Below are 230,686 nucleotides of genomic sequence, written 5' to 3'. Positions count from 1 at the left end.
GCCGTGTTGGTCATACATGGATCGGTTACTGGAACTGCTCGTTACCGACCATGCCGATCTTGGTGACGCCGAGACGTTGTGCAGTTGCCATGACACCGGCCACTGCCTTGTACTCGACCAGCTTGTTCGGACGCAGGTGCACTTCCGGCTGGTCAGGCATTGCAGCGACACTGTTCATCTTGGCTTCCAGCGTTGCACGGTCCGGGACAACCTGGCCATCCCAGAGGATGGTGCCGTCGAAGTCCACGTCAATCGTCACTACCACCGGCTGGGTGGTCGACGGCGGCGGCGTGCCGACCGGCATGTTCAGATTGACCGAGTGGTTTTGCTTCGGAATCGTGATAATCATCATAATGATGAGAACGAGCAGGACGTCGATCAGCGGCGTCATGTTCATTTCCATCATCGGTTCCGGATCAGCTCCTTTAGCGGAGCCCGAACCTACGTTCATGCCCATGGTGTTTCCTTTTCAAATGTTGGGGTCGCGGACGCGATATCAAGACCTTCCGGAGAAAATCTCGATATCGCGGACGGGGATTTAGCCCCTGTCAGGCGGTTCGATGACGAAACCGACCTTCTGAATCCCAGCACGCTGAGCCGTGTAGATCACCCGGCCGACCGCTTCGTAGCGGCTTTCCTGGTCGCCGCGAACTTTCACTGCCGGTTGCGGCACCTTCACCGACTGCTCCGCGAGGAACTTGAACAGCTCGTCCGTATTCGCGATGCGCGTCTGGTTGTAGTACATCTCGCCATCTTTGTTGATGGTGATGTTGACGTCTTCCGGCTTGGTCTTGGTGACCTGGTTCGTCTCCGCAGGCAGGTTAACTTTCTGCAGGTTCAGAACAACCGGGCTGGTGATCAGGAAGATGATCAGGAGAACCAACATGATGTCCACGAGGGGCGTCGTGTTGATCTCCGACATCACGGTATCATCATCTCCGGAATCGGAGCCGACACTCATCGACATGATTAACCAGCCTTCTTGGCGCCAGCAGCTGCGTTCGAGGTCGACATGGCGCCCGAGATCAGGACCGAGTGCACGTCAGCCGAGAACGAACGGATGTCTTCCATCGCCGACTTGTTACGGCGAACCAGCCAGTTGTAACCCAGAACCGCCGGGACTGCAACGAACAGACCGAATGCGGTCATGATCAGTGCTTCACCCACCGGGCCTGCCACTTTGTCGATCGATGCGTTACCCGACATACCGATGGCGGTCAGCGCGTTGTAGATGCCCCAGACGGTACCGAACAGACCGATGAACGGCGAGGTCGAACCGACGGTTGCCAGGAACGACAGGCCGTCTTGCAGGCGCGACTGGACGCGGTCCACGGCGCGCTGGATCTGCATGGTCACCCAGGTCGACAGGTCGATCTGCTCGAGCAGGGCGCCGTCGTGGTGCTGGGTTGCCTTGGTGCCGGTTTCAGCGATGAAGCGGAACGGCGAGCCTTCTTTCAGCTGTGCCGAGCCAGCGGCGATCGACGGTGCTTTCCAGAACTTGGCCGAAGCTTCCTTCGACTGGCGCATGATCTTCTGCTGGTCGATCAGCTTGGTGATGATGATGTACCACGAACCCATCGACATCAGCGACAGGATGATGATGGTGCCCTTGTTGACGAAGTCGCCTTCTTCCCACATGGCCTGGAAGCCGTACGGGTTGTGGACTTCTTCTTCGGTAGCGCCTTCAGCGGCGGCCGGAGCGGCAGCGTCGCCAACCGGAGCGGCTGCGTCGGTCGCCGCAGCGTCGACTGGTGCAACTGCGTCGGCAGCCGGTGCAGCCGCGTCAGCCGCTGGAGCTTCAGCGCCTGCGGCAGGAGCGTCAGCGAAGGCCGGTGCGGAGACCAGTGCCGACGCTGCCGATACCGAGAACAGGACAGCCGCGAGCATAGCGGACAAACGGGTATTCTTAAACATGCTTCCTCCAAAAATATAAAATAGACAGTTCGCTGAACTTAGTAACAACGAAAATCATAGAGTTGAGACGATGCTCTGTCTCGGTTTTATTCCAGCGTCCAGACGTACTGCACCGCTGTCCACGCCTGTTGCGGCTGGCCATCGACCGTGGCCGGCTTGAATCGGCATTTGCTCAGGGCCGATTGTGCAGCCCTGTCCAGATCGCGGAAGCCACTCGACTTCTGCAGTTTGGATTCCATCACTCGACCATCGACACCAATCAGGAACTGCAGGGTCGTGGTACCCGTTTCTTCGTTACGCTGCGACGAACGCGGATATTCCGGACGCGCGCAAGTGTTGAAGTCTGCCACTGCCTCGGTACGGCTCGGACCACGCGGCGCTGCCGGTGGTGCCGGCGGGGCCGGAGGAGCCGGAGGCTGCAGGACGGTCGTCGGCGGCGGGGTGTTGGTGGCCGTGACGATCGCGTTCTGCGGCGGCGGAGGCTGCTGCACCTGCACTTCGACCGGTGGGATGAAAGGCGGTGGCGGAGCCTTCATTTCCGGCGGTGGTGGCGGTGGCGGCGTTTCCGGCGGTGGCGGCGGTTTCACCTCTTCAATCAGTTTCGTTTCCACAGCCTCGGTCACCTTGCTCACGATCCGGGTTCCCAAGCCATTGATGACGGCCCAAGCTACCAGTACGTGCAACAGGATGACAATGGCGAGACCTGTGAAATTCTTTCCCGGGTTCTTCTCATGCGAAAAATTCATGCCATCTTTCTCCAATACCAACTCTTTTTTGTTGCCACTAAACCCACTAAACACGACAAAAACCTAGGGCCGCATCCGGGACATCAAAGAATTATACCTACGAATTCTTTTTTGAGGAGACATTTTTAGCCCCCTGAAAGCATCCTATCTACCTGTAAAAACAGGCAAAGCAGCCCATCTATACAAGCCCGGCGGCGGGTCGTGCGTGGTCCAGAAAGCAGGGAAGATTTGTAAGTTTATGTAGCAGTTCTCCTCCATCTGTGGATCGTCTGGCATGGATGCCGGTTTTACCAAATTTTTCTTGCCAAAACAGCCTAGCAGCAAATTTCCTATGACGGAGCTGGGCGCTTTACACAAACTATAGCTAGTTCCACCGAAGCGGCGCGTACTGTTGAGCTCCTGGTCGCCCGGCCGTTTTTACGCCCCAGGACATAGCAAAAACTCATGGCAGAACCGCGTCTTGATATGCTTCAGTTGTGCTTCTGATAATGCTTTACCCGATATCTACTGCTCATGCATAGCAAAACTACATGGAAAACGCGGTTTTGAACAGTGTGTTGGCGCACCAATGCGCAAAAAAATTACGTCGAGGTGGTCGTTTGGGCTGGGGGAGGGTGGTAAAACGTGCGGTCAGGCATGGAAAGGATGCCTGGGCTGCATGGGTAGGCGATGTTGGGCGGGGTGGCGCGCGGCTGACCGGGGAAAGCCGTCGGCTTGCCCGGTCAGGCGATGGAGTAGCGCGCAAGGACGCGCAGCGCTACCGACAGCCGATCGGAAGCCGGCGGCTGCGATCGGCTGCGGTGATGCGGCTGGTTCAGCGTCCGCGCTTTTCGCGGCGGCACTCCAGGAAGCTGACCACATGGCCGCTCGGATCCACGGTCTCGAGCCTGACATCGAAGCCCCACAGGCGGGCAACGTGTTTCAGCACCTCTTGCGCCTGCTGGTTCAGCGGCCGGCGGTTGAACTGGGTGTGGCGCAGGGTCAGTGCGCGGTCATCCCGGGTATTGACCTGCCAGACCTGGATGTTCGGCTCGCGGCTGCCGATATTGTACTGCTCGGCCAGCTTGTGGCGCACGTAGCGGTAGCCCTGCTCGTCGTGGATCGCCGAGATGGTCAGTTTGTCGCTGCGGTCGTCGTCGAGCACGGCGAAGAAGTGGAATTCCCGGATCAGCTTGGGCGACAGGTACTGGGCGATGAAGCTCTCATCCTTGAAATTGCGCATCGCGAAGTCGAGGGTCTTGATCCAGTTGCTGCCCGCAATGTCCGGGAACCAGGCACGGTCTTCGTCGGTAGGGTCTTCGCAAATGCGGCGAATGTCGCTCATCATCGCAAAACCGAGGGCATACGGATTGATCCCGCTGTAATACGGGCTGGTGGCCGGCGGCTGGTACACGACGTTCGTATGGCTCTGCAAAAACTCGAGCATGAAGCCGTCACCGACGATGCCCTCTTTATAGAGGTCTTGCAGGATCGTGTAGTGCCAGAAGGTGGCCCAGCCCTCGTTCATGACCTGGGTCTGGCGCTGCGGATAGAAATATTGCGAGATCTTGCGCGTGATGCGCACCAGCTCGCGCTGCCAGGGTTCCAGCAGCGGCGCGTATTTCTCGATGAAGTAGAGCAGGTTCTCTTCCGGCTCGGGCGGGAAGCGCACCGGGGCCGTGGCGGCAACCTGTTCCTCGCGCAGCGGCAGCGTGCGCCAGATCTCGTTCACCTGCGACTGGGCATACTCTTCGCGCTCTTTCTGGCGCGCGGTCTCTTGCGCCACCGACAGCTTGGCCGGCCGCTTGTAGCGATCCACGCCATAGTTTTGCAGCGCATGGCAGGAGTCGAGCAATTCCTCGACCGCATCGATTCCGTAACGCTGTTCGCACTCGGCAATATAGTTCTTAGCGAAGACCATGTAATCGACGATGGCGTCGGCGTCGGTCCAGGTGCGGAACAGGTAGTTGCCTTTAAAGAAAGAATTGTGTCCGTAGGCAGCATGCGCGATGACCAGGGCTTGCATCGTCAGGCTGTTTTCCTCCATCAGGTAGGCGATGCAGGGATTCGAGTTGATCACGATCTCGTAGGCCAGCCCCATCTGGCCGCGCTTGTAGCTTTTTTCGGTTGTCAGGAAGTGTTTGCCGAACGACCAGTGGTTGTATGACACGGGCATGCCGACGGACGTATAGGCGTCCATCATCTGCTCGGCGGTGATGATTTCGAGCTGGTTGGGGTAGGTGTCCAGGCCGTAGCGCTTGGCCACCCGCTTGATTTCCTCGTGCGCTTGCTCGATCAGGTCGAAGGTCCATTCGGACTGGTCGGGCAGGGCGCGCGGATTGCTGGGATCTCTTGGCATGGCGGGCCTCTTACTTTGGCTGTTTCTTGAACAGCTCGCGGAAGACCGGGTAGATATCGGCCGGCGTGACGATCTTCTGCATCGCGAAATTCTTGTGGTGGTCGGCCACCTCGCAATACTGCTCCCACAGGTTCTGCGGCGGGCCGTCGGTGATCTCGACATAGGTGTAGTACTGCACCCGCGGCATGATGGCGTTGTTCAGTATCTGCTTGCACAGCACCGAATCGTTGTCCCAGTTGTCGCCGTCCGACGCCTGGGCCACGTAGGCGTTCCAGTCGGCGCTGCCGTAGCGCTCGGTGATGACCTTCTGCAGCAGGTGCAGGGCCGACGACACCACGGTGCCGCCCGACTCGCGCGAGTGGAAGAACTCGTTCTCGTCGACCTCGGCCGCGGCGGTATGGTGGCGGATGAAGACGACGTCGATCTTTTCGTAGACGCGCTTGAGGAACAGGTACAGCAGGATGAAGAAGCGCTTGGCGGTGTCCTTGCGGGTCTCGTCCATCGAGCCGGACACGTCCATGATGCAGAACATCACGGCCGAGGTGCTCGGCTTGGGCACCTTGATGCGGTTCGAATAGCGCAGGTCGAAGGGGTCGATGAAGGGAATCGCATTGAGGCGGATGTGCAGGTGATGGATCTTGTCCTTCAGCGCCAGCACCTCGTCGTCGTCGGCAGGGGCGCCCCGATCGAGCAGGGCCTGCAGCGCTTCCTCGGCTTCCTTCAATTGCCGCTTGGCGGGGCCGCCGACCGCGATGCGGCGCCCCAGTGCGCCGCGCAGCGAGCGCAGCACGTGGATATTGGAGGGCGTGCCGGACACGTTATAGCCGGCGCGCTGGGTCTTGAAATCGATGGTCTGGGTGAGCTGCGTCTTGATCATGTTCGGCAGCTCGAGGTCTTCGAAGAAGTAATTCATGAATTCTTCGCGCGACAGCTCGAAGATGAAATCGTCTTCGGTGGTCTGGTCGCTGTTGCCGGCGCGGCCGCGTCCGGCGCCGCCGCCGCCGCTGCGCGGGCGGTTGAACTGGTCGCCTTTCTGGTATTCGGTATTGCCCGGGTTAACGGTTTCCCAGACGCCCCCGTGGGCGTGGCCGAAATGGGGTTCGTTCACATCCTTGACGGGGATCGTGACCTTCTCGCCGTTCTCGATATCGGTAATGGAACGGCCCTTGATGGCGCGGCCGACCGCATCCTTGATTTGCGCCTTGTAGCGGCGCAGGAAGCGTTCGCGGTTGACCGCGGACTTGTTCTTGCCCTGCAAGCGACGGTCGATGAGATAAGTCAAACTAACCTCCTGTGGTGGCGGCTCGAAGAACCTGCTGCGCGTTGCATCTGTGGTCTGCGATGCTCACCGTACGTTTGTACGGTTGCGCTTCTCGACCACAGCTGCTGCCGCTCGCGACGGTTCTTCGAGCCGCCGATACGTTGCGGGGCGGCTCGAAGAACCTGCTGCGCGTTGCATCTGTGGTCTGCGATGCTCACCGTACGTTTGTACGGTTGCGCTTCTCGACCACAGCTGCTGCCGCTCGCGACGGTTCTTCGAGCCGCCGATACGTTGCGGGGCGGCGCGAAGAACCTGCTGCGCGTTGAGGTTGCGGATGGTTCTTCGAGCGGCCAATGCTATGCGGGCGGACTGGCGGTATCTCGGTACATCTATCTTAATACGCAGCGCAATCGCGTGTGCGGCGCACGCCATTTTTGCAGCGTGCGCCGGCGCCCCTGTCAGGAGGATTTCCTCACGCGCAGGTACCATTCGCACAGCAGGCGGACCTGCTTCGGCGTGTAGCCTTTCTCGACCATGCGGGCCACGAAATCGGCATGCTTGTTGGCATCCTCGGTATTCGCTTTCGCATTGAAGGAAATCACGGGCAGGAGTTCTTCGGTGTTCGAGAACATCTTCTTCTCGATCACGCTACGGAATTTCTCGTAGCTGGTCCAGGCCGGGTTCTTGCCGGCATTGGTGGCCCGCGCGCGCAGGCTGAAGTTGACGATTTCGTTTCTGAAATCCTTCGGATTCGAAATGCCGGCCGGTTTCTCGATCTTCTCGAGCTCGGCGTTGAGCGATTCGCGGTCGAAGCTTTCGCCGGTGTCCGGGTCGCGGAATTCCTGGTCCTGGATCCAGAAGTCGGCGAAGGTCACGTAACGGTCGAAGATGTTCTGGCCGTATTCCGAATAGCTTTCCAGGTAGGCGGTCTGGATTTCCTTGCCGATGAAATCGACGTAGCGCTGCGCCAGGTGTTCCTTGATATAGGACATGTAGCGCTGCTCGGTCTCCGGCGGGAACTGCTCGCGCTCGATCTGCTGTTCGAGCACGTAGAGCAGGTGCACCGGATTGGCCGCCACTTCGGTGTTGTCGAAGTTGAACACCTTGGACAGGATCTTGAAGGCGAAGCGGGTCGACAGGCCGTTCATGCCTTCGTCCACGCCGGCATAGTCCACATACTCGTGCATGGACTTCGCCTTCGGGTCGGTGTCCTTCAGGTTCTCGCCGTCGTACACCAGCATCTTGGAATAGATGCTCGAGTTCTCGGGGTCCTTCAGGCGCGACAGGATCGCGAACTGCGCCATCATGCGCAGGGTGCCGGGCGCGCAGGGCGCCTTGTCGAGCGAGGAGTTGTGCAGCAGCTTGTCGTAGATTTTGATCTCGTCGGACACGCGCAGGCAGTAAGGCACCTTGACGATGTAGATACGGTCGAGGAAGGCCTCGTTGTTGCGGTTGTTGCGGAAGGTCTTCCACTCGGACTCGTTGGAGTGGGCCAGCACGATGCCCTCGAAGGGAATCGCACCGAAGCCTTCGGTGCCCTTGTAGTTGCCTTCCTGGGTGGCCGTCAGCAGCGGGTGCAGCACCTTGATCGGCGCCTTGAACATCTCGACGAATTCCATCAGGCCCTGGTTGGCCAGGCACAGGCCGCCCGAATAGCTGTAGGCGTCCGGGTCGTCCTGGGAATAATCTTCGAGCTTGCGGATATCGACCTTGCCGACCAGCGAGGAGATGTCCTGGTTGTTCTCGTCGCCCGGTTCGGTCTTGGCGATCGCCACCTGCTTCAGGATCGAGGGGTAGCGCTTGACCACGCGGAACTTGTTGATGTCGCCGCCGAACTCGTGCAGGCGCTTGACGGCCCAGGGACTCGGGATGGTGCGCAGGTAGCGGCGCGGCACGCCGTAGTCTTCTTCCAGGATGGTGCCGTCTTCTTCTTCGTTGAACAGGCCGAGCGGCGATTCGTTTACCGGCGAACCCTTGATCGCATAGAAAGGCACCAGTTCCATCAGGTGCTTGAGCTTTTCGGCGATCGAGGACTTGCCGCCGCCGACCGGGCCCAGCAGGTAGAGGATCTGCTTGCGTTCTTCCAGGCCCTGGGCCGCGTGACGGAAATAGGAGACCACCTGTTCGATCACTTCTTCCATGCCGTAGAACTCGCGGAAGGCGGGATAGATCTTGATGACCTTGTTGGCGAAGATGCGCGACAGGCGTGGGTCGAGGCGGGTATCGACCAGGGTGGGTTCGCCGATGGCCGCCAGCATGCGTTCCGGAGCGCTGGCATAGGTCAGTGGATCTTTCTTGCACAGTTGAAGGAACTCCGTCATGGAATATTCCTCTTCCCGGGTACGCTCGTAGCGGGCCGTGTAGTTGTCAAAGATGCTCATTTCGTCTGTCCTTTAGTGTGCTAACAACGATCACTGTCACGGCAGCCCGACTGTGCGAGGGCTGCCTCAGGCCCCGGTATGTATCGGCGTACTCCTTATGGGTCACCCCGCACGCGGAACCGGGGTGGCCGGTGCCGTGGATGCTGGCGATTTTCTTGTTGTCGTCCCGGATGATCCTGGTCGGTTCGTCCGGTCTCCCTTGGATTGGAGAGCGTCTTTTTTTGCGTTTGTGAAATTTATTATGTGCCTATTAGTTCCCGAAGTCAAAGCAGTGTCGTGTGCGTGAATACGGCAGGTGCAAGTGCTTGAATCGAATGAGGAAAACCCGATTTTTGCGGTCTTCCGGCAGTGCCTGCGCGGCGCCCATGAGCTCGCTCCGGCATGGCTTTTGAGGCGAGGCTGAAGCGGTCGATTCGGGCCGGTTCAGGCTGCTTAAATACCAACAGTCGCGATCCGATATTGCACGATATGCTCAAGCTGTGGCGCACGCGTACCGGCGATACGGAGCGCGCCAGCCCACCCGTTTTCCGGGCGTTTTCACCTATGGCAGGAGAGGGCGCCGGCCATGCGTTACACTTGTCTGCCACGTCCCATCGAACCACCACCAGCGCCGGAGAACAACATGCTGAATGACCAGCTGCGCAGCATCCTGCAGAACATGCCCAAGGCAGAATTACATATCCATATCGAAGGTTCGCTGGAGCCTGAGCTGATTTTTGCGCTGGCGCAAAGAAATGGCGTATCGCTACCCTATCCCTCGGTGGAGGCGTTGCGTGAGGCCTACGCTTTCAGCGACCTGCAATCGTTCCTCGACATTTATTACGCCGGCGCCAGCGTGCTGCTGACCGAGCAGGACTTCTACGACATGACGGCCGCCTACCTGGCGCGCGCCCATGCCGACAATGTGCGCCATGCCGAGATCTTCTTCGACCCGCAGACCCACACCGCGCGCGGCGTGCCGTTCGAGACCGTCGTCAACGGCATCTGGCGCGCCTGCCAGGAAGGCCCGATCAGCGCCAGCCTGATCATGTGCTTCCTGCGCCACCTGTCCGAAGAAGACGCGCTGGCCACGCTCGACGAGTCGCTGCCTTACCGCGACAAGTTCATCGGGGTCGGCCTCGATTCGTCCGAAGTCGGCCATCCGCCCGAGAAATTCGCGCGCGTGTTCGAACGCGCGCGCCAGCTCGGCATGCGCCTGGTGGCGCACGCGGGCGAAGAGGGCCCCCCGGCCTACATCGAAAGCGCGCTCGACGTGCTCAAGGTCGAGCGCATCGACCACGGCGTACGCAGCCTGGAAAGCCCGGAACTGGTGCAACGCCTGGCGGCCGAGGGCATGGCGCTGACCGTGTGCCCGCTGTCGAACATCAAGCTGCGGGTGTTCGACGCGATGGGCCGGCACAACCTGCGCGAGCTGCTCGACAAGGGCCTGGCGGCCACCGTCAACTCGGACGACCCGGCCTATTTCGGCGGCTACATGAACGACAACTTCATCGCCGCGTTCGACGCGCTGCCGCTCGACGCCGGCCATGCGCGCCAGCTGGCGCGCAACAGCTTCGCCGCTTCCTTCCTCGACCCGGAGCGCAAGCGCGCATTTCTCGCCGAGGTGGACGACTTCTTCGCGAAGGCGAGTCTCGCCGACGCCGCGACCGTATAAGAGGCGCCCATGTTCATCCAGTCCCTCCGCATGACCGCGCGCGACTGGCGCGCGGGCGAACTGCGTTTCCTGCTGGTGGCGCTGATCGTGGCCGTCGCCGCGCTGTCCTCGGTCGGCTTCTTCATCGACCGTATGCGTGCGGGACTGAACCGCGACGCGCACCAACTGCTGGGCGCGGACCTGCTGCTGAGCGCCGACGACCCGATCCAGCAGCGCTGGCGCGACGAAGCGGCGCGGCGCGGCCTGCTGGTCGCCGACACCGTCGCCTTCCAGAGCATGGCGCAGGCGGGCGAGGGCGAGGCATCGAACGCCAAGCTGTCCGCGGTCAAGGCGGTCTCGCCCGGCTACCCCTTGCGCGGCCAGCTGACCGTCAGCGCGGAGCCCGGCCAGGCCAGCCGCGCGCTCGGCCGCAAGACACGCGACATTCCGGCGCCGGGCACGGTCTGGGTCGACGCCAACCTGCTGCCGGCACTGAAGGTCGGGGTGGGCGACACGATCCAGCTGGGCGACAAGCAGTTCCGCATCGCGCAGCTGATCGCCGCCGAACCGGACAAGGGCGCCGGCTTCGCGAACTTCGCGCCGCGGGTGATGCTGTCGCTGCAGGACCTGCCGGCCACGCGCCTGGTGGACGCCTTTTCGCGCGTGACCTACAAGCTGCAGGTCGCGGCGACTTCCAGAAACGACCTGGCCGGCGTGGCCGCCTACGAGAAATGGCTGCGCGCCGATATCGCGGCGCGCAATGTGCGCGGCGTGCGCATCGAGACGCTGGAGAGCGGCCGTCCCGAGATGCGCGCCACCCTGGACCGCGCCGACAGCTTCCTGTCGCTGGTCGGACTGCTGTCGGCGATGCTGGCCGCGGTGGCGGTCGCGATGGCGGCCCGGCGCTTCATGCAGCGCCACCTGGATGCCTGCGCGATGCTGCGCTGCCTTGGCATGACCCAGAACGGGGTCGGCGCGCTGTACCTGATCGAATTCGCCATCGTCGGCCTGGCGGGCAGCCTGCTGGGCGTGGCGGTCGGCTTCGGCGCCCACTTCGTCCTGGTCCAGATGATCGGCAACCTGCTGCCGGCAGACCTGCCGCCGGTGTCGCCGCTGCCGGCGCTGCAGGGCATCGCCACCGGCATGCTGCTGCTGGTCGGTTTCGCGTTGCCGCCGGTCTTGCAATTGCGTAACGTGCCGCACAACCGCGTGATCCGGCGCGAAGCGGCGAGCCCGCAGCCGCTGGCGCTGGCCACCTATGGCTTGGGCATCGGCGTGTTCCTGGCGCTCCTGCTGTGGCAAGCCGGCGACACCCGCCTGGCCCTGATGACGGCTGGCGGCTTCCTCGGCGGCCTGGCGCTGTTCGCCGTGGTGGCCTGGCTCGGCCTGCGCCTGCTGCGCCAACTGCGCGGCGCGTTCAGGCACCAGAGCTGGCGCTTCGCCATCACCTCGCTGCAGCGCCGCCCGGGCGCCACCGTGGTGCAGGTGGTGTCGCTGTCGCTCGGCCTGATGGCGCTGCTGCTGCTGACCGTCGTGCGCGGCGACCTGATGTCGGCCTGGCGCACGGCCACGCCGCCGGATGCGCCGAACCGCTTCATCATCAACATCCAGCCAGAGCAGGCCGAGGGCGTCGCGCAACTGCTGCGCGGGGGCGGGGTGCGGAACGTGTTCCTGTACCCGATGATCCGCGGCCGCCTGACCGCCGTCAACGGCGAGCAGATCACCCGCGACAGCTACCAGGACGACCGGGCGCGCCGGCTGGCCGAGCGCGAATTCAACCTGTCGACCGTGCCCGACCTGCCGGAAACCAACGAGGTCGTCGCCGGCAGCTGGTACCGGGACGGACCCGGCGTGGCCGAGGCCTCGGTGGAGCAGAGCCTGGCCAAGACCCTGGGCCTGAAACTGGGCGACGTCATGCGCTTCGACATGGCCGGCCTGCCGGTGGAGGCGAAGGTGACCAGCCTGCGCAAGCTCGAATGGGGCTCGATGCGCGCCAACTTCTTCGTCATCATCAACCCGCAAGCGATGGAGAATGCGCCGAAGACCTTCATGACCGCCTTCCATCTTCCCGAAACCGGGGCGCCTGCGGCCGGCGGGCTCACCAGCGCGTTGACGCGCGCCTATCCGAACCTGACCGTGATCGACGTTTCCGGCATCATCCGCCAGCTCCAGGAAGTGCTCGACCAGGTGGTGGTGGCGGTCGAGTTCCTGTTCATGTTCACGCTCGCCTCCGGGGTGCTGGTGCTGTATGCGGCCCTGATGGGATCGCAGTCGGAGCGCACCCGCGAAGCCGGCCTGTTGCGCGCGCTGGGGGCGACCCGCGGGCAGCTGGCAAGCGCCCAGCGGATCGAGTTCGTCCTGGTGGGCAGCCTGTCGGGCGTGCTGGCGGCGAGCGGCGCGGCGGCCATGGGCTGGGTGCTCGCCGAGTACGTGTTCAAGTTCCCCTGGAAGTTCGAGCCGCAGGTGTGGCTGGCGGGCGTGGCGGTGGGCGCCGCCTGCGCCCTGATCGGGGGCTGGCTGGGCCTGCGTGGCGTGCTGCGCCAGCCTCCGCTGCAGACGCTGCGCGAAGCGTAAAGCTTCTTTGCAACAGCGCAGCCGCAGCGGCCACAGGCTGCTGCGGCTGCGCTATGATGGCGGCATGCTTGATTCGAACACCCCTGAAGCACCAAGCCTGTATGAAGTGATGGGCGGCGCCGAGCGCCTGCGCGAACTGGTCGACCGTTTCTACGACCTGATGCAGCTGGAGCCCGACTTCGCCGGCATCCACGCGATGCACCCGGTTCCCAACGACAGCTCGCGCGAGAAGCTGTTCATGTTCCTGTCCGGCTGGACGGGCGGCCCCGACCTGTTCGTGCAGCAGTACGGCCATCCGCGCCTGCGCGCGCGCCACCTGGGCTTCGCCATCGGCACCAGGGAGCGCGACCAGTGGCTGCGCGCAATGGCCTGGGCCATGGAAGACCTGGGCTATCCCGACGCGCTGCGGGTGCGCCTGATGCAATCCTTCTACCATACCGCCGACTGGATGCGGAACAAGGCCGATTGACATATGGGCATGACCGCGATCCTCATTTTGGCGGCGCTGGCCGTCGTCATCGTCCTGCAACTGATGCTGCTGGTGCAGGCACGCAAGGGTAAGGCCGAGGCCGGCGACGGCCGCCACATCGAACGCCTGGAACGCGAGCTGCGGCTCGAGATGCAGTCCACCGCCCAGGCCACGCGCCAGGAAGTGGCGGGGCACATGGGCCAGTACCATGCGGCCACCGTGCAGCAGCTCGACGCCATGCGCCAGCAGATGCAGATGCATTCGGCCAGCGGCCGCGAAGAGCAGGCGCGCGCGCTCAAGCGCTTCGCCGACACGCTGCAGCTGACCCTGTCGAACCTCACCGAATCGAACGCCCAGCGCATGCTGGAAGTGCGCGGCACGCTCGAGACCAAGATCCGCGACCTGCAGAACGACAATGCCCGGCGCCTCGAAGAGATGCGCCAGACGGTCGACGAAAAGCTGCATGCGACGCTCGAGACGCGCCTGAGCGAGTCCTTCAAGCAGGTCAGCGAGCGCCTGGAAAAAGTGCACCAGGGCCTGGGCGAAATGCAGGCGCTGGCGATCGGCGTGGGCGACCTCAAGCGAGTGCTCACCAACGTCAAGACCCGCGGTACCTGGGGCGAGGTGCAGCTCGAGATGCTGCTCGAGCAGGTGCTCACCACTGACCAGTACGCCAAGAACGTCGAGACCATCGCCGGCACCGGCGCGCGGGTGGAATTCGCGATCAAGCTGCCGGGCATGGTCGATGGCGGCCCGCCCTTGTGGCTGCCGATCGACGCCAAGTTCCCGAAGGAGCAGTACGAGCGCCTGCTGGAAGCGGCCGAACTGGCCGACGCCGACGGCGTGGCGCGTGCCGGCGCCGAACTGGAACGCGCGGTGCGCGTCGAGGCCAAGACCATCTGCGAAAAATACGTGTCGCCGCCGCAGACCACCGATTTCGCGATCCTGTTCCTGCCGACCGAAGGCCTGTATGCGGAAGTGATGCGCCGCCCCGGCCTGGCCGACGACCTGCAGCGCGCGCTGCGCGTGACCATCGCCGGTCCCTCGACCCTGAGCGCGCTGCTCAACAGCCTGCAGATGGGCTTCCGCACGCTGGCGCTGGAGAAGCGTTCGTCCGAGGTATGGCAGGTGCTGGGTGCGGTGAAGACCGAGTTCACCAAGTTCGGCGACGTGCTGGCGACCACCAAGGCGACCCTGGAAAAGGCCGCCAAGAACATCGAAAGCGCCGAAGTGCGCAGCCGCCAGATGGCGCGCAAGCTGAAGTCGGTGGAAGCGCTGCCCAGCGAAGCGGCGCAGCTGATGCTGGGCGCGGACGGGCTGGATACCGAATCGTAGGGTGGACGGGTCCGCTACCTGAACGTGGCCAGATAGGCCGGCGGCAGCGCGATCGGATGGAAGGCGCCGCTGAACGCCGCCACGATCAGTGCCGCCAGCACGACGCCGCCCACGATGCCCGCGTAGCCGATACGCCTGCTCCAGGCGGGCCCAGCGCCGGCCGGCAGCAGGCGGCGCATGGCGCAGGCCAGGTGGAGCACGAACGCGGCGACCGCCAGACCGTAGTAGGGCACGAAGAACAGGTAGTAGGGCGCGACCAGCAGGCCCGCCGCCGCGAAGCAGAAGTTCGTATCCAGCCCGAGCACGCTACGCCCGACCATCACCGAGCCGACGTGCACCACCAAAAAGAACGCCAGGTAGAGCCCGGACATGGCCTGCAGCCTGGCCAGGAAGGGCCGCGGCGCTGCGCGCGGCGCTCTCGGCCGCCCCCTGGCCAGCAGCAACCCCGACACCACCTGCACGAGCACCGCGGCCAGCAGCAGGGCCTCGACCGCGCTCAGGCGCGTCACCTGGCGCAGCGCGCCCATGAAGGCAATGTGGTGCTCGACCCCTTGCAGGGCCACCAGGTGATTGGCCAGGTGGACCAGCGCATAGGCGCCGACCGCCAGGGCCGACAACCGGTGGATGCGGCGCAGCGCGTTCATCGGGGCGGACCGGGGCTCGCCCATCGGCCAGGTGCTCGAGCGGTACTTTCGGGAGAAACGGAGCGTTCATGAAGACCATTCCAGGTTTGCCATCTCGGCAATATAGAACAAATGCGGCCACAGGGGATGAGCATCTGGCGACCGGCGGCGCAGATACCCGGACAGCATGGCGTTTTCATTGTATTTGCCCTGGCCGGCATGATCGCGGGTGCAATGCAGAAGGAGGATCGGCGTGGCCGAAGCAGTCAGGCGCCTCGGCCAGCAATTCGGCGCCCGGGGCGCCCCGTGTCCGGCTCAGACCAGGCCGTCGAACGGCACGATGTCCACCATGTCGCCCGCCGCGACGTTGCCCTGCTCGTCGTGCAGCACCACCATGCAGTTCGCTTCCGACATCGAACGCAGGATGCCCGAGCCCTGCGAGCCGGTGATGCGCACTTCCGGCTCGCCGTCTTCGCCGCGCGCCAGGATGCCGCGCTGGTACTCGGTGCGGCCGGGCTTCTTGCGGATTGCGCCGCCGGAGCGGGCGCGCAGCAGCGGCAGCGGGGCCTCGGCGCCCATCATGCGCAGCAGCGCGTCGCGCGCGAAGAAGTAGAACGACACCATCACCGCCACCGGGTTGCCCGGCAGCCCGAACAGGAAGGCGCTGCGGCCGTTCGAGGCGATGCGGCCGAAGGCCAGCGGCCGCCCGGGGCGCATGCCGATCTTCCAGAAGGTGACGTCGCCGAGCTTCGCCATGATCTGTTTGGTGTAGTCGGCCGCGCCCACCGACACCCCGCCCGAGGTGATGATGGCGTCGGCGTTCTCGCAGGCGCTGCGCAGCGCGTCTTCCAGCGCTTGCGGGTCGTCGCGCACCACGCCCATGTCGATGATGTCGCAGCCCAGGCGTTGCAGCATGCCGTAGATGGTGTAGCGGTTGCTGTCGTAGACGCAGCCCTGGTCGAGCGCCTCGCCCACCGAGCGCAGTTCGTCGCCGGTCGAGAAGAAGGCCACCCGCAGGCGCCGCTGCACCGCGACTTCTGCGATGCCGAGCGAGGCGACCAGGCCCAGGTCGGCGGCACGCACCACGCGTCCGGCCTGCAATGCCGGGCTGCCGGCCTTCAGGTCTTCGCCGGCGAAGCGGCGGTTGTCGCCCGGGCGGATCACGCCCGGCGGCAGATGGATGCTGTCGCCGTCCTGGGTGACGAATTCCTGCGGCACCACGCTGTCGCAGCCTTCGGGCATCACGCCGCCGGTCATGATGCGCACGCATTCCCCGGCCGCCGGGACCAGTCCCGAGGCCTTGCCGGCGTAGGTGGTGCCGATCACGCGCAGGGCCAGCGAGCCCTCGCCGCGCAGGTCGTCGCCGCGCAGCGCAAAGCCGTCCATCGCCGAGTTGTCGTGCGCGGGCACGTCGATCGGCGAGATCACATCACGCGCCAGCACCCGCCCCAGCGCCGAGCGCAGCGCCACCTTTTCCACCGCGTCTACCTTCTGCACGAACTCACGGATGATGCGCTGGGCGTCGCGCACAGGAAGCGCGTCGGGATCGTAGCCGGACAGGCAGCCGGTTACCTGCGCGAGGCTGGGCGGCAGCGTGTCGTCGAGCCCCTGCAGTTCATCGAGGGTGTTGATGTTGCGGAAAGCGTCGGCGTCCTCGAACACGACCTCGACCGCCTTCAGCTCCTTGTACCAGCCGTCCATGCGGCGCCCGCCCTCCGCCAGGTACTGCGCCAGCAGCGGCAGGCGGCTGGCCTTCACCAGGCAGAACACCGGATGCGCTTGCGGACGCATGCCCGGTTCCTGGGTGACGGCAAAGGCGAGGTCGGCGTCCTGGTCTTCGACGGCGGCGGCCAGGCGCGCGGCCAGGTCGGCCGGCAGAAAGGGCGAATCGCAGGGCACCGCCAGCAGCCAGGGCGTGACGCAGTGGCGCAGGCCGGCTTCCAGGCCCGCCAGCGGCCCGGCGAAGCCGGGCGTGTCGTCCTGCCAGACGGGGGCGGCCAGTTCCAGCCAGCGCTCGATGTTGCGGTTGGCATTGACCATGACCGAGCCGACCTGCGGCAGCAGGCGCTCGATCGCGTGCTGCGCCATCGGCTTGCCGCGGAAGGGCTGCAGGCCCTTGTCGACGTTGCCCATGCGCGAGCCACGGCCGCCCGCCAGGATGAGTCCCGTGATGCGTTTCTTGTCCATGTGCCTTCCTAGCCGCCGATGTACGACATTTCGACTTTCTTGCCGCGCGCGAGCCCGGAGCTGTCCACGCTGCGCGTTTCCGAATAGCGATCAAGGCGTCCGCGCCACAGCTGGGCGACGGCGCCCGAGATCTCGGCGTCGCTGCGCCCGGCGCGCAGCAGGGCGCGCAGGTCGTGGCCCCGGGTGGCGAACAGGCACGTGTAGAGCTTGCCCTCGGTGGACAGGCGCAGGCGGCTGCAGTCGTGGCAGAAGGCTTGCGTGACGCTGGAGATGAAGCCGACCTCGCCGCCGCCCTCGTCGAGATAGCGCCAGCGGGCGGCGGTCTCGCCGCTGTAGTTGGCGGCCACCGGCGCGATGGGAAGTTCGGCGCCGATCCGGCGCGCGAGTTCGGCGGACGGAATCACATCAACCATGTTCCAGCCGTTCGAAGCGCCCACGTCCATGTACTCGATGAAGCGCAGGATGAACGGCGACCCCTTGAAGTGGCGCGCCATCGGCAGGACCTGGTCTTCGTTGGTGCCGCGCTTGACCACCATGTTGACCTTGATCGGCCCCAGCCCGGCGGCGTGGGCGGCGTCGAGGCCGTGCAGCACGTCGGCCACGGCGAAATCGACGTCGTTCATGCGGCGGAACACGCTGTCGTCGAGCGCGTCGAGCGAGACCGTGACCCGGTCCAGGCCCGCGTCCTTCAGGGTCTGGGCCTTGCGCGCCAGCAGCGAACCGTTGGTGGTAAGCGTGAGGTCGAGCGGGCGCCCGCTCGGGGTCGGCAGGGCGCGCAGCATGCCCACCAGGCGCTCGAGATGCTTGCGCAGCAGCGGCTCGCCGCCGGTCAGGCGGATCTTCTCGACGCCATGGGCGATGAACAGGCGCGCCACGCGGGTGATCTCTTCGAAGGACAGCAGCTCGCCGTGCGGCAGGTAGGCGTAATCCTTGTCGAACACTTCCTTCGGCATGCAGTAGACGCAGCGGAAATTGCAGCGGTCGGTCACCGAGATGCGCAGGTCGTGCAGGGGCCGGCCGAGCGCGTCGGTGAGCAGGCCGGTGGGCGCCTGCGGCACCGCCGGCACCGGCATCCCGGGCGAGCGCAGGTCGGTAATCGGAATGATTTTGTCAGGCATGCCAATACGATAGCACGAGCCCCACCAGCGCACAGGCGGCGATCAGCTTGATCGGCCCCAGCTTGAACCTGAGCAGGGCGATGCTGGCCAGCAGGCCGATGGCGATCGCCGCCGGTTGCGGCTGGCCGCCGGCAAAGAACACGTGCCGGCCGAAGAACACCGCCAGGCTGGCCACCACGCCGACCACCGCGGCCGAGATCGCGGTCAGCGGCGCAGTCAGGCGGATGTTGCCGCGCCCGGACTCGACCAGCGGCGCGCCGGCCAGGATGAACACGAACGAAGGCAGGAAGGTGAACAGGCTTGCCACCAGCGCGCCGGCGATGCCCGCCAGCGGCAGTGCGCTTGGCCCGAACAGCGCATGGGTCCAGCCGCCGACGAAGCCCACGAAGGCGACGATCATGATCAGGGGGCCGGGCGTGGTTTCGCCCAGCGCCAGGCCGTCGATCATCTGGGTGGCGCCGAGCCAGCCGTACTGCGCGACCGCGCCCTGCACCACGTAGGGCAGCACCGCGTAGGCGCCGCCGAAGCTCATCAGGGCAGCCTTGGTGAAGAACCAGCCCATCCGGCTCAGGGTCGCGTCCACGCCGACCACGGCGGCCAGCGCCAGCCAGGCCGCCAGCGCCAGGCCGATGCCGGCCAGGGCAACTGTCACGAGGCGGCGCAGCGAGAAGCGGGCATGCGCCGGCGTGGGGCTGTCGTCGTCGATCAGGGCCGGCCCGTCGTGCTTGCGCTCGGCCGGGTGGGCGCCGCCGGGCTGGAAGCGCTGCGGCCAGACGCGGCCGCCGATGAGGCCGGCCAGCGCCGCCGCCAGCACGATCAGCGGAAACGGAATGCCGAGCAGCGCGATGGCGACAAAGGCCAGCGCGGCGATGGCGGCAAGATGCCCGTTGCGCAGGGTGCGCGTGCCGATGCGCCAGGCGGCCCCGATCACGATCGCCACCACCGCCGGCTTGATGCCGGCCATGACGCCGGCGATGGCTGCCAGGTGCCCCCAGGCCAGGTAGACCCAGGACAGGCCGATCAGCAAGAGCAGCGAGGGCAGGATGAACAGCAGCCCGGCCATGATGCCGCCGCGGGTGCGGTGCAGGAGCCAGCCGATGTAGACCGCCAGCTGGGTCGCCTCCGGCCCGGGCAGCAGCATGCAGTAGTTCAGGGCGTGCAGGAAGCGCTGTTCGGAAATCCAGCGGCGGCGCTCGACCAGTTCGGCGTGCATCAGGGCGATCTGGCCGGCGGGGCCGCCGAAGCTGATGAAGCCGAGCTTGAGCCAGTAGAGCAGGGCTTCGCGGAAGGTGACGGGCGATGGCATCTTGTTATGGTAACTCCGGGGACGGCGACCAAAGAAAAAGGGAAGCCATCAGGCTTCCCTTTCGCTTTTCACCCGAACAGCGGCGAAACGCTTACTGACGCGTATCGACCTGGATCAGCGGCTCGTCCACCGGCGCCTGCACCGGCTTGCGGGCACGGCCGACGCGCTGCGGCGGGTTGGCTTGGGCGGCGGCTTCCTGGGCGGCGCGCAGCTTTTCCGGGTCGGTCGACGCGAGCTGCAGGCCGGCCTGGGACAGCAGATCGTTCATGTCGATCGGCGCAGAAGGCGTCGGGGCTGCGGCCACCGGCGCCGGGGCTGCCTGCACAGGCGCCGGCGCTGCCGGAGCCGGAGCCGGAGTTGGAGCCGGCGCAGCAGGAGCAGCGGCTGGAGCAGCGGCGGCAGGAGCAGCGGCAGGAGCGGCAGCAGGAGCGGCAGCAGGCGCTTCGGCCACCGGTGCCGGGGCGGATTCCGCCGGCGCAGCCGGCGCCTTCCGCGCAGCCATCGATGCCGCGGTCGGGAATGCCCACGGACCACGTTCCACTGCGGCGGCCTGGGCCGGAGCAGCCTCGGCAACCGGAGCAGGAGCAGGAGCAGGAGCAGGAGCAGGAGCAGGAGCAGGAGCAGCGGCCGGCGCCGGGGCAGCAGCGGCAGCCTCGGCTTGCGCCTTGGCAGCCACCGATGCGGCGGTCGGGAACGGCCACGGGCCTTGCTGCGCCGCAACGGCAGCCTTCTTCGGCGACTTGGCCGCGGCAGCGACCTTGGCCGCTTCCTCGTCGGCTACCGGCGTAAAGGCCGGTGCGCCATCGATGCCTTCGGCCGAGTCGATGCCCTCGACCTGGTCACGGTCGCGGCGATTGCGGTTGCGGCCACCGCGGCGGCGGCGGCGGCGCGGCTCGTCGCCGCCTTCTGCGTCCAGCTCTTCGCCGTTCGCGCCCAGCGCGGCCACTTTCACCGCGTGGTCCAGCACGTCGCCGTGCGGGGTGCTGGTCGACAGGTCGCTTTCCTCGGCCGGGGCCGGGGCGGCCTGCAGCTTCAGCTCCTCGACCTTGGCTTCGACCGGCTGCTGGGCGGCGCGTTCGGTGCGCTCGCCACGCTCGCGCGGCTGGCGCGGTGCGCGTTCCTTGCGCTCGCCCGGCTCGCGCTCGGTGCGCGGGGCAGCGCTTGCGCCCTCGGCCTGCTCGCGCGGGGCACGCGGCTCGCGCGGCTCGCGTGGCTCACGCTTCTCGCGCGGCGGACGCGCCGGTTTGCCTTCGGCTTCCACCGGCTTGGCGCCGTCTTCAGGCTTGGCGTTCAGGTCGCGCTCGTCGCGCTCGCGGCCGCCCTTGGCGTTGCGGCCGTTGCGGGTACGCTGGCCGTTGCGGCCATTGCGCTCGCCGCGTTCGGCACTGGCTGGCGCAGCCGGCTTCTCGGCCACGCTCGGCGCCGGGGCAGGCGCCGGCGCAACCGGGTCGCCCATGAAGAAGCGCTTGATGCGGGCGAAGAAGCCCAGTTCGCTCGGGGCGGGCGCGGGCGGCGCGCTCGGGGCCGGCGCGGCCGGGGCGGCTGCCCTGGCCGGCTTGGCCGCTTCGCTGCGGTCCACCACCGGGGCCGGCTGGGCCGGGGTGATGGTCTTGACCACGGCTTCCTGGCGCGGCTTGGCTTCTTCTTTCTGGCGCTTGGCGAAGCCCATGTCGGTCTCGGCCGATTCCGCCATGGTGTAGCTGGCGGCGGCGTCTTCCAGGCGCGGGTCGTCGCCCTTGATGCGCTCGAGCTTGTAGTGCGGGGTGTCCAGATGCTTGTTCGGGATCAGGATCACGGTGATGCGGTGGCGGTTCTCGATCTTGAGCACTTCGCCGCGCTTCTCGTTGAGCAGGAAAGCGGCGACGTCCACCGGCACCTGCACGTGGATCGCGGCCGAGTTCTCTTTCATGGCCTCTTCCTGGATGATGCGCAGGACTTGCAGGGCCGAGGATTCGGTATCGCGGATGTGGCCGGTGCCCGAGCAGCGCGGGCAGGTCACGTGCGAGCCTTCCGACAGCGACGGACGCAGGCGCTGGCGCGACAGTTCCATCAGGCCGAAGCGCGAGATCTTGCCCATCTGGACGCGGGCGCGGTCATGGTGCAGCGCTTCCTTCAGGCGGCTTTCCACCTCGCGCTGGTTCTTGGCCACTTCCATGTCGATGAAGTCGATCACGATCAGGCCGCCCAGGTCGCGCAGGCGCAGCTGGCGCGCCACTTCGTCGGCGGCTTCGCAGTTGGTGTTGAAGGCGGTGGTCTCGATATCGGAGCCGCGCGTGGCGCGGGCCGAGTTGACGTCGATGGACACCAGGGCTTCGGTGTGGTCGATGACGATCGCGCCGCCCGACGGCAGCGGCACGGTGCGCGCGTAGGCGGTCTCGATCTGGTGTTCGATCTGGAAACGCGAGAACAGCGGCACGTCGTCGCTGTAGCGCTTGACGCGGTGCGCCATGTCCGGCATCACGTGCGACATGAACTGCTGGGCCTGGTCGAAGATCTCGTCGGTGTCGATCAGGACTTCGCCGATGTCCGGCTGGAAATAATCGCGGATCGCGCGGATGACGAGCGAGCTTTCCTGGTAGATCAGGAACGGTCCGGAGGCCGACTTGCCGGCGCCTTCAATCGCGCGCCACAGCTGCATCAGGTAGTTCAGGTCCCATTGCAGCTCTTCGACGTTGCGACCGATGCCGGCGGTGCGGGCGATCACCGACATGCCTTGCGGCAGGTCGAGCTTGTCCATGGTTTCGCGCAGTTCCTGGCGCTCTTCGCCTTCGACACGGCGCGACACGCCGCCGCCGCGCGGGTTGTTCGGCATCAGGACCAGGTAGCGGCCCGCCAGCGAAATGAAGGAGGTCAGGGCCGCGCCCTTGTTGCCGCGCTCCTCTTTCTCGACCTGGACCATGATTTCCTGGCCTTCCTTGAGGGCTTCCTTGATCGTGCAGTTACGCACGTCGACGCCATCGCGGAAATAGGAACGGGCAACTTCTTTGAAGGGGAGGAAGCCGTGGCGGTCTTCGCCGTAGCTGACGAAGCAGGCTTCGAGGGAGGGTTCGATGCGGGTGATGACACCTTTGTAGATATTCGACTTGCGTTGCTCGCGACCGGCGGTCTCGATGTCGATGTCGATCAGCTTCTGGCCATCGACAATCGCTACGCGCAGCTCTTCTTGCTGCGTAGCATTAAACAACATGCGTTTCATTTTTATTAACTCCGCGACCCGAAGGCCGTGTCATGCCGCGTTGGTAAGACGCGGCGAAAGTACAGGGAATGTACGCGGAGAAGGATGTTGGAGGGGAGAATACCCGGGACGGGGCAGGGCGATGCAAAAGCATCGCTGCCGCACGGGGCGCAGTGGTGCCGAACGTCATTGTCTACGCACGCCGCAACCAGCAGCTGGCCCGCCTGCCACCACGTTGGGGTGGGCACGGCGGGATCAGCGGGGCGGTGTGCAACAACGTGCCAGACCGTAGCCAGCGAACAACCGGGACTTCGATACCGGGGCGATCAATCAGCGACGATCAGCCGATTGACCAGCTCTCCCTTCTGAAGCCTTCGGGTGTGGCTTACCTCGGGTCGGGCGAAAACGACAAGCGTTATCGACACCATCAACCGGCGAGCCGCGAATGGTGCGGCTTGCCGGTACTTATCCATACAAATCCAAACAGTCCATCCTGCACTCAGCCACGCAACCCGATTGCAACTGCAGGTGCAACCCTGATTCGCGCCTGATATGTGCGTACACGTTTTTTTCCACCGATTTTGCTCATGGCGGGGCCGGTGGAGCGTGCCCCTGTGTAAAATATCGTTTTAATTCTTACACCAGCAGAGGTTTGACCGCCGCCTGTCGATTATATATTCAAAATGAAGGACTTAGAGAGAATTTCTGGGAAGACAATGAGAACAGTGGACCAGAACAAGGTTGTTCCCCCTTCATCGCAGCCCACAATCCAGGCGCAGTTCGTGACAATCACCGAGGAAGAAGCCGGCCAGCGCATCGATAACTATCTGTTGCGCGTCTGTAAGGGCGTCCCGAAAAGCCACATCTACCGCATCCTCCGTTCGGGAGAGGTCCGGGTCAACAAGGGCCGTATCGACCAGTTGTACCGCCTTGTCGAAGGCGACCTGGTGCGCATCCCGCCGATCCGCATCGCCGAGAAGGCCAGCAGCCAGGCCGCGCCGGGCGCTGAATTCGCCATCGTGTTCGAGGATACGCACCTGCTCGTCATCGACAAGCCGGCCGGGGTGGCCGTGCATGGCGGCTCGGGCGTGTCGTATGGCGTCATCGAACAGCTGCGCGCGGCGCGGCCGCAGGCCAAGTTCCTGGAACTGGTGCACCGCCTCGACCGCGAGACCTCCGGCCTGCTGCTCATCGCCAAGAAGCGTTCGGCGCTGACCAACCTGCACGACCAGATGCGCGAGGGCGTGACCGACAAGCGCTACCTCACCGCGGTGGCCGGCGACTGGACCAACAAGCGCCAGCATGTAAAGCTCCCTTTACATAAGTTCACGACGCCGGACGGCGAGCGGCGCGTGGTGGTGCAGGCCGGCGGCCAGGAAGCGCACACCGTGTTCAACCTGAAGCGCAAGTGGCAAGACTTTGCCCTGCTGGAAGCCGAGCTCAAGACTGGCCGCACACACCAGATCCGCGTGCACCTGGCCTCGAGTGGCTTTCCGATCCTGGGCGACGAGAAATACGGCGATTTTGCCCTGAACAAGCAGCTCCAGAAGGCCAACGACCGGCGCGGGGCGCTCAAGCGCATGTTCCTGCACGCCTACCAGATCACGTTCACCCACCCCGATACCGGCCAGCCGATGACCCTGCGCGCGCCCCTGCCGGCGGAGTGCGACCGATTCTTGGTAAGCTTGGGGCAGCCGATAGCATAAATGTAGGGTGGGCGGGTCTCCCGCCCACGCGTTCACATGACCCTTGCACAGCGATATTGCTGCAGTTCACATGCAGCTTGAACGCGTGGGCGGAGAATCCGCCCACCCTGCAAAGAGCGACAAGTTAACAAATTAATCAGGAACCGGTGGCAAAGCCACCAATCACAATGCCAAGAACTCAATTTGACCTGATCGTCTTCGACTGGGACGGCACGCTGATGGACAGTACGGCGGCGATCGTCCGCTGCATCCAGTCGGCGGCGCGCGACCTCGGGCTGCCGGTGCCGAGCGATGCCTCGGCCTCGCACGTGATCGGTCTCGGCCTGTCCGAGGCCATGCAAGCCGTGCTGCCCGATATCGACCCGGTGCTGTACCCGCGCATGGTCGAGCGCTACCGTTACCACTTCCTCACGAAAGACCACGAGCTGGTGCTGTTCAAGGGCGTGCGCGAGATGTTGAACGATCTTTCCCAGCAGGGTTACTTCCTGGCCGTGGCTACCGGCAAAAGCCGCGTGGGCCTGAACCGCGCCATGAACGCGGCCGGGCTGCTGTCGATGTTCGACGCCACCCGCTGCGCCGACGAAACCTTCTCCAAGCCGCATCCGGCCATGCTGCAGGAACTGACGCGCGAACTGGGCCAGACCCTGCGCCGCACCGTCATGATCGGCGATACCACCCACGACCTGATGATGGCGAACAATGCCGGCGCGGCAGGCATCGCGGTCGAGTTCGGCGCCCATCCGGTGCACCAGCTGCAGGCCTGCCGGCCGATCTTCTCGGCCCGCTCGATTCCCGAACTGCACGCGTGGTTGCTGGAGAACGCCTGAGCATGGCTGAGATGCCCGCGATGGCTGAGGAGCGCGGCCTGTTCGTCTGCGAAGCGTCCGTCTTGCTCGACGCCGGCAAGGGCGTGCGCTTCCCCGTCATTGCTTTTGGGCACCCTGGGACCGGCTTTGTGGTACGGTATGACGGTAAACCATTTGCCTACCTGAACCGTTGTGCACATGTGCCGATCGAACTCGACTGGTCGCAGGGCGATTTTTTCGAGTCGAGCGGCCTGTACCTGATGTGCGCGACCCACGGCGCGGTGTACGAGCCGGATACCGGCAAGTGCGCCGGCGGCCCGTGCCGTGGCGGTCGGCTGCGGCCGATCGCCGTGGCCGAGCGGGATGGCGCCATCTGGTGGCAACCCGACGAGCTGGTGCGGGCGCCGCAGTCCGGGCATCCGGCGGCGCCGGCAAGCAACGGACAGGCATCTGAGTAACTGAGCAATCGAGCAATCGAGCAACCGAGCAAAGAGCGCAAGCAAGCGAATGAGCGACCACACGAGTCACGACCACGATCCGTCCAGCCAGGCCGACAAGCGGCTCGCCTCCGACCCGACGGTCGGCAACTGGGAACGCGCAACACTCGAAAAACTGGTGTTTGCCACCGTGCAGGAACGGCGCGCGGCGCGGCGCTGGGGCATCTTCTTCAAGCTGAGCTTCCTGCTGGTGGCGGTCCTGGCCCTGCTGACCTATTACGACTCCACCTTCGGCCTCGGCGGGGACGAAAACCTGGGCCGCCACACGGCGCTCATCGAAATCAATGGCGAGATCGACGCCGAAGGCAGCGGCGCGGCCGACACCGTGATCCCGTCGCTGAACAAGGCTTTCTCCGACGCCGGCTCGGCCGCGGTGGTGCTGCGCATCGACAGCCCCGGCGGCAGCCCGGTGCAGGCCGGCATCATCGTCGACGAGATCCGGCGCCTCAAGCGCGGCTATCCCGACAAGCCCCTGTATGTGGTGGTGGACGAGATCTGCGCCTCGGCCGGCTACTACGTCGCCTCGTCGGCCGATCGCATCTATGTCAACAAGGCCTCGATGGTCGGCTCGGTTGGCGTGCTGATGGACAGCTTCGGTTTCGTCGGCCTGATGGACAAGCTCGGCATCGAGCGCCGGCTCCTGACCGCCGGCCAGAACAAGGGCTTCCTCGACCCGTTCAGCCCGCAATCGGAGCGGCACCGGGAGCGCGCCCAGGCCATGCTCGACGAGATCCACCAGCAATTCATCGCCGTGGTGCGTGCCGGGCGCGGCAAGCGCCTGAAGGAAACGCCCGAGATCTTCTCCGGCCTGTACTGGACCGGCGCCAAGGCGGTGGAGATGGGCCTGGCCGATGGTTTCGGCACGGTGGACACGGTCGCGCGCGACATCGTCAAGGCCGAGGACATCGTCGACTACACCGCCCACGAAGGCCTGCCGGAACGCGTCCTGAAGAGATTCGGCGCCGCGGTCGGCAACGGCGCGGTCAGTGCCGCCTACAAGGGAGCTGTGCCGCAGCTTCGATGACATTTTGCTTGCATCTTGCGGAACATGTTCTATATTAAGGGTGTGCGGCTCGAGGGCAGGCCGGTCACGACACACACTCAGTCATGACCGACCCGGTCGAGAGGCGCTCCCCAACCGCACCGAGCGTGCGGCTTCGAGAGAATTCAATTCCTCACAGTGGTGTTCCTTCTCAGGAAGTGAAAGCGACGGCTCCGGCCGTCGTTTTCACTTCCCGGGCCGGTCAGATGCAGGTGCCGATGTGCTCCGCATCGCCATCGGCCGCCGGCCGGCAAGCGTCCATTGCCGCGGCCGGCGCCGTGTCTTCGTACTGGCAGAAACCGCCGCGGTCGAGCCAGGCCTGGAAATCGCGCCGGGCAGCGGCATACCAGGCGGCGCGCAGGGCCGGCGCACCGTGATGCAGGTGGGGAATGTGCCCACCGTATTGCCAGCGCGAGAGCGCGAGCCGGGTCGGGAAGCAGGCAGCCTGGGTTCTGGCGATCTGGCGTCGCTCGGCAGGGTCAACTGCGAGTTGAAGCGGGCCTGCGGTCGGTTGGGTGTCGATGTGCACAATCTTGTCCTATTGGTGTGGGCGAGGATGTTTTGCTTTAGATACTCCTCTAGGTGTTAGGCGGATTCCTAACGCGTTGAAGTCTATCAATAGGAAAGTTCCTAAGCTTGACGCGCGTCAAATGTGCAGATGCATCCGAGATTTGTCGGAAAGATTTACCCCGAGGCTGGGGTGTGACTGAAAGTTAGGGGGTAGGAATCCGCTGAAGGGATGCTTTGTCGGGTCTGCCCCTTCTGTTAAAGTGGCGCCCCATGAGCAAACTATCCCTGGACCGCATCCTGCAATCGCAGGGATTCGGCACCCGCAAATACTGCCGCGCGCTGATCGAGGACGGCGACGTGCTCGTCAACGGCGCGGTCGAAGATAACTACAAGGCCAGCTTCGATACCGACAATCTCGTGCTGACGGTGTTCGACGAGGAATGGCGCTACCGCGAGCGGGTCTATCTGGCGCTGTACAAGCCGGCCGACTACGAATGCTCGCGCAAGCCGAGCCATCACCCCGGCGTGCTGACCCTGCTGCCCGAGCAGTTCGGCTGGCGCGACGTGCAGCCGGTCGGCCGGCTCGACCACGACACCACCGGCTTGCTGCTGATGTCGGACGACGGTCCCTTCATCCACGCCCAGTCCTCGCCCAAGCGCCATGTGCCCAAGGTCTACCAGGCCACCACCGCCGAGGCGGTGACCGAAGCCCTGGTCGAGCAGATGCTGTCGGGCGTGCAGCTGCACGACGAACCGGCGCCCTTGAAAGCGGTGTCCTGCGTGCAGCGCGGCGAACACCTGCTCGAGATCGTACTGGAGCAGGGCAAATACCACCAGGTCAAGCGCATGCTGGCCGCTGCCGGCAACCATTGCAGCGCGCTGCACCGCTCCCAGATTGGCGGCCTGACGCTGGAATCGCTCGGCCTGAACGAGGGCGAGTGGTGCTTCCTGGAGCAGGAACAGCGCGATTTGCTGGTTCCCTGAGGGCGGTCGGCGCCACCGAGCGCCCGACGATATTGCGCCGCATCAAACGGTGCGACATCTTTCAGGTTTTTCCGCGACACTGCCGGTATTTACCCGCCGTGCCATGCGTCCTTGTGTCCATGGCACGGCGGCCGCATAGCCGTTTCCGAAAATTTCCCATGTACTTGAAGAAGATCCCCGCAGCACTCCTGCCTTTCCTGATTGCCGTCCCAGCCGTCGCCCAGCAACTCCCGCAGCAGCTTGCCGATTGCGCCCGAATCGCCGATACCAACGGACGTCTCGGCTGTTTCGACCGCCTCGCGGCCGCGTCCGCCCTGCCTGCGGCCACGAACGATGTGGCCGCCGCCGCCGCCGCCGACGCCACGATCGCCGAGCCACGCACCGCCTCGGTCGATCCGGTCGCCGAGGCCGACGAATACACCATGGACGCCCACTGGGAGCTGGACCAGAAGCACCGCCGCGGCGTCTTCCAGTTCCGTCCGCACCAGCCGAACTACCTGATCGCGGCCCGCAGCTACCGTCCCAACGAGGCGCCCTACGAGCCTTTCCGCGCCGCCGATTTCACGGGCAAGCTGTCGCACGCCGAGTTGCAATACCAGCTCGGCTTCAAGATGAAAATGGTCGAGACCGCCTTCGAGCTGCCGGTCGACCTGTGGTTCGGCTATACCCAGAACAGCTTCTGGCAAGCAGGTAACCGCGAAGCCTCCAGTCCTTTCCGCGAAACCAACTACCGGCCGGAGCTGATGCTGGTGACGCCGCTGAACTTCGATGTGCTGGGCACCAAACTGAAGTACCTGAACCTGGGCATGGCGCACCAGTCGAACGGCCAGGCCTCGACCCTGTCGCGCAGCTGGAACCGGGTGTACGCCCAGGTGGGCCTCGAACGCGGCCCCCTCTCGGTGACGGCGCGCGTGTGGAAGCGCCTCAATGAGCCGCTCGAGGACGACAACAATCCCGACATTGTCGATTTCATGGGACGCGGGGAACTGTCCGGCAGCTACCGGATGGACGGCCACGAGTTCTCGGCCGTGCTGCGCCATAACTTTTCCACCCACAAGGGCGCCACCCAGCTCGGCTGGGCCTTCCCGTTCGCCGGACCGCTCAAGGGCTACGTGCAGGTGTTCTCCGGCTATGGCCAGAGCCTGATCGACTACAACTACTTCCAGCGCAGCGTCGGCGCCGGCGTGGTGGTCCGGTACTGAGCGGCGCGGAGCAGGGCTACAATAGCGGGTTGACAACACGAACCCGCACCCGCACTCCATGAAACTCGCCACGCTCAACGACGGCACCCGCGACGGCCAGCTGCTGGTCGTGTCGCGCGACCTGAAGACCGCCCACGTCGCCGACGGTATCGCGCCCACGCTGCAGGCCGCGCTCGACGACTGGGCCTTCATTGCGCCCCAGCTGCTCGAGCTGTCCCGCTTGCTCAACGAAGGAAGGGCGGAGGGCCAGGCGCGCCGTCCCTTCGATTTCGACCCGGCCAGGTGCATGGCGCCGCTGCCGCGGGCCTACCAGTGGGCCGTCGGCTCGGCCTACCTCAATCACGTCGAACTGGCGCACAAGGCGCGCAAGGCCGGGATGCCGGCCTCGTTCCGCGAAGACCCGCTAATGCACCAGGGCGGCAGCGACGACCTGTCGGGGCCGATGGACGACATCGTGCTGGCGCACGAGGAGTGGGGCATCGATTTCGAGGCCGGGGTGGCGGTGCTGACCGGCGACGTGCCGATGGGCGCCACGCCAGATGCCGCCCACGGCCAGATTCGCCTCGTGATGCTGGCCAACGACGTTTCGCTGCGCAATCTGATCCCGGACGAGCTGGCCAAGGGCTTCGGCTTCCTGCAGTCGAAGCCGGCCACGGGTTTTTCGCCGGTGGCGGTGACGCCGGACGAACTGGGCGAGGCCTGGCGCGACGGCAAGCTGCACCATCCGCTGCGCTCGAGCTGGAACGGCCGCCTGGTGGGGCAGCCGGACGCCGGCGTGGACATGGCGTTCAACTTCCCGCAGCTGATCGCGCACCTGTGCAAGAGCCGCAGGGTGCGCGCCGGCAGCATCGTCGGCTCGGGCGCGGTGTCGAACAAGGCCGGCCGGGAAGGGCATGCCTCGCGCGGTTACTCGTGCATCGCCGAGCAGCGCTGCGGCGAGACCATCGAGTTCGGCGAGCCGGTCACCCCCTTCATGCGCTTCGGCGACAGCATCCGCATCGAGATGCTGGACGAGAAGGGCAAGTCGATCTTCGGGGCCATCGAGCAGACGGTGAAAAAGCTGGAGCGTGCGTAGGGTGGTCCGGGCCACGAAAGGCGGCTTCGCCGACCGCGCGTGCAGGTACGAAATGCATTGCCACAAGGCTTGCGTCAGTTGAACGCGCGGTCGGCAGAGCCGACCACCCTACGGTCCGGACCAGAACGCATCCGGCGCGCCGCTCCCACGCAAATCCACCTCGACCGGCCGGCTGATCCGCCGCAGCACATCGGCCGCCAGCAGGCGTCCGTCCGGCTCGTGCAGGCGGTACCACAGGAAGGCCACGCCCGACAGGCGCAGGTGCTGGCCGGTGAACAGGTTTTCCTTCACGATGCTCATGCCTTCCAGGCGCAGGTCGACGTCCAGCACCAGGCTGCCCGCGGTACGTTCGCTGTAGCCGAGGTAGCGCGCCGCATTGAACAGCGGACTCCGGTCGCTGGCCTCGCCGGCCTTGAGCGAATCGACGAAGGCATCGACCACCTTCAGTTGCGCCAGCGCCGCCTGGGCCACGGCCGCCATCTCCTTCTTCTGCTCGCCCTTGGCCGCGTCTTCCAGCACCTGCAGTTCGGCGATGCGCTGGGCGTAGTCGGCGCGGTGGGCGGCCAGGGCCTTGAGGCGCCCCAGCAGTTTCTCGTAGCGCGCCCAGTCGAGTTCGCCCAGGTAGCCGGCCCCCAGGCCGCTGATGCGCTCGGGGCAGGCCTGGGCCAGGGCGCTGGCGAACAGGCTGCGCGCACCCTCGCCGTAACCGACGCCCGTCACCGTGACATTGCTGCGCAGCAGGGCGGCGAGGTCGGCGCCGGCGCGCACCGTCGCCGGCACCACCGCCAGCACGGCCAGCGGCAGCGCGGCGGCGCCAGTGCCGGGCGGGCGCTGGGTGTCGAGGTAGCGCTGCAAGGCCTTGTTGCGGTCGGCCATGTCGCCGGAGAGGCGGGCGAGGGCGCTGTCTACCGTGCGCGCCGCCACCATGCCCTGGGCCGTGGCCGGATCGTAGAGGGCGGCGACGCGACCGTCCGGCAGGCGTGCGCAGAGCGTGGCGGCGAGCTCGCGCGCCAGGTCGAAGGCGCGCACCAGCCCGGCGGCGCCGAACTGGCGGCTATCGATGCTGCCGGATAAGGGCTTGGACTGCGCCGGCGGCAGCCGCGCCAGCAGTTCGGCGCGCTCGGCCTCGGCCACGGCCTGGCGCGCCTCGGCCTCGAGCTGGCGGGCGCGCAATTCGGCCAACTCGGTGGACTGGCCGTGCGCCGGCATGGCCGCCAGGGCAAGCAATGCAAGCAGGGACAAGTGGAAGACGACACATGCGGCGCGGTACCGGGTGAAAACCATCGGGGCTCCCGAACGGAAAAGTTATTCAGTGAGAATAATTGCCGCTAATAAAGGTGTAACGAATTGTCGGGAATAGTAGGAGAAGTTTCAAGGCGGTTGATTGTGAGATATCAAGATCCTTAGAATTGCGCGATTCTTCTCGAAGGATCAAGGGCTTGCGATGGCCGGTGGCGAAACACTCTGTAACATGATTGCCGGTTCGTTAAGAGGACATGCGCTAGAATTGCCGGGTTAACAAAGTGGTTCTATGAGTATTAATAATCTGCCATTCGCCGGCCTCGAGCTTGGTTTTGCCGTGTCGCTTGCCTGTTCGCTGCTGCTCGTCCTGACGACGCGCTGGCACGGGCGCTTTTCGCTCGACGCGACGCACGGCGTACAAAAATTCCATATCACCCCGACGCCTCGCATCGGCGGCGCCGCCATCATGCTCGGCCTCTGGCTGTCGCTCGGCGTGCTGTCCGAGAGCCAGCAGGAACTGCTGCTGCCGGTGCTGGTGTCCGCCATGCCGGCCTTCGTCTTCGGCCTGGCGGAAGACCTGACCCGCAACGTCTCGGTACGCGCGCGCCTGTTCGCCACCGTGGCCAGCGGCATCTGCTGCTGGGGCCTGACCGGCGTCACCCTGCTGCACATCGGTGTCCAGCCGCTCGACATGCTGCTGACCTGGCTGCCCGCGTCGGTCCTGTTCACCGCCTTCGCGGTGGGCGGGGTGGCCAATGCGGTGAATATCATCGACGGTTTCAACGGCCTCGCCAGCGGCACCGTGCTGATCGGCATGGCCGCGCTCGGCCTCATCGCCCAGGACGCCGGCGACCCCGCCCTGGCGCAGCTGTGCTTCCTGGTGTGCGCGGTCACCGCCGGTTTCTTCGTCGTCAATTTCCCGTTCGGCAAACTGTTCCTGGGCGACGGCGGCGCCTACCTGCTCGGCTTCCTGCTGGCCTGGATGTCGGTAATGCTGGTCTATCGCAATCCGCTGATCTCGCCCTGGGCGCCGCTGCTGGCCTGCGGCTACCCGGTCTTCGAGACCGTGTTCACCATCCTGCGCCGCCTGTGGTGCCGCCGCCATCCGGGCCACCCGGACAGCTGGCACCTGCACAGCCTGGTCAAGACCGCCATCGCGGCGCACTACTTCCGCGCCTTGCCGGCCGCGCTGCGCAATGCCTGCGTGTCGCCGTTCTCGTGGGCGGTGGCGCTGGTGCCGGCATTGACCGCGGTGCGCTTCGCCGCCGTGCCCGAGGCCCTGCTGCAGGGCGTGCTGGCGAGCTTCCTGCTGTACCTGTCGGTGTACGCGCTGGTGATGGCGGCGTGGTTTGCGCGGCGCCGCTCCGGGCGCCCCGCGTCGGTGCCCGACGTCGTCCTCGAGTAGGCGCCCGCGCCTGCACCAGCCTGGACCCCGCGCTTTCCCACGGCGGGGGCCAAACGCGCCATAATTCGGGTTGACGGGCGCATGCCTGCATTCAACTAACCGGATACTGTATGACCATCCTTGTGACCGGTGGCGCCGGCTTCATTGGTTCGAACTTCGTGCTCGACTGGCTGGCGCGGCACGACGAGCCGGTCGTCAACCTCGACAAGCTGACCTATGCGGGCAACCTGAACAACCTGGCTGCCGTCCGCAATGATCCGCGCCACCATTTCGTGCATGGCGACATCGGCGACAGCGCCCTGGTGGCGCGGCTGCTGCGCGATCACGGGGTGCGCGCCGTGCTGAACTTCGCGGCCGAGAGCCACGTGGACCGTTCGATCGCCGGCCCGGCAGCCTTCATCGACACCAACGTGGTGGGCAGCTTCCATCTGCTGGAAGCAGTGCGCGGCTACTGGAGCGAACTGGAAGGCGAGGCGCACGCGGGCTTTCGCTTCCTGCATGTGTCCACCGACGAAGTGTATGGCTCGCTCGCCCCCGATGCGGCAGCCTTCGACGAGCAGCACTGCTACGCACCGAACAGCCCGTATTCCGCCAGCAAGGCGGCCTCGGACCACCTGGTGCGCGCCTGGCACCATACGTATGGCCTGCCGGTGCTGACCACGAACTGCTCCAACAACTACGGCCCCTTCCACTTTCCGGAAAAGCTGATTCCGCTCGTGATCCACAACGCCCTCGCCGGCAAGCCCTTGCCGGTGTACGGCGACGGGCGCCAGGTGCGCGACTGGCTCTACGTGCTCGACCATTGCAGCGCCATCCGCCGGGTGCTCGAGGCGGGCAGGCCGGGCGAGACCTACAACGTGGGCGGCTGCAACGAGATGGCCAATATCGATGTCGTGCACATCGTATCCGCCATCCTCGACGAACTGCGCCCGCGGCCCGACGGCGCGTCGTATGCGGCGCAGATCAGTTTTGTGAAAGACCGCCCGGGCCACGATCGCCGCTATGCCATCGACGCCGGCAAGCTGGCGCGCGAACTCGGCTGGCGCCCGCGCGAAACCTTCCAGACCGGCATCCGCAAGACCGTCGCGTGGTACCTGGCGCACCAGGACTGGGTGCGGGATGTCACCAGCGGCGCCTACCGCGACTGGGTTGCGCGCCAGTATGCCGATGGGCAGCCCCGCCCATGAAGATCCTGTTGTTCGGCAAGAACGGGCAGGTCGGCTGGGAGCTGCAGCGCGCGCTTGCGGCGCTCGGCGACGTGCGCGCGCTCGACCGGAGCGATGCCGACCTCGGCCAGCCTGAACGCCTGCGCGCCTGCGTCGCTGCGCACCGTCCCGATGTCATTGTCAACGCGGCAGCCTATACGGCGGTCGACCGTGCCGAAGCCGACGCGGGCGTTGCGCATGCCATCAACGCGCTGGCGCCCGGCGTGCTGGCCGAGGCGGCAAGTGCATGTGGCGCCTGGCTGGTGCATTACTCGAGCGACTACGTGTTCGACGGCAGCCGGCAGACGGCCTACCGCGAGGACGACGCCCCCGGCCCGCTGTCGGCCTACGGCCGCAGCAAGCTCGCCGGAGAGGAAGGCATCCGCGCAAGCGGCGCGCGCCACCTGATCCTGCGCACCAGCTGGGTGTTCGGGCCGCGCGGCGCGAACTTCCCCAAGACGATCCTGCGGCTGGCCAGGGAGCGGTCACGGCTCGAGGTCGTTGCCGACCAGGTCGGTGCGCCCACCAGCGCCGAGTTGCTCGCCGACCTCACCGCGCTGGCCCTGCAGCGCATCGCGTTGGGCGGCGCCGCTGCCGCGGCGCTGTCGGGCACCTACCACGTGGCGGCTGCGGGCCAGACCAGCTGGCATGCCTACGCGCGCCATGTCGTCGGGCAGGCGCTGGAGCAGGGCGCCCGCCTGCGGGCATCGCCCGAGGACATCGTGCCGGTGGCCGCCGCCGCCTGGGGCGCCGCCGCGCCGCGCCCCGCCAATTCACTGCTGGACACCGGCAAATTCCGCGCCGCGTTCGGCCTGGCGCTGCCGGACTGGCGCCACCACGTCAACCGCCTGGTCGCCGAACTGGCGGACGCCGGCAACCTATGAGAAAACCATGACGGAAACCATCAAGCGCAAGGGCATCATCCTGGCAGGCGGCAGCGGCACGCGGCTGTATCCGGCCACGCTGGCATATGGGCTGCACGGATTGGATGAGCGCTACTGCCCGCAGAGCGGACGGACAATGCACAGCAATGATTACGACAGGTATCATCACAATCAGTATCCGGTGCAGGCTTTGACGGAACAGGTGCTCTGATGCAGTTCACACGCCTGTCGATTCCTGATGTCCTGCGAATTGAGCCGCGCGTATTTGCCGATGAGCGCGGCGTGGTGTACGAGAGCTTTCACCAGGCCCGTTTCGAGGAAGCCGTCGGTCGCAAGTTGGACTTCGTACAGGACAACCATTCAACGTCAAATCAGAACGTATTGCGTGGCCTGCATTACCAGGTACTTCAAACGCAAGGTAAGCTGGTGCGTGTGGTCACGGGCAGCGTGTTCGACGTGGCGGTGGATCTGCGCCGTTCATCGCCCACGTTCGGCCAATGGACCGGCGAGATTTTGAGCGCCGAAAACAAGGCCCAGCTGTGGGTACCTGAAGGTTTCGCCCACGGATTCCTCGTCCTGTCGGAATCGGCCGATGTGGTCTACAAGCTGACCGACTACTACGCGCCCGGGCAGGAGCGCTGCATCGTCTGGAACGATCCCGTCCTGGAAATCGCATGGCCCCTCACCAGTTCCCCGCTATTGTCCGCCAAGGACGCACATGGCCAGCGCTTCGATAACGCCGAGTACTTTCCTTAAATTCGAATTCCCCTTGCGTGGGGCTTCAATCATAGTAACCGAAGATATATAACTTTATGTTATGGATAAATCTCAACTTCTGAGATTTTCACGCAATGTAACAAAGACGTTAATTGTCTGGAATCATTCTTCGCGCCAGTCTTGTTTGATCAATATCGTGTAGCGTCGTGATGCTCTGCTATTGCTGAACAAGTGTTGTATGACTTGGAGTTTTAGCCTTCCGCAGTAGTTTCCTGATGTCACGAAAACCTTGGAAAGAGATATAATCCCAGGTTATCCGACTGTTACCATCTCTCTTTCCCGAGTATCACATGTCCAAGTTTTTGCTTCGCGCAGTCGCGCTAGCTATCGGCGCTGCGTCGACTATTGCTTCTGCTCAAGAATCGCCCTCCCGCCCAGATGAGATGTTCGGCCAGGAGTTGAACGAGGCAGCGGCACCCATGGCAACGCCGAGCGCGCCGCGCAGGCTGTCCATTACCAATACCACGCCTGCAACGGCTTCCGAAGCTCCAGGCGCACGTTCGCGCCCGGCGCTTGGCCTGGAGCGAGCTACGCGCGCGCCGGGCGCGCCAGACTTTGCCGGTGCGGAGCAGCCAAGGCTTCAAACGGAATTCCAGAAATTCATTCGCGATAGCGTAGGCGAAGAGCTGCCGGTGTTCGGCGCCAATTTCTTCGCCAATGCGCCCTCGACCTTTGCACCCATCCTCAACTCGCCGGTGCCGGCGGAGTACGTGCTGGGACCGGGCGACGAGCTGCTGATCCGCGGCTGGGGCACGATCGACATCGACTTCCGTGCCACCATCGACCGCAGCGGCACGATCACCATCCCGACGATCGGCTCGGTCGTGCTGGCCGGGGTAAAAGCCGGCGACGCGGACGACATCGTCCGCGGCGCGGTCGGCAAGCTCTACAAGGGCGTGACCGTCAACGTGAACTTCGGCCAGCTGCGCGCCATCACCATCTACGTCGTCGGCCAAGCGAAGCGCCCGGGCACCTACACTGTGTCGAGCCTGTCGACCCTGGTGACCGCCCTGTTCGCAAGCGGCGGTCCCAACGCCAACGGCAGCATGCGACGCGTGCAGGTCAAGCGTGCCGGCCGCGTCGTGGCCGAACTCGACCTCTATGCCTTTATTGCGAAAGGTGACAAGTCGGCAGACGTGAAGCTGCTGGACGGCGATTCGATCTACATTCCAGCGGCCACCGGCCACGTTGCGCTGGTCGGCAAGGTCAACAGCCCGGCGGTCTACGAACTCAAGACGGACAGCGACACCATCGAGTCGATGCTCGACTTCGCCGGCGGCATGCCGGTGGTGGCCGATCCGCGCCGCGCCTTCCTGGAGCGCATCGATCCGAGCAAGAATCGCCCGCGCAGCGTCGAGCAGTTCGCGCTCGACGGCGCCAGCCTGCAGCGTCCGTTGAAGGACGGCGACGTGCTCAACATTACCTCCATCACGCCGGAGTTTTCGAATGCCGTCATCCTGCGCGGCAATGTGGACCAGCCGGTCCGCGCGCCGTTCAAGCCGGGCATGCGTGTGCGCGACCTGATTCCGAGCCGTGATTATTTGATCACCCGTGCATCCGTGAAGCGGCAGAACAGGATCGTCGCCACCGGGCAGGACGAGCAGGTAACGAACGAACGCGCCGACACCATCGCGGCAAGCGTCGGCAACCTGATCGATGAAGTGAACTGGGATTACGCGGTCGTCGAACGCATCAACCGCAAGGATCTCTCGGTCACCCTGGTTCCATTCAACCTGGGCAATGTATTCACCAACCCCGCCGGCGCGGACAACATCGAGCTCCAACCGGGCGACACCGTGACCGTGTTCTCGCAGCAGGACGTCGCCGTGCCAATGGACAAGCGTCGCGTACTGGTGCGCATCGAAGGCGAGGTCAAGGTGCCGGGTGTGTACCAGATGAGCGCGGGTGACACGCTGCAGACCCTGCTGGCCAAGGCCGGTGGCCCGACTGGCAATGCCTACCTGTTCGGAACCGCGTTCCATCGCGAGACCGTGCGCAAGGAGCAAGAGATCAATCTTGAGAAAGCTGCGCACCGCCTGGAGGCACAGCTCACCAGGGAACAGAGCTTGGCCGTCGCAAATCAACAGGCACTTGCGTCGGTTAATCCGCAAGTGCTGGCGGCGCAGCAACAGGCCCAGGCCGAGCTGGCCCGGCAGAAGATCGCTGAGTTTCGCCAGTTGAAGCCAACCGGCCGGATCGCCTTCAACCTGGATCCGAAGGAACGGTCGTTCGCTCGCTTGCCGCAGGTGAAGCTGGAGAACGGCGACCGCCTGGTTGTACCGGCCACACCGAGCTTTGTCCACGTATTTGGTGCGGTCAACGTGGAGTCTTCCTCGCTGTGGAAGCCAAACGCACGCGTTAAGGATTATTTGAAAGTTGCAGGAGTGACTTCTGACGCAGACGTCGATGAAACATTTGTAATGCGCGCCGACGGCAGCGTGGTCTCTCGCGAGTCGGGCATGTGGATGTTTGGCGGCATTGGCGGTCTGGAAGTCATGCCGGGCGATAGTCTAGTCATTCCCGAGAAATTTGATCGAGAAACTAAATGGACGAAATTCGTGAAAGGAACGCGCGAGTGGGCGCAGATCTTTGCAAACTTTGGTCTTGGTGCAGCGGCGATCAAGACGCTGCGTGATTAACTGCACCTAATGCCAATTAGTATGAGCGAACCAATAGCATGAAACAGCAGACAACAGAGCTAGACGAAGCCCAGATCGCGCACGCCAATGAAATCAGTGTTATCGATATTCTGATCGTTCTCGCGAAGCGGAAAAAATCAATCTTTTGGGTGACATTTTGCGCGGCTGCGCTTGCAGTTGCAGTGAGCCTCATTTTGCCGAGTACCTATGAGGCAAGTACCAAAGTCATGCCGCCGCAGCAGAACCAGTCGAGCGCATCGATGTTGTTGTCGCAACTCGGCGGAATTGCGGGTGTGGCCGGAGGAATGGCTGGTTTGAAGAATCCGAACGACTTATATGTTGGTATGTTGCGCAGCCGCACTGTGGCCGACAAGCTTGTCGAGAGCTTTGACCTGAAGAAGGTCTATGACACTAAGTCGCAAGACGGCGCACGGATGCGACTAGCGGAGGCGACTATTATTGCTGCGGGAAAAGACGGGCTGATAACTATTAGCGTTGAGGGGCGTGATCAAAAGCTCGTTGCACCGATGGCAAACGCTTATGTCACTGAGTTGCTCAGCCTGACCAAAGTGCTTGCTGTGACCGAAGCCGCACAACGGCGCGTATTTTTTGAACGACAGCTCGAAGCGGCAAGAGATCAGTTGGTAAAAGCTGAGCGTGCTCTCAAAGGCGGTCTCGCTTCGCGCGGCGTTATTAGTGTCGACGCAGAGAGCCGCGCTATTGTCGAAACCATTGCACGGCTCAGGGCAGAGGCATCGGCCAAGGAAATCCAGCTGAGCTCCATGCGATCGTTCGTTACAACGAGTAATCCTGAATATCGCCGTGCCGAGCAAGAGTTGATTGGATTGCGTTCGGAGATTTCCAAGTTGGAAAATGGCAGGGCAAGCGCGGAGCCAGCACAATCCGCGGCTGGCCAAAGCGGACTCGAAAGCATCAAGATCTTGCGCGACCTCAAGTACCATCAAATGCTGTATGAATTGCTGGCGAAGCAATATGAAGTAGCGCGCTTGGACGAGGCCAAGGACCCGCCAATTATCCAAGTGCTGGATCCCGCCATTGAGCCAGAGCGCCGGTCAAAACCTCGCCGTGGCTTGATCGTGATACTGACGACATTTACAGCTTTTATGCTTGCGATTCTGTGGGCATTTTTTCGCGAGGCTAGTCAGCGTACTGCCGCTTCGCCGGATGGCCATGCCAAATTGACTGCGTTGAAGTCGTATCTGGCGATCAGATAAGACATTTGCCATTCCCGGGACGTGTCCGGTCTGCGCAGGCATCGCTGTCGAGCACGGTCTACAGTCGTAGAGCCGATACAGGCACGTATTTCAGGCGCTTTCTGGGCGCCACCTCTCTCATATAATTACAATGATTTTTGTTACTGGCGGAGCCGGATTCATCGGGTCAAACTTTGTACTGGACTGGTTGGCGCAAACTACCGAGCCGGTGCTGAACTTCGACAAACTTACCTACGCAGGTAATCTCAATAACCTGGTAGCGCTCGAAGGGAATACGGGGCATTTGTTCGTGCAGGGTGACATCTGCGACACTGACCATGTGGCGCGCGTGCTGGCAGAGCATCGGCCGCGAGCGATTATTCACTTTGCTGCCGAAAGTCATGTCGACCGCTCTATTCATGGACCGGCTGCATTTATCCAAACCAACGTCAACGGCACATTTAGTCTTTTAGAAGCGGCGCGTGCTTACTGGGCGGTGCTGGAGCCAGCCGACCGGGAGGCGTTCCGTTTCCTGCACGTTTCGACCGACGAGGTCTACGGCACACTCGGACCGGACGACGCACCGTTCACCGAAAGTACTTCGTATGCGCCGAATAGTCCTTATTCGGCCTCGAAGGCGGCGTCTGACCATTTGGTCCGAGCCTACCACCATACGTATGGCTTGCCGGTATTGACCACGAATTGCTCGAACAACTACGGTCCTTATCATTTTCCAGAAAAACTAATTCCGCTCATCATTGCTAACGCCCGCGCGGGAAAACCGTTGCCAATTTACGGTGACGGGCAGCAGGTGCGCGATTGGTTGTACGTCAGCGACCACTGTGCCGCCATCCGCCGTGTGCTGGCAGATGGTCGAGCTGGAGAGGTGTACAACGTCGGTGGCTGGAACGAGAAGACCAATCTTGAGGTTGTGAATACGCTCTGCGAAATCCTGGACGAGCTCGCTCCCAAAACCGCGAATGTGGACGGTACCACGACTAGCTATCGCAGCCAGATCACCTTCGTGCAGGACCGTCCCGGCCATGATCGCCGTTACGCGATCGATGCCCGCAAGCTCGAGCGTGAACTGGGCTGGAAGCCGTCCGAAACATTCGAGACTGGTATCCGCAAAACAGTGGAATGGTACTTGGCTAACGATGCTTGGGTGCGTAACGTGCAGTCTGGCGATTACCTGAAATGGGTGGAGAAAAACTATGCTGCTCGCCAAAACGGGGAAGTAGCATGAACGCCTCGTTAAAACGCAAAGGGATCATCTTGGCGGGTGGCTCGGGCACGCGTCTGTACCCCGTCACGATGTCGGTATCGAAGCAGTTGCTGCCGGTATACGACAAGCCGATGATTTACTATCCACTAACCACGCTGATGCTGGCTGGTATCGACGAGATCTTGATCATCTCGACGCCTCAGGACACGCCGCGTTTCCAGGAAATGCTGGGTGACGGCGGTCAGTGGGGTCTCAGCATCAGTTATGCAGTGCAGCCTAGCCCGGACGGGCTCGCACAAGCCTTCATCATTGGCCGCGAGTTCATTGGCAACCATCCGTCAGCGCTGATCCTGGGCGACAACATCTACTTCGGCCATGACTTTGAAATGCAGCTGCGCGTTGCCGCAGACCGTGCGCAAGGAGCAACTGTGTTCGCATACCACGTGCATGATCCTGAGCGATACGGCGTCGTAGAGTTCAACAAACAGGGTCAGGCCGTCAGCATCGAAGAAAAGCCGCAGCAGCCTAAGTCGAATTATGCGCTAACAGGGCTGTACTTCTATGACAACAAAGTGTGCGACATCGCGGCGCAAGTGCAGCCGTCCGCTCGCGGGGAACTTGAAATCACCGATGTCAACCGCGCGTACCTCGAACAGAGCCAGCTTAAGGTAGAACTCATGCGCCGCGGTATGGCGTGGCTCGACACCGGCACCCACGACTCTCTGCTGGAAGCAGGCCAGTTCATCGCGACGATCCAGCATCGCCAGGGCTTAAAAGTCGCGTGTCCCGAAGAAATTGCGTTTCGTAAGGGCTATATCGATGCCTGCCAGCTCGAGGCGCTCGCTCAGCCTTTGCGCAAGAACGAATATGGCCAGTATCTACTGCGCCTGCTGAATGAAAAACTGTTCTGAGTAAGAGCGGAATCACTACTTTATATAGAGTTTTTTTCATGAAATTATCCCTCGATACTCGCATCGCGGTCATTGGTCTTGGCTACGTCGGTCTTCCCTTGGCGGTCGAATTCGGCCGCAAATTCTCGACCGTTGGTTTTGATATCAACCAAGACCGTGTTGAGGAACTGAAGAGCGGCGTAGATCATACGCTTGAGACCGACTCGAATGAACTGCGCGAAGCGGTACACCTGCGTTACACGACAAATCCGGAAGACCTGCGCGACGCCAAGGTGTACATCGTGACGGTTCCGACCCCGATCGACGAGCACAAGCAACCAGACTTAACGCCATTGCAGAAAGCCTCGGAAACCTTGGGCAAGGTAGTCAAGAAAGGTGATGTTGTTATCTACGAATCGACTGTGTATCCCGGTGCAACCGAAGAGTACTGCGTACCGGTCATCGAGCGCGTTTCGGGACTGAAGTTCAACGAAGACTTCTTTGTCGGTTATAGCCCCGAGCGCATCAACCCGGGCGACAAGTTGCACCGCCTGACCACGATCACCAAGGTTACTTCCGGCTCTACCCCGGAAGTCGCCGATTTCGTCGACGCGCTATATGCAAGCATCATCACTGCGGGCACCCACAAGGCATCGTCGGTGCGCGTCGCCGAGGCAGCCAAGGTGATCGAAAACACTCAGCGTGACCTCAACATCGCACTGATGAACGAATTGGCCATCATCTTTGGCAAGATGGGTATCGATACCGAGGACGTTCTAAAGGCGGCGGGCACCAAGTGGAACTTCTTGCCCTTCCGACCAGGTCTGGTTGGCGGCCATTGCATCGGTGTCGATCCGTACTACCTGACCCACAAGGCCGAGTCGATCGGCTATCACCCGCAGGTCATCTTGGCAGGTCGTCGCATTAACGATAGCATGGGTGCGCATGTGGTTGGACGTCTGGTCAAGCAGATGTTGAAACGCCGCATCCAGGTCGATGGCGCTAACGTACTGGTCATGGGTCTCGCGTTCAAGGAGAACTGCCCGGACCTGCGCAACACCAAGGTCGTCGATATCATCAACGAGCTCAAGGACTATGACGTCAACGTTGATGTCTACGATCCGTGGGTCAGTGTTGCAGGTGCCCAGCACGAATACGGAATTACACCGATCGAGGTGCCGGAAGCCGGCAAGTACGACGCCATCATCCTGGCCGTCGCGCATCGCGAATTCGGCGAGATCGGTGCGGCGGGCTTGCGCGCTTTCGGCAAGGCCGACCACATCCTGTTCGACCTGAAGTATCTGCTGCCGAAGGGCGACGCAGACATCCGCCTGTAAGCCAGAAACTTAACGAACACATGAATCGCTATCAACGACTCCAACAGGAGCTGTCCGCGCGGCCGCGTACCTGGCTAGTCACAGGTTGCGCCGGCTTCATCGGCTCGAACCTGGTGGAAACCTTACTGATGCTGGACCAGAGCGTGGTTGGCCTGGATAATTTTGCCACGGGTCACCGTCGTAACCTCGATGAGGTTGCAGCAACAGTAGGGGCGCAGCGTTGGACTCGCTTCAAGCTGATTGAAGGGGATATCCGCGACCTGTCTACCTGCCGGGCCGCGGCCACCGGCATCGACTACGTGCTGCACCAGGCCGCGCTTGGCTCGGTTCCGCGTTCGCTGAAGGATCCGCTGACGACCAATGAGGTCAATATCACCGGTTTCTTGAACATGCTCAGCGCAGCACGTGAAGCCGGCACGAGCAGCTTCGTCTACGCCGCATCAAGCTCGACTTATGGCGACCACCCTGCGCTACCGAAAGTCGAGGAACACATCGGCAATCCCTTGTCGCCCTATGCCGTTACGAAATACGTCAATGAGCTTTATGCCGAAGTTTTTGCTCGCAACTACGGCTTCAAGAGCATTGGGCTGCGTTACTTCAACGTTTTCGGCAAACGACAGGATCCCGCCGGCGCTTATGCCGCCGTCATCCCGAAGTGGGTTGCGGCAATGCTGAGCAACGAAGACATCGTTATCAATGGAGACGGTGAAACCAGCCGGGACTTCTGCTTCATCGATAACGTGGTGCAGGCCAATCTATTGGCAGCCACCGCTGATGAAGCGGATAAGAATGAGGTTTACAACGTAGCTGTCGGCGGCATTACTACTCTCAACCACTTGGTCGAGAACCTGAAGGACATTCTTGGCGAACTCGGTGTCGATTATGCACGGGCGCCAGTCTATGGCGAGTTCCGTGCCGGTGACGTCCGCCATTCGCAGGCCGACGTTTCCAAGGCTGCGCACCGTCTCGGTTACCTTCCGAGTCACGATATCCGCACTGGGCTCGAAGTGGCCATGCCCTGGTATCTGGCAAACCGATAAGCACACAGGCAGCCCGCGGAACCGGGCTTCAACCAAGTATCAAGGTAACCATGAGCGATAACAAACCCATTTATGTAACCCAGCCGAGCTTACCGCCGCTGGAAGAGTTCTATCCATACTTGCAGAAGATCTGGGACAACAAAATTCTGACCAACGGTGGTCCATTCCACCAGCAATTGGAAAAAGCGCTATGCGAATACCTTGGTGTCGAACATCTCGCGTTGTTCAGCAATGCCACGATCGCGCTGGTGACTGCTTTACAAGCCCTGCGCGTAACCGGTGAAGTGATCACCACGCCTTACTCCTTCGTCGCCACGGCTCACTCCCTACTGTGGAACGGGATCAAGCCAGTGTTTGCTGATGTCCAGACAGACACGCTGAACCTCGATCCTGCGAAGATCGAAGCGGCGATTACGCCGCAAACGACAGCCATCATGCCGGTGCATTGCTACGGCCATCCCTGCGATGTCGAAGCAATCCAAAAAATTGCAGACAACTACAATTTAAAGGTCATCTACGATGCTGCGCATGCATTTGGCGTGCACAACGAGAAGGGCAGTATCCTTCGCTATGGTGACTTGTCAGTGCTGAGCTTCCATGCAACCAAGGTGTTCAACACCTTTGAAGGCGGCGCCATCATCTGCCCAGACGCGAAGACCAAGCTACGCATCGACCAGCTCAAGAACTTTGGCTTCGTGGACGAAACGACCGTCGTGGCACCTGGAATCAACGGTAAGATGAGTGAAATCAATGCCGCCTTCGGCATGTTGCAGCTGAAAGAAATCGACCGGGCCATTGCAAAGCGACGTGAGATCGACCAGTTGTACCGCGCTCAGCTCGCCGGCATCAAGGGCATCGAATGCCTGGGCGACTCGGGCGAAAAAGTGGCGAATTATTCTTACTTCCCGATTCTGGTCGGACCTGAGTTTCCGATCTCGCGCGACGCCCTGTATGAAAAACTGCGTGCCGCAAACATCTTCGCACGCCGATATTTTTATCCGTTGATCAGTGACTTTCCGATGTACCGGGGGCTGCCGTCCGCACGGCGGGAAAACCTACCAATCGCGTCCCAGGCAGCATCCCGGGTCATGTGTCTGCCTATTTATCCGACTCTGCCGTTTGCAGACGTCGAACGCGTCGTGTCCTTGATCAAGGAGGTATAACGATGGCCATGTTGAGTCGCGCCGCACTGGAGGCCATGGGGTTTGCCGCGCTTGGTCAGAACGTCATGATTTCTGACCGCGTTTCGATTTACAACGCTGGCAGGGTTTCAATAGGCAACAATGTCCGCATTGATGACTTTTGCGTTCTCTCGGCAGGTAAGGGCGGCATTAGCATTGGAGACTATGTTCACATTGCTGCCTTCTGCAGTCTGGTGGGCGCTGGCGCTATTCGTCTATCCAGTTTCTGCGGCTTGTCATCGCGAGTGTCCATTTATTCGAGTAGCGACGACTACTCAGGCGCAACACTTACGAACCCTACCGTACCGAGCCAGTACACAGGAGTACGAAGTGAGGATGTCACACTTGAAAAACATGTCATCGTCGGCTGCGGTAGCGTGATTCTCCCAGGCGTCACGATATCTGAGGGCGCCGCCATTGGCGCACTAAGTTTGGTTCAAAAGAATTGTGAACCATTCTCCATCTACTCGGGCGTACCGGCGAAACTGATGAAGGCTCGCAAGCAGGATTTGCTTGAGCTCGAGCACAAGCTTCTCGCCGTGAGCTGATCGCCCCAGTCAGAAAATCTATACGCCCCTCGCTGCTCGTCCACAGAGAAAAGTAACAATGTCATTGAAGCGTAATGTGCTTGCGAACTATGCGAGCCAAATCTACGTCACGCTGATTGGTATCGTCATGGTACCTCTTTATGTCACATACATGGGCGCCGAAGCCTACGGTTTGGTCGGCTTTTTCGCCATGCTGCAGGCGTGGTTCCAGCTGCTCGATATGGGATTGACACCCACCATGGCGCGCGAAACTGCTCGTTATAAAGGCGGTGCCGTGAGCGCTCTCGACTTGCGGCGCTTGCTACGAGCACTGGAAGTGATTTTCCTTGGAATTGCAGCCATCGGTAGCAGCGCCATGATCGCTGGCGCTGGACCCATCGCCAGCGACTGGCTCAAAGTGCAGCAACTCCCGCTGGATGAGGTGAAATATTCGATCATGCTTATGGCGTTGATCGTGGCACTCCGGTGGATGTGCGGTCTGTACCGCGGAGCGATCAATGGTTTCGAGAAGCTGGTCTGGCTGAGTACTTTCAATATTATCGTATCGACGGCGCGCTTCGTGCTTGTCCTCCCGTTTTTCATTTACGTTGGCACGAGACCGGTCGAGTTCTTCTCCTACCAGTTGATCATTGCTGTCGTAGAGCTGGCGGTACTTTTAATTCATACTTATAGCCTGCTTCCAAAAATCAGTTCCAAGCTTCGTGAAGAATGGAGCTGGGGGCCGTTGCGCGGTGTTCTTAAATTTTCATTAAGTATCGCTTTCACGGCGTCGGTTTGGGTCATGGTGACTCAGACCGATAAGTTGGTCCTGTCGAAACTGCTTCCGCTAGCAGATTACGCCTATTTCACGATGGCAGTATTGGTTGCGAGCGGCGTGATGATCATCAGTGGGCCCATAAGTGGCGCCTTGCTTCCACGCCTTACCCGATTGGCCGCGCAGGACGACAATAAAGGGCTGGTTGATCTGTATTGCCGTTCCAGCCAAATGATCACCGTTATTGCTATTCCGACATCACTGATGCTGAGTTTCTTTGCCGAGCACGTGCTATGGGCCTGGACGGGGAATATGGACATTGCCGTCGCTGCCTCTCCCGTGTTGCGGTTGTATGCACTTGGTAATGGAATTCTGGCCTTAGGGGCATTTCCATACTACCTTCAATACGCTAAAGGTGATTTGAAATTGCATATGATAGGCAATGTCCTGTTTCTAGTTATTTTGATTCCGTCGCTCGTGTGGGCCACGCTTAACCATGGCATGATCGGGGCGGGATACGCCTGGCTGGGCGCTAATGCAGTGTATTTTCTTCTCTGGGTGCCCAAAGTCCATGCTCGCTTCTTCAAGGGGCTTCATGCTCGCTGGATTGCGCGTGAAATCGCGCCTTCCGCGCTGTGCTCGATCATTGCCGCCTTTTCCCTACAGGCCCTTCTGAGTTGGCCGACCGGACGTATCGAAGCAGCAGTCCAACTTGCAGTAGTCAGCCTCGTTTGCATTGGCACGGGAATGCTCGGCACCACGCGTGTCAGAACTACGCTGATCCAACAGTGGAATGCGTCGCTAATAAAGTGAGGAAAACCGAATGATTTCGAACCGTCCAAAAGTTTCTATTTGCGTTGTAACTTATAACCAAGAACGGCTCATCACCCAATGTCTGCAAAGCCTGGTCGACCAAGAGGTCGACTTCGACATCGAAATTGTGGTTGCGGACGACTGCTCAACTGACGGCACTCGACTTATCGTGGAGCAGTTTAGCGCCCGCTATCCCGATTTAATACGTCCGTTTCTCCATGAGAAAAATATTGGCGCATACAAGAATTTTTTGTTTGTCCATGAGCAGGCGCGCGGGATGTACATTGCTCATATGGATGGGGACGACTACGCACTTCCAGGAAAACTCAAAGCGCAAGCCGATTTTCTAGACGCTAATCCTGAGTGCAACGTTGTGTTTCATCGTGTAAAAGTACTGTATGAAGGCTCTGATTGCCTAGTCGATGATTTAACGAACACTGCGCTGATTCCGAGCGGGGGTTATGATCGTTCATCTGTATTGCGACACATCAGCGTCGGCGCTAACAGTTCCAAAATGTATCGAGCCGCCATGCGAGTTCGGGAATACCCAAGTTTTAATATTGTGGATTACTTCGAGACTGTGGAGCAGGTCGGAGCAGGACGCGCCTGCTATGTTAATGATCAGGCATATGGCGTGTACAGGGCGAACGTTGGTATTGCATCGGCCGGGGGAGGTACGCGAAGGGCCTTGTGCAACTCATTCCTTTATTTTGCGCGAAAATACCCGACGGAGCGCAAGCATGTGAACGCAGCTGCACTATTATTATTAATTGCCGATTTCAAGAATCGTCGCCCTACCTGGCGCGAGTTCTTTGCGGTCTGGGTAAAAACCTTCCATCCAATGGCTGCCGTTGAACTAATTCGAAATTGGCCAATTACAAGGATGCTTCGGCTTCCGCCGCCAAAGGTCACCAAATGTTCGAACTGATACGACAGGACCTTGCGGCGCAAACCAACGGCGGGTCGATGACCAAAAGAGCAAAATTGTTTGTTACTAGCCATTCTTTCCATTTGTTGTTGCTAGTCCGGTTCGGGCATTGGATTGATACAACGGTCCCAATTGCCGGCGGTGCTCTACGTCTCGTCGTCGAGTATTTCATCCGTATCGTTTACGCGAGCGATATTTCGTGTCGGGCGGAAATTGGTGGCGGTTTCAATATCATGCACGGTCATGATATCGTGATCGGGAGTGCCGTGGTAATCGGGACTAACTGCAAGATATTTAACGGCGTGACATTGGGGAACAAGGACACTGAAAGCACAGAGGTGCGTCAGCCGATGTTGGCGAATGGCGTCGTGATCGGCACTGGCGCGAAAATCCTCGGACAAGTAATGATCGGCGAGAATGCGAAAGTCGGCGCGAACAGCGTAGTGACGAAAGATGTTCCTGCAAATAGTGTTTGGGCAGGAGTTCCTGCTAGAGAAATCAAGAAGAATTAATGATGAAGCGTCCTTTTTTTTCAATTGTCATTCCTTTTTATAATCGCGCGTGGTCGGTCGAGCGTGCAATTGCGTCGGCCGTGGCGTTCGGAACGCAAGGGGTCGACACCGAAATAATTTTGATTGATGATGGCTCCAAAGACGACTCGCGCAACGTCGTCAAGCGCGTTATCGATGGCTATGCCAGCAATGCTCAACCGATTATTCGTTTGGTGGTGCACGAGCGCAACCTCGGCGTTTGTGCAGCGAAAAATACCGGTGCTAAGTTGGCTACTGGCATGTGGGTAGTATTCCTCGACTCCGACGACGAACTCATTCAAAGCGCAGCAACGGAAGTGCATCGCTCACTTCAAACTTACCGCCGATATCCTTTGCATTTCTTCGCATGTGTAGAAGAGCAAGGTCTACTGTCGAGAGCTGCTGATCGCATTGAGCAGCGAGCATTTAATGATTTCTTGCTGAAAGGTACCGGCGGCGAAGCCTTGCCAGTCGTACTTAACGACGTGTTCCGAGAGTATCTGTATGACGAAGATATTCGCGGCTATGAAAGTCTTTGTTACCTACGAATGGTACGCGAGCATAACTATGCATTGCTTCACAGCCTTGTGGTGAGGAGGTATTATACCGAACATGAGGATCGATTATCATCGCGAGCAGGCATGAAACGGCGCTGGCACGACTTGGCTAAAGGACATTTGCGTGTAATATCACAGCATTGCAGTGTGATGACTCTACCGGTATTGCTCAAGCAATGTGGAAGATTTTTGAAAGCAAAGATGCTAGCGGTGGTGCCTTGAGCAAGAAAATACCGGGTTTCTTGTTTTGGGTTTTCTATAGAAAAACAATGCAACGCTTTAGCGTGTTTTTTCTTTCCGCAGGCCTTTTCGTCGGCCTCGCGCATCTGTATCCGGTAGTGAATATTGATCCGTTTTCAGATCTTGGTAACTATTATTACGACTTCTGGCGGGAACTTGCTACAGCTGAAATCAGTGACGTCATCCTCCGTTACGAGCCGGGATTTGTCCTGTTGGCTTGGGTAGCATCGAAATTTGTCTCCTTTTCGGGTTTTTTGTGGCTACTCAAGTTTGTACTTTTCTACGCGTTTTTTTTGTTGCTTTCGAGTGAGCGTCGGGGAGTTTATATGGCGACTCTTGTTGCCGTGCTTGGTATGTCGTATTACCTTCCTTTGAATGCACTTGCCAGTTTGGTGATCCGTCAAGGTGTCGCTACCGCAGTGTTTTTCTGTTTTCTTGCCGTGTGTGATCTTGATAAGGTGGCCCGTGTGAAGGCGCTGGGATGGGCGCTTGTGATGATAGCCTTTCATTATTCTTCGGTGTTCGTATTGTTTGCATTGCTGCTGTACTTTTATTTGCCAGCGGCGCGACCCTTTCAGTTATGGTTGGCGTTTCTTGCGCTTTATTGCACGAACATTTCGGGCAAGGTCGGCGAATTCATGTATTCCTTGCTTGGAATGAATATTAGCTCGCTTGAAGCTCTTAATGGTGATTTCGGTATTGAATATATGGTGGGATTTAAGTTAACGTTTCTGTTGCTCAGTATCATTTTCATTGTCGTTCCTCTTATGCTTTCCCGGCTGGGCTTGATTGTACTTCAGTCAGGAGAACTTGTAGAGCAGCCATGGTTTAGGTTGTATTTTCTGTTGAACTCACTCGCGACAATATTTTCTGCATTACCTTTTCATGATCGATTCTTTATGTGGTCTTGGGTGCTTGGTCCTGCGTTGGTAATTGCTTCGCTTAGGTTCCGAGTTCATCGAAACCGGAAAGTGACGGTATAAGATGACTAGCAGAGTCAGGCACGTGCGGATTATGCACTTGATTATTGGCCTTCAGATCGGCGGTGCTGAGCTAATGCTCCAGCGGCTTTTGCGGGCGCACGAAGGGAGCTTAAATTACCGTCACGTAGTGGTGTCGCTTACGAACTTGGGGCCAATTGGGGAACAATTGATAGCGCGCGGAATTGAAGTCCATACGCTAGGCTTGCGTTCCCCCCTAGGCCTGCCACGGGTTATGTGGAGTTTAGTCTTCCTGTTGCGTCGTTTGAAAGCCGATATCGTGCAGACCTGGATGTACCACGCAGATCTGCTGGGCGGACTGGCAGCCCGGCTTGCGGGGCAGCGCACTGTAATTTGGGGTATCCGTACGACGGATGTGGCCGCTGGCAACAACCGCAGTACGGTTGCCGTCATGCGTTTATGTGCGACGCTCTCACGGCATATTCCAAAAGCGATCGTGTGTGCAGCTGCCGCTTCGCGGGAGGTACATGCGGCAGCCGGTTACGACGCTACCAAGATGGTCGTGGTGCCGAACGGCTTTGACGTGGAGCGTCTACAGGGTGGCGCTTCATTCCGCTTGCAGCTTCGCGCGGAATGTGGATTCAACTGTGATGACACTGTCATCGGGACGGTGGGCCGCTTCAATGCTGCGAAGGATCAACAAAATTTTGTACGTGCAGCAGGCTTAATTGCGGAACGTCATCCGGCCGTCCGGTTCTTAATGGTTGGGCGTGGTCTCGACAGGGCAAACGCCGAATTAGAAGATTGGATCTCGCAGACTGGGTACGCCGATCGCTTTGTCTTGCTCGGTGAACGCAAGGACATCCCCTCCTGCCTCTCGGCGATGGATCTGTTTTGCCTTTCCTCGCGGACTGAAGGGTTTCCCAACGTGGTGGGTGAAGCGATGGCTGTCGGCTTGCCTTGCGTAGTTACGGATGTTGGCGATGCCGCGCTGTTGGTGGGGGCGGAAGGTGTTGTGGTTCCAAAAGAGAACGCAACGGCGCTGGCAGAAGGCTTAGGGCAGGTGTTGGCGCTCTCGCCGGTTGCCCGGACTGCGCTGGGGCAGCGCGCGAAGGACCGCGTCGAAGCGGAGTTCACGATCGACCGTACCCGGCAACGGTTTGAAGAAATTTATAAACGTGTCTTAAACATTCAATAGAGCGGACAGCGCATGTGTGGATTTGTAGGTTTTTTTGGCGGTAATGGCAATGGCGGGGCGGTAGGCGATCAAGTCATGCTCAAGCGCATGACGGACACGATCGTGACACGAGGGCCTGACGACGCCGGCTCCTGGAGCGACCCTGAACGGCAGATCGGCCTTGGCCACCGACGCCTGGCAATCGTCGACCTCTCTCCCGCCGGACACCAACCAATGCCGTCGGCATCGGGACGCTATGTAATGGCGTTTAATGGCGAGATCTATAACCACATGTTGCTTCGCGATGAACTGCAGCGCAGCGGCAAGGCTCCTGCATGGCGCGGCCACTCCGATACCGAAACCCTGCTGGCCGGATTCGATGCGTGGGGCGTCGAAGGGACAGCCAAGCGCGCTATCGGCATGTTCGCATTCGCCATATGGGATCGCGAGCAGAACGTTCTGGTCCTGGGCCGTGACCGCCTTGGCGAAAAACCTCTGTATTACGGTTGGCAAGGAAAGGGCGGGAATGCAACTTTCCTGTTCGGCTCCGAACTGAAGGCCTTACGCGCCCACCCTGCATTCGAGAACCGGATCGACCGTGGTGCGCTGGCGCTGCAGCTGCGGCACAACTATATTCCTGCTCCCTACTCGATTTATGAGGGTATCGCGAAACTTTCGCCAGGTAGCTTGCTGACGGTTTCGCTTTCCGAGCCTATCCCTAAGGTGTCGACCTACTGGTCGGCTGCAGCGGTAGCCGAGGCAGGCGTGCGTGAGCCATTTTCCGGGACTCCCGAACAGGCTGTCGACGCACTTGAAGCTTTGCTCAAGGACGCAATCGGGCAGCAAATGATGGCGGATGTGCCGCTCGGCGCCTTCCTGTCGGGCGGTGTCGATTCGTCGACTGTGGTCGCCTTGATGCAGGCCCAGTCCGAACGCCCGGTCAAGACGTTTTCCATCGGCTTCCATGAAGACGAGTTCAATGAAGCGGAGCATGCCAAGAGCGTGGCTGCTCATCTTGGCACCGATCACACTGAGCTGTATGTGACGGCCGAGCAGGCCATGGCGGTCATTCCACGCCTGCCGCAGCTGTACGACGAGCCGTTCGCCGACTCTTCGCAAATCCCTACTTTTCTGGTGTCCCAGCTGGCGCGGAAAAACGTGACTGTCTCGCTGTCCGGCGATGCAGGCGACGAGCTGTTCTGTGGTTATAACCGGTACCAGATGACTGCGAATATGTGGAGCAATATTGCTGCGGCACCGGTTCCTCTGCGTAGGGTAGCGGCGCGCTCACTCACGGCCCTGTCGCCCGCCACCTGGAACAAGCTTGCTGGCAGTGTTCGGCGCATCAGTGGCGGTGCGCCGCGCTATGCCAATCTCGGCGATAAAATCCACAAGGGGGCGGCCGTCCTCTCCAGCAAGACGATTGATGAGCTGTATTTGAACCTCGTGTCACACTGGCGCGACCCCGGCTCTGTGGTAGTCGGCGCGCAAGCGCTTCCGACGCTGTTGGATGGAAATCCGCCGTCCATGAAGACACTGTCGGGCGTGCCGCGCATGATGGCAATGGACATGCTCACATACCTTCCGGATGACATCCTGTGCAAGGTGGACCGTGCCGCGATGGGCGTGTCACTTGAAACCCGGGTGCCCTTCCTCGATCACCGCGTGGTGGAATTCGCTTGGCGCCTGCCACAAACGTTGAAGCTGCGTGACGGCAAGAGCAAATGGGTCTTGCGGGAAGTCTTGTATCGCCATGTTCCAAAGCACCTGATCGAGCGTCCAAAGATGGGCTTCGGCGTTCCGATCGGAGCGTGGTTGCGTGGTCCGCTTCGCGCTTGGGCTGAGGCTTTGCTCGACGAGACGCGTCTTCGCGAAGAGGGTTTCTTCCATCCAGCGCAGATTCGCCAGAAATGGACCGAGCACGTAAGTGGCCAGCGTAACTGGGAGCATCAGTTGTGGAACGTACTGATGTTCCAAATCTGGTACGAAGAGAACCGTTGATTTGCAACAGTCTGCCGACTAAGTATTAGCGTTGAAGTCGCTGTTGCGCTATCCTGTTGTCCGCAGGAAAAACGATCCGCGCCCATATGGCGCGGATTTTTATGTGTGTACCCATCAAGCAACCTCTGCTGTAACTCGTCTAGCGGTAAGAAAAATGAAGCGCAAGATTGTCATCTCGATCAACACTGCCTGGAATATCTACAATTTTCGTGCTGGCCTCATCCAGGCGCTGATTAGTGCGGGATATGAAGTCATTGCGCTTGCACCTCATGACCAGTACTCGCAGCGGCTTGAAGAGCTCGGTTGCACGGTAGTTGATCTTCCGATGGACAACAACGGTACCCATCCAGGGCGTGACCTGTTGCTACTCGCAAGGTACTACTCTGTGCTGCGCACGCTGCGTCCCCATGCCTTCCTTGGTTATACTGTCAAGCCGAACGTTTATGGATCGCTCGCTGCGCATGCCTTGGGCATCCCGGTCATCAACAATATTGCTGGACTTGGCGCGACTTTCATTCGTGACAGCATCGTCACCAAGATTGTGAGAACGTTGTATAAAACCGCTTTGAAGCGGTCGCACAAGGTATTCTTCCAGAACGCCGACGACCTGGCCTTATTTACCGAATCCGGTCTCGTGCAACAGGCTTCGACTGGGTTGTTGCCAGGTTCCGGACTGAACCTCGATCAGTACGTGCCAGAGCCGATCGACATATCGGCGCAACGTCCATTCAAGTTCCTTCTTGTGGCTCGGATGTTGAAGGACAAAGGTATCGAGGAGTTTGCCGAAGCCGCGCGTCTCGTTCGCCGGCAGAATCCCGCTGTTGAGTTCCACCTGCTAGGTGCGGATGGCAGGAACAATCCGAATGGTGTTCCCGCCGCCACGATGGCGGCATGGGAGGCCGAAGGCATTGTGATCTATCACGGTAAAACCGATGATGTCCGGCCTTACCTTTCGGCATCCGATTGTGTCGTGTTGCCATCGTATCGTGAAGGCGTTCCTCGCTCTCTGCTGGAGGCTGCAGCAATGGCCCGGCCGGTTATTGCGACCGATGTAGTAGGCTGCCGCGACGCTGTGGAAGACAAGCTGACAGGGATGCTGTGTGAGGTGAAGTCGCCAGCAGCGCTTGCAGAAAAGATGCTTGCAATGATTGCGTTGTCGCTAGAAGAAAGAGCGGCGATGGGTGCAGCTGGACGGTGCATGGTCGAAGAAAAATTCGATGAACAGATTGTCATTCAAAAGTATCTGAAGGCACTCAATGCTGTCGCTAGGCCGTTTCCGGTGCAGTCCGACCTGGCAGATTACGTGCCCGAACAGATGAACTCCTGAGCGTGTTCCTGCAACCGTTTTCAGAAGACGTCACACCACACCAGGCCGGTGGGCTCGCTCACCGGCTTTTGCTTTCGACTCACATTCCGGGCCGTTCTAATTGCTAGTTGAATTCCGCCACTCAATCAGGTTGTCCTTTTGCGGCATATTGGCGCTGACTGTCGCCAATGCTTCTGCTGCCACCCCAACTGTGCAAGGCCAGTCGGGGTATGTCAACATGCCCAGTGCTGTAGTCGAAGCTGACTCGACTTTTACATTCGGCTACGGTTACGATAGCCCTTACGGCAGTATGTGGGCAACGGTGACGCCCCTGCCGTTTCTGCAAGTCACCGGTCGATATGTTGCGATTTCGGGTATCCCTGGTTTTACCCGTAACGAAGGTGAATACGGCAGCGAGTACGGCCGCTACAAGGACAAGGTCGTCGATGCCAAGCTCCAGCTCGTCAAGGAGTCCACTTGGCTGCCTGCCGTTGCCGTCGGCGCGACCGACCTGCTTGGCACCGAGCTATTCCGCGGCCACTATGTGGTGGCATCGAAGACCTTTGGTGCCGCAAGAAACATCGAGGCCAGTTTGGGCTTCGGCCGAAAGCGGCCATCGGGCGCCTTCGCAGGTGTTCGCTGGGCGCCACTATCGGTACCTGGGCTGGCACTCGTTGCCGAATATGATGCCAACGACTATCGAAAGGATTTTCGTGCGGCAGACACCGACGCCGGGCAGCGGCAAAAAGGGCCTGTCGTTGCGGCAGAGTACCGTTGGGGCTGGCTCGGCGCGCAAATTGCCCGGCACCGTGATCATTTCAGTGCCAACGCCTACATCACGTTCCCGTTCTCGGAGCGCGAGTTCATCCCGAAGCTGTACGAGCCGGCCTACTTCCAGCCGAAGTCCGCGCCTGCCCGGGTGAGTATCGAAGAGTGGCAGCAGGACACCAGTCACGGTACCAAACTCGTGCAGGCGTTGGTCAAGCAGAATTTCCAGCATGTCCGTGTCGAGATGAACGGCACAACGCTGCGCCTGACACTCACCAATAATCGCATTTCCGAGCTCGGGCGTGCAATCGGGCGCGCGAGCCGCACGGCACTGGCGTTTGCGCCAACCGGCACCAAGTCGCTTCACATCACGTACACCAGGCTTGAACAACCGCTGGCGACTTACGAGTTTTTCGATCTGCAGCGCCTGACGGATTATCTGACCGGCTTGACCGATCGCGAGACCTTCCTGCAAACCGTGCTGGTTCGCTATTCCAACCCCAGCGACAAGCTTGGTGACGATCAGCGAGCGATGCTCACCGCGATGCGCGACGAGGGCGAGACGCTCGGTGTGCGCGTGGGACATGAAGGCAACATGGTTCAGGTCAGTTCCGAAGACCGGGAAGCCAACCGTTTCAAGCTCGTGCCGAAAGTGTCGTTCTTCTTCAACGACCCGAGCGGGGCGTTGCGCTACGAGACGTCGGTGGCGGCCAACTATGACAAGCGATTGGGGGACGGCCTGTATTTCAACAGTGCTTTCAAACTGAACTTGCTGGAGAACGTTTCAGGTGTGACGCAACCCTCCAATAGTGTTTTGCCGCACGTTCGCACCGACATCGCCGAGTACAAGCGTGGCAGCCGCTTCAAGCTGAACCGGGCACTGATCAACAAGTACATGACCCTGGACGAGCACTGGTACGCGCGCGCCTCGGCAGGGCTGTATGAAGAGATGTTCCGGGGCGCTGGCGGCCAGGTTTTGTACCTGCCCCGAGACAAACGCTGGGCCGCCGACTTGACCGTCGACGCGCTCCAGCAACGCGACTTCAAGGGATGGCTGGGGAAACGCGATTACAGCACGGTGACAGCCCTTGGTGCGCTGCATTACAAACTGCCTTACGACATTACGGTCACGGGCCGGGCAGGGCGCTTCCTTGCAAAGGACGAAGGCGTACGCCTGGAATTCAAGCGTCGCTTCCGCTCTGGCGTCGAAGTCGGCGCCTGGTACACCAAAACCAATGGCAAGGACATTACCAGTCCAGGTACACCGACTGACCCCTACAACGACAAAGGCATCTTCCTGTCCATTCCGTTGAATATCATGCTGCCGTCCGACAGCCAGGCGGTCGCTGGCTTCGCGCTGTCCCCATGGACCCGCGACGTCGGCCAGATGGTCGGCAGCCCGGGCGACCTGTACGACATCTTCGAGAATCCGCGCCGTGACCTGTCTGCCTATGACGGTCTCGGTAACTTTGCAGAGCGCAAGGACGAGCAGCATCTGGACGTCATCACCCGGCCAGTGCGTCCCTTGCCAAGTGCCTGGCCGGCCTTCCGCTGGCGCCTGGAGCAGGCCGTGTCGACCACGCCGACCCTGCCGCAGTGGGCGCAGGGTTCCTTGCTGGCCGGCGGCGCAATCCTGGCGGGTGCCGCGCTCGACAAGCCGGTCGACCGCTTGGTTCGCCCCCGTCAGGACAATCGTGTGATCGACGCCTGGGCCAAGCTTGGCAAGGCCACGCCGGTCGTGCTGGCTGGTGCGGCCGGCGCCGCTGTCGCCTTCGGTGACAATCGCATGCAGAACATGGGCATCATCTCGCTGCAGTCGATTGCCGGCGCCGCCGGCGTGTCGATGGTGAGCAAGCGGGTGATCGGCCGCGCGCGCCCGGAAGAAGAGCTCGGCGCAAGCAGCCGCAGCGCCAAGCGCTCAGATGCGTCGTTCCCGTCCAATCATGCAGCCGTCGCCTTTGCCGCGGTCACGCCGTTCGCGCAGGAATACGATGCACCGTGGCTGTACGGTGTGGCCGCGATCGGCTCCCTGGGCCGTGTGGCGGACCGGAAGCACTGGGTATCGGACGTGGTTGCCGGTGGGGTGGTGGGCTACGCGATCGGCAGCTGGCTGTGGCAGGCGCAACGGGACGATTCAAGGTCGAGCTTCGCCGTCGTACCAGGTTCGAAACAGCTCGCCGTCACCTGGAGCGGCACCTACTGATGGCAGTGGCGCCGTCCCGGCGTCACTGCTTCCTCGCCGATGGGGAGCAAAAAAATGGCCGCTGATGAAGCGGCCATTTTTTTTGCTACTGGACGACTGGCGTCCACCCGATTAGTGGTGGGTGGTTGCCGAGTGCGAGGTGCTCGAATCGTTGTTCGAAGCTGCGACGCCGGCTGCAGCGACGGCAGCGCCGATGGCGATCAGGGCCGAGGTCGACAGGCCGGCCACGGCGGAGCCAGCAGCAACACCGACACCAGCAGCAGCGGCAGCGCTAGCACCAGCAGCACCAACGCCAGCACCAGCAGCGCCAGCACCAGCACCAGCAGCACCAGCACCAGTGGCACCTGCGCTACCAGCAGTGCTGGTTGCGGCGGTGTTGGTTGCTGCGACAGGCGCGGTGGTCTGGGCCAGCACTTGGGTCGACAGCAGGCTCAGGATCGCGCCAGCGGCGATAAGCTTTTTCATAATGGGTCCTTGATTGTTCAAAATACAGAAGTGCACAGTGCAAGATTTGCAAGCACATTATATTACCAAAATATTTCCCTGTATCAAAAAAAGGAACTGATCGTTACATTCTGGCACAGCATTGCCACAGTCGACGGGGATGCCGCCCACAGTTCATGCGCAGCGCATGTCCTGCCAGGGTGCACCTTGGGTTCTTCCGGCAGTAGCCATGCCCGTGAATACAGGGTGCTTTACGCCCCTTATTCAAAGTATGGCCGTAGGGCAATATCGCCGATAATGCTGACTTGGACTAGTCAAGAACGACACGACAGGAAAGCAGATGGCGGACGACAGCGACGCAGAACGGACAGAACCAGCGTCACCCAGAAGGCTCGAGAAAGCCCGGGAGGACGGCGACGTTCCCCGTTCGCGCGAAATCGCCACCTTCACCGTCCTGATGACCGCCGGCGCCGGCTTGTGGATGACGGGCGGTTCGCTGGTCGGCAAGCTGGAGGGGGCGCTGCAGTCCGGCCTGTCGCTGAGCCGCGACCAGGTCTACAATCCCAACATCCTGATCGAACGCATCACCACCGACCTGGTGTCGGTCTTGCTCGCCTGCCTGCCGCTGGCGGGCCTGATCATGCTGGTCGCGCTGGCCTCGCCGCTCCTGATCGGCGGCTGGAACGTGTCTTCCAAGGCGTTCATGCCGAACTTCATGAAGCTGAACCCGATGAAAGGCATCGGCAACATGTTTTCCACCAATGCCCTGATCGAACTGCTGAAGGCCATCGCCAAGACCCTGGTGGTGGGCGCCGTGGCCTGGGTGGTCATCATGGGCCAGAAGGATGCGGTGCTGGGCCTGGCGGTCGAGCCGCTGAACGCGGGCAGCGCCCACGTCGGCGAGATGGTGGCCAAGGCCTTCCTGTTCATTACCGGCGCCCTGGGCGTGATCGCGGCCATCGACGGCCCCTGGCAGCTGTACCACTACCACGACAAGATGAAGATGACGCGCCAGGAAGTCATCCAGGAGTCGAAGGAGTCGGACGGCAATCCTCAGATTAAGGGCAAGATTCGCCAGATGCAGCGCGAAATGGCGCGCGGCCGGATGATGCAGAATGTGCCCACTGCCGATGTGATCGTGACCAACCCGACCCACTATGCGGTGGCGCTGAAATACACCGACGGCCAGAAGGGCGCGCCGCGGGTGGTGGCCAAGGGCGTGGACGAGGTCGCGGCCAAGATCCGCGAACTGGGCCTTGAACACAAGGTGACCCTGCTGGAAGCCCCGGCCCTGGCCCGTGCGCTCTACAAGCACACCGACATCGACGAAGAGATCCCGGAAAAGCTGTTCTCGGCCGTGGCGGAAGTGCTGGCCTACGTCTACCAGCTGCGTTCCTTCAAGAAGGGCGAGGGCCAGTACCCGGATCGCCCGACCAGGCTGGCGGTGCCGGCGGAGATGGACCCGAACGATCCGGCTTATAAAGGGCCGGGAGCAAGCAGCGCAAAGGCGCAAGAATGAAGAACCGTAGCGTGGGCAAGTTTCTTGCCCACGCGGTGATGGTGTCGATCTGAATAGCTGCGCGGGCTGCGGCACGGTGAGTTGACCGCGTGGGCGGGAGGACCCGCCCACCCTACGAGAATACGGCCATGAACCAGCACTACAGCACGCACCACAGCACTAATACGAATAACGGAGCACTGCACGCATGAACAGCATCAAACTGCCGGCCTGGATGAACGGCATCGGAGCGCGCGGCGCCAGCGCGCTGGCCGCACCGATCTTCATCATCGTCCTGCTGGCGATGATGATCCTGCCGCTACCGGCCTTCGTGCTGGACGTGTTCTTCAGCTTTAACATCGCGCTGTCGGTCATCGTGCTGCTGACCGCCCTGTACACGGTCAAGCCGCTCGACTTCATGGCCTTCCCGGCCATCCTGCTCATCTCGACCATGCTGCGCCTGGCGCTCAACGTCGCTTCCACCCGCATCGTGCTCACCGAAGGCCACACCGGCGGCGCGGCTGCCGGTAAAGTGGTCGAAGCCTTCGGCCACTTCCTCATCGGCGGCAATTACACGGTCGGTATCGTCGTGTTCATCATCCTTACCATCATCAACTTCTCGGTGGTGACCAAGGGCGCGGGCCGTATCGCCGAAGTCGGCGCTCGCTTCGCCCTGGACGCGATGCCGGGCAAGCAGATGGCGATCGACGCCGACCTGAACGCCGGCCTGATCGGCGAAGCCGACGCCCGCAAGCGCCGCAGCGAAGTGGCGCAGGAAGCCGAGTTCTACGGCGCCATGGACGGTGCGTCCAAGTATGTGAAGGGCGACGCGGTCGCCGGCATCATGATCACCCTGATCAATGTCATCGGCGGCCTCATCGTCGGCATGGTGCAGCACGACCTGGCCGCCGGCCAGGCCGCCGAAACCTACACCCTGCTGGCCATCGGTGACGGCCTGGTGGCGCAGATTCCTTCCTTGATCATCTCGATCGCGGCCGGTATGGTGGTCTCGCGCGTGGCCAACGAGGACGACATCAGCAGCCAGGTCACCAGCCAGCTGTTCGCCCGTCCGGAAGCCCTGTATATCACCGGCGGCATCATCTTCGCGCTGGGCCTGATCCCGGGCATGCCGAACCTGGTGTTCCTGCTGCTGGGCAGCGCCCTGTGCGGCGGCGGCTACCTGATTGCCAAGCGCAAGAAGGAGGGCCCGGCCAAGGAAGCGGCTGCGGCGGCGGAAGCCGCGGCGAGCGCCGCTGCCGCCGGCGCGACGACGCCAAGCGAATCGGAAGAGGCCACCTGGCAGGACGTGATGGCGGTCGACACCCTCGGCCTGGAAGTGGGCTACCGCCTGATTCCACTGGTGGACAAGACCCAGGGCGGCGAGCTGCTCAAGCGCATCAAGGGCATCCGCAAGAAGTTCGCCCAGGAAGTCGGTTTCCTGGCGCCGCCGGTCCACATCCGCGACAACCTGGAACTCAAACCCTCTGCCTATCGCATCACCTTGAAGGGCGTGGAGGTGGGCGCCGGCGAAGCGATCAACGGCCAGTTCCTGGCGATCAATCCGGGCATGGCCAGCGGCACGCTGCCGGGCCTGGTGACCACCGACCCGGCCTTCGGCCTGCCGGCCGTCTGGATCGACGCCAGCCTGCGCGACGAGGCGCAGAGCCTGGGCTACACCGTGGTCGACGCCGGCACCGTCGTCGCCACCCACCTGAACCACCTGATCACGACCCACGCGTCCGAACTGCTGGGCCGCATGGAAGTGCAGGACCTGCTCGATCACCTGGCCAAGGCGGCGCCGAAACTGGTCGAAGACCTGGTGCCGAAGGTGGTGTCGCTGTCGACCCTGCAGAAAGTGCTGCAGAACCTGTTGCAGGAAGGCGTGCACATCCGCGACATGCGCACCATCATCGAGTCGCTGTCCGAGCACGCCGGCCAGACCCAGGACCCGGGCGAGCTGACCGCCATGGTGCGGGTGGCGCTGGGCCGGGCAATCGTCCAGCAGCTGTTCCCGGGTACCAACGAGCTGTCGGTGATGACGCTCGACAATCGCCTCGAGCGCCTCCTGATGCAGGCGATGGGGGCGGGCGGCGACGGCACCGGCATCGAGCCGGGCCTGGCCGACACGATTGCCCAGCAGGCCGCCAACGCGGCCCAGCAGCAGGAGCAGATGGGCCTGAGCCCGGTGTTGCTGGTGCCGGCGCCGCTGCGCGTGCTGCTCGCGCGCTTCCTGCGCCGCGCGGTGCCACAATTGAAGGTGTTGTCGCACAACGAGATCCCGGAGACCAAGACGATACGGGTCACCAGTCTGGTGGGCGTGCCGATGTAAATACTGCCGCGCTGCCAGCCCAAGCCTGGCAGGCGCAGTCTGTCTCTTTTTGGACTCATTCCCCCCTGCATGGGGGCTGCAATTGGTGCCAATAGTCAACTTCAATAGTTGATCCGTGATAACATTGCATTGTTACAAAAGTAGTTGACGAAGTTTCCCAGGCGCTGACTTCATCTCAGCCTCTAACCACCTCCCGATCAGCCAACGATGTTCAGCTGGATCGAACGCGTTCGGTGTTTTTGCGATTAAATAATGTTGGAATATCATCAAGTTGGGCTCGGATTGACCGCCCTGGCGGTCAGTTTCACGATTTGTTTGTTGATCGTCCTCTCGCAGAAGTGGCACGGCAAGCTTTCGCACGACCACGACCTGAGCGGCGTGCAAAAAGTGCATACGACCGCTGTGCCGCGCATTGGCGGAATCGGCGTCATCGCAGGCGTGCTGCTCGGCCTGGCGCTGTTCCAGATGCTGGCGCCGGTCGGACTCGACCCCATGCATTCGGCCGATGTCCGCCTGTTGCTGGTTGCGAGCCTGCCGGCTTTCCTGGCAGGCCTGATCGAAGATTTCACCAAGCGCGTGTCGGTACGGGTGCGCCTGACCGCAACCGCCTTGAGTGCGGTGATTGCCAGCGCCGTGCTCGGCGCGACGGTGACCGAACTCGATCTCTGGGGTGTGGATACGCTGCTCGCGTTCGCCCCGTTTGCCATCGTCGTCACCGCCGTGGTCGTGTCGGGCGGTTCGAATGCCATCAATATCATCGATGGTTTCAATGGTTTGTCGGGCAGCACCATCGTCATCATGGCCAGCGGCCTGGCGGCAGTGGCAATGCAAAATGGCGACGGACTGGTCGTGGCGCTGGGCGCGCTGACCGTCGGCGCGGCCCTGGGCTTCCTGGCGTTTAACTACCCGTTCGGCAAGCTGTTCCTGGGCGACGGCGGCGCCTACTTCATGGGCTTCCTGGTATCGGAGATGGCGGTCCTGCTGCTGGTGCGCAATCCGGCCGTGAATGCGTGGCAGGTGCTGGCGATCTGCGGCTATCCGGTCATCGAAGTGCTGTTCAGTATTTATCGCCGCCGCGTCATCCAGAATGTGAGCCCGGGCCAACCGGATGCGCTGCACCTGCACACCCTGGTCTACCGCCGACTGGTGTTCAAGCATGTTCGCCGTGACCTCAATCGTCCGTGGAACCGTAATGCGGGTGTGGTGTGCTTTATTGCGCCGGCGGTGGCGCTGTGCGTGGCCGTCACCGTGCTGATCGGGGCATCGGCGCCGGTCAGCCTGGCAATCGTGTTGTCGCAGGTGGTGCTGTATGTCGTGGTGTATGGCCGCCTGGTAAGGGGACGCTGGATTGCCGCCCGCCGTGCCGACAATACCGAGGTCGTCTCGACCAACGCATAAGTTAACTGATCAGGAAAATGCGAAGCGCCGGTGTGCGCTACCTGCAAGAGGTAGCCGCCCGGCGCTTTTGTTTTGTCTCGGTCGCCTGCGTCCTGCCCGGCAGCTGTGCCTCAGTTGTGTCTCAATTGTGTCTCAGTTGTGCCGGCGCTTCAGCCACCAGCTTTCGAACCAGATCGACAACTGCAGCACCAGGCCGGTCACGAACAGGAAGTCCGCCGTACGGCCAAGTCGCAGGCCCGCAGCGAGCACGCCGGCGATGAGGAAAGCGGTTCTGAGAAACGGCATGCTGCCATCGAGTGCTTTGCAGCAGTGCACCAGCAACGCCTCTGCAGAAGTCCCAGCCTGACGTTTTGGTAGTCTTAGCTTCATGCGCGAGCCTCTGTTATTTGTCAGAAAGTCTTGTTCAATTTCAAAGTATGAACTAAAACTTGTTCCGTTACAATTAGAGAGATTTTGCGATGTTTATATACAACATCACGCCTCGTTATAATTGCAGTGTAGAAACAATCTACATTGATATTAATCAACTGTAAATGATTGTTGCATAAATCTCAGCAGTGCGTCGCGCGTCCCCGGCGCTCTGCTGCATCCCGCGCTCCGGCCCTGCCGCGGCCGAATTAGGCAGGTTTCCTCGCTCTGTTCTTCCAATCGTTTCCTGATGGCATCGCCAATAATGTTGGCTATGGACGGGCAATTGCGCCCGCAGCAGACAAAGAACAGCCTTTGAAGTGCGGAGAGAAACGATGAACGTCAAGAAATTTACAGCGGCTACTTCCCGTGACGCCTTGCGGAAGGTGCGCGAGGCGCTCGGCCCGGACGCGGTCATCCTTTCCAACCGCCCGGTCGACGGCGTGGTCGAGATCCTGGCGCTGGACAACGACGACGTCGCCGCGCTGGCCGCGCCCGGCATCGAAGAGCCGCAGGCGCCGGGCTTCCGGGCTTTCGACAACGATTTCGACCCGGAACCGGTCTTCGCCCGTGCCCCGGTCGCCGAGCGCGAAGCTGCGCCGCGTCAGCCGGCGCCACGCGCCGCCGCGCCGCAGCTCGACCCCTTCGCCGGCCAGGCCTATGTCGAGCGCCGCGCCGCGCCGGCCGTCGACGCCGACATCCCGCCGACCTACGTCAACCGCCGCGCCCCGGCGCAAGAACCGGCGATCGACATGGCCGCCATGACCCAGATGATGAGCGCCGCCATCGCCCAGGCCAAGGAATCGGCCGCGCACGAGATGAGCGGCATGATGAACGAGATCCGCGCCATGCGCGGCCTGATGGAAACCCAGCTGGCCGAACTGTCCTGGAACGCCACCGCCCAGCGCGAGCCGCAGAAGGCCGCCGTGCTGCGCGAGATGCTCGCTGCCGGCTTCTCGGCCACGCTGGCGCGCTACCTGATCGACAAGATGCCGGCAACCAAGGATGCCGGCGAAGCCCTGCGCTGGATCAAGACCGTGCTGGCCCGTAACCTCACCACCATCGCCAACGAAGACGATCTCTTGAACCGCGGCGGCGTGTTCGCCCTGGTCGGCCCGACCGGCGTCGGCAAGACCACCACCACCGCCAAGCTGGCCGCGCGCTGCGTGATGCGCCACGGCCCGGACAAGCTGGCCCTGATCACCACCGACGCCTATCGTATCGGCGGCCACGAGCAGCTGCGCATCTACGGCAAGATCCTGGGCGTGATGGTGCACTCGGTGAAGGACGAGGCCGACCTGCGCATCGCCCTGAAAGAGCTCAAGAACAAGCACACCGTGCTGATCGACACCATCGGCATGTCGCAGCGCGACCAGATGGTGACCGAGCAGGTGGCCATGCTGGCCGGCGCCGGCGCGGACGTGAAACGCCTGCTGTGCCTGAACGCGACCGCCACCAACGAGACCCTGAACGAAGTGGTGCGCGCCTACCAGGGCTCTGGCCTGGCCGGCTGCATCATGACCAAGCTCGACGAGGCCGCCTCGATCGGCAACGTGCTCGACGTCGTCATCCGCCAGAAGCTGAACCTGCACTACATCTCGAACGGCCAGCGCGTGCCGGAAGACCTGCACCTGGCCGACCGCGCCATGCTGGTGGACCGCGCCTTCCGCAACAACCGCAATGCCGGCGCCCAGTTCGGCGACGCCGACCTGCCGCTGATGATGGCAGCCGCCGCCAAGGGTTACGCAAACGAGCGCGGCCTGTGCGAGGTGCAGCTTGGCTAGTTTCGATTTCGACCAGGCCGAAGGCCTGCGCCGGATGCTGCAGGGCCCGCGCCCGCGCATCGTCACTTTTCTGTCCGCCACCCCTGAAGACGACAAGGGCGCCATGCTGGTCAACCTGGGCGCCTCGCTGGCCCAGCTGGGCAACGAGGTCCTGATCGTCGACGCCTGCCAGCGCGACTACGGCGTGGCGCGCCGCCTCGGCCTGAGCCGCGCCGCCGCGCTGACCAACGTGGCGCGCCAGGAGTGCGGCCTGAACCAGGTGCTGCACGGGGTGCCGCAGGGCTTCTCGGTGGCCAGCCTGGGCTGCCCGCACGACAGTACCGACGCGCGCCGCCTGGCCAAGACCTTCGACGTGCTGGTCAAGCAGGCCGGCATCGTGATGGTCGACGGCGAACTGGGCCCGGACGGCGAGTTTCCGCTTCCCTTGATGGCCAGTTCCGAGATCGTGGTGCAGGTGTCTACCTCCGCCGCCTCGATCACCAATGCCTATGCGCTGATCAAGCGCCTGGCCCAGCAGCTGGGCCGGCGTCCCTTCGGCATCCTGGTCACCGGCGCGACCGAGGCCGAGGCCCGGCTTGTATACGATAATATGTCTGCTGTGGCAACACGCTACCTGGCGGTCAGCCTCAGCTCGATGGGTTCGGTGCCGGCCGACGAATACCTGCACCGGGCCGCGCGCCTGGGCCGTGCGGTGGTCGATGCCTTCCCGCTGGCGGGCGCCTCGGTGGCCTTCCGCCGCCTGGCCGGCCAGTTCGCGCTGCACGCGATGTCGGGCCTGGGCAGGGGGTAATCGTAGGGTGGTCGGCTCTGCCGACCGCGCGTTCAACTGAAAGACGCGTTACCACATCGCTGACACTGGCTGGACGCGCGGCCGGCGAAGCCGGCCACCCTACCGGAAGTGCGGAATCTACAAAGAACAGAAATAGCGGAAGAGAAAAGCAAAACGCATGTACACGGTCAAAGGGAAAACGGACAAGAACCATTTGCTGACGGAGCACATGCCGTTGGTGAAGCGTCTTGCCCACCACATGAAGGCCAAGCTGCCGCCTTCGGTGGAAGTCGATGACCTGGTCCAGGCCGGCATGATCGGCCTGCTCGACGCGATCAACCGCTACGAGGACAACCACGGCGCGCAGTTCGAGACCTACGCGGTGCTGCGCATCCGCGGCGCCATGCTCGACGAGCTGCGCAACAGCGACTGGATGCCGCGCAGCACGCGCCAGAACATGCGCAAGGTCGAAGCCGCGATGGAGGCGCTGCAGCAGCGCCTGGGCCGTCCGGCCAGCGAGTCCGAAATCGCCAAGTCGCTCAAGATGTCGCTCGCCGACTACCAGGACATGCTGGGTGACGGCGGCGGCCACCAGCTGCTCTACTACGAGGATTTCCATGACGAGGAGGGCGGCAGCGACGGCTTCCTCGACCGCTATGCGGTGGACGACAGCGATCCGCTGCGCAGCCTGCTCGACACGGGCTTCCGCCAGGCCGTCATCGACGCCATCGACAATCTGCCGCCGCGCGAGAAGATGCTGATGGGCCTCTACTACGAAGAAGAACTCAATCTGAAGGAAATCGGCGCCGTCATGGGCGTGAGCGAATCGCGGGTGTCGCAACTGCACACCCAGGCGGTGTCGCGCCTGCGCGCCAGCCTCAAGGAGCAGCTGTGGACTGGGCAAGCGTAGCCGGCCTGGTGCTCGCGATCGCGGGCGTGCTGGTCGGCCATACCCTGGACGGCGGCAGGTTCGCCTCGCTGATCCAGCCGGCCGCCTTTGCCATCGTGGTGGTCGGCACCGCCGGCGCCACCCTGCTGCAGAGCGAACGGCGCAGCTTCATGCTGGGGCTGCGCATGTTGCGCTGGGTGTTCTTTCCGCCCAAGTCGGGCCGCGACAAGCTCTCGCGCGAGATCGCGCTGTGGAGCCTGTCGGCGCGGCGCGACGGCCTGCTCTCGCTCGAGCAGTACATGGGCACGAAAGACAAGTTCGTCCAGAAGGGCCTGCGCCTGGTGGTCGACGGCATTCCGCCCGAGAAGATCCGCAACCTGCTCGAAAGCGAGATCACGGCCTACGAATTCTCGCAGCGCCAGGCCGCGCGCATCTGGGAGTCGGCCGCCGGCTACGCGCCGACCATCGGCATCCTGGGCGCCGTGCTGGGCCTGATCCATGTGATGGAAAACCTGTCCGATCCGTCGCGCCTGGGTTCCGGCATCGCGGTGGCCTTCGTCTCCACCGTGTACGGCGTGGGACTGGCCAACCTGTTCTTCTATCCGGTCGGGATCAAGCTCAAGGCCATCGTCAGCGACAAGGTGACCCAGTACGAGATCCTCGCCGAAGTCTTCCACGACCTCGCCTCGGGCGACCACACCCGGGTGGTCGACGAACGGGTGGCGAGCCTGCTCGCGCGGCACTGAGGCGGCCCGGCCCATGGCGCGCAAACGCTACGACGAATCGCAGGAGCACCACGAGCGCTGGCTGATCTCCTACGCCGATTTCATCACGCTGCTGTTCGCCTTCTTCGTGGTGATGTACGCGATCTCGATCGTCAACGAAGGAAAATATGCGGTGCTGTCCGACGCGCTGGGCGACGCCTTCGGCGGACGCGGCGCGGCGCTGCAGGTCAACACCAACGTCGAACCGGTGCTGCCGCTGTCGCACATCGTCAACCGCAGGCGCCTGGAAGCGGTGCGGCGCGAACGCGAGCGCATGGAAGTGCTGGCCAGGGACCTGAGCGCCACCCTGATGCCGCTGGTGAAGTCGGGCCAGGTGCGGGTGACCCAGAACGCGCGCGGCATCGGCATCGAGCTCAATGCCAGCGTGCTGTTCGCGCAGGGCGAGGCGGTGCTGGAGCGCGAGGCGCGCGAGGTGCTGGGCGCGGTGGCCGGGCTGCTCAAGAGCGACGAGTACCGGATCGAGGTCGAAGGCCATACCGATACGCTGCCGATCACGAACGAGCGCTTCGCATCGAACTGGGAACTGTCGGCGGTGCGCGCGGCGAGCGTGGTGCGTTTGTTCATCGAGAACGGGGTGGCGGATGCGCGCCTGTCGGCCATCGGCCATGGCGCCACCCGCCCGGTGGCGCCGAACGACACGCCGGACGGCCAGGCCCGCAACCGGCGCGTCGCCGTCATGATCCTGGCCTCCACCCCCGAACCCTTGCCGCCCGGCTTGCAATAAAATGTCATTTTTGCGATCCTATTGAAATAATATTTCAGGAGCGTTCATGCATGTCCCACGCGTTTTGCCACGCGCTTTTCGGCGCGCCTTGCCGCTGCTCTTGCTTGCTCTCGGAGGCGTTGTGACCGCGGCCGGCGCCGTCGAGAAGGACGACGGGGTGCGCCACGAGCTGGAAGTCGAGACCACCAAAGGCAAGGTGAGGGTGCGCCTGATGGTCGAGAACCGTGGCGACACCACGATCTACGTGCCGCGCGAAGTCGCGGCGGGCAACGAGATCACCGGCAGGCGCTTCGACCTGCGCGGCGCCCGGGGCACGCCGATCGACTACACCGGCATGATGGTCAAGCGCGGCGCGCTCACGGCGAGCGACTACCAGGCGGTGGCGCCGCACACGGTGCACATGAACACCATCGACATCACCGCATCCTACGCGTTCAGGAAGGGCAGGCACGCCTACACGGTCGCCTACGACGGCCCGTGGCTGCCCGACGCCCGGCGGCTGGACGCGGTCCGCTACAGCCCGGCCGCACCGGTCGAGTTCAGCTTCACCAAATAAAAACGGGCCGGCAAATGCCGGCCCGTTCGCTGTTGCGGACGACTCAGTTCAGCGCCGGGGTGTTCTCGCCGAAGTATTCGTGCGAATCGGCGTTGTCGATGGCCTTGGCCGGATCGCTGATGGCCAGGCTGGCCGCGCCCGACTGGCCGTACACGTGGTCATCGGTACCGGCCACCACGTTGAAGTGGCTCATCTCGTGCACCAGGGTGCCGCCTTTCGAATCGGTGCCGGTCAGCGGCGCCGACCAGAAGGCCTTGCAGACATAGATCTTGTACGGCTGGGTCGGATACACGTATGCGTAGTAGGTCTTCTTGCAGCCGCAGTCCACCGTCACCGGCTTGTTCGCGAAGGCGTCCTTAATGGCGGCGAAGTGCGACTTGACGGTGGCCACGCGGCCGGCGTCGTTGGCGCCGAACCACTTGGTGTAGCGGCTGCCGATCGCGCCTTGCTGCATGTAGGCGTCGCTGTTGCTCGCCATGTTCGAGCCGGCCGACATGGCCTGCGTGATCGTGGTCTGCTGGGTGGTGGTGCATTTGCTGAAGCTCAGGCCACCGGCGGAAGGCTGGACCGCGGCCTGCTTCATCGCTTCGATGTCGAGCATCACCTGCGACTTCTGGCCGCGCGCCACGCGGCCGTCGATCCAGACGGAGGCCGGTGCGGACACCAGGGTGGCAAGGTCCTGGTCGGCATCGAAGGCGGCGGCGGCGCCGCTGCGGCCGTTCGCCGCCGGCGTGTTCAGGAATAGCTGCGGCGAGACCTGCCGGTAGCTGATCTGGTAATCGCCGCTCACGCTCATGTCGTACAGGGCCGAGAGCTCGACCTTGACGCTGTGCGAGGCGCCCGGCTTGAGCACGAAGTAGTCGTCCGCGGTCGGGGCGGCGCGCTTGATGTGGGCGCCGAGGTAGACCACCGGCTGGCCGTCGCGCCGGACGTCGAACAGCGCCTCCTCGATGCCCGCGAAGGGAGTGCGCGCCTTCAGGATGTACTGCGGCGCGCCCGAGTTGTTGGTGATGGTGACCCGCACCACCACGTCGTCGTTCTGCCCGAGCGTGGTTTTTTCCGGGATCACGCTCACCGCCACGCCCCTCGGCGCGGCGGCCGCGTTGCAGGCTGCCGCGAGCGCAGCCATGCCCAATGCCGACTTCCAGATGCCTTTCAAGCTCATATTCATTCTCCGTATGAAAAATTTTTATGCGGCTTTATCTCAGCCTTATTGAGTAACCCCGCAGACATTGGGATAGCTCAACTTCATATTTACGGAAACATGAACATGTGTAAAGTTGATTCAGCGAAAGCGTGACAATTTTTGTGAAGTGTCAATAAAACGCAAAAACGGGCAATCGTGCGCTGGCAATTTGTGTAGACAAGTGCTAGCGCATTTTTCCATCTATTGCTGCGGCGGCGAGTTCTCGCCGAAGTACTCATGCGAATCGGCGTTGCGCACCGCACGGGCGGGGTCGGTGCGCGCCAGCTCGGCCGCACCCTGCTGGCCATACACATGGTCGTCGGTGGCGGCCACCACGTCGAAGTGGCTCAGCTCATGCAGCAGGGTGCCGCCGCGCGAGTCGGTGCCGGTCAGCGGCGCGGTCCAGAAGGCCTTGCAGACATAGATCGTGTAGGGCTGGGCCGGGTAGACGTAGGCGAAGTAGTCGGCGTTGCAGCCGCAATCGATCTTCAGGGGCTTGGTCTCGAAGGCGTCGCGGATGGCGCTGAAATTGCTGTTGACGGTGGCGGAGCGCCCGGCATCCAGGGCGCCGAACCAGGTGCCGTAGCGTGCGCCGTACCGGGCGCCGCCGGCGCCGGCGGCCAGGTAGGCGTGGGCGTCGACCGTCATCGTCCGGCCCGCGTCCACCGCCGCTCCCAGCTGTTCCTGCTGCGCGTTGGAGCACTTGCTGAACTCGAGTCCGGCGCCGGTCGCGGCGGCCTGCCTGGCCGGGGGCTTGCTGCCGCGCGGCAGGCGGCCCTCGATCCAGATCCCGGCCTGGTTCGAGGCCAGCGCGCCGGGCACCGGGCGCATGCCGGCGCCGGCGAACAGACCGGGCGACGCGGTGCGGTAGCGCAGCTGGTAGGGGCCGGTCACGTTCATGTCGTACAGGGCCGACAGCTCGACCGTGCTGCTCACCGAGGCGCCCGGCTCCAGCCGCAGGTAGTCGTCCGGGCCGGGGGCGGGACGCTTCACCTTGATGCCGAGGTAGCGTACCGGCTGGCCGTCGCGCTGCACCTCGAACAGCGGCGCTTCGATACCTGCGACCGGGGTATGCCACTTGAGCAGGAACTGGGGCGTGCCGCTGTTGTTGAGCAGGGTGACGCGCACCAGCACGTCGTCGCTGCGTGCGAACCGGTCGCGCAGCGGCGCAATCGTCACGCTGACCTCCTGCGCCGGCGCGGGCAGGGCGGAGAAGGCCAACAGGGCGGGCAGGGCAAGACGAAGGGCGTGGCGGTGCATGGCAGGCTCCGGAAGATGGCGATCAGCCTACTGTGCGCCGCCCCCGTGCCCGTATCTTGAGCAATCCCAAGCGTCTATTTACAACGGGCAACAAAACCACACTGGCGCTATGGCTAATCCGCAACAGATGTGAGTATTGGTGAACATTTGCTCGATTCACGGAGGCCCGATTGCTATCATGCAATGACTTATTCCTCTCGTAAACATCCCATCATTCCGCAGGCCGCCCATGATCATCCAGCAACGATCCCGTCTCGCACGTGTGGGAGCCTCATCGTGAGCGGCCCGGCGGACTTCGTCGACGATCTCGCCCGCGAAATCGGACTCGACCATGATGAGGTGGCGGAGCGCAAGGCCTTCCTGGAGCTGACCGACGCCGACATCGACGCGCTGCGCGACGTGCACGCGCTGCTCGAATGCCACCGCGATGCGTTCTCGGACCGTTTCTATGCGCACCTGATGTCGTTTCCGAAGCTGCGCGCGATGCTGGGCGACGGCGCCGAGGCACGCCTGCGGCATGTGCAGGCGCTCTACTTCAGCAGCCTGACGGCCGGCCACTACGACGAGGATTACATCCGCGAGCGCCTGCGCGTGGGCGCCACCCACCAGCGCATCGGGCTCGATCAGAAGTGGTACATCGGGGCCTACCGCAAATACGTCTCGGAGCTGGCCGGCATGCTGCGCCGCCGCCTGCAGGGGCAGCCGGAACGCTACCACGCCGCCATGGACGCGGTGCAGAAGATCGTCGCCTTCGACATGGGCCTGGCGCTCGACACCTATTCCCATGCCAGCCAGCGCAGCAGCCTGCAGAACCAGAACTACCTGGAGCAGGTCATCGGCGCCATGCCGGCCGGCCTGGTGGTCGTGGACGCGGGGCTGCGCGCGCGCTCGATGAACCGCATGATGGCCAGCCTGCTGGAACTGCCCGACGACCTGCTGCTCGAGCAGGAACCGGCGCTGGCAGACCTGATCCCCAGCCCGGAGCTGGCGAATCGCGCGGCCGAGGCGCTGGCCTCGGGCGCGCCGCACGACAACGTGCTGGTCACGCTCGACGCCCGCGCCGACGGCGTGCGCTACGTCGACTTCAACATCCGCCGCACCCGCAAGGACGGCAGCTACATGCTGCTGCTGATCGGCCAGGACATCACCTTCCGCCGCAAGGCGCGCATGCGCCTGCAGGAAAGCGAGGAATTCTTCCGGCTCACCTTCAACCAGGCGGCAGTCGGCATTGCCCTGCTGGGCGGCGACGGCCGCGTGCTTCGCACCAACAGCAAGATGTCGCAGATCCTCGGCTATTCCGAGATCGAACTGCTGCAGCGTTTCTTCCAGCAGCTCACCTGTGCCGACGACCTGCCGGACGAACTGGCCCTGATCAAGCGCCTGAAGGCCGGCGAGATCAGCGACTACCAGCGCGAAAAGCGCCTGATCCGGCGTGACGGCGCCCGGGTCTGGGTCAGCGTCAACGTGTCGAGCATGCGCGACGTGAACGGCAACCAGCGCTTCATTTGCGTCATCAAGGATATCCAGCGCCAGAAGCAGGCCGAGGAAGCCCTGCTGCGCCTGGCCAACCACGACGCCCTGACCGGCCTGCCGAACCGGGTCCTGATGCAGGACCGCCTGGGCCAGGCCATCATGCATGCCCACCGCGCCGGGCGCCAGGTGGCGGTGATGTTCATCGACCTGGACCGCTTCAAGCACGTCAACGACAGCCTCGGACACGATGCCGGCGACGCCCTGATCGTCGAGATCGCGCGCCGCCTGTCCGGCAGCCTGCGCGAGAGCGACACCGTGGCGCGCCAGGGCGGCGACGAATTCGTGGTGGTGCTGCCCGACCTGGCGGGGCAGGAAGACGCGGCCAAGGTGGCGCGCAAGCTGCTCGACAACCTGTTCCAGCCGCTGGCCCTGTGCGGCCAGGAGGTGTTCCCGTCCGGGAGCATCGGCATCGCGATGTATCCGCGCGACGGCCTGGACGCCGCCACCCTGCTGAAGAACGCCGACAGCGCCATGTACGGCTCGAAGGGGCAGGGCGGCAACCATTATTCGTTCTACACCGCCGAGATGGGCGAGCAGGCATCGCTGCACCTGCGCATGGAAGGGGCGCTGCAGCGCGCCCTGCAGCGCGACGAGTTCCTGCTGCATTACCAGCCGGTGGTGGAGATCGGCAGCGGGCGGGTGACCGGGGTGGAAGCCCTGCTGCGCTGGCAGCCGCAAGACCGGCCGATGGTCTCGCCCGCGGAGTTCATTCCGCTGGCCGAGGAGACCGGCCTGATCGTGCCGATCGGCGACTGGGTGCTGGCCACCGCCATGCGCCAGCAGGTGGCCTGGCGCAGCGCCGGGCTGCCGCCCGTGCGCATCAGCGTGAACCTGTCGGCACGCCAGTTCCTGGGCCAGGACGTGGCCCAGCGCGTCGCCGCGCTGCTCGACGAAACCGGCTGCGATCCGGCCAGCCTGACGCTCGAGATCACCGAGAGCGTGCTGATGGAAAACCCGGCCGCGGCCACCGAGACCATGGGCCGGCTGGCCGCGATGGGCGTGCAGCTGGCGATCGACGACTTCGGCACCGGCTACTCGAGCCTGGCCAGCCTGAAGCGCTTCCCGATCCACAGCCTCAAGATCGACCGCTCCTTCGTGATGGACCTGACCCAGGACGCCGACGACGCCGCCATCGTCAACGCCGTGATCGCGCTGGCGCATTCGATGAAGCTGAACGTGATCGCGGAAGGCGTCGAGACCAGCGAGCAACTGGCCTTTCTGCAGCGGCACGGCTGCGACCAGATGCAGGGCTACTGCTTCAGCCGGCCGGTGGAAGCGCAGAAGATTGCGGCGATGCTGGCAGGGGCGGCGGCTTGAGGCAATTCGTCAGCTTGTCTCGCTCCTTCTTTGCTGGAGAAAAGAGACCGGCCTGGTCGTGCCGATCAGCACACTGCTCACTCGGCACCGGGCAAATCGGAACTCGGACAAGCAATGCGCACTAGACGATCGGCGCTTGCGCCTCGCGACGGGTTGGCAAGGACGCTCCAAACCGGCAGGGTGGTCACGCAATAGGCGCCAAGGGGACCTGCCAGGCGAGTCGCCCGCCTTCCGTCGTTCAACACATATTCCTGGGGTCTTACCGGGCCGCGCTGGCGGAAAGCTGCTGAAATGGCCGTTGCAAACCGATCGGAAAGTTGGAATGCCTTCGCATGGTCAGCGTCGATTCGATCGTCCAGGTCGGACGACAATCTGGCCGCATCTCGTCTGGCACGCTCGCTGAGCGTTGATGCGGAGTGATCATCGGTTCCCATGCAGTGGCCTTCAGCGACTGCAAAGGAAAACATACTAGCTATCAAGCAACTTTTGAGCATCAGCGTGCGCATTCAGGAGATGGTCGCGCCAATTTACTGTCAGGTTTTTGTATTTGCAATAAGTTCTGCAAAGACAGGTGGAGCTTCAAAGGTAAATATGCCGTGTTCCGGCCCGGTGATATTCTGGATCAACAGGTTCACGCATCCGCTGTCCTCGGATGGCAAACGGTGCCCGTCGATGAGTACGCCCGTCGCTGCGGAGGAAAAGCAAAGGCGTATCCCTGCGTATTCGGCGCCGGTGCGGCCGAACTGGGCGATTTTCATATACCACGGAAGATGCCTGCGTATTGCGTTTCCTTGCGCGACAAGCCGACGCATTGTTCGAAGATCGAAGTCTTGCGCAAACGGCAGCTTGATCTTCAATCCCAGGCGCACGCCCAGACCAAGTCCGTCTTCCGCCTGAACGCGAGTTTCAGCTGAATCGTCATGGGCAGGAAGCGCGAAAAAGCCGTACTGATCTACCGGAATCGCTTGCTTACCTTGCTCCGTTGTAAGGACTAAATGCTGGTCAGGGCGCTTGTCCATCCATACCAAGGACGCACGCAGGTCGGGTGATTCACGATTGCCGGCGTTCGCGTACAAATCCAGGAAATTTTTCAAGAAGCGGTAAGGCGCACCCTTCTGCCTGATTGGATGAGCCGTTATCACAACGGTCTGCGGGATACCGGACGCTTCCTGTGCGGGTTCGGTGTCCAAAGGAAGCTCCTGCGCTTTTGGGATCCCGCTTGCAGCAAAAAGAACGAACAATAGGATGAATAGTCGTTGCATGAAAAATTCTTGGAAACGAAATTGCAAGCCGTCGTTGCGGCGCCGCGCGAAAGTTTTTATCTTGAATCGGGCAGCGCCGCAGTGTTAAATCATCGGAAATGTCCGTGGCTGGAATATCCAGCGTACGGGCCACACGATGAGCTTGCCGGCATTTGCGGGCAATAGCTTGAAGCGAGCCCAAAGCCATGGAAATCCCATTTTCGTCTGCTCCGCTGGCGGCTCGCGCAAACGCTCCATCAGGCGATCGATCGGAATGTTGTATGTGTCGAATTGGCAAGGTATGTGGAATGGGCATCGGATAGCGAATCGCCTTCCTGCAGACTTGTAAGCAGCGCTACCGTCGCGTTATCTGCTTTGAACTTGACGCCGTTGCACGTCAAGAGCGAGTCGCCGCAATCCAGGCTGTCGATACTGATCGGCTTGTCGATGACTCCCATAACCCTTGCGCCTTAAGCTATTAGTTTGTGTAATGCTATTGGCTAGGCAATTCAAAAGCAATGTCACATGGGTATTTACAAATTTAATGCGATGCGAATATTCGCCTTGATGCATCTTTATGCAAAGCGACTATCTGGAAGCGCAATCGGGCAAGGACTTGGAGCGCCCGACAAAACCTTCAGGACAAGGGATGCAGCCGCCGACGCAGCGACGAAGACAGTAGGCCTGTACGGCGAGGCGCTGTAACGCGACCATGGAGGTTTTGCAAGGCGCTCGCGCCAAGCACCTACGCGATGCTGCACGCCGGGAAGTTCGTGGGCCGCGAACCGAGCATGAACGAGAAGCAGGCAGCCGACATGCTGGCTTCCTTCACTGCTCGTGGTGCGGCACGCCGCCACAAGGCCCGCTGAGCCTCGGGCGCCAAACGACAAGGGCCGCGTATGCGGCCCTTGTTCCTGGTGTATCGCCTGTTCAGCCGATCACGTAGCGCTTCGACGGCCCGCTGCCGAGCGCCTGGCCGCTGGCGCCGTAGACGCCGCCCGCCTCGGCGCCGGCCGGCATGCGCAGGGCATTGAGCACGCCCTGGTTGTGCGCCAGCTGCTTGTTGATCAGCATACCGTTGATGCGATTGAGTTCCTTGGCTTCGCGCGCCAGCCCGAGCAGGGCTTCCCATTGGGCGCGCGCATCCGCGTTGCCGCCCACGGCCAGCCAGGGTTCCATGCCGGCTTCCGAGGCTTCGCAGCCGGCGGCGAGAAGCGCCGCGTGGCGCTGGGCCGAGAGTTCGGCCAGCGTCTGCAGCAGGGCGTTCTTGCGGGGAGTGAGTGTTGCCAGCCCGTCGGCGTCAGCTGCGACCAGCAGCTGCTGTTCCTGTTTCATCAGCGCGATGAGGGCGCTGAGCTGTTGCTGTTCTTGCGGGACGGTAGCGTTCGGGCTCAGGACGGGGCTGGTGGGCATGAAGGTTTATCGCTTGCGGGAATGGAGCAGGTCGCGCACGGTGTCGAGCAGGCCGTCGGCGACTTTCTCGGAGTTGACCTGGAACTGGCCATCGGCGATGGCCATCTTGATGCGCTCGACTTTCTTGGTGTCGAACACCTGGTTGTTGCCGGCCACGGCGCTGGCCATGGCCTGGCCGGCCGAGGACAGGCGCACGCTGTCGGTCGCCGCCGACGGGGTCGACACGGTGGTCGACGTGGTCGCGGCCTTGTCGGCGCCGCGCGCATTCGCGGCGCCGTTGGTGTTGGTCGGCTGAAGGCCTGGGTTGCTCTTGAGGGTATCGTTGATTTTCACAGCATCATCCTTCTCTGTTCGGAGCGGAAACTCCGGGATCTGCATCGTGTATCGGCAAGGATTGCACAAACTTTAGCGCAGAAAAGGGCGTCCGGATGAAAATAGGCGAGTCTGCCGGGCCGGGCTCAGATCGCGACTTCGATGATGCCGCCCGCGCGCGCGGTGCCGCTCACGACGGTGCCCGACTGGGTGCGCGCCTGCGCCACCTGGCCTTCGCCCGCCGTGCTGATGGCGCGCGCTTCGCCCGAGACCGAAAAATTGCTGCCCTTCGAGACCAGGCGCACGGCCTGGCCCTGCTGGACGACCGGGCGCGACTTCAGGGTATCGAGGCGCAGCGGCGTGCCGGCGGGCAGGGAAGCGGTCGGCATGCGGCCGAGGGCCTGGGCCATGTCGGTAATGATGCCATTCGGCATGGCGGCAATGTCGCCCCGCATCATGACCAGCTGGCCGGCGTCGACCGGCTGGCCCTGGGCCAGGGGCACGGCGGCCGCGACGTACTCGGCCATCACGTTGACGGTGGCCTGAATATACACCGTCCAGGGCGACGGCGCGCTGCAGCGCACCCCGACCGTTGTTTTTCCCCACGCCCGCGCGCCCGGCTGCTGGAAGGCTTCCGGCGCCGGGCAGGCGGCCAGGCTGGTGCGCGGATCGACCTGGCCCACCTTGACCGTGACCTGGCCCGGCAGGCCGGCGGTCTGGGTGTGCAGGTACTGTTCCACGACCTTGCGCAGGGCGGGCAGGTTCTGGCGGCCCTGGTTGACCGGCTGCTGCGCGCTTGCATAGGGCGCGGCCAGGATGAGCAGGGTAGCGAAAATGCGTTTCATGGGACCGATGGAGAAGGTAGATGCTGCCATTTTAGGCAGCATGATTCTTGTGTGAAACTTTGAATAGCCGGGGTTTGGCGGTCTTTATCGATCGATTGGGAAGTGTTGCCGATCCGTATCATCGGTCCTGTCCCAACAAGTGTCCAGCAGGAGGCGGCATGATCGGCAAGATCGACCAGTACCTGAGTTTCAACGAAACGGCCCTGTCCCTGCGCGCCCAGCGCCAGGAACTGCTGGCGTCGAACATCGCCAACGCCGATACCCCGAACTACAAGGCGCGCGACATCGATTTCAACAGCGCGCTGCAGGGCGCGCTGGCCGGCAAGGGCGCATCCGGTCCGCTGGCCACCACCACCGCCGGCCACATCGGCCGCGGCGCCGCGGGCGGCGACATGCTGGCCAACGGTACCCCGGTGCTGTACCGCGGCGAAGTGCAGGGCAGTGTCGACGGCAATACCGTGGACATGGACGTGGAACGCAACCAGTTCGCCGACAACGCGCTGCGCTACGAGGCCGGCATCACGATGATCAACCACCAGATCAAGGGCCTGCTGGCGGCCATCCAGGGTCAATAAGGGGTAAGCCACCATGTCGCTCTTTAATATCTTCAATGTCTCCGGTTCGGCCATGAGCGCCCAGGCGCAGCGCCTGAACACCGTCGCCTCCAACCTGGCCAACGCCGACAGCGCCACCAGCCCCAGCGGCGAAGCCTACCGCGCCAAGGCGGTCGTGTTCGAGGCCGTGCCGCAGCAGTCCGGCGCCACCGGCGTGCGCGTGCGCGAAGTGGTCGAGGACCCGTCGCCGCTCAAGCAGGTCTACGATCCCAAGCACCCGATGGCCGACGAAAAAGGCTATGTGGCGATGCCGAACGTGAACGTGGTGGACGAGATGGTCAACATGCTGTCGGCCTCGCGCTCCTACCAGACCAACGTCGAGACCATGAACGCGGCCAAGACCATGCTGCTCAAGACCCTGACCCTGGGTCAATAATCGAATAAGCCATCATGACCACCGTAAACAACACCACCGGCGCCAGCAGCAACGTGAGCGACCTGATGTCGACCATGAACACCAAGAAGGCCGAGGTCGACAGCGTCCAGGCCGACACCGACAAGTTCATGACCCTGCTGGTCACCCAGCTCAAGAACCAGGATCCGCTGAACCCGCTCGACAACGCCCAGGTCACCAGCCAGCTGGCCCAGCTCTCGACCGTCACCGGCGTCAACAAGCTCAATGCCACGCTCGAATCCCTGAAGAGCAGCTACCAGTCGTCCGAAGCGATGCAGGCGACCAACCTGATCGGCCATGGCGTGCTGGTCGAGGGTTACCAGACCCAGCTGAGCGGCGGCAAGTCCATCCTCGGCGTCGAACTCGACAGCGCCGCCGACAAGGTGCAGGTCGTGATCACCAGCAGCACCACCGGCAAGGAGGTGGCCACGATCGAGCTCGGCGCCCAGGAAGCCGGGGTGGTGCCGATCGCCTGGGACGGCGTGCCCGACTCGACCAATCTGGATGCCGACGGCAAACCGGTCACGCTGCCGGATGGCAGCTACACCTACAAGGTGGTCGCGAGCCGCGGCGGCGAGGCCCTGACGGATGCGCGCACCCTGTCCTTCGACAGCGTGGCCAGCGTCACCACCAACGGCAAGGACGGCATCAAGCTGAACCTGCCGGTCAAGGGCGCCGTCACCATGGCCGATATCAAACAAGTGCTGTAAGCCGAGCCGCTTACTTCGTAGTTAATTCATCAGGAGTACACCATGTCTTTCCAGCAAGGCCTGAGCGGCTTGAACGGCGCAGCCAAATCCCTCGACGTCATCGGTAACAACATCGCCAACGCCAGCACGGTCGGCTTCAAGGGCTCGACCACGCAGTTCGCCGACGTCTATGCCAGCTCGCTGAACGGCGCCGGCGGCATTTCGGCCGGCATCGGCGTCAAGGTTTCCAATATCGCCCAGCAGTTCACCCAGGGTAATGTCGAAGCCTCGAACAACCCGCTCGACATCGCCATCAACGGCGCCGGCTTCTTCCGCACCGAGGCCTCGGGCGTGGTGCAGTACAGCCGCAACGGCCAGTTCTCGCTGGACAAGAATGGCTTCCTGATGAATGCGCAAGGTGCCAAGCTCACCGGCTATGGCCTGAGCGCGAGCGGCCAGCTGGTGGCCGGCGCCCCGACCCCGCTGCAGATCGATACCTCGGACCTGGCCCCGGTCACGACCGCCAAGGTGCAGATGGAGCTGAACCTCGACTCGCGCAGCCAGAACCCGGTGAATGCGCCGTTCAGCGCGGACGATCCGACCACCTACAACAAGCAGACCCCGATGAGCGTGTATGACACGCTCGGCAACGCGCACGTGCTGTCGACCTTCTATGTGCGGACCGGTCCGGGCAGCTGGGACGTGTACGCCGCGAACGACGGCACCGAGATCACCGCCCTCAAGGTGGCCGCCGCCACCGAGGGCGCCGGCGGCGCCGCCGCGACCACCGCCCGCGCCAACTGGGAAGCCGCGACCAAGGCCGTGCCGCCGGTGCCGGCCACCATCGCCGCCGCCCTGGGCGCCTACGCCAGCGCCGCCTCCGGCCTGGTGTCGGCCGCCGCCGGCAGCGCCGGCGCCACCGCCGCCAACCAGACCGAGATCGCTGACGCCGCCACCAACGCCGCGGCGGTCCCGGGCGGCACGCCGGACGAGATCGATGCCGCCATGGCCAAGGCGATCAAGGTGCCGGCGGTCCCGGTGGGCAAGCTGGTGTTCGACGCGAACGGCGGCCTGAACAAGGTGCTGTCGACCGACGCCGGCAAGCTGTCCGTGACCCTGCCGGTGTATCCGTCCACCGGTTCCGAACTGACCATGCCGCTCACCGTCGACTACGACGGCACCACCCAGTACGGCACCGCCACCAGCGAGAAGCGGCTGGTCCAGGACGGCTATGCGGCCGGCAACCTGCAGCGCTTCACCACCGGCCAGGACGGCACCATCCTGGGACAGTACAGCAACGGCCAGACCAAGCCGCTGGGGCAGGTGATCCTGGCCAACTTCACCAATCCGAATGGTCTGGAGCCGCTAGGCAACAACGCCTGGGCCGAGTCGGCCAACTCGGGCGTGCCGCTGCTGGGCACCCCGAACTCGGGCAGCTTCGGCGTGCTGCAGCAGTCGGCGGTGGAGAGCTCGAACGTCGACCTGACCGCGGAGCTGGTCAACATGATCACCGCGCAGCGCGTCTACCAGGCCAATGCCCAGACCATCAAGACCCAGGATTCGGTGATGCAGACCCTGGTGAACCTGCGCTAATGCATACCTGAGTTGAACGCGCGCTCGGCGAAGCCGAGCACCCTACGTAGGGTGCTCGGCTGTGCCGACCGCGCGTCCAGCCGACCGTCGCGCAGCCGAAAATGGAGAAATAACGATGGACCGCCTGATCTACACCGCCGCCAGCGGCGCCAAGCACATCCTGGAACAGCAGGCCACCACCTCGAACAACCTGGCCAACGTCAACACCACCGGCTTTCGCGCCCAGCTGGACGTGTTCCGCGCGGTGCCGGTGCAGAGCGAAGGCTTGCCGACGCGCGCCTTCGTGGTGAATTCGACCGCGGCGGCCGACTTCACGCCGGGCGCGCTGCAGGTGACCGGGCGCGATCTCGACGTCGCCATCAAGGGGGAAGGCTGGCTCGCGGTGCAGATGCCGGACGGCACCGAAGCCTATACCCGCAACGGCGCCCTGCAGACCAGCCAGAACGGCCTGCTCACCACCGCCAATGGCGCCACCATCGCCGGCGAGGGCGGCCCGATCACGATTCCTCCCGACGCCACCGTCACGGTGGGCGGCGACGGCACCATCTCGACCATCTCCACCACCGACCAGCCGGCGGCCAGCAACATCCTGGGCCGCCTGAAGCTGGTCAATCCGCCGGCAGGGGACATGGTGCGCGGCGACGACGGCCTGTTCCGCCTGCGCGACGGTGGCACCGCCCAGCCGGATGCGGCCGTGCGCGTGGCCGGCGGCGCGCTCGAGGGCAGCAATGTCAGCGCGGTCGATTCGATGGTGAGCATGATCAGCCTGGCCCGCTCCTTCGAAACCCAAATGAGCCTGCTGAAGAACGCCGAGAATAACGCGGCGAAAGCCACCCAGATCCTCGCTTTGAATTGATAGTTGCTCCAGCATAATTCTCCTGTACGTGGCGGACCTCGTCTGCCGCATTTAGGAGAATCCCATGATCCGTTCGCTGTTTATCGCCAAGACCGGCCTCGAAGCGCAGCAGACCAACCTCGACGTCATTTCGAACAACCTCGCCAACGTCAGCACGAGTGGTTTCAAGCGCTCCCGCGCGGTGTTCGAGGACCTGCTGTACCAGAACGTGCGCCAGCCCGGCGCCCAGTCCTCGCAGCAGAACAACCTGCCGTCGGGCCTGCAGATCGGCACCGGCGTGCGCACCGTCGCCACCGAGCGCATCTTCACCCAGGGTAATCCCCAGCTGACCGGCAATTCGAAGGACGTCATGGTCAACGGCTCGGGCTTCTTCCCGGTCCTGCTGCCGGACGGCACCCAGGCCTACACCCGCGACGGCTCCTTCCAGACCGACCAGAACGGCCAGCTGGTGACCGCCAGCGGCTTCGTCGTCCAGCCCGCCATCACGATTCCCGCCAATGCCGAATCGATCACCGTCGGCCGCGACGGCACCGTGTCGGTGAAACTGCCGGGCGCGGTGGGCCCGACCCAGGTCGGTTCGCTGCAGCTGGCCACCTTCATCAACCCGGCCGGCCTGGAGTCGCGCGGCGAGAACCTGTACGTCGAAACCGGCGCTTCCGGCAACCCGAACCTGAACGTGCCGGGCACCAACGGCTCCGGCGTGCTGATGCAGGGCTATGTCGAATCGTCGAACGTGAACGTGGTCGAGGAAATGGTCAACATGATCCAGACCCAGCGCGCCTACGAGATCAACAGCAAGGCGATCACCACCTCCGACCAGATGCTGCAGAAACTGGCCCAGCTGTAATCAAGACCCTGCGTATGAAACCGACTTCCTTCTTCGCCGCCGCCGCGCTGGTCGCCATGGCCGGCTGCTCGACCACCCCGAGCACCATCGTGCAGGGCCCGACGTCGAGCCGTCCGATGCTGGTGCAGACCGCGCCGGCCAACGACGGCGCCATCTACAACGCCAACAGCTACCGCCCGATGTTCGAAGACCGCCGCGCGCGCCATATCGGCGACCTGCTGACGGTGAACATCAGCGAGCGCACCTCGGCCGGCAAGTCGGGCGCCAGCACCGGCAGCAAGTCGGGCAGCGCCAGCTTCTCGGTGCCGGGTCCGCTGCAGGCGCGTCTGGGCGCCGGGGTGGCGCTGGAAGGCGCGAACAAGTTTGCCGACGCCGACACCCAGAGCGCCTCGAACAACTTCACCGGCACGCTCGGCGTTACGGTCACCGAAGTGCTCCCCAACGGCAACCTGATCGTGGCCGGCGAAAAGCAGGTCGCCATGAACAAGGGCATCGAGTTCATCCGCTTCTCGGGCATGGTCGCGCCGGATACCATCCAGCCGGGCAACGTCGTGTCCTCGACCGTGATCGCCGACGCGCGCGTCGAATACCGTACCAACAGCCGCGTCGACCGCGCCGAGGTGAGCAACATGTTCTCGCGCTTCTTCCAGTCGATGCTGCCGTTCTAAGGATTGTCATGCGTACCAAATTCTCGTCGATCGTCGTCCTTGCCGCGCTGCTCGTGGGCGCCGCACCCCTGGCCCAGGCCGAGCGCATCAAGGACCTCGCCAGCATCGCCGGCGTGCGCCAGAACCAGCTGTCTGGCTACGGCATCGTCGTGGGCCTGGACGGCACAGGTGACCAGACCAGTCAAACACCCTTCACCGTGCAGTCGATCCAGGCGATGCTGCAGCAGAAGGGCGTCAACCTGCCGCCCGGCACCCAGCTGCAGCTGAAGAACGTCGCGGCGGTGATGGTCACGACCTCGCTGCCGGCCTTCGCCCAGCCGGGCCAGACCATCGACATCACCGTGTCCTCGATCGGCAACGCCAAGAGCCTGCGCGGCGGCACCCTGCTCATGACGCCGCTGCACGGCGCCGACGGCCAGGTGTACGCCATGGCCCAGGGCAATGTGCTGGTCGGCGGCGTCGGCGCCCAGGCCGGCGGCGCCCAGGTCCAGGTCAACCACCTGTCGGTGGGCAAGATCTCGGCCGGCGCCACGGTCGAGCGCGCCGTCGCCTCGAACCTGGGCGCGGACAACCAGATCCGCCTGGAGCTGAACCAGACCGACTTCTCGACCGCCGCGCGGGTGGTCGAAGCCGTCAACGACCAGTTCGGCGCCGGCGTCGCCACCGCCCTGGACGGCCGCGTGATCCGGGTGCGCACCCCGTCCTCGAGCGACCAGCGGGTGGCCTTCATCGGCCAGCTGGAAAGCATCGACGTGAATCGGGCAAGGGACTCGGCCAAGGTGATCATGAATGCCCGCACCGGCTCGGTCGTGATGAACCAGGCCGTGATGCTGGACAGCTGCGCGATCTCGCACGGCAACCTGACCGTGACCGTGGGCAGCGAAACGGATGTCAGCCAGCCCAAGCCGGGTTCGCTCGGCGCCACCGTCGTCACCCAGAACCGCTCGGTCGACATCAAGAAGGATCCGGGCCGCGTGCTGATGATCAAGGGCGGCGCGTCGCTGGCCGAAGTGGTGAAAGCCATGAATGCGATCGGCACCACCCCGCAAGACCTGCTGGCCATCCTGCAGGCCCTGAAAGCCGCCGGCTCGCTGCGCGCGGAACTCGAGATCATTTAATAAGCGTTACCCATTCCCATGATCGGCTCTCCCTCCACTGACCTCACCAGCAAGTTCGCCCTCGACACCAAGGGCCTGGGCGAACTCAAGCAAGGCGCCAGGAACGGCTCGCCCGCCGCGCTGAAGGAGGCGGCCACGCAGTTCGAAGCCATGTTCATCAACATGATGATGAAGAGCATGCGCGACGCCACCCCGCAAGAGGGGATCATGGACAACCAGCAATCCAAGATGTTCACCGGGATGCTGGACCAGCAGCTGAGCCAGAACCTGGCCAAGCGCGGCATGGGCCTGGCCGACGTGCTGACCCGCCAGCTGACGGCGAACCAGATGGGCGCCCAGGCGCTGGCCATCGGCGCCGACGGCGCAGGCCTGGCCGATGCGGCGGGGAAGGCGGCCGCCGCCGCTTCGGCCCTGGCGCCGCTCGACGGCAGCATGCGTCCGGGCATGGATGCGGCGACCATGATCAGGACCGGCGCCACCCAGCCGGGCGCGCCGGCGCTGCCCCTGACGACCGACAGCGGCCGCGTCCAGGCGCCGCATGTGCGCGCGTTCCAGGAAAAGCTGCATGCCCACGCCGCCGAGGCCGAACGCGCCACCGGCGTGCCGGCCAAGTTCATGCTCGGCCAGGCGGCGCTGGAAAGCGGCTGGGGCAAGCGCATGATCCGCAACGCCGACGGCAGCAACAGCAACAACCTGTTCGGCATCAAGGCCGGCCCTGGCTGGAAGGGCAAGGTCGCCACCGCCGTCACCACCGAATACGTCAACGGCGTGGCCCATCGGAAGGTGGAGAAATTCCGCGCCTACGACACGCCGGCCGACTCGTTCAAGGACTACGCCAACCTGCTGGCCAAGAACCCGCGCTACGAGAAGGTGCTGGACAGCGGCGGCGATGCCGCGGCCTTCGCCCAGGGCCTGCAGCGCGCCGGCTACGCCACCGATCCGATGTATGCGGCCAAGCTGACCCGCATCATCAAGCATTCCTTGGCATGAAGTTCGTAGGGTGGTCGGCTTCGCCGACCGCGCGTCCAGCCAGCAATGGAATAGCCGCGAAGACAACATTGCCGTGATGTGAACGCGTGGGCGGAAGATCCGCCCACCCTACAGTTTTCGGAATTGTTGCCGTAGATTGAACCGTTAAGAAGGAAAAATACATGTCCGGTAACCTCCTCAGCATTGGCAAGAGCGGCCTGTTCGCGGCACAGGCAGGCCTGGCCACGACCGGCCACAACATCACCAACGCCGGCGTGGCCGGCTACAACCGCCAGGTGGTGGTGCAGGCCACCGGCCCGATGCTCGATACCGGCGTCGGTTTCCAGGGGACCGGCACCCAGATTGCCGAGATCAAGCGCTACAGCGACGAATTCCTCAACGTACAGGTGCGCAACGCCCAGGCCAGCAAGAGCGGGCTGGATTCCTATTACGCCCAGATCAGCCAGATCGACAACCTGCTGGCCGACCAGACCGCCGGCCTGTCGCCCTCGCTGCAGACCTTCTTCAAGGGCGTGCAGGACATGGCCGCCAACCGCGCCTCGGTGCCGTCGCGCCAGTCGATGCTGTCCAGCGCCGACACCCTGGCCACGCGCTTCCAGGCCCTGGACGCGCGCCTGGGCGAGATCCGCGAAGGCGTGAACAGCACCATCCAGACCAGCGTCACGGTGATCAATTCGTACGCCCAGCAGATCGCCGACCTGAACGACAAGATCGGCAGCTTTGCCGCCGCCCAGCAGCGCGCGCCGAACGACCTGCTCGACAAGCGCGACCAGCTGGTGATGGAACTGAATACCCAGGTCAAGGCCACCGTCATGCCTGGCGATAACGACAGCCTGACGGTCTCGATCGGCAGCGGCCAGCCGCTGGTGGTGGGGCAGCGCGCCTTCCAGCTGGCGGCCAGCAAGTCGCCGACCGACCTGACCCGCATCGAGGTGGGCTATGTCACCGGCAGCAAGGTCACCGTGCTGGCCGATAACGCCCTGTCCGGCGGCACCCTGGGCGGCGCGCTCGAATTCCGCAGCAAGACCCTGGACCCCGCCCAGAGCGCGCTGGGCAAGGTCGCGATCGGCCTGGCTTTCGAGTTCAATGCCCAGCACAGGCTGGGCCTGGACCAGAACGGCGTGGCCGGCAAGGATTTCTTCAGCGTGGCGCCGGCCTACGTGGGCAAGAACATCAACAACGCGCTGTCCAGCACCACGGCGGTGCAGGCGGTCGTCAGCGACCCGAGCAAGCTGATGGACAGCGACTACAAGGTCGAGTTCGACGGCAGCAACTACAACGTGATCCGCCTGTCGGACAACAAGTCGACCGCGGTCACGCCCTACAGCGCGTCCGGCACCACCATGAGTATCGACGGGGTCGACTTCACGATTTCCGGCCTGGCCGCCAAGAACGACGAATTCCTGGTGCGCCCGACCATCGGCGGCGCCGCCAATTTCAACGTGCTGGTCAAGGACGTGGCGAGCATCGCCGCCGCCGCGCCGATCGCCACCAGCGCGCCGGTGAGCAATACCGGCACCGCCAGGATCAGCGAAGGCACGGTCGACAAGGACTTCCTGGCGGGCGCCCCGGCGCTGCCGGTGACCCTGGCCTTCGATGGCGCCAGCGGCAGCCTGAGCGGCTTCCCGTCGGGCGCCGCGGTCAGCGTCAAGGACAGCGCCGGCGTCGTGACCAACTACCCGGCGCCGGCCACCAGCGTGGCCTTCGCCGCCGGTTCGACCTATACCTTTGGCGGCGTCAGCGTGACCATGACGGGCGCGCCGGGCGACGGCGACAGCTTCACCATCGCCGGCAACGGCGGCGGCGTGGGCGACACCCGCAACATCGGCCTGCTGGGCGACCTGCAGACCAGGAACATCTTCAACAACGGCACCGCCACGATCCAGTCCTCGTACGCGCAGCTGGTGAGCACGGTGGGCAACAAGACCCGCGAGGTGCAGGTCAACGGCAACGCCGCCGAGGCGCTGCTGACCCAGGCCAAGGCCACCGCCGCCGACGTCTCGGGGGTCAACCTGGACGAAGAAGCCACCAACCTGATCAAGTACCAGCAGGCCTACCAGGCCGCGGGCAAGGTCATGCAGATTGCCGGCACGATCTTCGACACGCTGCTGTCGATCGGCCGCTGAGCATCGGCGAACTAAAACGACCAAGAGGCATTCATGCGCATCAGTACCCTGTCGATCTACGGCAACGCCACCTCCCAGCTCAACACGCTGCAGAGCGCCCTGGCGCGCACCCAGAACCAGCTGTCGACCAACCGCCGTATCCTGAGCCCGGCCGACGATCCGGTGGCCTCGGCGCGGGCGCTGGAAGTGAGCCAGTCGAAGGAGATGAACACCCAGTTCGCCACCAACCGCGCCAGCGCGCGCTCTTCGCTGTCGATGGTCGAAGGCGCCCTGCAGAATGCCGGCAGCCTGCTGCAGGACATCCAGCAACTGGCGGTGAACGCCGGCAACGGCACCATGTTGCCGCAAGACCGCGAAGCCCTGGCCACCGAACTGGAAGGGCGCCTGGAAGACCTGCTGGGCGTGGCCAACACCACCGACGGCAGCGGCGGCTTCCTGTTCTCGGGCTACATGGCGACCACCCAGCCTTTCACCCGCACCCCCGGCGGCGCGGCCTACCAGGGCGACCAGGGCCAGCGCCAGCTGCAGGTCGGGGCCTCGCGCAAGATCCCGCTGTCGGCCTCGGGCGCGGCGATATTCGAGAACAACCCGACCGGCAACGGCACGTTCCAGACCCGGGCCGATCCGGGCAACATCGGCGCCGCCATCATTTCATCGGGCTCGGTGACCGACCGTGCCCTGGCCAATGCCGGGCGCGACTACAAGCTGAGTTTCGCGGTGAGCGGCACCCCGGCCGTCACCACCTACAGCGTGGTCGATACCAGCACCGGCACCGACGTGCCGGTCCCGGGCCAGACCGCCGTCGCCTACGAGGCGGGCAAGACGATCAGCTTCGGCGGCCTGAGCTTCGACATCAAGGGCGAACCGGCCAATGGCGACGTCTTCACCGCCAAGCCGAGCGAGAAGCAATCGGTGTTTTCCACCGTGACCGACCTGATCGCGGCGCTGCGCGCCCCGGCCGACGGCTCGCGCGGCAAGGCAGCGCTGACCAATGGCCTGAATACGGCGCTGGACAACCTGAAATCGGCCCACGACAACGTGCTGACGGTGCAGGCCTCGGTCGGCGCGCACATGAAGGAACTCGACTACCTCGACAGCGCCGGCGACGATCTCGACATCCAGTACGCGGCGACCCTGGGCGACCTGCAGGACCTCGACATGGTCAAGGCGATCTCGGATTTCTCGATGCAGCAGACCACGCTGCAGGCGGCGCAGATGTCGTTCAAGACGATGTCGGGACTGTCGCTGTTCAACTACCTGTAAGCCCCTCTCGCACCCGCAAAGAGCCGGCGTCAGCCTGATGCCGTTCAGTTAAGCGTAGGGTGGCCGGGTTTCCCGGCCGCGCATTCAACTACATTGTGCTCTGCCACAGTGCATTAGTGACTTGAACGCGCGGTCGGCGAAGCCGACCACCCTACATTTTTACGCTAACGGAACGGCATTACCGGCGTCAGCCGGCTTTTTTGTTGGCGCCGTCCGCGTTCGCCATGGATGAGGCTTTAACTGCTGAGCACCTTCATACACAGATACATTTGCACAAACATAGTTCCGCTGCTTCTCCTATCCCCCTTTAGCATGATTTGCAGTTCTCGCGTTCCGTGCAGGGCCGTTCCACGGGGCATAAAAGGGGGGAAGGGCGGCCAACAACGTTTGTTCACATGCATATTTTTATGACGGCAGTATGCGCTGCATGTCACAGCCTTATGCCCGGAGTAATAAAACGTATCAATTACGCGACGAAATAACATCCGGATAAAATTTCCTACCTAAATTTCATCTTGCCATCTTTGCGGTCGGGCAATGTTGTGTAAGAGTATTCTCACGTATTGACCTTGCCGCAAACAGGGCAGGTGGGCGATGCGGACCAATGAGAATAATTTAAAGTCCAGGAGTCGTTGTGAAGCACAAGAATACTTTGAACAAGAGCGCCATCGCAGTCGCGTTGACCATGGCCTTCCCTGCGCTGGTGGGCGCCCAGGAAGCGATCCCCGCGCAGCCGCAGATGCAGCGCGTGGAGGTGACCGGCTCCAGCATCAAGCGCACCGAGACCGAAGCCGCCGCGGCGGTCCAGGTCATGACCCGCGACGACATCGAAAAGACCGGCGAAACCACGGCCCTGGGCATCCTGACCTCCACCGCCTCGATCTACGCCGGCAGCAACTCGGCAACCGCCAGCTCGGGCAGCTTCGCGACCGGTTCGTCTTCCGCCTCCACGCGCGGCCTGACCAAGGTGGCGACCCTGGTGCTGGTCAACGGCCGCCGCATCGCTCCCTACGGCCTGTCGGACAACGCGCAAGAGAACTTCACCAACCTCGACGCCATTCCGAGCGACGCGATCGAGCGCGTCGAGATCTTCAAGGATGGCGCATCGGCGATCTATGGTTCCGACGCGATCGCAGGCGTGATCAACTTCGTCCTGCGCAAGGAATTCACCGGCTTCAAGGTGCGCGGCAGCTACCGCGAATCGCAGCATTTCAACGACAACCGTAACCGCAACCTGTCCGTGATCGCCGGCTGGGGCGATATCGACACCAATGGTTTCAATACCTATGTCACCGCGGAAGTCTACAAGCGCGACGGTTACACCACCGGCGACCTGCAGAAGTACTACCCGGCCTGGCACCGCCTGACCCCGGGCCGCTCGACCTGGGACGCGAAGAGCGCGTTCTCGCCGACCGGTAACTACTACACCAGCGCGACCAACTACGTCGCGGCGCCTGGCTGCCCGCCCGCGAACATCGATCCGTCCGACAAGCTGTGCAAGATGGACATCCTGCCGTACAGCGGCCAGACCACCGACAACAAGCGCTACGCGGTCACCAGCGTGACCAGCTTCCGCATCGGCCAGGACATCGATGCAAGCTTCGAGATCATGCACGCCGGCGCCGAGAACGATTACATCATCACGCCGTTCAACATGAGCAACGGCAGCACCACCACCTCGTCCTCGATCTGGTACAACGTGATGGGCGGCAAGATGGTCGGTCCGTTCTCGTATCCGAAGCTGCCGGTCGGCCACCCGATGAACCCGTACAGCTACCCGGTCGAATACCGTGCCCGCCTGATGGACACCGGTGACGGCTTCAACTTCAACACCACCGATAGCGAGCAATCGCGCGTGATGCTGACCCTGACCGGCACCTACGCCGGCTGGGACTGGAAATCGGCCGCGGGCTGGGCCAAGTCGACCGCCAACAAGGCAACCCGCGCGGTCAGCCAGGCGGGCTACACCGACGCGATCGTCAACAACAAGTACAAGTTCGGCCAGCAGAACGACCCGGCCCTGCTGAACGCGATGTTCCCGGTCCGTACCACCGATGGCGAAGCAGTGGTCAAGTTCTTCGACGCCACCATCACCCGCGAAGTCATGCAACTGCCGGCAGGTCCGCTGAGCGTGGCGATCGGCACCGACATCCGCAACAACGCCTACAAGATGGCGAGCTCGGACAACGTGCTGCGCGGCGAGCTGGTCGGCATCTTCGGCCTGCAGGTCGATGACGACGTCAACCAGTACGCGCTGTTCACCGAAGCGCGCGTGCCGCTGACCAAGAAGCTGGTGCTGGACGCCGCCGCCCGCCTCGACAAGACCGGCGAGCAGGACGCGCACGTGTCGCCGAAGCTGGGCCTGACTTACAACGCGACCGACAGCCTGCTGCTGCGCGCGACGGCGTCGGGCGGCTTCCGCGCGCCGAACATCGTCGAATCGGGTAACGGCCTGGGCCGCTCGTCGGTGGCCACCAGCGTCAACGATCCGAAGCGCTGCCCGATCGCCAACCAGCTCAACGCACTGGTGCAGGGCGCGCCGAACGCGACCACCGCCGACAAGTCGCAGGCCAACAGCTTCCGCAACGCGGAGTGCTCGGGCGGCCTGCCGAGCTTCGTGTCCTCGAACCCGGACCTGAAGCCGGAGACCTCGCGCTCGCTGACCGCCGGCCTGGTGTTCGAGCCGATCAAGAACTGGAGCGCGGGCCTGGACTACTACTTCATCGAGCGTCGTAACGAAATCGGCAGCCGTTCGGTGGTCGACATCCTGCGCGGCGAAGACAGCCTGCCGGCTGGCCAGCTGATCCGTGTCGACAGCAGCGCCAACGACAACCAGTTCCTGGCCCTGGTGAAGAAGTATGCGCCGAACACGACCCTGGCCTACCCGGTCGGCCAGCTGGGCATGATCTACAACCCGTACGTCAACAGCGGCCGTACCCGTGTCCAGGGCTTCGACTTCGACGGCAAGGGCCGCTTCGACGTGCTGGGCCAGACCGTGCGCCTGGCCCTCGACGGCAGCTACATCCTGAAATTCCAGGAGTTCAGCGTCACCGACAATGCCTACGGCCCGAACCAGGGCGGCACCTACGACTACGGCTCGCGCCTGACCGTGGTTGCCAAGGCCTACCTGAAGCAGGGTGATTTCGACCATGCCGTCACCGCCAACTTCGCCAGCAGCTACAGCGCCAACAGCATCGCGTCGCCGACCTACTGCGTGACCCAGAAGGTTGCTGCGGAGTACATGGACACCTGCGGCCGCATCGGCAGCAACACGACCTGGAACTACAGCCTGGCCTACACCGGCATTCCGCACGTCAGGCTGAACGCCTACGTCGACAATGTCTTCGCCCGCGAAGCGCCGATCAGCTGGCGCGGTGGCTGGAGCCCGCAGTTCCGCCGCTTCGGCTTCGCCGCCAGCTACACCTACTGATCGCCTGAGCGTCGGTAGACAGCAAAAGACCAGGCCCCGGCCTGGTCTTTTTTTATGGGCGCGAATGCTTAGTTGTGGATGTATTTGGTGAACACGTCGCTGAAATCGCGCTTGGTGTGGGTGTCGAACATGGCGCTGTTCAGGGCCGCCAGCAAGTCGCCGTATTGCTTGACCAGGCCGCCTTCGCCCGGCGCGATGTTCAGCTTGTGCACGGAGGCGGTGGCCTCGAGCGCGCGCAGTGCATTGTCGCGCGACGCCGCATCGCGCTGCTGCTGCTTGCCGATCGAGATCAGGGCCTTGTAGATGTCCTTGAGCTGTTCGATATGGGTCTTCTTGACGTCGATCGAGAACACCGTGCTGTCCAGACTGAACTTGAGCTCGATGTCCATGTCGAGCGTTCCGGCGGTTTCGATGCTGACGCCGGAGATCTGGTGCGAGGCGTAGTCGTAGCGCTTGATCGCGCGCTTCGAGGACACGGCCGAGTCGCCGTCCACGTGGATCAGCGCGAGGTTGGTGAAGCAATACTCGTCTTTCTTGCTCTTGATGAGAAAGAAAATCTGTTCGCCGTCCTCGTTGAACAGGTAGTCGTCGGCATCGACCTTGTTGTAGTCCGCAGGCCCGACGATGACGCCGATATCGCTGATGCCCAGTGCTTCCGCTGCCAGTTTCTTGAACATGATCGCCCTCTCGTGATGAAAGCGATCACATTACCATTAATTTACCGTGAATTAACTGCGTCTAACGGCCGATGCCGATGCCGATGCCCAGGCCGGAACCGCGTCCTCCGCTGCCCCAGCCGCCGAAGATCGAGGTCGATACGCCGCCGCGTCCGCGGTCGTTCTTGGCGGCCAACTCCAGCACACAATTGCGCCAGAGGTCGGTATTGGCTGCATAGCCCAGCTGGGTGCAGGCCGGCCCGAATTCGGCCATCATGCGCTCCATCTCGGCTTGTTGCTTCATGGCTCGTTCTTGAGGGGTGGCACACCCGAGCAAGCAACATGCACTCGCTGCCGTCAGTATCAAAGCGCGCATCATTTTCTCCTTAAGCAATAGTTCGAACCGGCGCGAGGGGGGCGCTGCCCGGCAGGCTTGCCGCCAGCTGCGGCGGGGTGCAGGTGCGGATGCAGGTGCAGGGGACGAACGTGCAACATGTCGGGCCAAACGGGTTCTGACCGGACCAGCATAGCAGGCTAGCCGGGCGCGGGGCGCACCGCCGCCTGGCCCGTGGGCGCCGGCGGCGGCGCGGCATTGCGCGGTGTCGCGGTGCGCACCACGGCCCGCCCGGTTTCGATGCCCTCGTTGAACAGGTTCACGATCGGCATGCCGAGGTAGGGCATGGCCAGGCTCAGGGTCAGGAAGCCCACTCCCAGCGTCACCGGGAAGCCGATGCCGAAGATGTTCAGCTGCGGCGCGGCGCGGGTCAGGATGCCCAGCGCGACGTTGGTGACCAGCAGGGCGGCGATGATCGGCAGCGACAGCTGCAGGCCGCTGGCGAAGATGCGCCCGCCCCAGCGCGCCAGTTCCAGCGGCGCGTTGCCCGAGAACGGCGTGCTGGCGATCGGCAGCGCATGGAAGCTTTCGGCCAGTGCCGCCAGCAGCACCAGGTGGGCGTTCACCGCCAGGAAGGCCATGGTCGCCACCAGCGCCAGGAACTGGCCCACCGCCGACGAGCGGCCGTGCGAGTTCGGGTCGAAGAACATGGCGAAGCCCAGGCCCATGCTCATGCTGGCCACTTCGCCGGCGTATTCGATGGCGGCGAACACGATGCGCATGGCAAAGCCCATCGCCACGCCGATCAGGAGTTCCTTCACCAGGATCAGGATGCCGGCCCAGGAGGTCGGGTCGACGGCCGGGATATCGGGCACGGTGGGGGCGATGACCGAGGCCAGCAGCACGCCGAGCGCGACCTTGATCGACATCGGCACGCCGGCATTGCCGAACAGCGGCGCGCTGGCCACCAGGCCGAGGATGCGCGTGAGCGGCCACAGCAGCCCCGCGATCCAGGCATTCATCTCGCCTGTCGTGAGGCTCAGCATCCCATACCCACGACGCTATCCGATCATGCCGGGGATGCTGGTGAACACCTGGCGCATGTAGTCGAGCATGGTGGACAGCATCCAGGGCCCGGCCACGACCAGGGCAACGAAGATGCCGACCAGCTTGGGGATGAAGGACAGGGTCGCTTCGTTGATCTGGGTCGCGGCCTGGAAGATGCTGATGATCAGGCCGATGATCAGCGCCACCAGCAGCATCGGGGCGGCGACCATCAGCGTGACCTCCATCGCGGTGCGGCCCATGGTCATGACGGATTCGGGAGTCATGCGCGTGTCTTCTTCAGTAAAAACTCTGGGATAGCGAGCCCAGCAGCAGTTGCCAGCCGTCGACCAGCACGAACAGCATCAGCTTGAACGGCAGCGAGATCACCGCTGGGGACATCATCATCATACCCATCGCCATCAGCACCGAGGCCACCACCATGTCGATGATCAGGAAGGGGATGAAGATCGCGAAGCCGATCTGGAACGCGGTCTTGAGTTCGCTGGTCACGAAGGCCGGGATCAGCACCCGCAGCGGGATGTCTTCCGGGCCCTGCAGGGCCGGCGAGCGCGAGATCTTGACGAACAGCGCCAGGTCGGACTGGCGGGTCTGCTTGATCATGAATTCCTTGAGCGGCACCACGCCGCGATCGAGCGCCTCGCTCATCTGGACCTGGTTCTGCTGGAGCGGCAGGTAGGCCTCGGTGTAGATGCGATCGAAGGTCGGGCCCATCACGAAAAAGGTCAGGAACAGCGCCAGGCCGACCATCACCTGATTCGGCGGCGCGGTCTGGGTGCCGATCGCCTGGCGCAGCAGCGACAGCACGATGATGATGCGGGTAAACGCGGTCATCATGAGCAGCGCGGCCGGCAGGAAGGTGAGCGCGGTCAGCAGGATCAGGGTCTGGACCGGCAGCGAGAACTGGGTGCCGCCGCCCGGCGCCGGGCTGGTGGTGAAGGCCGGAATGCCGGGCTGGGCCAGCACCGCCAGCGGCAGCAGGGCCAGCCCGGCGAGGGCCGCGCCCTGCAAGAATGTTTTATTTCGCATTGCGTTTGTCGATCGTGTTCTTGAGCCAGTCGCCGAAGCTGCCGGCGGCCGGGGGACGGCCATCCGCAGCATGGGCGGCGAGCGCCGCCTGCGAACCGGTTTCTTCCTGGCGCGGCATGGTGGCCAGGGCGTTGACCCGTCCCGGCGAGGCGCCGACGACGATCCACTGGTCGCCCACCTCGACCACCATGATGCGTTCGCGGCCGCCGATGTTGAGCGCGCCGACCAGCTTCACGTTGGCGCTGGCGCCCATGGCACGCGGGCCGTAGCGCTTCACGACCCAGGCCAGGCCGAGCAGCAGGCCCAGCACCAGCACCAGGGCCAGGATGGTCTGCAGCAGGCTGCCGGTGGCCGGCGTGCGCGACGCCGGCATCACCACCTGGGGCGGGCGCTGGTCCGGGGCCGGCGTCGCGACTGCCGGGGCAGGGGCGGCCGATTGCTCGGCCGCGGGCGCAGGCGTCGTGTTCATGGGCGCCGGGCCGGGCGACTGTAGCGGCGTCGAGACCGGGCCGGACGGCGCCGGACGGGCGGGTGTGGCCGGGCGGCCGGTGGTGGTGGCGCCGCGCGGCAGGGGCTGGGTTTCCTGGGCAGCAGGAGCCGGCGTCGGGATCGGCGCAGCGACCGCCGCGTCGCTGCGGGCATCGGCCTGCCGGGCGGCGGGAGCGGCAACTTGCTGCTGGGCGGCAGGGGCCTGGCCGGCGCCGACCGGCGCCGCGCAGGCTGCCAGCGGCGCGAACAGCAGCGCCGCTGCGAGCCGCAGGACGGTCGTCCGTCCCGCAATGCGATTGCCGATGTTGCGCGATGTCATTTATTGAGTTTTCTGATCCGTTCCGACGGCGTAATGATATCAGTCAGGCGGATACCGAACTTGTCGTTCACGACCACCACCTCGCCCTGGGCGATCAGGCAGCCGTTCACCAGCACGTCCATCGGCTCGCCGGCCAGGCCGTCGAGCTCGACCACGGAACCTTGCGCCAGCTGCAGCAGGTTCTTGATCGCGATCTTGGTGCGGCCGAGCTCCACGGTCAGCTGGACCGGGATGTCGAGGATGAAGTCGATGTCGTTCGGCGTTTCGTTGCGCGTGCCCTTGTTCGAGAAATCCTGGAACACGGCGGCGGTGGCGGTGGCCTGCTGTTGTTGCTGGCGTTCCAGCGCCGCGGCTTCGGCTGCGGCCTGTTCGGCAATCGCCGCGCCCCAATCGTCGTCGAGACTGGCCTGGTCGTCCTGGGTATCAGACATGGTGCTCTCCTGTGTCGCCCGCGTCCTGCGCGGGCCGATTCATACTGTGATTCGATCGTTACTTGTTGAAGCTGTCGCTGTTGGCGAGCAGTTTCTCTACCTTCAGCGCGTACTGGCCGTTGAAGACGCCGTAGCTGCAATCCATCACCGGCACCCCGTCGACCGTGGCCTGCAGGGTTTCCGGCACCGTGATCGGGATGACGTCGCCGATCTTCATGTTGAGGATCTCGTCGAAGTTGGCGCGGCCTTCGCCCAGCACCGCCACCAGTTCGACTTCGGCGACCTGGATCTGCTGCGTCATCAGGCGCACCCAGCGCTTGTCGACTTCCAGGGCCTCGCCCTGGATGCTCGAGGTCAGCGCGTCGCGGATCGGCTCGATCATCGAGTAGGGCATGCAGAAGTGGATCTGGCCCGACACCGAACCGAGTTCGATGGTGAAGGTGCACGACACCACGACCTCGTTCGGGGTCGCGATGTTGGCGAACTGCGTGTTCATCTCGGAACGGATGTACTCGAATTCGATCGGGTACACCGGTTCCCACGACTTGGCATAGGCCTCGAACACGATGTCGAGGATACGCATGATGATGCGCTGCTCGGTCTGGGTGAAGTCGCGGCCTTCCACGCGGGTGTGGAAGCGGCCGTCGCCGCCGAACAGGTTGTCCACCAGCAGGAACACGAGGCCCGGGTCGAACACCATCAGCGCGGTGCCGCGCAGCGGCTTCATGTGGATCAGGTTGAGGTTGGTCGGGACCACCAGGTTGCGGATGAACTCGCTGTACTTCGAGACCCGCACCGAGCCGACCGAGACCTCGGCGCTGCGGCGCAGGAAGTTGAACAGGCCGACCCGCAGATACCTGGCGAAACGCTCGTTGATGATCTCGAGCGTCGGCATGCGGCCGCGCACGATCCGCTCCTGCGTCGCCAGGTTGTAGGTGCGTACCCCCGAGGTGTCTTCAGGCGCCGCAATGTCGTCCTGATCGCCGTTGACCCCCTTGAGGAGGGCATCGACTTCTTCCTGTGAGAGGAAATTATCGGCCATGGTGCTTCTGCTACTGGATGATGAACGAGGTAAACAATACGTCGGTAACGTCCTGCTCGTCGCCGTCCCGCTCGAAGGGTTCCTGGACGATCGCCTGGATCTCGGCGGCCAGCTGCTGCTTGCCTTCGACCGTGCTGATCTCCGATGCCTTCTTGCCCGACAGCAGCAGCAGCACGCGGTTGCGCACGATCGCCATGTTGTCCTTGATCAGCGTCGCCTGTTCGGTGCCGCCGACCTGCAGGGTGAACTGCACCTGCAGGTACTGTTCGCCGTTCTCGGGCTGCAGGTTGACCGTGAAGGACTCGACCGGCACGTATTCCGGCTTGACGCCGGAGTCGCGTTTTTTCTTCTTCCTGGACTCTTTCGGGCTGTCGTGCTCGGCCGCAGCCGCGTCGCCGCCCGCATGCATGAAATACCAGGCCGCGCCGCCGCCGCCGCCGAGCAGCAGCACAGCCGCTACCGCGATCACCACCAGCTTCTTCTTGGAGCCGGACGCCGCACCTGCTGCTGCCGCGTCTGCCTTCGGATCGACCTTTGTTTTTGCTTGCGCCATCGAGATGTCTCTTTACTGCCTAAAAGAATGGTTTCGTCATTATGGCATTATCGCGGCGAAGCCAAGCCCGCCAAGCCCCGAAAAGAGGGAATAACGGGGTGCAATCCCGGTGATTGTTGCGTGACCGTGTTGACGATTTACCAGCTACTCATGCAAATGTATCGACCATGCCGCTGTCGCCCAGCGCCACGCTGCGGGTAGCGGGACGTGCCGGATTCTCATCGTTCGCCGCGGCCGTGCCGCCCGCGTTGCCGAAGCCGCCGTTGCCGCTCGGGCGGCGCTCGCCATCCTGCTGCGCCTGGCGACCGTCGGGCGTGCCGGCGTCCACGGTCGCGTTACCGAGCGCGATGCCGCTCTCGCTCATCATTTCGCGCAGGCGCGGGAGGGCGTTTTCCAGGGCCTGGCGCACTTCCAGCTGGTTCGACGAGAAGGCCACGCTGGCGCCGTCGTTGTCCACGTTGAGCACCACCTGCACCGGACCGAGGTCCGGCGGGTTCAGCGTCAGGGTCGCGGCCTGCTCCTTGCCCACCATGTACACGATGCGCTGGCTGACCTGGTTGTCCCAGGCCTGGGTACCGACCCGCGCCGGAATCCGGTCGGCCGGCACGGCGGCCGGGTTGGCCGCTGCTTCCAGCCTGGTGGCCTGGGCCTGCAGCTGGGTGACGCTCGGCACTGGCGTTTCCACGGCGGCAGCCTTGGCGGCGGCGGCGTCGCGCAGCTGCGGCTGGCCTTTGGCCACGTCGGCCTGGAGGGCGGCCTGGCCGCTCTGCTGCAGGGCGCGCAGGTCGGCGCCGTCCTGCGCCGCAGGCTCGACGCCGGCCGCCAGCGAGAAGCCGCCGGCGTCGTCGTCGGTGGCGGACAGGGCCGGGTCGGTCGCCGCGCTGCCGTCGATGGCCTCGCCTTGGGTGATGGCGGACTGGAGGGCGGCCAGTTGCGGGTCGGCGCCCGCCGCCGTCGCAGCGCCTGCCGGCGCGGCGGCCGGCGCGGCCGGCGCCGGGGCCGGCTGCGCCAGGCTGGCCATGAAGGCCAGCATGTCGGTCACCGGGGTGGTTGCGGCCTCGGCGGCGGCGCTGGCCGATTCGGCCGCTGCCGCGTCCTTGGCCGGATCGGCCGCGCCGCGCTCGCCGGCTGCCTGTCGGGCCGGCGCCGGTGTATCCGGGGCCGCCTCGTTCTGTCGGGCCGGCTCGCGCGCCGCGCTCTTCGGTGCCGGCGCAGCCGGCTTGTCGGCCGGCCGGGCCGGCGCCACCGGCTTGTTCGCGGGAGCGGCTGCGGCTGCCGGGGGCGGAGCGGGCGGCGCCATGGCGCGCGACAGCGTCGCGCTGAAATTCAGGTTGTCGGGCGCCTGCACGCCGGCCGCCGCTGGTCGTTGCGACTGAGGCTGGGCCGGCACGGCGCCGCCGGAGACCTGGAACGGAAGGGTAGTCGTCTGCATCGTCATGGCGGATCAGCTTTCATTCACCGTTGTTTGTAGCGGGCGCCACGGGCCGCGTGGTCGTCCATCAGTTTCTGGTCGCGCTTGCTCTCGATCGCCAGCGCCTCGCTTGCTGCGCGTTCGTTCAGGGTCCGGTACGACAGGCGCTTGCGCTCGCTTTCCTGCCAGGCCTTCTTTTCCACGTCCGCCTTGTACTGCGCGTGCTTGATCACTTCGCGCTGGCCGATGATGGCGTTGTCCAGCTTGCCGATGAAGGCAACGAAGTTGTGGTACGCGAAAGGCGTGATGCCCGCCATCTGCGCCGCGTCGAGCTTGCGGACATATTCGTCGCGGTAGCCGTCCAGCATGACCAGTTTCTGCTCGGCCTCTTCGACCCCCTTGAGGGCCGCGCCGAGGCGCTTGGCAAACGCGTCGGAATCGCGTTGTGCCAGGTCGATCAGGGTCTCGAGGGCGGAAGGATTGGCCATAACAGGGTCACGTTAATGAGCAGAGTATAGTTCCGCCCAGCACTTTTCCATCACTGGAATAGAGAGGTCAATTGCCCCAAGCTCTCCAGCATGCCGGCGTTGTCGTGGATTTCCTGGCACAGGAAGTGCTCGATCTGCTCGTGCTTGGCGATCGCCTGGTCCAGCACCGGATCGCTGCCGGCGGCATAGGCGCCGACGCTGATCAGGTCGCGCGAGCGCTGGTAGCGCGAATACAGCTGCTTGAGCCTGCGCGCGGCCAGCTGGTGCTCGTGCGAGGTGATCGAGTGCATCGCGCGCGAGATCGACTGTTCGATGTCGATCGCCGGGTAGTGGCCGGCTTCGGCCAGGTGGCGGTTCAGGACGATGTGGCCGTCCAGGATGCCGCGCGCCGCGTCGGCGATCGGGTCTTGCTGGTCGTCGCCCTCGGACAGCACGGTGTAGAAGGCGGTGATCGAGCCGCCGCCCTCGACGCCGTTGCCGGCCCGTTCCACCAGCACCGGCAGCTTGGCGAACACCGAGGGCGGATAGCCCTTGGTGGCCGGCGGCTCGCCGATCGCCAGCGCGATCTCGCGCTGGGCCATCGCGTAGCGGGTCAGCGAGTCCATGATGAGCAGGACATTCTTGCCCTGCTCGCGGAAGTGTTCGGCGATCGCGGTGGCGTAGGCGGCGCCCTGCAGGCGCATCAGGGGAGGGGAGTCGGCCGGCGCCGCCACCACCGCCGAGCGGGCGCGGCCTTCCGGCCCCAGGATCTGCTCGATGAATTCCTTGACCTCGCGTCCCCGTTCGCCGATCAGGCCGACCACGATCACGTCGGCGGTGGTGTAGCGCGCGATCATGCCCAGCAAGACCGATTTGCCGACGCCGGTGCCGGCGAACAGGCCGAGGCGCTGGCCGCGGCCGACCGTCAGCATGGCATTGATGGCGCGCACGCCGACGTCCAGGGTTTCCGAGATCGGCGCGCGGTCGAGCGGGTTGATCGGGCGGGCATTGAGCGGCCCCATCTCGTCGGTGCCGAGCGGACCCTTGCCGTCCAGCGGGCGGCCGGCGCCATCCACCACGCGGCCCAGCAGTTGCATGCCCACCGGCAGGTGGCGCGCGCGGTCGCTCGGGCGCCGTCGCGGGTGCTGCACCGTGCCCGGCTTCGGCAGGGCCGCCTCGACCGGGAACACGCGCGAGCCCGGCACCACGCCCTCGACGTCGCTCTGCGGCATCAGGAACAGGCGCTCGCCCTCGAAGCCCACCACTTCGGCCTCGATCCGCTGGCCGTTGGCGACCGGGATGGTGCAGGCGCTGCCGACCGCGAGCTTCAGGCCGACGCATTCCATCACCAGGCCGGCCACCCGCGTGACGCGGCCCGACACCTGCATCGGCTCGGCCAGGCCCACGAGGGAATCGCAGTCCTTGATGAAGGATTTCCAGCGGGCGGTGTGGCGGTCGGTTGTATGCGTCGTCATCGGTTCGTTTTTCGTAGGGTGGGCGGCTTTGCCGCCCACGCGTTCAACAGCCGCCAGCACGGCCGCGATATATCAAGTTGAAGCTATCACCGCGTGGGCGTTTGTAATTCAGGCCACTGGCCTAAATTACCCCGCCCACCCTACGTCAACCAATCAACGTTACTTTGCAGCGCATGCGTCAGGCGCGCCCAGCGCGCCTGCGCCTGCGCATCGATCTGGTTGCTGGCCGTATCGACCTTGCAGCCGCCGCGTCCCAGCGTCGCATCGTCCACGATGCGCCAGCCGCCCTTGACCAGTTCCTGGCCCATGGCCTGGCGCACGATCTCGGCGTCTTCCGGATGCAGGGTCAAGGTGGCCGGCTGCGACAGCACCGGCAGGTAGCCGATCGCTTCCTGCACCACCGGCAGGATCAGTTCCGGGCGCACCTCGAAAGCCGTGCGCACCATGCCGCGCGCCAGGCGCAGCGCCAGTTCCAGCACGTCGTGGGCGATGGTTTCGTCGGCCTGCACCACGGCTTCGCTGAAGGTCGCGGCGATCGCGCGCAGGTGTTCCAGCTCGCCCTCGGCTTCGATCTGGCCGGTTTTGGCGCCGTCCGCGTAGCCCTCGGCATGACCGGCGGCGCGGCCTTCCGCCAGGCCTTCGGCATAGCCCTCGGCGCGGGCCTGCTCGCGCAGCGCTTCCAGTTCTTCGGCGGTCGGCAGCGCGATGTGGGGGACGATTTCGACCGGCTGCGCCACCTGTTCCGGGGCAGGTGGCGGCGCCGTCGCGGCGCGGCGCGCCTGGGTGCTCGGGCGCTCGTCGCCGAACGAGGTCATTTCCCAGCGCTGGTAAGCGCTTTGCTGTTCCTTTGGAATCATCAGACGAACGAATCCTCGCCTTTACCGCCCAGTACGATCTGGCCTTCGTCCGCCAGGCGGCGCACGATCTGCAGGATCTGCTTCTGCTGGGACTCGACTTCCGACAGGCGCACGGGACCTTTCGACTCCAGGTCTTCGCGCATCATCTCGCTGGCACGCTGCGACATGTTCTTGAAAATCTTGTCGCGCAAGTCTTGCGAGGCGCCCTTCAGGGCGATGATCAGCATCTCGGACTGGACTTCGCGCAGCAGCAGCTGGATGCCGCGGTCGTCGATGTCGATGATGTTGTCGAACACGAACATCTCGTCCATGATCTTCTGCGCCATGTCGTTGTCGTAGTTCTTGATGTTGTCCATGACCGCCGATTCCTGCTCGCCGCTCATGAAGTTCAGGATCTCGGCCGCGGTGCGCACGCCGCCCAGCGAGGATTTCTTGATGTTCTCGTTGCCCGACAACAGCTTGGTCAGCACGTCGTTCAGCTCGCGCAGGGCGGCCGGCTGGACGCCGTCCAGGGTGGCGATGCGCAGCACCACGTCGTTGCGCAGGCGCTCGGTGAAGTTGGCCAGGACTTCGCAGGCCTGGTCGCGCTCGAGGTGCACCAGGATGGTGGCGATGATCTGCGGGTGCTCGTTGCGGATCAGTTCCGCCACCGAGGGCGAGTCCATCCACTTGAGGCTCTCGATGCCCGAGGCGTCCTTGCCGCCCAGGATGCGGTTGAGCAGCACGGCGGCCTTGTCGTCGCCCAGCGCCTTGGTCAGCACCTGGCGGATGTACTCGTCCGAATCGAGGCCGACGGTCGAATGCAGGTTGGTCTCTTCGACGAAGGCTTCCAGCACCTTCACCACTTCGCCGTGCTGCACCGCCTTCATCTGCGCCATCGCGCCGCCGAGCTTGAGCACTTCGCGCGGGCCGAGGAACTTCATCACTTCGGCCGCTTCCGCTTCGCCCAGGGCCAGCATCAGGATCGCTGCCTGCTGTACGCCTTCCTTGTCCTTGTCACTCATTTGATCCCAACCATGCTTTTACGACGTTGGCAACGATGCGCGGGTCCTGGCGGGCCAGTTCCTGCGCCATTGCGAGATTGGCCCGGTAGCCCTGGTTCCGGCGCTCCACTTCCTGTTCTTCCAGCTCTTCCTCGGCGATCTCGGCCGCGACTTCTTCCGAGACCTCCTCCTCTTCCGGTTCCGGTTCCGGCGGCAGGGCGGTGACCTCGTCGAACTTCTTGATCGCCGGGCGCATCAGCGGCAGCAGGATCCGGTAGTAGAGGAAGGCCAGCACCGCGAACAGCAGCAGGTACTTGCCGATTTCCTTGGCCAGCGGCAGGTTGGCCGGGTCGCGCCACCAGTCGAGTTCGGGCGGGGTGTCGTCCGGGCGGTCGACGCCGTCGAACGGTGCGTTGGTGACGTTCAGGGTGTCGCCGCGCTGCTGCGAGTAGCCCATCGCCTGCTTCACCAGCTCGTTGAGCTGGGCGACTTCGTTCGCAGCTAGCGGCTTGACGACGATCTTGCCGGTCTTCGGGTCGACCGAGCGGCGGTAGTTCACCACCACGCCCACGGTCAGGCGCTTGATGCCGCCCATCGGGCGCTGCTCGTAGCGGATGGTCTTGTCGACTTCGTAGTTGGTGGTCGCGTCCTTGCGGGTCGGGCCGGCGGCCGGGGCCGGGCCTGCGCCGGGCGCCTGGCCGTCGATCGGCGCGGTGGCCACCCCCGGCGGCTGGTTCGACAGCGCGCCCGGGATGCCCGAGGCGCCCGCGCCCGGCTGGGTCGATTCCGAGGTCTGCTGGCTGCGGATCGCCTGCGGCTCCGGCGGCGAGTTCGGCTTGTAAATCTCGGCGGCGGTATCGACCTGGGCGAAGTCGATCTCGGCGGTCGCTTCGGCGCGCACGTTTTCCTTGCCGACCAGCGGGGCGATGATCGACTCGACCTGCTTGATGATGTTCTGCTGGACCTGCTCGACGTACTTGAGCTGGGTTGCGTCCAGGCCCTTGTTGCCGGTCTTGTTCGAGGTGTCCGACAGCAGGTTGCCGTTCTGGTCGACCACCGTCACGTTACCGATCGTCAGTTCCGGCACGCTCGAGGCGACCAGGTGGACGATGGCGCTGACCTGGCCCGGGTCGAGGGCGCGGCCCGGCTGCAGGTTCAGCAGCACCGAGGCGGTCGGCTTCTGCTGGTCGCGCACGAACACCGAGGGCTTGGGCAGGGCCAGGTGCACGCGCGCGGCGCCGACCGAACCGAGCGACTGGATCGAGCGCGCCAGTTCACCCTCCAGCGAGCGCTGGTAATTGACCTGTTCGAGGAACTGGGACACGCCCAGCTTCTGGTTTTCCATCAGCTCGAAGCCGACGTTGCCGCCCTTGGGCAGGCCCTGGGCGGCGAGCTTGAGGCGCAGGTCGTGGATCTGCTCGGCCGGCACCAGAATGGCGCTGCCGCCTTCGGAAAACTGGTACTTGACCCCCATCTGGTCGAGCGACGCGGTGATCGCGCCGCCGTCGCGGTCGCTGTAGTTCGAGAACAGCACGCGGTATTCCGGCGCCTGGCTCCACATCCAGAGCGCGGCCATGATGGCGACCACCAGCGCGATGCCGCCGCCGAGCGCGACGCGCTTGCCCATGGTGGTCTGCAAAAAGCCCTGCGGCGCCTCTGGTTCGGCGGCCGGGGTGTCGATCAGTTCATCAGCAACTGCTGCCATGGTGTGTGGATGTTTCCAGGATGGAGGGATTTTTAGAATGAGATCGCATTATGAAGCCACAGAGCAACTTTCAAACCAAGAAATAGGGGTGGAAACCCATGCTTCTTCACGCGAGGAACTTGTTCGAGCGCTGGTAATCTGACAGCCTGAACAAAGTGGACAAGCCCTCGGGCAGGAGAAAACGATGAGTATTGGCGGAATCGGCGGCATCGACAGCAGCCGCATCCAGGCGATGATGGAACAGCTGAAAGCGGCGGCGACCAAGCCGGCCGCCAGCCCCGTTGCCGCCACGGGTGCGGGCGGGCTGGCCCCCCAGGGCGGCGTTGCCAAGCTCGACTTCGCCGATGCGCTCAAGACCTCGCTGCAGCAGGTCAGCGCCACCCAGAAGAACGCGGAAGAACTCGGCAAGCGTTTTGCGATGGGGGATGATACCGTGAGCCTGTCCGACACGATGATCGCAATGCAGAAATCCAGCATCGCATTCCAGGGAACGGTGCAAGTACGCAACAAACTGGTGTCGGCTTATCACGACATCATGAACATGCAGGTGTAAGGGCTGGAAAACACGGGCACGAACAAGGACCGGCCGCATGGCCGGTTTTTTTCGCCGTTCAGGCCGCCTGCGCGTCCTTGCGGTGGAAGGTCACCGGAATGGCGCCGTCGCGTGGACTCGGTTCCGGCAGCAGCGAGGCCAGGGTATGGCGGTCGAGCTCGTCGAGGTAGGCCGTGGTGGCGTTCGAGAGCACGCCCTTGAGGGCGCAGTCCTGGACCAGTCCGCACGGATTGCCGCCCGGGTCGAAGCATTCGGCCATGTAGAAGTCGCTCTCGCTCTGGCGCACCACCGCGCCGATATTGATCTCTTCCGGCTTGTGGGCCAGGCGGAAACCGCCGTTGCGGCCGCGGATGGTCTCGATGACGCCGTTGCGCCCCAATTCGTGCACCACCTTCATCAGATGGTTCTTTGAAATCTTGTGCAGGTCCGCGATCTCCTGGATCGTCACCAGGCGGCCGGGATTGCTGCCGAGGTGGAGCAGGGTGCGCAGGGTGTAATCGGTAAAGGAAGTCAGACGCATGATCCGCAAAGTATAGCGCATGCGCCGGGCGGCAGTATGCCGGCGGCCGATTCCATCGGCATATGCACCGACTAGCTATTACAAACCATTACTTGCTTTGCTGTTCTTGTCGTTTCAATATGTCGGCAATTCGGGCCCGCAAGGCCCAGTCCATTCGCCGCCGTATGCCGGAGCAAGCACATGCAAGCGATTTTTTCCGCCGTCCATATCATGCACGCCGACCCGATCCTGACCATCGGCCTGCATGCTGTCCTGGCCGACCAGCCAGGCCTGCGCATCACCACCCATCTGCGCCAGCCCGAGGCGCAGCGCGTGGCCCGCGTCGTGGTCACCGATTACGATACCGGCATTGCGCTGGCGCGCCAGCCGTCGCACGGCGGGCAGCCGCCCGCCGTGCTGGTGGTGACCCAGTTCGACAAGGAGTGGGAAGTGCGCTTGGCAATGGATGCCGGCGTGGCCGGCTACCTGCTGCAGTCCTGCGGCCCCGACGAACTGGCCCATGCCGTGCAGCAGCTGGCGCGCGGCCAGCGCTACCTGAGCGAATCGATGAGCCGCAGCGTGGCCGACAGCCTGACGCGCGAATCGCTTACCGGGCGCGAGACCGACGTGCTGCAGTTGCTGGCGCAGGGCTGCTGCAACAAGTCGATCGCGCGCAAGCTCGGCATCGGCGTGGGCACCGTGAAGACCCACGTGAAGGGTGTCATGAGCAAGCTCGACGCCACCGCGCGGACCCATGCCGTGGTGGTCGCCACCCAGCGCGGCCTGATCAGGCCGGGGGGCGGGGGCGCCCAGTCGCCGGCCGAGTGCCCGGCCTGAGCCGGGTGCGGCCGATCTGGTGTCCGGCAAATATCCTGACTGCCATTGCGGCCTGCTGAACAGCCGATCCGTCAGGCCAGGCCGGCCAGGCGCGCGTTGCGTTCGCGTTCGAGCTTGGTGATGTAGCGCTGCACGCCGGCCATGGCGCCACGCGACATGTCGGCGAACTGCAGGCCGATGCGGCGGTTGGACTTGTTGTTCAGCAGGGTCAGGTCGAGCGAATTGCGGATTTCCAGGGTCGCGGTGACCGGACCGATCTCGGGCAATTCGATGCGGCAGTTGGGAATGGTCGCGCCGATCGTCGTGCCGAGCTGGAGCTTGTTGTCGAGGATGGCGATGCCGCCACAGCTGATGTCGTGCAGCGGGAAGACGCCGGTGCCGCCGCCGTGTTCGAGCGGCAGCGGAATGATCGCGCGCACCGGGTTCGACACGGGCGTTTCCATTCGGTAGTACTCGCGGCGTTGCAGGCGGATCAGGCTGGGCGGGATGTCGGCGCGCAGCGCGGCCCCGCCCTCGAACAGGGTGGGGCGCAGGTTCTCGGCGCCGAACAGGATGCGGATCTTGTCGAGCGAGGTCTCGCAGCGCACCTTGCCGGATTCGATGATGCGCTCGTTCTGCATGCGCTCGACCGAACGGTCCAGCACCATGGTATCGGTATCGGGATCGACCTCGAGGACGGTGGTGACGCAGACGTCGGCCTCGCCCTTGACCAGCATCCGTACCAACTGGTGCTTCTCGCCGATCTGGCGCAGCAGCGCCACGATTTCACGACGCGACGTTACCTCGTAGTCGTGCCAGTTCTCCAGTTCCTGATTAGTCATTACTTGTGCCAGCGTTCGCTGCGTCATCCAGGTTGAGGTGGGTCGTCGGATCGGGTGGGGGCTGCAATGCTTGTGAAAGCGGCAAGCCTTGTTTCTGAGCCGACTCAATATGATATAGCCACGCCAACAGTTCCGCAATTGCGCGATACAGTGCCGGCGGAATCTCGCGGTCGAGGTCCACCTGCATGAGCAACGCCACCAGTTCCTTCGATTCATGGACGAACACGCCGGCCTCCCTGGCCCGGCGCATGATCTGCTCGGCGACCAGGCCCTGGCCCTTGGCCACCACCTTGGGGGCCGGGTCGCCGTTGCCATAGGCGAGGGCGACGGCGCTCTGGCGGCGCGCCTTGGCTCCCCCGTCCGGCTTGTCCCGCGCCTCAGTCATGGTCCGGGACCGCGCGCACGTCGAAACCGGCCAGCTGGGTGCCGGCCGCTTCCAGCGCACCGGCCAGGCTGTCCATGTGGCGGCGCAGCAGGGCGGCGGTGTCTTCGCTGCCGGCCGCGAACTGCACCTGCAGGCGCCCGCCGGTGAGCGTCAGGCGGGCGTCGAGCTCGCCCAGTTCGGGAAAGCGCAGGCGCAGGCGGCTGTGCCAGGGCGTTTCTCCCTCGCCGGCGCCGTGCTGGCCCTCGGAGGTGTCGCGCTGCACTTCCAGCCGCATCGCCTGGCCCGGCCACAGCTTGCCCTGCCAGGCGAGCTGGGCCTGCTCCTGGGTGGCCAGCTGCAGGTTGATGAACTGGGCGGTGCCCGGATCGAGCGCTTGCGGGCGCGCGCCTTCCCTGGCCAGCTGCTGCTGGGGCTCGGCGTTCAGCTCGGCCAGGGCGCGCCCGCCCTGCGCCCATTCGGCCACGTGCGATTCGTAGAACAGGCCGCTCTTGCCGACCGCCTGCTGCAGGCCGGCCGCGATGCTGGAAGCATCCATGCCGGCCGCGGCCACGATCGGCGCCCGTCCGAGGGCGGCGGTCAGCGGGGTGTCCGCCTTCTGCGCGGCCGCGAGCACGCCGCCGATGGTCTTGCCGGCCTGACTCAGGGTCGTGGTGTTGGACTCAAGGCCGAGCGACTGGGCGGCGCTGCCGGCCGCCGTCGCTTGCAGCAGCGCGGCGGCGCGCCCGACGGCGGCGCCGGCCTGGGCCGCGCTGCCTTCGCGCATCGCGAGCGGCGCCTTGCCCGGGTCGGCGCCCTGGGGCAGCGGCGGACCCGCTTCGCTGAACACGGGATTGGCCCCCAGCCCGACCTGGAAGGTGGGGCGCGGATGGACCGACACCAGGGTCAGCGGCAGGTCGGCGCCGACCTTGCTGCCTGCCGGCAACTGCATGCGGGCGGGGATGTTGGCGACCTTGACCACGAAGCTGCCGTCGCTCAGCTTGGCCAGCACCTCGCCGTGCAGCGCCTTGCCCAGCTGGGGCGCAAGGGCGCGCTGGAAGGCTTGCTGGCGCGGATCGTTGAGATGTTCGGCCGGCCGCGCCGGTGTGACGGGCCCGACGCTGGAGACGAGCTCGCGCGGCAGCATGCTGGTGCGTCAGTCCGGCCTTGCGGCCCTAGATACCGTAGGCGCGGGCGACGCGGCGTTCGGTCGAGGTGTTGTTGATCAGGGCCGACAGGCGCGCCATCCACGGGGTGCTCAGGTCGCGGATCTGGCGGTCGGCGGCCAGCATGCGGCGGATCGCATCGACCTTCTTGACGCGCTGCGGGCCGGCCAGCGGCTGCGGCTCGTTGTCCTTGAGCTGGCGCACGTGCAGGGCGCACTGCTTCTCGAGCTCGGCCAGGCGATCCCAGTCGCTGTCATTGGCCGCGCGCAGCATCTGGTCGGTGATCACCGCCATGGTTTCATAGGTGTCGACGATATCTTCGCTGGTCATCTGTGGCATGGCTCTCAGGCACTCATCAGGGTGGGGGCACGCATGGGCGCCGGGGCGGCTCCGGCCTGGGCTGCGCCCGCGGCGGCCTGCGGATCGATTGCATTCCAGGCGTCGCGCAGTTCGGACAGCAGCCCGTGTGCTTCTTCCAGCATCGCCGGGTCGTTCGCGAGGTTGGCCTTGAGCAGGCGCGCGCTGATATATTCGTACAGGGCGTCGAGGTTCTGGGCGATCTCGCCGCCGACCTTCTTGTCGAGGGCGGCGCGCAGGCCGTTGTCGATGATGTTGATGGCTTTCGAGATGGCGGCGCCCTTGGCGGCGACATTCCCGGCCTTCATGTTGGTGATGCCGCTCAGGATCGAGACCATCGCGCCGTCGTACAGCATGACGATCAGTTTGTGCGGGGAAGCGCCGGCGACGCCGGTCTCGAGACCGACTTTCGCATAGGCGCCGACGCCGCGTTGCATGGTTCCAAACATCGTGTTCTCCAGGTGAAGGCTTAGCCTGCGTTCGCGGTGAGCGCCGCAAGCTGCTGGGTCAGGTAGGCCGAGGTCGACTGCATCGACATCAGGGCAGTGTCGAGCGCCGTGAATTGCGCCCGGTATCGTTTTTCAGTGCTTTCCAGGCGCGACTCGAAACGGTCGCGCGCGCTGGTGATGGACTTGAGCGTGACGTTCAGGCCGTCGGTCTTGCTGTTCAGCAGGCTGTCCTTGCCGGTGAAAGCAGTGGCCAGGTTGGTCAGTTCGAAGGCGAAGCCCTTGGAGAAGCTGACCGTGCCGCGTTCGCCCACCAGGCCGCCGGTGATCGAGAGCTGGATGCCGTCGGCGGGCGAGCCGGCGGCAGCGGTCAGGGCCTGGCCGTTGCCGGTGGCGGCGACGCCGCCGATCGTGCCCTCGACGTTCGCACCCTTGACCGGCGTGGCGCCGCCGAACAGGGTGGCCGGGTCGGTGCCGCTGACGAGGGCGATCTCGATGTTCGAGGTGTCGCCATACTTGCTCGAGGAGAGCGACAGGCGGCCGTCGTCCTCGACCTTGGTCTCGACCGTGTCGCCGGCGCCGGCGAAGGCGGCGTTGCCGTTGATCGCCGCACGCAGCATCGACGCCAGCTGGGCGTTGGTATAGGTGCCGGCGGTCAGCTTGATTTCCTGGATCTTGGTGTCGGTGACCGGGTCGGTCTGGTTCAGGGTGACGCGCCAGGCGGTGTTCGAGGCGATCGTCGTCGAGCCCGACAGCGCGGCGGCGCCCGTGAGCGTGCCCTGGGTGGCCAGGCTGGTGATGTTCACGCCATAGGTGCCCGGCTTGGTGGCCGCGCCCGATTTGTCGAACTTGATCTGTCCGTCGGTGGCCTTGCCCATCGCTGCGAACAGGCCGCCGATCTCGGCGAAGTTCTCGGTGACGGCCTTGTTCAGCTTGCCGGAATCGACTGCCAGGCCGCCGTCCTTCTGGAAGGTGATGCCGACCTGGCTGAGCGTGGTCAGCTTGCCGCCCAGGCCTTCGACGGCGGCGCCGAGCTGGCGCCGCAGCTGGTTCTGGATCGAGCGCACCGAGGCGTCGCCCTGCAGCACGCCGGCGGTCTTGGTCTCGGCGTTGTAGCCGGCCAGGCTCGAGATCGTCTTGTTGAGTTCGTTATAGGCCTTGACGAAATTATTCACGGCGGTCGAGACCGCGGCGGTGTCGCGGGTCACGTTCAGCGTGGTGCTGCCGGTGCCGGTGAGGTCGAGCGTCACGCCCTGCACGGCGTCGGTCACGCTGGCGCTGCTGCTGCGGATGTCGATCCCGTTCATGTTGAGCAGGGTGTCCTGGGCCGCGCTGGTCTGGGTCAGGCCCTGCACCCCGCCCGGGTCGTGGCCGAGCAGCGCCGCGATGGCCGGGTCGGCGGGCTGGCCGTCGACGCCGTCGACGCTGATCTTCATCGAGGACTTCTCGCCGGTCTTGTTCGAGGTCAGCACCAGGTGGTAGGGGTTGTCGCCGCCGTCGGACAGGATGGTGGCGGTGACGCCGATGTTGGCCTTGTTGATGGCGTCGCGGATGCCCTGCAGCGACTGGTCGCCGGCATCGAGCGTCACGGTGCCGCTGGCCTGCGCGCCGTCCTGGCTGAAGGCGGCGCCGCCCAGGTAGCTGCCGGCGCTGCCGGCCGCCAGGCCGGCGGCGGCCGGGTTGGTCCCGCCGACCAGGATCTGGCTGCCGTTCTTCGAGCTCAGGGTCACGCCGGCGGTGGTGGTCGCGCTGGTGCCGGTGTTGGCCACGCCGGCGCCCTGGGTGCCGCCGGTGACGCTGCCGCTGCCGCCGATGACTTCGGCCACGGTCAGGTTGGCGCCGTCGGCCGCGGTGAACTGCAGCGTGCCGTCGACGGCGCTGCCGGTAAAGCTGATGTTGGCGGCGCCGAGCGCCGCACCGACGGTGCCGCCGGCCAGGGCCGCGTCGACGTCCGCCGCGCCCAGCGTGGCGCCGGTGCCGGCCTGCGACACGATCTGGACGCCGCCGACGTTCAGGGCGTAACTGGCGCCGGCGTCGGTGGTGACGGCGCCGAAGCCGGCGAACAGGCTGGCGGCGCTGGTGGCCGTGCCGGCCTTGGCGGTGACGCCGGTGGTGTCGCTCTTGGCGTTGATCGCCTCGGCAAGCTGGGCCGCGCTGCGGGTCGTGCTGCTGGTGACGATGGCGGTGCCGTTGATGGTCAGCGAGCCGTTGCTGATGCCGCCGGTCGCGACCGAGGCGCCCAGCGCGGTGCCGGCCACGCCGAAGCTGCCGCCGCCGATGCTGCCGAACTGGAAGCTCAGGGTGGTCTTGGCGCCGGAGCCGATGGTGGCGCTCATGCTGGCCCGGCCGGCCGTGCTCAGGCTCTGCGCCGAGGCCAGCTGCGACACATTGATGCTGTATTTGCCCGCGACGGCCCCGGCGCCGGCGGTGGCGCTCAAGAGGTCCTTGTTGCTGGAACTGGTGCTCAGGGCACTGAAGGTTGCGGGAGAATTGAGCGAGGTCAGCGCACCCTGGAAGCTGCCGACCGCTGCGCTGACCTTGCCGAACGCGGCCATGCGCGACTGGAGCGCCGCCGCCTTCTTGTCGAAGTTGGCCAGCGGCGCCGCTTCGGCCTGCATCAGCTTGCTGATGATGCCTTCGACGTCGAGGCCGGAGCCGATGCCGCTTGAACTGATGCCCACTTTGTTTCTCCCGTGAAAGCGATAATGTAAGTCATTATCGACAGAAGCAAACCGGACTTAAGAGTGGGAAATGGCCGTCTATTCAAATAGATGAGAAAAGTCGCGCTACGCGGCGGATGGACGTGCGCAGGCACGGCGCGCCATCGGAAGGCGCGCCGGGAGCGGGTGAAGCGGTGATGCGGTTGCCGTGAGCTCAGGCGGTCTGGCTGATCAGCAGGCCGCGCATCTTGTCGATCGACTTGGCGATCTCGAGCGCTTCAACCGACGGGATCTGGCGCACCACTTCGCGTGTATCCTGGTCGATGATCTTGACGACGATCTCCTTGCTGTCGTCGTCGATCGCGAATTCCAGTCTTTGCGACGAGGCTGCCATGCCCTCGTTGATCTTCTTGACCGCCTCACCGAGCTGCGCGCGCGAGGGCGGGGCGGCCTCCGGCGTTTCGGTGGGCTTCGCTACCTTGGCCGAGGCGGCGTTTGCTTGCTCGATCGCCGGGAGCGCGCGCTCCTCCAGCCGCGACGCCACGGGTGAACCAAGAGGTTGGATGTTCATGTGACTTCCCTAGCAAAAAATCCTCGGCTGAATTTCTTCAGCCGAGGATCCGTTTTACTGCACGGATGGACTAACTAGCCGGTGATTAACCACGCAGCAGCGACAGGACGCCGTTCGGCAGCGAGTTCGCCTGGGCCAGCATCGAGGTGCCGGCCTGCTGCAGGATCTGGCCGCGGGTCATTTTCGCGGTTTCCGAAGCGAAGTCGGTGTCGACGATGCGGCTGCGCGATGCCGACAGGTTTTCGGTGGTCGACTGCAGGTTGGAGATGGCCGAGTCGAAGCGCGACTGCAGTGCGCCGTATTCGGCACGCTTGCTGTTGACCGAGCTCAGAGCTGCATCGGCGGTCTTGATCGCCAGCTGTGCGCCTTCGAAGGTGCTGATGTCGATGTTGGCGACCGACTTCAGTTCCGACGACTTGCCGCCCAGCATCGCGCCCCAGCCGCTGGGGGTGGTGCCGTTGGCGGTCGAGAAGCCCTGGTCCGAATCCAGCGTGATGTTGCCCTTGGCGACGGTGGCGGCGTTGGCTGCGGTGTTGTCCGAGGTCAGCGCGCCGGCGGTGTTCAGCGAGACGCCGTCTTTCTGGTAGGTCTGCACCGAGGCGGTCGAGGCGTTGTCGGTCGACTTGTTGGTCAGCTTGATGTCGTTGCCCGAGCTGTTGGTCAGCTTCAGGCTCTTGGCAGTCGCGTCGTAGGATGCGGTCACGCCGGTCTTGGCGGTCTGCGCGTTGACGGCGCTGATCGCGGCGGCATAGTCGTCCGAGGTGCCGGCGCTGCCGACGGTGAACGACACGGTGGCAGCGCTGCTGTTGTCCGAGACGACGTCCAGGGTGAACGCCTTGCCGGCGGCGGCCTTGAACGACACGTCGGTCTTGGCGCTGGCGCTCACGCCGGTATCGCTGCTGACGTTGTTGATCTGTGCTGCGGCGGCTTTGGCGCTGATGTCGGCGTCGAAGGTGACTTCCTTCGAGCCTTGCGAGCCGTTGATGAACAGGCTGCCGGTGGCGACGGTGCCGTTGGTGGTGCCGGCCAGGGCGTTGGATTGCACGCGGTTGTTGCCGTAGGTGCTGGTGCTGAAGTTCGAGCCGGTCATCGAGATCAGCTGGCCTGCGTTGGCGCCGACCTGGAAGTTCGCGGTGCCCATCGAGCCGTCCAGCAGCTTCTGGCCGTTGAATTCGGTGGTGTTCGAGATACGGTTCAGTTCCGAGGTCAGCTGGGTGACTTCGGTCTGCAGGGCCTTGCGGTCGCTGGCCGAGTTCGATGCGTTCGACGACTGCACTGCCAGTTCACGGACACGTTGCAGGATGTCGCCCGAGCTCGACAGGGCGCCTTCGGCGGTCTGGGCCATCGACACGCCGTCATTCGCGTTGCGGGTGGCCTGGGTCATGCCCTTGATCTGCGAATTCATGCGGTCCGAGATGGCCAGACCGGCAGCGTCGTCCTTGGCGCTGTTGATGCGCAGGCCCGACGACAGGCGCTGGATCGAGGTGTTCAGGGAAGCTTGCGAGGTCGACAGGTTACGCTGCGAGTTCAGGGATGCGACGTTGGTATTGATTACGGATGCCATGGTATTTCTCCAGACTGTATTTCGGGGTGGGCCACCTTGCCCTGTTCACTTTGGTGCGCCACGCTGTTCCGTGACGATCACACCGCTGTTGTTGCTGGTAACGTGCTCCACGGCAAAAACTTGATGGTCGGCACTAAAAATAATTTCGACGTTTTTCGCTCAAGTTCCCTCGGGCGCCGCGCTTAAACGACAGGGAAATGGCGAACTTGAGGGTCAAAAATAATTTATTTTTTTCGTAAAGGGCAGCGAACCACACCCCATCCTCACGAAAAATAAGAGCTATTTGACAACAATGGTGAAGGCTGGCTACCCGTGGTAAATATTTTTTCAACAACTCATCCTGCGCTCGCCGGCGGATGCTAGGATTTTGACGGGCTCGGCCTTATTGACAGCAACCTGGTTGAACACGTCTTGTCGGGAGAAAACAATGAAGAATGTCGTCGTCGTGTGTGCCATGCTGGCACTGGCGGGGTGTGCGGTGGCGCCGCAAGAAGAGCAGGCTTCGGCGCAGAGCGGAGTGGCTGCCGCTGACAATACCGCCGGCCAGGATGGTCACCAGATGACCGGCAGCCGCCTGAAAGACCGCACCTCGACCGACCGCATGCTGAAGGCGGTCGGCGCCCAAGGGGTGCGCGACGAGATGGACAAGGCGCCGCGGCCGCTGGTCACCCAGTAAGCTCAGTCGGCGACCATGACGCGGTTCTTGCCGCTCTGCTTGGCCAGGTACATGGCACGGTCGGCGCGGGCCACCAGGCTGGCCTGGTCCTCGTTCGGGTAACGCAGGGCGACGCCGCAGGAGAAGGTGATCAGCATCTTCTCGTTGTCGTGCATGAAGAAGTGGCGGGTCAGTTCGCGCTGCACGCGCACCATCGCCGCCGCAGCGGCTTCGACGGTGGTCTCGGGCAACAGGATCACGAACTCCTCGCCGCCGAAGCGTGCGATCACGTCCATCGAGCGCAGCGTGTCGCGCACCACCTTCACCAGGTGCTTCAGCGCCCCGTCGCCGGCCAGGTGGCCGTAGGTGTCGTTGAGCTTCTTGAAATTGTCGAGATCGAGGATGGCCACGCACAGCGGCATGTTGCGGCGGTCGGCGCGCGCGCTTTCGCGCTCGAACACCTCGTCCAGGCCGCGGCGGTTCAGGCTGCCGGTCAGCTGGTCTTCGCGCACCAGTTCGCTCATGTGCTGCAGCTCCGCCTCCAGCATGCGGATGCGCTCCTCGGCTTCCTGGGCCGCCTGGTGCACGGCCACCATGCGGTCGCGCGAGACCAGCGCTTCGTCCTGGGCGGCGCGCATCTCGCGCAGCACTTCTTCCATCACGTCGTTGAGTTCGCCGATATTCGCGGCGCTTCCGATGCGCTCGGAATAGCCGGCCAGCCGCGCATGGTGGTCGCCGGTCGAGGCCGCCACCGAGCCGAGCCGGTCGATAAAGCTCATCATCATGTTCTTGACGGTGGCGCGCACGTCCGAGAGGCTGTTGCGCAGCCGGCCCTGCTTGAGGATCACGTCCTTCAGGCCGCGGGTCGCGTCTTCCAGCGCGCGCACGTCGAGCGGACCGGCGATCAGGTCCTGCACGGCGGCGATCTGGCCGCGCATCCAGCTGTCGTCGTCGAGCAGCTCGTTGACGTTGTCGAGCAGCAGGCGGAACAGGCGCAGCAGCAGTTCCTGCTGCTCGGCACTGTCGCCGCTGTGCAGTTCGATCTGGTAGCACAGCTGTTTCAGGCGGCCCGAGAGTTCACCCAGTTCCTCGCCGCGCGCCAGCTTGACCGCGCCGCCCAGCGCTTCGGCTTCGAGCACCAGCGCCGGGCTGCCCGCCAGCAGGGTGGCCAGGGCGTAGGCCAGGGCGCGGTTGAGCATCTCGCGCAGCTGGCGCGCGTCTGGATCGTCATCGCCCAGCGCCATCACCGGCGTATTGCGGCGCAGGTGACGGTCGGCAAGCTGGGCCAGGGCCTGGGCGTAGCCGCGCCAGTCGCCGGTCCTGGCGGCGCGCAGCAGGCGGCGGCCCAGCTCGGAAACCTCGCCGGGCGTCTCGGCCAGGCGGCGCGCGAAGCTTTCCAGCGCTTCGGCGGCGGGATTCTCGGGCGCCGCACAAACCGGGGGCGCAGGCAGGCCGGCGATCTCGTCATAAATGGCCCGGTAGGCATCCGGCGTGGGCGCAATCCGGCGCGTCGCGAGGCGGCGGAAGGCTTCGCGGGCGATATCGGCAGGATTCAGGCTGGCGCCGGCGGGGAGCGGGATGGACATGGCGGTCAAGACGGGGAGTGCTGTTTAACGTAATGATAAGCAGCTTTTTTGCCGGGCATCAATTAAAAAAGGGAAACAAAGTGTTGTAGCCGCGCGCCGCGCAACAAAGCGCAGCCGAATCCGGCGGTCCGGGCAATGCTAGCCAACCAGCTGGTTGCGAATCGCGTAGTGGGTCAGCTCGGCGCTGTTCTTGAGCTTCATCTTGGCCAGCAAGCGGGCGCGGTACTCGCTCACGGTCTTGACCGACAGCGACAGTTCGCGCGCGATGTCGCTCACCGTCATTCCCGAGGCGATCATGGTGAGGGTCTGGTATTCGCGGTCGGACAGGCTGTCGTGCAGCGGTGTCTCGTGGTCTTCGCCGACCTGGGCCGCCAGGGTCTGGGCCAGCGCGGCGCTGACGTACTTCTGGCCGGCTGCCACCTGGCGGATCGCCGTCACCAGCTCGCGCGGGGCGCTCTGCTTGGTCATGTAGCCAGACGCGCCCGCCTTCAGCGAGCGGATCGCATACTGGTCTTCGCGGTGCATCGACAGCATCAGTACCGCCAGCTCGGGCCGGTCCTTCTTGATCTGCTTGAGCACCTCGATGCCGTTGCGGTCGGGTAAGGAAATGTCGAGCAGCATCACCTGCGGTTTCGCCTTGCCGACCAGCTTGACGGCGTCGAGCCCGGTTTCGGCTTCGCCGGCGACGATCAGGTCGCGATGCTCGGCCAGGATCTGTTTCAGGCCTTCGCGGACGATCGCATGGTCGTCGGCGATGAATACCCGGATTGTTGCCTTGTCACTCATTCTTGCCTGTGCTTTGTTCCTGCGTTGTTGCCCGGCTCGGCCGCTGGTGCCAGCCTGGTCTTGATAGTTACCATCGTGCCACCTCCGGGCGCTGACGACAAGCTCAGCGTGCCGCCGAGCGCCTTGGCGCGCTCGCTCATGCCGCGCAGGCCGAAAGAATGCGGCTTGAGGCGGTCGGTCGGCTGGAGGCCGCGGCCGTTGTCGCAAATGTCCAGGTTCAGGTGGGCGCGCTGGCGCCGCAAGCTGACCGTCACCCGGGTGGCGCCGGCATGCTTGGCGATGTTGGTCAGCGCTTCCTGGAAGATGCGGAACAGGGCGGTGGCATGGTCGTCGTCGAGCACGATCGTCTCCTTGTCCTCCCGGGAGCAGCGGAACAGGCAGGCGATCCCCATCTGTTTTTCGAATTCCCGGGCCTGCCATTCGAGCGCGGCCACCAGCCCCAGGTCGAGCATGGTGGGGCGCAGGTCGAGCGAGATGCGGTGCACCGCGTCGATCGTGCGGTCGACCAGGTCGTCCAGGTAGCGCGCCTTTTCCAGCAGGGCCGGCTGGCCGTCGGGCAGGCGCGCGGCCAGCATCGCCAGCGCCATCTTGATGGCGGTGAGGTTGCCGCCCAGGTCGTCGTGGATCTCGCGCGCGATGCGTGCCCGTTCCTGCTCCTTGACCTGTTCGATGTGGTCGGTCAGCTCGGCCAGGCGGGCGCGCGAACGCAGCACTTCCTGCTGCTCCTGCTTGCTGGCGCTGATGTTGCTCATGATGCCGTCCCACTGGACCGCGCCGCCGTCGACCGGGTGCGGGGTGGCGCGCAGGTTGATCCACTTGACGTCTTTCCAGGCGTCGATCCAGATCCGGCCTTCCCAGTTCCAGCCGGTCATGGCGGCGCGCGAGGCGTCCATCGATTCGAGGTAGCCCTTGCGGTCTTCCGGCAGGATCAGGCGCTCGAACAGGGTGGCGTCGTGCTGCAGCGCGTGCTTCGACAGGCCCAGCAGGGCCGAACAGCCCTCGCTCAGCCACGGGAAGTCGATGCGGCCGTCCGGGTGCAGCACGAACTGGTACACCAGCCCGGGGGTATTGCGCACGATGGCGTCGAAGCGCGCCTGCGACTCGGCGAGCGCGCGCGCCGCCGCCTGCTCGAGGCTCAGGTCGTCGGCGATCGCCAGCAGCAGCACGCGGCCGTCGCGCAGGATGCGCAGCAGACACAGCCGGACCGGATAAGAGCTGCCGTCGGCGCGCCGCAGTTGGGTGCGCAGGCTCACCTGGGCGCCGATTTCCTCGCCCAGGCCTTGCACGAGCGCGTCCAGCGCGGTGCGGTCGAGGCCCGGGGCAAGCGCATGGATGTCCAGGCCCTGCAGGGTGCCGGCATCGATGCCGAGGTTCAGGCGCGCGGCCTGGTTGGCATCGACCACCTCCAGGGTGGCGGCGTCGAGCAGGTAGATTTCCGAGGCGGCCGCCTGCATTTCGGCGGCGAGCGCCGGGGGCGGCGGGGACATTGCTGGCGATGGGCTCATGGATGCTCGGTTCCGGTCTTGTCCTGGCGGCGCGCCTGTTCGCGCGCGCGGAAACGTGTCCTGAAGCGGCGCAGCACACGCATCAGGTGGCTGGGCTGGCGCGCGGCCCTGCGCAGCAGCCTGCGCAGGGCGCGGCGCGCATGCGAGACGGTCGCGCGCACCCGGCGCCAGAAGCTGCTGGTGCGCAAGCTTGCCAGCAGTCGGTTCTTGAGCCCGATGAAGCCGCCATGCCAGCGCGCGAACCAGCCGAGGGTGAGCAGGGTGGGCAGGGTCAGCACGTAGATGCGCGCGACCACGACGGCGCCGCCCAGCTTGGCGGCCACGAATCCGGCGATGCCCGCCAGCGCATGGCCGTGGGCGATGGCGAGCAGCGCCAGCAGCTTGACCGGCAACAGCATCAGCCCGGGCAGCACGAAGGCGCACAAGGCCGCCCAGGCCGGCAGGGCGCGGATGCGTGCCTCGAGCCAGCGCAGCGGTGGCCAGACCGCCATGCGGGCGGCGGCGCGGCTGCCCAGGTTCCAGGTCCAGGCCTCGAGCAGCAGCAGCAGCGCCGCCAGCTGGACCAGGGGCGCGAGCAGCCGGGAGCGGGGATGAATACGGTGTTTTGCGCGTTTCATGGTGTGCATGATACGGGAAGCGCCACTGGCGCGGCGCTGTTGCCGTTACAATAAGGCGATGAACAAGGCATTCGTAAAAGAGTCCAGCAACGACCTCGACGATGACGACGCCGAGGCGTTGGCGCTGGCCCAGGCGATTCCCGCCGGGGCCAAGAACTACATCACGCCTGCCGGCTACCAGGCCATCAAGGACGAACTGCTGCAGCTGATCGACGTCGACCGTCCCGAAGTGGTGAAAGTGGTGCACTGGGCGGCATCGAACGGCGACCGCTCCGAAAACGGCGACTACATCTACGGCAAGCGCCGCCTGCGCGAAATCGACCGCCGCATCCGCTTCCTCACCAAGCGCATGGATTCGGCCTTCGTGGTCGACCCGAGCGTGCACTACGGAAACGACCAGGTCTTTTTCGGCGCCACCGTCACCTACCGGAACAAGGCCGGTGAAGAGCACACCGTGACCATCGTCGGCATCGACGAGCTCGATCCGCTGCACGGCAAGATCAGCTGGGTCTCGCCGGTGGCGCGCGCCCTGACCAAGGCGCGCGAAGGCGAGCTGATCACCCTGCAGACCCCGCTCGGCACCGACGAGCTGGAAATCCTTTCGGTCGAGTATCCCGAGCCGGTCACCGACTGAAAACCGGGCGGACTGGTAAGATGCGCGCATCGTCTCTCTCGTGCTCAGCTGCCGAGCACTCCCTGCCTTGATGAACCGACCCCACGATTCCACGCGCGCCACCGAGGTCCTGGCCGCGCTGCGGACTGCGACTGCCGCGCGGCACGAGCTGCTCGACAGCGGCCTGCCGCTGTCCGCCCCCGATCCGACCCTCGACGACTACGCCGCCCATCTGCGCATGGTGCGCGACTGGCTGGCGCCGCTGGAAACCTGGCTGGCCGGCTTCGCCGACGGCCCCCAGGGGGAAGCGGCGCTGCCGGCCACGCCGCGCCTGGCCCTGATCCAGGCCGACCTTGCCGAGCCCGGCATGCCCGAGATCCCGCCACTGCGCCCCGCGGCTCCCTGGCCGTGCGATGCCGGCGCCGCCTGGCGCTGGGGCGTGGCCTATGTGATCGAAGGCTCGCAGCTCGGCGGCGCCGTGCTGTACGCCAGGCTGGCCGCGCCGCTGGCGCCGCATCCGCTGCGCTACCTGCGCGGCGAGGACGGTGGCCCGGGACCGCGCTGGCGCGCCTTCATGCTGGCCCTGCGCGCCCGCGTCACCAGTCCGGACGAGATCGCCGAAGCCTGCGCCGGCGCCTGCGCGGCCTTCGATGCCATCCTGGCGCTGGCCCCGCTCGACAACAAATAAATAAAACGCGCTGTCACCGTTCATTGTTGGATGCGCTGCCTAACGCTATGTGCAGCATCTGCTCGGCCGATCCGATGCGTTGTCCGTCGACCGCCCACAGCCAGCCCAGGTAGTTGAGCAGGTAGCGCGACGCCACCCCGTTGAAGTGGGACAGCCACTGCCGGAAGCGCTGGTGATAGGCGTTCACGTTCTGGACGTGCACCGCGCCACGGACGCGTTCGCCGGCGCGCAGGTTGACGGAGGCATGTGAAATACCTGTCGAGCGGGCAAATGCACGGTAGGCTGTATGCCCATCGGTGACCAGTAGCACATCCCTGTCTAGTACGGGAAGCAAATGCTTGTGCAGTTGGGCAGCAGTGACGGCGCCACGGCCGGTCACGGCATCACGGGTGGCCCCGGTCCGGTCGCGCGCCACCAGCACGCACACATGCTCACCATTGATGCCGCGCCGGCTGGACCGGCCGCCGTGCTTCCTCGGCGGCCGGTCCAGCTTGCGCGAGCCCTTTTGCGACTCGAGCAGGAACAGCTCGTCGGCCTCGGCAATGCCCGCCAGCTGGCCCGGCCGGTCCTTCTTGGCCAAGTGCAGGAAGCGGTAGCGCTGCACGCCGCGGTCGAGGCCGTGGCGATGCAGGCGTCGGCCTCGGCAACCCGGGCAACACGAGACAGCCCGCGCGCTTTCGATCGTGGCGCAGCCCCGATCCAGCCCAACGGCTGGTTGCAAGACCTCCAGCAATTGTTCGCGCTGGCGCCGACTACGCTGCGCCACGCGTTCCAGCTACTTCCTGAAGCCTGCTGCCTGCATTGCCGCCTCCGATGTGGATTCGGCTTGTCAGACAGCGGATCAGCTCAACAGTTCAGGTCTTTCAACAGCAAGTGGTGACAGAGCCAATGAAAAATCCTGCGCCGATGTCGATTCCGCGGCGTGCCGATCGTCGTTGTGTCATATGGCGGCCACACTACATGGCGCCATCTTCAACCAACCCTACACGGAGGAAGCGATGCGATTCATGATTTTGCTGAAGGCGGACAAGCACAGTGAGGCGGGCGAGATGCCTAGCGAGCAGTTGCTCACGGAAATGGGCAAGTTCAACGACGAGTTGATCAAGGCCGGGGTGATGCTGTCGGGCGAGGGCCTGCATCCGTCCTCGCGCGGCGCGCGCGTGCACTTCGGCAATGGCGGTGACGTGCGCGTGGTCGACGGTCCCTTCGCCGAGACCAAGGAATTGCTGGCCGGCTTCTGGATCTGGCAACTGGCATCGAAGGAAGAGTCGATCGCCTGGGTCAAGCGGGTGCCGATGCCCATGGCGGGCGGCGAAGCCGAGATCGAGATCCGCCAGATCTTCGACATGGACGACTTCGGCGAGGCAATGAGCCCGGAGCTGCGCGCGCAGGAAGAGCGCCAGCGCGCGGCGCTAGCCGGCTGAGCGTTCCCGGTACCTACCCGCGGGCCTGCTGCGCCGCGGGCGGCTCCCACAGCTCGACCTTGTTGCCTTCGGGGTCGATGACCCAACCAAACTTGCCGAATTCGGAATCCTCAGTCTGGTCCAGCACATGGCAGTCTTCTTCACGCAGGGCGTGCAGCAGGGCGGCCAGGTCGGCGACCCGGCAGTTGATCATGAAGTTCGCCTTGCCCGGCGCGAAGTGCTCATTGCCGGCCTGGCCGATCGACCACACAGTGACGCCGCCGTCCGGCTTGCGCGCTTCATCGCTCCAGGTGAAGGCGGCCCCGCCCCAGTCCTGCACGTCGACGCCGAGATGGCGCGCATACCAGGCGCGCAGCGCTGCCGGGTCTTGTGCGTGGAAGAAAATGCCGCCGATGCCGGTAACCCGCTTCATGCTGTCTCCGATCTGGAACGAGGTGTCGTGCCGGCCGTCCCGAGCGCCGCCACGTGGATGAGGGATGTCAACATTACCAGCAGGTGGTCCTGTTTGCAAACTGAACGCTTGCCATCCGCCTAGCGCCGGCAACGCGGCTTGCCGGCGCTAGGCGGGCATGGGCGGGCTGGCGGCAGAAACTGCGTCGGCATCTGCCGGAGGGCCTGGCGGCACCTCGAAAGCGACGGCCGGCAAACCGGCGCACCAGCGTTCCCACATGATACGAAAAGCTCGCTCCAGGCCTTCGGCAACCTGCATGCCGGCGTCCGGCGTCCACAGCGCAGGGCCGCTGCGCAGGCTGGACCTCACCCGGGCCAGGGCCGCCGGGTCCCGGCTGAGCGCGACGGCCTTGCCGACGTAATCCCCGGCATCGCTGGCAATAAATTGCAGCAAACCGTGATGCCCCAGCAGGCAAGCAGTTTGTCGTCCCGCCATCGTCCTACCGGCCAGGGTCAGGGTCGGCACCCCCATGTGCAGCGCATGCAGTGTCGTGGTGCCTCCGGTGTAGGGAAAGGTATCGAGACAGATGTCGACCTGGTTGTGCAGGGCCAGGTAGTCGCGCATGCCGGTGCGTGGATGGAAGCGGATGCGCCCGGCGTCGATGCCTTCCTGGTGCAGCCAGGCCTTGAGCTGCACGGGGCCCTGTTCTCCAAGAGGCATGCCGGCCAGCAGCAAACGCGCATCGGGCAGGGCGCGCAGCAGGCTGGCCCATAGCGCGATGACCTTGCGGCTGATCTTGCTGAGCCGGTTGAAGCTGCCGAAGCTCAGGTAGCCGTTCGCCAGGGCGGGAAGCGCGGCGATATCGGGCGCATCGGCCACCGGCGCGAACGCGAGGGATGCCGGCAGGCGGACCAGCTTTTCCGTAAACTGGTGCTCGTACTCCCCGGGCGGGAGCATGTGGCGGTCGGTCAGCAAATAATCGACCGCCGCCAAGCCGGTCGTGCCCGGATAGCCGATCCAGGTCGCCTGCAAGGGCGCCGGTTTGCGGGCCAGGACCGGTAGGCGGTTATGCCCGGTATGGCCGGACAGGTCGACCAGGATGTCGACGCCGTCGGCTCGGACCAGCGTCTCCAGCGCCGCGTCATCGAGCGCCGCCACGTCGCGCCACGCGTCGACGTACTGGCGCAGGCGTGCGGTGACGCCATCGTGCACCGGGTGATTGGAATACGCATGCAGTGCCAGTCCAGGCCGCCCTGCCAGGTGCTTGAACACCGGTTCGATGAAATTGGCGACAGCGTGGTGGCGCAGGTCGCCCGACACGACACCGATACGCAGGCACCGGTTTGGCTCCGGGACATTGTTCCATCTACTGGCGCTCGCTACCCGCGTTGCAAGTTGCAGCCCAAACTGGCGATGTTCCAAGAACAGTTGCTCGGGCGTGATGCTGTCCGTATAGCTCATGCAAAGCAGCATGTTGCTATGCACATCGGTCTGTTCAGGATGTTCCTTCAAGACCTGTCGATATTGCTCGACCGCTTCGACCGGTCGACCAAGATTATCCAGGATCAGCGCGAGCGTTTTCCGCGCTTCCAGATGGTTCGGCGCGATCGCCAGGGCTGCCTTCGCGCTGGAATGGGCTTCGTCCACGCGTCCCATTTCCTGCAAAGCCCCTGCCATCTGAACGTGCGCATGGACATGATTTGGCTGCAAGGCGATCGCGTCTCGCAAGCTGGCGAAGGCCTCGTCGAGCCGTCCTGCCTTGCGCAACACTAGACCGAGATTGCTGAGCGCATCGGCGTCTTCGGGCGCGTAGCCGACCGCCTTTTGCATCGATGCGAGGGCAGGTGCCAGCGCGCCGCTCTCGAACTGGACGGCGCCGAGCAGCTGCCAGCCGAACGGGTGCTGCGGGAAGCGCTCAATGAGCGCGCGCGCGGCGCTCCCGGCAGCTTCGATATTTCCTTGCGCGAACATGGCTGCAGCCGCGTCGATCTCTTGCGCGGCCGGGGCGCCGGATAGCGCCAGTTGTTGTTCCGCAGCCTCGATGGCGGGCCCCTGCAGGCCATGGCGCCGGCCCAGTTCGAGCAGCTCGCGTGCGGTCGCGAACTGGCGCGCGCTCATGAGTGCATCGATGTAGCCCAGCCAGTAGCTTTCCTGGTCCGGCGCGCCTTGCAGCGCCAGGGCGAAATGCGGGATGGCGGCCGCGACATCTCCGGCTTGCTGTTCGAGCAGTCCCAGCCCGAAGTGCGCTTGCGCATGGCCTGGATGAAGTTCGAGAACGGCGCGATACAGTTCGCGTGCCTGCTCAGTATTGCCCGTTTCGGCCTCGCGCTGCGCAGCCTGCATTGCTGCGTTCCTCAGCGCCAGGATATCGTCGTCGGACAATTGCGTCGCCTTTGATGGGAGGGACCTACGAGCGCTCGCGCTCGACCCGCGTCACGCCGACCACCCGCCGCAGGTTGCGGATCAGCTGCGCCAGGTGCACCCGGTCTTTGACCTGGATGGTGAAGCGCAGCTGGGTCATCAGGTGTTCATCGTCCTCGTCCATGCCGACATAGGTGATGTTGGCGTCGGACTCGCCGATCTCGGCCGCCACGCGCGCCAGGATGCCCTTCTCGTTGTTGATGAGCAGGCGGATGCGGCAGTCGAAGCGGCGGTTCAGCTCCTCGCCCCACTGCACGGCGATCCAGCGGTCGGGCTCCTTGGCGCGGATGCGCGCGGCAGGCAGGCAATCCTTGGTGTGCACCACCAGGCCCTGGTCGCGGCGCAGCTGGCCGATGATCTGGTCGCCCGGGATCGGCAGGCAGCACGGCGCCAGTTGCACCGACACGCCTTCGCTGCCGTAGATCGTGACCGGGTCGATGTCGCTGGCCGGCATCGGCTGCGCGGACGGCTTGTGGTCGGGATCGGCGTCCATCAGGCCGAAGATGTGGCGCGCCACCAGCTGCGGCATGCGCTTGCCGATGCCGATGTCGGCATACAGCTCTTCCATCGACTTGGCCGAGGATTCGGCCAGCAGCTTGTCGATGGTCGACACCGGCAGCTCCGGGTTGATATTGCGGGCGGCGAGGGCGCCGGCCAGCAGTTCCTGGCCCAGTTCCACCGACTCGTTGACGTTGACCGTGCGCAGGTAGTGGCGGATCGCCGAACGCGCCTTGCCGGTGCGGACATAGCCCAGCCAGGTCGGGCTCGGGCGCGATTCCGGATCGGTGACGATTTCGACGATGTCGCCGTTGTGCAGCTCGTTGCGCAGCGGGGCCGGTTCGTTGTTGATCTTGACCGAGACCGTGTGGTCGCCGATGCCGGTGTGGATCGAGTACGCGAAGTCGAGCGCCGTGGCGCCGCGCGGCAGGGCGATGATCTTCGACTTGGGCGTGAACACGTAGACCGAATCCGGGAACAGGTCGACCTTGACGTGCTCGAGGAACTCGGCCGAGTCGCCGGTCTGCTGCTGGATGTCGAGCAGCGACTGCAGCCAGGCGTGGGTGCGCTGCTGCAGGTCGGACATGTTCGAGTCGCCGGTCTTGTACAGCCAGTGCGCCGCCACGCCGCTCTCGGCGGTGCGGTGCATGTCCTGGGTGCGGATCTGGAATTCCACCGGGGTGCCGTAGGGGCCGATCAGGGTGGTATGCAGCGACTGGTAGCCGTTGATCTTGCGGATCGCGATGTAGTCCTTGAACTTGCCGGGCATCGGCTTGTACAGGGCGTGCAGGGTGCCGAGCGCCACGTAGCAGTTCGGTACCGTGTCGACCACCACGCGAAAGCCGTACACGTCCAGCACCTGCGAGAACGACAGGTGCTTGTTGCGCATCTTCTTGTAGATGCCGTACAGGGTCTTTTCGCGGCCGTAGACCTCGGCCTCGATGCCGGCCGTGGCCAGCTGGGTCTTGACCGTCTCGAGGATCTTCTTGACCACCTCGCGGCGGTTGCCGCGCGCCGCTTTGACGGCCTTGGCCAGCGTGTGATAGCGCAGCGGGTACAGGTGCGCGAAGGACAGGTCCTGCAGCTCGCGGTAGATGTCGTTCAGGCCGAGCCGGTGCGCGATCGGCACGTAGACTTCCATGGTCTCGCGCGAGATGCGGCGGCGCTTGGCCGGCACCATGACGCCCATGGTCCGCATGTTGTGCAGGCGGTCGGCGAGCTTGATCAGGATGACGCGCACGTCCGACGCCATGGCCAGCAGCATCTTGCGGAAGTTCTCGGCCTGGGCCTCGATCTGGCTCTGGAACTCGATCTTCTCGAGCTTGGACAGGCCGTCCACCATGTTGGCGACCTGGGCGCCGAAGCGCTCGATCAGCTCGTCCTTCTTGACGTCCTGGTCTTCGATCACGTCGTGCAGCAGCGCGGCCATGATGGCTTGCGCATCAAGCTTCCACTCGGCGCAGATCTCGGCGACGGCGATCGGATGGGAGATGTAGGGCTCGCCCGACTTGCGGACCTGGCCGAGATGCATCTCGTCGGAGAAGCGGTAGGCTTCCTTGACCTTCTTCAGCTCGGCGGGGGTGAGGTAGTCGGACAGCTTGTTGATCAGCTGCGTGACGGAGGCGACGCCGGGGGCGGGCGCCGGTGCCTCGGCGTCTTGCGGTTTGCCCGGACGCTTGGTTCGGGCAGGGGGGGCTGGATGGGTCGAATCCGGGGAAGACAATTTCATACGTTATATCGATCAGCCAGTATGAAGAACAGCATAACAGATTCGCCTGCGGAAGAGCCCACGCCCCCCGGGGGTCTTACATCGGGACCTTTTTGAGCATTTCCAGGCCAACTTTACCGGCCGCGATTTCACGCAGCGCGACGACGGTCGGCTTGTCCTTGGCTTCGACTTTCGGGGTGTGGCCCTGCAGCAGCTGGCGTGCGCGATAGGTCGCGGCCAGGGTCAGCTGGAAGCGGTTCGGGATGGTCTTGAGGCAATCTTCGATGGTGATGCGGGCCATGTTTACTCCTGATAGACGGTTTTGCGGCAAGCCGGTGACGGCGCCGCGCTCTCGGATCGAGCTGTTAATTCGACGGTTGATTCGCGTGGATTCCCAACTGGGCAAACAAGTCGGCGTTGCGCGCCGCCTGCTGGGCGAAACGGCAACGTGTCGCTTTGACGATCGCCTGCAGTTCCGCGAGGGCGACGTTGAACTCTTCGTTGATGATAGCATATTCGAACTCCGGAGCGTGAGCGATCTCCCCTCCGGCGGCCAGCAGGCGGCGGGTGATGACGTGGGGTTCGTCGGTGCCGCGCTTGTGCAGGCGCTCCTCCAGGGCTTCGATCGACGGCGGCAGGATGAAGATGCCGGCCGCGTCGGGGAACTGCTTCCTGACCTGGCGCGCGCCCTGCCAGTCGATCTCCAGCAGGATGTCGGTGCCGAGCTTCATTTCCTGTTCCACGCTCAGGCGGCTGGTGCCGTAGTAGTTGCCGTGGACTTCCGCCCACTCCAGGAACTCGCCGCGGTCGGCGCGCGCGACGAAGTCGTCCGCCGTCGTGAAATGGTACTCGCGGCCGTCCTGCTCTCCCGGGCGCGGCGCACGGGTGGTGGTCGAGATCGACAGCTTGATGCCCGGTTCCAGCTTCAGCAGGGCGTTGACCAGGGTCGATTTGCCGGCGCCGCTGGGTGCGGCGACGACGAACAGGCTGCCGGAGAGGGCGGGAGTGATCATTGTTTATTCCTTATTGCATTTGTTCGGTGCAGCCGCATTGGCCGCGTGGTGTTGATCATAAGTGTGAACGCGCGGACGGGAAACCCGTCCACCCTACGCAATCGCACTGGTAGGGTGGACGGGTCCCCCGTCCGCGCGTCCAGCTATCGTCAGCATATCGTTGCGTGACGACAACGAATTACTCTAAATTCTGCACCTGCTCGCGCATCTGCTCGATCAGCAGTTTCAGCTCCATCGAGGCGTCGGCCAGTTCCTTCACCGAGGCCTTGGCGCCGAGCGTGTTGGCTTCGCGGTTCAGTTCCTGCATCATGAAGTCGAGGCGCTTGCCGACCTGGCCGCCCTTTTTCAGGATGTGCCGGGTCTCATTGAGATGCGCCGACAAACGCGACAGTTCTTCGGAGACGTCGATGCGGATGCCGTACAGCGTCACTTCCTGGCGGATGCGCTCCAGCACTTCCTGGCGGCTCAGCACCGACGGGTTGCCGTGGCCGGCCAGGCCCAGCGCGTCCTGCATGCGCTCGACCGCTTTTTGCTGGAACTGCGCGATCACCTGGGGGATGAGCGGGGTGATGCGCTTGACGATCGTTTCCATCGAGTCGATGCGCGACAGCAGCATCGCTTCGAGCGCCGCGCCTTCGCGCTTGCGGCTGTCGACGAAGGCCGCCACGGTGGTGGCGGTGAGGGCGGCGACATCCTGTTGGAGCGATTCCTGGCCCACGGTCGATTCTTCGATGACGCCGGGCCAGCGCAGCAGTTCGGCCACCGTCATCTGCGGCGCTTGAACGAAGTGCCTGGTGACTTCCGCCTGCAGGCGCGCGAGGTCGGACAGCAGTTCCTGGTTGAGCGCCTGCGAGCCGCCGGCCGCCTTGCGGCCGAAGGACAGCCGCACTTCGACCTTGCCGCGTGTGATCGCGGCCATGATGGCGGCGCGCAGGTCGGGTTCCAGCGCGCGCAGGTCGTCGTTGATGCGGAACTGGAGGTCAAGGAAGCGCGAATTGACGCTCTTGATCTCGATAGTGAGGGTGCCGGCAGCGCCTTCGCTGGTCGCTACCGCGTAACCTGTCATGCTTGAAATGCTCAATGGGGTCCCCGTTCTTATTCTTTGGACACTTCGGGAAACCGTCGCGAGCATCGCAGACCGCCGGTGCAACGCGCCGCAGGTTTAATGAAGTGTCCTTTACAAAGGCGACATTTATCCCACACAATCCCCCTGTTAAGCAAGGAAACCTTCCTGAATGGCCGCACAGAATAACGCTCCCTTGCCGGATGGCCTGGAAATTGCCGGATATCGCATTGTAAAGAAAATTGCGTCCGGTGGGTTCAGTATTGTTTATCTGGCATATGACGGCGAAGGCAAGGCGGTCGCGATCAAGGAATACCTGCCGAGCCAGCTCGCCTTGCGCGCGCCGGGCGAACTGGTCCCCGTGGTGTCCAGGCCCAACCTGCCGGTGTTCCGCATCGGCCTGAAGTGCTTCTTCGAGGAGGGGCGGGCGCTGGCGCGCATCGTCCATCCCAACGTGGTGCGGGTGGTGAACTTCTTCCGCGCCCACGAAACCGTTTACATGGTGATGGCCTACGAGTCCGGGCATACGCTGCAGGACCACATCGCGCGCCTGCATGCCCGGGGCAGCCGCATGGGCGAAGCCTCGATCCGCCAGCTGTTCAACGGCGTCTGCGCCGGGGTGCGCGAAGTGCATGCCAACAAGCTGCTGCACCTGGACCTGAAGCCGGCCAACATCTACCTGCGCAGCGACGGCTCGCCCCTGCTGCTCGACTTCGGCGCGGCGCGCCAGACCATCAACCTCGACGCCCCGATGCTGGCGCCGATGTACACGCCCGGCTTCGCGGCGCCCGAGCTGTACGGCAGGGCGCCGACGCTGGGGCCCTGGACCGACATCTACAGCATCGGCGCGGCGATGTATGCTTGCATGACGCGCTCGATGCCGCAGCCCGTGGAGGCACGCAAGCAGGACGACAGGACCGGGGCCGCGCTGGCCAGGCTGGACGCCAGCTATTCACCCGAGCTGGTGGACATGGTCGGTGCCTGCATGGCGCTCGATCCGCTGGCCCGGCCGCAGAGTGTGTTCGCGATGCAGAAGGTGCTGCAGGCGGCGCCGACGCTGGCGCCCCGGGCCGATGCCGACGCCGAGGCCGGCGACGCAGCGGCGCGCCCGGGCGGATGGCGCGGACTGGTCGAGCGTTTCGGCGCCGTCAGGCGCAAGGCCAGCAATTAAGTACCCGGAAAGGACCAGGAGCGAGCATGCAGTTTTCCGTCTACCAGCAGACCCACATCGGCGGGCGCAAGGTCAACCAGGACCGCATGGGCTACAGCTTCACGCGCGACGCGCTGCTGCTGGTGCTGGCCGACGGCATGGGCGGACACCTGGCGGGCGAAATCGCCGCGACCATCGCGCTGCAGACGATGTCGATGATGTTCCGCATGCAGGCCAAGCCCTATGTGAAGAAACCCGAGCGTTTCCTGGAAGAGGCGCTGACCCAGGCGCACTGGGACATCCTGGCCTACGCCGACACCAACAAGCTGCCCGAGACGCCGCGCACCACGGTGGTGGCCTGCCTGGTGCAGCACAACTGCGCGGTGTGGGCGCACTGCGGCGACTCGCGCCTGTACTGGCTGCGCCGCAACCAGGTGCTGGCGCGCACGCGCGACCACTCGCACCTGGAATACCTGATCGAACGCGGCCGCGCCAGCGAGGCCGACCGCAACACGCACCCCGACCGCAACAAGCTGTACAACTGCCTGGGCGCGGGCCAGGTCCCCCGGATCGACGTCTCGCGCCAGGCCAGCCTGGAACCGGGCGACACGCTGCTGCTGTGTTCCGACGGCCTGTGGTCGATGCTGCCCGACGCCGAGATCGTGCACCGGCTGTCGACCTCCAGCATCGTGCAGGCGGTGCCCGACATGGTCGCGATGGCCGCCGCGATCGGCGGCGCCCGTGCCGACAACACCACCGCGCTGGCGATCACCTGGCAGGGTGCGGATACGAAGGGCAGCCTGGGGCCCGACGTGATCTCGACCCGGATGCTGCCCGAGGACGGTGTCAGCTCGACGATCATCGCCGGCCGGCCCCTGCCGCCCGCCGCCGGTCCGGGTGCCAATCCGGGCGCCAATTCGGGTGCCAATTCGGGCGCCGTTGCGGACGCCTTCGACGAAGACGAGATCGAAAAGGCGATTGCCGAGATTCGCGAGGCGATCGAGAAATCTTCTCAACTACTCAAATAAGATTACCTGAACAAGAAAGGGCTTTCCATGACGTTTGAACAACGCCCGAGCGGGCGCGCGCTCGACCAGCTGCGCGCGATCCGCATCACCCGCCAGTACACCCGGCACGCCGAAGGCTCGGTGCTGATCGAGTGCGGCGACACCAAGGTGATCTGCACCGCCAGCATCGAAGAGAAGGTGCCGGGCTTCCTGAAGGGGAAGGGGCAGGGCTGGCTGACGGCCGAATACGGCATGCTGCCGCGCTCGACGCACACCCGCATGGACCGCGAAGCCGCGCGCGGCAAGCAGACCGGCCGCACCCAGGAAATCCAGCGCCTCATCGGCCGCTCGCTGCGCGCCGCCTTCGCCCTGGAAGCCTTCGGCGAACGCACCCTGCACCTGGACTGCGACGTGATCCAGGCCGACGGCGGCACCCGTACCGCCGCGATCACCGGCGCCATGGTGGCGGCCTACGACGCCTTCGGCGTGCTGGTGGGGCAGGGCCTGCTGCCGGCGGTGCCGCTCAAGCACTTCGTGGCCGCGATCTCGGTCGGCGTGTACAAAGGCATGCCGGTGCTGGACCTGGACTATGTCGAGGATTCGGATTGCGATACCGACATGAACGTGGTGATGACCGATGCCGGCCACTTCATCGAAGTGCAGGGCACGGCGGAAGGCGCGGCCTTCGACCGTGCGCGAATGAATCGCCTGCTGGACCTGGCCGAAGGCGGGATTGCGCAGCTGGTGAGGCTGCAGAAGCAGGCGCTGGGCGTCTGACGCGGCAGGGCGGCCGGGCCGCCCTGCCGGGCCTCAGGCAGGCAGCGCCGCGACCGGCTTGACGCGTCCTGCCGTCACGATCACGTACAAGCCCAGCACCACCTCCACCACCTTGGTCGCATACTGCACCAGCGTGAGCATGTCCGCCCCCGCCACGTGCTCGATGTTCGAGTACATGCTGGCCAGGTTCAGGATCATGTGCAGGATCACCACCAGCCACAGGCTGCCCGTGCTTGCCCGCGCGGCGGCGAACATCATGCCGGCGCAGGAGCTCATCAGCGCCCACACCAGGGCATGGCTCCAGTTGCCGTCCATGTAGCCGTGGATCAGGTGCATCGAGCCGAACAGTACACCGTTGAGCACGATGGCCTGCCACAGCGGCAGGCGCATCAGGATCACGAAGATCACGCCGCGAAACAGCAATTCTTCGCCGAAGGCATTGAAGGACTGGATCAGCAGGTCGCCCGCGAGGCCTGGCCCGGGCAGGTGCAGGCCCAGCGCGGCGAACATCAGCACCGGCAGCAGGCAGGCGATGAAGAAGCCGTTCGGGGCGGCTTTCCCGAACCCGACCTCGCGCCACATGCCGAAGGCCTGCGTGAGCAGCAGCGGCAGCACCACGGTGGAAGCGAACGCCAGCAGCTTGACCTTGCCGAAGGCTTCCGGCGGGGCGAACAGTTTGCCGGCTTTGAGAATCAGGATCGTGAGGCCGAACTGCAGGGCAGCGCACGCGATGGCGGCAAGGATCGGGTGCTGGTCGGCGAAGTGGCGCAGTCTCATGTTCTTGTGTTGTAGCGATTGTTGGGATGTCGCCACTGTAATGACATCGCGGCCCGCGGTCGCCCTCGGTGCGACAGGCTGCGCGAATCGCGCAATGAGCTGCAATCGCGGCGGCGCGGCGGAGGAAACGGTAAAATACCCGGCTTGATCCAGCCAGCTGACCCACCATGACCCAACGCCTGATCCTCGCCTCCAACAACGCCGGCAAACTGAAGGAATTCGCGCAACTGCTCGCGCCCATCGGCTTCGACTTGCACCCGCAAGGCGAATTCGATGTTCCGGAAGCGGAAGAACCCTTCGGCACCTTCGTGGAAAACGCCCTGGCCAAGGCCCGCCACGCCGCGCGCCTGACGGGCCTGCCGGCCCTGGCGGACGACTCGGGCGTATGCGTGAATGCGCTCGGCGGCGCGCCCGGCGTGTATTCGGCCCGCTATGCCGGCGAACCGAAATCCGATGCCCGCAACAACGACAAGCTGGTGGCCGACCTGGCCGGGCACGCCGACAAGTCGGCCTATTACTACTGCGTGCTGGTCTACGTGCGCCACGCCGACGACCCGCAGCCGGTCATCGCCGACGGCCAGTGGCATGGCGAGATCATCGCGTCCCCGCGCGGCGCCAACGGCTTCGGTTACGACCCGCACTTCCTGATTCCGTCGCTCGGCAAGACCACCGCCGAACTCGAGCCGGGCGTCAAAAACGCCCACTCGCACCGCGGCCAGGCCTTGCGTGCACTGGTAGAAAAACTCAAATGATCCCGATTAAAGTCGCGGGGCCGGACCTCGGCAGCAGCGCCAGCGAACCGCGTTCTCCTGCAACGACGGCCCTGCAGTACCTGCAACCGGGTGCGCTGAACCTCACCAGCCTGCCGCCGCTGTCGCTCTACATCCACTTCCCGTGGTGCGTGCGCAAGTGCCCCTACTGCGATTTCAATTCGCACGAGGCCAAGGGCGAGCTGCCTGAAAAGGACTACCTCGACGCCGTGCGGCTCGACCTGGAGCAGTCGCTGCCCATGATCTGGGGGCGCAAGATCCATACCGTCTTCATCGGCGGCGGCACCCCGAGCCTCATGTCAGCCGCCGGCCTGGATCGCCTGCTGTCCGACGTGCGCACCCTGCTGCCCCTGGCGCTCGACGCCGAGATCACGATGGAGGCCAACCCGGGCACCTTCGAGGCCGAGCGCTTCCAGTCCTACCGCGACAGCGGCATCAACCGCCTGTCGATCGGCATCCAGAGCTTCAACGGCGCGCACCTGAAGGCGCTGGGCCGCATCCACGACGAAGCCGAAGCGCTGCGCGCGGTGGAGATCGCCCGTTCGACCTTCGACAACTTCAATCTCGACCTGATGTTCGCGTTGCCGGGACAGACGCTCGACCAGGCGCGCAGCGACCTGCGGACGGCGCTGTCCTTCGCCCCGCCGCACCTGTCGATGTACCACCTGACGATGGAACCGAACACGGTGTTCGCCAAGTATCCGCCGATCCTGCCGGACGACGACCTGAGCGCCGACATGCAGGACATGATTCTCGAGGCGACCGCGGCGGCGGGCTACGGACACTACGAGGTATCGGCCTACGCCAGGGAAGGCCGCCAGGCGCAGCACAACCTGAACTACTGGCAGTTCGGCGACTACCTTGGCATCGGCGCCGGCGCGCATTCGAAGATTTCCTTCCCGCACCGCGTGCTGCGCCAGGCGCGCTACAAGCAGCCGGGCTCCTTCATCGAGGCCGCCCGGCGCGGCAATCCGGTACAGGAAGAGCACGAGATCGCACGCGCCGACATGGGCTTCGAGTTCATGCTCAACGCCTTGCGCCTGACCGGGGGCTTCGATCCGAACCTGTTCGGCGAGCGCACCGGCATGAGCATCGGCGCCATCGGCAAGGCCCTGGACGAGGCGGAACGCAAGGGCCTGCTCTACCGCGATCACAAGCTCATCAAGCCGACCGACATGGGCCAGCGCTTCCTGAACGACCTGCAGGAGATGTTCCTGAATTCCTAGCGTGGGCGGGCCTCCCGACCACGCGGTGATCGCTGCCAACGATGGGGTCTAGGTCCGCGCCGCGCCCGCGAGCGCGTCGATGGTGCGCGCCAGTCCCTCCAGCACGCGCGCCATGCCGGCGTAATCGCGCAGCTGCGCGGTGTCGTCGAGCGTGTGGTAGTAGGGGTAGCGCAGGAAGGCGGTGTCGGTGATCATCAGGGCAGGGTAGCCATGCCGCTTGTAGGAGGCATGGTCCGACCAGGTCACGCCCATCGCGTGGGCCGGCGCCGCCAGCCCTTCGGTCGGGAAGTCCGGCCGGGCCTGGAAGGCCGCCAGGGCCTGCCGCACCCGGGCCGACGATTCCAGCGTACCCGCGAAGGCAATGAAGTTGCCGGTGCTCGCGTAGGGCATGCCGCCGATCTGCTCGCCCGTGGCATTCGCCGGGGGCGTGGGCGGGGCCGCGTTTACGAAGAACACGAACCTGACTTCGGTGCCGCGGCTCGGCCGCATGGTCTTGAGCAGGCGCGCCAGTTCCAGCACGGCGGCGGTGCCGCTGCCACGGTCCGCGTCACTGCGCTTGCCGACCTGGGCGCCAGGCGCCGCGTCGTAGCGTGCCCCGACGATGAAGATGCGCTCGGGCCTGGCGCCCGGCGCGGTGTTGGCGATCGCGACTTCGATGTTGCGCACATTCTGGCCGCCGGCTTCGTATTCTTGCCGGTGCAATCCGTAGCCATAGCCCGCCAGCGTGGTTTCGATATGGCGCGCCGCCTGCTCCAGCGCTTGCGGCGCGGCGCTGTCGTGCTCGTGACTGGCGAGCGCGCCGACGTGCGCGCGCAGACGGACGGACAGTTCGGGACCGGATGCGGGACCGGATGCGCGGACGGCGGAATCGGTTTCCAGCGTCAGTGTCGCCAACGCGATCGCCAGCAGGATCGCGATGAGGATTTTCCAGTGTGTGCGGGCGAATTTGCGCATGGCAGTCGGGCGGCGAGCCCCCAGCGTTCATGCGTCCAGTGTAGCCATTTGCGCACACCCGCAGCGCTTCGATTCCGCGTTTCAACGTGCCTGCAGGCGCGGGACGCCCGCAAAAAAGCCGGGCGCCAGGCCCGGCTTCGGATCGGGTCCGGCGCGGCGCTCAGCGCGCCGCCACCGGCGGGGCCGGCTCCGTCCACCCGCCGCCCAGCACGCTGTACAGCGTGACCTGGTTCTGCAGGCGTTGCAGGTTGGCCTGCACCGCCGCCTGCTGGGCCTGGAACAGCGCGCGCTGCGCGTCCAGCAGTTCGAGGTAGCTGGCCGCGCCGTTGCGGTAGCGCAGGTCGGCCAGGTTGAAGCGGTCGGCCTCGGCTTCGGCCACCGCGCGCTGGGCGCGCAGCTGCTCGCTGAAGGTCGCCTGCCCGGCCAGCGCATCGGCCACCTCGCGGAACGCGGTCTGGATCGAGCGCTCGTACTGGGCCACCGCGATCTCGCGCTGGGCACGGGCAGTGCCCAGCACCGCGGTGTTGCGGCCGTAGTCGAAGATCGGCAGGATCGCCTGCGGCGCGAAGCTCCAGCCGTAGGAGCCGCTCTCGAACAGGCCGGAGAGCTCGGTGCTGGCGCTGCCCACGCTGCCGGTCAGCGTAATGCGCGGGAAGAAGTTGGCGCGCGCCGCGCCGATGTTGGCGTTGGCCGCGATCAGCTGCTGCTCGGCCGCCAGGATGTCCGGACGATTGGTCAGCAGGTCCGAGGGCAGGCCGGCCGGCAGGTCCGGCAGGTCGGTCGAGGCCAGGGTGGCGCCGCTTGCCGCCGCCGCCGGCACCGGCGACCCGACCAGCAGCGTCAGCAGGTTCAGGTCTTGCGCGCGCTGGCGCTGCTGGGCCGCGAGCGTGGCCAGCGCGGTTTCCACCAGCGAGCGCGCCTGCTGCAACTCGAAGCGCGAGGAGACGCCATTGTCGAAGCGCAGCTGGGTCAGGCGCAGCGACTCGCGGCGCGTGTCCAGGGTCTGCTGGGTGATCGCCAGCAGCTCTTCGTCGGCCAGCAGTTGCAGGTAGACGTTGGCCACCGACGAGATCAGGCTGATCTGCGCCGACTTGCGCGCCTCTTCGGTCGCCAGGAACTGCGCCAGCGCCGCTTCGGACAGGTTGCGCACCCGGCCGAACAGGTCGAGTTCGAAGCTTGAGACCGAGAACCCCGACTGGTACAGGCTGTTGATCGGCTGGTCTTCGCCGGTGGTCTGGCGCGTGCCGCTGATGCCCAGGCCCACGCTGGGCAGGCGCTCGGCGCGCTGGATGCGGTACTGGGCGCGCGCCTGTTCGACGTTGGCGATCGAGATGCGCAGGTCGCGGTTGTTTGCCAGCGCCTGCTCGATCAGCCCACGCAGCTGCGGATGCGGGAAGAATTGCCGCCATGCGATGGCGGGCGCCGGCTGGTTCGCCAGCTGGGCGGCGGGGGCGCCGGCCGGCTTGGCCAGCTCGGGGAAGGCCTGGACCACCGGCGCCGCCGGACGCTCGTACTTCGGCGCCAGCGACATGCAGCCCGACAGCAGCATTGCCAATGTGATGCCAAAGGCGGGCGGAGTCAGTTTTTTCATGTTATTGGTCATGGTTGTTTTCCTTCGACTACCGGAGCGGTTTCTCCATGGTGCGCGAACTTCTCCTGCTGGCGCTTGCTGCCCTTGAAGATCTTGCGAACCACCACGAAGAACAGCGGCACGAACAGCACGCCGAGCGTGGAAGCCGTCATCATACCGCCCATCACCCCGGTACCGATCGCGCGCTGCGATGCCGAGCCCGCGCCGCCGGCGATCACCAGCGGCAGCACGCCGAGGATGAAGGCCAGCGAGGTCATGATGATCGGGCGGAAGCGCAGGTGCGCCGCCTCGATCGCCGCTTCCATCGGCGACTTGCCCTGCGCCTGCAGGTCCTTCGCGAACTCGATGATCAGGACCGCGTTCTTGGCCGCCAGGCCGATGATGGTCACCAGGCCGATCTTGAAGTACACGTCGTTCGGGTAGCCGCGCAGCATGGCCGCCAGCACGGCGCCCAGGATACCGAAAGGCACCACCAGCAGCACCGACACCGGGATCGACCAGCTTTCATACAGCGCGGCCAGGGCCAGGAAGATCGCCAGCAGCGAGAAGGCCATCAGGATGCCCATGGTGCCGCCCGAAAGCTGTTCCTCGCGCGACTGGCCGGTCCATTCGAAGGCGAAGCCCGGCGGCAGCTTGGCTGCCAGGCGCTCCATCTCGGCCAGCGCGTCGCCGGTGGAGTAGCCCGGCTTGGCGTCGCCCGAGATGCTCATCGCCGGATAGCCGTTGTAGCGCAGGGTCTGCATCGGACCGGTCACCCAGCGCGTGGTCGCAAACGAGGACAGCGGCACCGGCTGGCCCTGGGCATTGAGCGCGTTCAGGCGCAGCAGGTCGTCCGGCTGCATGCGGGCGGCGGCGTCGGCCTGCACCACCACGCGCTGCAGGCGGCCGGCGTTCGGGAAGTCGTTGACATACGACGAGCCGAGCGAGGTCGAGATCGCGGTATTGATGGCATCGAAGCTCACGCCCAGCGCCTGCGCCTTGTCGCGGTCGATGTCGAGCCGGACCTGCGGGGCGTCTTCCAGGCCTTCCGGACGCACGCCGGCCAGGACCGGGCTCTGCGCCGCCATGCCGAGCAGCTGGTTGCGCGCCGCCAGCAGGGCGTCGTGGCCGTTGCCGCCGCGGTCCTGCAGGCGGAAGCTGAAGCCGGTGCCGCGACCCAGTTCCGGGATCGGCGGGGGCGACAGCGCGAAGATGAAGGCATCGCGCACGCCGGACAGGCCGCCGATGATGCGGCCGGCCACGGCCTGGGCGCTGGAATTCTCGCCCTTGCGCTCGTCCCAGTCCTTCAGCGGAATGAAGGCCAGCGCCATGTTCTGGCCCGCGCCCGAGAACGAGAAGCCCAGCACGCTGACCATGTTGGCCACTTCCGGCTGCTTCATGATGAAGGCCTCGGCGGTGCGCATCACCTCGTTGGTGCGTTCCAGCGTCGCGCCCGGCGGCAGCTGGATGTTGGCGATCACGTAGCCCTGGTCTTCGTTCGGCAGGAAGGAATTCGGCAGGCGGGTGAAGAACAGCGTCACCAGGCCGCAGACCAGCACGAAAGCCACCAGCGCACGGCCGGAGTTGCGAATCAGCTTGCCGACCCAGCCTTCGTAGCCCTTGGCGGTGGCGCCGAACTTGCGGTTGAACCAGCCGAAGAAGCCGCGCTTCTCGTGGTGGTGGCCGGCTTCGACCGGTTTGAGCAGGTGCGCGCACAGGGCCGGGGTCAGGGACAGCGCCAGGAAGGCCGAGAAGGCGATCGAGGACACCATGACGACCGAGAACTGGCGGTAGATGTTACCCACCGCGCCGGCGAAGAAGGCGAGCGGCACGAACACCGACATCAGCACCACGGTCACGCCGATAATCGCGCCCGAGATCTGGCCCATGGCCTTGCGGGTCGCCTGCAGCGGCGGCAGGCCTTCTTCGGACATGATGCGTTCGACGTTCTCGACGACCACGATGGCGTCGTCGACCACGATACCGATCACCAGCACCATGCCGAACATGGTCAGTACGTTGATCGAGTAACCCAGCGCCAGCAGCGTGCCCAGCGAGCCCAGAAGCGCCACCGGGACCACGATGGTCGGAATGATCGTGTAGCGGAAGTTCTGCAGGAACAGGTACATCACCAGGAACACCAGCACCAGCGCCTCGACCAGGGTATGCAGCACCTGCTCGATCGAGATGTCGATGAACTTCGAGCTGTCGAACGGCACGGTGGCCTTCATTCCCGCCGGGAAGAACTTCGACAGTTCCGCCATGCGTTCCTTCACCAGGCGCGCGGTCTCCAGCGCATTGCCGGACGGCGCCAGCTGCACGCCGATACCGGTGGACGGCTTGCCGTTCAGGCGCGCCGAGGTGCCATAGGCCTGGGCACCGATTTCGATGCGGGCCACATCCTTCAGGCGGACGGTCGAGCCGTCCGGATTCGCGCGCAGCACGATGTTGCCGAACTGTTCGACGCTGGAGAGCTGGCCGGTCACCACCACGGTCGCGGTGATTTCCTGGCCCTGCGCCAGCGGCAGTTCGCCAATGGTGCCGGAGGCCACCTGGGCGTTCTGGCTGCGGATCGCGCTATTGACGTCGGCCGGGGACAGGCGGAAACCCACCAGCTTGGCCGGGTCGATCCAGACCCGCATCGCGCGCTCGGTACCGAACAGCTGCGCGGTGCCGACGCCCTTGATGCGCTGGATTTCCGGGAGCACGGTGCGCGAGGCGTAGTCGCCCAGCGCGATCGGGTCCCATTTCGGATCGTCGGAGGACAGGATGGTGAACAGCAGGAAGTTCGCGCGCACCTTGTCGACGCGCACGCCCTGCTGGTTCACCGCCGCCGGCAGGCGCGGGGCCGCGCGCGACAGGCGGTTCTGGACGTCCACCTGCGCCAGCTCGGGGTTGGTGCCGGTTTCGAAAGTCAGGGTGATCGAGCCGCTGCCGTTGGCGGTGCTGCTCGATTCCATGTAGACGAGGCCCGGGGAGCCGTTCATCTCGCGCTCGATGACGGAGATGACCGAGTCTTCCAGGGTCTGCGCCGAGGCGCCCGGGTAGGCGGCGTTGATCACGATCGATGGCGGCGCCACGTTCGGATACTGCGCGATCGGCAGCTGGGTGATCGAGACCGCGCCGATCACCATGATGAACAGCGCGATCACCCAGGCGAAAATAGGGCGGTCAATGAAGAAACGTGCCATGAATTAGTCCTGTTTTTTTTTCTGGCGCTTAGTTGCGCGTCGAGGCGGCTGCCGGCGCGGCGCCGGCGGTGGAGCCCGACGGGGCCGAGGCAGGCAGCTGGCGCGCGTCGGCGGCGGCGGCCTGGCCGGCGGCGGCCTTGGCCGGGCTCGCAGCGGGGACTGACCCGGGCGCGGCTGCTTGCGGCGACTGCCAAGGCACCGCCTTGACCGGCGTACCCGGCGGCAACATCTGCAGCTTCTGGAAGCCGTCGACCATCACGCGTTCGCCTTCCTTCAGGCCGTCGGTGACGATCCAGTTGGCGCCCTGCTGCGAGCCGATCTTGACGACGCGCGGGGCCGGCTTGTTGTCCGGGCCGACCACCATCAGCGTATCGCCCTGCGGGCCACCGCGGGTGACCGCCTGTTGCGGCACCACGATGCCGTTCGGGAGCTCGGCCTGGGCCAGGCGCACGCGCACGTACTGGCCCGGCAGCAGGGCGTTGCCGGGGTTGGGCACCGTGGCGCGCAGGCTGACCTGGCCGGTGCTCGGGTCGACCGTGACGTCCGAGAACAGCAGGCGGCCCTTGGTCGCCAGCTCGGTGCCGTCGTCCAGGATCACGCTCACCGGCGCATCCTTCACGTTGCCGCCGGCCTGCTTGCGCAGGCGCTGCAGTTCGCTGGCGGACTGGGTGATGTTCAGGTACATCGGGTCGGTCTGCTGGATCAGCGCCATCTCGGTGGCCTGGGCGGCCGAGACCAGGGCGCCTTCGGTCACCAGGGAGCGGCCGATGCGGCCCGAGATCGGGGCGTAGACGTTGGCGTAGCCGGCATTGATCTGGGCGATGCGCACCTGGGCCCGGGCGGCCGCCAGGGCGGCTTCGGCCTGCTTCTGGGCGGCCACGGCATTGGTATATTCCTGCTTGCTGATGGCGTTGGCCTCGACCAGCGGCTTGTAGCGCTCGGCCTGTGCGGTGGCCTGGTTCAGGGTGGCCTGGGCGCTGCCGACGTCGGCCTGGGCCGCGGCGAGGCGCGCCTGGTAGGGGGCAGGATCGATCTGGTACAGGGACTGTCCCTGCTTGACTTCGCTGCCTTCGTTGAACAGGCGCTTGAGCACCACGCCGTCCACGCGGGCGCGGACCTGCGAAGTGCGGACCGGCTCGGCGCGCGCCGGCAGTTCGGTCAGCAGGGCGACAGGTTCGTACCTGGTGGTGATGACGCCGACTTCCGGCGCCGGCATCCCGCCGCCAGGGCCGCCCGCGGCCGGGGCGGCGTCTTTCTTGCCGCAACCCGACAGCAGGGCGATGGCCACCAGGGTGCCCGCGGCGACGCGGCTCAGCGAAAGAGTCGGGGACAGGGAGGAGTGGTCTGAGCGCATTACGTATGCTTCCTTCTCATTGTTGTTTCGATATCCCGCGCAAATACATGGACCGCGCGCGAATTGTTACTGGCTTTTGGGAACAGCTTTATATACTATCACGACTGTATGTTTATTGCTGGAGCGCCTCTTCAAATCGAAAGGCACAAAAAAAATGGCACGTAAAACCAAGGCGGAGGCTGCGGCGACCCGCGACAGCATCCTTGACGCTGCAGAAAGATTGTTCGCCCAACAAGGCGTATCAAGGACGACTTTACAGCATATTGCGACCGCTGCGGGAGTCACGCGCGGTGCGATCTATTGGCATTTCCTGGACAAAGGTGCGCTCTTCAATGCCATGTTCGATCGTGCCAAGATGCCGATGGACGAGGCGATGCAGCAACTCGACCAGCAGCGCGACGTCAGGGACCCGCTGCAGTGCCTGCGCGACGACATGCTGGCGGTGCTGCGCATCGTGGTGGAAGACGAAAAGGCGCGCCGGGTGTTCGAGATCGCCACCCTGAAGACCGAATTCATCGACGAAGTGGACGCGGTGCGCGCACGCCGGCGCGAATCGATCGGCCTGTGGCAGGACCGGATGGAAGGGCACCTGAAGCAGGCGCAGGAGAAGGGCATGCTGCGCCCGGGCGTGACCACGCTGGCGGCGGCGCAGGGCGGCTGGATCCTGGTCGATGGCCTGATCCGCAATTGGATCTTCGAGCCGAGCTGGTTCGACCTGATGGCGCTGGGCGGGACGGTGATCGATACCTACCTGAACGGACTACGGGCGGCCGATGCCGGGGCGCCATAGGGCGGACGGCGCCGGCCAGGTCCGCCACGGCGCGTCGGTGGAGTGGACGCGCCCCGGACCACCCTGCAAAAAACGCGCCGAGGCGCGTTTTCTTTTTTACTTCATTTCTTCGATCATCTTCTTCAGCTTGATCGAATCGGCCACGAAGGCGCGGATGCCTTCGGCCAGCTTCTCGGTCGCCATCGCGTCTTCGTTCAGCATGAAGCGGAAGGTTTTCTCGTCCATCGCGATCTTCGCGACATCGGCGATCGCTTCCGCCACCAGCTTGCGCTCGACCGGCGCATCGCTGTCGGCCAGCTTCTGCAGCAGGTCGGGCGAGATGGTGAGCAGGTCGCAACCGCTCAGCTCCAGGATCTGCGAGGTGTTGCGGAAGCTGGCGCCCATCACTTCGGTTTGATAGCCGAACTTGCGGTAGTACTGGTAGATGCCCTTGACCGACTGCACGCCCGGATCGTCGGCGCCCTGGTAGTCGGTACCGGTCGATTTCTTGTACCAGTCGTAGATGCGGCCGACGAAAGGCGAGATCAGCTTGACGCCGGCTTCGGCGCAGGCGACCGCCTGGCACAGCGAGAACAGCAGGGTCAGGTTGCAGTGGATGCCTTCGCGCTCCAGGATCTCGGCGGCGCGGATGCCTTCCCAGGTCGAGGCGATCTTGATCAGGACGCGCTCGCGCGACACGCCGGCCTTTTCGTACAGGGCGATCAGTTCGCGGCCCTTGGCGACGGTGGCTTCGGTGTCGAAAGACAGCGCGGCATCGATCTCGGTCGAGACGCGGCCCGGCACGTACTTCAGGATCTCGACGCCGAAACCGATCAGCAGATTGTCGACGATTTCATCGACCGTCGCGTGCGGCGCGTCGGCAACGGCTTTCTCGAGCAGCGGACGGTATTCCGGCTTCTGCACGGCCTTCAGGATCAGCGACGGGTTGGTCGTCGCATCCTGCGGCGCGTAGGCCTTGATCGACTGGAAGTCGCCGGTGTCGGCGACCACGGTGGTGTATTGCTTGAGTTGTTCGAGTTGGTTCATGGTGAGAGCAAAGTGAAGAAATCAGGAAAAATCGGTGCCGTCCACGAAGGCGGCCAGCATGCGTTCCAGCCCGTCACGGTCGTCGTCGGAGAAGCGGTCGAGCGAGGGGCTGTCGATGTCGAACACGCCGAGCACCTCGCCGTCCTTGATCAAGGGAATCACGATCTCCGAATTCGAGGCCGAATCGCAGGCGATGTGGCCCGGGAAGGCGTGCACGTCCGGCACCACGATGGTCTTGCGTTCGGCGGCAGCGGCGCCGCAGACGCCGCGCCCGAATGGAATGCGGGCGCAGGCCGGCTTGCCCTGGAAGGCGCCGACCAGCAGGTCCTGGCCATCACCCTTGCGGGCCGGAACGGTGAAGTAGAAACCGGCCCAGTTCAGGTCGGCCAGGGTGTCGTAGACGAGGGCGGAAAACTGGGCGGCATTCGCCATCAGGTTGCGTTCGCCTTCGAGGACGCTCTCGACCTGGCGCTCCAGCAGCGCGTAGTCGGGTTGGGAGCTGCGTTCGGGATTGATATGCATGGCGGAAACCGTGTGACTGTCGAAACCCGGTATTTTACACCCGCCTTCCGCGACAGGCCGCCCGCTCAGCCGATGAAGGAATCGAACTGCATGTCGAATTCCTGCAGCGCTTTCTGCGCATTCTGCATCTTCTTGCGGAACTCCGGCCCGCGCTGCAGCGCCAGGCCGACCGCCAGCACGTCGATCACGACCAGGTAGGCCAGGCGCGCCGAGATCGGCGTGTAGGGGTCGATCGCGAACACCAGGTCGATCGGGATGAACAGGGTCGCGATTTCGGCCAGCGGCGTGCCGGACGGCGCCAGCACGATCACGTCGGCGCCGCCGCGCCGCGCCAGCTTGGCCGAACGGGTCAGCGCCGGGTTGTTGCCGCGCTGCGAGATCGCCACCACCGCGTCGCCTTCGCGCAGCAGCGCCGCGGCGATCGAATGGATCGCCGGGTCGGTATAGGCCACGGTCGGCACACCCGAGCGGAAGAACTTGTGCTGGGCATCGGCCGCGACAAAACCCGACGAACCCTGGCCGTAGAATTCGATCTTGTTGGCGCGCGACAGGATGTCGAGCGCTTTCTGGATCAGTTCCGGCTTGAGGTTGTTGCGCAGATCGAGCAGGGTGTTGATCGAGCGGCTGCAGATCTTGTTCACCAGGTCGGCCGCCAGGTCGTCCGGCGCCGGCTGTTCGTTCGCGCCCGGCAGCGCCAGCGCCAGGCCTTGCGCCAGCTTGAGCTTGAACTCGTGCCAGCCGTCGTAGCCCAGGGTGCGGCAGAAGCGCACCACGGTCGGTTCGGACACTTGCGCGCTCTTGGCCAGCGCCGTGATGTTCTGGCTGACCGTGCTCGAGGGCGCGGCCAGCACCGCGAGCGCCACCTTGCGTTCGGATTTCGACAGCGAGTCGAGCTGGGTGCGGATGGAATCGAGCAGCATGCTGGTTCAGCCTTGGAAAGTCAGTCTTCGGGCAGCACTTCTTCGCGCCACTGCAGGCCATCGCGCCCGATCAGCGCGCTCGACGCCGCCGGCCCCCAGGTGCCCGAGGTGTACGGCACCGGCGCGCTGTCGTTCTGCTCCCAGTACTCGAGGATCGGCTCGACCCACTCCCAGGCCGCTTCCAGTTCGTCGCCGCGCATGAACAGGGTCAGCTGGCCGCGCAGCACGTCCACCAGCAGGCGCTCGTAGGCTTCCATGCGCGGGCTGGTGAATTGCTCGCGGAAGTCGAGTTCGAGCTCGGCCTGCTTCAGGCGCATCGAGTCGCCCGGGGTCTTGGCCATCAGGTTCATCGACAGGCCCTCGTCCGGCTGCAGGCGGATCACCAGGCTGTTCGGCTGGAAGCTGGAGGTCGGCTGGTTGAAGATCGAATGCGGGATCGGCTTGAAGCGCACCACGATCTCGGCCAGGCGGTCGGCCATGCGCTTGCCGGTGCGCAGGTAGAAGGGCACGCCGGCCCAGCGCCAGGTGTCGATCTCGGCCTTCATGGCGACGAAGGTTTCGGTCTTGGAGTGCTTGGGCGCCTCCGGCTCCTCGCGGTAGCCCGGCACCGCCTGGCCGTCGATGTGGCCGGAGCGGTACTGGCCGCGCACGATGTTCTGCGCCAGCGTGGTCGGGGTGAAGCGCTTCAGCGAGCGCAGCACCTGCAGCTTGGCGTCGCGCACGGCGTCCGGCGCGATCGAGGCGGGCGGCTCCATGGCGACGATGCACAGCAGTTGCAGCAGGTGGTTCTGCAGCATGTCGCGCAGCGCGCCCGAGGTGTCGTAGTAGCCCAGGCGGTTGCCCACGCCGATCTTCTCGGCGATGGTGATCTGCACGTCCGAGATCCACTCGCGGCGCCACAGCGGTTCGAACAGGATGTTCCCGAAGCGCAGCGCCAGCAGGTTCTGCACGGTCTCCTTGCCCAGGTAGTGGTCGATCCGGTAGATCTGCGACTCGCTGAACACCTTGCCGACGTCGAGGTTGATCTGCTTGGCCGAGGCCAGGTCGCGGCCGAGCGGTTTTTCGAGCACCACGCGCGAGTTCGGCGTGGCCAGGCCGGTCTCGGCCAGGTTGTCGCAGATGGTCGCGAACAGGTGCGGCGGCGTCGCCAGATAGTAGACGCGGGTCAGCGAGGCGTCCTTGCGCAGGGCCTCGACCAGCGGGTCGAAGCTGCGCACGTCGGTGGCGTCCAGCGACACATAGACGATGCGCTGCAGGAACCTGGCCCAGGTGGCCTCGGCAGGCGCCTCCTTGATGTGCGGCTTCGAGTTCTTCTCCACGAAGCCGATGAAATCTTCCTGGGTGAAGGCGTCGCGGCCCACGCAGATGATGCGGGCGGTGTCCGGCAGGTCGCTGCAGACGTCGCGCGCATACATCGCGGGGAGCAGCTTGCGCATTGCAAGGTCGCCGCTGCCGCCAAAGAAAACGAGATCGAAATCGGAAAGGGCCATGAGGATGTCTGGAAAGAGGAAGGTAAGCGTTCGTGTAAATTTACTACACGAATATGCGCTTAGCAAGAAAATCTACTACGGAATGTGCCGGCTGGCGAACAGCCGTGGGGTGGGCGTGCCGCCCACCCCACCATGCGCTGCGGATGGGTCAGCGCTGGTGCACGTATTCCGGCTCTTCGCGCCCGGCCACGTCGACCCGGGTCGACAGCAGCTTGCCGCTGAGAGGATAGCGCGCCAGTTCCTCGGCCGAGCGGCCATGGCTGGCGCTGGTGATGTACAGGGTGCGCAGGTCCGGCCCGCCGAAGGCGACCGAGGTGGGGCAGCGCAGCGGCAGCGCGATCTCGCGCAGGATCTCGCCGCTGTCCGGGGCGATGCGCAAGATGCGGCCGCCTTCGAACATGGCCACCCAATAAGCGCCTTCGCTGTCGACGGCGGCGCCGTCCGGCCGGCCGCCGTAGTCCGCCGCCGTCTTGTCAAGCGAGAAGGTCTTGAGGGTGCGCCCGTTGCTGTGGGCGCCGGTGTCCGGGTCGAAGTCGTAGCAGTCGATCCGGTGCGTGGTGGTATCGGCATGGAACATCGTGCGCCCGTCCAGGCTCCAGGCCAGGCCGTTCGAGTTGGTCATGCCGCCCGCCCAGGCGCGGCGCAGCCGGCCGCGCTCGAGCACGTACATTTCCGCCGCCGGCTTGTCGCGCGGTTCGTACATGGTGCCGATCCAGAAGCGTCCGGCCGGGTCCACGCGGCCGTCGTTGAAGCGCACGATGGCCGTGTCGTAGGGCGCGTCGGCGATCGGGGTTTCCTTGCCGCTGGTGGTGTTCAGGCAGATCAGGCCGCTGCGCGTGGCCACCACCAGGTTGTTGTCGCCGTCGACGGCCAGCGCCGAGGGCTCCGTGCCCATCTTCCAGTAGGTGTACTTGCCGCTGGCCGGATGCACGCGGTTGACCGTGCGGCCGTTGATGTCCACCCAGTACAGCGCCGACTCGACCTCGTGCCAGGTTGCCGCTTCGCCGACCAGCATCGGCGCGTCATGCACTACTTCAAATTTATCGCTTGCCATGTGAGTAAATGAGTGGAGTCAGAAAGCGGCCTTGGCGCGGGCGATCAGGCCGTTGGTGGAGCTGTCGTGCAGGGCGGCTTGCGCTTCGCCCGCCAGTTCGGCCTCGATCTTCTTCGCCAGCACCTTGCCCAGTTCAACGCCCCACTGGTCGAAGCTGTTGACATTCCAGATCACCCCCTGCACGAAGGTCTTGTGCTCGTACAGCGCGATCAGGGCGCCCAGGGTCGAGGGCGTCAGGCGTTCCATCAGGATGGTGTTGCTCGGGCGGTTGCCCGGGAAGGTCTTGTGCGGCGCCAGGCGCTCGACCTCGTCGGGCGACAGGCCTTGCGCCACCAGGTCGGCGCGCACCTCATCGATGGTCTTGCCCTTCATGAAGGCTTCCGACTGGGCGAAGCAGTTCGCCAGCAGGGCCGTATGGTGCTGCTCCATCTCGTGCGCCGGGCGCAGCGCGGCGATGAAGTCGATCGGGGTCAGGTCGGTGCCCTGGTGCAGCAGCTGGAAATAGGCATGCTGGCCGTTGGTGCCGGGCTCGCCCCAGATCGCCGGGCAGGTCGGGGTGTCGACCGGCTCGCCCTCGCGCGTGACCGATTTGCCGTTGCTCTCCATGTCGAGCTGCTGCAGGTAGGCCGGGAAGCGGCTCAGGTCCTGGTGGTAGGGGGCGATGGTCACCGAATGCGCATCGAGGAATTCGCGGTTCCAGAAGCCGACCAGGGCCAGCAGCATCGGCATGTTCTGCTCGACCGGCGCGCTCAGGAAATGCTGGTCCATCTCGTGGGCGCCGGCCAGGAAGTCGGAAAAATAGCCGAAGCCCACCGCCAGCGCGACCGACAGGCCGATCGCCGACCACACCGAGTAACGCCCGCCGACCCAGTCCCAGAACGGGAACATGTTGTCCGGGTCGATGCCGAAGGTCTTGATGGCCTCGACATTGGTCGAGACGGCGACGAAGTGTTTCGCCAGGGCTTCCTCGGGAGCACGATCGAGGAACCAGCTGCGCGCGGTCTGCGCGTTCATCATGGTCTCGGCGGTGGTGAAGGTCTTGGAGGCGACGATGAACAGCGTGGTTTCCGGATCGACCTGCATGAGCGCCGCATCAATGTCGTGGCCGTCGACGTTCGACACGAAATGCATGCGAAGGCGCGGGTGGGTGTAGTGGCGCAGGGCCAGCACGGCCATCTTCGGACCCAGGTCCGAGCCGCCGATGCCGATGTTGACGATGTCGGTGATCGGCTTGCCGGTATGGCCCAGCCATTCGCCGCTGCGCACGGCGTCGGTGAAGCTGCGGACGCGGTCGAGCACCGCGTGCACGTCGGCATTCACGTCCTGGCCGTCGACCACGAGGGTGCTGCCGCGCGGGGCGCGCAGGGCGGTGTGCAGCACGGCGCGGTTCTCGGTATTGTTGATGCGTTCGCCCGCGAACATGGCGTCGCGGCGCGCCTCCACGCCACGCTCGCGCGCCAGCGCCGCCAGCAGTTCAAGCGTGCGCCCGTCGAGGCGATTTTTTGAATAGTCTAGGAACAGCCCCGCGGCCTCGATCGACATGCGCGCGAAGCGCTGGGGATCGGCGGCGAAGAGGCTGCGCATCTCCCAGTCTTCGGCATCGAGGGCGTGGTTTTCGAGGGCCTGGAAGCTGGCGGTGCTGGTCAAGGAAGGCGTGCGCATGGGGTCGGTATCGATGAGACAATGTTGGCAATGACAGATTAGCGAATAATACAGGAAGCGTGCGTAAATTCACTACATAAAAACTTGCCAGATTTTCTGTAGGGTGGGCGGGTTCCCCGCCCACGCGTTCAGCCAACGTGGACATATCGAGGCGTCGCGTGGTGCGCATCGTGGCGTCGAACGCGTGGGGGGGAGACCCGCCCACCCTACAAAAGACGGTCGATATGCCGGGCTGGGCGGCGCACTGCCCGAGCGCTTGATGCCAGCTTGCCTGCATCCCATCAAAATCTGTAGTAAAATTTCAGATACTAAATTTACGAAGGAACGATCATGGCGCTGCACCCCGTAGTCGAACAGGTAACCAAGCGGATCATCCAACGCAGCCGTCCCTCGCGCGCGGCCTACCTTGCGCACATGGAGGCGGCCCGCATGCAGGGCGTGCAGCGCGGCGCGCTGTCGTGCACCAACCTGGCGCACGGCTTCGCCGCCTTTCCGGCCAACGACAAGCTCAAGCTGAAGGAATACAAGAAGTCGTCGGTCGCCATCGTCTCGTCGTATAACGACATGCTGTCGGCGCACCAGCCCTTCGAAACCTATCCGCAGCTGATCAAGGACGCCGTGCGCGAAGTCGACGCCGTGGCCCAGTTCGCGGGCGGCGTGCCGGCCATGTGCGACGGCGTGACCCAGGGCCAGCCGGGCATGGAACTGTCGCTGTTCTCGCGCGACACCATCGCCATGGCCACCGCCGTCGCGATGTCGCACAACATGTTCGATGCGGCCCTGTACCTGGGCATCTGCGACAAGATCGTGCCGGGCCTCTTGATCGGCGCGCTGCACTTCGGCCACATCCCGGGCATTTTCGTGCCGGGCGGCCCGATGACCTCCGGTATCTCGAACAAGGAAAAGGCGGCCATTCGCCAGCGCTACGCCAAGGGCGAAGCCACCCGCGAGGAACTGCTGGCGGGCGAGTCGGCCTCGTACCACGGCGCCGGCACCTGCACCTTCTACGGCACCGCCAACAGCAACCAGATGCTGATGGAAATGATGGGCCTGCACATGCCGGGCGCCGCCTTCATCACCCCGGGCACGCCGCTGCGCGATGCGCTGACCCGCGCGGCAAGCCAGCAGGCGGTGGCGATCTCCCAGCAGGGTGGCCAATACATGCCGATCGGCCGCATCGTCGACGAGAAGAGCATCGTCAACGCCATCGTCGCACTGCACGCGACCGGCGGCTCCACCAACCACACCCTGCACCTGATCGCCATCGCGCGCGCCGCGGGCATCGTGGTCGACTGGAACGACTTCGACGAGCTGTCGAAAGTGGTGCCTTCGCTGACCCGCATTTACCCGAACGGCGAAGCCGACGTGAACCACTTCCAGGCCGCCGGCGGCCCGGGCTTCGTGATCCGCGAACTGCTCGATGCCGGCCTGGCCCACGAGGACGTCAACACCATCCTCGGCCACGGCCTGCGCGCCCACTGCAAGGAGCCCTTCCTGGGCGAGGACGGCAAGGTGGTGTTCCGCGACGTTCCGGCAAGGAGCGGCGACGAAGCCGTGCTGCGCCCGGCCGGCAACCCGTTCGCCAACAATGGCGGCATGGTGCTGGTGCAGGGCAACCTGGGCCGCGCCGTGATGAAGATATCGGCGGTGAAATCCGAATACCACGTAATCGAAGCGCCGGCGCTCACCTTCGACTCGCAGGAAGACTTCATGCAGCGCTATAAAAATGGCGAGCTCGAGCGCGACTTCGTGGCCGTGATCCGCTTCCAGGGCCCGCGCGCCAACGGCATGCCGGAACTGCACGCGCTGACCCCGGCGCTGTCGAACCTGCAGGACGCCGGCTTCAAGGTGGCGATGGTCACCGACGGCCGCATGTCGGGCGCGTCCGGCAAGGTGCCGGCGGCGATCCACGTATCGCCCGAGATCCTGGCCGGCGGACCGCTCGGCCTGGTGCGCGACGGCGACATCATCCGTGTCGACGCCACCACCGGTTCGCTCGAGGCGCTGGTGGCGGACGAGGTATGGGCTTCGCGCAGCATGGCGAGCGCCGACCTGTCGAAGAGCCACATCGGGATGGGGCGCGAGCTGTTCGCGATGTTCCGTTCCCATTCCAGCCCGGCGGAGGAGGGGGCGGCGACCTTCCCCTTGCCCTCGCCGGTTGACACCACCGTACCGCTGCACGACGGCATCCAGACCGATGAAGTCCAGCCCGGTTCCGACGAAGACTTTCTCTTTAGGACCCAGAAATGACCTTACTTGAAATCATGCGCTCGGCGAGCGTCATCCCCGTCATCGCCATCGACGATCCCGAGCACGCCGTTCCCTTGGCAAAGGCCCTGGTGGCCGGCGGCATCCGCGTACTTGAAGTGACGCTGCGCACGCAGCACGGCCTGGGCGCGATTCGCGCCATGAGCCAGGTCGACGGCGCGATCGTCGGCGTCGGCACCCTGACCCAGCCGGAAGAATTCGCCGCCGCGCGCGACGCGGGCGCCGTGTTCGGCGTCTCGCCGGGCCTGACCCCGGCGCTGATCGAGGCGGCCAGGAAGAGCGGCCTGCCGCTGCTGCCGGGCGTGATGACCCCGTCCGAAGTGATGGCCGCGCGCGAGCAGGGCTTCAGGCAGCTGAAACTGTTCCCGGCGGTGCCGGCGGGCGGTGTCGGCATGCTCAATGCCATCGGCGGACCGCTGCCGGACATGACCTTCTGCCCGACCGGCGGCATCTCGATCGAGACCGCGCCGAAGTTCCTCGCCTGCAAGAACGTCGCCTGCGTCGGCGGCTCCTGGCTGACCCCGAAAGACCTGATCGCTGCCGGCGACTGGGCCGGGATCACCGAACTGGCGAAGGCGGCCGCCGCGCTGCGCGTCGGCTGAGCGTACCAGGATGCGATCCCGTTCTCGTCCCCTGACCGGGAGCGAGATCGCGATGGCGTCGCGCCTGTTTCGCGACGCCATCGACTACAGCCGCGTCCGTGTCCACGGCCGGCGCTACATGCCTTTCCAGCCGAAGAACTGCTGCATGACGCCGAACGGCAGCATGTACTTCCACCGTTCCTGCTTTCTTCCCGATTACACGCGTGGCGATCCGCCGGCGGTGCATTGGTTCATGCACGAACTGGCGCATGTATGGCAACACCAGCTTGGATATGCGGTGCGCCTGCGCGGCGCGGTGCGCCTGGGACTGTCTTACGACTACGATCTGGCGCCGGGCAAGACACTTGCCGACTTCAACATGGAAGCGCAGGGCGATCTGCTGGCCGATTACTTCACGCTCAAGCACTTGCGTTCCCCGGCAGCCATGCGCCAGCGGCGCTATGCGGGCAGTCTGGTGCTGTACGAAACGGTATTGGCGGGCTTCCTTGCCGATCCGTCCAGCACGGCCAATCTGCCCTGCGATGTTGGCCGCTGCCTGTTGAGACTGCACCAGGCCCGACAGGCCTGAATCCTCCCTCCCACCTTGTCGCCTGCAGACGGCTTGCCGGCTCGCGCGGAAGCGCCTGCCAGGTCTTACACGCGTGCACGGTAGCAGTGACAAAGTCTCCTCGATTGCATTCATTCGGCAAGCAATAAATCTTGCTGGGTATTGGTAATTGTTGTGCTATTCTCAATCCACTTCATTGCTTCATTGGTGAAGTCATCGCTTCTGTTCCATCCGTCAAACATACAAGTTGCGTGTCACAGGCAGAGGACAAAAATGAAAAAGAAATGGATTGTCATATCGTCGGTGTTGGCGCTGACGATGCTCGTCGTATTTACCATGCCCATCTTGAAAGTGCTCTGGCAACAATTCCGACCCAAGCCGACAGTGGTGGTCGATCGCGCGATGCGCTCGCAGGCCATCGAGACGCTGGTGGCGAAAATGAACAGCCATTACATCTTCCCCGATAAAGCCAGGCAGATCGAAACGCTCCTGCGCCAGCGCCAGCAGGCGGGCAAGTACGATGCAATGACCGACGGCCACCAACTGGCGGAACAGCTCACGCAAGACCTCCAGAGCGTGTCCCGGGACAAACACATGGAAGTGGGGTTCGCACCCGGCCTGGTCCTGCCCGACGACGATGGCCTGCCGCCGCCGGAGACGCAGGCGGCGTGGGAGCAGCGCAACAACGTCGTCATGCGCATGATCATGCGCCACATGGCCGACCGAAGGGTGGAAGAGGTGGAACACCTGAGCCCCGGGATCGGCTACCTGAAGATTGCCGGTTTCCCTCCTCCATTCCTCGTGGCCGACAAGTTCGCCGCGGCGATGAATCAACTCGCCGATACGGACGGCCTGATCGTCGACCTGCGCGACAACGGCGGCGGTGGAACGGCATCGGTGGCACTCCTGATCAGCTATTTCGTCGACCAGCGCACGCATCTCAACGACATCTGGGATCGCCAGACCGGCAACACCATCCAGCACTGGACGCAGGACAGGCTTGACGGCAAGCGCTACGGCGGCAAGAAGCCGGTCATGATCCTGGTCGGCCCGGGCACGATGTCCGCCGGCGAGGACTTCGCCTACACCATGCAGGCACTCAAGCGCGCCACCGTGGTCGGCGAGCCGACCTGGGGCGGCGCCAACCCGGCGCGCCCTCATCGCATCGGCGAACATTTCTATGTGACGATCGCCGGCCGCCGCGTCATCAACCCCATTACCCGAACCAATTGGGAAGGCGTGGGCGTCACCCCGGATATCGCAGCGACGCCGGACCAGGCGCTTGCGGTGGCCAAGGATGTGCTGCAGCGGCGGCTTCGGGGAAGCGCCTCGCTCGTCGCTGCCGGACAGTGAGGCCGGCGCGGCCCGCCGCCATCGACGGCTGGCGCGCTTCCCCGTGCGTGGCGGGGTCCGGCAAAAGCTTTGTTAAACTGCATGATTAGCCGCCGCGGTCCGACTACGACATCATGCGATCAGATCATCATTACTATCCTGCTTCCTTCAAGGCGGCCGTCGCCCTGGCGGCGCTTCGGCAAGAGCAGCCGCTCGAGGAACTCGCCGCGCGATTCTCGGTGACCCTGGACCAGGTCCGCGAATGGTCCGCCACCCTCGAGCAGCATGCCGGCGCCGCCTTCACGCAGCCGACGCGATCGCCGGAAGCGGGAGAAGACCTGCTGGACAGCAGCGAGATGGCGAAAACCATCGCCGAAAATTCGACCCAGGGCTTCGCGATGATGGACCGGCGCGGCTACTGCATCTATGCCAACAAGGCCTGGCTCGACATGACCGGCTATTCGGCCGAGGAGATCGCGTCGCAGCCGCTGCATGACCTGGTCCATCACCATCATCCGGACGGCCGGCCCTATCCGATGGAAGACTGTCCGATCGACCGCGCGTTGCCGGAAAACTTCGATGTGCGCGCACACGAGGACCTGTTCTTCCGCAAGGACGGCTCGACTTTCGATGTCGCCTGCGCCGCCAGCCCGATCTTCAGGAACGGCGAGCCGGCGTACACGATCATCGAAATCCGCGACGTCACCGAGCAGAAGCGCCAGGCCAGGGAGCTGCTCAGCAACGAGCGGCGTGCGGTCCAGCTTGCCGAAGCCGCCGAACAGCGCCAGCGCCAGCTCGACGCCGTGCTCGACGCGACCCCGGTCGGCATCGGGGTGGTCGACACCAGGGGCAGGATCATCCTGGTCAACCGGGCCAACCGCGAACTGTGGGGCCTGAACCTGCCCATGGTCGAGACCGTGGAACAGTACGCGCACTACCAGGGCTGGTGGGCGGACGGACAGGCCCGCCACGGCCAGCCCCTGCAGCCCCACGACTGGGCGCTGGCGCGCGCCCTCGAGGGGGAGAGCGTCGACAACGACATCGTCGAGATCGCGCCGTTCGACCGGCCCGCCACCCGCAAGACCATCGCCCTGTCCGCCCGTCCCATCCACGACGAGCACGGCGCCATCCGCGGCGCCGTGGTGGCACAGGTCGACATCACGCTCCAGAAGCAGGCCGAGCTGGCCCTGCGGCAGGCCGACAGGAACAAGGACGACTTCATCGCCATCCTGGCGCACGAACTGCGCAACCCGCTGGCGCCGATCCGCGCCGCCGTCGACCTGTTCCGGATGTTCGAACCGGGCAATCCGGTCTTGAAGCGGGCCACCGAGGCGATGGCGCGCCAGGTCACGCACATCACGCGCCTGGTCGACGACCTGCTCGACGTCGCTCGCATTTCGCGCGGCAAGATCGAGCTGCGCTGCGCGCCCTGCGACATCGTGCGGGTGGTGACGCAGACCGCCGAGGACTACCGGGACCCGGTCCAGGCCAACGGCGTCGACTTGCGCATCGCGGTGGCGAATGCGCCGCTCTGGGTCCACGGCGACGGCGCACGGCTGGCGCAGATCGTCGGCAACCTGCTGCACAATGCGGCGAAATTCACCCACCAGGGCAACCGGATCACCGTGCACGTCGGCGAACAGGCGGGGCCCGACGGCCCCCAGGCCGTGGTGGAAGTCGAGGACGACGGCGCGGGCATGGCGCCGGAACTGGTCGAGACGCTGTTCCTGCCTTTCATCCAGGCGGCCCAGGGCCTGGACCGGAGCAGCGGCGGCCTCGGCCTGGGACTGGCCCTGGTCAAGGGTTTGACCGAGCTGCATGGCGGGACGGTGAGCGCGCACAGCGCGGGACCGGGGCTGGGCGCGCGCTTCACGGTGCGCCTGCCGATCCGCGCCGCGGCCGCCCGCCCCGGCGGCGCGGGCGGCGTGCATGGTCGGCTTGATGCCTTGCGCATCGTCGCCATCGACGACAACCAGGATGCCCTGGAAATGCTCTCCTTGCTGTTCAGCGCCAGCGGCCATACCGTGAGCACGGCGTATGACGGCGCCGCCGGCCTCGAGCTGATCCGCCAGGCCAGGCCCGACGTGGTGGTCTGCGACATCGGCCTGCCCGGCAAGATGAGCGGCTACGACGTGGCCTGCGCCGTGCGCGGCGCCCCCGAGCTGTCGGACACGGTACTGATCGCCCTGTCGGGTTACGGCCAGGACAGCGACAGGCGCCAGTCCGCCGCCGCCGGCTTCGACGCGCACCTGGTGAAGCCGGTGTCGTATCCGGAGCTGGAGGAGGAGGTCGGGAAGGCGCTGCTGGAGCTGGGGCGGGCCCTGGTGCGTGGTGCGGACCTGCGCGCGTGAATGAGCGCGTGAATTAGCGCGTGAATTAGCGCGTGACTTAGCGCGGGGATGGCGGTTCGGACACCGACGCTGACGAACAGCGCCCAGATCGAGGCCCGGTCCCTGTCGGCATAGCGGAAGGCGGCGACCACGCCGCCGACCTCGGCCACCCAGCCCCGCCCATCCCTGTCGAGATAATCCTCGTACATCTGCAGGGTCACGCGGGCCGGGTCCGACAGCACGTACTCGCGCACCGACAGGCGGATCGCCGACATCACGGGGATGTCGGCGCCGCACACGCGCCGGAAGCGAAACGCGTCACTCGTAGCGCAGGCAGTCCACCGGTAACAGCCGCGACGCCCGCCGCGCCGGATAGAACCCAAAAAACACCCCCACCGCCGTCGCAAACCCGCAGGCCACCAGCACTCCCTGGAAAGTCAGGAACACATCGAACTTGCCGGTCGACGTGATCGCCGCCGCGCCACCCATGGCGATCAGGACGCCCACCAGGCCGCCGGCCACGCAGATCACCACCGATTCGGCCAGGAACTGGAGCAGCACCGCCCCCGGGCGCGCGCCGATCGCCATGCGGATGCCGATCTCGCGGGTGCGCTCGGTGACCGACACCAGCATGATGTTCATGATGCCGATGCCGCCCACCAGCAGCGAGATCGCGCCGATCAGGCCGAGCAGCAGGGCCACGCCGGCGCTGATCTTGTTCGCTGTTTCCGCGAACGAGGCGATGTTCTGCAGCCGGAAGTCGTCCGGATCGTCGAGGCGGATGCGGTGACGCGCACGCAGGGTTTCCTTGATGTCTTCTTCCGCTTCTTTCAAGGACATGTCGGGCCGTCCCTGCGCCGCGATGTAGTGCACGTTCTGCGGGAAGGGCATCTTGATCAGGTTGGCGCTGGCCGCCGTGATCGGCACCAGCACCAGTTCCGCGATATCCGAACCGTCGATCTGCTTGCCTTCGCCGGCCAGCACGCCGATCACCTGGAAGGCGACGTTCTCGATGCGGATGTAGCGCCCGAGCGGGTCGGTCTTGTAAAAGAACTGGTCCGCCACCTTCTGGCCGATCACCACCATGCGGCTCGATGCGCGCACGTCGGCTTCGCTGAACAGGTTGCCCTGGTCGAGCTTCCAGTTGCGGATCTTGAACATGGCCGGGGTCACCCCCAGGACCTGGCTGTTCGCGCTTTCGTTGCCGGCGCTGAGCTTGAAGCTGCCCTGCAGGGCCGGCGCGGCGCCGGTCAGGCTGGGCAATTCGTTCAGGGCCGCCGCGTCCATGGTCGACAGCGAGGGCACCGCGCCGGCGCGGGCGCGCTGGGCGGTGGTGCGGTCGCCCCCCGGGAACACGTAGAGCATGTTGGTGCCCAGCTGTTGCAGTTCCTTGCCGATGAAGCGCTGCATGCTGTCGCCGATCGCCAGCAGCAGCACCACCGAGGCGATGCCGATCACGATGCCGAGCATGGTCAGCGCGGTGCGCAGGCGGTTGGCCGCCATCGAGCGGAAGGATTCGATCAATACCTGGATGAAGTTCATGCGCTCACCTCGGCCGGGTTGGCGTGCGGATTGGCGTTCAGCTGGCGCAGGCCTTCGGCCGCCGGGCCGTCGTACAGCACGCGCCCGTCCTTCAGGCGCACCAGGCGGCGGCTGTAGGCCGCCACGTCGGCCTCGTGGGTGACGAGCACGATGGTGATGCCGCGCTCGCGGTTCAGTTGCTGGAAGCTGGACATGATGTCGTCGCTGGTCTGCGTGTCGAGGTTGCCGGTCGGTTCGTCCGCCAGCAGCAGGGGGGGATCGGTGGCCAGCGCCCGGGCAATGGCCACGCGCTGCTGCTGGCCGCCGGAGAGCTGGTTCGGCGTGCGCCCGGCCATGCCGCCCAGGCCGACGCGTTCGAGTTCCTGCAGCGCGCGCGCGCGGGCCTTGCCGCGGCTCCAGCCCGCATAGATCAGCGGCAGCGCGACGTTCTCGGCCACGCTCATGCGCTTGATCAGGTTGAAGCTCTGGAACACGAAGCCGATGGCGCGGTTGCGGATGTCGGCCAGCTGGGCGCGCGACAGCGACAGCGTGTCGACGCCGTCGAGCAGGTAAGTGCCGCCGGTGGCCTGGTCGAGGCAGCCGAGGATGTTCATCAGGGTCGACTTGCCCGACCCGGACTGGCCCATGATGGAGACGAAGTCGCCGCGCGCCACCTGCAGGTCGATCCCGTGCAGCACGCGGGTCTCGACGCTGCCGCTGACATAGGTCTTGGTGACGCCGCGGATATCGATCAGAGAAGAAGTCACGGCGCTCACATCTCGTCTTTGGGGTTCGCCAGGGTGCGCGTGACGACCTGGTCGCCCGCCTTCAGGTCGCCCGACACCACTTCGGTGTAGCGGAAGTTCGACAGGCCGGCGCGGATGTCCACGGGCTGCGGCTGGTTCATCTTGTCCAGCCGATAGACCTTGAACATGCGCGCGGTTTCGCTGGCGGTGCGGAAGGCCACGTCGTCGTCGACGGACGGGGCCGGCGCCGCGGGCGGGGCGACCTGCCTGGGCTTGCCGTCCTTGCCTGCCTTGGCGGCCTCCTTGCGCCGTTTTTCCTGTTCTTCTTCCGGCAGCTGGAAGCGCAGCGCGGTGGTCGGGATGCGCAGCACCTTGTCGCGCTTGTCCACCACCAGGCGCACCTGGGCCGTCATGCCGGGCTTGAGCATCTCGTCCCGGTTGTCGACGTCGAGCACCACGTTGTAGGTGACCACGTTCTGCACCACGTTGGCGGCCAGGCGGAACTGGCGCATGGTGGCGTGGAATTCGCGGTCCGGATAGGCGTCGACCACGAAGCGGGCCGGCAGGCCGTCCTTCAGGGAGCCGACGTCGGCTTCCGAGACGCTGGTGTCGATCTGCATCTTGGTCAGGTCGCGCGCGATCTGGAACAGGTTCGGCGTGTTGAACGAGGCCGCCACGGTCTGGCCCAGATCGATGGTGCGCTTGATGATCACGCCGTCGATCGGCGAGCGGATCACGCTGTTGTTCAGGTCTGCCTGGGCGCGCGCCAGCTGGGCGTCGGCCAGCTGCACGTTGGCGCGGGCGACGTCCATCTCGCGCCGGCTCCCGTCCAGCGCCACGCTGGAGACGAAGCTCTGCGTCACGAGCTGCTGGTTGCGCCGGTAGTTGGCCTCGGCCAGCCTCAGGTTGGCCAGGCTCGATGCGCGGCTGGCTTCGGCCTGGCGGATCTGGGCGTTGAAGATGGTCGGGTCGAGCTTGAGCAGCACCTGGCCCTTGCGCACGCGGTCATTGAAGTCGGCGTTCAGTTCGACCACGGTGCCGGAGACCTGCGAGCCCACGTTCACCAGCGCAACCGGGTTGATGGTGCCGGTGGCGGTGACGGTCTGGTTGATGGCGCCCACGTCGACCGCCGCGGTGCGGTACTTCGATGGCGGAATCTCCGGTTCGCCTTTCGGCATCATCCACGCGGCCGCCGCGCCGCCCACCACGATCACCCCTGCGGCGATCGCCACCCGCTTCTTGGTAAAGAGTTTCATTGTGCTCTCAAATAGGCCTACGGAAACATCTAGTGTGCTGTAGAGATATCAGTTTTGCAAGGCATGGTGCATCGGCCGATGAATGCGTGCGACGAAGCGTCGTTTTTGAGGAATGAACGGGGGCGATCCGCTAAAATGGCGGCTTCCCTTATATTCTCCACGCATTTCCCCTAACCTCTCACTGACAGCATCATGACCCAGGACGAACTCAAGCAAGCCGTGGCGCGCGCCGCGATCGATTACGTGGTGGACGGCGAAATCATCGGCGTCGGCACCGGCTCGACGGCCAATTTCTTCATCGACGAACTGGCCCGCATCAAGGACCGCATCAAGGGTACCGTGGCCTCGTCCGAGGCGACGGCAAGCCGCCTGCGCGGCCATGGCATCCCGGTGTTCGATCTCAACGAGGTGAGCGCGATGGCGGTCTATGTCGACGGCGCCGACGAGATCACCGCCAGCGGCGCGATGATCAAGGGCGGCGGCGCGGCCCTGACGCGCGAGAAGATCGTGGCGTCGGTCGCCAAAAAATTCGTCTGCATCGCGGATGGTTCGAAGCTGGTCGAGAACCTGGGCAAGTTCCCGCTGCCGGTGGAAGTGATCCCGATGGCGCGCGCCGTCGTGATGCGCAAGCTGGCGGAACTGGGCGGCCAGCCGCGCCTGCGCACCAGGGCGGGTAGCGATGACGCCTTCATCACCGACAACGGCGGCGAGATCATCGACGTGGTCGGCCTGTCGATCGTCGATCCGGTCGCGATGGAAGAGAAAATCAACCAGATCGTCGGCGTGATCGCCGTCGGCCTGTTCGCCAAGGCGGGCGCGGACGTCTGCCTGCTGGGGACGCCCGACGGCGTCAAGACCCTGACTTTCTGAGCGGAGGACGCATGAAGCGCGCGCCACTGTCGCTGGTCGTCATGGTGGCCGTCCTGCTGGGCGGCTGCACGCTGTTCAAGAGCAAGATGGCGCCGGCGCCGGCGCCGGTGGCTGCGGTCAAGCCGGCCGCGCCGGGTCTGCTCGATGCGAACGGCACGCCGATCGAGCGCGTGCCGTTCCGGGTCGGCGTCTCGTCGGCGACGGTCGAGAAGATGGCCAGGCAGCAGGGCTGCACGGGCGGGCAGGGCGCCGGGCTGGTGACGGAGGCGGGGCCGGTGGAGATCTACCGGATGCGTTGTGAAGACGGCGCGATGCGCGGCAAGATGTTCATGGCGCGCTGCGAGTTGCGCCAGTGCGTGAAGATGTAATCCGTAGGGTGGACAGCTCTGCTGTCCGCGCGTTCAACTAAACGATGCGTCGTCGCGATGCATGCGGCATTTGAACGCGTGGGCGGGAAAATAGTCCACTGGACTATTTTCCCCCGCCCACCCTACAACACCTTAGGCCGGTGGCGGCACGTAACCCTGCGCCTGGTCGGCGGCGCCGTCACCGAAGAAGTGACGTTCCATCTGCGTCGCCAGGTACTTGCGGGCGCGGTCGTCCGCCAGGTTCAGGCGGTTTTCGTTGATCAGCATGGTCTGGTGCTTCAGCCATGCCTGCCAGGCCTCTTTCGAGACCGACAGGTACAGCTTCTTGCCCATTTCGCCTGGTACCGGCGGGAAGTCCAGTCCTTCGGCTTCCTTGTTCAGTTTGATGCATTGGACGGTGCGGGCCATGGTCTACTCCTGTAATCCTGTTAATCGAGCGGGTCGTGTCAGACCGACATTATAAAGTCTTGATGAAAACCTGTGACCGGCGCTGCCAGTTGTACATGTGCTGGCGGTCCTTGGGCAGGTCGTCCACCGTGGCCGGGACGAAGCCGCGCTTCTTGAACCAGTGCGCGGTGCGCGTGGTCAGCACGAACAGCTTGGTCAGGCCGGCGGCCTTGGCGCGGTTCTCGATGTGCTTCAGGATGCGCTCGCCGTCGCCCTGGGTCTGGGAATCCGGGCTCACCGTCAGGCAGGCCATTTCGCCCATCTTCGCTTCGGGGAAGGGGTACAGCGCGGCGCAGCCGAAGATCACGCCGTCGTGGTCGATCACCGAGAACTGCTCGATCTCGCGCTCGATCAGCTCGCGGCCGCGGTAGACCAGGGTGCCGTCGGCTTCCAGCGGTTCGATGAGCTTGATAATTCCGCCGACGTCCTCAATTGTGGCATGGCGCAGGCTTTCCAGGTTCTCGTGGCTGATCATGGTGCCGACGCCGTCGTGCGTGAACAGTTCGAGCAGGGCCGAGCCATCCATCTCGAAGGGCACGATGTGGGCGCGGTCGACGCCGCTGTTGCAAGCCTTGATGGCGTGCTGCAGGTAGTACGAGGCATCCGGCGGCAGGAAGCCCGCCTGCAGCACGGCGTCGGCCTGGTGCGAAGACAGTTCGCGGATCTCGGTGCCGCCCGCGTCCTTCATCATGCCGGTTTCGGTAATGAAGATCAGCTTGTCGGCATGCAGGGCGATCGCGGCCGACGCGGCCACGTCTTCCATGGTCAGGTTGAAGATTTCGCCGGTGGGCGAGAAGCCCAGCGGCGACAGCAGGACCAGGCTGTCCTCGGTCTCCAGGATCGGCTGGATCTTGTCGGCGGAGATCTTGCGGGTGACGCCGGTCAGCTCGAAGTCGGTGCCGTCGATGACGCCCAGCGGGCGCGCGACGACGAAGTTGCCCGACACGATGCTGATCTGGGCGTGCGACATCGGGGTGTTCGGCAGGCCCTGGCTGAAGGCGGCTTCGATGTCGAGACGCAGTTCGCCGGCGGCTTCCTTCGCGCATTCGAGGGCGGCGCTGTCGGTGATGCGGATGCCGTTATGGAAGCGGCCTTCGACGTTACGCAGGGCGAGCTGCTCCGCCACCTGGGGGCGCGAGCCGTGCACCAGCACCAGGCGGATGCCGAGTCCGAGCAGCAGGGACAGGTCCTGGGCCAGCACCGGCAGGGCGCCGGAAGCGACCAGTTCACCCGGGAAAGCGACGACGAAAGTCTTGCCGCCGAAGGTGTGGATATACGGCGCGACAGAGCGCAGCCACTGGACGAATTGGGTAGGGTTTTCCATTTGCCGCATTATAATTCGCTGCGCGTTGTGCGCACCAAATACCTTATAAAAATCAATGTCTGATCAGAGTAACAAGCCTTCGCCGCAGCCGGCGCGCGCCGCTTCCCCCAACACTTCCGCCACCGAGCCGCGCAAGCGCCCGGACGGCGACACGCGCGCGCCCATGACGCGCACGCGCGATGGCGAACCGCAGGCCAGGTCCGAGCGCAGCGGGCCGCAGCGCGCGCCGCATCCGCCGCGCGAGCAGAAGGAACGCGCCCCGCGCGCCGACGATCGGAACCCGCCCTTCCGCAACCCGCTCCCGCCGATCACCTTCCCCGAAGACCTGCCGGTGTCGGGCCGCCGCGCCGAGATCGCGAAGGCGATTCAAGAGAACCAGGTGGTCATCGTCTCGGGCGAAACCGGCTCCGGCAAGACCACCCAGCTGCCGAAGATCTGCCTGGAGCTGGGTCGCGGACAAAAGGGCCTGATCGGCCACACCCAGCCGCGCCGGATCGCGGCATCGAGCACCGCCAAGCGCATCGCGCAGGAAATCGGCTCGCCGCTGGGCGAGCACGTGGGCTTCAAGGTGCGCTTCAACGACACTCTGCAAAAGGGCGCCTCGGTCAAGCTGATGACCGACGGTATCCTGCTGGCCGAAACCCAGACCGACCCGCTCCTGCGCGGCTACGACACCATCATCATCGACGAGGCGCACGAACGCAGCCTGAACATCGACTTCCTGCTCGGCTACCTGAAGCAGCTGCTGCCGCGCCGTCCGGACCTGAAGGTGATCATCACCTCGGCGACCATCGACGCCGAGCGTTTCGCGCGCCATTTCGGCACGCCTGACAAACCGGCGCCCGTCATCGAGGTCTCGGGCCGCCTGTACAAGGTGGAGGTGCGTTATCGTCCGGTGGACCGCGATCCGGTGACTGGCACCAATGCCAAACCCGGCGAGCCAGCCCAGAATGTGCCAAATAAGGCGCAAGGTGCCCGCGACAAGCGCGACCTGATGGAAGCCGTGGTCGACGCCGTCGATGAACTGTGCCGCATCGGCTCGGGCGACGTGCTGGTGTTCCTGCCGGGCGAGCGCGAGATCCGCGACTGCGCGGAGGCGCTGCGCAAGCACCATCCGCCGCACGTCGAGATCCTGCCGCTGTTCGCGCGTCTCTCGGTGGAAGAGCAGGACCGCGTGTTCCGCACCACCAACGCGCGCCGCATCGTGCTGGCAACCAACGTGGCCGAGACCTCGCTGACGGTGCCGGGCATCCGCTACGTGGTCGATACCGGCCTGGCCCGCGTCAAACGCTACAGCTTCCGCAACAAGGTCGAGCAGCTGCAGATCGAGCCGGTGGCGCAGTCTTCGGCCAACCAGCGCGCCGGCCGTTGCGGCCGGGTGGCCGACGGCGTCTGCATCCGCCTGTACGAAGAAGACGATTTCAACAAGCGCCCCAGGTTCGCCGACCCGGAGATCCTGCGTTCCTCGCTGGCTTCGGTCATCCTGCGCATGAAGTCGCTGCACCTGGCCGACGTCGAGACCTTCCCCTTCATCGAGCCGCCGCAGGGCCGCGCGATCGCGGACGGCTACCAGCTGCTGCAGGAAGTCGGTGCGGTCGACGACACCAACGAACTGACCGCGCTGGGCAAGAAGCTGGCCAAGCTGCCGCTCGATCCGCGCGTGGGCCGCATGATCCTGGCGGCGGTGGACAACGACTGCCTGAGCGAGATGCTGGTCGTGGCCTCCGCGCTGTCCACGCAAGACCCGCGCGACCGCCCGATCGAGTACCAGCAGCAGGCCGATGAAAAGCACAAGAAGTTCGCCGACGAGAAGTCCGAATTCCTCAGCTACCTCAAGATCTGGGCCTGGTTCGAGGACGCGATTGCGCACAAGAAGTCGAACCGCCAGCTGCAGGAGAATTGCCGCGCCAACTTCCTGTCGCAGCTGCGCCTGCGCGAGTGGCGCGACGTGCATTCGCAGCTTCTCACCGTGGCGCGCGAGCAGGGCTGGCGCCTGAACGCCGCCCCCGCCACCTACGACCAGCTGCACCTGGCGCTGCTCACCGGCCTGCTTGGCAACATCGGCTTCAAGGCCGAGGACGAGCCGGTGTTCCTGGGCGCGCGCGGCATCAAGTTCCATATCTGGCCGGGGTCCTACCTGGCCAAGAAGCCGGGACGCTGGGTGATGGCGGCCGAACTGGTCGAAACCACGCGCCTGTATGCGCGCACCATCGCCCAGATCCAGCCGGAGTGGGTCGAGAAGATCGGCGCGCACCTGCTGAAGAAATCCTGGGGCGAGCCGCGCTGGGAGAAGCGCCAGGCACAAGTGACCGCGCTTGAGCGCGCCACCCTGTACGGCATCGTCGTCTACAGCAACCGCCGCATCAACTACAGCCAGCACAACCCAGGCGAGGCACGCGAGATCTTCATCCGCGACGCGCTGGTGGCGGGCGACTATGAAACCCGTGCGCCGTTCTACGCCCACAACCACAAGCTGGTGCGCGAGATCGAGAATCTCGAGCACAAGTCGCGCCGCCTGGACGTGCTGGTGGACGAGCAGCTGATCGCCGCCTTCTACGACAAGGAGATTCCGCAGACGGTGGTGAACGGCGCCGGATTCGAGAAGTGGTACAAGGACGCCGCGCGCGAGAATCCGAAGCTCCTGTACCTGATCCGCGAAGAGCTGATGCGGCACGAGGCGGCCGGCGTCACCACCGAGCTGTTCCCGAAGACGATGAACGTCACCGGCATCGAGATGGGCCTGAGCTATCATTTCGAGCCGGGCAGCGCGCGCGACGGCGTCACGCTGGCGGTGCCGCTGTTCGCCCTGAACCAGATTCCCCAGGAGCGTCCGGCCTGGCTGGTGCCGGGCATGCTGAAGGAGAAGGTGCACCTGCTGCTCAAATCCCTGCCGCAGAAGCTGCGCCGCCACTGCGTGCCGCTGCCGGAGTATGCGGCCAAGTTCTTCGAGCGCCACCAGGACCCGCTGCGCTTCGGGCGCGGCGACCTGGTCGACGTCCTGATCGCCGACATCCACACGCATACCAGCGCGCGCGTGCTCACGGGCGACTTCAAGCTGGAGACCCTGCCGGCGCACCTGTTCATGAACTTCAAGGTGATCGACGAGCACGGGCGCCAGCTCGAGATGGGCCGCAACCTGGCGACCCTGCAGGCCGAGCTGGGCGGGCAGGCGCGCGAGAGTTTCCAGAAGATGGCCGAAGCCACGCCGGCGGCGGCGTCGGCCCGGCTGCAGGCGGCGCCCGCTCCGGCGCCGGCGAAAGGGAAGGGCAATGCGCCGGCGGCGAAGCCGTCGCCGGGTGCTGCCGCTGCCGCTGCAGCAGCCGTTGTTGCGGCCCCGGCGGCGGGCGCCGTCCAGCACACGGGATTGACCACCTGGAGTTTCGGCGAGCTGCCGGAACTGCTGGAGATCACGCAGGGCAAGCTGACCCTGATCGGCTTCCCGGCGCTGGTGGACAAGGGCAGCCACTGCGACCTGGAAGTGTTCGACGACCCGAACGTGGCGGCGCGCACCCACCGCGTCGGCCTGCGCCGCCTGTTCGCGCTGCAGTTGAAGGACCAGCTGAAGTTCGCCGAGAAGAACATTCCCGGACTGCAGGGCATGGGCATGCAGTTCATGAACGTGGGCACGCAGGAAGAGCTGCGCGACCAGATCATCGCCAAGGCGATCGACATCGCCTGCCTGCAGGACCCGCTGCCGATCAACGCTGGAGAGTTCAACAAGCGCAAGGACGAAGGCAAGGGCCGCATCGGCCTCCTGATCAACGAGATCGCGCGCCTGGCGGGTTCGATCCTGGCCGAGTTCCACGGCATGCCCAAACGCATCCAGAGCCTGCCGCAGGCGGTGCAGCAGGACCTCCAGGCGCAGCTGCAGGGCCTGGTCCACAAGCGCTTCATCGCGGACAACGAATACGGCCAGCTGGCGCACTTCCCGCGCTACCTGAAGGCGATCAACGTGCGCCTCGAGAAGCTGCGCGGCAATCCGTCACGTGACGCGCAGTTGATGGCGGAGTGGCAGGGCGCTGCCGCCCAGTTCCAGCGCACGCTCAAGAACCAGGCCGGCAAGAACAACGACCCGCGCATGGTGGAGTTCAGGTGGATGCTCGAAGAGCTGCGCGTGTCGCTGTTTGCCCAGGAACTGCGCACGCCGATGCCGGTGTCGGCCAAGCGCCTGCAGAAGGTGTGGGAATCGATGATCCGGTGATGTCGGTAGGGTGGTCGGCTTTGCCGACCGCGCGTTCAAGGCGTGGATGATTCAGCACGCTTAGTGGGTATCGAGGCTTCTTTTTGCCGGATTGACCACGTATCGTGAACGCATCGGTGGTTTGAACGCGCGGACGGCAAGCCGTCCACCCTGCGAGATCAGCCGATGTTACTGCCGCGGATCCGGCTCAGGTCCTTGTCGTCTCCTTCATGCCCCGGCCGCGGATCGGCACTGCCGCCGACGCCGTACGAGTCGCCATGCACGCTCCCCGATCCGACGCTGGCGCCCGCGCTGCCGCCGGCCGAGCCGGCGCCCATGCTCGAGCCCATGCCGCTGCCCATTGCCGAGCCAGCACCCGTGCCGCCCGTCGTGCCGCCCGTCCTCGCGCCCGGCCCCATGCTCGGTGCGCCCGAGCGTTGCGCATCGGTGCCGTAGAAGCTGTGGACGCCGGTGGCCCAGCCCGCATCGCTCATGTCGGGCCAGTGGTCCTTGTCGAAGCCGGGCGCGTGCTTGAGGCGCTCCTTGTCGACGTCGAGCACCATGCGCTTGTTGGCGGTGTCCAGGTGCAGCGCCTGCCAGGGCACGGCGAACAGCTTTTCGCCAATGCCGAGGAAGCCACCAAAAGCCAGCACGGCATACGCCACCTGGCCGGTCTGCATGTCGAGCATGATTTCCTTGATGTCGCCAAGATCTTGCTCTTGCCCGTTGACGACGCTGTCACCGATCAGGGTGTCGGCGCCCATCAATGCGGGTCCCGGGCCGGTGCTGCGCGTGTTCCGGTACATGCCGTATTTGTCTCGATCTGCATAGCTCATCGCATACCTCCTTTGGATTGTCGGCCCGCATGGCAAACAGGCTGATGGGCCGGGGTCTTGCCGATAACATCTTAGGACGCAATCCGGCCGGGTAGCGCGCGACTGGCCCGGCGCCTGCTCGCCGGCATGCCCTCAGGCGTCGCGGTCGGGACCGCGGCCCACGGTGTCGGCATCGCGGTGCGGGCTTCCCGCTCCGGCGCCGGCCTCCATGCCGCCGGCATGTCCGGCACCCATGCCCGATCCGACCGCGCCGCCCAGCGGCAAGGTGGCCCCGGCGTTTCCGGGTATGTTGCGCAGCGGCAGTGCCGGCCCTATCGATGGCGCGCCCAGGCGGTTGATGTCGGTACCGTAGAAGCTATGGATGCTGTTGGCCCAGGCGATATCGTTCAGGTCCGGCCACTCGTCCTTGTTGAAACCGGGGGCTTGCTTCAGCCGCTCCTTCTCGACATTGAGCACCATGCGCTTGTTCACGGTGTCCAGGTGCAAGACCTGCCAGGGCACGGCGAACAGTTTCTCGCCCATTCCCAGGAATCCGCCGAAGGCCAGCACGACATACGCCACCTGGCCGGTGTTCATGTCGAGCATGATCTCCTTGATGTCGCCGAGGTCTTCTTCGGCGGCGTTGACGACGCCGTCGCCGATCAGCGTGCGCGCGCCCATCAGCGCCGGCCCGGGACCGGCGCCACGCGTGTTCTTGTACATGCCGTACGTGTCTCGATCTGCGTAGCTCATCGCATCTCTCCTTTGGCTTGATTGCTGGAACGGCGCAGGCTTGCCCGGCAAGGACAAGGCCCGGCCCCGCTGCCCCGATGATAGGTCGCATTCGCACGACGGCGCGCGCGGCAGACCTGCCTTGCCTGCGCACTAAGCGAGGTAGCGCACAGATCACTAAATGCTCTGTGGTTAATGTGCTAAGTAATGTTTCGGAGAGAAAAGAAATGACCGTCCACTCGCGCTGCAACTACACCGGCCTGTTCAGCAAACGCATCCCGACCCGTTCGATCGGGTCCGTGTTTGCTCCGTTCATTGCCCCGTTTGTTTCCCCGTTTGTTTCCCCGATTATTGCCCGCCTGAGCCGGTTCGGCCGCCGCTGAACCGGGGCGTAGCGCGCGGGCCGGCCCCGGCCCGCGCGCCAGTCTCAGGGCCACCTCACCGCGCCATCGATATTGCTTGAACTTTCGCACGCGTGTGCTAAAGTTCGGGCATGAACACCACCGCCAAAAGCGAAGCCACCTACGCCACCATCCTCGAGGCCGCCGTCGACATGGCGGCCAGCGAGGGTATCGGCAAGGTGTCGCTGGGCGAAGTCTCCAAGCGCACCGGCATCAGCAAGAGCGGCGTGTTTTCCCGCGTCGGCTCGCTCGAGGCCTTGCAGTCCGCCGTGCTGGACGAATACGACCGCCGCTTCGGGGAAGAAGTGTTCCTGCCTTCCCTGCAGGCCCCCAAGGGCTTGCCGCGCCTGGTCATGCAGGTGGAATTGTGGCTGAAGAAGATCGGCAACGAGACGGCGCGCGGCGGCTGCCTGTACACCGCGGGCGCCTTCGAGTTCGACGACGTGCCCGGTCCCTTGCGCGACCGCATCGAGGCCGGGGTGAACCGCTGGCGCGCGTCGCTGCGCAAGACCGTTCTGCAGGCCATGGAAGCCGGGCATCTGCGCCCGGACACCGAGCCCGAGCAGCTGGTGTTCGAGATCTACAGCCTGGCCATCGGCGTGATGCACGACGCGCGCTTCCTGCGCACCGGCGCGGTGCCGCGCCGGGCGCAACGGGCCTTCAACCGCCTGATATCGACCTACAAGAGTTTCAACGACCTGGAGTAGCAGGGGATGTCCGGATGGGACGGGCCAGGCCTGTCCCTTTTTTTGAAGTCATTTCGCACACCCGTGCGAAACGAGCTGTACGGAGGAGTCGATCATGTCTGCATTCTGGTTGCTGCTGGTTCCCGTCGCCGGGTTTGGGTGGCTTGCGCTGCGCGCCCTGCTGTGCGCGCTGCCGAGGTCGAACGAGGATTTCGTGTTTTGCTGAGGGAGGCAGCACGTCGATCAGCCACGGTTTTGTAGGGTGGTCGGCTTCGCCGACCGCGCGTCCAACTTGGGGATGCATTGTCGCGACGCATCCTTTAGCGCTCGTAGGGTGGGCGGGTTTCCCGCCCACGCGTTCAAGGCACGGGTGCGCCGTGGCGAAGCATCCAGTGCTTGAACGCGTGGGCAAGGAACTTGCCCACCCTACCACGGCAAAAGTCAGCGCAGCAGCTTCAGCCCCGGCGGCAGCGCGTCGCCCAGCATGCGGGTCTCGACCGCCTGGTCGAGTTCGACCACCTCACGCACCATCGCCGGCCAGGCTGGCGGTGCGCCGCTGGCCGCCAGGCGCCGCAGCACCTCGTCACGCACGGGCTGGCCGATGTCGCGCGAGCGGTCGCCGGTCATGCGCGCGATGTGGGCGGCGGCAAAGCCGGCCGGCTCGATTTTCTTCCAGTCGAGCTGGAACAAATCGTTCAGCCAGGCTTCGGCCGAGGCGCCCGGCGCCACCTCGTGCGCGGCGCCGTGGAAGGACTGGCGCGCGCCCACGCGGCCCAGGGCCCACAGGTAGCGCGCATGACGGGCCGCGGCGCGGGCATCGATCCTGGCGCCGGCCGGCATCGCCATGATTTGCCCGATCAGCCAGTCGCCGATCTCGGCCTTGTAGGCGGAAGGGATGCGTTCGAGCGAGGCGCCCATGCGCAGCATGTCGTCCTCGCTGCCGTCCACCAGCGTGACGGGACGGCGGCCGCGCTCGGCCGCGTCGGCCTGCAGGTTGAAGGCGAAGTCGTCGAGCAGGCGCAGCTGCGCATCGAGGGACAGGCCGCCGGCCACGCGCCGCCACAGCGTCCACCATTCGGCGCGCACCTGGCCGTCCTTGTGGTACTGCACCCCGGGCTCGAACATCGCCCACAGCTGCTCGATGCGCCATTCGTCGAGCGGGTGGCCGAAGCCGGGACGCAGGCAGTAGCCGGCCAGGTTCAGCCACGCGCGCTCGTGTTCGGCCGAACGGCGCCGGCCCCGGGCGCGCGCCAGCAGGGCGTCGAACAGGCGGCGCAGCAGCGGCGTGGTCCAGCGCTCGCGCGCGCCCAGCAGCTGCTCGAGCGTGGCGCGCAGCTGGCGCACCTCGCGCGGCTCGACCTGCTGCGAACGGTTGCCGAAGATGCGGTCGATGCGCGCGATGGCATCGATCAGTTCGGGCGGCAGCGCGGCCTCTTCGAGCGGTTCTTCCTCTTCCTGTCCGCGCAGCTGGAATTCGAGGCGCCAGCGCCGGGCTTCGCTTTCCTTCGGATCCTCTTCGGCCACGCAGAAGACCTCCAGCGTGCCTACTTCCGACAGCACGGCGGCCAGCTGTACCGGAATGTCGGTGCTGCGCTTGCTGCGCAGGACGGTCGAGATGGCCGGCAGGCGCACGATGTCGGCCGCCGGCAGGTCGAGCAGGTCGCCGGGCTGCGGCAGGATGCCGCCCGGATCGGCCGTGGACGACACCAGGTGGAAGCGCACCGGCCGTCCCAGCCGCAGGGCGAAGCTGCGGCCCGCCAGTCGCAGCTCTTCGCCGGCAGGGGCGCCACGTGGCAGCAGGCACACCGCGCGCAGCGTGTCGCCCGACTGCTCCGCATCCAGCAGCAGGTAGTAGTTGCGCGCCGAGCCGCTTTCGATGGACGGCGCCTGGCCGCTGCGCGCCAGCGAATAGGCGACGCCGCCGCGCGCCACGGCCACGTCCGGATCGTCGTTGTGCAGCACCCGCACGGGCGCACCGCGCCAGTTCGATAGCACATCGGCCAGGCGCCGGGCCAGCGCGGCGCCGCGGAACACGCCGCCGTTGAGCAGCAGCGCATCCGGCACCGGGAGCATGCCGTCGTCCTCGGTGTCCATCTTGCCGAGCGCCTCGCGCGCCGCCTGCGCATGCTGGCGCAGAAACGCCGCCAGGTGGCGCGTGATGGCCGGGTCGCTCGCATACGGCAGGCCGAATTCGACGATGCCGGCGCGCGCGCGCCTGGCGCCTTCCTGCGCTTCGTTGGGCGGGAAGAAGCCGTCCAGCACGATGCCTTGCACGTCCTCGCGCGTGATCGTGGCCGAGCGGCTGGCGCCGATCAGGCGCGCACCGCTGCCGAGCAGGGTCACGTTCACCTGTTCGGGCGCGTCGGGCGCGAGCAGCTGTTCCTTGGCGGCGCGGCAGCGTTCGGTGAGCTGGGCAAGGCGGCCTGCGGACAAGCGCTCCGTCGCGTTGTCACCCTTCAGGCGCGATTCGGCCAGGTGCGCCAGCGCGAGGTCCATGTTGTCGCCGCCGAGGATCAGGTGGTTGCCCACGCCAATCCGGGTCAACTTCGGCTGGCCATCTGCTTCCAGTTCGACCTTGACCAGGCTGAAGTCGGTGGTGCCGCCGCCGACGTCGGCCACCAGCACCAGGCGCGTGCCGGCCAGGTCGTCGGCCAGCGTGGCGCGGTGGCGGTACAGCCAGTCGTAGAGGGCCGCCTGCGGTTCTTCCAGCAGGCGCAGCTCGGGCAGGCCGGCCATGCGCGCCGCCTCCAGCGTGAGCGCGCGCGCGCCTTCGTCGAACGAGGCCGGCACGGTCAGGACGATCTGCTGGCGCTCGAGCGGCGCCTTGGGGAAGCGCAGGTTCCAGGCCGCGCGCAGGTGCGCCAGGTAGCTGGCGCTGGCCGCCACCGGCGACACTTTCGAGACGTCCGCATCCTCGGCGCCCCAGGGCAGGATGGGGGCCATGCGGTCGACGCCGGCGTGCGACAGCCAGCTCTTGGCGCTGGCCACCAGGCGCCCCGGCGTCTGGGCGCCGAGCAGGCGCGCCAGGCGGCCGACGGCGACCCGTTCGACGCCGGCCGGGTCCTGCTGCAACCAGGGGAGCTGGAGTTCGCCGGGGGCAAGCTCGCCCTCGGCCGGGTGATAGCGCATCGAGGGCAGCAGGGGCGCCGCGGCGACTTCGCCGGGCGCCACCAGCTGGTCGATGGCGAACAGATCGACCTCCGTGCCCGGTCCGGCGCCGGGCAGGGCGTAGGCGAGCACCGTGTTGGTGGTGCCCAGGTCGATGCTGACGAGGTACTGTGTCACTGCGCGCTTAGTGTGGCATCACTGCGGCATCACCGCGGCATCAGTGCTGGTCCGGCGCATTGCGCACGTCGAACTCGATCTTCCAGCGCTGGCCGTCGCGCGCCACCGCGGCCAGTTCCAGCGTGCCGGCGTCCGTCGCCAGCGCGTGCAGCTTGACCTGCACCACGTCGCCCGCAATACGTCCCTCAGCCGGAAGCGTTGCTTGAATCTCGTTCATCTCCTGCAGTTCGTCCGGGCCCCAGAATTCGAGCACCTCGCCGATGCGGTCCTGGCGGCGCGTGGTGGAACCGAAGAAGCGGAAGGTCACCGGCTCGCCCACCACCAGGCCGAATTCCTGGCCCGGCAGTTCGAGTTCGCTGCCTTCTTCCATGCCGAACGGCGCCACGCACAGGGCTTCGATCGGAGGCTCCATGCCGGGGATCGCCGGCATCGAGGATTCCACGCCGACGTAGTAGGAACGCGCCGTGCCGCCGCGGATGCGCACGCCGCCGCCGCGCCGCGCGTAGCTGAAGTAGGCCGCGCCGCGCGCCACCGCCAGGTCGAGGTCGGCGCCCTCCAGCACCCGCGCCGGTTCCGCGCCCTCCATGTACAGCCAGTCGTTGATGGTGTCCATCACGCGCTGGGCCAGGATGCTGGATTTGAACACGCCGCCGTTGAACAGCACCGCGCTCGGGTGCAGGAAGCTCGGTGCGCCGTCGCGGTGCTCCGCATTCACCTGGCCCGCAAAACCTTCCAGCTCCGCGGTGGCGCCGGCTTGGCGCGCCAGGAAGGCGGCCAGGTGCTTGGTGATCGCCGCGTCCTGCGCATACGGCAGGCCGACCTGGGTCAGGCCGGCGCGCTGGCGCGTGGCCGGACGGGCGGAGGCTTCCACGCGCGGGAAGAAACCATCAGTGATGAAGGCGGTGACTTCGTCGCGCGTGAGTTCGGTGCGGATCGAGCCGCCGATGAGCTTCGAGCCGCGGCTCGGCACCACGATCGGCCACACGGTGGCGTTGGCGTCGGCCAGCAGGTGTTCCTTGGCGCTGCGGCAGCCGTAGGTGAGGGCGCGCATCTGCCAGGAATCGAGCTGGGTGCCATTCGCCTGCAGCTTGCGCGCCACGAAGTGGGCCAAGGCGAGATCCATGTTGTCGCCGCCGAGCAGGATGTGGTCGCCCACGGCCACCCGGTGCGGCTCGAGCTTGCCGTCGCGCTCCAGGATCGCGATCAAGGAGAAGTCGCTGGTGCCGCCGCCCACGTCCACCACCAGCACGATGTCGCCGGCCTTGACCTGCTTGCGCCAGGCGCCGCCGCTGCCCTGGATCCAGCTGTACAGGGCCGCCTGCGGTTCTTCCAGCAGGGTCGGTTGGAAGCCCGCATGGCGTGCTGCTTCGGCGGTGAGTTCGCGCGCACCCGGGTCGAACGAGGCCGGGATGGTGACCGTCACCTGTTGCTGGTCGAACGGGGCGTCCGGATGGGCCGCGTTCCAGGCCTGGCGCAGGTGCGCCAGGTAGCGGGTCGATGCCTCCAGCGGCGAGACGCGCGCGACTTCTTCCGGCGCATCGTGCGGCAGGATGGCGGCGCGCCGGTCCACGCTCGGGTGGCTCAGCCAGCTCTTGGCCGAGGACACCAGGCGGATCGGGGTGGTGGCGCCGCGGCTGCGCGCCATTTCACCGGCGATGAAGCCTTCGCCGCCAGCGCTCCACGGCAGCGCCGTTTCGCCCGGCGCCAGTTCGTCCGGATGCGGCAGGTAGAGGAAGGAGGGCAGCAGCGGCAGCGCCTCGACCGTGCCCGGGCCGCTCAGCTGCGGGACGGGCAGCACGCCGTCGACGGTCTTCTCGCCATCGCTGGCCTGCAGGTCGACATACGAGAGGGCGCTGTGGGTGGTGCCGAGGTCGATGCCGATGGCAAAACGTGCCGACTGCGGGGCGTTTTCGATAGTGCTCACAGTTCCACCTCCGCCGGCGCCAGCACATGCGCGTCGTGCTTCTCGGCCAGCTGCGGCAGCTGGACGCGGGTGGCGCGCCAGCCGCGGTGCGACAGGGTGCCCTTGAACGGGGCCTGGCCGACCACGTTGCCGGTCAGGCGCACGCTGGCGGCGTCGAAACCTTCTTCCAGCGTGACGCGTGCGCCTTCGGCCTCGACGCGCACCGGCTCGATGCTGAAGTGCTCGCGCAGCACGCGCGCGCAGCCTTCGTGCACCACGCGCGCCGCGGCGCCGATGTCGGCGTCGGCATAGGCGCTCAGGTTTTCCTGGGCGAAGTCGATCAGGCGGGCTTCGCGCTGGAACAGGCTCAGCAGCTGCAGGGCGGATTCGGCGGTCGGCGCGCGCAGCGGCGCGGCGGTCGGGGCCGGCGTTGGGGCCATGGTGGGGGCAGGCGTCGGCGCGACGGTCGGCGCCGCGACCGGTGCGGCGACGGGACCGACCTGGTCATCGCGCACGCGCGCGGCGAATTCGGCATCGCCGAGCGATTTGAAGAAGGCGCCAAAGGCGATCGAAAGCCGGCTGAAAAAGCCCGGCAGCTGGGCTGGTGTGTTCATTCTTGATGTTCTGTAGGGTAAGGGACGGGCGCGCTGTCGGACAGCGTCGGGGCCAGGGTCCGGAAACCGCGCATGATACCAGTTTGTCTACAGCTGGGGCACGCGCATCCCCGATCCGTGCCCTCCCGCTGGCGGCTAGGAGGCCGCCATTTCGCGCATCTTGCGCCGGATCGCGCGTTCGCGGCGCGCTTCTTCCTGCCAGTCTTCGCGCAGCGCCCGCCACAGCGCAATGACCATCAGCACGATCACCAGCGCGAAGGGCAGGGCAAACAGGATGGTGGCGGTCTGCACCGCGTTGATGCCGCCCGCCAGCAGCAGGCTGATGGCGATGCCGGCGATCAGGACGCCCCAGACGAGCTTGGTTCGGGTGCTCGGGTTGGGATTGCCGCCCTGGCTCATCATGCCCAGCACCAGCACGGCCGAGTCGCCGGAGGTCACGAAGAACACCACCACCAGCAGCGTGGCCACCACCGACATGATCTGGCCGAAGGGCATCGCATCGAACATCGCGAACAGGGCGGTCGCCAGGTCGGCCTTGACGGCCTCGGCCAGCGGAACCTGCTGCCAGATCTCCAGGTAGAGCGCGGTGCCGCCGAAGATCGAGAACCAGACGAAGGCCGCCAGCGAGGGCGCCAGCACGGTGCCGAGGATGAATTCGCGGATGCTGCGCCCGCGCGAGACGCGTGCGATGAACAGGCCGACGAACGGCGACCACGAGATCCACCAGGCCCAGTAGAAGACGGTCCAGTTGGCGACCCAGCTGCTGTCGCGGAAGGGCGTGGCACGCAGGCTCATCCGGACGATCTCGCTGGCGTAGCTGCCCAGGGTATTGCTGAAGGTGTCGATGATCGCGACCGTCGGGCCGAGCAGGAACACGGCGAGGGCCAGCAGGGCCGCCACCACCATGTTGGCGTTGGACAGGAGCTTGACGCCGCGCTCGACGCCGCTCACGGCCGAGGTCAGGAACATGGCGGCGGTCACGACGATGATGCCGACCTGCGCGGCGGGGCTGATCGCGAGTCCGAACACGGCGTTCAGGCCGCTATTGATCTGCAGCGCCCCGACGCCGAGCGAGGCGGCGACGCCGAAGGCGGTGGCGACGACCGCCAGGCCGTTGAACAGGCCCGACATGGCGCGCACCGGGCGCCAGGGCAGGGAACCGGTGACGGTGCTGATCAATGGGCTGCCGGCGCGGCGGTACTGGAAGAAGGCGATCGCCAGCGCGACCACGCTGTACACGGCCCAGGGATGGAAGCCCCAGTGGAAGAACACGTAGCGCATGGCGGCGTTGGCCGCTTCCGGCGTGCCGGCGGTGACGCCGGGCGGGGCGGTGACGTAGTGGGAGATCGGTTCGGCCACGCCCCAGAACACCAGGCCGATGCCCATGCCGGCCGCGAACAGCATCGCGAACCAGCTGCCCACCGAGAATTCCGGCTCGTCGTCTTCGCCGCCGAGCTTGAGGTTGCCGTAGCGGCTGAAGGCGACGAAGGCCGCGAACAGCACCATGCCGAGCACCACCCACAGGTAGAACCAGCCGAAGTTGCGGGTGAGGGTGGCAAGCATGGTGTCGAACACGGAAGCCATGTTGTCGGGAGCGAAGATGCCCCATAACACGACAAGAAAGATAAAGCCCGCAGAGCAGAGCATTTGCATGAGTTTTCCTTATAGGTGCGTGCGGACGCAATTCCGGCGATCGGAAGCGAAGCCGCAGGCAGGTTCAGGCGAAGCAGTGGCCCGGCGCGCTGCTGCCGGGGGACTCACTGTCGCCTCGGGTTTGACGGACTGCCTGCATGTCAGGCAGTCGACAGGGACCGGTCGCGGCGGACACGTGTCGGCGCGATCGCCCGTATTGGCGAGGGAGGGATGCTGGCCCTGGGCCAGCGGCCAGGAGTGTAACACATCATGCATTTGCACAAATGTATGTGCAAATAAGCATGTGTTGAATGGCACTTGCTGAGGGCGCCTGCTGCCCGATGCGCATGGCCGCTGCGGGCGGCCCGGGAAATCACGGCGTCAGCGGAATGACTTCGTCGTCCGCCGTCGGCTCGCAGGCCGCGCCCAAGGGCTCCCAGCCGCGCCGCACCACGATGCGCTCCTGCGTGTGGCACAGCTCCACGCGCTGGGCCTGCGGCGCCCGGCGCCGCACGAAGGCTTCGATCGAGGCCGGCACGCTCACCTGCAGCGCGAGTGCATACTGGTCTTCCACCGGGTGGTCGTTCAGGTGCACCAGCGGCACGAACTGGCCGGCGAACATCATCCAGTGCGACGGAATCCTGACCGGACCGGCGGTGTAGCCCTGAACGCGCAGCCAGCCCTGGGCGTCTTCGCGCGGATGGCGGCTGGCGGCGCCGTCGAGCCCGCCCCAGGCGCTGGCGAGCAGTTCCGCCACCCACTGGTTGCAGTTCTGATAGCGGGTGCCGAAGGCATAGGCGTTGGCGCTGTACTGCCCGGCCAGCAGGGCCAGGGCCAGGCGCCTGTCGAGCGCGGCCTGCTCCAGCAGTGCGCCGTCCTGTTCCGGCAGGAACAGCAGCGAGATGTGGCCGCGGGTGGGGGCATCGGCCCCCAGCGCGAAGCCGGCGATGCCCTGGTCGAACAGGCGCGGACGCGACTCGTCGCAGGCGTAATACAGTTGGCGCACCGCCCAGGGGCCGCCGGGATTGTCGCGCAGCGCGATGCCGGCGTGCGAATACAGCTGGCCGAAGCGGCTCAGGTCGAGGCCGGCGCGCGCGATGAGGGCGACGCGCGCCCCGGAGCGTTCCAGCTCGGACTTGACCACGCCGGCGAAGCGCAGCACGCGGTCCTGCTCGGCGGCGCCGATGTCGATCGACTGCTGGCAGAAGGCCGGCAGCCCCGCCTGCGCGGCCGCGCTCGCGCCCAGCAGGAGCGTGGCGGCGAGCTGGCGAAACATCAGATCGTGACTTTGCGCGAGGCCAGGTCGCGGTACCAGTCGTCCTGCAGCGCCAGGAAGAAGGAGCGCTTGGTGTCGGCGTAGGCGAACTCGTAGCCGTACACGCGTTCGCTGACCTGCACCAGTTCGCCCTTGTTCACGCCGCGCCCGGCCAGCGCGCGCGTGGGCACGTCGAGGGTGAACTCGCGCGCCTGGCCGGCGGCCGCGCGCAGGGTCAGGCGGGTGGTGTCGGGCTTGGCCGGCGCCTGGGCGATGTCGATCACCCGGTAGTCGCCCGCAGCCACGCGGTCGTCGCCGCTCGAGCTGTTGCTGGAGGCGCCGATCGAATCCGAGATGCTGCCGGACGAGGCCGATCCGGCGCTGGACGCGGACGAAGTGAAGCTGGTGGCGCCGCTCGGGGCGACGCAGGCGAATCCGAAGGCGGCCAGGAACAGGGCGCGCGAGAAAGTGCTTGTTTTCATTGGAGGTTGTTGCCGGTGTGAGGGATGGCGCTATGGTACAAGTCCGGCGAATTGTTGAGAAGCCGGGACTGGCCGGAATTCTGTAAGTTGTTGTAATGGCCGCGACGATGCGGTGCATTGTGGGAACAGGCACAGGCACAGGCACAGGCAAAGGCACGCGATCGTGGAGCGATCGTCAGTCGATGAGCAGGAAGAACAGGCTGCCGTAGGCCAGCACGGCCAGGAGGATGACCAGCAGGATGCCCAGCAGGGGGTAGACGGCGATCCTGGAGCGGGATGAGCGACGTCGGGCGCGCTTGTTGTGCCGCTGAATGTGCCGCTGGATGTGCCGCGCGCCATTGCTTGCTTCGTCTGCTGGCTTGCTGGGGTTCATGCCGGCTTCCTGGTTGGTCCTGACTTCAAAAATAAGTTCCGGAGCCAGGTTTTTCAAGCGGTTTGCGCAAACCTGGAGCGAGCAGGCTGCGTTTTCTCGGGCCGTTGGTGCCGGCCTTGCGCCGTGGCATCGATAATCTTTCCGCTTGTGCACGGTAACGTACAGAAGGACGGGCGCGAAGGGGCGCATACTCGCGATATCGCATTTGTGATGAGCCAATCTAAGCCTTCGAGACCGCCATGCTGCCGACTTTCGTCATCCTGGTCGCCGTGATCGTCCTCGCGACGCTGCTCCCTTTGTTGCGATGCACTGGGTGGTGGATACGCGACCTGGATTTTCCGCGCCTGCAACTTGCCATCCTGTCGCTCGCCGTCCTGGTCGGGCAATTCATGTTGCGCGACTGGCGCGACAGCCATTTCTACCTGCTGCTGGTCGCCAACGTGGCCTGCCTGGCTTACCAGGCATGGTGGATCATTCCGTATACCAAGGCCTATCCCCGCGAGGTGAAAAACGCGGTGGTCGGCGGGGCGAACCGCCAGTTCCGCATCCTGACGGCGAATGTCTTGACGCCGAACCGGAATGCCGAGGGATTGATTGCCCTGATCCGGCAACACCAGCCCGATATCTTCGTCACGCTCGAAACGGATGCCTGGTGGCAGGAGAGACTGGATGTGCTCGAGAAAGACTATCCCCATTCGATCAAGTGTCCACTCGATAACCTGTACGGCATGCACGTGTATTCGCGGCTGCCGCTGGAAGACAGCGCCCTCCAGTTCCTGGTCGAGGACGACATTCCTTCGATTCATACCCTGGTCGTCCTGCCGTCCGGTCACAAGGTGCGCATGCATTTCCTGCATCCGACGCCGCCCAGCCCGACCGAGCACGAGGAATCCACCCAGCGCGATGCCGAGTTGCTGGTGGTCGCCAAGAGCGTGGCCGAGGCCGGCCTGGAAACCCCGGTGATCGTCGCGGGCGACCTCAACGATGTGGCGTGGTCGACCACGACCCGGCTGTTCCGCAAGATCAGCGGCCTGCTCGACCCGCGCATCGGGCGCGGCATGTTCAATACCTTCCATGCCGGCTACTGGTTTGCGCGCTGGCCGCTCGACCACCTGTTCCACAGCGAGCATTTCACGCTGTCGCACATCGAGCGCCTGCCGTATTTCGGCTCGGACCATTTCCCGATGCTGGTCGAGCTCACGTACGACAGCGCGCGCGGCGCCGGCCAGGAGGGATTGGTCGCGGACAAGGAAGACCAGGCGCTGGCGGACGAGAAGATCGCCGCCGAGGAGGTCGAGGTGGAAGACGTGCACGAACCCGATCCGGAGCCCCAGCCCCAGCCGCAACACCAGTCCTGACAGCGGCCGGCGGGCGGCCCCGGCTCAGGCCGTCGCAGCCCCGCTGACCAGCGCCTGGGCATACATTCTGAAATCGTCGAGCCCGCGCTTGAGGATCGTCACCAGGGCCGGCAAGGGCGCTTCCTGGTAGTCCCATTCGGCGCGGCAGAACTCGCCGGTGCGCTTGAGATCTTCGGCCAGCGTCGGCGCAATCCAGCCGTGCTCGGCCAGCAGGGTGATGACCTCGCGCTCGTCGTGCGGCAGGCCGAGCCTGGCATTGCCGATGACGTAGTCGCCCATCTCGATGGCGGCCTCCCAGGCGCGGATCACGTTGAGCGTGGCCGCGTCCTGGCGCGTGAGGTCGCCGGCGAAGGTGTTCGGGTCCTTCTCGTACTCGTCGCGCGCACGCCGGCAGCAGCGTTCGATGATGCCGGCCTTGTGTACCAGGATGTCGTCGTCCATCGCGTCCTCGCTTGTTTCAGTTTGCATCCCGACCATCAGACCAGGAACATCACCGCCGCCACGCAGGTCGGTCCCAGCGCACCCAGGAACAATCCGCCCATGCTGATCGAGCCGTCCTCGAAACCATCGCGCAGCAGGGCCGCGCCGGCCGGATTGGGCGCGTTGGCGATCACGGTGAGCCCGCCACCGGCGACCGCGCCGGCCACCAGCATGTACTTGGCATGGTCGGACAATCCATCGATCAGCGAACCGAGGTAGGTCAGGGCCGCATTATCGGTGATTGCCGTCAGGCCCAGCGCGCCGAAGAACAGCGCGGTCGGCTCCAGGCTCGACACCAGCGGCTGCAGCCACCATTGCTGCATGCCGCCCAGCACCACCAGCCCGGCCAGGAAAAAGCCGACCAGCAGGCCTTCCTTGAGGATCAGCGGCGACTGGTGCTTCGGATAGGCCTGGGTATAGCCGAGGAAGAACAGGAACAGGCCGATGAACAGGACCGGATGGTGCGCCAGCAGCACCACGCCGGCGAGCAGGGCCAGGTGGACGGCGGACACGATCCAGGGCATGCGCACGTCCTGCACCACGTTCCCCGGCAGGAGGTAGGGGCGCAGCAGCATGGTCACGACGGTGGCGTTGAACACCACGGCGACGGCGGCGCGCCAGCCGAAGGTCGAAGCCATGAAGGCGCTGTCCCAGCCCCAGGTGCTGGCCACCATCAGCACCGGCGGAGCGGCATAGGAGGTGAGGGTGCCGCCGATCGAGACGTTGACGAACAGCACGCCCAGCGCGCCGTACTTGAGCCATTCGGGCGTGCCCGACCGGAACACCTGGGGCGCCAGCATCAGGGCCGCCAGGGTCATCGCGGCCGGCTCGGTGATCAGGGAACCGGCCAGCGGCACCAGGGCCAGGCCGAGCCAGCACAAGGCCACTTCGGTGCGCACCGGCGCCAGCCGGGCCAGCAGGGCGAGCAGGTCGCGCACGGCGTCGAGCACCGGCTGCGAGGCGGCGATCACCATCACGACGAACACGAACAGGGGTTCGGTGTACTGGCGCGACTCGACGTAGCTGATGGCCGTGGCGCCATCGGCGAGCAGGGCCATGACGATGATCAGCACGAAGGCCCAGAAGCCGAACACGACTTCGACTTCGCCCAGCAGGTGGAACAGCCCGGCATGGCGCGGGTGGCGCTTGGCCAAGGAATAGAACAGCTTGGTGGAGAAGGTATGGACGAGGGCAATCGCGAACAGGATCGCGCCGGTGAGCTGGAGCGTATTCACTGAGCGACTCCGTGGTGTGGGAGAGACAGGTTAATCATTGTTGAGGCATAAATGGACGAGCCGCCATTATTTCATGATTTGCGCCGGGAGCCCGGTTTTCCGGGTGTGAGGCCCCTTTAGGTTTTGTCAATACCAGTGGCCCGACTGGTATGTCTGGAATGAATACATCTTGCCAAACCCGGGCTCAGCGAGTACTGTACGTTTATACAGTATTTTTGCCAATTCATCATGAACTGCTCATCCACTGCAGGGGCATCCCCTTTGGCGGCGCCGGAGGCCTTGCACCCTTCGCTCTGGCGCGCCTCGCAGTTGGCGCGCTCCGGCACGCGCTGCGTCGATACCGGGCATGCGCCATTGTCGTCCCAGTTGCCCGGCGGCGGCTGGCCCGTCGGTACCCTGGTCGAGTTGCTGCAGCAGCAAGCCGGCATCGGCGAAATGCGCCTGCTGCGTCCGGCCTTGCAGGCTTGCGCCGAGCGCCGCATCGTCCTGCTGCAGCCGCCCCATCCGCCCCAGGCCCTGGCGCTGGCCGCGCTGGGCCTGCCGCCCTCGCAACTGTTGTGGCTGCGTACCAGCCGCAGCGCCGACGCCTTGTGGGCGGCCGAGCAGGTGCTGCGCAGCGGCAGTTGTGGCGCGCTGCTGTTCTGGGCCAACCATGCGCGCGGCGAAAGCCTGCGCCGCCTGCACCTGGCGGCCCAGGCCGGGGAAACCCTGTTCTTCATGCTGCGTCCGCTGGCCGCGGCGCAAGATGCTTCGCCCGCGCCTTTGCGCCTGGGTTTGCGTCCGGCGGCGGGCGGCATGCACATCGACTTCGTCAAGCGCCGGGGGCCGCAGCGCGATGCGCCGCTGTTCCTGCCGCTTGGTTTGCCTCTTACTTCTTCTCTCTTGCAACGACATGCGTTTATGGATCGGCCTGTCACTACCCCAGCTGCCGCTCGAGGTCTTCAGCCCCAACTGGTGCAGTGACACGGGCAGCGTCGTGCTGGAGCAGGAACGCGTGCTGGCGGCATCGCCAGCGGCGCGCGCGGCCGGTGTCGGGCGCGGCATGCGGCGCGGCGGCGTGCTCATGCTCATGCCCGAGGCACGCCTGCTCGAGCGCAGCGCCGCACGCGAGGCCGAGGCACTGGACGCGGTGGCGCTGGCGATGCTGCAATTCACGCCCCAGGTCGCCCTGCTCGATGAAGCCACGCTGCTGCTCGACATCGGCGCCAGCCTGCGCCTGTTCGGCGGCATCCGCGCCTTGTGCGCACGGGTGCGCGCCAGCCTGCGCGCCCTCGGTTTCAGCGGCGCGCTCAGCTGCGCGCCGACGGCGCGCGCCGCCTGGCTGCTGGCGCGCGCCGGGGCGCATGCTGCGGCGCATGGCAGCGGGCCGGGCGGGGGGCAGGGCGGCGCGCGCGGCGCTAAAAGAATCCACGCACGCTCGTTGAAGATGGCCTCGCTCGAGCGCCGCCTCGACCGCCTGCCGCTGGCCTTGCTGCCGCCGGCCCGGCCCTACATGTCCTGGTTCGAAGGCATCGGTTGCGAGAGCCTGGCCGCGCTGCGGCGCCTGCCGCGCCCGGGCCTGCAGCGGCGCTGCGGGCGCGCGCTGCTCGACATGCTCGACGCCGCCTACGGCATGTGTCCCGAGCTGTTCGAATGGGTCGCACCGCCCGAGCGTTTCCAGGCCCGGCTGGAACTGTTCGACCGCGTCGAGCAGGCCGAGCTCCTGCTGGCCGGGGCCCATCACCTGGTATTGCAGCTGGTCGGCTGGCTGTGCGCGCGCCAGCTGGCGGTGGAGCGCATCACCTTGCTGATGGAGCACGAGCGCGGCCGGGTGGCGATGCCGCCGACGGCGCTCGAGATCGCCCTGGCCGAGCCGACCTGGCGCGACGAGCACCTGCTGCGGCTGCTGAAGGAGCGGCTGGCGCGGCAGGAGTTGCCGGCGCCCGTCATCGGGCTCGCGCTGGAAGCCGGCCAGGTGCGGGCGATGGCGCCGCCGACCGAATCGCTGTTTCCCGAGCCGGGCGGCAGCGAGGAAGACCGCATGCGCATGATCGAGCTGCTGGTGGCGCGGCTGGGGCCGGAGAACGTGCTGCAGGCGCTGCCGCAGGCCGATTACCGGCCCGAGGTCGCCAACGAATGGGCGCCGGTGCGGCAGCAAGCCCGGGCAGCCGCGCATGCCGCGCGGCTGCCGCCCGACGTCGCCAGCCTGCCGCGTCCCAGCTGGCTGCTGGCCAAGCCGATCGCGCTGCTGATGCGCAACCACCGGCCCTTCTACGGCTCGCCGCTGAAGGTGGCTTCCACGCCCGAGCGCATCGAGGCCGGCTGGTGGAGCGACACCCAGACCCGCGACTATTTCATCGCGGAAGGGCAGGACCACACGCTGTACTGGATCTACCGCGAACGTATCGTCGGCGCCGGCGACGATGCCGAACCGCGCTGGTTCCTCCATGGGCTGTTTGGGTAGGGGGCGCAGCCGTCCGCAGCACGCGCGTCCACACCGGGAGGCCGGCGCAGAAAACGCATCCCTTGCTGCCATGTCGCTGCCCGGCCATCGGATTGTCGCGCGGCGTGGTGGAAGAACGGGCCGATGGCCTCACCCCAGGATTGTCTTGACCATCATCTATGTTGCATTGCAAAATAGAGGCCCATGACACTCCCCACCCTGCTACCCCGACCCAATCCGCGCCCAGTGTGCCGGGGCGAGTGTGCACGTCTTGTGCAGCAGGGTTTGAAAGCAGTCGCGTATCCAGGCTCTGGCCTGCCTCGTGGTTATTTCTGCTCAGTCACCCCTCCGTAATACCTTCCCGCCAGGTCGATGTCGCAGGCGCAAGCCTGCGTATCGAGTCTGCATATCGAGCGCTCCTCTTGCATCGTTCGTCCGCTGTGCGTCCATGGGTCGTCCAGCGTGAACGGCTTTTCCTCGCACGCGGCCGTATTGGCCGGAAGGTATCCGTATGTCCCTACAAAAAATTCGTGAAGCGTGGTTTTCGAATATCCGCAATGACCTCCTTGCCGGTCTCGTCGTCGCGCTCGCGTTGATTCCCGAAGCGATCGCGTTTTCCATCATCGCCGGCGTCGACCCGAAAGTCGGCCTGTATGCCTCGTTCAGTATTGCCGTCATCACCGCCATCGCAGGCGGGCGCCCAGGCATGATCTCGGCCGCTACCGGGGCGATGGCCCTGGTGATGGTCACCCTGGTCAAGGAGCATGGCCTCGACTATCTGCTTGCCGCGACCGTCTTGACCGGCGTCCTGCAAGTCGTCGCGGGCTGGCTCCGACTTGGCGTGCTGATGCGTTTCGTCTCGCGCTCCGTGATCACAGGTTTCGTCAATGCGCTTGCGATCCTGATCTTCATGGCGCAGTTGCCCGAACTGACGAACGTCACCTGGCATGTCTACGCCATGACGGCCGCAGGATTGGGCATCATTTATCTGTTCCCGTACATCACCAGGTCGCTGCCTTCGCCGCTCGTTGCCATCGTCGTGCTGACGGCCATCGCCGTCTACTTCGGCATCGACATTCGGACCGTCGGCGACATGGGCACGCTGCCGGACAGTCTGCCGCTGTTCCTGCTGCCGAATATTCCCCTCACCCTGGAAACGCTGGCCATCGTCTTCCCGGTCTCGGCGACGCTGGCCGTGGTTGGCTTGCTCGAATCGATGATGACCGCCTCCATTGTCGACGACCTGACCGATACCAACAGCAACAAGAACCGTGAGTGCGTGGGCCAGGGCGTGGCCAACATCGCCACCGGCTTCCTGGGCGGCATGGCAGGGTGCGCCATGATCGGCCAGTCGGTGATCAACGTTAAATCGGGAGGCCGTGGGCGGCTGTCGACCTTTGCCGCAGGCGTGTTCCTGTTGCTGATGGTGGTGTTCCTCGGCGACTGGGTTGCGCGCATTCCGATGGCCGCGCTGGTCGCGGTGATGATCATGGTGTCGATCGGCACCTTCAGCTGGGATTCCATTCGCAAGCTGCGCGAGCATCCGAAGAGTTCGAGCACGGTCATGCTGGCCACCGTCATCGTGGTCGTTGCCACCCACGACCTGGCGAAGGGCGTACTGGTTGGCGTGCTGCTGTCCGGCTTCTTCTTCGCACACAAGGTCGGTCGACTCCTGCGGGTCCGCTCGCGGTCGTTCGACGAAGGCCGCGGACGCCATTACCTGATCGCAGGCCAGGTGTTCTTTGCTTCAGCCGAGCGCTTCGTCAATGCCTTCGACTACAAGGAAGTGATCGAGAAGGTGCGCATCGATGTCGGTCACGCGCATTTCTGGGACATCACCGCAGTCAGCGCACTCGACAAGGTGGTCATCAAATTCCGTCGCGAGGGCGCGGAGGTGGAAGTCATCGGGATGAACGAGGCAAGTGCAACCCTCGTCGACCGGTTCGCCGTGCACGACAAGGAAGGTGGCGAAGACATGCTGGTGGCGCACTGAAAGGAACAATGACCATGACTCATGAACTGAAGATCCTCGCCGCTGTCAGCCAGTCGGTGCTGGCTGGGCATGTCGCCGACTATGCAGCCTGGGCGGCCACGCGCCTGGCTGCGCCGCTCGAATTGCTGCACGTGCTCGAGCGCCACCCGGAGCGGGCGGAGGGGGCCGACCGAAGCGGGGCGATCGGTGTCGATGCGCAAGAAGCATTGCTGTCGAAGCTCGCGACGCAGGACGAACACCAGGCCAGGTTGTTGCGAGAGCAGGGACGCTTGCACCTGAACCGCTTGCGCGAGCGTGTGCTGGCGGCCGGCACGGCCGAAGTCGACGTGCGACAGCGTCACGGCAGCCTGGAAGACACCCTGGCTGAACTCGGCGCACAGGCGCGCCTTGTCGTGATGGGGCGGCACGCCGAGCGGCCTGCGGCGCCCGATGCCGCGTTCGAGCGCGTGATACGTGCCTTACGCACGCCGGTCCTGGCCGTGCCTGGCCCGTTCAGGGAGCCCAGGCGCGTCATGCTTGCCTTTGATGGGGGCATTGCCAGCCGCCGCGCGGTCGACCTGCTTGCAGGGAGCACCCTGTTCCATGGGAGCAAAATCGACTTGCTGATGTCCGGCAAGGAGACGTTCCGCGCCTCTGGCGATCTGGAATGGGCGAGACGGACCTTCGAGGCCGCAGGGGTGGAAGTCGACGCCCGGCTGGCGCCAGGCAATGCCGGCGAGATGATCGCAAGGGCGATAAAAGCAGCCTCGACCGACTTGCTGGTCATGGGCGCCTACTCGCATTCCCCATTGCGCTCCCTGCTCTTCGGGAGCCGAACCAGGGAACTGTTGCGCGCATTCTCGATTCCTGCTTTGCTGATGCGCTAGGTGTGATGTTTCCATACGTCATGGACGACATGCGGTCCACAAGCGCTGCGTCACGTGAACCGCCAAGGCAGATCAGGCCGCGAACCGGAATGAACGGACTCTTCCTTATCCGAGATAGAGCGAGATGAGGGCGAAGAAGACGAAACCGGCGGCGAAGGCGGCGGTGGTGACCAGGCGCCGGGTCTCGGGCGCATCGGCTTCCGGAACCAGATCCTCGATGGTGGCCAGCAGGAGCATGCCGACCACGAAGGCCAGCGCCGCATTCTGCAGCTGGACCTGCTGCCCGCGCAGCAGCCAGAAACCAAGTCCGGCGCCGATCAGGACCGGCAGGGACAGGGAAGCCGCCGCGGCGAGGCGCACCGGGCGCGACACGCCCTTGTCACGCAGATTGGCAAGTGCGACGAAGCCTCCGGGGATATTGGCGATGACCTGGCTGAGCGCCAGCATCAAGCCCAGTCCACCGGCGACCGCGGAGCCGATGCCGACCATCAGTCCGTCGCCGATCAGGTCGACGGCGACGGCGAGGTACACCTTCCACGGTCCCGTTTCGCCGAGTTCCAGTGTGTGGACCGCGCGCCTGACGCCCTTGACCATCGCCACCGATGCCGCCGCTCCCAGCACGAATGCCAGCGCCAGCTGCCACGGCGCAATGTCTTGCAAGATCCGAGGCATCAACTCCACGCTCACGACCGCGCTCGCCACCCCGGCCGCCGCATGCAGCAGTGCGCCGATGGCATTGCGGGAAAGCCGCCACCACTCGGCCGCCAGCGAACCCAGCAGCATACCGCCGACGGGCAGCAAGGCGAGTCCCGCCAGTTGCCAGATCTCATTGCTCATCAACGTTCATCCCTGATTGCCCGGTGTGCCTGTCAAGCTGCCTTGACCGTACCACATCTTCGCCACGCCAGGCCCGCGGTTGACCTCGGCGCCGAGGAGCGCGCCATCGTGACGCCACTGCGGTGTACCTTGCAGGATGTCCAGCCCAAACCTGAACGCGATCTCGCCGCCTGCCGGCGCAAGCCGACCCGACCATTACGACAGGAAAACGACCATGACCCCCTACGACGATCTCGGCACGATCGACATCGACGCCGGCCGCAAGCCGATGCACATGACGCGCATGCCGGCGCACGGGAACCGGGGCACTGCCTGGCACGGGGGCCAGCCTTGCGGCCACCCGACCCCGGCATGCCGCTGAACCGTGGAAACCGATTTCAACTTTGCCAACGCTGCCGGTCGCCAGTTGTCCGGCGTCCTGGCGCGGGGCCGCGGGCCGGTGCGGGCCTGGGCCGTGCTGGCCCATTGTTTTACCTGCGATAAAACCTCGCTGGCGGCCACACGGCTCAGCCGTGCGCTGGCCGATCTCGGGGTGGGGATCCTGCGTTTCGATTTCACCGGCCTGGGCGAGAGCGAAGGCCGGTTCGGCAAAGGACTGTCGAGCGACATCCAGGATGTGATCTGCGCCGCCCGGGCCATGTCGGCGCAGGGGATGCCGCCGCAGCTCCTGCTCGGCCACAGCTTCGGCGGCGCCGCGGTGCTGGCGGCGGCGGCCGATCTGGAGATGGTCAGGGCGGTGGCCGTGATCGGGACGCCATTCGGCGCCGAACATGTGTTGACCCACATCGCCCCGGCGCTGCACGACCTGCCCGAGGGCCAGCGGGTGCCGGTGTCGGTCGGCGGCCGCGACTTCGAACTCGGTGCGGACTTCCTTCGCGACATCTGCGACCAACCGCAGGCGGCCCGGATCGCCGCACTCGGCCGCGCACTGCTGGTGCTGCATTCGCCGCTCGACGACATCGTATCGGTCGAGAATGCCTCACGCATCTTCGTGGCCGCGCGGCATCCCAAGAGCTTCGTCTCGCTCGATCGCGCCAACCACCTGCTGACCCGCAAAGCCGATTCCGACTATGCGGCGGCGGTGATCGCGGCCTGGGCCGGTCCTTACCTGCGACCCGCCTCCGAACCCGCGGCCTTGCCGGACGACGCGCCGGAAACTGCCGGGCGCGGGTGACCGGAGCGGCAACGGTGCCGCAGCGAGAGCCCATCCATACCGCGCCGCCGCGGCGGCGGCGCGGTAAGCGGGCGCTTCGAACGGGCCGATTGCGCGATACTAAACGCGTATGGCGCGGCGCCCGACGGGCGCCTGTGCCGGAGATCAACCATTTGACGGAGGCCGAGTGTTCGGTGTGATGAACAGCCGTATGTGTACCGACAAGCCGCGTCCGCGACACGGACCCGGCGCTGCGCAAGCATATGGACAGGACGAGGAAGCCGCCGTGGGCGGCATCCGCAAGGTGCTGGTCGTCGACGACGAGGCCGACGTGGCCGACCTTGCCGAAATGCTCCTGTCGGCACACGGCATGGACGCCATGGTCGCCTATTCGGGCGCCGCGGCCCTCGACATGCTGGCCACCCACGCCGACATCGATGCCGTCGTCTCCGACGTCATGATGCCCGGAATGACCGGCCTGGAACTGGCGGAACAGATCGGCGCGCGCTATCCGAACGTCAAGATCGTCCTGGCCTCCGGCTACATGGCGCCGTCGATGTTCAAGGACCGGCCGATGAAACAGCTGTTCATCGCCAAGCCCTACCGGATCGACCAGCTCCTGCGCCTCCTGCATACCTGAAGCGAGGAGACGGACCGGGCGGCGGCCTTTGCGGCCCCGCTATTGGCTGACCTTGCCGCGCAGCGCCTTGACCCGCCCGCTGCGCGTCTTGGCGTCGAGCCGGCGCAGCTGCGATCCGCGCGTCGGCCGGGTCGCGCGCCGCACCAGGGGCACGGCGGACGCCTGGTCCACCAGCGCCTGCAGCCGCTGCAGCGCGTCGAGCTTGTTCTGTTCGAGGCTGCGCGAGCCCTGGGCCTTCAGATTGACCACGCCCTCGCGCGTGATGCGGGTGTCGCGCAACGCCAGCAGGCGTTCCTTGACGGCCTCCGGCAGCGACGAGGCCGCCACGTCGAAGCGCGCATGCACCGCGCACGACACCTTGTTCACGTTCTGTCCGCCCGGCCCCTGGGCCCGGATCGCGCTGAATTCGACTTCCGCCGGATCGATGACTGCCATTGCCCCTTCCACGCCTTTGCTGCGGCCGCCACCGGCCGCGTCGCCCATTGTAAGGGCAGGGCGGCGCTGTCTGCAGCGATCTTGCCGCACGACATAGACAAGCCGCGATTGGCCGAGCGGCGATGGCTGCGCTATCATGTATTTACCCGTCCATAGCATGCCGCGCCCTGTGCGGCCACCCAGGAGGAGTATTGAACCTCTCGCCCTTGCCCCTTGCCGTGTTCGTCGTCGATGCAGGAGGCAGCGTCACGAGCTGGAACAAGGCGTGTGAAAAGCTGGCCGGCTACGGCCCCGCCGACATCCAGGGCATGACGCTGGACCGCATCATCGAGTTCGACGATCCGCCGGGCAGCGCCGTGTCCGGCGCCCGCGCGCCCATGGCCGCGCGCGCCGAGACCGAGAACGAAGGCGTGCTGATCGCCGCCGACGGGCGGCGCCTGCGGGTGCGCGTGACGGTGGCGCCGCAGTCCTTCGATACCGAGCGGCCCGGCAGCTTCAGCGTGATCGTGATCCCGCGCGCCGGGCAGTTCCCGCCCCGCTATGCCCTGATCCAGGACCTGCCGGTGGCCGACATCATCGAGGCCTTGCCCTGCGTGTTCTACGTCATCGAGCAGAGCGGCCACCTGCTGCTGTGGAACCACCAGCTGGAAGAAGCGCTCGAGATGGAGGCCGAAGAACTGCCCACTTCCAACGTCAAGTCCTTCTTCGACGAAAAGGATCAGCCCTTGGTCGTCGCCAAGATCCACAGCGCATTCGAAGGGGGCGGTTCCACCCACGAAGCCGAACTGGTCGGCAAGCACGGCAAGCGCACGCCCTACCTGTTCCGCTGCTCGCGCGGCAGCCTGGGCAATGTGCCGGTCGTGTTCGGTACCGGGATGGACATCACCCTGCGCAAGCAGTCCGAGCTCGGCCTGCGGGTGCGCGAGCGCGCCATCTATTCGAGCCTGAACGCGATCGTCATCACCCACTGCGAAGGCGACGAACACCGGATCGAATACGTCAATCCCGCCTTCGAGCGGATCACCGGCTACGCACTGGCCGACATCAAGGGAATGGACCCGCGCTTCATGAAGATCGCGGGCTGCGACGAAGACGAACGCGAGCGCATCCGCGAGGCGCTCCGGCGCAAGGAAGGCGTGCGCGTGGTGCTGCGCAATATGCGCAAGAACGGCGAGGTCTTCTGGAACGACCTGCGCATCGACCCGGTGTCCAGCGGCGACGGCGAGATCACCCACTTCGTCGGGGTGATCAACGACATCACCGAAGCCCGCCACTACGAGCGCCGCCTGCACCACCTGGCCCACCACGACCCGCTCACCGGCCTGGCCAACCGTACCCTGCTGCAGGAACGGCTGCGCTTCGCCATCGACCACGCGGCGCTGCAAGGCTGCATGGTCGCGCTGGCCTTCCTCGACCTCGACAATTTCAAGCACATCAACGATCACTTCGGCCACGAGGCGGGCGACACGGTGCTGCGCGAGGTGGCCCAGCGCCTGCGCGCCTGTATGCGCGAAGACGACACCATCGCCCGCGTGGGGGGCGACGAGTTCGTCCTGCTGATCTGCAATCCGGCCAGCCATGCCCAGGTCGCCGACCTGATCGAGCGGGTGCGCCGCGCCGTGATGGCACAGGTGGAGGTGAACGGCCATCACATCCTGCCCGGCACCAGCATCGGCGTCAGCGTCTTCCCCGACGATGGCGACAGCCCGGACAAGATCATGCGCGCGGCCGATGCCGCCATGTACCACGCCAAGACCCTCGGCAAGAACAACTTCCAGTTCTATTCGTCCGAGCTGAACCAGATCGTGCACGAGCACCTGATGCTCGAGGCGAACCTGAGCCGGGCGATCCGCGACCACGAGCTGGTGCTGGACTACCAGCCGAGAGTCGACCTGCGCAGCGGCAAGGTGGTGGGAGCCGAGGCACTGGTGCGCTGGCGCCATCCGGTCGACGGCGTGATCCTGCCCGAGCGCTTCATCCCGGTGGCCGAGGAAACCGGCCTGATCGTCCCATTGGGCGACTGGGTCATCGACGAGGCCTGCCGCGCGCTCAAGGCCATGGAAGCGCTCGGGCTGGACGACTTCGTCATCGCGGTCAACCTGTCGGCGCGCCAGCTGCGCCAGCGCCAGTTCGCCGAGCGGCTCGGCGAGAAGCTGCGCCACCATGGGGTCAGGGCCGACACGCTCGAACTCGAAGTCACCGAAAGCCAGCTGATGCACCATCCGGACGAAGCGCTGGAAGCGCTGTCCCAGCTCAAGGCGCTGGGCGTGCGCCTGTCGATCGACGACTTCGGCACCGGCTATTCGAGCCTGAGTCACCTGCAGAAATTCCCGGTCGACTACATCAAGATCGACCGTTCCTTCCTGGGCGACGTCGGCCACGACGGCCACCTCGTCATCACCCGCGCCATCATCGACCTCGGCCACAACCTCAGGCTCAAGGTGGTCGCCGAAGGCGTCGAGACGCGCGAGCAGATCGCCTTCCTGCGCCAGCACGACTGCGACCAGATGCAGGGCTACTACTTCAGCCCGGCGCTGCCGCGCGAAACGCTGCAGGAGCTGGTCGCCAAGGATGCGCGCCTGCCCGACTGAGGGCAGGCGGGGGCGGCCTCAGCCCGGCCCCGCCGGGGCGGCGGCGCGCAGCAGTTCCTCGATCGCCGCCAGCTCCACCGGCTTGACCAGGTAGCGGTCGAAGCCCGCGGCATGGGCGGTGGCGCGGTCGCGCTCCTGTCCGTAGCCGGTCACCGCGGCCAGCAGGGCGTGCCGCGTCTCGGGCAGGCCGCGCAGGCGGCTCGCCAACGCATTGCCGTCCATGTCCGGCAGGCCGATGTCGATCAGGCACACGTCCGGCCGCTCGCGCACCGCCCGCTCGAGCGCGCGCAGGGACGAATGCTCGACGCTGACCTGGTGGCCCAGCAGTTCGCACAGCGTGGCCAGCACCTGGGCCGCGTCGACGTTGTCGTCCACGATCAGGACGCGCCTCGCCGCGTGCGCGTCGCGCGCCGCCGGTGCGGCATTCGGCGCCGGCGCGCCTGCAGCTGCCGGTTCGAGGCGCGGCAAAGCGATTTTCAGCTCGGTGCCCCGTCCCGGACCGGCGCTGCGCAGGAAGACCTCGCCGCCGTGCAGCTCGACCAGGCTCCTGACCAGGGCCAGGCCGATGCCCAGGCCGCCCTGGGTCCGGTCCGCAGTGCGTTGCGCCTGTGCGAACAGGTCGAAAGCATGGGCCGCCACGTCGGGCGTCATGCCGATGCCATCATCGGCGACGGTGATGTTCACCAAGGCGTCCGCGACACCGAGACTGAGCGAGATGTTGCCGCCCTCGGGCGTGTACTTGGCAGCGTTGTTCAAGACATTCGCCACGCACTGGACCAGCCGTTTCAGGTCGCCCCGCACGTGCGCGGGCTCCGGCGTCAGGTGCAGCGCCAGTTGATGCCGGCGCTGCTCGATCAGGGGCCTGGCCTGCTCGATCGCATCGGTCACCACGGTCCTGGCGTCGACCTCGCGCTGATCGAGGGACGCCAGTCCGCGCGTTACGCGCGAGACGTCCAGCAGGTCGTCGACCAGGCCGGTCATGTGCCTGACCTGGCGCGAAATGATCTCGCTGGTGCGCCGGATGCGCGCCTCATCGAGCTGGCCCAGGCGCAGCAGCTCGGCCGCCGATCTGATCGGCGCCAGCGGGTTGCGCAGCTCATGCGCCAGCATGGCCAGGAATTCGTCCTTGCGACGATCGGCTTCGCGCAGCGCCAGCACCGCCCGGGCCCGTGTCACGGCGTCCCAGGTACGGGCGGCGGTCTGCCGCATCAGTTCGACGTCTTCGTCGCTCCAGTCGCGAGGGCGGTCATGGTGGGCGAACATGAAGGCCACGGTCTTGCCCTTGCGCTGGATCGGGGCGGCGACGGACGCGCGCGCGCCGATCTCGGCATGGGCGGCGGCGGCGGCGCCCGCGGTGCGCGGATCGGTCTCGAGGTCGCGCACGCGCATGGTGCGTCCCGCGCGGATGTCGGCCGCCAGGTCGAGGCCATAATCGTCGAGCCGTTCGACCCGCGCCGGCAGTTCGGGCACGCGGCGCGGGTCATTGTGGTTGTGACCGACCACGCCGAATTCGACCGCCTCGTCCATGCTGACGTAACCGACCCGCGGCACGTCGAGAATGCGAGCCAGTTCGCTCGTGGCGACGCGCATCATCGCCTCGGGATCGTCGGCGAAGCCGCGCAGGCGGTCGCCGAGTTCGAGCAGCATGGTCTTGCGCGCCTCGGCCTGTTGCGTCGCCAGCACGGCCAGCTTGCGCCGGGTGATGTCCTTGAAGAAGATCGCCAGCCCGTCCTCCAGCGAGGGGTTGACCCGCAACTCGAGCCAGATCTGGCGCCCGGACGGCAGCGTGCAGGCATGCTCCGTCGACTCGGCCTTGCCGCCGCTGCGCACGCGCTGGTAGAGCGTGTCGAGCGCCTCGTCCGAGGCCCAGGCGAAGACGGCCCGATAGGGCTTGCCGATCAGCGTGGCGCGCGCCATGCCGGCCAAGCGCGCCGCCGCATCGTTGGCGTAGTCGAGCCGGCCGTCCGCCGCCAGCAGCACCAGGCCCTCGTCGAGGGTGTCGAAGATGTACTGGCTGCGGTCGCGCTCCTGGCGCAGCGCGGCCTGCGCGATGGCGTTCTCGACCGCCGACCAGGTGCGTTCGGCCACGTCGCGCGCCACCAGCACGTCTTCTTCCGACCAGCGATACGCCGCTGGCCTGGCGAGGTTCAGGTTGGCCGCCCAGTGCCCGCCCTTGAAGATCGGCGCAGCCAGCAGGGAGCCGATCCCGAGCGCCCGGTAGGCGTGCGCGAAGGCGGCGGTCCTGGCATCCGCGCCGATGTCATCGACGATGAAGTCGCGTCCGGTGCCGAGCGTGGCGGCGACCACGGGGCCGAAGTCGGCGATCCGCCCCGATGCCGGCAAGTCCGGAATACCCGGCGCCCGCCACCCGCCGCGCGAGAGAAAGGTTTCGCCGTCGGCGCCGACTTCGGAGTACCAGCAATGTGAAGCGTCCAGGTAGCTGGCGAGCAGCCGAGTAGCGGCCTCGACGATACTTTCAGGCGAGGGCAGCGCCTTGAGCTGGTCGGACAGCATGAGCTGGAAGGCGCGCCAGCGCGCGTTGAGGGCGTCGGGACTGCTGGATACGTCAGGCATCGGGGGCTCCTTTCCGCGCCGCGAAGCTTGGCACGGCCGGCTGCGCCGGCGCCGGCGCGCGCAGCGTGAGGCGGATGATCTCGCCCGGCTGCCACAGGCGCATGCGCGGGCCCCAGCTGCCGGCGCCGCGCGTCACGTACAGCAGCATGCCGTCCACGTCGTAGGCCCCGGCATACCGGGCGAAGCGCTTCTGCACCGCATAGCTGAAGGGCCAGATCTGGCCGCCGTGGGTGTGCCCGGACAGCATCAGGTCGACGCCGCGCGCGCCGGCTTCCTCGATGATCCGTGCGGCCGGGATGTGCGACATCAGGATCGTGGCGGTATCGGTCGCAGCCGGAATGGTGCGCGCCAGTCCGCCGGTGAACGCGCGCTCCTGGCGCATGCGGCGTCCGATGTCCTCGATCCCGGCCAGCACCAGGCCGGGCGCCAGCAGCACTTGGCGATCGCGCAGCCAGCGCACGCCGCCTTCCTCGAATTCGCGCACGGTGGTCTCGGCGTCGCCATAGAATTCGTGATTGCCCGTCACGGCCCACACCCCCCACGGCGCGCGCAAGCCGCGCAGGGTGGGCGCCAGTTGGCGCTCGCCGATGGGATTGTCTTCGACCTGGTCGCCCAGCAGCAGGACGGCGGACGGCTTCAGCGCGTTGATCTGCGCCACGCGCGCCGCCAGCCACGTCGAACGGCGCTGGGCGCCGAGGTGGATGTCGCTCACCGCCACGATCACGGTGCCGTCCAGGGCGCGCGGCAAATCTTGCATGACGACTTCCTGCTCGACGACGACCGGCGCGCGCATGCCCTGGAACAGGGCGAAGGCCGCCAGCAGCACGCCGCCGGCGGCGCCCAGCACGCGCAGCCTGTGCGTATGCGCGCGCCACCACAAGCCGAAACCCCCGAGCAGGTCGGTCGCCAGCAGGCACAGGGACATCACGAAAGTGATGCCGAGCCAGGTCAGGGCGAACTGTCCCGGCCACCAGCGCCAGTCGAGCGCCTCGTCGCCGAGGCGCACGCCGGCGAAGTACAGCAGCCAGACCAGGAAGGCGCCGATCCACCAGGCGCGCCGCGGCACGCGCGTACGCACCGCCTCGAGCGAATACAGGCGCGCGGCGACGTACAGGTGGAACAGGGTACCGACGATATTGAGGACGATCGAGAACATGAGGTCGGGGCTGGGGACGAGGCCGCTCACCTTAACGCAAATCCGGCGTGCTTGCGTGCCAGCAGCAAAGAGCACGATCGACGGGCAGGACAAACCGCGTAAATGCAGTGCTTGGGGCAATTATTCAAGAGTCAGCGAAGTGCAAATAAAATTTGCAAAATACCTTAAAAATACGTATTTCGTATGCCTTGAAAGTGCATTGGCATGGCACTAGATTGGACTCACCGGATGCTCACGATGAGGTCCGGCAACATATCGCTTCACTTTACAAGGATATCCACCATGCGTACTTTCGACCTGACTCCCCTGTACCGTTCCGCCATCGGTTTCGATCGCCTGGCCAGCCTGCTCGAGCAGCGCGGCGAGCCGAGCTACCCGCCGTACAACATCGAACTGGTGAGCGAAGACAACTACCGCATCGTGATGGCCCTGGCCGGCTTCACCCGCGACGAAGTGGAAATCGTGACCGAGCGTGACAGCCTGCACGTCACCGGCCGCAAGCAGAAGGACGACACCGGGCGTACCTTCCTGCACCGCGGCATCGCGGCGCGCGATTTCGAACAGCGCTTCCAGCTGGCGAACCACGTGAAGGTCACCGCCGCATCGTTCGACAACGGCATGCTCACCATCGAACTGGTGCGCGAAGTGCCGGAAGCGTTCAAGCCGCGCAAGATCGCCATCGGCGACGCCGCCGGCGCCGCCTCCAACGTCCAGACCCTGGAGCAGCGCGCCGCCTGAGGCGCCGGACGCCTGAGTACAGAGAAGTAGCTTGAGAGAGGGCGTCCCGCGGGGCGCCCTTTTTGACGATGGGGTGGCAGGGTGGTCGGCCGAGCCGGCTACGCGCCCGAACCACGCTAGGCCAGAAGTTGCGAGCTTAAGTATGGTCTAAGCCAGCTTTGGGAAACTATGCCCATCGATAGACAACATCATCGGTCAACCATTTTTCACCAGGAGCACATACATGCGTAACGAAGCTGCCGTCACTGCCATCACTGCCAAACGACTCACGCTGGCCTTGTGTACCGCGGGCGTCGTCGGCGGAGCGGTCGGTGCGCTTGCAGTCAATCATAACAACGCAGCAGCCGAAACCGCGGCTGCGGCAGCGGCGCCGGCGCCTGTCGCCGCCCCTGCGCCCGCGCCCGCCGCGGCGCCCGCGCCGGCCGCCACGGTGACCCTGCCCGATTTCACCCGCATCGCCGCCGCCAACGGCAAGGCGGTGGTGAACATCCGCGTCGTCGGCAGCACCAAGACCGCCAGCCGCGGCAACGTGCCGGAACTCGACCCGCGCCACCCGTTCTATGAATTCTTCCGACAGTTCCAGGACCCGCGCCATGGTGGCGGCGGACGTGGAGCGCCCGTTTTCGGCGCCGGATCGGGCTTCATCGTAAGCCCGGACGGCGTCATCCTGACCAATGCCCACGTCGTGCAGGGCGCCGACGAAGTCACCGTCAAGCTGCAGGACCGCCGCGAGTACCGCGCCAAGGTCGTCGGCTCCGACCCGCGCACCGACGTGGCCGTGCTGAAGATCGACGCCAAGAACCTGCCGGTGGCGCCGATCGGCACGTCGCGCAAGCTGCTGCCGGGCGAGTGGGTGCTGGCCATCGGTTCGCCGTATGGCCTCGAGAGCACCGTCACCGCCGGCGTGGTGAGCGCCACCGGCCGTAACCTGGACGACGGCCAGGTGCCCTTCATCCAGACCGACGTGGCGGTCAACCCCGGCAACTCGGGCGGCCCCCTGTTCAACACCCGCGGCGAAGTGGTGGGCATCAACTCGCAGATCTACAGCCAGACCGGCGGCTACCAGGGCCTGTCGTTCTCGATCCCGATCGACGTCGCGGTCAAGATCAAGGACCAGATCATGACCACCGGTAAGGTGCAGCACGCCAAGCTGGGCGTGGCGGTACAGGAAGTCGGCCAGGCCTTTGCCGACTCCTTCCGTCTCGATACGCCGGGGGGCGCGCTGATTTCCAGCGTCGAACAAGGCGGCCCGGCCGAACGCGCCGGCCTGAAGTCGGGCGACATCGTGCGCAGCATCAACGGCCAGCCGATCGTGTCGCCGGGTGACCTGTCCAGCACCGTCTCGCTGTCCAAGCCGGGCGCGCGGGTGGCGCTCGACGTCTGGCGCGACGGCAAGCTGGTGCGCGTCGACGCGACCCTGGGCGACGCCAACGACAAGGGCAAGCGCGCGCCGCAGCAAGAGCTGGTGTCGAACCAGGACACCGGCGCCAAGCTGGGGCTGGCCCTGCGCCCGCTGGAGCCGATCGAGCGTCGCGAGAGCGGCATCGCATCGGGCCTGGTGATCGAGGATGCGCGGGGCGCGGCCGCGATTGCCGGCGTGCAGCCTGGCGACGTACTGGTGTCGGTTAACGGCCGTCCGGTGAACTCGGTCGGCCAGGTCCGCGACATGGTGGCGAAAGCCAGCAAGTCGGTGGCCTTGCTGATCCAGCGCGGGAGTGACAGAATCTTCATTCCGGTGCGGATTGGTTAAGGAAGCGTCGCGTCCTCCACCGAGTATGTGAAAAAATTTCATATACTCATTAGCACGGTTTCAAGAACGGGGAATTCATGCGGCTACTGCTGGTGGAAGACGATACGATGATCGGCGAAGTAGTGCTCGACCTCTTGCGGGCCGAGCACTACGCCGTCGACTGGGTCAAGGACGGCGAAATGGCCGACACGGCCCTGATGCAGAACCAGAACTACGACCTGGTCCTGCTCGACCTTGGCCTGCCGCGCAAGGACGGGCTGGATGTGCTGCGCTCGATGCGCTCGCGCAAGGACCGCACTCCGGTGCTGGTCGCCACCGCGCGCGATTCGGTGGCCCAGCGCATCGCCGGCCTGGATGCCGGCGCCGACGACTACGTGCTCAAGCCCTACGATCTCGACGAACTGCTGGCGCGCATCCGCGCGCTGCTGCGGCGCGCCGCCGGGCGCGCCGAACCCATCTTCGAATACAAGAACATCACGGTCAATCCCGCCACCCGCGAGGTCATGGTGGACGGCACCCAGGTCGCGCTGTCGGCGCGCGAGTGGGCCGTGCTGGAAGCCCTGGTGGCCCGGCCCGGCGCCGTGCTGTCGCGCGCCCAGCTGGAAGAAAAGCTGTACAGCTGGCGCGACGAAGTCTCCAGCAACGCGGTCGAGGTCTATATCCACGGCCTGCGCAAGAAGCTCGGCAGCGACCTGATCCAGAACGTGCGCGGCGTCGGCTACATGGTGCCGAAGGCATGAAATTCGGGCCCCGGCTCAGGACCACCGTGACACACTCGCTGCGCGGACGCCTGTTGTGGTACCTGCTGGCGGCGATCACCATCGCGGCGCTGGCGCAGGCATCGATCGCCTACCGCACGGCGCTGCACGACGCCGACCAGATCTTCGACTACCACATGCAGCAGATGGCGCTGTCGCTGCGCTCGGGCACGCCGCTGTCGAACACCGAGGCGCAGCGCCGCCTGGAGGCCCGCAACGAGGGCGCCGCCGCCCAGGGCGGGAGCGGCAGCGACGACATGGTGGTGCAGATGTGGTCGCCCGACGGCGTGCAGGTCTTCCACAGCGTCTCGCGCGCCAAGCTGCCGCAGCGCGCCGTGCTCGGCTTCTCCAACGTCAAGGCCAACAACACCGTGTACCGCGTGTTCTCGATCCAGACCGAGAACCAGACGGTGCAGGTGGCCCAGGACCTGGCGGTGCGCCGCAACATGGCGGGCAACCTGGCGCTGCGCACCCTCGGCCCGATCGCGGTGATGATGCCGATCCTGATGCTGGTCGTGTGGTGGGTGGTGAGCGGCTCGCTCGATCCGGTGGCGCGGGTGCGTTCGCAGGTGGCGTCGCGCCAGGCCGACGACCTGTCGCCGGTGTCCGAGGCCGGCCTGCCCGACGAGGTGCGGCCGCTGGTGCAGGAACTGAATCTGCTGTTCGGACGCGTGAAGACCGCCTTCGACGCCCAGCAGACCTTCGTGGCCGACGCCGCGCACGAACTGCGCACGCCGCTGGCGGCGCTGCGCCTGCAGGCACAAAGCCTGGACCGCGCCGACACGCCGGAGGCGCGCAAGCTGGCGGTGTCGCGCCTGACCGCCGGCATTGACCGCGCCACCCGCCTGGTCGAGCAGCTCCTGGTGCTGGCGCGCCAGGAGGCCGCCGCCACCAGCGCCGCCGGCCGCCCGGTCGACCTGGCCGAGCTGGCGCGCCGCACCGTGGCCGACCTGGCCGGGGTGGCCGCGGCCAAGGGCGTGGACGTGGGCATCCAGCACGCCGACCCGGCCGTGGTGGAAGGGCAGCCGGACGCGCTGCACATCCTGCTGCGCAACCTGGTCGACAATGCGATCAAGTACACCCCGGCCGGCGGCACCGCCGACATCTCGGTGCGTAACGATGCCGGCACGATCACCGTGACGGTCGAGGACAGCGGCCCCGGCATCCCGCCGGAAGAGCGCGAGCGCGTGTTCGACCGCTTCTACCGGGTGGCCGGCAGCGAGGCGGCCGGCAGCGGGTTGGGGCTGGCGATCATCAAGGCGATCGCCGAACGCCATCACGCCACGCTCATCCTCGGCCGGTCCGAACGCCTGGGCGGCCTGGCGGCCACGGTCAGCTTCAGGCAGCCGGCCGCCTGAGTCGGGCGGCGCGGCCGGCCAGCACCGATGTCGGCGCGGCGGCGTAGCGCGCCTGCGCTTGGCGTAGGCTGGGGTTCACATCCCATCCGATCTGCCACTACGCATCCGGGAGCTGGACGCGTGGGCGGGAAGACCCGCCCACCCTACGACATCCATCGAGGCGCCTGGTATGCGAGCAATCGCCCTGACCCGCGCCTTTGCTTGCGGTTCTCAAGCACGGGCGGCGGTCGCGCAGCCCAGCTTGCGGTAGCGCCTGCGCAGGATCGACAGGTCTTGCTGCACCGCTTCCATCATCTCGCCGCTGGCGCGCCGCGCGGGATGTTCCGATTCCATGATGGCGGCGCGCAGGAGAGCGCATTCGGCCGTTTGCCTGGCGCCGGGACGCGGACGCGCAGCGGCGCTCGCGGCCGGGCAGGATTGCCCGGAGGCGCAGGGATGGGGCGGGTGGCGCGGTGCCGGTTGGTGGGCCTGTGCCGGTGCAAGCGCAAGGGCAAGCGTGCAGGACAGCAGGGCGTCTGCCGCAAGGCGGGCAGGTCGCATGGCGAGGATAAAGATGGTGTTCTCCGTGATGCCGGAGGGATGCTCGGCGCAGCCGGCCCCTCTCGTTCTTGTGCAAGGCGGGGAGCATACAAGCGTTTTGCCCCTTTGATTCTCTCCAATTGTCACCTTGGCCTTGCCGGCGTCCGGCAGGCCGCGCCCGGTACCGGTAGAATGCCCTTTTTGCCCGGGGCCGTTGCCCCGACCGGATATAGACGAGGAATCATGAAGAAGCAAGCAGTCCTGCTGGCCAGCCTTGCCCTGGCGGGTGTGGCCTCGGCCCAGGAAGTGGTAAAGATCGGCCATGCGGCCGCCGTGACCGGCCCGGTGGCCTACTTCGGCAAGGACACCGAGAACGGTGCGCGCATGGCGATCGAGGCGCTCAACGCCAGGGGCGCCGTCATCGGCGGCAAGAAGGTCCGCTTCGTGCTGGTGGCCGAGGACGACGGCGGCGAGCCGAAGCAGGCCACCGCGGTGGCGCAGAAACTGGTCGATGCCAGGATCAACGGCATGGTCGGCCATGAGACCTCGGGCACCACCATCCCGGCCTCGAAGATCTACCATGCGGCCGGCATCCCGCAGATCTCGCCTTCCTCGACTTCGCCGATGTACACCCGCCAGGGATTCGACACCAGCTTCCGGGTGGTGGCCAACGACGTGCAGCTGGGCCAGGCGCTGGGCCGCTACGCCATTGGCAGCATGGGAGTCAAGCGCGTGGCCGTGGTCGACGACCGCACCGCCTACGGCCAGGGCCTGGTCACGGAGTTCGCGCGCAGCCTGCAAGGCCAGGGCGGCAAGGTGGTGGCGCGCGAGTTCACCAACGACAAGGCGACCGATTTTTCGGCCATCATCACGCGCATCCGCGCCACCAGGCCGGACCTGGTCTTCTTCGGCGGCATGAGCGCCACCGCCGGCCCGATGCTGCGCCAGATGAAGCAGCTCGGCATGAACGTGCGCATGATGGGCGGCGACGGCATCTGCTCGGACGAGATCCACAAGCTCTCCGGCGGCACCATGCTTGATGGTCAGGTGGTATGCGCGGAAGCGGGCGGCGTGCAGGGCCAGGCCAAGGCCGCCATGGACAGGTTCCGCGCCGACTACAGGAAGCGCTTCGGCATCGACGTCCAGATCAATGCGCCGTATGCCTACGACGCCGTGATGACGATGGCCGAGGCGATGGCCAAGGCCGGTTCGTCGCAGCCGGCGAAGTACCTGCCGGTGCTCGCGAAAATCGAGCACCAGGGCGTTACCGGCCCGATCGCTTTCGATGCGCGCGGCGACATCCGCGACGGCACCATCACCCTGTATTCGTTCAAGGGCGGCAAGCGTTCGCTCCTGAGCGTCACCAAATAAGGAGCACGAGCATGGCCGCAGATGAACCGACCAAGTCCGCGCTCGAGCCGGATGCTTTCGCCGCCCTGAAGGAACGCTTCGACCAGCAGTCGCGCAAGGCGCAGGCCTACTACACGGTGATGCACGCGGTGCGCGGCATCGTCGGCAGCGACGAGGCGGCAAGCGCCTGGATGAACGAAGCGCAGGGAGCGTTCGGCGGCAAGAGCGCCGCCGAAGCGGTGGGCGAGGGACGCGAGGACGAGGTCCTGGCCCACGTCCGCTCGCTGGAGAAGTAGGGCGTTTTTACAGCACGCCGAAGATCAGCAGGAGGACCAGCGTCAGCACGACCGAGACCAGGATCGAGCCGAGGCAGCCGAGTCTGTTGGAAAAGAACAGGAACATCAGTCGCCCGGTCCATCGCCCGGCATCGTGTCGGCCATCAGCCTGAGCTCTTCCGGCGTCAGCTCTTCCGGCTTCTTGTTCTTGAGGCCGTCGACATCCTGCTGTGTCGATCCTTCCTGCGCCTGCTGGCCCTGCGGCTGCCCCTGCGGCTGTTGTTGCTGATGCTGCGATTGCTGCTGCTGCTGCTGCTGCTGCTGCTGCTGCTGCGATTGCTGTTCCTTGCTCATGATGCGCTCCCGGATGACATGGTCCACGTGGTGATGCGCAAAGTGTGGCACAGAGTCGTCCTGGGGGGCGTTCAGCTCGATACGGACGGCTCGCCGCGGCCGAGCGCACGCTCGACGCTGCGCGCCAGTTCGGCCAGCTGGAAGGGCTTGCGCAGCAGGATGTCGTCGCCCAGCACCTCGTCGATCGCATGCATGTCGGCGTAGCCGGTGGCGATGATCATCGGTATGCCGGGGAAGACCTCGCGTGCCCGCAGCATCAGTTCCGCCCCGGTAATCCCGGGCATCAGGTAATCGGTGATGATCAGGTCCGGGCGTGCGCGCCGCAGTTCGCGCAGGGCCGCCTCGCCGTCGGCGGCCTGGGTGACCGCGTGCCCGAACGCCTCCAGCGACAGCACCATCGATTCGCGCACGAAGTTGTCGTCCTCGACCACCAGGATGCGGAAAGCCTTGCCCGCCACCGGGACGGCGGCCGGCACGGGGACGGCGTCGACGCCGCCGCCATCCCAGGCACGCAGCCAGATCTCGACCGTGGTGCCGGCGCCCGGCTGGCTCAGGATGCGCGCCGCGCCGCCCGACTGCTGCGCCATGCCGTATACCTGGCTCAGGCCCAGCCCGGTGCCCTTGCCGACCGCCTTGGTGGTGAAGAAGGGCTCGAACACCTTGGCGACCAGTTCGGGCGCCATGCCCGGGCCGTTGTCGGTGACCGCGATGCGCACGTAGTCGCCGGCCGGCAGCAGGCCGTCCGGGGGCGGCGCGTTCCCGGCCTGGAACAGGAGCTGGCCGCTGTCGCCCATGGCGTCGCGCGCATTGATGGCCAGGTTCAGCAGCGCCATCTCCATCTGGTTGGCGTCCGCGAACACGCGCGCGCAGTCCGGCTCGACCTCGAAGCGCAGCGCGATGCGCGATCCGACCGAGGTCGCGACCAGTTCGCGCACGCCGTCGAACAGCTCGGACACGCCGGCCGGGCGCAGGTCGAGGTTCTGGTTGCGGGCAAAGGCCAGCAGCTGGCTGGTCAGCTTGCCGCCGCGCTGGCAGGCGCGGCGTGCGATCTCGGCGCGCTGGCGCGCCACCTCGTCTTTCGACAGCAGCAAGATCAGGTCCATGCTGCCCTGGACCACATTGAGCAGGTTGTTGAAGTCGTGGGCTATGCCGCCGGTGAGGCGGCCGACCGCTTCCATCTTCTGGAACTGCACCATCGCCTGCTGCACCCGCTCGCGCTCGATCACCTCGTTCATCAGGCGGTCGTTGGCCCCGGCCAGCGCGCGGGTACGCTCCTCGATGCGCGACTCCAGGGTTTCGTTGAGCGAAAGCAGGGCCTGCTGGCTTTGCTGCAGGTGCGCCGCCGTGCGCGCGCTCTCGGCCAGCAGGTCGCGCGCCTGGTATTGGCGCCGGCGCGCGCGCAGCGCGGAGACAGCGGCGCTGCGCAGGGTTTGCGCATTGAGCGGGCGTTCGAGCAGGATGATGTTGCCCAGCTCTTCCAGCCGGGCACGCGTGCTGGCGGCCGCCGGGCCGACCGCCTTGCCGAGCAGGATCACGAAGGGGAAGTCGGACCACGGTTCCTGCGCCGCCAGCCAGGCATGCAGGGGGACCAGGTCGACGCCGTGCAGCGCCTCTTCGGCGACGATGGCCATGCCGGCGCCCTCGGCGATGGCGGCGGCGAGGCCGGCAAAGTCCGCGATCACGCCGCAGGCCGCGTCGTCCTGCGCCAGTACCGAGCACATGACATCGGCATCGCGCCCGCGCGGCGCGAGGATCAGGATGCGTTCATCGTGCCGGCTAGCTGTCGGCATCGGAAGGCAGGTCCGACATCATCGGCGTCAGGCCGCGGTAGCTGGGCAGGCCGGTCAGCACGCCGTCGAAGCCCACCAGCGCTTCGCCGACGCGGATCCCGTCGGCGCCGAGCTGCAGCTCGTGGATCGTGAGCGCATGCTCGGCCGTGCGGCTCTTGATGACGGTGATGGCGCGCCGCAGGCGGCCGTCCGACTCGAAGAAGCGCATCAAGACCGTGCTGTCGCTCAGGTAGCTCAGGTCGACGTCGGACTTTACTTCGCCGACCAGTCCGTGCTGGCCCAGCACCAGCACGGTCGTGACGCCCTGCTGGTTCAGGTAGGACAGCAGTTCGTGCATCTGCAGGATCAGGTATTGCTCGCCCGGCATCGCCTGCAGGTAGGCGTTCAGGCTGTCGATCACGATGAAGCCGACGCCCGAGCGTTCGACCGCGTCGCGCAGCATCTGCGCGAACTCGCCCGGCGAGAGCTCGGCCGGGTCGATGTGGTGGATGTGCAGCTGGCCGTTGTCCACGAAAGTCCGCAGCTCCAGCCCCAGCGCCCGGCTGCGCGCGAAGAAGGTGCCGAGTCCCTCGTCGAACAGGTAGAACGATGCATGCTCGCCGCGTTCCAGGGCGCTCAGGACGCAACGCGTCGACAGCGTGGTCTTGCCGATACCCGAGGGGCCGACGATCAGGGTGTTGGTGCCGCGCACCAGGCCGCCCCCCAGCAGGGCGTCCAGGCCTTCCGAACCGCTGGAACGGACCGCGGGAACGAAGTCGCGCAGGTGCTCGGCGGCGACCAGGCGCGGATACATCGTGATGCCGCCGGTATCGAGCGTGTAGTCGTGGAAGCCGCCGCGGAAACGGATGCCGCGCATCTTGATGATGTTGACGCGGCGCCGCTCCTTGCCGAACTCCTTGGCGATCTGCTCCAGGCTGATCACGCCGTGCGCGATGCTGTGCAGGTGCTGGTCGGACTGGCTGGTCTTGTCGTCCAGCAGCAGGACGGTGCAGGCGCGTGCCGAAAAGAACTGCTTGAGGGCGAGGATCTGGCGCCGGTAGCGCAGCGGATTCTGCGCCAGCAGGCGCATCTCCGACAGGCTGTCGAACACCACCCGCACCGGCCGGATGGCATCGACCTGGTTCATCACGTCGCGGGTGGTCTCGCCCAGTTCGACTTCGGAGGGATGGAAGATCGACTGCTGCGCTTCCGGATCGAGATCGCTGTCGCCGGCCAGTTCATAGACCGACAGGGCGCCGATGTCCCAGTCGTGGCTGGCCGCCACCGCCGCCAGCTCGTCGGCGGTCTCGGACAGGGTGATGTACAGCCCACTCTCGCCCTTGGCCACCCCGTCGAGCAGGAATTGCAGCCCGAGCGTGGTCTTGCCGGCGCCGGGCGAACCCTCCACCAGGTAGATGCGCTGCGGCGTCAGGCCGCCGCCCAGGATGTCGTCGAGGCCGGCGATGCCGGTGGAAATGCGGTTCTTTGGAACGGTAGTCATGGTACGGCCTGCAGACGCCGCATGCTGCGGCTTTAAGTGGATAGCGTTGCATGCTGCCAACGAGATATGCTGGGCATTATATACAGAAGCAAATGCGTCAAATCCCCATTGTTACAAATGCGGAGTCGAGGTTTAATAAACTTGTTGCTGTTGTAGCGTGGGCGGCTCCATCCCACCCTGCGGGCCACATGCAGGAAGGGACCCGTGCGGGTCCCTTTGGTGGCAGGGCCCGCAGCCTGCGCTCAGAACTTGTGCGACAGGCGCGCGAACCAGGCCGCGCCGTTCAGGCCGAACTGCACGCTCTCGTACCGGAAGCCGTTGTCGGTCTCGTTCGGATCCTGCTCGCTCGGCTTGACATCGAAGATGTTGGTGCCGCCGACCGTGAACCTGGTCCTGGCGTCCATCGCCCAGCTGAAGGACAGGTCGGCCGAGGTCTTCGCCTTGTAGTACTGGTTCGGCACCGGCGGACCCGAGAAGGTGCCCAGGGTCTGCGGGCCGAAGTGCACGATGCGCAGCGTCGTTTCCAGCTTGCCCAGGCTGTGGTCGAAGCCCAGGGTGGCCTTGCGGCGCGGCGCGCCTTGCTCGATGAACAGGCGCTCGCGCTCGGACAGCAGCACGTCCTCGAAGCCGCGCAGGGCGCTCGGCGCATGCACCCCGGTGACCTCGGTCTCGCTGAAGTTCAGCGCCAGGAAGGTGTTCAGCTTGCCCGCGCCGACCTCCATGCGGTGCGCCAGCGTCACGTCCAGGCCCTGGGTCCTGGTGTCGACCGAGTTGACGAAGAACTGCGCCTGGCCCACCCCCAGCCGCTGCAAGGTAGCGCCCAGGGCAGGGTAGTTGTCGGCGTCGAAGCGGCCCGACAGGACGATGCGGTCGTCGATGTCGATGCGGTACAGGTCGGCCGTCAGCGAAGTGGCGGTGTCCGGCGACCAGGTCAGGCCCAGCGTCGCGCTCTTCGATTGCTCGTCCTTGAGCTGGGGGATGCCGGCGGCATCCGCCACCGCGCCGCCGTTCGGCGCCAGCACCACGTCGAGCGGCTGGCCGTTGACGAAGTCGGTGAAGGTCGACGAGAAGTACACCTGCTGCAGCGAAGGCGCGCGAAAACCCGTGCTGGCCGAAGCGCGCAGCAGCACTGTCGGGTTGATGCGATATGCGGCGGCCAGCTTGCCGGTGGTGGTCGAGCCGAAGTCCGAATAGCGCTCGTGGCGCAGCGCGGTCTGCAGCTTGAAGCGCTCGCTCAGGTCGGTCTCGACATCGAGGTAGGCGGCGCTCGAATGGCGCTTGCTGTCGGTCCGGTCGCCCGGCTGGAAGCCCGGGAAGCCCTGGCTGCCGGCATTGCCGCCCACCCCCACGCCGTCGGCGTCGATCCAGGAACCCGGCTCGCCGGCCCTGATCTTGTAGTTCTCGCGCCGGTGCTCGAAGCCGAAGGCCAGGTTCATGCCCTGGGCGATGCCCTGGTAGAAGCGCGAGAAGTCCAGGTTGGTGCTCGCCTGGCGGAACGAGAAGCCGCCGGCGTCGAAGATGCTGGCGCTGATGCCGCGCCCGCCGCCGATCAGGTCCAGGTTCGCGATCGAGGCATTCAGCGTGTTCGCGATGCGGTAGTCCATGCTGTTGTAGCCGATGGTCTGGGACAGGTCGGTGTTCCACTCGCCCAGCTGCCAGCGGTAGCCGGCCGTGCCCCAGCGGTCGTCGATGTCGCCGTTGATGAAGGGGACGAAGCCGTTCGGGTACATCGCGGCCGAGTTGCGCGACGGGATGTCCTCGGAGCCGATGCCCTCGCGCGCCCACGCCGCCGACGAGGCGTCGCGGTTCTGCGCGCCCGCGGTGAAGTACAGCTTGCCGGCGCCCAGCGGGAACTCGCCGTTCAGGTAGATGGTGCTGTTCTGCGACTTGGTGTCGCCGATGATGCGCGGGCTGCCTTCCTCGGCGCGGTTGGAGCGGCCGCGGTCGTAGTATTCGCCGGTGATGCCCAGCACGCCGCCGCCGAGGGCCACGCCGCAGTAGGCCGAGGCCAGGTAGTTGTCGCCGTCGCCTTCAAGGTACTGGCCGAAGCCGGCCACCATCTCGCAGCCCAGGCTCTTCTTCAGTTCGATGTTGATCACGCCCGCGATCGCGTCCGAGCCGTACTGCGCGGCGGCGCCGTCGCGCAGCACCTGCACGTTGCGGATGGCCATGACGGGAACCGCGTTCATGTCGGTGCCGGTATTGCCGCGGTTGCGCGCGCCGAACAGGTTCACCAGCGCGGTGGTGTGGCGGCGCTTGCCGTTCATCAGCACCAGGGTCTGGTCGGAGCCGAGGCCGCGCAGGGCGGCGGAGTCGACCAGGTCGGCGCCGTCGGCGCCGGTCTGGCGCGTCGAGTTGAACGAGGGCGAGACGTTGTTCAGCACCTGCGCCAGGTCGAACTGGCCGCCCTGTTCGGCGGCCTTGCTCATCGAAATGGTGTCGACCGGCACCGGGGTGTCGATCGCGGACGAGCTACCGACGCGGCGCGAGCCGACCACGCTGACGCTCTGGATGGCGTCCGGCGCCGCCGTGGATGCGGTGCTCTGGTCGGCGGCGGCGGCGGCAGCGGCGGCGGGAAGCAGGGTAGCGAATGCCGCGCCACCGTACAGGGCGAGCAGGACCGACTGGGGAAGACGTTTGAGTGTGAGCACAGGTTTTCTCCGAGGGAAAGTTGGATACTAAACAATCCCACGGCTGAGCACAGAGGCGCTGTAGCGTTAACACAACGTTATAAAGATATAAGCTCAGTTTATTGATTGTGCATACGCTGGAGCGGCGGCAGGCGCCGGCTCATCGCCTGTCGCCCAGCAGCCGGGCAATGTCGTCCAGCTTCGCTTCGATGGCGCGCAATACCTCCAGGTGCGCATCCCTGGCGGCGTCCTGTGGCGCAAGGCGCAAGGCCTCGCGCGCGGCCAAGATCTGGCTCCGGAAAGCCTGGGCGTCGATGATGCCGGTCAGCTGCATGTCCGCCGCCGGGCCCGCGCTGTGGCCCGCGGTTTCGAACTTCAGCGTGCTCAGGTTGAAGCGCCGCAGGATCGGTCCTTCGACGAAGGTCACGTCCTGGATGTTCTCGAGCGGAATGGTCTTTTCGGTGGTGACCAGGATGCCCTTGCGGTATCGCAGGCTGCGTGCGCTCAACTGGCATTCGAGCCGGTCGAAATAATGCCGGGCCCACCAGCGGCCCAGGCCCAGGAACCAGACCATCGCCAGCGGGATGCCGACGATGGTGCCGATCATGACGACGCCGATCTTCAGCACCAGAAAGGGTTTGATCAGGGGATTGAACTGGGCGCGGATGCCGGTATCGTCTTTTGTCATGGCAGTCTCGGTCATGGCTGATGGATTGGATGCGTAGCCGATGTTACTGTCCAACGACGGCCCGGTCTACGGTGACCAGGGGCTGCCGCGACGCCTGCCGGCGCTTCCCGTTGAGCAGCACGCCGATGAAGCTGTGGCGCACCAGCAGCTGGTAGCTGAGCAGGCAGGCCAGGGTCGTCAGTCCGATATTCAGCAGCATCTTGGTCATCACTCCCGCCGGCAGCGTGTACAGCATGGCGCCGAAACCGATCGTTCCGAGCATGTGCACCAGGAAGACCCAGTACGAACTGTCGGAGACATAGCGCAGGGCCCGGTTCTGGTCCGGCAGGTAGCGCAGGAACAGGCCGACGAGGGCGAAACTCCACAGCCAGCTGGTCAGGTTGTAGAGGAAGCCGATGAGCAGCTCGATGTGTGGAATGGCAGCGGGATGGGTAAGGAAGGTCTTGAACACGCCCAGGACCACGACGAACACGCCGGCGCCGGCGATCGTGTGCCTCCAGCAGGTGTGGGTGAGACGCGGTAGCAGTGCGTCCTGGTGGCGCCAGGCCAGCAGGCCGGCCACGAAGAACAGGCCGTTATGCACGAGTTCGGGCAACTGGGGAATGAAGGAACCGCTCACGGCGACCATGCCAGCACGGTAGAAGGAGCCGACGATGGCCAATGGAATGGCGAGCACAAGCGCGCCCCACCAGTGGCCGGTGAGTGCGCGAAAGCCGGCGTCGACGGCGGCGTGTATGCGTGCGGGCAGTGCGCGCCACAGCGGCGCCAACGCCGCGGTGAACAGGCAGAACCAGATCAGGTAATACAGGAACCACAGATGCATCGTATTGAAAGGCGAGGCGCCGGCGGATTTTTTCGCGAGCAGGGACACGTCGATTCCGACGGTGCCACGCGCCATCAGGTGGACATACACCAGCATCAGGAGGGTGGTGCAGACGATCAGAACGGGCCAGAAGATGGCGAAAGGCAGGAGCAGCCGGCGTAGCCGGTGCGCCAGCATGCCTTTGGGGCCGCGCCGCGCGACCAGCAGGGCGACGAAGTAGCCGGCCAGGATGAAGAATACCGGCATCCGGAACGCGTGGATGAAGAGGAGGACCAGGTCGGCGACCGGCGACGTCTGCGAATCGCGCCAGGGCAGGGGCGAGGGACCGGTCGTGTGGTTGATGGCCACGTGAAGCAGGATGCCGAGCCACATCATCACGGCACGGAGGTTGTCGAATGCGTGAAGCCGCTTGGCCTGGTCCATGTCGTGCGTTGCCTTCGCTGTTGTTGGTGATGGCCCTATCGTGGGCCGTTCTCAGTATATGTTAGCCAATTGCAATATCTCCAGCAATGGGAGGGAGGGCAGCCGCATTTCATGCCGCCTGGGTTGGCCTGTCGAAAAACTTTACACGTCGGCGTCTTGTATCGATGATGATTTCTTAAATCATTGATAATTATAAATATTTCTCAGATGACACATTTATTGCATAGGAAGAACTATCGTTTATATATTTCTAATCTAACCAGGGAATAACATGCAGATCATCAAGCACATCGCAGCCGGCCTCGTCCTTGCAAGCGCCTTCGCCGCTTCCGCCTCTGCCGCGGTCATCCAGACCGGCGCCGGCAGCGGCACCTACGATGGCTACCAGGCCTGGGGTCTGTACGATGTGTCGACGGTCAGCTTCGCAAAAGGCACCAACCTGGTCACCGGCCTGAGCTCCAGCGCCATCGCTTACGACCAGGGCTGGGGCGGCATCTCTCCGAACGAAAACCGCGTCCTGATCACGCTGTACCAGGGCAGCAGCCTACTGTGGCACACGCAGGTCGCCGGCGCCGGCCGCGGTACCTACGGCACCCAGTATTTCGACATCGCCAATGACAGCGCGGCGCTGGACAGCCTCAACACCGCGCTGGGTGCAATCAAGTGGAGCGACGACGCGGCCGTGACGATGCGCATGCAGGCCAACCCGCTCGGCTACGGCGGCTGGGAACTGCACGTGCGCAACGCCAAGTTCAGCGTCACGTCGGACACGACCGATGTGCCGGAACCGGCATCGCTGGCCCTGCTGGGCCTGGGCCTGAGCGGCCTGCTCGCCGCCCGCCGCAAGAAGAACGTTTGAACCTCCGCCGCATGGCAACAGCCCGCTCCTCGAGCGGGCTTTTTTACGCGCCGTCATCGCAGACTTGGCGCACGCCACATGAAAAACGCGGCGCCGGTCTTGGACCGGGCCGCGTTTCGGTGTCGGACGCGGCGTGGGGCCGCGTGACAGGCTAAGGACTCAAGGCTTCTTCGCCGGCTCTTCCTTCGGCCAGGCCACGCCGAGCCAGGCCGCGTTCATCGACTGCTGCGCCGCGCTGGGCTTGTCGAGCGCCTTGATCCTGGCCTTGCCTTTCGGGCGCTGCTGCGGCGAGATCGGCATCTCCACCAGCGCGTCGCGGCGGAACAGGTGCAGCTTGAACGGACCGCTTTCGGCGAGCGACATCTTGTCGCCGATGTCCTTGGCCGACACCCGCAGGCCGTTCACCGCCACCAGGGTATCGCCCGACACCACGCCGGCCTTCCAGGCCGGGCTGTCGCGCTCGACCACGGTGACCACGGCCGGGTCGCTGCCTTCGCGCAGGGTCCAGCCGGCCCACCATTCGGTCTTCTGCTCCTGGTCCTTCGGCACGTCGATCAGCTTCTGCAGGCCGACCTGGGCCAGCAGCGTGTCGAACGGGATCTCGGCGGTGCCGTCCACGTACTGCGCCCACCAGGCGCTCCAGTCCTGGCCGCTCACGCTGCGTAGCGCAGCCAATACGGCCGGCACGTCGTAGCCACCCTGGGCGGTCGAATGCTGCTGGTACAGGATGCGGTGCACGTCTTCCAGGCCACGCTTGGCGTTGGTCTGGCGACGCAGTTCGAGGTCCATCATCAATGCCAGCACCTGGCCCTTCGAATAGATGTTCACCGAGGCATTGCGGGCGCGCTCGCCGCCGACTGAGATCCACTCGTCGAAGCTGGCGTCGGCCGCGCTCTGCTGGAAGCGGCCCGGTTGGCGCTGGTAGTCGTCGATCAGCTTCGCGTACTCTTCCAGGAATTCCTCGCGTTTCGCGAGGCCGGCGCGCAGCACGACCAGCTCTTCGAAGTAGGAGGTGTGGCCTTCGGCGATCCAGAGCAGGCGGTTGTAGTTCTCGTTCTGGTAGTCGTAGGGCACCATCTCTTTCGGACGGTAGGCCTTGACGTTCCAGGTATGGAAGAACTCGTGCGCGGCGACGCGCAGGAAGCCGAGGTAGCCCTTGCGCGGCGCGTAGGTCCAGCGCGGTTTCTGGATGACGGTGGAGTTGGCGTGTTCGGTGGCGCCGCCGACGCCGTCGGTGGCGTGGACGATGAACAGGTAGCGCTGGAACGGATACTTGCCGTCGTAGATTTTGGCGGTCTCGGCCACGATCTTCTTCAGGTCGGTCATCATCTGCTTGCCGTCGTGGTTGCCGCGGCCCCAGATCGCCAGCTCGATGTTGCGTCCATCCACCTTGTCGCTGTAGAACTCGTGGATGCCGGTTTCGATCGGCGCGTCGACCAGCACGTCGTAGTCGGGCGCGACGAAGCAGTGCTCGCAATCACCCGCATCCATGCCCGAGCGCGACTTCCAGCCCTGCGGCACGTCCAGCCTGACCTTGACCGGCTCCTTGCGGAACGGGGCGGCATACACGAACACGCCGCTGGCATCGAGGTAGGCATGGGTGTCGTCGATGTGGCGGGTGCGCTCGCCCAGCAGGTTGGCATACAGCTCGTACTGCACCGTCACCGCGTCGCCCGGGCGCGTAGCGACCTGCCAGGTGCCCTTGTCGGTCTTGGCGACCGGCAGTGCTTCGCCCTTGGCGTCGAAGGCCTTGAACAGGCGCACGCCGTTGGCCAGGTTCAGGATGTTGTAGCGGCCGGTGCGCCAGTTCGGCATTTGCACGTCGAGCGTGGTGTCGGTGGTGGCCGGGAAGCTGGCGCGCACTTCGGCCAGGTGCTGTGCCGCATTGGTAATGCGCAGCTGGTAATCGACGTCGGCGCGCGCGGTGGCACTGGCGCCGAACATCAGCAGGGGGAGAAGCGAGGGGAGGGCGTAGGCGAGAAAGGTAGGTTTCATGTCCGCGGTGTGTTTGGCTCCGGATGAGCTCCTGTGGGTATCCGCGGAAGTGTATCCCAGCTTGCGCCCGGCGCACAGTGCCGGCTTGCTGTATGTACGGGCGTCAGGCCCTGGGACCGGCGCCGGAGAAGGAGGTGCGCACGGCGTCGGGCTCGACGCGGCCGCCGACCAGGATCGCACCGTCTTCCACCCTGGTCCGGATCAGGCAGGACTGCCCGGTGGCGCGTCCCTGCAGCAGCGTGATGCCATGCCCCAGCAGCGCGGTCAGCGCGCCCGCGGCCACGCCGGTGGCGCTGTCTTCCAGTGCGGGGTCGAGATGATTGAAGTTGCGGCCCTCATGGCGCCCGCCTTCGCGGCCATCGGGCAGGCGGCACCAGGCGTAGATGCCGTTGATGCCGGCTTCCTTGCCCCAGGCCGCGATGGCTGGCAGGTTCGGCTGCAAGGCGTGCAATGTGGCGGCATCGGCCACTTCGACCAGCAGCTTGGGGCTGCCGACCGAGGCGACCCGCGGTGCTGAAACCGGCACCAGCCCCGGCGCCGCGAGCAGGCGCGCCGGCAGGTCCGGCGCCAGCGCCGCTGCTGCGACCGCTGGTGCGAGCGCCTGTGCCTGCAGGCGCACGAAATACGCATCGCCATCGCGCACCAGTTCCAGCCGCTGGCCGCGCATGGCGGTGGTCACCGCGAGCACGGACGCCTCCGGCCGGCGCGCGAACAGCACATGGGCCACGGCCAGCGTGGCATGGATGCACAGGGGGCTGCGCATGTGGGGATAGTAGAAGTCGACCACGTCGCCGTCGAGGTAGACGCAAGTCGTGTTGCGGGCGCGCGCGAAAGCGCGTCGTGCTTCCTCATTGGCGTGATCGCCTTCGATGACGAGCGCCGGATTGCCGTCGCCGGCATGCTCGCCAAAACAGGTCAGGGCACGGATCTGCATGGTTTTTCCTTGCTGGACGGGTCGTCTCGGTTATACTGTGTTTTTATACAGTATTGCTGGTTTGACTAGCATTGTAGCCCGTTCGCGCCGCTTTTGTTCAGCCCTTGCCGATGACCGATCCCTTCCCGCCACTGCCGACTTTGCCACAGGGCTTGCCTCCCTACGCGGAGCTGTTCTGCCTGTCGAACTTCTCCTTCCTGGAAGGCGCCTCGCATGCCGAGGAACTGGTGGCGCGGGCGGTCCAGCTGGATTATTTTGCCCTGGCCCTGACCGACGAGTGCTCGCTGGCCGGCGTGGTGCGCGCCCATGCCGAAGCGAAGAAAGCCGGCCTGCCCCTGGTGATCGGCGCCCACTTCCACCTGAAGAACCCGGACGGCAGCGCGGCGCTGTCGCTCATCCTGCTGGCCAAGAACCGCAACGGCTACGGCAATCTAGCGGAGCTGATCACCCTGGGCCGCACGCGCAGCGAAAAAGGGACGTACTTCCTGACGCCGGACGACCTGGCCCGGCCCGCGCCCGCCCATGCGCACCTGCAGCACATGCCCGATTGCCTGGCGATCCTGCTGCCGCATTATCCGTCGCACGAAGCGCTCGATGTCGACCGTTTGCATGCACAGGCAGCGTGGATGGCCTCCACCTTCCCGGGCCGTTCGTGGCTCGGCATGGCGCTGCTGCACCGCGCTTTCGACGAGCCGCACCGCGCAACGCTGGAAGAAGTGGGTTGGCAGCACGGCCTGCCGATCACGGCGCTGGGCCACGTGGTGATGCACGTGCGCTCGCGCAAACCGCTGCAGGACACGCTCACCGCCACCCGACTGAAGAAGCCGGTGGCCGAATGCGGCTATGGCCTGGCCCAGAACGCCGAGCAGCACCTGCGCTCGCGCCTGCGGCTGGGGAATATCTACGGACGCGAAGCGCTGGCCGAGACGGTGCGCATCGCGCGCCTGTGTACCTTTTCGCTGGACGAGCTGCGCTACGAATACCCCGACGAAGTGGTCCCGCCCGGCCACGATGCCAGCAGCTTCCTGCGCCAGGAAACCTATATCGGCGCGCACCGGCGCTTCCGCGAGGGCATCCCGGCCAAGGTGCAGGCGCAGGTCGAGCACGAGTTGCAGCTGATCGCCGAGATGCGCTACGAGCACTACTTCCTCACCGTGTACGACATCGTGCGCTTCGCGCGCTCGCAACACATCCTGTGCCAGGGCCGCGGTTCGGCCGCCAACTCCGCGGTGTGCTACTGCCTCGGCATCACCGAGGTCGACCCGGCGCGCGCCAGCCTGCTGTTCGAACGCTTCATCTCGAAGGAGCGCAACGAGCCGCCCGACATCGACGTCGATTTCGAGCACCAGCGCCGCGAAGAGGTCATCCAGTACATTTATCAAAAATATGGGCGCGAGCGGGCGGCGCTGGCGGCGGTGGTGATCAGCTACCGGCCCAAGAGTGCGCTGCGCGACAGCGGGCGCGCGCTCGGCATCGACCTGGCCATCGTCGAGAAGGTGGCCAAGACCCACCATTGGTTCGACAGCCGCGCCGATCTGCTGGGCCGCCTGGCCGAGGCCGGGCTGGACCCGGAATCGCGCCTGGCGCAGCAGTGGGCGACGCTTGCCGACAAACTGCTGAACTTCCCGCGCCACCTGTCGCAGCATCCGGGCGGCTTCGTGATCGCGCGCGGCAAGCTGTCGCGCCTGGTGCCGATCGAGAACGCCACCATGGCGGAGCGCAGCGTCATCCAGTGGGACAAGAACGACCTGGAAGAACTCGGGCTCATGAAAGTGGACGTGCTGGCGCTGGGCATGCTGTCGATGCTGCGCCGCGGGCTGGAGCTGGTCGGCCAGCGCTACGGCAACCTGTTCGAGATGCAGGACATCCCGCCTGACGACACCGCCACCTACGACATGATCTGCGCGGCCGACACGGTGGGCGTGTTCCAGATCGAGTCGCGCGCGCAGATGAGCATGCTGCCGCGCATGCGTCCGCGCCGCTTCTACGACCTGGTGATCGAGGTGGCGGTGGTGCGGCCCGGCCCGATCCAGGGCGGCATGGTGCATCCGTATCTGCGGCGGCGCCAGGGCCTGGAGCCGATCCACTATCCGAGCCCCGAAATGAAGGTGGCGCTCGAGCGCACGCTGGGCGTGCCGATCTTCCAGGAGCAGGTGATGCAGGTGGCGATCCTGGGCGCCGGCTTCAGCCCGGGCGAGGCCGACCAGCTGCGGCGTGCGATGGCGGCCTGGAAGCGCAAGGGCGGGCTGGAGAAGTACTACGAGCGCATCGTGAAGGGCATGCTGGAGCGCGGCTATACCCTGGAATTCGCCGAGGCGATCTTCAGCCAGATCCAGGGTTTCGGCGAGTACGGCTTTCCCGAGTCGCATGCGGCCAGCTTCGCGCTGCTGGCCTATGCCAGTTCCTGGCTCAAGTGCCACGAGCCGGCGGCCTTCTTGTGCGCGCTGCTCAACAGCCAGCCGATGGGTTTCTACAGTCCCTCGCAACTGGTGCAGGACGCACGCCGCCACGGCATCGAGGTGCGCCCGGCCGACGTGGCCATCAGCGGCTGGGACTCGACGCTGGAAGAATGCGATCCGGTGGACCGGACAATCCAGCCCGCAGTGCGGCTAGGCTTGTCCCTGCAGCGCGGGATGAGGCAGGAAGTGGCGCTGCGCATCGAGATGGCGCGCGCGGTGCGTCCCTTCGAGAGCGTGGCCGACCTGGCGCGCCGCGCCGGGCTCGACCGGGGCGACCTGCAGGTGCTGGCCGGCGCCAATGCATTGCAGTCGCTGGCCGGGCACCGGCGCGAGGCGCTGTGGCAGGCGGTGGGGGCGGTGCCCGACAAGGACTTGCTGCGCCCGACCGCGCCGGTAGAGGAACTGCCGCAGCTGGCCGCGCCGTCCGAGGCCGACGAGATCGTGGGCGACTACCGCGCGCAGGGCCTGACGCTTGGCCGCCATCCGCTGGCGTTGCTGCGCGAGGGGCTGCTGGCCAGGCGCTTCATGCCGGCCTCCACCCTGATGGATTACGCCGACGGCCAGCTGGCGCGCGCCTGCGGCCTGGTGACGGTGCGCCAGCGTCCCGGCACGGCCAAGGGCGTGCTGTTCATGACGCTCGAGGACGAGACCGGGAACATCAACGTGATCGTCTGGCCCACCCTGGTGGAGCAGCAGCGGCGCGAAGTACTCCATGCGCCGCTGCTGGGCGTGTACGGCGTCTGGCAGCAGCAGGGGCAGGTGCGCCACCTGGTGGCCAAGCGGCTGGTGGACATGTCGCATTTGCTGGGCAAGCTGCGCGCGCCGAGCCGGGATTTTTGCTAGGACGAGCAAGCTGCCCCCACCCGGGTATGCAATTGATCCGTTTTCGCTTGCGCCGTTCGGATGAGCGCTCCGTAGGTCGCGCCCGGGCCACGCTGGACGGCAACCTGATATGCTGCGCCGGGCGGGCAGCTTCGACCTGCGACCGCCTTCGGCGCGGACGAGCGCGCGACCAAGATGAAAGAGTTCGAGATGAATGCCACAGAAAAAACGATGATTGCCGAGTTAGCGTTCCAGCTTGGCAAGGTGACACGACATGCGGTCGATCACACGGGCGCCAAGCTCGGCCCGGTCGAGCTGACGGGAATGGCGAATGAGCTGCTGGAAGCGGGACACGAAAAAGTGACCAATGACTTGCTGATGCTGTTTGTCGCGGGCTTCGAGGAGGGCGATCCTCCCGAGCGCCGGACCGATCCGGAAAATCGCTAGCCAGGTTCCTGACCAGATAGTCAAACGCACACTGGATTTGCCGGTCTGCCATATCGATGAACACCACCACCAGCACGCAAGCGCCAAGCGCCTGGATCGTCATGGGCGTGAGCGGCTGCGGCAAGAGCCTGGTCGGCGCGCTGCTCGCCCAGGCGCTGGGCGCGCGCTTCATCGAAGGCGACCGTTTCCACCCGGCGCAGAACCTGGCCAGGATGGCGGCCGGCGTGCCGCTGACCGACGCCGAGCGCTGGGACTGGCTGCGGGCCCTGCGCGCCGAACTCCTGACAGCGCAGGAAGAGGGCGAGGTAGCGGTGCTGGCCTGCTCCGCCCTGAAGCGCAGCTACCGCGAGCTGCTGCGCGGCGAGGACCGGCAGGTCTGCTTCGTCCACCTGCACGGCGACCGCGAGCTGATCGCGCAGCGCATGGCCGCGCGCAGCGGCCATTTCATGCCGCCCGCGCTGCTCGACAGCCAGTTGCGCGATCTCGAACCCTTGCAGCCGGACGAATGCGGCCTCACCCTCGACCTGCGCGCGCCTCCGGCATCGTTGGTGGAACAGGCCCTGGCAGCGGCACGCTCGCGCTGACATATCTGCTTACACAAGTCTTGCCCTGCCGTGGTTTTTTGCGGGTTTTTGCACTTCGCTATCTGTTACTCTCGCAAAATCATCCCATTTCGAAAAGAAGAGTCCATGGCAATGAAACAGCAATGGCCGGTCCTCCTGGCGCTGGTCGCCTCCAGCGCATCCGCCGTCGAGGCGCCGATCCAGAGCGTCACCCTGTATCCCGGCAGCGCCACCGTGGAGCGGGTGCTGCAGATAGCACCTGGCACGACCCAGGTCGAGATCACCGGCCTGCTGGCCAACTTCGATACCGACACCATGCGCCTGCAGGCCGATCCGGGCATCCAGGTGGGGCAAGTCATCACGCGCGACCGGGCCACGGCCGAGAGCCGCAATCCGCGCGAGGCGGAACTCGACGCGCAGATCCAGGCCGTGCAGGACAAGCTCGCGCTGATCGATGCGGACTACAAGGCGGCGCAACTGGTGCAGGGCTATCTCGAGCGCCTGGGCGGCGGCGAGAATGCGACCCGTTCGGTGGCCGCCGACCCCAAGGCGCTGCTGGCGACCCTGGATGCGATCCGCAAGGGCGGCAGCGAGGCCCTGGCCCGCATGCACGAGGCCGAAGTCAGGAAGCGTTCGCTGACCAAACAGCTCGACGCCCTCAAGCGCGACCTGGCCAAGCTACAGGCCGGCACCCGCGAGAGCCGCAGCATGACGGTGGCGGTGGCGGCCAGGCAGGCGGGCCGGCTGGTGCTGAGTTACCAGGTCAAGCGCGCCGGCTGGAAGCCGACCTACCGCGCTTCGCTGGACTCGAACGCTTCAAACCTCGAACTCGAACGCATGGCCTCGATCTCGCAGAAGACCGGCGAGGACTGGAGCGGGGTCAAACTGCGGCTCTCCACAGGCCAGCCGAACCTGACCGCATACGCGCCCGATCCCTCGCCCTGGCTGCTGAGCTGGCGGCCGCCGCAGGAGCAGGAAATGGCCCTGGCGACCCAGTTCCGTTACGCCGCGCCGCCCCCGCCGCCGGCAGCGCCCAAGGCCGTGAGCGTGAGCGGCTCGCGCATCAGGGCGGCCGACGACTACGTCGCGCCGATCGTGGAAACGCAGGGAACCTTCACTACCGAATACGAGGTGCCGGCCCGGGTCGACCTGGCCTCGGACGGGCGCGAGATCTCGGTCGGCCTGGCGAAGCAGAACCTGGCGGTCAAGCAGCTGGTGCGCATTTCCCCGCGCACCAACGGCGACACGGCGGTCCTGACCATCGACGCGGCGCGGCCGGACGGCGTCTGGCTGCCGGGCCAGGTGCAGCTGCGCCGCGACGGCTCCTATGTCGGCGCGCTGCACTGGGATCCCCAGGCCAGCGAGCGCTTCTCGATGTCCTTCGGCCGCGATCCGCTGGTGCGGGTAAGCACCGAGCACCGCGACCAGAAAACCGGCCAGGCGGGGATCTTCAGGCAGGACACCCAGAAGCGCATCGCCGACACCTATGTGGTAACGAGCTTCCACCGCCAGCCGATCGACATCCTGGTGCTGGAGCCGACCCCGGTCAGCGAATCGGACAAGGTCGAGGTGAAGATCGCGCTCAGCCCGCAAGCGAACGTCAAGGACTGGCAGCAGCGGCGCGGCCTGGTCGGCTGGGAGCGCAGCCTGAAGCCGAACCAGACCGTCCGCTTCGATGTGGACTACGTGATCGATTATCCGAAGGAGGGAAGGGTGCAAGGCTTGCCTTAAAAAAACAGTCGGCCCGCACGATCCCCCCCCGCCGTGGGGCTGCCGGTGGCAGCCAAGCTGGCGTATCCTGACGTGTATTGACAAGCACATCGGGAGCGGACCACCATGATCAAGCATTTCCACACCACGCGTGCGGTTCTCCAGGCGGCCGTGCTGCTGGTGCTCGGCATGCCGGCCCATGCCGCCCAGAACAACCCGCATCCGCCGGCGAACGCCTCGGCCCAGGGCAAGTACATCGAGCGCGGGCGCTACCTGGTGAAGGTCGGCGGCTGCAACGACTGCCATACCGCGGGCTACGGCATGAGCGCCGGCAAGGTCGCGGAAAAGGACTGGCTCCAGGGCGACCAGCTGGGCTGGCGCGGCCCCTGGGGGACCACCTATCCGACCAACCTGCGCCTGTCGATGAACGCGATGGGCGAGGAAGACTGGATCAAGATGGCGCAGACCATGCAGGCGCGCCCGCCGATGCCCTGGTTTACGCTGAATACGATGGACAAGGAAGACCTGCGCGCGATCTACCGCTTCGTGCGCCATCTCGGCCCGGCCGGCAAGCCGGCGCCCGCCGCACTCGCGCCGGGCGTGGTCCCGAAGGGCCCGGCGATCCTGTTCCCGGCGCCACCCAGATAAACTGCCAGGCGACGGTGTGCAGGCAGGGAGGCCGCCCGCGCCCGCCTCCCGTCACGGCGTCTGTTCCGCAGGCGCAGCCGCGCTTTCCCGGGCATCCGGCGCCGGTTCGGCGAACTCCGCATACACCCAGTCGCCACCCGCGCGCACCACGCCTTCGGGCACGGCGCGCTCGCGCTGCGGCGTCCCGGCCAGCGCCACCCGCATGTAGTCGACCCAGACCGGCAGCGCCAGCGTGGCGCCGAATTCGCGACTGCCCAGCGAGCGCGGTTCGTCATGGCCCATCCAGGCGACCGCCACCACGTTGCCGCCGTAGCCGGCGAACCAGCCGTCGATGGCATTGCTGGTGGTGCCGGTCTTGCCCGCCAGGTCGGTCCGGCTCAGGAGACGCGAAGCCTGGGCGCCGGTGCCGGCACGCGCCACGTCGCGCAGCATCGAATCGAGAATGAAGGCATTGCGCGCATCGAGCACCCGGGCGGCTTCCTGCAGCGCGCGCGGTTTGCCGCTCTCGAACAGCACCCGGCCGTCGCGGTCCTGGATCGTCATCGCCAGCTGCGGCTCGACCCGGTAGCCGCCGTTGGCCAGCACCGCATAGGCGCCGGCCAGCTGCAGTGGCGTCACCGCGCCGGTGCCCAGGGCCAGGGTCAGGTTGCTCGGGTGGCGCGCCAGGTCGAAGCCGAAGCGCGCCAGGTGTCCGCGCGCATAGTCGACATCCAGGGCACGCAGCATGCGCACGGTCGGCACGTTGCGCGAATGCGTGAGCGCATGGCGGATCGTCACCGGACCTTCGAACACGCCGTCGTCGTTGCGCGGCGACCAGTTGGCGTAGGCCTTCTCGTCGGAGAAATCGAGCGGCTCGTCGAGGATGGTGGTGCCGGGGAAGAAGCCGCGCTCCAGCGCCGCCGAGTACACGAAGGGCTTGATGCTCGATCCTGGCTGGCGCCAGGCCTGGGTCACGTGGTTGAGCTTTTGCAGCTGGTAGTCGACGCCGCCGACCATTGCGCGCACCAGGCCGGTCTGGGCGTCGAGCGCCACGAAGGCCGATGCGACCTGCGGCAGCTGGCCGATCGCCCAGCCGTCCTTGCCGGTTCGCGCGATCCGCACCACGGCGCCTGGCGTCAGCCGGAGGCCGGCCTTGGCGGCGGAAGACAGGGCGGGGGCGGCGAATGCGAGCCCGGCGCCCTTGATGTCGATCGTTTCGCCGTCGCGGGTGGCCACCCGCACCCGCTTGGGCGAGGCCGCCAGCACCACGGCCGGCGTGAAGCCGGCGACCGCGGGGCGCTGCTGCAGCGCCGCCTGGATCGCGTCTTCGCGTTGCGCCGCCTCCTTCGGCAGGGCGATGCGGGCTTCAGGGCCGCGGTAGCCGTGGCGGCGGTCGTAGGCGATGGCGTTGCGCCGTACCGCCTCGAAGGCGGCGTTCTGCTCGGCCGCATGGATGCTGGTGGTGACGCTGTAGCCGTGTTCGTAGGCGGCCTGGCCGAAGCGGGAAAAAGCGGCCTGGCGCGCCAGCTCGGCGACGTACTCGGCGCCGGCGCCCGGGCCGCCGCCGTCCTGCCGCACGCGCAGCGGCTCGGCCAGTGCGCGCCGGTACTGCGCTTCGTTGATCCTGCCCAGCGCAAGCATGCGTTTCAGGACCACGCGCTGGCGCTCCTGGGCGCGCTCCGGACTGGCGACCGGATTGTGGCGCGAGGGGTTCTGCGGCAGGCCGGCCAGCATCGCGGTTTCGGCCAGGCTCAGTTTGTCCAGCGACTTGCCAAAATAGGTGCGCGCCGCGCTCGAGAAGCCGTAGGAACGCTGGCCGAGGTAGATCTGGTTCATGTAGACCTCCAGGATCTGGTCCTTGCTCAGGGCCTGCTCGATCTTGTAGGCCAGCGCGACTTCGGTGAGCTTGCGCGGCAGGGTCTTGTCGCGCGACAGGAAGAAGTTGCGCGCCACCTGCATGGTGATGGTCGAGCCGCCCTGGCGGAAGCTGCCGAGCGAGGCCAGGTTGGCCCTGGCGGCGCCCAGCGCGCGAATCCAGTCGATGCCGCCGTGTTCATAGAAGCGCGCATCCTCGATCGACAGCACGGCGGCCTTCATCAGGGCGGGGATCCGCGCGATCGGCACGAAATCGCGCCGTTCGGCGCCGAATTCGCCGATCAGCACCTTGTCGGCGCTGTAGACCCGCAGCGGAATCCTGGGCCGGTAGTCGGTCACGGCGCTGATGTCCGGGAGCGGGACTTCGTCGAGGACGCCGGCCGTGGCGGGCGCCGCGGCCGGCAGCAGCAGGATGGGAAGCAGCGCGGAAAGCTGCGCGGCGCGGGCGGCCAGGCGAAGCGGGGAGGGCAGGTACATGGGTGCGATCGGGACGGTGGGTTGGATACGGCGCCGATCATAGCCTCATCGCGCACCGGGCGCAGCGGAAAGCGGCAAGGTAGCGTTTCCTGACTGTCGCGGGCGCAAGCGGCGCTACCGGCTCGCCGCGCCGTCGGCGTCGCGCAGGCGCGCGCTGCGCTCGCCGGCGTCGGGATGGCTGGAGCCGTAGCTGATCGTCTGGCGCAGGAATGCCGGCAGCTTGTCATCCTGCTCCTCGAGGTGGTCGAACAGGTCGGCCAGCGGCGCCAGGGGAATGTCGCGTGCGCGCAGCGTGCGCGCGGCGTAGTCGTCGGCGGCGAGCTCCATCTCGCGCGAATACGCCATGTTGCTCAGCACGGCCGGCAGCCCGGCGGCGACGGCGCTGAAGTCGCCGAACAGCGTGGCCGACAGCGCCGCCGTCAATGAAGAGCGGGTGAGGGTGCGCGCACTGTGGCGTTGCTGTATGTGGCCGACCTCGTGCGCCAGCACGCCGGCCAGCGCCGCCGCGGCGCGGGCATCGAAATCGTTGTCCTTGCCCATCACCAGGCGCACCATCTCGTCGGTGAGGACGATGGTCCCGTCGGGGAAGGCCAGCGCGTTCGGCCCCAGCTGCGGCGCGGCCTGCACGCGCAGGCGCAGCCCGATGCGCGGGGAGGCCGGCTGGACCCGCTGCAGGATGGCCTCCAGCGCCGCGATCCGGTCGTCGCTCAGGCGCGATGGCTTGAGCAGGCCCTGGCGCTGCATCAGCGCCAGGGCATTCTCGCCAAGGGCCCGGTCGGCCGAGGGCGGCACCCGGCTGGCAAGATGTTCGGCGGCGGCCGGGATGCCCCAGTACCAGCCGGAGGCGATCAGCAGCACCAGCAGCACCAGGGCCGTCAGTGCCGCGGCGGTATGCTCCTGCCAGCGCACCACCCAGGGCTTGCGGTAGCCGAGCGCGGCGGCGAGCTGCGCAAGCATGGCCGGGTCCTGCATCTCGGCGTGGCTGCCGTCCGCGAAGTAGAGCACGGCCGGGGCGTGCCGGAAGGGCTCGGCCAGGCGGGTGCTGGCCATGGAATAGCTGCGGCTGGTCGTGCCGGTCAGGTGGATGCTGCCGTCGTCGGTCGCCAGCTCGACCAGATGCAGGCGTGCGCTGCGGCCGTCGAAATAGTGTGCGGTGCTCATGGTGCCGGGTCCTTACCAGGAAAGGTCGATGCCGAAGCCGTCGGCGACGCTGTCGCCGACGGCGCTTGCGCGGGTCGCCACGTGGGCGCAGGCGGCCTCGATGTCGCCGTCCACCTCGATGTGCAGGTGCGCCAGCCGGAAGCGGTAGACGGCGACGACGGCGAACGGGCGGTACAGGCCGAGCGTGAGCACGGTGAGCAGCGCATTCTTGGTCTGCAGCTTCATGAAGGCGCGCGCGGGCAGGGTGGAGCGCAAGCGAATGCCGGGAAAGCTGGTGTGGGACCAGGCCAGGTTCGCGACCCGCACCACCATATAGGGCCCGGCCAGCAGGTACATGACGTACACCATGATCACCGCGGCGACGGCGGGCACGAAAGCCATGGCCTTGCCGCCGCCGGCGGCCCAGGCGCCGATGCCTGCCACCAGGCCGGCGCCGAACACGCCGCCAATGCCCAGCAGTCCGGCGACGAGATAGGGTTTGTAGAAGCGGCGCGCCTTGAGCGCATACGCCGAATGCTGGCCGCCGAACAGCAGGTGCGCATGCTGGAAGCGCCGGATCCGGGCGTGCATCAGTGGCCAGAGCAGGTAGAGCGGCAGCGGCAGCGCGGCCAGTTCCGGCTGCTCCGGATACAGCGCCAGCAGCGCGCCGGGCATCAGGAAGGTGAAGGCGGGCGGCATCCAGGCCAGGTAGGCCTGGCCCACCGAGCCGTCGAAGCCCAGGCGCAGGCCGCGGTAGCTGGTGTTGCCGAGGCGAAAGCGCAGGGCGCCGCGCATCAGGTAGGGAAACAGCAGCAGCAGCCCGGCGATCACGACCAATCCGAAGCTGGTCGAGAAGCCGAAAGCATAATGGTAGGCCGCCAGCAGCACGACCGACAGCAGGCGCCCGGCCAGGATGGCGCGTGGGTCGCCGTGGAAGTCGAAGCTGGCGCCGGCCAGGATGGTGTTGCGGTCGAAGTACTGCAGCCGCCTTACCTTGGCCCAGGCCGAGTAGATCCCCAGCGTGGCCAGCGTCAACAGCAGGTTGACGACCCAGATGCGGAAGTATTCGCGGCCGTCTCCGCTGAAGCGCAGCGCCAGGGTATGCGCGGCGTCGGCAGGGGCGCGGTCGACGGCATCGGCGTCGAGCCCGGCCGGCGGATCGGTCAGTGTATGCATGTCTGGCGCACAAAAAGCCCAGTATAGGTGGCCACCCCGCCGGTCGGTCAATTGATGCGGCATATTCTTGCGCGCTCGCGTCGGGCGCCACATTCCGGCGGCGCCCGACGATGTCGTGTTTTTCTCCGGCAATCGCCCCCAATCGTCCATTTTGGGAGGAAGATGGCATGGTGACCAGAAGTATTTGCGCGCTTTAAGGTATAATTTCTATTTCCCGCGCGTGCCATTCGGCACCTTCAGCACAATGACCAAATTCGTATTCGTCACTGGCGGCGTCGTCTCTTCCCTGGGCAAGGGAATCGCGGCCGCTTCCCTCGCCGCGATCCTCGAATCGCGCGGTCTCAAAGTCACCATGCTCAAGCTCGACCCGTACATCAACGTGGACCCGGGCACCATGAGCCCGACCCAGCACGGCGAAGTGTTCGTCACCGATGACGGCGCCGAGACCGACCTCGACCTGGGCCACTACGAGCGCTTCATCAGCACCCGCATGAAGAAGGTGAACAACTTCACCACCGGCCAGATCTACGAATCGGTGATCCGCAAGGAACGCCGCGGCGAGTACCTCGGCAAGACCGTGCAGGTGATCCCGCACATCACCAACGAGATCCAGGACTACATCCGCCGCGGCGCCGAAGGCGTCGACGTGGCGCTGGTCGAAATCGGCGGCACCGTGGGCGACATCGAGTCGCTGCCCTTCCTGGAAGCGGCGCGCCAGCTGTCGCTGCGCTCGGGCCGCAAGGGCGCGGCCTTCGTGCACCTGACCCTGGTGCCCTACATCGCCTCGGCCGGCGAGCTGAAAACCAAGCCGACCCAGCACTCGGTGCAGAAGTTGCGCGAGATCGGCATTTCGCCGAACGCGCTGCTGTGCCGCGCCGACCGCCGCATCCCGGACGACGAGCGCGCCAAGATCTCGCTGTTCGCCAACGTGGAAGAGCAGGCCGTGATCTCGGTGTGGGACGTGGACACCATCTACAAGGTGCCGCAGGTGCTGCACGACCAGGGCCTGGACGACATCATCCTCGAGGCGCTCGGCCTGGAAGCACCGAAGGCCGACCTGTCGATGTGGAGCAAGCTGATCCACACCCTGGAAAATCCGAAGCACGAAATCACGATCGGCATGGTGGGCAAG

Annotated in this window: 199 protein-coding genes (1 of these 199 running past the window's edge); 99 read left to right on the top strand and 100 right to left on the bottom strand. The window is 65.3% G+C overall.

Features of this window, described 5'->3' with window-relative positions; all coding sequences use genetic code 11:
• Window positions 1–25: 25 nt before the first annotated feature.
• The 7 genes from IM543_19230 to IM543_19200 form a co-directional block, all read right to left on the bottom strand.
• The gene (locus tag IM543_19230; protein QOY93654.1) at window positions 26–457 is read right to left on the bottom strand and encodes a biopolymer transporter ExbD; all 432 of its coding nucleotides are present in this window, start codon (window positions 455–457) and stop codon (window positions 26–28) included.
• An 81-nt stretch (window positions 458–538) separates the two neighbouring features.
• A complete protein-coding gene (locus tag IM543_19225) occupies window positions 539–967 on the bottom strand; it encodes a biopolymer transporter ExbD (GenBank protein ID QOY93653.1) in 429 nt (142 codons plus the stop codon).
• A 2-nt stretch (window positions 968–969) separates the two neighbouring features.
• A complete protein-coding gene (locus IM543_19220) occupies window positions 970–1,638 on the bottom strand; it encodes a MotA/TolQ/ExbB proton channel family protein (protein ID QOY96765.1) in 669 nt (222 codons plus the stop codon).
• A 362-nt stretch (window positions 1,639–2,000) separates the two neighbouring features.
• Entirely contained in the window at window positions 2,001–2,660 is a 660-nt protein-coding gene (locus tag IM543_19215) for an energy transducer TonB (GenBank protein ID QOY93652.1), read from the bottom strand.
• 814 nt (window positions 2,661–3,474) lie between these two features.
• Window positions 3,475–4,998 (bottom strand): SpoVR family protein, encoded by a 1,524-nt coding sequence (locus tag IM543_19210; GenBank protein QOY93651.1) that lies wholly within the window; start codon window positions 4,996–4,998, stop codon window positions 3,475–3,477.
• A gap of 10 nt (window positions 4,999–5,008) precedes the next feature.
• A complete protein-coding gene (locus IM543_19205) occupies window positions 5,009–6,280 on the bottom strand; it encodes a YeaH/YhbH family protein (protein QOY93650.1) in 1,272 nt (423 codons plus the stop codon).
• Between the two features lie 437 nt (window positions 6,281–6,717).
• On the bottom strand, window positions 6,718–8,640 hold the full coding sequence (locus tag IM543_19200) for a PrkA family serine protein kinase (protein ID QOY93649.1): 1,923 nt from the start codon (window positions 8,638–8,640) through the stop codon (window positions 6,718–6,720).
• A 622-nt stretch (window positions 8,641–9,262) separates the two neighbouring features.
• On the opposite strand from IM543_19200, the gene IM543_19195 reads away from it, so the two are divergent.
• From IM543_19195 to rmuC, 4 genes are all read left to right on the top strand, one after another.
• On the top strand, window positions 9,263–10,294 hold the full coding sequence (locus tag IM543_19195; GenBank protein ID QOY93648.1) for an adenosine deaminase: 1,032 nt from the start codon (window positions 9,263–9,265) through the stop codon (window positions 10,292–10,294).
• 9 nt (window positions 10,295–10,303) lie between these two features.
• Entirely contained in the window at window positions 10,304–12,847 is a 2,544-nt protein-coding gene (locus tag IM543_19190; protein QOY93647.1) for an FtsX-like permease family protein, read from the top strand.
• Between the two features lie 64 nt (window positions 12,848–12,911).
• The gene (locus IM543_19185) at window positions 12,912–13,316 is read left to right on the top strand and encodes a group II truncated hemoglobin (protein QOY93646.1); all 405 of its coding nucleotides are present in this window, start codon (window positions 12,912–12,914) and stop codon (window positions 13,314–13,316) included.
• 9 nt (window positions 13,317–13,325) lie between these two features.
• Complete coding sequence (gene rmuC / locus IM543_19180; GenBank protein QOY93645.1) at window positions 13,326–14,651, top strand: DNA recombination protein RmuC; 1,326 nt, start codon at window positions 13,326–13,328, stop codon at window positions 14,649–14,651.
• A gap of 14 nt (window positions 14,652–14,665) precedes the next feature.
• Here the strand turns inward: rmuC and IM543_19175 are convergent, their stop codons facing one another.
• The 5 genes from IM543_19175 to IM543_19155 form a co-directional block, all read right to left on the bottom strand.
• On the bottom strand, window positions 14,666–15,319 hold the full coding sequence (locus IM543_19175) for a hypothetical protein (GenBank protein QOY93644.1): 654 nt from the start codon (window positions 15,317–15,319) through the stop codon (window positions 14,666–14,668).
• Window positions 15,320–15,589: 270 nt separating this feature from the next.
• On the bottom strand, window positions 15,590–17,461 hold the full coding sequence (gene mobA, locus IM543_19170; GenBank protein ID QOY93643.1) for a molybdenum cofactor guanylyltransferase MobA: 1,872 nt from the start codon (window positions 17,459–17,461) through the stop codon (window positions 15,590–15,592).
• A gap of 8 nt (window positions 17,462–17,469) precedes the next feature.
• Complete coding sequence (gene moaA, locus IM543_19165) at window positions 17,470–18,579, bottom strand: GTP 3',8-cyclase MoaA (GenBank protein QOY93642.1); 1,110 nt, start codon at window positions 18,577–18,579, stop codon at window positions 17,470–17,472.
• The gene (chrA, locus tag IM543_19160; GenBank protein QOY93641.1) at window positions 18,572–19,885 is read right to left on the bottom strand and encodes a chromate efflux transporter; all 1,314 of its coding nucleotides are present in this window, start codon (window positions 19,883–19,885) and stop codon (window positions 18,572–18,574) included. The genes moaA and chrA overlap by 8 nt, the downstream gene beginning before the upstream one ends.
• A 91-nt stretch (window positions 19,886–19,976) precedes the next feature.
• Window positions 19,977–23,081, bottom strand: a complete 3,105-nt coding sequence (locus IM543_19155; protein QOY93640.1) for an Rne/Rng family ribonuclease — start codon at window positions 23,079–23,081, stop codon at window positions 19,977–19,979.
• 695 nt (window positions 23,082–23,776) lie between these two features.
• Between IM543_19155 and IM543_19150 the strand changes: the two genes are divergently transcribed.
• From IM543_19150 to IM543_19135, 4 genes are all read left to right on the top strand, one after another.
• A complete protein-coding gene (locus IM543_19150) occupies window positions 23,777–24,766 on the top strand; it encodes an RluA family pseudouridine synthase (GenBank protein ID QOY93639.1) in 990 nt (329 codons plus the stop codon).
• A 167-nt stretch (window positions 24,767–24,933) separates the two neighbouring features.
• A complete protein-coding gene (locus IM543_19145) occupies window positions 24,934–25,593 on the top strand; it encodes an HAD-IIIA family hydrolase (GenBank protein QOY93638.1) in 660 nt (219 codons plus the stop codon).
• A 20-nt stretch (window positions 25,594–25,613) separates the two neighbouring features.
• Window positions 25,614–26,030: a Rieske 2Fe-2S domain-containing protein gene (locus tag IM543_19140; GenBank protein ID QOY96764.1), complete on the top strand. Its 417-nt coding sequence runs from the start codon at window positions 25,614–25,616 to the stop codon at window positions 26,028–26,030.
• Between the two features lie 49 nt (window positions 26,031–26,079).
• Window positions 26,080–27,093 carry a S49 family peptidase gene (locus IM543_19135; GenBank protein QOY93637.1) on the top strand — a complete coding sequence of 338 codons (1,014 nt, stop codon included), beginning with the start codon at window positions 26,080–26,082 and terminating at the stop codon, window positions 27,091–27,093.
• Window positions 27,094–27,313: 220 nt separating this feature from the next.
• Here the strand turns inward: IM543_19135 and IM543_19130 are convergent, their stop codons facing one another.
• The gene (locus tag IM543_19130; GenBank protein ID QOY93636.1) at window positions 27,314–27,640 is read right to left on the bottom strand and encodes a hypothetical protein; all 327 of its coding nucleotides are present in this window, start codon (window positions 27,638–27,640) and stop codon (window positions 27,314–27,316) included.
• Between the two features lie 251 nt (window positions 27,641–27,891).
• On the opposite strand from IM543_19130, the gene IM543_19125 reads away from it, so the two are divergent.
• The 3 genes from IM543_19125 to IM543_19115 all read left to right on the top strand — a co-directional run bounded on the left by IM543_19125 (window position 27,892) and on the right by IM543_19115 (window position 30,882).
• Complete coding sequence (locus tag IM543_19125; protein QOY93635.1) at window positions 27,892–28,605, top strand: 16S rRNA pseudouridine(516) synthase; 714 nt, start codon at window positions 27,892–27,894, stop codon at window positions 28,603–28,605.
• A gap of 158 nt (window positions 28,606–28,763) precedes the next feature.
• Window positions 28,764–29,807, top strand: a complete 1,044-nt coding sequence (locus IM543_19120) for a phospholipase A (GenBank protein ID QOY93634.1) — start codon at window positions 28,764–28,766, stop codon at window positions 29,805–29,807.
• Window positions 29,808–29,865: 58 nt separating this feature from the next.
• Entirely contained in the window at window positions 29,866–30,882 is a 1,017-nt protein-coding gene (locus IM543_19115) for a fumarylacetoacetate hydrolase family protein (GenBank protein ID QOY93633.1), read from the top strand.
• Between the two features lie 108 nt (window positions 30,883–30,990).
• Here the strand turns inward: IM543_19115 and IM543_19110 are convergent, their stop codons facing one another.
• Window positions 30,991–32,091 (bottom strand): hypothetical protein, encoded by a 1,101-nt coding sequence (locus tag IM543_19110; protein QOY96763.1) that lies wholly within the window; start codon window positions 32,089–32,091, stop codon window positions 30,991–30,993.
• Window positions 32,092–32,413: 322 nt separating this feature from the next.
• Between IM543_19110 and IM543_19105 the strand changes: the two genes are divergently transcribed.
• From IM543_19105 to IM543_19000, 22 genes are all read left to right on the top strand, one after another.
• Window positions 32,414–33,529, top strand: coding sequence for a glycosyltransferase family 4 protein (locus IM543_19105; protein ID QOY93632.1), 1,116 nt, complete (start codon window positions 32,414–32,416; stop codon window positions 33,527–33,529).
• 110 nt (window positions 33,530–33,639) lie between these two features.
• Window positions 33,640–34,716 (top strand): dTDP-glucose 4,6-dehydratase, encoded by a 1,077-nt coding sequence (gene rfbB / locus IM543_19100; protein QOY93631.1) that lies wholly within the window; start codon window positions 33,640–33,642, stop codon window positions 34,714–34,716.
• The gene (gene rfbD / locus IM543_19095) at window positions 34,713–35,618 is read left to right on the top strand and encodes a dTDP-4-dehydrorhamnose reductase (protein ID QOY93630.1); all 906 of its coding nucleotides are present in this window, start codon (window positions 34,713–34,715) and stop codon (window positions 35,616–35,618) included. The genes rfbB (IM543_19100) and rfbD overlap by 4 nt, the downstream gene beginning before the upstream one ends.
• A gap of 7 nt (window positions 35,619–35,625) precedes the next feature.
• Window positions 35,626–35,829, top strand: a complete 204-nt coding sequence (locus IM543_19090; protein ID QOY96839.1) for a hypothetical protein — start codon at window positions 35,626–35,628, stop codon at window positions 35,827–35,829.
• On the top strand, window positions 35,829–36,374 hold the full coding sequence (gene rfbC, locus IM543_19085; protein ID QOY93629.1) for a dTDP-4-dehydrorhamnose 3,5-epimerase: 546 nt from the start codon (window positions 35,829–35,831) through the stop codon (window positions 36,372–36,374). The genes IM543_19090 and rfbC overlap by 1 nt, the downstream gene beginning before the upstream one ends.
• Before the next feature lie 440 nt (window positions 36,375–36,814).
• Window positions 36,815–39,034, top strand: a complete 2,220-nt coding sequence (locus IM543_19080) for an SLBB domain-containing protein (protein ID QOY96762.1) — start codon at window positions 36,815–36,817, stop codon at window positions 39,032–39,034.
• Window positions 39,035–39,072: 38 nt separating this feature from the next.
• The gene (locus IM543_19075; GenBank protein ID QOY93628.1) at window positions 39,073–40,269 is read left to right on the top strand and encodes a lipopolysaccharide biosynthesis protein; all 1,197 of its coding nucleotides are present in this window, start codon (window positions 39,073–39,075) and stop codon (window positions 40,267–40,269) included.
• Window positions 40,270–40,399: 130 nt separating this feature from the next.
• On the top strand, window positions 40,400–41,494 hold the full coding sequence (gene rfbB / locus IM543_19070; protein QOY93627.1) for a dTDP-glucose 4,6-dehydratase: 1,095 nt from the start codon (window positions 40,400–40,402) through the stop codon (window positions 41,492–41,494).
• On the top strand, window positions 41,491–42,384 hold the full coding sequence (gene rfbA, locus IM543_19065) for a glucose-1-phosphate thymidylyltransferase RfbA (protein QOY93626.1): 894 nt from the start codon (window positions 41,491–41,493) through the stop codon (window positions 42,382–42,384). Before rfbB (IM543_19070) ends, rfbA begins: the two co-directional genes overlap by 4 nt.
• A 38-nt stretch (window positions 42,385–42,422) precedes the next feature.
• Window positions 42,423–43,700: a Vi polysaccharide biosynthesis UDP-N-acetylglucosamine C-6 dehydrogenase TviB gene (gene tviB, locus IM543_19060; GenBank protein ID QOY93625.1), complete on the top strand. Its 1,278-nt coding sequence runs from the start codon at window positions 42,423–42,425 to the stop codon at window positions 43,698–43,700.
• A 20-nt stretch (window positions 43,701–43,720) separates the two neighbouring features.
• The gene (locus IM543_19055) at window positions 43,721–44,740 is read left to right on the top strand and encodes an SDR family oxidoreductase (protein ID QOY93624.1); all 1,020 of its coding nucleotides are present in this window, start codon (window positions 43,721–43,723) and stop codon (window positions 44,738–44,740) included.
• Window positions 44,741–44,790: 50 nt separating this feature from the next.
• Window positions 44,791–45,903 carry a DegT/DnrJ/EryC1/StrS family aminotransferase gene (locus IM543_19050; GenBank protein ID QOY93623.1) on the top strand — a complete coding sequence of 371 codons (1,113 nt, stop codon included), beginning with the start codon at window positions 44,791–44,793 and terminating at the stop codon, window positions 45,901–45,903.
• A 2-nt stretch (window positions 45,904–45,905) separates the two neighbouring features.
• Window positions 45,906–46,469, top strand: a complete 564-nt coding sequence (locus IM543_19045; GenBank protein QOY93622.1) for an acyltransferase — start codon at window positions 45,906–45,908, stop codon at window positions 46,467–46,469.
• Window positions 46,470–46,527: 58 nt separating this feature from the next.
• Window positions 46,528–48,036: an oligosaccharide flippase family protein gene (locus IM543_19040; protein QOY93621.1), complete on the top strand. Its 1,509-nt coding sequence runs from the start codon at window positions 46,528–46,530 to the stop codon at window positions 48,034–48,036.
• Between the two features lie 10 nt (window positions 48,037–48,046).
• A complete protein-coding gene (locus IM543_19035) occupies window positions 48,047–48,964 on the top strand; it encodes a glycosyltransferase family 2 protein (protein QOY93620.1) in 918 nt (305 codons plus the stop codon).
• Window positions 48,952–49,476, top strand: a complete 525-nt coding sequence (locus IM543_19030) for a serine acetyltransferase (GenBank protein ID QOY93619.1) — start codon at window positions 48,952–48,954, stop codon at window positions 49,474–49,476. Before IM543_19035 ends, IM543_19030 begins: the two co-directional genes overlap by 13 nt.
• Entirely contained in the window at window positions 49,476–50,273 is a 798-nt protein-coding gene (locus IM543_19025) for a glycosyltransferase family 2 protein (GenBank protein ID QOY93618.1), read from the top strand. The genes IM543_19030 and IM543_19025 overlap by 1 nt, the downstream gene beginning before the upstream one ends.
• Window positions 50,228–51,274: an EpsG family protein gene (locus IM543_19020; protein QOY93617.1), complete on the top strand. Its 1,047-nt coding sequence runs from the start codon at window positions 50,228–50,230 to the stop codon at window positions 51,272–51,274. The genes IM543_19025 and IM543_19020 overlap by 46 nt, the downstream gene beginning before the upstream one ends.
• Before the next feature lie 22 nt (window positions 51,275–51,296).
• Window positions 51,297–52,430 carry a glycosyltransferase gene (locus IM543_19015; protein QOY93616.1) on the top strand — a complete coding sequence of 378 codons (1,134 nt, stop codon included), beginning with the start codon at window positions 51,297–51,299 and terminating at the stop codon, window positions 52,428–52,430.
• A 12-nt stretch (window positions 52,431–52,442) separates the two neighbouring features.
• On the top strand, window positions 52,443–54,410 hold the full coding sequence (gene asnB, locus IM543_19010) for an asparagine synthase (glutamine-hydrolyzing) (protein QOY93615.1): 1,968 nt from the start codon (window positions 52,443–52,445) through the stop codon (window positions 54,408–54,410).
• A 154-nt stretch (window positions 54,411–54,564) separates the two neighbouring features.
• A complete protein-coding gene (locus tag IM543_19005) occupies window positions 54,565–55,737 on the top strand; it encodes a glycosyltransferase family 4 protein (GenBank protein ID QOY93614.1) in 1,173 nt (390 codons plus the stop codon).
• Between the two features lie 154 nt (window positions 55,738–55,891).
• Window positions 55,892–58,687: a YjbH domain-containing protein gene (locus IM543_19000; GenBank protein ID QOY96761.1), complete on the top strand. Its 2,796-nt coding sequence runs from the start codon at window positions 55,892–55,894 to the stop codon at window positions 58,685–58,687.
• Window positions 58,688–58,887: 200 nt separating this feature from the next.
• Here the strand turns inward: IM543_19000 and IM543_18995 are convergent, their stop codons facing one another.
• Complete coding sequence (locus tag IM543_18995) at window positions 58,888–59,031, bottom strand: hypothetical protein (protein ID QOY93613.1); 144 nt, start codon at window positions 59,029–59,031, stop codon at window positions 58,888–58,890.
• Between the two features lie 440 nt (window positions 59,032–59,471).
• Here IM543_18995 and flhB point away from each other — a divergent pair, with 440 nt between their 5' ends.
• The 3 genes from flhB (at window position 59,472) to IM543_18980 (ending at window position 64,356) form a co-directional block, all read left to right on the top strand.
• Entirely contained in the window at window positions 59,472–60,650 is a 1,179-nt protein-coding gene (gene flhB / locus IM543_18990; protein ID QOY93612.1) for a flagellar type III secretion system protein FlhB, read from the top strand.
• Window positions 60,651–60,837: 187 nt separating this feature from the next.
• Window positions 60,838–62,958 (top strand): flagellar biosynthesis protein FlhA, encoded by a 2,121-nt coding sequence (gene flhA, locus IM543_18985; protein QOY93611.1) that lies wholly within the window; start codon window positions 60,838–60,840, stop codon window positions 62,956–62,958.
• A gap of 315 nt (window positions 62,959–63,273) precedes the next feature.
• Window positions 63,274–64,356: a glycosyltransferase family 4 protein gene (locus IM543_18980; protein ID QOY93610.1), complete on the top strand. Its 1,083-nt coding sequence runs from the start codon at window positions 63,274–63,276 to the stop codon at window positions 64,354–64,356.
• A 132-nt stretch (window positions 64,357–64,488) separates the two neighbouring features.
• Here the strand turns inward: IM543_18980 and IM543_18975 are convergent, their stop codons facing one another.
• Window positions 64,489–64,641, bottom strand: coding sequence for a hypothetical protein (locus IM543_18975; protein ID QOY93609.1), 153 nt, complete (start codon window positions 64,639–64,641; stop codon window positions 64,489–64,491).
• A 458-nt stretch (window positions 64,642–65,099) separates the two neighbouring features.
• Here IM543_18975 and flhF point away from each other — a divergent pair, with 458 nt between their 5' ends.
• The 6 genes from flhF to IM543_18945 all read left to right on the top strand — a co-directional run bounded on the left by flhF (window position 65,100) and on the right by IM543_18945 (window position 70,271).
• The gene (gene flhF / locus IM543_18970; protein QOY93608.1) at window positions 65,100–66,548 is read left to right on the top strand and encodes a flagellar biosynthesis protein FlhF; all 1,449 of its coding nucleotides are present in this window, start codon (window positions 65,100–65,102) and stop codon (window positions 66,546–66,548) included.
• A complete protein-coding gene (locus IM543_18965) occupies window positions 66,541–67,338 on the top strand; it encodes an antiactivator of flagellar biosynthesis FleN protein (protein QOY93607.1) in 798 nt (265 codons plus the stop codon). Before flhF ends, IM543_18965 begins: the two co-directional genes overlap by 8 nt.
• Window positions 67,339–67,495: 157 nt before the next feature.
• Entirely contained in the window at window positions 67,496–68,227 is a 732-nt protein-coding gene (locus IM543_18960) for an RNA polymerase sigma factor FliA (protein ID QOY93606.1), read from the top strand.
• Window positions 68,209–68,952: a flagellar motor protein gene (locus IM543_18955; protein ID QOY93605.1), complete on the top strand. Its 744-nt coding sequence runs from the start codon at window positions 68,209–68,211 to the stop codon at window positions 68,950–68,952. The genes IM543_18960 and IM543_18955 overlap by 19 nt, the downstream gene beginning before the upstream one ends.
• A gap of 13 nt (window positions 68,953–68,965) precedes the next feature.
• Window positions 68,966–69,715 (top strand): flagellar motor protein MotD, encoded by a 750-nt coding sequence (gene motD, locus IM543_18950; GenBank protein ID QOY93604.1) that lies wholly within the window; start codon window positions 68,966–68,968, stop codon window positions 69,713–69,715.
• Between the two features lie 88 nt (window positions 69,716–69,803).
• Window positions 69,804–70,271, top strand: a complete 468-nt coding sequence (locus IM543_18945; GenBank protein QOY96760.1) for a hypothetical protein — start codon at window positions 69,804–69,806, stop codon at window positions 70,269–70,271.
• Window positions 70,272–70,314: 43 nt separating this feature from the next.
• Here IM543_18945 and IM543_18940 read toward each other — a convergent pair whose 3' ends face one another.
• Both IM543_18940 and IM543_18935 read right to left on the bottom strand, forming a co-directional pair.
• Entirely contained in the window at window positions 70,315–71,442 is a 1,128-nt protein-coding gene (locus IM543_18940) for a peptidase M35 (protein ID QOY93603.1), read from the bottom strand.
• A 216-nt stretch (window positions 71,443–71,658) separates the two neighbouring features.
• On the bottom strand, window positions 71,659–72,717 hold the full coding sequence (locus IM543_18935) for a peptidase M35 (GenBank protein QOY93602.1): 1,059 nt from the start codon (window positions 72,715–72,717) through the stop codon (window positions 71,659–71,661).
• Window positions 72,718–72,900: 183 nt separating this feature from the next.
• Here IM543_18935 and IM543_18930 point away from each other — a divergent pair, with 183 nt between their 5' ends.
• Window positions 72,901–75,567: an EAL domain-containing protein gene (locus tag IM543_18930; protein QOY93601.1), complete on the top strand. Its 2,667-nt coding sequence runs from the start codon at window positions 72,901–72,903 to the stop codon at window positions 75,565–75,567.
• 533 nt (window positions 75,568–76,100) lie between these two features.
• Here the strand turns inward: IM543_18930 and IM543_18925 are convergent.
• From IM543_18925 to flgA, 4 genes are all read right to left on the bottom strand, one after another.
• A complete protein-coding gene (locus IM543_18925; protein QOY93600.1) occupies window positions 76,101–76,829 on the bottom strand; it encodes a hypothetical protein in 729 nt (242 codons plus the stop codon).
• A 909-nt stretch (window positions 76,830–77,738) separates the two neighbouring features.
• Window positions 77,739–78,221, bottom strand: coding sequence for a flagellar protein FlgN (locus IM543_18920; GenBank protein QOY93599.1), 483 nt, complete (start codon window positions 78,219–78,221; stop codon window positions 77,739–77,741).
• 6 nt (window positions 78,222–78,227) lie between these two features.
• A complete protein-coding gene (gene flgM, locus IM543_18915) occupies window positions 78,228–78,554 on the bottom strand; it encodes a flagellar biosynthesis anti-sigma factor FlgM (protein QOY93598.1) in 327 nt (108 codons plus the stop codon).
• 125 nt (window positions 78,555–78,679) lie between these two features.
• Entirely contained in the window at window positions 78,680–79,378 is a 699-nt protein-coding gene (gene flgA, locus IM543_18910; GenBank protein QOY93597.1) for a flagellar basal body P-ring formation protein FlgA, read from the bottom strand.
• 158 nt (window positions 79,379–79,536) lie between these two features.
• Between flgA and flgB the strand changes: the two genes are divergently transcribed.
• The 12 genes from flgB (at window position 79,537) to IM543_18850 (ending at window position 93,966) form a co-directional block, all read left to right on the top strand.
• On the top strand, window positions 79,537–79,953 hold the full coding sequence (flgB, locus tag IM543_18905) for a flagellar basal body rod protein FlgB (protein QOY93596.1): 417 nt from the start codon (window positions 79,537–79,539) through the stop codon (window positions 79,951–79,953).
• A gap of 13 nt (window positions 79,954–79,966) precedes the next feature.
• Complete coding sequence (gene flgC, locus IM543_18900; GenBank protein QOY93595.1) at window positions 79,967–80,368, top strand: flagellar basal body rod protein FlgC; 402 nt, start codon at window positions 79,967–79,969, stop codon at window positions 80,366–80,368.
• A 14-nt stretch (window positions 80,369–80,382) separates the two neighbouring features.
• Window positions 80,383–81,096, top strand: coding sequence for a flagellar hook assembly protein FlgD (locus IM543_18895; protein ID QOY93594.1), 714 nt, complete (start codon window positions 80,383–80,385; stop codon window positions 81,094–81,096).
• A gap of 42 nt (window positions 81,097–81,138) precedes the next feature.
• Window positions 81,139–82,668, top strand: coding sequence for a flagellar hook protein FlgE (locus tag IM543_18890; protein ID QOY93593.1), 1,530 nt, complete (start codon window positions 81,139–81,141; stop codon window positions 82,666–82,668).
• 115 nt (window positions 82,669–82,783) lie between these two features.
• Window positions 82,784–83,524 carry a flagellar basal-body rod protein FlgF gene (gene flgF / locus IM543_18885; GenBank protein ID QOY93592.1) on the top strand — a complete coding sequence of 247 codons (741 nt, stop codon included), beginning with the start codon at window positions 82,784–82,786 and terminating at the stop codon, window positions 83,522–83,524.
• Between the two features lie 64 nt (window positions 83,525–83,588).
• Window positions 83,589–84,371, top strand: a complete 783-nt coding sequence (gene flgG, locus IM543_18880; GenBank protein QOY93591.1) for a flagellar basal-body rod protein FlgG — start codon at window positions 83,589–83,591, stop codon at window positions 84,369–84,371.
• Window positions 84,372–84,385: 14 nt separating this feature from the next.
• Entirely contained in the window at window positions 84,386–85,039 is a 654-nt protein-coding gene (locus IM543_18875; GenBank protein ID QOY93590.1) for a flagellar basal body L-ring protein FlgH, read from the top strand.
• An 8-nt stretch (window positions 85,040–85,047) separates the two neighbouring features.
• On the top strand, window positions 85,048–86,157 hold the full coding sequence (locus IM543_18870; GenBank protein QOY93589.1) for a flagellar basal body P-ring protein FlgI: 1,110 nt from the start codon (window positions 85,048–85,050) through the stop codon (window positions 86,155–86,157).
• Between the two features lie 18 nt (window positions 86,158–86,175).
• Window positions 86,176–87,147, top strand: a complete 972-nt coding sequence (flgJ, locus tag IM543_18865) for a flagellar assembly peptidoglycan hydrolase FlgJ (protein QOY93588.1) — start codon at window positions 86,176–86,178, stop codon at window positions 87,145–87,147.
• Window positions 87,148–87,308: 161 nt separating this feature from the next.
• Entirely contained in the window at window positions 87,309–89,273 is a 1,965-nt protein-coding gene (flgK, locus tag IM543_18860) for a flagellar hook-associated protein FlgK (GenBank protein QOY93587.1), read from the top strand.
• A 33-nt stretch (window positions 89,274–89,306) separates the two neighbouring features.
• Window positions 89,307–90,536: a flagellar hook-associated protein FlgL gene (gene flgL, locus IM543_18855; protein QOY93586.1), complete on the top strand. Its 1,230-nt coding sequence runs from the start codon at window positions 89,307–89,309 to the stop codon at window positions 90,534–90,536.
• A 685-nt stretch (window positions 90,537–91,221) separates the two neighbouring features.
• Complete coding sequence (locus IM543_18850; protein QOY96759.1) at window positions 91,222–93,966, top strand: TonB-dependent receptor; 2,745 nt, start codon at window positions 91,222–91,224, stop codon at window positions 93,964–93,966.
• Window positions 93,967–94,034: 68 nt separating this feature from the next.
• On the opposite strand, the gene IM543_18845 is transcribed toward IM543_18850, so the two are convergent.
• From IM543_18845 to fliF, 15 genes are all read right to left on the bottom strand, one after another.
• Complete coding sequence (locus IM543_18845) at window positions 94,035–94,643, bottom strand: PH domain-containing protein (GenBank protein ID QOY93585.1); 609 nt, start codon at window positions 94,641–94,643, stop codon at window positions 94,035–94,037.
• Between the two features lie 61 nt (window positions 94,644–94,704).
• Window positions 94,705–94,998 carry a hypothetical protein gene (locus tag IM543_18840; protein QOY96758.1) on the bottom strand — a complete coding sequence of 98 codons (294 nt, stop codon included), beginning with the start codon at window positions 94,996–94,998 and terminating at the stop codon, window positions 94,705–94,707.
• A 158-nt stretch (window positions 94,999–95,156) separates the two neighbouring features.
• Entirely contained in the window at window positions 95,157–96,002 is an 846-nt protein-coding gene (fliR, locus tag IM543_18835) for a flagellar biosynthetic protein FliR (protein QOY93584.1), read from the bottom strand.
• Window positions 96,003–96,017: 15 nt separating this feature from the next.
• Complete coding sequence (gene fliQ / locus IM543_18830) at window positions 96,018–96,287, bottom strand: flagellar biosynthesis protein FliQ (protein ID QOY93583.1); 270 nt, start codon at window positions 96,285–96,287, stop codon at window positions 96,018–96,020.
• A gap of 13 nt (window positions 96,288–96,300) precedes the next feature.
• On the bottom strand, window positions 96,301–97,050 hold the full coding sequence (gene fliP / locus IM543_18825; GenBank protein QOY93582.1) for a flagellar type III secretion system pore protein FliP: 750 nt from the start codon (window positions 97,048–97,050) through the stop codon (window positions 96,301–96,303).
• A complete protein-coding gene (gene fliO / locus IM543_18820) occupies window positions 97,040–97,858 on the bottom strand; it encodes a flagellar biosynthetic protein FliO (protein QOY93581.1) in 819 nt (272 codons plus the stop codon). Before fliO ends, fliP begins: the two co-directional genes overlap by 11 nt.
• Window positions 97,855–98,289, bottom strand: a complete 435-nt coding sequence (gene fliN / locus IM543_18815; GenBank protein ID QOY93580.1) for a flagellar motor switch protein FliN — start codon at window positions 98,287–98,289, stop codon at window positions 97,855–97,857. Before fliN ends, fliO begins: the two co-directional genes overlap by 4 nt.
• 58 nt (window positions 98,290–98,347) lie before the next feature.
• Window positions 98,348–99,331, bottom strand: coding sequence for a flagellar motor switch protein FliM (gene fliM, locus IM543_18810; protein QOY93579.1), 984 nt, complete (start codon window positions 99,329–99,331; stop codon window positions 98,348–98,350).
• A gap of 10 nt (window positions 99,332–99,341) precedes the next feature.
• Entirely contained in the window at window positions 99,342–99,884 is a 543-nt protein-coding gene (gene fliL, locus IM543_18805; GenBank protein QOY93578.1) for a flagellar basal body-associated protein FliL, read from the bottom strand.
• Between the two features lie 148 nt (window positions 99,885–100,032).
• A complete protein-coding gene (locus IM543_18800) occupies window positions 100,033–101,322 on the bottom strand; it encodes a flagellar hook-length control protein FliK (GenBank protein QOY93577.1) in 1,290 nt (429 codons plus the stop codon).
• Window positions 101,323–101,339: 17 nt separating this feature from the next.
• Entirely contained in the window at window positions 101,340–101,783 is a 444-nt protein-coding gene (gene fliJ, locus IM543_18795; GenBank protein QOY93576.1) for a flagellar export protein FliJ, read from the bottom strand.
• Window positions 101,784–101,833: 50 nt separating this feature from the next.
• Entirely contained in the window at window positions 101,834–103,237 is a 1,404-nt protein-coding gene (gene fliI, locus IM543_18790; GenBank protein ID QOY93575.1) for a flagellar protein export ATPase FliI, read from the bottom strand.
• Between the two features lie 140 nt (window positions 103,238–103,377).
• Window positions 103,378–104,094, bottom strand: coding sequence for a flagellar assembly protein FliH (locus IM543_18785; protein ID QOY93574.1), 717 nt, complete (start codon window positions 104,092–104,094; stop codon window positions 103,378–103,380).
• The gene (fliG, locus tag IM543_18780) at window positions 104,094–105,098 is read right to left on the bottom strand and encodes a flagellar motor switch protein FliG (GenBank protein ID QOY93573.1); all 1,005 of its coding nucleotides are present in this window, start codon (window positions 105,096–105,098) and stop codon (window positions 104,094–104,096) included. The genes IM543_18785 and fliG overlap by 1 nt, the downstream gene beginning before the upstream one ends.
• Entirely contained in the window at window positions 105,091–106,782 is a 1,692-nt protein-coding gene (fliF, locus tag IM543_18775; GenBank protein ID QOY93572.1) for a flagellar M-ring protein FliF, read from the bottom strand. Before fliF ends, fliG begins: the two co-directional genes overlap by 8 nt.
• Before the next feature lie 184 nt (window positions 106,783–106,966).
• Here fliF and fliE point away from each other — a divergent pair, with 184 nt between their 5' ends.
• Window positions 106,967–107,335 (top strand): flagellar hook-basal body complex protein FliE, encoded by a 369-nt coding sequence (gene fliE, locus IM543_18770; protein ID QOY93571.1) that lies wholly within the window; start codon window positions 106,967–106,969, stop codon window positions 107,333–107,335.
• A gap of 58 nt (window positions 107,336–107,393) precedes the next feature.
• Here fliE and IM543_18765 read toward each other — a convergent pair whose 3' ends face one another.
• Window positions 107,394–107,855, bottom strand: a complete 462-nt coding sequence (locus IM543_18765) for an Rrf2 family transcriptional regulator (GenBank protein ID QOY93570.1) — start codon at window positions 107,853–107,855, stop codon at window positions 107,394–107,396.
• Between the two features lie 210 nt (window positions 107,856–108,065).
• Here IM543_18765 and IM543_18760 point away from each other — a divergent pair, with 210 nt between their 5' ends.
• Window positions 108,066–108,671, top strand: a complete 606-nt coding sequence (locus tag IM543_18760; protein ID QOY96757.1) for a response regulator transcription factor — start codon at window positions 108,066–108,068, stop codon at window positions 108,669–108,671.
• A 71-nt stretch (window positions 108,672–108,742) separates the two neighbouring features.
• Here IM543_18760 and IM543_18755 read toward each other — a convergent pair whose 3' ends face one another.
• The 8 genes from IM543_18755 to IM543_18720 all read right to left on the bottom strand — a co-directional run bounded on the left by IM543_18755 (window position 108,743) and on the right by IM543_18720 (window position 116,617).
• Window positions 108,743–109,492, bottom strand: coding sequence for a flagellar brake protein (locus tag IM543_18755; GenBank protein QOY93569.1), 750 nt, complete (start codon window positions 109,490–109,492; stop codon window positions 108,743–108,745).
• Entirely contained in the window at window positions 109,485–109,877 is a 393-nt protein-coding gene (locus IM543_18750; protein QOY93568.1) for an EscU/YscU/HrcU family type III secretion system export apparatus switch protein, read from the bottom strand. Before IM543_18750 ends, IM543_18755 begins: the two co-directional genes overlap by 8 nt.
• A complete protein-coding gene (locus IM543_18745) occupies window positions 109,870–111,000 on the bottom strand; it encodes a flagellar hook-length control protein FliK (protein QOY93567.1) in 1,131 nt (376 codons plus the stop codon). The genes IM543_18750 and IM543_18745 overlap by 8 nt, the downstream gene beginning before the upstream one ends.
• A gap of 28 nt (window positions 111,001–111,028) precedes the next feature.
• Window positions 111,029–111,313 (bottom strand): flagellar protein FliT, encoded by a 285-nt coding sequence (locus tag IM543_18740; protein QOY96756.1) that lies wholly within the window; start codon window positions 111,311–111,313, stop codon window positions 111,029–111,031.
• A gap of 50 nt (window positions 111,314–111,363) precedes the next feature.
• On the bottom strand, window positions 111,364–111,825 hold the full coding sequence (gene fliS / locus IM543_18735) for a flagellar export chaperone FliS (GenBank protein QOY93566.1): 462 nt from the start codon (window positions 111,823–111,825) through the stop codon (window positions 111,364–111,366).
• A 20-nt stretch (window positions 111,826–111,845) separates the two neighbouring features.
• A complete protein-coding gene (fliD, locus tag IM543_18730; protein QOY93565.1) occupies window positions 111,846–114,503 on the bottom strand; it encodes a flagellar filament capping protein FliD in 2,658 nt (885 codons plus the stop codon).
• Between the two features lie 193 nt (window positions 114,504–114,696).
• Complete coding sequence (locus IM543_18725; GenBank protein ID QOY93564.1) at window positions 114,697–115,053, bottom strand: flagellar protein FlaG; 357 nt, start codon at window positions 115,051–115,053, stop codon at window positions 114,697–114,699.
• Between the two features lie 85 nt (window positions 115,054–115,138).
• A complete protein-coding gene (locus IM543_18720) occupies window positions 115,139–116,617 on the bottom strand; it encodes a flagellin (protein ID QOY93563.1) in 1,479 nt (492 codons plus the stop codon).
• A gap of 427 nt (window positions 116,618–117,044) precedes the next feature.
• Between IM543_18720 and IM543_18715 the strand changes: the two genes are divergently transcribed.
• Entirely contained in the window at window positions 117,045–117,293 is a 249-nt protein-coding gene (locus IM543_18715; GenBank protein QOY93562.1) for a hypothetical protein, read from the top strand.
• Window positions 117,294–117,295: 2 nt separating this feature from the next.
• Here IM543_18715 and IM543_18710 read toward each other — a convergent pair whose 3' ends face one another.
• The 4 genes from IM543_18710 to IM543_18695 form a co-directional block, all read right to left on the bottom strand.
• Window positions 117,296–118,858 carry a GGDEF domain-containing protein gene (locus IM543_18710; protein ID QOY93561.1) on the bottom strand — a complete coding sequence of 521 codons (1,563 nt, stop codon included), beginning with the start codon at window positions 118,856–118,858 and terminating at the stop codon, window positions 117,296–117,298.
• Window positions 118,859–118,996: 138 nt separating this feature from the next.
• On the bottom strand, window positions 118,997–119,644 hold the full coding sequence (locus IM543_18705) for a response regulator transcription factor (GenBank protein ID QOY93560.1): 648 nt from the start codon (window positions 119,642–119,644) through the stop codon (window positions 118,997–118,999).
• A complete protein-coding gene (locus IM543_18700) occupies window positions 119,641–121,098 on the bottom strand; it encodes a two-component sensor histidine kinase (GenBank protein ID QOY96755.1) in 1,458 nt (485 codons plus the stop codon). Before IM543_18700 ends, IM543_18705 begins: the two co-directional genes overlap by 4 nt.
• A gap of 47 nt (window positions 121,099–121,145) precedes the next feature.
• Complete coding sequence (locus IM543_18695; GenBank protein QOY93559.1) at window positions 121,146–121,766, bottom strand: hypothetical protein; 621 nt, start codon at window positions 121,764–121,766, stop codon at window positions 121,146–121,148.
• Between the two features lie 58 nt (window positions 121,767–121,824).
• Here IM543_18695 and greB point away from each other — a divergent pair, with 58 nt between their 5' ends.
• Together greB and IM543_18685 are read left to right on the top strand one after the other, a co-directional pair.
• Complete coding sequence (gene greB, locus IM543_18690) at window positions 121,825–122,400, top strand: transcription elongation factor GreB (GenBank protein QOY93558.1); 576 nt, start codon at window positions 121,825–121,827, stop codon at window positions 122,398–122,400.
• Between the two features lie 70 nt (window positions 122,401–122,470).
• A complete protein-coding gene (locus tag IM543_18685) occupies window positions 122,471–123,067 on the top strand; it encodes a biliverdin-producing heme oxygenase (GenBank protein QOY93557.1) in 597 nt (198 codons plus the stop codon).
• A 13-nt stretch (window positions 123,068–123,080) separates the two neighbouring features.
• On the opposite strand, the gene IM543_18680 is transcribed toward IM543_18685, so the two are convergent.
• A complete protein-coding gene (locus IM543_18680; protein ID QOY96754.1) occupies window positions 123,081–123,842 on the bottom strand; it encodes an IS1595 family transposase in 762 nt (253 codons plus the stop codon).
• Window positions 123,843–124,065: 223 nt separating this feature from the next.
• On the opposite strand from IM543_18680, the gene IM543_18675 reads away from it, so the two are divergent.
• Window positions 124,066–124,491 (top strand): YciI family protein, encoded by a 426-nt coding sequence (locus IM543_18675; GenBank protein QOY93556.1) that lies wholly within the window; start codon window positions 124,066–124,068, stop codon window positions 124,489–124,491.
• 13 nt (window positions 124,492–124,504) lie between these two features.
• Here IM543_18675 and IM543_18670 read toward each other — a convergent pair whose 3' ends face one another.
• The 6 genes from IM543_18670 to IM543_18645 form a co-directional block, all read right to left on the bottom strand.
• A complete protein-coding gene (locus tag IM543_18670) occupies window positions 124,505–124,903 on the bottom strand; it encodes a VOC family protein (GenBank protein QOY93555.1) in 399 nt (132 codons plus the stop codon).
• 147 nt (window positions 124,904–125,050) lie between these two features.
• Entirely contained in the window at window positions 125,051–127,264 is a 2,214-nt protein-coding gene (locus tag IM543_18665; protein ID QOY93554.1) for a tetratricopeptide repeat protein, read from the bottom strand.
• 25 nt (window positions 127,265–127,289) lie between these two features.
• Window positions 127,290–129,530: a bifunctional (p)ppGpp synthetase/guanosine-3',5'-bis(diphosphate) 3'-pyrophosphohydrolase gene (locus IM543_18660; GenBank protein QOY93553.1), complete on the bottom strand. Its 2,241-nt coding sequence runs from the start codon at window positions 129,528–129,530 to the stop codon at window positions 127,290–127,292.
• Window positions 129,531–129,606: 76 nt separating this feature from the next.
• A complete protein-coding gene (locus IM543_18655; protein ID QOY93552.1) occupies window positions 129,607–129,810 on the bottom strand; it encodes a DNA-directed RNA polymerase subunit omega in 204 nt (67 codons plus the stop codon).
• Between the two features lie 64 nt (window positions 129,811–129,874).
• The gene (gene gmk / locus IM543_18650; GenBank protein ID QOY93551.1) at window positions 129,875–130,522 is read right to left on the bottom strand and encodes a guanylate kinase; all 648 of its coding nucleotides are present in this window, start codon (window positions 130,520–130,522) and stop codon (window positions 129,875–129,877) included.
• 178 nt (window positions 130,523–130,700) lie between these two features.
• Window positions 130,701–131,588 carry a YicC family protein gene (locus tag IM543_18645; GenBank protein ID QOY93550.1) on the bottom strand — a complete coding sequence of 296 codons (888 nt, stop codon included), beginning with the start codon at window positions 131,586–131,588 and terminating at the stop codon, window positions 130,701–130,703.
• A 169-nt stretch (window positions 131,589–131,757) separates the two neighbouring features.
• Here IM543_18645 and IM543_18640 point away from each other — a divergent pair, with 169 nt between their 5' ends.
• Genes IM543_18640 through rph form a run of 3 tightly spaced genes read left to right on the top strand, consistent with a single transcriptional unit; the run spans window position 131,758 to window position 134,519 of the window.
• Window positions 131,758–132,756 (top strand): serine/threonine protein kinase, encoded by a 999-nt coding sequence (locus IM543_18640; GenBank protein QOY93549.1) that lies wholly within the window; start codon window positions 131,758–131,760, stop codon window positions 132,754–132,756.
• Window positions 132,757–132,782: 26 nt separating this feature from the next.
• Complete coding sequence (locus IM543_18635) at window positions 132,783–133,763, top strand: protein phosphatase 2C domain-containing protein (protein QOY93548.1); 981 nt, start codon at window positions 132,783–132,785, stop codon at window positions 133,761–133,763.
• Window positions 133,764–133,790: 27 nt separating this feature from the next.
• Window positions 133,791–134,519 carry a ribonuclease PH gene (rph, locus tag IM543_18630; GenBank protein QOY93547.1) on the top strand — a complete coding sequence of 243 codons (729 nt, stop codon included), beginning with the start codon at window positions 133,791–133,793 and terminating at the stop codon, window positions 134,517–134,519.
• Between the two features lie 33 nt (window positions 134,520–134,552).
• Here rph and IM543_18625 read toward each other — a convergent pair whose 3' ends face one another.
• Window positions 134,553–135,296 carry a CPBP family intramembrane metalloprotease gene (locus IM543_18625; protein QOY93546.1) on the bottom strand — a complete coding sequence of 248 codons (744 nt, stop codon included), beginning with the start codon at window positions 135,294–135,296 and terminating at the stop codon, window positions 134,553–134,555.
• Window positions 135,297–135,463: 167 nt separating this feature from the next.
• Here IM543_18625 and rdgB point away from each other — a divergent pair, with 167 nt between their 5' ends.
• Both rdgB and IM543_18615 read left to right on the top strand, forming a co-directional pair.
• Complete coding sequence (rdgB, locus tag IM543_18620; GenBank protein QOY93545.1) at window positions 135,464–136,048, top strand: RdgB/HAM1 family non-canonical purine NTP pyrophosphatase; 585 nt, start codon at window positions 135,464–135,466, stop codon at window positions 136,046–136,048.
• Window positions 136,045–137,292, top strand: a complete 1,248-nt coding sequence (locus IM543_18615; GenBank protein QOY93544.1) for an oxygen-independent coproporphyrinogen III oxidase-like protein — start codon at window positions 136,045–136,047, stop codon at window positions 137,290–137,292. Before rdgB ends, IM543_18615 begins: the two co-directional genes overlap by 4 nt.
• A 48-nt stretch (window positions 137,293–137,340) precedes the next feature.
• On the opposite strand, the gene IM543_18610 is transcribed toward IM543_18615, so the two are convergent.
• From IM543_18610 to IM543_18595, 4 genes are all read right to left on the bottom strand, one after another.
• The gene (locus IM543_18610) at window positions 137,341–138,246 is read right to left on the bottom strand and encodes a M28 family peptidase (GenBank protein ID QOY93543.1); all 906 of its coding nucleotides are present in this window, start codon (window positions 138,244–138,246) and stop codon (window positions 137,341–137,343) included.
• 160 nt (window positions 138,247–138,406) lie between these two features.
• The gene (locus tag IM543_18605) at window positions 138,407–139,849 is read right to left on the bottom strand and encodes an efflux transporter outer membrane subunit (GenBank protein QOY93542.1); all 1,443 of its coding nucleotides are present in this window, start codon (window positions 139,847–139,849) and stop codon (window positions 138,407–138,409) included.
• A complete protein-coding gene (locus IM543_18600; GenBank protein ID QOY93541.1) occupies window positions 139,846–143,007 on the bottom strand; it encodes an efflux RND transporter permease subunit in 3,162 nt (1,053 codons plus the stop codon). Before IM543_18600 ends, IM543_18605 begins: the two co-directional genes overlap by 4 nt.
• A 28-nt stretch (window positions 143,008–143,035) precedes the next feature.
• Entirely contained in the window at window positions 143,036–144,361 is a 1,326-nt protein-coding gene (locus tag IM543_18595; GenBank protein QOY93540.1) for an efflux RND transporter periplasmic adaptor subunit, read from the bottom strand.
• A 154-nt stretch (window positions 144,362–144,515) separates the two neighbouring features.
• Between IM543_18595 and IM543_18590 the strand changes: the two genes are divergently transcribed.
• Entirely contained in the window at window positions 144,516–145,151 is a 636-nt protein-coding gene (locus IM543_18590) for a TetR family transcriptional regulator (GenBank protein QOY93539.1), read from the top strand.
• A 96-nt stretch (window positions 145,152–145,247) separates the two neighbouring features.
• On the opposite strand, the gene tal is transcribed toward IM543_18590, so the two are convergent.
• The 6 genes from tal to pgi all read right to left on the bottom strand — a co-directional run bounded on the left by tal (window position 145,248) and on the right by pgi (window position 151,825).
• The gene (gene tal, locus IM543_18585; protein ID QOY93538.1) at window positions 145,248–146,177 is read right to left on the bottom strand and encodes a transaldolase; all 930 of its coding nucleotides are present in this window, start codon (window positions 146,175–146,177) and stop codon (window positions 145,248–145,250) included.
• A 21-nt stretch (window positions 146,178–146,198) separates the two neighbouring features.
• Window positions 146,199–146,699, bottom strand: coding sequence for a GAF domain-containing protein (locus IM543_18580; protein ID QOY93537.1), 501 nt, complete (start codon window positions 146,697–146,699; stop codon window positions 146,199–146,201).
• Between the two features lie 65 nt (window positions 146,700–146,764).
• On the bottom strand, window positions 146,765–147,619 hold the full coding sequence (locus IM543_18575) for an SIS domain-containing protein (protein ID QOY93536.1): 855 nt from the start codon (window positions 147,617–147,619) through the stop codon (window positions 146,765–146,767).
• 20 nt (window positions 147,620–147,639) lie between these two features.
• A complete protein-coding gene (gene zwf, locus IM543_18570) occupies window positions 147,640–149,109 on the bottom strand; it encodes a glucose-6-phosphate dehydrogenase (protein ID QOY93535.1) in 1,470 nt (489 codons plus the stop codon).
• A 148-nt stretch (window positions 149,110–149,257) separates the two neighbouring features.
• On the bottom strand, window positions 149,258–150,124 hold the full coding sequence (locus IM543_18565; protein QOY96753.1) for an SMP-30/gluconolactonase/LRE family protein: 867 nt from the start codon (window positions 150,122–150,124) through the stop codon (window positions 149,258–149,260).
• Window positions 150,125–150,181: 57 nt separating this feature from the next.
• Window positions 150,182–151,825, bottom strand: coding sequence for a glucose-6-phosphate isomerase (gene pgi, locus IM543_18560; protein QOY93534.1), 1,644 nt, complete (start codon window positions 151,823–151,825; stop codon window positions 150,182–150,184).
• 330 nt (window positions 151,826–152,155) lie between these two features.
• Here pgi and IM543_18555 point away from each other — a divergent pair, with 330 nt between their 5' ends.
• The 5 genes from IM543_18555 to IM543_18535 all read left to right on the top strand — a co-directional run bounded on the left by IM543_18555 (window position 152,156) and on the right by IM543_18535 (window position 158,925).
• Window positions 152,156–154,075 (top strand): phosphogluconate dehydratase, encoded by a 1,920-nt coding sequence (locus IM543_18555; GenBank protein ID QOY93533.1) that lies wholly within the window; start codon window positions 152,156–152,158, stop codon window positions 154,073–154,075.
• On the top strand, window positions 154,072–154,695 hold the full coding sequence (gene eda, locus IM543_18550) for a bifunctional 4-hydroxy-2-oxoglutarate aldolase/2-dehydro-3-deoxy-phosphogluconate aldolase (protein ID QOY93532.1): 624 nt from the start codon (window positions 154,072–154,074) through the stop codon (window positions 154,693–154,695). The genes IM543_18555 and eda overlap by 4 nt, the downstream gene beginning before the upstream one ends.
• Before the next feature lie 52 nt (window positions 154,696–154,747).
• Window positions 154,748–155,263, top strand: coding sequence for a Rhs element Vgr protein (locus IM543_18545; protein ID QOY96752.1), 516 nt, complete (start codon window positions 154,748–154,750; stop codon window positions 155,261–155,263).
• Between the two features lie 252 nt (window positions 155,264–155,515).
• Window positions 155,516–156,595 carry a S41 family peptidase gene (locus tag IM543_18540; protein QOY93531.1) on the top strand — a complete coding sequence of 360 codons (1,080 nt, stop codon included), beginning with the start codon at window positions 155,516–155,518 and terminating at the stop codon, window positions 156,593–156,595.
• Between the two features lie 113 nt (window positions 156,596–156,708).
• The gene (locus tag IM543_18535) at window positions 156,709–158,925 is read left to right on the top strand and encodes a PAS domain S-box protein (protein ID QOY93530.1); all 2,217 of its coding nucleotides are present in this window, start codon (window positions 156,709–156,711) and stop codon (window positions 158,923–158,925) included.
• Window positions 158,926–159,222: 297 nt separating this feature from the next.
• Here IM543_18535 and IM543_18530 read toward each other — a convergent pair whose 3' ends face one another.
• The 3 genes from IM543_18530 to IM543_18520 are packed head-to-tail and all read right to left on the bottom strand — an operon-like array spanning window position 159,223 to window position 162,427.
• Window positions 159,223–160,407, bottom strand: a complete 1,185-nt coding sequence (locus IM543_18530; protein QOY96751.1) for an ABC transporter permease — start codon at window positions 160,405–160,407, stop codon at window positions 159,223–159,225.
• A gap of 35 nt (window positions 160,408–160,442) precedes the next feature.
• Window positions 160,443–161,192, bottom strand: coding sequence for an ABC transporter ATP-binding protein (locus tag IM543_18525; GenBank protein ID QOY93529.1), 750 nt, complete (start codon window positions 161,190–161,192; stop codon window positions 160,443–160,445).
• Between the two features lie 5 nt (window positions 161,193–161,197).
• Entirely contained in the window at window positions 161,198–162,427 is a 1,230-nt protein-coding gene (locus IM543_18520) for an efflux RND transporter periplasmic adaptor subunit (protein QOY93528.1), read from the bottom strand.
• A 192-nt stretch (window positions 162,428–162,619) separates the two neighbouring features.
• On the opposite strand from IM543_18520, the gene rpiA reads away from it, so the two are divergent.
• Together rpiA and IM543_18510 are read left to right on the top strand one after the other, a co-directional pair.
• Window positions 162,620–163,297, top strand: a complete 678-nt coding sequence (gene rpiA, locus IM543_18515; GenBank protein ID QOY93527.1) for a ribose-5-phosphate isomerase RpiA — start codon at window positions 162,620–162,622, stop codon at window positions 163,295–163,297.
• An 11-nt stretch (window positions 163,298–163,308) separates the two neighbouring features.
• Window positions 163,309–163,665, top strand: coding sequence for a hypothetical protein (locus tag IM543_18510; GenBank protein QOY93526.1), 357 nt, complete (start codon window positions 163,309–163,311; stop codon window positions 163,663–163,665).
• 132 nt (window positions 163,666–163,797) lie between these two features.
• On the opposite strand, the gene IM543_18505 is transcribed toward IM543_18510, so the two are convergent.
• Together IM543_18505 and argA are read right to left on the bottom strand one after the other, a co-directional pair.
• A complete protein-coding gene (locus IM543_18505; GenBank protein QOY93525.1) occupies window positions 163,798–164,073 on the bottom strand; it encodes an oxidative damage protection protein in 276 nt (91 codons plus the stop codon).
• A 49-nt stretch (window positions 164,074–164,122) separates the two neighbouring features.
• Window positions 164,123–165,436 (bottom strand): amino-acid N-acetyltransferase, encoded by a 1,314-nt coding sequence (gene argA / locus IM543_18500; protein ID QOY93524.1) that lies wholly within the window; start codon window positions 165,434–165,436, stop codon window positions 164,123–164,125.
• A 55-nt stretch (window positions 165,437–165,491) separates the two neighbouring features.
• Between argA and hrpA the strand changes: the two genes are divergently transcribed.
• The gene (gene hrpA, locus IM543_18495) at window positions 165,492–169,637 is read left to right on the top strand and encodes an ATP-dependent RNA helicase HrpA (GenBank protein ID QOY93523.1); all 4,146 of its coding nucleotides are present in this window, start codon (window positions 165,492–165,494) and stop codon (window positions 169,635–169,637) included.
• A 158-nt stretch (window positions 169,638–169,795) separates the two neighbouring features.
• Here the strand turns inward: hrpA and IM543_18490 are convergent, their stop codons facing one another.
• Window positions 169,796–170,452: a PRC-barrel domain-containing protein gene (locus IM543_18490; protein QOY93522.1), complete on the bottom strand. Its 657-nt coding sequence runs from the start codon at window positions 170,450–170,452 to the stop codon at window positions 169,796–169,798.
• 132 nt (window positions 170,453–170,584) lie between these two features.
• A complete protein-coding gene (locus IM543_18485; GenBank protein ID QOY93521.1) occupies window positions 170,585–171,184 on the bottom strand; it encodes a PRC-barrel domain-containing protein in 600 nt (199 codons plus the stop codon).
• A 206-nt stretch (window positions 171,185–171,390) separates the two neighbouring features.
• Between IM543_18485 and IM543_18480 the strand changes: the two genes are divergently transcribed.
• Together IM543_18480 and IM543_18475 are read left to right on the top strand one after the other, a co-directional pair.
• Window positions 171,391–171,546, top strand: a complete 156-nt coding sequence (locus IM543_18480; protein ID QOY93520.1) for a hypothetical protein — start codon at window positions 171,391–171,393, stop codon at window positions 171,544–171,546.
• A 110-nt stretch (window positions 171,547–171,656) separates the two neighbouring features.
• Window positions 171,657–172,271, top strand: coding sequence for a TetR/AcrR family transcriptional regulator (locus tag IM543_18475; GenBank protein QOY93519.1), 615 nt, complete (start codon window positions 171,657–171,659; stop codon window positions 172,269–172,271).
• Between the two features lie 420 nt (window positions 172,272–172,691).
• Here the strand turns inward: IM543_18475 and IM543_18470 are convergent, their stop codons facing one another.
• The 7 genes from IM543_18470 to IM543_18440 form a co-directional block, all read right to left on the bottom strand.
• A complete protein-coding gene (locus tag IM543_18470) occupies window positions 172,692–175,535 on the bottom strand; it encodes a hsp70 family protein (protein ID QOY93518.1) in 2,844 nt (947 codons plus the stop codon).
• A gap of 40 nt (window positions 175,536–175,575) precedes the next feature.
• On the bottom strand, window positions 175,576–177,450 hold the full coding sequence (locus tag IM543_18465) for an Hsp70 family protein (protein ID QOY96750.1): 1,875 nt from the start codon (window positions 177,448–177,450) through the stop codon (window positions 175,576–175,578).
• Window positions 177,451–177,455: 5 nt separating this feature from the next.
• Entirely contained in the window at window positions 177,456–178,052 is a 597-nt protein-coding gene (locus tag IM543_18460) for a DUF2760 domain-containing protein (GenBank protein QOY93517.1), read from the bottom strand.
• A 135-nt stretch (window positions 178,053–178,187) separates the two neighbouring features.
• Window positions 178,188–179,705 carry a BCCT family transporter gene (locus tag IM543_18455; GenBank protein ID QOY93516.1) on the bottom strand — a complete coding sequence of 506 codons (1,518 nt, stop codon included), beginning with the start codon at window positions 179,703–179,705 and terminating at the stop codon, window positions 178,188–178,190.
• Window positions 179,706–180,057: 352 nt separating this feature from the next.
• Window positions 180,058–180,960, bottom strand: a complete 903-nt coding sequence (locus IM543_18450; GenBank protein QOY93515.1) for a DUF2145 domain-containing protein — start codon at window positions 180,958–180,960, stop codon at window positions 180,058–180,060.
• A complete protein-coding gene (locus tag IM543_18445) occupies window positions 180,960–181,421 on the bottom strand; it encodes a hypothetical protein (GenBank protein QOY93514.1) in 462 nt (153 codons plus the stop codon). The genes IM543_18450 and IM543_18445 overlap by 1 nt, the downstream gene beginning before the upstream one ends.
• Window positions 181,422–181,596: 175 nt before the next feature.
• Entirely contained in the window at window positions 181,597–181,851 is a 255-nt protein-coding gene (locus IM543_18440; GenBank protein ID QOY93513.1) for a hypothetical protein, read from the bottom strand.
• A 182-nt stretch (window positions 181,852–182,033) separates the two neighbouring features.
• On the opposite strand from IM543_18440, the gene IM543_18435 reads away from it, so the two are divergent.
• Window positions 182,034–183,152 carry an endonuclease/exonuclease/phosphatase family protein gene (locus IM543_18435; protein QOY93512.1) on the top strand — a complete coding sequence of 373 codons (1,119 nt, stop codon included), beginning with the start codon at window positions 182,034–182,036 and terminating at the stop codon, window positions 183,150–183,152.
• Between the two features lie 24 nt (window positions 183,153–183,176).
• Here the strand turns inward: IM543_18435 and IM543_18430 are convergent, their stop codons facing one another.
• Both IM543_18430 and IM543_18425 read right to left on the bottom strand, forming a co-directional pair.
• On the bottom strand, window positions 183,177–183,593 hold the full coding sequence (locus tag IM543_18430) for a DUF86 domain-containing protein (protein ID QOY96749.1): 417 nt from the start codon (window positions 183,591–183,593) through the stop codon (window positions 183,177–183,179).
• A 35-nt stretch (window positions 183,594–183,628) separates the two neighbouring features.
• Window positions 183,629–184,867, bottom strand: a complete 1,239-nt coding sequence (locus IM543_18425; GenBank protein QOY93511.1) for a putative Na+/H+ antiporter — start codon at window positions 184,865–184,867, stop codon at window positions 183,629–183,631.
• A gap of 228 nt (window positions 184,868–185,095) precedes the next feature.
• Here IM543_18425 and imuA point away from each other — a divergent pair, with 228 nt between their 5' ends.
• The 4 genes from imuA to IM543_18405 all read left to right on the top strand — a co-directional run bounded on the left by imuA (window position 185,096) and on the right by IM543_18405 (window position 190,148).
• On the top strand, window positions 185,096–185,830 hold the full coding sequence (gene imuA / locus IM543_18420; GenBank protein QOY93510.1) for a translesion DNA synthesis-associated protein ImuA: 735 nt from the start codon (window positions 185,096–185,098) through the stop codon (window positions 185,828–185,830).
• Window positions 185,760–187,310, top strand: a complete 1,551-nt coding sequence (locus tag IM543_18415; GenBank protein QOY93509.1) for a DNA polymerase Y family protein — start codon at window positions 185,760–185,762, stop codon at window positions 187,308–187,310. The genes imuA and IM543_18415 overlap by 71 nt, the downstream gene beginning before the upstream one ends.
• Window positions 187,311–187,800: 490 nt before the next feature.
• Window positions 187,801–189,282 (top strand): SulP family inorganic anion transporter, encoded by a 1,482-nt coding sequence (locus IM543_18410; protein ID QOY93508.1) that lies wholly within the window; start codon window positions 187,801–187,803, stop codon window positions 189,280–189,282.
• A gap of 14 nt (window positions 189,283–189,296) precedes the next feature.
• A complete protein-coding gene (locus IM543_18405; GenBank protein ID QOY93507.1) occupies window positions 189,297–190,148 on the top strand; it encodes a universal stress protein in 852 nt (283 codons plus the stop codon).
• Window positions 190,149–190,253: 105 nt separating this feature from the next.
• Here IM543_18405 and IM543_18400 read toward each other — a convergent pair whose 3' ends face one another.
• Window positions 190,254–190,985, bottom strand: a complete 732-nt coding sequence (locus IM543_18400; GenBank protein ID QOY93506.1) for a hypothetical protein — start codon at window positions 190,983–190,985, stop codon at window positions 190,254–190,256.
• 214 nt (window positions 190,986–191,199) lie between these two features.
• Here IM543_18400 and IM543_18395 point away from each other — a divergent pair, with 214 nt between their 5' ends.
• The 3 genes from IM543_18395 (at window position 191,200) to IM543_18385 (ending at window position 192,778) form a co-directional block, all read left to right on the top strand.
• Window positions 191,200–191,346 (top strand): hypothetical protein, encoded by a 147-nt coding sequence (locus IM543_18395; GenBank protein QOY93505.1) that lies wholly within the window; start codon window positions 191,200–191,202, stop codon window positions 191,344–191,346.
• A 3-nt stretch (window positions 191,347–191,349) separates the two neighbouring features.
• Entirely contained in the window at window positions 191,350–192,159 is an 810-nt protein-coding gene (locus IM543_18390; protein ID QOY93504.1) for an alpha/beta hydrolase, read from the top strand.
• Between the two features lie 190 nt (window positions 192,160–192,349).
• A complete protein-coding gene (locus tag IM543_18385; protein QOY96748.1) occupies window positions 192,350–192,778 on the top strand; it encodes a response regulator in 429 nt (142 codons plus the stop codon).
• 39 nt (window positions 192,779–192,817) lie between these two features.
• Here the strand turns inward: IM543_18385 and arfB are convergent, their stop codons facing one another.
• Window positions 192,818–193,213: an aminoacyl-tRNA hydrolase gene (arfB, locus tag IM543_18380; GenBank protein ID QOY93503.1), complete on the bottom strand. Its 396-nt coding sequence runs from the start codon at window positions 193,211–193,213 to the stop codon at window positions 192,818–192,820.
• 191 nt (window positions 193,214–193,404) lie between these two features.
• On the opposite strand from arfB, the gene IM543_18375 reads away from it, so the two are divergent.
• A complete protein-coding gene (locus IM543_18375) occupies window positions 193,405–195,804 on the top strand; it encodes an EAL domain-containing protein (protein ID QOY93502.1) in 2,400 nt (799 codons plus the stop codon).
• 18 nt (window positions 195,805–195,822) lie between these two features.
• On the opposite strand, the gene IM543_18370 is transcribed toward IM543_18375, so the two are convergent.
• Window positions 195,823–198,378 carry a GAF domain-containing protein gene (locus IM543_18370; GenBank protein ID QOY93501.1) on the bottom strand — a complete coding sequence of 852 codons (2,556 nt, stop codon included), beginning with the start codon at window positions 198,376–198,378 and terminating at the stop codon, window positions 195,823–195,825.
• Window positions 198,371–199,534, bottom strand: coding sequence for a metallophosphoesterase (locus IM543_18365; GenBank protein ID QOY96747.1), 1,164 nt, complete (start codon window positions 199,532–199,534; stop codon window positions 198,371–198,373). Before IM543_18365 ends, IM543_18370 begins: the two co-directional genes overlap by 8 nt.
• A 282-nt stretch (window positions 199,535–199,816) precedes the next feature.
• On the opposite strand from IM543_18365, the gene IM543_18360 reads away from it, so the two are divergent.
• The 4 genes from IM543_18360 (at window position 199,817) to IM543_18345 (ending at window position 204,138) form a co-directional block, all read left to right on the top strand.
• Window positions 199,817–200,272: an Hsp20 family protein gene (locus IM543_18360; protein ID QOY93500.1), complete on the top strand. Its 456-nt coding sequence runs from the start codon at window positions 199,817–199,819 to the stop codon at window positions 200,270–200,272.
• Window positions 200,273–200,495: 223 nt separating this feature from the next.
• Window positions 200,496–202,022, top strand: a complete 1,527-nt coding sequence (locus IM543_18355; protein ID QOY93499.1) for a Do family serine endopeptidase — start codon at window positions 200,496–200,498, stop codon at window positions 202,020–202,022.
• Window positions 202,023–202,099: 77 nt separating this feature from the next.
• Window positions 202,100–202,762, top strand: coding sequence for a response regulator transcription factor (locus IM543_18350; GenBank protein QOY93498.1), 663 nt, complete (start codon window positions 202,100–202,102; stop codon window positions 202,760–202,762).
• A complete protein-coding gene (locus IM543_18345; protein ID QOY93497.1) occupies window positions 202,759–204,138 on the top strand; it encodes a sensor histidine kinase N-terminal domain-containing protein in 1,380 nt (459 codons plus the stop codon). Before IM543_18350 ends, IM543_18345 begins: the two co-directional genes overlap by 4 nt.
• Window positions 204,139–204,348: 210 nt before the next feature.
• Here IM543_18345 and IM543_18340 read toward each other — a convergent pair whose 3' ends face one another.
• A complete protein-coding gene (locus IM543_18340; GenBank protein ID QOY93496.1) occupies window positions 204,349–204,678 on the bottom strand; it encodes a hypothetical protein in 330 nt (109 codons plus the stop codon).
• A gap of 222 nt (window positions 204,679–204,900) precedes the next feature.
• Here IM543_18340 and IM543_18335 point away from each other — a divergent pair, with 222 nt between their 5' ends.
• Both IM543_18335 and IM543_18330 read left to right on the top strand, forming a co-directional pair.
• Window positions 204,901–206,028 carry a branched-chain amino acid ABC transporter substrate-binding protein gene (locus IM543_18335; protein ID QOY93495.1) on the top strand — a complete coding sequence of 376 codons (1,128 nt, stop codon included), beginning with the start codon at window positions 204,901–204,903 and terminating at the stop codon, window positions 206,026–206,028.
• Between the two features lie 11 nt (window positions 206,029–206,039).
• On the top strand, window positions 206,040–206,303 hold the full coding sequence (locus IM543_18330; GenBank protein ID QOY93494.1) for a DUF2384 domain-containing protein: 264 nt from the start codon (window positions 206,040–206,042) through the stop codon (window positions 206,301–206,303).
• Window positions 206,304–206,408: 105 nt separating this feature from the next.
• Here the strand turns inward: IM543_18330 and IM543_18325 are convergent, their stop codons facing one another.
• The 6 genes from IM543_18325 to IM543_18300 all read right to left on the bottom strand — a co-directional run bounded on the left by IM543_18325 (window position 206,409) and on the right by IM543_18300 (window position 214,470).
• Entirely contained in the window at window positions 206,409–206,636 is a 228-nt protein-coding gene (locus tag IM543_18325) for a hypothetical protein (protein QOY93493.1), read from the bottom strand.
• Between the two features lie 71 nt (window positions 206,637–206,707).
• Complete coding sequence (locus IM543_18320) at window positions 206,708–208,426, bottom strand: response regulator (protein QOY93492.1); 1,719 nt, start codon at window positions 208,424–208,426, stop codon at window positions 206,708–206,710.
• Entirely contained in the window at window positions 208,413–209,906 is a 1,494-nt protein-coding gene (locus tag IM543_18315; protein ID QOY93491.1) for an AAA family ATPase, read from the bottom strand. The genes IM543_18320 and IM543_18315 overlap by 14 nt, the downstream gene beginning before the upstream one ends.
• Before the next feature lie 242 nt (window positions 209,907–210,148).
• A complete protein-coding gene (locus IM543_18310) occupies window positions 210,149–212,557 on the bottom strand; it encodes a TonB-dependent receptor (GenBank protein ID QOY93490.1) in 2,409 nt (802 codons plus the stop codon).
• Between the two features lie 139 nt (window positions 212,558–212,696).
• Entirely contained in the window at window positions 212,697–213,224 is a 528-nt protein-coding gene (locus IM543_18305; GenBank protein QOY93489.1) for a PH domain-containing protein, read from the bottom strand.
• A 43-nt stretch (window positions 213,225–213,267) separates the two neighbouring features.
• The gene (locus IM543_18300) at window positions 213,268–214,470 is read right to left on the bottom strand and encodes an acyltransferase family protein (protein QOY93488.1); all 1,203 of its coding nucleotides are present in this window, start codon (window positions 214,468–214,470) and stop codon (window positions 213,268–213,270) included.
• Window positions 214,471–214,741: 271 nt separating this feature from the next.
• On the opposite strand from IM543_18300, the gene IM543_18295 reads away from it, so the two are divergent.
• A complete protein-coding gene (locus tag IM543_18295) occupies window positions 214,742–215,329 on the top strand; it encodes a PEP-CTERM sorting domain-containing protein (GenBank protein QOY93487.1) in 588 nt (195 codons plus the stop codon).
• 159 nt (window positions 215,330–215,488) lie between these two features.
• On the opposite strand, the gene IM543_18290 is transcribed toward IM543_18295, so the two are convergent.
• Entirely contained in the window at window positions 215,489–217,273 is a 1,785-nt protein-coding gene (locus IM543_18290; protein ID QOY96746.1) for a M61 family metallopeptidase, read from the bottom strand.
• Between the two features lie 154 nt (window positions 217,274–217,427).
• On the bottom strand, window positions 217,428–218,258 hold the full coding sequence (locus tag IM543_18285) for a PhzF family phenazine biosynthesis protein (protein ID QOY93486.1): 831 nt from the start codon (window positions 218,256–218,258) through the stop codon (window positions 217,428–217,430).
• A 110-nt stretch (window positions 218,259–218,368) separates the two neighbouring features.
• On the opposite strand from IM543_18285, the gene IM543_18280 reads away from it, so the two are divergent.
• From IM543_18280 to IM543_18260, 5 genes are all read left to right on the top strand, one after another.
• The gene (locus IM543_18280; protein ID QOY93485.1) at window positions 218,369–221,560 is read left to right on the top strand and encodes an error-prone DNA polymerase; all 3,192 of its coding nucleotides are present in this window, start codon (window positions 218,369–218,371) and stop codon (window positions 221,558–221,560) included.
• 210 nt (window positions 221,561–221,770) lie between these two features.
• Window positions 221,771–221,986, top strand: coding sequence for a hypothetical protein (locus tag IM543_18275; protein ID QOY96745.1), 216 nt, complete (start codon window positions 221,771–221,773; stop codon window positions 221,984–221,986).
• Window positions 221,987–222,087: 101 nt separating this feature from the next.
• Window positions 222,088–222,570, top strand: a complete 483-nt coding sequence (locus IM543_18270; protein QOY96744.1) for a gluconokinase — start codon at window positions 222,088–222,090, stop codon at window positions 222,568–222,570.
• A gap of 105 nt (window positions 222,571–222,675) precedes the next feature.
• Window positions 222,676–224,280: a DUF4139 domain-containing protein gene (locus IM543_18265; protein ID QOY93484.1), complete on the top strand. Its 1,605-nt coding sequence runs from the start codon at window positions 222,676–222,678 to the stop codon at window positions 224,278–224,280.
• 105 nt (window positions 224,281–224,385) lie between these two features.
• Window positions 224,386–224,907, top strand: coding sequence for a cytochrome C (locus tag IM543_18260; GenBank protein QOY93483.1), 522 nt, complete (start codon window positions 224,386–224,388; stop codon window positions 224,905–224,907).
• Between the two features lie 51 nt (window positions 224,908–224,958).
• On the opposite strand, the gene IM543_18255 is transcribed toward IM543_18260, so the two are convergent.
• The 3 genes from IM543_18255 to IM543_18245 form a co-directional block, all read right to left on the bottom strand.
• Complete coding sequence (locus tag IM543_18255) at window positions 224,959–227,238, bottom strand: PBP1A family penicillin-binding protein (protein ID QOY93482.1); 2,280 nt, start codon at window positions 227,236–227,238, stop codon at window positions 224,959–224,961.
• 114 nt (window positions 227,239–227,352) lie between these two features.
• Entirely contained in the window at window positions 227,353–228,399 is a 1,047-nt protein-coding gene (locus IM543_18250; GenBank protein ID QOY93481.1) for a M48 family metallopeptidase, read from the bottom strand.
• A 12-nt stretch (window positions 228,400–228,411) separates the two neighbouring features.
• Window positions 228,412–229,554, bottom strand: coding sequence for a DUF898 domain-containing protein (locus IM543_18245; protein QOY93480.1), 1,143 nt, complete (start codon window positions 229,552–229,554; stop codon window positions 228,412–228,414).
• A gap of 244 nt (window positions 229,555–229,798) precedes the next feature.
• Here IM543_18245 and IM543_18240 point away from each other — a divergent pair, with 244 nt between their 5' ends.
• Window positions 229,799–230,686: the 5' portion of a CTP synthase gene (locus tag IM543_18240; protein ID QOY93479.1), read on the top strand. It continues 801 nt past the right edge of the window; the window shows 888 of its 1,689 coding nt (coding positions 1–888); the start codon lies at window positions 229,799–229,801; its stop codon lies off the right edge, out of view.

The sequence above is a fragment of the Massilia sp. UMI-21 genome, from assembly GCA_015277795.1.
In the GTDB taxonomy this organism is placed as follows: domain Bacteria; phylum Pseudomonadota; class Gammaproteobacteria; order Burkholderiales; family Burkholderiaceae_D; genus Telluria.
Note: the sequence above shows the minus strand (reverse complement) of the source record. Positions and strands in the feature narration are given on the sequence as shown.

What these genes read in the sequence shown, in the direction of transcription:
- IM543_18640 (QOY93549.1), top strand. Translation starts at nt 131,758, where the DNA reads ATGGCCGCACAGAATAACGCTCCCTTGCCGGATGGCCTGGAAATTGCC.
- IM543_18370 (QOY93501.1), bottom strand. Translation starts at nt 198,378, where the DNA reads ATGCCTGACGTATCCAGCAGTCCCGACGCCCTCAACGCGCGCTGGCGC.
- fliM (QOY93579.1), bottom strand. Translation starts at nt 99,331, where the DNA reads ATGGCCGATAATTTCCTCTCACAGGAAGAAGTCGATGCCCTCCTCAAG.
- IM543_18545 (QOY96752.1), top strand. Translation starts at nt 154,748, where the DNA reads ATGGCGTCGCGCCTGTTTCGCGACGCCATCGACTACAGCCGCGTCCGT.
- rfbB (QOY93627.1), top strand. Translation starts at nt 40,400, where the DNA reads ATGATTTTTGTTACTGGCGGAGCCGGATTCATCGGGTCAAACTTTGTA.
- IM543_18785 (QOY93574.1), bottom strand. Translation starts at nt 104,094, where the DNA reads ATGATTCCAAAGGAACAGCAAAGCGCTTACCAGCGCTGGGAAATGACC.
- IM543_18850 (QOY96759.1), top strand. Translation starts at nt 91,222, where the DNA reads ATGGCCTTCCCTGCGCTGGTGGGCGCCCAGGAAGCGATCCCCGCGCAG.
- IM543_19115 (QOY93633.1), top strand. Translation starts at nt 29,866, where the DNA reads ATGAAACTCGCCACGCTCAACGACGGCACCCGCGACGGCCAGCTGCTG.
- IM543_18365 (QOY96747.1), bottom strand. Translation starts at nt 199,534, where the DNA reads ATGTTCTCGATCGTCCTCAATATCGTCGGTACCCTGTTCCACCTGTAC.
- IM543_18925 (QOY93600.1), bottom strand. Translation starts at nt 76,829, where the DNA reads ATGCAACGACTATTCATCCTATTGTTCGTTCTTTTTGCTGCAAGCGGG.
- IM543_19155 (QOY93640.1), bottom strand. Translation starts at nt 23,081, where the DNA reads ATGAAACGCATGTTGTTTAATGCTACGCAGCAAGAAGAGCTGCGCGTA.
- IM543_18255 (QOY93482.1), bottom strand. Translation starts at nt 227,238, where the DNA reads ATGTACCTGCCCTCCCCGCTTCGCCTGGCCGCCCGCGCCGCGCAGCTT.
- IM543_19145 (QOY93638.1), top strand. Translation starts at nt 24,934, where the DNA reads ATGCCAAGAACTCAATTTGACCTGATCGTCTTCGACTGGGACGGCACG.
- flgK (QOY93587.1), top strand. Translation starts at nt 87,309, where the DNA reads ATGTCCGGTAACCTCCTCAGCATTGGCAAGAGCGGCCTGTTCGCGGCA.
- IM543_18590 (QOY93539.1), top strand. Translation starts at nt 144,516, where the DNA reads ATGGCACGTAAAACCAAGGCGGAGGCTGCGGCGACCCGCGACAGCATC.
- IM543_18485 (QOY93521.1), bottom strand. Translation starts at nt 171,184, where the DNA reads ATGAGCTACGCAGATCGAGACACGTACGGCATGTACAAGAACACGCGT.
- IM543_18740 (QOY96756.1), bottom strand. Translation starts at nt 111,313, where the DNA reads ATGGCGGTGATCACCGACCAGATGCTGCGCGCGGCCAATGACAGCGAC.
- flgB (QOY93596.1), top strand. Translation starts at nt 79,537, where the DNA reads ATGATCGGCAAGATCGACCAGTACCTGAGTTTCAACGAAACGGCCCTG.
- IM543_18530 (QOY96751.1), bottom strand. Translation starts at nt 160,407, where the DNA reads ATGGCGGCCAACCGCCTGCGCACCGCGCTGACCATGCTCGGCATCGTG.
- IM543_18280 (QOY93485.1), top strand. Translation starts at nt 218,369, where the DNA reads ATGACCGATCCCTTCCCGCCACTGCCGACTTTGCCACAGGGCTTGCCT.
- IM543_18555 (QOY93533.1), top strand. Translation starts at nt 152,156, where the DNA reads ATGGCGCTGCACCCCGTAGTCGAACAGGTAACCAAGCGGATCATCCAA.
- rmuC (QOY93645.1), top strand. Translation starts at nt 13,326, where the DNA reads ATGACCGCGATCCTCATTTTGGCGGCGCTGGCCGTCGTCATCGTCCTG.
- IM543_18675 (QOY93556.1), top strand. Translation starts at nt 124,066, where the DNA reads ATGCGATTCATGATTTTGCTGAAGGCGGACAAGCACAGTGAGGCGGGC.
- fliF (QOY93572.1), bottom strand. Translation starts at nt 106,782, where the DNA reads ATGGCAGCAGTTGCTGATGAACTGATCGACACCCCGGCCGCCGAACCA.
- IM543_19215 (QOY93652.1), bottom strand. Translation starts at nt 2,660, where the DNA reads ATGAATTTTTCGCATGAGAAGAACCCGGGAAAGAATTTCACAGGTCTC.
- IM543_18975 (QOY93609.1), bottom strand. Translation starts at nt 64,641, where the DNA reads ATGCCGTTTCTCAGAACCGCTTTCCTCATCGCCGGCGTGCTCGCTGCG.
- IM543_18745 (QOY93567.1), bottom strand. Translation starts at nt 111,000, where the DNA reads ATGCTGCCGCGCGAGCTCGTCTCCAGCGTCGGGCCCGTCACACCGGCG.
- fliR (QOY93584.1), bottom strand. Translation starts at nt 96,002, where the DNA reads ATGCTGAGCCTCACGACAGGCGAGATGAATGCCTGGATCGCGGGGCTG.
- IM543_18360 (QOY93500.1), top strand. Translation starts at nt 199,817, where the DNA reads ATGCGTACTTTCGACCTGACTCCCCTGTACCGTTCCGCCATCGGTTTC.
- IM543_18325 (QOY93493.1), bottom strand. Translation starts at nt 206,636, where the DNA reads ATGAGCAAGGAACAGCAATCGCAGCAGCAGCAGCAGCAGCAGCAGCAG.
- zwf (QOY93535.1), bottom strand. Translation starts at nt 149,109, where the DNA reads ATGGCCCTTTCCGATTTCGATCTCGTTTTCTTTGGCGGCAGCGGCGAC.
- IM543_19150 (QOY93639.1), top strand. Translation starts at nt 23,777, where the DNA reads ATGAGAACAGTGGACCAGAACAAGGTTGTTCCCCCTTCATCGCAGCCC.
- flgL (QOY93586.1), top strand. Translation starts at nt 89,307, where the DNA reads ATGCGCATCAGTACCCTGTCGATCTACGGCAACGCCACCTCCCAGCTC.
- fliL (QOY93578.1), bottom strand. Translation starts at nt 99,884, where the DNA reads ATGGCGCAAGCAAAAACAAAGGTCGATCCGAAGGCAGACGCGGCAGCA.
- IM543_18635 (QOY93548.1), top strand. Translation starts at nt 132,783, where the DNA reads ATGCAGTTTTCCGTCTACCAGCAGACCCACATCGGCGGGCGCAAGGTC.
- pgi (QOY93534.1), bottom strand. Translation starts at nt 151,825, where the DNA reads ATGCGCACGCCTTCCTTGACCAGCACCGCCAGCTTCCAGGCCCTCGAA.
- IM543_18315 (QOY93491.1), bottom strand. Translation starts at nt 209,906, where the DNA reads ATGACTACCGTTCCAAAGAACCGCATTTCCACCGGCATCGCCGGCCTC.
- IM543_18520 (QOY93528.1), bottom strand. Translation starts at nt 162,427, where the DNA reads ATGAAACTCTTTACCAAGAAGCGGGTGGCGATCGCCGCAGGGGTGATC.
- IM543_18720 (QOY93563.1), bottom strand. Translation starts at nt 116,617, where the DNA reads ATGGCATCCGTAATCAATACCAACGTCGCATCCCTGAACTCGCAGCGT.
- gmk (QOY93551.1), bottom strand. Translation starts at nt 130,522, where the DNA reads ATGATCACTCCCGCCCTCTCCGGCAGCCTGTTCGTCGTCGCCGCACCC.
- IM543_18435 (QOY93512.1), top strand. Translation starts at nt 182,034, where the DNA reads ATGCTGCCGACTTTCGTCATCCTGGTCGCCGTGATCGTCCTCGCGACG.
- flhB (QOY93612.1), top strand. Translation starts at nt 59,472, where the DNA reads ATGGCGGACGACAGCGACGCAGAACGGACAGAACCAGCGTCACCCAGA.
- IM543_18710 (QOY93561.1), bottom strand. Translation starts at nt 118,858, where the DNA reads ATGTCCATCCCGCTCCCCGCCGGCGCCAGCCTGAATCCTGCCGATATC.
- IM543_18490 (QOY93522.1), bottom strand. Translation starts at nt 170,452, where the DNA reads ATGAGCTATGCAGATCGAGACAAATACGGCATGTACCGGAACACGCGC.
- IM543_18800 (QOY93577.1), bottom strand. Translation starts at nt 101,322, where the DNA reads ATGACGATGCAGACGACTACCCTTCCGTTCCAGGTCTCCGGCGGCGCC.
- IM543_18290 (QOY96746.1), bottom strand. Translation starts at nt 217,273, where the DNA reads ATGTTCGGCGCCAGTGCCACCGCGCGCGCCGACGTCGATTACCAGCTG.
- IM543_19045 (QOY93622.1), top strand. Translation starts at nt 45,906, where the DNA reads ATGGCCATGTTGAGTCGCGCCGCACTGGAGGCCATGGGGTTTGCCGCG.
- IM543_18275 (QOY96745.1), top strand. Translation starts at nt 221,771, where the DNA reads ATGATTGCCGAGTTAGCGTTCCAGCTTGGCAAGGTGACACGACATGCG.
- IM543_18610 (QOY93543.1), bottom strand. Translation starts at nt 138,246, where the DNA reads ATGCGCAAATTCGCCCGCACACACTGGAAAATCCTCATCGCGATCCTG.
- IM543_18875 (QOY93590.1), top strand. Translation starts at nt 84,386, where the DNA reads ATGAAACCGACTTCCTTCTTCGCCGCCGCCGCGCTGGTCGCCATGGCC.
- IM543_19035 (QOY93620.1), top strand. Translation starts at nt 48,047, where the DNA reads ATGATTTCGAACCGTCCAAAAGTTTCTATTTGCGTTGTAACTTATAAC.
- IM543_18510 (QOY93526.1), top strand. Translation starts at nt 163,309, where the DNA reads ATGAAGCGCGCGCCACTGTCGCTGGTCGTCATGGTGGCCGTCCTGCTG.
- fliO (QOY93581.1), bottom strand. Translation starts at nt 97,858, where the DNA reads ATGACATCGCGCAACATCGGCAATCGCATTGCGGGACGGACGACCGTC.
- IM543_18605 (QOY93542.1), bottom strand. Translation starts at nt 139,849, where the DNA reads ATGACCAATAACATGAAAAAACTGACTCCGCCCGCCTTTGGCATCACA.
- fliI (QOY93575.1), bottom strand. Translation starts at nt 103,237, where the DNA reads ATGACGACGCATACAACCGACCGCCACACCGCCCGCTGGAAATCCTTC.
- IM543_18480 (QOY93520.1), top strand. Translation starts at nt 171,391, where the DNA reads ATGACCGTCCACTCGCGCTGCAACTACACCGGCCTGTTCAGCAAACGC.
- IM543_18335 (QOY93495.1), top strand. Translation starts at nt 204,901, where the DNA reads ATGAAGAAGCAAGCAGTCCTGCTGGCCAGCCTTGCCCTGGCGGGTGTG.
- flgG (QOY93591.1), top strand. Translation starts at nt 83,589, where the DNA reads ATGATCCGTTCGCTGTTTATCGCCAAGACCGGCCTCGAAGCGCAGCAG.
- IM543_18270 (QOY96744.1), top strand. Translation starts at nt 222,088, where the DNA reads ATGGGCGTGAGCGGCTGCGGCAAGAGCCTGGTCGGCGCGCTGCTCGCC.
- IM543_18245 (QOY93480.1), bottom strand. Translation starts at nt 229,554, where the DNA reads ATGCATACACTGACCGATCCGCCGGCCGGGCTCGACGCCGATGCCGTC.
- IM543_19120 (QOY93634.1), top strand. Translation starts at nt 28,764, where the DNA reads ATGTACTTGAAGAAGATCCCCGCAGCACTCCTGCCTTTCCTGATTGCC.
- flhF (QOY93608.1), top strand. Translation starts at nt 65,100, where the DNA reads ATGAACGTCAAGAAATTTACAGCGGCTACTTCCCGTGACGCCTTGCGG.
- IM543_19040 (QOY93621.1), top strand. Translation starts at nt 46,528, where the DNA reads ATGTCATTGAAGCGTAATGTGCTTGCGAACTATGCGAGCCAAATCTAC.
- IM543_18300 (QOY93488.1), bottom strand. Translation starts at nt 214,470, where the DNA reads ATGGACCAGGCCAAGCGGCTTCACGCATTCGACAACCTCCGTGCCGTG.
- IM543_18750 (QOY93568.1), bottom strand. Translation starts at nt 109,877, where the DNA reads ATGACTGAGGCGCGGGACAAGCCGGACGGGGGAGCCAAGGCGCGCCGC.
- rfbC (QOY93629.1), top strand. Translation starts at nt 35,829, where the DNA reads ATGCAGTTCACACGCCTGTCGATTCCTGATGTCCTGCGAATTGAGCCG.
- rdgB (QOY93545.1), top strand. Translation starts at nt 135,464, where the DNA reads ATGACCCAACGCCTGATCCTCGCCTCCAACAACGCCGGCAAACTGAAG.
- IM543_18575 (QOY93536.1), bottom strand. Translation starts at nt 147,619, where the DNA reads ATGCTGCTCGATTCCATCCGCACCCAGCTCGACTCGCTGTCGAAATCC.
- IM543_18920 (QOY93599.1), bottom strand. Translation starts at nt 78,221, where the DNA reads ATGCCCACCAGCCCCGTCCTGAGCCCGAACGCTACCGTCCCGCAAGAA.
- flgC (QOY93595.1), top strand. Translation starts at nt 79,967, where the DNA reads ATGTCGCTCTTTAATATCTTCAATGTCTCCGGTTCGGCCATGAGCGCC.
- IM543_18700 (QOY96755.1), bottom strand. Translation starts at nt 121,098, where the DNA reads ATGCAGGCGGCCGCCTCGGAAATCTACCTGCTCGACGCCGCCACCCTG.
- IM543_18260 (QOY93483.1), top strand. Translation starts at nt 224,386, where the DNA reads ATGATCAAGCATTTCCACACCACGCGTGCGGTTCTCCAGGCGGCCGTG.
- fliJ (QOY93576.1), bottom strand. Translation starts at nt 101,783, where the DNA reads ATGGCCAATCCTTCCGCCCTCGAGACCCTGATCGACCTGGCACAACGC.
- flgF (QOY93592.1), top strand. Translation starts at nt 82,784, where the DNA reads ATGGACCGCCTGATCTACACCGCCGCCAGCGGCGCCAAGCACATCCTG.
- IM543_18265 (QOY93484.1), top strand. Translation starts at nt 222,676, where the DNA reads ATGGCAATGAAACAGCAATGGCCGGTCCTCCTGGCGCTGGTCGCCTCC.
- fliS (QOY93566.1), bottom strand. Translation starts at nt 111,825, where the DNA reads ATGTTTGGAACCATGCAACGCGGCGTCGGCGCCTATGCGAAAGTCGGT.
- IM543_18725 (QOY93564.1), bottom strand. Translation starts at nt 115,053, where the DNA reads ATGAACATCCAACCTCTTGGTTCACCCGTGGCGTCGCGGCTGGAGGAG.
- fliG (QOY93573.1), bottom strand. Translation starts at nt 105,098, where the DNA reads ATGAGTGACAAGGACAAGGAAGGCGTACAGCAGGCAGCGATCCTGATG.
- IM543_18445 (QOY93514.1), bottom strand. Translation starts at nt 181,421, where the DNA reads ATGAAAACAAGCACTTTCTCGCGCGCCCTGTTCCTGGCCGCCTTCGGA.
- IM543_18895 (QOY93594.1), top strand. Translation starts at nt 80,383, where the DNA reads ATGACCACCGTAAACAACACCACCGGCGCCAGCAGCAACGTGAGCGAC.
- IM543_18760 (QOY96757.1), top strand. Translation starts at nt 108,066, where the DNA reads ATGCACGCCGACCCGATCCTGACCATCGGCCTGCATGCTGTCCTGGCC.
- eda (QOY93532.1), top strand. Translation starts at nt 154,072, where the DNA reads ATGACCTTACTTGAAATCATGCGCTCGGCGAGCGTCATCCCCGTCATC.
- IM543_19220 (QOY96765.1), bottom strand. Translation starts at nt 1,638, where the DNA reads ATGTGGGAAGAAGGCGACTTCGTCAACAAGGGCACCATCATCATCCTG.
- fliN (QOY93580.1), bottom strand. Translation starts at nt 98,289, where the DNA reads ATGTCTGATACCCAGGACGACCAGGCCAGTCTCGACGACGATTGGGGC.
- rfbD (QOY93630.1), top strand. Translation starts at nt 34,713, where the DNA reads ATGAAGATCCTGTTGTTCGGCAAGAACGGGCAGGTCGGCTGGGAGCTG.
- IM543_18320 (QOY93492.1), bottom strand. Translation starts at nt 208,426, where the DNA reads ATGCCGACAGCTAGCCGGCACGATGAACGCATCCTGATCCTCGCGCCG.
- IM543_19210 (QOY93651.1), bottom strand. Translation starts at nt 4,998, where the DNA reads ATGCCAAGAGATCCCAGCAATCCGCGCGCCCTGCCCGACCAGTCCGAA.
- mobA (QOY93643.1), bottom strand. Translation starts at nt 17,461, where the DNA reads ATGGACAAGAAACGCATCACGGGACTCATCCTGGCGGGCGGCCGTGGC.
- IM543_18615 (QOY93544.1), top strand. Translation starts at nt 136,045, where the DNA reads ATGATCCCGATTAAAGTCGCGGGGCCGGACCTCGGCAGCAGCGCCAGC.
- IM543_19025 (QOY93618.1), top strand. Translation starts at nt 49,476, where the DNA reads ATGATGAAGCGTCCTTTTTTTTCAATTGTCATTCCTTTTTATAATCGC.
- IM543_18870 (QOY93589.1), top strand. Translation starts at nt 85,048, where the DNA reads ATGCGTACCAAATTCTCGTCGATCGTCGTCCTTGCCGCGCTGCTCGTG.
- greB (QOY93558.1), top strand. Translation starts at nt 121,825, where the DNA reads ATGAACAAGGCATTCGTAAAAGAGTCCAGCAACGACCTCGACGATGAC.
- IM543_18645 (QOY93550.1), bottom strand. Translation starts at nt 131,588, where the DNA reads ATGACAGGTTACGCGGTAGCGACCAGCGAAGGCGCTGCCGGCACCCTC.
- IM543_19125 (QOY93635.1), top strand. Translation starts at nt 27,892, where the DNA reads ATGAGCAAACTATCCCTGGACCGCATCCTGCAATCGCAGGGATTCGGC.
- IM543_19075 (QOY93628.1), top strand. Translation starts at nt 39,073, where the DNA reads ATGAAACAGCAGACAACAGAGCTAGACGAAGCCCAGATCGCGCACGCC.
- imuA (QOY93510.1), top strand. Translation starts at nt 185,096, where the DNA reads ATGAACTGCTCATCCACTGCAGGGGCATCCCCTTTGGCGGCGCCGGAG.
- moaA (QOY93642.1), bottom strand. Translation starts at nt 18,579, where the DNA reads ATGCCTGACAAAATCATTCCGATTACCGACCTGCGCTCGCCCGGGATG.
- IM543_18340 (QOY93496.1), bottom strand. Translation starts at nt 204,678, where the DNA reads ATGCGACCTGCCCGCCTTGCGGCAGACGCCCTGCTGTCCTGCACGCTT.
- IM543_18330 (QOY93494.1), top strand. Translation starts at nt 206,040, where the DNA reads ATGGCCGCAGATGAACCGACCAAGTCCGCGCTCGAGCCGGATGCTTTC.
- asnB (QOY93615.1), top strand. Translation starts at nt 52,443, where the DNA reads ATGTGTGGATTTGTAGGTTTTTTTGGCGGTAATGGCAATGGCGGGGCG.
- IM543_18625 (QOY93546.1), bottom strand. Translation starts at nt 135,296, where the DNA reads ATGAGACTGCGCCACTTCGCCGACCAGCACCCGATCCTTGCCGCCATC.
- IM543_19020 (QOY93617.1), top strand. Translation starts at nt 50,228, where the DNA reads ATGTGGAAGATTTTTGAAAGCAAAGATGCTAGCGGTGGTGCCTTGAGC.
- argA (QOY93524.1), bottom strand. Translation starts at nt 165,436, where the DNA reads ATGGAAAACCCTACCCAATTCGTCCAGTGGCTGCGCTCTGTCGCGCCG.
- IM543_18250 (QOY93481.1), bottom strand. Translation starts at nt 228,399, where the DNA reads ATGAGCACCGCACACTATTTCGACGGCCGCAGCGCACGCCTGCATCTG.
- IM543_18395 (QOY93505.1), top strand. Translation starts at nt 191,200, where the DNA reads ATGACCCCCTACGACGATCTCGGCACGATCGACATCGACGCCGGCCGC.
- rfbB (QOY93631.1), top strand. Translation starts at nt 33,640, where the DNA reads ATGACCATCCTTGTGACCGGTGGCGCCGGCTTCATTGGTTCGAACTTC.
- tviB (QOY93625.1), top strand. Translation starts at nt 42,423, where the DNA reads ATGAAATTATCCCTCGATACTCGCATCGCGGTCATTGGTCTTGGCTAC.
- IM543_18960 (QOY93606.1), top strand. Translation starts at nt 67,496, where the DNA reads ATGTACACGGTCAAAGGGAAAACGGACAAGAACCATTTGCTGACGGAG.
- IM543_18405 (QOY93507.1), top strand. Translation starts at nt 189,297, where the DNA reads ATGACTCATGAACTGAAGATCCTCGCCGCTGTCAGCCAGTCGGTGCTG.
- fliP (QOY93582.1), bottom strand. Translation starts at nt 97,050, where the DNA reads ATGCGAAATAAAACATTCTTGCAGGGCGCGGCCCTCGCCGGGCTGGCC.
- hrpA (QOY93523.1), top strand. Translation starts at nt 165,492, where the DNA reads ATGTCTGATCAGAGTAACAAGCCTTCGCCGCAGCCGGCGCGCGCCGCT.
- IM543_19055 (QOY93624.1), top strand. Translation starts at nt 43,721, where the DNA reads ATGAATCGCTATCAACGACTCCAACAGGAGCTGTCCGCGCGGCCGCGT.
- IM543_18935 (QOY93602.1), bottom strand. Translation starts at nt 72,717, where the DNA reads ATGCACCGCCACGCCCTTCGTCTTGCCCTGCCCGCCCTGTTGGCCTTC.
- IM543_18600 (QOY93541.1), bottom strand. Translation starts at nt 143,007, where the DNA reads ATGGCACGTTTCTTCATTGACCGCCCTATTTTCGCCTGGGTGATCGCG.
- IM543_18565 (QOY96753.1), bottom strand. Translation starts at nt 150,124, where the DNA reads ATGCTGGTCGGCGAAGCGGCAACCTGGCACGAGGTCGAGTCGGCGCTG.
- fliE (QOY93571.1), top strand. Translation starts at nt 106,967, where the DNA reads ATGAGTATTGGCGGAATCGGCGGCATCGACAGCAGCCGCATCCAGGCG.
- IM543_18455 (QOY93516.1), bottom strand. Translation starts at nt 179,705, where the DNA reads ATGCAAATGCTCTGCTCTGCGGGCTTTATCTTTCTTGTCGTGTTATGG.
- IM543_18345 (QOY93497.1), top strand. Translation starts at nt 202,759, where the DNA reads ATGAAATTCGGGCCCCGGCTCAGGACCACCGTGACACACTCGCTGCGC.
- IM543_18930 (QOY93601.1), top strand. Translation starts at nt 72,901, where the DNA reads ATGACTTATTCCTCTCGTAAACATCCCATCATTCCGCAGGCCGCCCAT.
- arfB (QOY93503.1), bottom strand. Translation starts at nt 193,213, where the DNA reads ATGGCAGTCATCGATCCGGCGGAAGTCGAATTCAGCGCGATCCGGGCC.
- flgA (QOY93597.1), bottom strand. Translation starts at nt 79,378, where the DNA reads ATGAAACGCATTTTCGCTACCCTGCTCATCCTGGCCGCGCCCTATGCA.
- IM543_19110 (QOY96763.1), bottom strand. Translation starts at nt 32,091, where the DNA reads ATGCCGGCGCACGGCCAGTCCACCGAGTTGGCCGAATTGCGCGCCCGC.
- IM543_18580 (QOY93537.1), bottom strand. Translation starts at nt 146,699, where the DNA reads ATGCATATCAATCCCGAACGCAGCTCCCAACCCGACTACGCGCTGCTG.
- IM543_18765 (QOY93570.1), bottom strand. Translation starts at nt 107,855, where the DNA reads ATGCGTCTGACTTCCTTTACCGATTACACCCTGCGCACCCTGCTCCAC.
- IM543_18385 (QOY96748.1), top strand. Translation starts at nt 192,350, where the DNA reads ATGTGTACCGACAAGCCGCGTCCGCGACACGGACCCGGCGCTGCGCAA.
- IM543_18840 (QOY96758.1), bottom strand. Translation starts at nt 94,998, where the DNA reads ATGCGCGCTTTGATACTGACGGCAGCGAGTGCATGTTGCTTGCTCGGG.
- IM543_18535 (QOY93530.1), top strand. Translation starts at nt 156,709, where the DNA reads ATGCGATCAGATCATCATTACTATCCTGCTTCCTTCAAGGCGGCCGTC.
- IM543_18695 (QOY93559.1), bottom strand. Translation starts at nt 121,766, where the DNA reads ATGAAACGCGCAAAACACCGTATTCATCCCCGCTCCCGGCTGCTCGCG.
- rpiA (QOY93527.1), top strand. Translation starts at nt 162,620, where the DNA reads ATGACCCAGGACGAACTCAAGCAAGCCGTGGCGCGCGCCGCGATCGAT.
- IM543_18285 (QOY93486.1), bottom strand. Translation starts at nt 218,258, where the DNA reads ATGCAGATCCGTGCCCTGACCTGTTTTGGCGAGCATGCCGGCGACGGC.
- IM543_19225 (QOY93653.1), bottom strand. Translation starts at nt 967, where the DNA reads ATGTCGATGAGTGTCGGCTCCGATTCCGGAGATGATGATACCGTGATG.
- IM543_18715 (QOY93562.1), top strand. Translation starts at nt 117,045, where the DNA reads ATGAAGAATGTCGTCGTCGTGTGTGCCATGCTGGCACTGGCGGGGTGT.
- IM543_18845 (QOY93585.1), bottom strand. Translation starts at nt 94,643, where the DNA reads ATGTTCAAGAAACTGGCAGCGGAAGCACTGGGCATCAGCGATATCGGC.
- IM543_18505 (QOY93525.1), bottom strand. Translation starts at nt 164,073, where the DNA reads ATGGCCCGCACCGTCCAATGCATCAAACTGAACAAGGAAGCCGAAGGA.
- IM543_18685 (QOY93557.1), top strand. Translation starts at nt 122,471, where the DNA reads ATGAACCGACCCCACGATTCCACGCGCGCCACCGAGGTCCTGGCCGCG.
- IM543_19050 (QOY93623.1), top strand. Translation starts at nt 44,791, where the DNA reads ATGAGCGATAACAAACCCATTTATGTAACCCAGCCGAGCTTACCGCCG.
- IM543_19175 (QOY93644.1), bottom strand. Translation starts at nt 15,319, where the DNA reads ATGGGCGAGCCCCGGTCCGCCCCGATGAACGCGCTGCGCCGCATCCAC.
- IM543_18475 (QOY93519.1), top strand. Translation starts at nt 171,657, where the DNA reads ATGAACACCACCGCCAAAAGCGAAGCCACCTACGCCACCATCCTCGAG.
- IM543_19200 (QOY93649.1), bottom strand. Translation starts at nt 8,640, where the DNA reads ATGAGCATCTTTGACAACTACACGGCCCGCTACGAGCGTACCCGGGAA.
- IM543_19105 (QOY93632.1), top strand. Translation starts at nt 32,414, where the DNA reads ATGAGTATTAATAATCTGCCATTCGCCGGCCTCGAGCTTGGTTTTGCC.
- IM543_19140 (QOY96764.1), top strand. Translation starts at nt 25,614, where the DNA reads ATGGCTGAGGAGCGCGGCCTGTTCGTCTGCGAAGCGTCCGTCTTGCTC.
- IM543_18595 (QOY93540.1), bottom strand. Translation starts at nt 144,361, where the DNA reads ATGCGCTCAGACCACTCCTCCCTGTCCCCGACTCTTTCGCTGAGCCGC.
- fliQ (QOY93583.1), bottom strand. Translation starts at nt 96,287, where the DNA reads ATGACTCCCGAATCCGTCATGACCATGGGCCGCACCGCGATGGAGGTC.
- IM543_18400 (QOY93506.1), bottom strand. Translation starts at nt 190,985, where the DNA reads ATGAGCAATGAGATCTGGCAACTGGCGGGACTCGCCTTGCTGCCCGTC.
- tal (QOY93538.1), bottom strand. Translation starts at nt 146,177, where the DNA reads ATGAACCAACTCGAACAACTCAAGCAATACACCACCGTGGTCGCCGAC.
- rfbA (QOY93626.1), top strand. Translation starts at nt 41,491, where the DNA reads ATGAACGCCTCGTTAAAACGCAAAGGGATCATCTTGGCGGGTGGCTCG.
- IM543_18430 (QOY96749.1), bottom strand. Translation starts at nt 183,593, where the DNA reads ATGGACGACGACATCCTGGTACACAAGGCCGGCATCATCGAACGCTGC.
- IM543_18410 (QOY93508.1), top strand. Translation starts at nt 187,801, where the DNA reads ATGTCCCTACAAAAAATTCGTGAAGCGTGGTTTTCGAATATCCGCAAT.
- flhA (QOY93611.1), top strand. Translation starts at nt 60,838, where the DNA reads ATGAACAGCATCAAACTGCCGGCCTGGATGAACGGCATCGGAGCGCGC.
- IM543_19195 (QOY93648.1), top strand. Translation starts at nt 9,263, where the DNA reads ATGCTGAATGACCAGCTGCGCAGCATCCTGCAGAACATGCCCAAGGCA.
- IM543_19090 (QOY96839.1), top strand. Translation starts at nt 35,626, where the DNA reads ATGACGGAAACCATCAAGCGCAAGGGCATCATCCTGGCAGGCGGCAGC.
- IM543_19005 (QOY93614.1), top strand. Translation starts at nt 54,565, where the DNA reads ATGAAGCGCAAGATTGTCATCTCGATCAACACTGCCTGGAATATCTAC.
- IM543_19135 (QOY93637.1), top strand. Translation starts at nt 26,080, where the DNA reads ATGAGCGACCACACGAGTCACGACCACGATCCGTCCAGCCAGGCCGAC.
- IM543_18305 (QOY93489.1), bottom strand. Translation starts at nt 213,224, where the DNA reads ATGACAAAAGACGATACCGGCATCCGCGCCCAGTTCAATCCCCTGATC.
- IM543_19185 (QOY93646.1), top strand. Translation starts at nt 12,912, where the DNA reads ATGCTTGATTCGAACACCCCTGAAGCACCAAGCCTGTATGAAGTGATG.
- IM543_18705 (QOY93560.1), bottom strand. Translation starts at nt 119,644, where the DNA reads ATGAGTGACAAGGCAACAATCCGGGTATTCATCGCCGACGACCATGCG.
- motD (QOY93604.1), top strand. Translation starts at nt 68,966, where the DNA reads ATGGCGCGCAAACGCTACGACGAATCGCAGGAGCACCACGAGCGCTGG.
- IM543_18415 (QOY93509.1), top strand. Translation starts at nt 185,760, where the DNA reads ATGCGTTTATGGATCGGCCTGTCACTACCCCAGCTGCCGCTCGAGGTC.
- IM543_18295 (QOY93487.1), top strand. Translation starts at nt 214,742, where the DNA reads ATGCAGATCATCAAGCACATCGCAGCCGGCCTCGTCCTTGCAAGCGCC.
- chrA (QOY93641.1), bottom strand. Translation starts at nt 19,885, where the DNA reads ATGCCATCGCCCGTCACCTTCCGCGAAGCCCTGCTCTACTGGCTCAAG.
- IM543_18450 (QOY93515.1), bottom strand. Translation starts at nt 180,960, where the DNA reads ATGTTTCGCCAGCTCGCCGCCACGCTCCTGCTGGGCGCGAGCGCGGCC.
- IM543_19030 (QOY93619.1), top strand. Translation starts at nt 48,952, where the DNA reads ATGTTCGAACTGATACGACAGGACCTTGCGGCGCAAACCAACGGCGGG.
- IM543_19190 (QOY93647.1), top strand. Translation starts at nt 10,304, where the DNA reads ATGTTCATCCAGTCCCTCCGCATGACCGCGCGCGACTGGCGCGCGGGC.
- IM543_18350 (QOY93498.1), top strand. Translation starts at nt 202,100, where the DNA reads ATGCGGCTACTGCTGGTGGAAGACGATACGATGATCGGCGAAGTAGTG.
- IM543_18755 (QOY93569.1), bottom strand. Translation starts at nt 109,492, where the DNA reads ATGACTAATCAGGAACTGGAGAACTGGCACGACTACGAGGTAACGTCG.
- IM543_19080 (QOY96762.1), top strand. Translation starts at nt 36,815, where the DNA reads ATGGCAACGCCGAGCGCGCCGCGCAGGCTGTCCATTACCAATACCACG.
- IM543_19230 (QOY93654.1), bottom strand. Translation starts at nt 457, where the DNA reads ATGGGCATGAACGTAGGTTCGGGCTCCGCTAAAGGAGCTGATCCGGAA.
- flgJ (QOY93588.1), top strand. Translation starts at nt 86,176, where the DNA reads ATGATCGGCTCTCCCTCCACTGACCTCACCAGCAAGTTCGCCCTCGAC.
- IM543_18540 (QOY93531.1), top strand. Translation starts at nt 155,516, where the DNA reads ATGAAAAAGAAATGGATTGTCATATCGTCGGTGTTGGCGCTGACGATG.
- IM543_18660 (QOY93553.1), bottom strand. Translation starts at nt 129,530, where the DNA reads ATGAAATTGTCTTCCCCGGATTCGACCCATCCAGCCCCCCCTGCCCGA.
- rph (QOY93547.1), top strand. Translation starts at nt 133,791, where the DNA reads ATGACGTTTGAACAACGCCCGAGCGGGCGCGCGCTCGACCAGCTGCGC.
- IM543_18355 (QOY93499.1), top strand. Translation starts at nt 200,496, where the DNA reads ATGCGTAACGAAGCTGCCGTCACTGCCATCACTGCCAAACGACTCACG.
- IM543_18655 (QOY93552.1), bottom strand. Translation starts at nt 129,810, where the DNA reads ATGGCCCGCATCACCATCGAAGATTGCCTCAAGACCATCCCGAACCGC.
- IM543_18460 (QOY93517.1), bottom strand. Translation starts at nt 178,052, where the DNA reads ATGAACACACCAGCCCAGCTGCCGGGCTTTTTCAGCCGGCTTTCGATC.
- IM543_18940 (QOY93603.1), bottom strand. Translation starts at nt 71,442, where the DNA reads ATGAATATGAGCTTGAAAGGCATCTGGAAGTCGGCATTGGGCATGGCT.
- IM543_18890 (QOY93593.1), top strand. Translation starts at nt 81,139, where the DNA reads ATGTCTTTCCAGCAAGGCCTGAGCGGCTTGAACGGCGCAGCCAAATCC.
- IM543_18670 (QOY93555.1), bottom strand. Translation starts at nt 124,903, where the DNA reads ATGAAGCGGGTTACCGGCATCGGCGGCATTTTCTTCCACGCACAAGAC.